Source organism: Gracilimonas mengyeensis (assembly GCF_900182705.1).
Classification (GTDB): domain Bacteria; phylum Bacteroidota; class Rhodothermia; order Balneolales; family Balneolaceae; genus Gracilimonas; species Gracilimonas mengyeensis.
Genome location: NZ_FXTP01000011.1, coordinates 1 through 184,832 on the forward strand (window position 1 = coordinate 1; position 184,832 = coordinate 184,832).

Consider the following 184,832-nt stretch of genomic DNA (forward strand, 5'->3'; position numbering starts at 1 on the left):
TTTAGATTTAATCATCGCGATCATAACTTATATCACATATTGCTTAAACGACTCAGAGAGGATCCTCTTTGACTCGTTTGCTTCATAAGACCCTACGAAGTTCTTATCGGGGTGATGGAACGCTGAGACCGTTCCAACCTCAACTCTTCACTACACACTTAAACCATCTGATTTTTACCACTCCAGTGCTTAATCGAGGTCCATTTTGGATGAAGACGGGCCCAAGTAGGTAGGTTTCAAGCCTCCAAAATCCATGATGATTCTGTCAATATTGACCGAAGGATCCGTACCCCACACTTTAAACCGGTAGGTACCGGGTTCAAGCTCCAGACGGCCGGTTCCAGTCATGCGGTCTTCTAACACATGCTCACTCCAATTTTCATTCATTTCGAAGTTGATCCATTGAGGAGCGCCGTCATCCACACTAATGGCCGATCGCAAAGGCTGTGACTTTTGTAAGGGGAAGGCCGGAACCGCTTCAAGGAGTACCTCCGCGGAGCCTCCCTGGGTAACCACTATTTCATATTCCAGTGCCGGGGATTGCTCCTTCACTTGCGATAAGTCTTCCACATACCATCCTTTCATCGGTTCCATAAGCATGGCCGAACCGCTGCGCCCCAATCCTTTCACTGGTTTCCAGGCTGCTGTCTCGCCTTCCTTATTTTGATGATACTGGTTTGCCGGTATCGAAATCACACCATTGGATTCTGCGAAGGCATAGTCCGAAATATTCAGGTCCGGATTGTAAACCGAGAGCTCTACCCGATAAAGAAAATCTCCGCTACTAATTTCAACATAGCCTTCAATATCTTCGCCAGTAGGAGCTTCATCATAATTCACGCTTACCCAGATGCGGTGTGAATTCCCGTTGAGTATGCCACCCTTCTCACTCAGTTCAATCCATGAATCACTGGCTTCCGCTGACCATTTTTCGGTCTCTTCTCCGCGACTAAAAATGTCTATAAAATGTTGGTTTTGGGTGAACCGGTTAAAGGTTGGCAACTGGTTTTCGTGGGTATATGCTGGAGTAATCTGACGGGATTCCTGCACAAATTCAATTCCATAGAGTTTAGCTCCACTTTCACGGGGATGGATGATCACGGTGTTATCCCCCTCTCTCAGTACAAATTCCTCAGCCCTGAGTTTTTGGATGCTACCGACTCCACCTTCAACAAGCGTGGGAGCCCGGTCGTTGACGGTTACCCACCATGAATCGCTGTCCTCATTCCCATGATTAACTGACAGATATAGCTGGTGAATGCCGCCGGCTTCTTCCAAGTTAAATTCAAATACGGCTTTTGTGGGACTATCCACCTCATAAGGGATCGTATCATAATTTCCAGGACCAGGAATTAAGCGATTCTCACCGATATCCGGCCAGCTCACAAAGCTTCCTTCAGCATCGGTCCCCGACTTCAGTTCTCCAAAAGTTTTGGCCTCTGAAATATCCAGCTTGATGCTTGATTCATCAGTATGCGCATCGGGAAGATTACCTGTCAGTGGTTGTAACGGATTGCGTTGCCCCTCAATCGCAATGCCCACACCGGATACATTATCGGTTTTAATGCGAGTGGTAATCGGTTCAAGAAATACCGATGAGCCTTTTTCATATCCCGGACTTTCATCCACGATATGCTCCCATTTGCCCCCTGCAATCTCTTGGTTGTAACGATGAGTTAAATTCTGAAGCTCTTTGTAGGCGGCAAAAGCTGAATCGCTATATTGATTAGCTGAAGCCCTCCCCTGTTTGGCGTATTCCCTGCTTTTGTAGGCATACAGTATTTTCTCATTCAGTGCTGCTGCCCCGGCAACCGGAAAGTAAACCAGTTCAAAATAGGAATCGGCAGTAGCCTCTGGAATCTCTTTCGCAATCTTGGTGGCCCTGGCTCGCAGGTTTTGATAGTCTTGCAGCCTTCTTTCCACCTCATCATTGTAGTGCCACAAGCTGAACTTCGGGTCTTTGATGGGAGGCCAACCTGCCCACTGTGGGTTATTGAAGCCCATATGTTCCGGTTTCCGTTCATTAGAAAGCCGACGATATTCCCACATTATTTCCGATATCTGTTCGGCATGGTCCGCTGAGATATCACGGGAAGCAACTTTCTCATAATAATCAGCTATGTTATCAGGATCCCATGAATTGATGTTCCAGGCCAAACCCAGAAAGAATTCCATTTCCCACTCCCGGCGTTTCAGGTCGCCCACATTGCCTACCCATAGCTCATCCATGTTCTGAAGCCAAGCTCGTTTCATCTCACGCCAAACCTTGGCCGGAGAAATAGAAGAAAACAACAAATACGGATGCGGAGAACCCAGGTATGAAAGATGATAGTACACTCCGGCTCCTCCTTCCCTTAGCTGCTCAGCTTCATTCGAGAACCGTCTGATATGCCCAAAATTATCATCCGGCCAGGTGATGGTAACATCCTCCGGAACGTCCATGCCGCTTTCGTAGATTTCCAGCACTTCTTTGTAGGGAGTAAAAGACTGAGGAATTTCAGCTACATCTTCATTGATATGATTTTTAAGCATTTCCCGCTGATCAGAAATAACTTTTTCCAATGCACTTACTTTCTCCTCCATGGAATCGGCACCTTCCATGCCACTGTCATGTACACCACGCATCCCAACGGTGTAGATGGCATCCAAACCCCGGCTTCCCTTCACGCGCTGCTCCCAGTAATCATACACGGTAGACCTGTTGGTTTGATAGTTGAAGTCCCCCATGGTTTCATGATCCCATTCGCCCACGTTATTACGAAGCATGGCCTCGGCGTGTGAACTGCCCACCGCAATCTCCCATTTCTTTGCCATCTCAGGATTCCCTGGAACCTGGAAAAAAGGCACGGTATTCGGGTGCATCGCCGGCCACAGCATATTGGCTTTTAAGCGGAGCAGCAGCTCAAATATTTTTGCATAGGTTTTAGATCCTATGTTTCCAACCGAAGTTTCGAAAGTCTTGGATGCCCAGGGCTCCAGGCCCCATCCTTCATCATTTAGAAAAATGCCCCTATACTTTACGGAAGGAGAGTGTGAATGTACATTTTTAGTCTCAACCGACAATTGGTTCTGCTTCTGTACTGGCACATCTGCCCACCAGTACCAGGGCGACACTCCTATTTCCTCCGAAAGATCAAATACCCCGTAAGCCATCCCTCGCGGATCACTCCCCACAATAAACATAGCCTGATCGATATTTCCAGCTGGCTTGCTTTCAAATACTCGTTCATAGGTTTCCCATTTCCCCGATAACCGAGCCGTATCGAAATGACCTTTAATCAAGTCAGATGTGATATCACCAAGCACAATTACATTTCCCTTCACCCCTTCCAAAGTGGTGTAAATTTCTGGACGATGACCGCTTACAGCCTCAATATCCTTTGCTAATAAACAAGCTGTGATGGAGTCCAATGCTGTATTTTGAATATCATAAACGATAGATGCAGCTTCATCTTCATCCGCAATGATAAACTGGGCTAAGGCCGGTTGGATATACCATGTCAAAGCAAATAATAATAGAGCGATAATTTTCTTGTGATGCATCAGGTTGAATTTTATTCCTTTAAGCTGGAGTGTAACAAATACAATGAATGGATGAAATGAATTATTCGGATTAGCCCGATAGAAACTTTAGTCGTTATAAAACATGTCACCTAAAGCTCTAACTCGTTAGTTTATTCGATTCGGTTTGAAAACACTCATATTGAATTAATGGGTCTAATGTACTACTATCTCTTAAGATTCAATATACGGGGTTATACATGCGTACAATTATATTTTTACTGCTGATTTCTTTTGCAATGCTCTTGCTTGCTTCCTGCTCTTCTGAAAAATCGCCGGAGACCGAAGCCGAACCACCTCCTTCTGCATTGCAGAATTATCCAACTTTTAACATGCCTCCGCCGGAGCCTTCTTCAAAAACTATTATCGACAATAGTATTTTTTTGGCTGATGATTCTACTACTACCTTAGATGATGTAGCCAGACGGCTTATGGCAGCATTGGATGAAGCCCGCTTTGGTGACCGGAGTTTTTACCTGCCCCGGTATGGTTCCGAAATTACGGATGGTTTTGTACTAGCTTCTCAGTGGGAACAGACCGATAAAAATGGGAACCCTATGCCTGAACCCGATCGCTGGGCTGTAAAAGTCACTCCATCTCGTGACTGGTCGCTAAGTAGTATCCTCGAATCCTTACTTGGTCCTAACACCGGATATTTCCGTGTAATGGTCTTTTTTGTGACTCCCAATTACATCGGACAAACAGACTCTTTGGTAAACCAAGAAACTGCCTCTGACTGGACTACCGAAGGTGCCGGTTTTTTGCCTGAAGAAGTAGGAAATGAATTATTTGCATCAACTAATAAGGCCTATTTCTGTACGGTTTATATCTATGAATTTGTTCAGAAAACACCAGATGAAAAACCGATACAGCGTATGCAAGCAGATGGCGGGCTACCTGCTCGTGTTCATATGGAAAAGTCTATGCTTTGGTCCTCCTTGATGGAAAACACCCAGGGAGGTAACTGACATGCTTATATCTAAACGAAAAGCCATACACCGATTAGCGGCAGCATGGACCATAGGTTTTGCCCTGCTCTTTGGGCTGCTACTTTTACAAACATTGATGGGCGCTTATGGAGACCGTTCCGAGGAAGCCTGGAACTGGCTGCTGCCTACTATTATGCCCACGATGCTACTCATTTACGGGGTGCTTTTCTCCGATCTTTCGGGAGGTGTATTTGAGACCGAATCCGTGAAAAAATTTCTTTACCGGCTTACCCTTTGGCTATCTGTATTTTATTTGCTGATTGTGAGCCTGCATATTATCATCCCCTCCCTATTTAGCTTTCCGAGGCTTGGTACCATGAGTCAGTCTCATATTTATATGGGCCCCTTACAGGGATTGGTGGGGATTGCTATCGGGTATTTTTTCGGGAACAAACAAAAAGAAGAGACAGGCTAAAGCTTGAAAATCGAGGATTTGGTCTTATTTATTAAATACATACAATGAAGTTAAATTTATATCCTAATCAAGTTACATCCATACTGCTATTTTTTGCTTTATTTATATTTGCAGGCTGTGTGCCCTCTAAACCCTCCTTTCCTCCGGCAGGTACATTGTGGGAAAATGAATATGGCTATACCGATGTCTATTCCGTACCAGAAGAATTTCCTGAACCAGAGTTGGGCTTCAGAATAGCAAGGCAATACATTTTAAGTCGCTTAAGCAAAACACCTTGCAAAGGGTACCGCAGACTGGTACTACAAGCAATCATTGACGAGGAGGGTACCGTGATGGCAGTCCATGTTCATAAGCCCGTTGAGGAAGCCTGTGAAGAAACCGGGGTTGATGCCGTGAAGAAACTCAAGTTCACCCCTGCTACCTTAGACGGTGAACCCGTAAAGTCGGTATTTGCCTTTTCTTTTAAATTCGAATAAATCTACAGATCAGTGGATTTCACAGATTACACTGATAATACAGACTAACTTCGGAATAGTCAGTGTAATCCATAAATCTGCTCCTTCCGTGGTTCAACTCTACTACCATTGCAGATTTACCTAATTTCAGTACCGCCCTTTTCTGTGCTTACAACGACTATTAAAACCAACTTTATTGGTATTTGCTGGAAGAATTCGAACAGTCTGCCCTCAAACAAAACATTTAGTTATAGTTATCATTTCAGGTTGATGATATCGATAACATGCAGTATACTTTTTATTTATGATGAATATATACCCACTATCTGATGCACACACACAAGTTCGCTCTACAAGGGTTTTTCTTTACTTTTTTGATTTTACTTATCGCAGGATGCACCCAGTCTGTGCCCCACCAAAATGATCAACCCCAAATAAAAGTCCTGGCAGAGCATGGTGCCTGGACTTGGTTTAATGATGAGCGTGCCATCGTAATCGATTCGCTGTTGTATGTTGGCTATGTAGATACAGCCGGTTATTCCAGCGCCACGGTATATAACCTGGAGTCGGGCAGCACCATTAATTCTATTCAGTTAGGCTCTTTCAAGGAAATAGATGATCATAACAACCCCGCCTTTATGGAATTGAACAACGGTTCTGTACTAGCCACTTATGCAGCCCATCATACCCAGCCTTATTGGTACTGGCGTTTTGCCAGCTTTAATGACTCGCGTGAACCAACCTGGTCGGATGAGCAAAAAACGAAAGAGCTATCTGCCAGCATTACCTACACCAATTTATTTCAACTTCCTGCTGAAGACGGGCTTTTGTATAACTTTTTCCGTGGCTACAATTTTGATCCAAACTTTATGACTTCCGATGATGAAGGTCATAGCTGGAGTGAGGAGCAACATTTCATTTCATCCGGTGGCGGTTGGACTCGTCCCTACATGAAGTATGCTTCCAATGGGCAAAACCGAATTGATATGCTTTTTACGCAGGCTCATCCCAGGGATGCTAAAACAAATATATATCACGCCTACTATCAGGATGGTAAACTCTACAAAAGTGATGGTGAAGAAATACAAGACCTTCCCGGAGAAAACACTCCACCTATGAATGTAGATGAAGGCACACTTATTTATAATGCCCAGGACAAAGGTCGTGCCTGGGTTTGGGATCTCGAATATGGAACCGATGGTCAGCCTGTAGCTGTGTTTGTGACTGCAAGAGATAGTACTATCGGAAATGACTTACGCTATCACTATGCCAGATGGAATGAAGCTGATAAAACTTGGAATGAGCAGGAAATAGCTTATGCCGGCACCCATCTTTACGATGGCGAAAATCATTACGCCGGTGGCATTGTACTTGATCCAGCCGATCCTAATATCGTTTATACTTCATCCGATCTACACCCTGAAACCGGTGATACTACAGATCACTATCAGCTTTACCGCGGCGTAACGGAAGATGAAGGCGATAACTGGTCCTGGACTACAATCACCCCTGATGCCACTGAAGATAACATCCGGCCTTTTGTGCCCCGCGGCAAGCAGCAACACGTTGTATTATGGCTGCGCGGACGATATACCACCTACACAAATTATGACATGAAAATCATGGGGCTTGTTGATTAATAACGTCAGTTCGATATAAAACTCGTTATTGCGAGTCCCGATGCTTCGGGAAGCGACCGAAGGGGAGCAAATACCTCGCAATCTCCCGGATAATGCCTCTGAGCTTTGTACGGGAGATCGCTTCGTTCCCGATTTATCGGGACGATGACAAGGCTATTTTTACATCATTCTTCTCTCGAACTCACGTTAAATAATCTTTTAGTCCAGCTTTATTCACCCCATTCAATTTAACACTGCTATCTACCCCCGTATAAGACCGGGGGTATTTTTTTAAACCTATCCCATCCTGATTAAAAAAGCCTCCCTTACAATAGTTGGTAAATTTCATCACTCCTCTCCCAATGCAAAGTGAACAACTCTTTTACAATTATTTGCGCAAAAAAGGGACAAATAGCGCAAAATAAGAGCCAAAAAAGCCCTTTTATTCCTTTGTTTATTCTGAATTTTTTATAGATTAGAGCAGCTACAATATCATCAAAATAATCTTATAACCACTTATGAAGAGCCTAACCATCTTTCTTGCCCTCGGGATTCAAATTTTACTTTTCGCCCAATCTTTTGCGCAACAATTGCCCTTTGTTTATGACAAGGAAAACACTTGTGAGGATTGTCCTACTCCTGCATTGCCGGAATTCAGGGATTTATCCCGTATAGATCATTTTCCCAATCCCTTTGAATGGTCGGATGGCCGGGGTGTGATTCAAAATAAATCTGACTGGAAATATCGCCGGCATGAAATTGGACAAGAATTACAGGCCTATGAGATTGGCCAAAAACCCAGCCGCCCCGATAGCATTGAAGCCAGCTATGCCGATGGCGTTCTCACCGTACAGGTAACCGTAAATGGTGAAACACTCACATTGACTTCAAATATTATATTACCTTCGGGTAGCCTCCCCGGAGATATTTTTACCAGCCGTGATATAGCACAGATTCCTTTTAACTTCGGTCAGGTAATGGCTCATACACAAAGTCGCGGTTCCGAGCCCATTAATGAGCTTTATCCCGAGCTCACCAATATGGGAGCCTATGCAGCATGGCCCTGGGGCGTTAGCCGATTGATTGACGGACTGGAACTGGTTAAGGAAGATCTCAATATTGATCTGGATTACATGGGGGTAACCGGTTGTTCTTTTGCCGGAAAGATGGCTCTTTTTTCCGGTGCATTGGATGAACGCATTGCACTAACTATTTCTATAGAATCAGGCGGTGGCGGTTATACTTCATGGCGTTACTCAGAGACCATGGAAGGTGTTGAACAATTAGGGGCAACTAATTCAGCTTGGTTCAAGTCTGATTTTATTAGAAACTTTGGAAATGATGTAAACAAACTGCCATTCGACCATCACGAGCTTATGGCTATGGTAGCCCCGCGCGCCCTTTTTGTTACTGGTAATGACGGCTGGACTTGGTTAGCAGATGAGTCGGGCACGGCAGCAAGTATGGCTACCCAAAAAGTGTATGATGCGCTTGGAGTCCCCGATCGTTTTGGTTATTACAACATGGGCGGGCATTCCCACTGTCAGCTTACCCCGGAAAAGCGAACAAGAGTGGAAGCTTTTGTAGATCGTTTTTTGATGGGTGATGAGTCTGTTGATACCGACGTTGCAGAAACCCCATATGACGTAGACATTGATCCCTGGACCCCATGGGAAACTCCCGCTCTGGGTGATGGTACTTCCTTCCTGGAAACCGCTCCATTACAGTATCCTGATAACAAGGGAGAAAAAATGGATTCCAGCCTCACCTTTAGGTGGAATCAGGTAGCAGATGCAGAAACCTATTATTTTCAGCTTTCGGCCAACTCTGGCTTTACTGACCTTATTGCCAGCGATTCAACTGCCGACAGCCTGTATGCCGTAAGCGGACTGCAAAAAGGAAAGGAATATTACTGGCGAGTACAAGTTCGCAATAATGAAAATATTCTCGGTCCATGGAGTGAGCCCTGGAGTTTTGTGACCGATGTTCCCATCCCTGGCAAAGCTCAGTTGATCTCCGAAATTCCCTCTCCTTCCCGCAGTGATTACATCAATTTTAACTGGAAAAGAGTGCTCTATGCTAACCGCTATGAAATTCACGTGGCTGAAGATGCCAATTTTGAAACAGGCTTAAAAACCTCATCCACTTCCGACACTGTCCGTACCATTTTTGGTACATCAGAAGGCACTAAATACTTTTGGCGTGTGCGTGCAAGTAATATCAGCGGTGAAGGTCCCTGGAGTGAGGTACAGTCTTTTGTATTCATTCTGCCCCCTGACGACCTCCAGATTGCCCACACCAACCCTACCGAAATCAGCCTTCGATGGAGCGATAATTCTGATGTGGAAGAAGGATACATCATCGAGAGAAAAATTGGCGAAGATGGTTCTTTTACAGTGATTGATTCCCTGGAAGCGAATAGCAGAAGCTATGAAGACAGGAGCGTTTCCGGCGATCTACTTTCGTATTCGTATCGTATAAAAGCATACGTTGGTATGGAAAGCTCTCATTACACCACCGCACAAGCCCTCACCGCTGTGAGCAACGAAGAAGAAATGAATGTTCCTTCCGGCTTTAGCATCAGCCAGAATTATCCCAATCCTTTTAATCCTACCACCCAAATACGCTTTGGGCTGGCAACCGCCTCACACGTAAAACTGGAGGTTTTTAATATCGCGGGACAGAAAGTGGATGAACTGGTGAACGAAGCTCGCAGCGCCGGTTTCCATACCGTTACCTTTGACGCACAAAACCTGGCTTCCGGTATTTACATCTACCGATTAGATGCCGGTGATAACATCCTCACCAACAAAATGATTTTGATGAAATAGAAAGTAATTAAAGCCCTCTCTTACTTTCCAAGAATAACAAACCCCGGTTTGCCGCCGGGGTTTGTTTTTGAGGTCTCGGTTCGAATGATGGTGGTTCCTTGGGTACTAAGCCAAGCCATTCATTCTTCCGTTTCTTTAAGAATCAATATTCGCTGGTCATAATAAACAGCGGTTGCATTTCGAAGCTTTTGTAGAAAGGCCGCAAACGGTCTGTGTTATAATGTCTTCCCACATTTACCACTTTCTTTTTACTGGTAACGATATCCACCGGAACGTTGTCGTAGCGACCATTTTTAAGCACTACCAGCCGACCATGAATGTTTTGCAAAATCAGATCCAGTGCCAGGTTTCCATAGGCCATTGGGACAATGGAATCTATCGCATCAGGATCACCACCCCGCACCAGGTATCCCAGTTTTTGGTTGATAATATTCACCTTCTTCCCGTTGTTGAATTTAGGCGAAAGCCGTTTTAGTTCTTCCGATATCAGGTCTCCGATTCCGCCCAGCTTCTTGTGCCCGTAAGCATCTGTAGTGGCATCCTGGAAGATCATCTCGCCGCCATCAAACATGGCCCCTTCCGAAACTAACAACATGGAATAATTGCTGGGGTTTTTCTTACGATCATAGCTCATTAGTTCTGCCAAATTCTCCATCTCAAATTGGTATTCGGGAATCACGCAGCGGTTTGCAGCACCGGCCATAGTTGGCAACATGGCTGTAAAGCCTGCATAGCGTCCAAAAACCTCCATCACCAAAAACCGTTCGTGTGAACCAGCTGAAGTCCGCAGGTTGTTTGCATGCTGTATGGTCCGGGTAACACAGGTACTAAAACCAATACAGTAATCAGTACCGGGTACGTCGTTATCCATTGTTTTAGGGATAGCAATCACTTTTACCCCATGACTGTATAGGTGCACCCCATAGCTCAGGGTATCATCTCCGCCAATAGGTATCAGATAATCGATTCCCACCCATTCCAGATTCTTAAGTACTTCCGGGGTTAGGTCGTTTACCTCTTCTTGGTAATCTTCTTTTAAGAATTCAGGTACTTCCTCTTTTCTCACATGGCTGGGGCGTGTTCGTGAGGTGTGCAAAAAAGTCCCGCCGGTACGCCCTGCCTTGTTTACAATATCCTCGGTTAATTCCAGGAAATTACGGCTGTTATCGTGTTTCTTATCCCGGACTATATCAATTAAACCTGCCCAGCCACGGCGGAAGCCAATCACTTTATATCCTTCCCGAAGCGCACGAATGGTTACTCCACGAATTGCCGGATTCAGTCCCGGCACATCTCCTCCTCCCGTTAAAATTCCTATAGTCCCTTTATACGATTTTTTTCTTGCCATAATTGCTCCGTTAAACCTTGTTTTCATCCACCATACCATTGTAATGTGAAGCAATGATGAAAATGCACGTACCAACCTCTCTCTACTTCATAATATCTTCAAAAATGGATGGTATTAATCAGTATACCTTATCTACCACAAACAGGGGGATTTATGAAAAAGCGAATAGCCATCATCGGTTCTAGCTTTGCGGGATATACAGCAGCAGTGCGCTTAGCGAAACAACTTTCCGGTAATCACGAAATCATCGTCATTGACCGAAAACCGGATTTCGTTTTTTTGCCTTCCTTCGTATGGTATCCTTTCGGATATCGCAATACAGATGACATTTCTTTTGATGCCCGGCCTATTTACGACGAATTAAATATCCGTTTTATCAAAACCAATGTGTATGGCTTTGACCTCGAAGACCAGCTTATCTATACCCCCAAAAAAGATATCTCTTATGATTATCTGCTTATTGCCACCGGGGCACGCCCACGTTATGAAAGTATAAAGGGACTGAAACCCGGCAAGAACTCCTGGTCTATAAGCGACCTCTCTCATGCCAAAGAAACCCGTAAGGCATGGAAGAAATTTTTAATGAATCCGGGTTCTATGGTGATTGGAGCCGCCCAATGGGCCGGTTACTTTTTTGCCGCATACGAGTTCTTACTTAACACTCTGTATCATCTCGATAAAAACCATTTATTGGATGACCTTACGGTTCACTTTATCACCCCGGAACCTTATCTGAGCCATTTTGGAATTGGCGGTCTGGGTCACGATCCGGACAACTGCCGGCATCTTTTTGAAATGCTTGGCGTTAACTGCCACATAAATACTGAAATCCATCAGGTCAAACCTTCTGAAGTGGTGCTCGAAAATGGAGAACACCTACCTTCTGATTTCACCATGATTATCCCGCAGTTTATAGGGGTTGATGCGGTCCGTACTACCAGAAAACTGGCAGATGAGCATGGATTGATAAAAGTAACCGATGAATTCTATCACCCCAAATATCCTAATGTTTATGCTGCAGGGGCATCGGTTTCTATCCCACAAGCTCACGAAACTCCTATAGGATTGGGTGTACCCCGTACTCAAAAGATGTCGGAATTAATGGCACGAACCGCTGCTTTAAACATTGCTGCTGATATACAGGGAGGCGTACGACATAAACTTACCACTGAAGAACTGTATCAACAATGCCAGTTTGATATGGATCACCTGAGCCGTATGATTTTCGGAGAAGAGCGGCCTGGTAAGGACACCTTACATCTCATTGAAAAAGGCTCTCAGGAAAAATGGGCCAATATGACCCTTAAACGGTATATAGAAGCTTCATTTACCGAAGAATATTTGAGCACCATCCCTTGATAATACCAACACATTTTTACCATCATGCATAATGAAACCGTCTTTGTCCTATGAAAATATCGCAAGTGATATTAAAAAGACTATTGCGCTTATCCTTGCAGGCGGCAGAGGCGTCCGGCTTAAAGAACTAACAGACTGGAGAGTAAAACCTGCTGTTCCATTTGGCGGAAAGTACCGCATTATCGATTTCGTTCTGTCCAATTGCGTGAACTCCGAGATACGCAAAATTGGAATTCTTACCCAATATAAGTCACAATCCCTGATCCGGCATGTGATGCGAGGCTGGGAACTGTTCCATGCTGAACTCGGGGAATTTATTGAATGCGTACCCGCTCAACAAAGGCAAGGCGATGATTGGTATAGCGGAACAGCCAATGCCATCTACCAGAATATGGACCTGATTTATTACCATCGTCCAAGCTACGTGCTTATCCTTGCCGGTGATCATATTTATAAAATGGACTATCGCAGTTTGTTAGCCTTTCACACTCAGAATGAAGCTGAACTTACCATAGCATCTACTTATGTTCCTATAAATGAAGCCTCACGTTTTGGAGTGATGGAAACCAATCAAAAGTACCGGGTTACAGCTTTCAATGAAAAACCAGAAGCCCCTTCCACAAGCCCCCATCACCCTGACTATGCCCTGGCTTCAATGGGCATTTACGTATTTAATACTGATTTTCTCAAAGAAGTTCTCTACAAGGATGCCAAGGACATTCAATCCGATCACGATTTTGGCAGAAACATCATCCCCTCACTCATTAATGATCATCGGGTATATGCCTTTCCCTTTTTCGATTTTCAGCAAAACCAAAGTCTTTATTGGAAAGATGTAGGTACTGTTGACGCCTATTGGAAAGCTAGCATGGACCTAATTGGGGTATCTCCAGAATTAAACCTGTACGATGCAGACTGGCCTATCCGAACCGCAGCAAATAATTACCCACCGGCAAAATTTGTTTTTAATGATCCCGACCGGCAGGGAAAAGCCGTAGACTCTATTGTAGCAGAAGGCTGCATCATATCAGGTGCCTCGGTCACACACTCAGTGCTATCCAACAATGTACGTGTTGAAGAACACTCGACAGTTGATAACTCCATCCTGCTGCCAAACGTAGTTATTGGCCCCAACTGCCGCATCAAAAATGCCATTATTGATAAAGAGTGTCGCGTTCCACAAGGAACCGTCATAGGCGAAGACCCGGAAGCCGATGCACGTGATTACGACCTCAGCCCGGAAGGGGTAACCCTGGTGGAACCGGAAATGCTTGGGCAGCAGATTCATCAGATCGAATGATAAGGGCTATTAAACCAGCTAATTCCAATTATTTACTTGTTAATACGCTGAGCTTCCGTATTTTTGGCGCATGATCAAAGGACGCGTCATACAATCTACCGGCAGCTGGTATCACGTAGATACCGGTGAAGAAAAAATCATAGAATCTCGCCTTCCGGGCCGTTTCCGGCTTAAGGAGCAACAGGTAACCAATCCTATAGCTGTGGGTGACTGGGTTGATCTATCTATGAACGAAGATGGTACCGGCTCCATTGAACACATTCATGAGCGCAAAAACTATATTACGCGGCAAGCCACCCATGGCAAACGCGGCGAACAAATCCTGGTATCCAACCTGGATGCAGCCTGCGTGGTTCAATCCATAAAAAAGCCAAAACTCAAAGAAGGCTTTATCGACCGTTTCCTGGTAACCTGTGAAGCTTATGAAGTACCCCCTTTGATCATCATCAACAAGATGGACCTGGCCAAAAGCGGCGGCATTGCCTTTGCCGAGGAGCTTACCGACTTGTACCAGGATCTTGGATACTCTATCATCACCACCAGCATACACGATGAAGCTTCGGTTGAAGAACTCAAGGAATTTCTTACAGATAAAACCTCGGCATTTATCGGGCCATCTGGTGTAGGTAAAACCAGTTTAATCAATACCATTGATCCTGCATGGGATTTTAAGGTAGCAGCCGTATCAGACTACTCCAACAAAGGCAAGCATACCACCACCTTTGCCCGGCTCATTCCACTTGAAATAGGCGGTTACATTGCCGACACCCCGGGGATCCGGGAATTTGGCCTGGTTGATATTGAGCCATGGGAATTGTCCCTTTACTTCCCTGAAATGCTTGAACCAAGGCAGCACTGCAAATTTCATAACTGCACCCACCATCATGAGCCAAAATGCGGGGTAGCCGAAGCCTTCGAAAATGGGGAAATTGCTGCCAGCCGCTATCACTCGTATCTGAATATGCTCGAATCCCTGTAAATTATTTTTGCTCTTGCCACTACAGGGCTGTACTTCTCCTAAATATTACACATATTCACTTGTCATATAACAAATATCAAGGAGAACCCATGTTTACTGCTATAAAAAAACACATAACCCTGTGGTGTACTTTAACCGCTGTTCTGATCACCACGTCTACTTCTCTTCATGCTCAGGTCAATAACATTGGAGCATTCCTGCGTGCTGGAGCTGAAGATGCTACCATCCTTACAAAAGCCTATCTCAAGCCTTTTCCTACCGGCTTCGGTACTGGTTTGAATGCGGGATGGAATGAATCTGCTACTGCTAAAAATACCCTTGGATTCAGCTTACAAATTCGTCCTTCGGTTGCTCTTGTTCCAGGCTCTGCACAGAAATTTGATATCTCTGAGCTTGATTTGAACAAGATAGTTGTAGCCGATGGCGAAGATCCTGTAACCCCAACCATTGCAGGTAATGACAAGCAAGGTCCTTTACTGGAGATTTATGAAAACAGAAACAACCAAAACCGAAAATTGGGAGAATTCAACATGCCGGCCGGAAGTGGGGTTTCTGCTATTCCTGCTCCCATCGTACAAGCCAGTATCGGTTTACTTAAAGGTACTTCTTTGGCCGTACGGTTTTTCCCTCAAACCGAAATTGGTGATTACGGAAGTTTTGGGGTACTCGGTGGTGCGGTAAAGCATAACCTGAATCAATGGCTACCTGGTGGTGACTTTTGGCCGGTTGATGTATCCGTTATGGCAGGATTTAATCGTATAGATATTGATGGAGACCTGACTCTGGATCCAGAAGGCATAAGAAATCCAAACGATCCCTCACTTGTAGAAAATCCAAACCCTGATTTTGATGATCAACAGCTAACCACTACTACCAATGCATTTGTATTTAATGCTTTGGTTGGTAAATCACTGCCCTTCATTTCCGTTTATGGCGGCGTTGGTTATCAAAAAGCTTCCTTCGATCTTGAGATATCCGGAGATTATCCGGTAAACACCGATGTAGCCGGACAGACATTCTACAATGTGCTTACCGATCCCGTCTCTTTTGGCATTGATAGTGAGAGCAATGTACATATGCTGGGAGGCTTTAGCCTTAATCTGGGCCTTTTTGCCTTTTATGGAGAAGTAACTTTAGCTGATTATTTTACCGCTAATGCAGGAGTAGGTATTAGTTTCAGATAGGCTTAGATCCCAAAAAGCGCTCAATTGCATGAACTAAACCACCCTGCACTGAAAGTGCAGGGGTTTGGTTGGGGACTGAAAGTCCCGGTCGCTCCACCATCTCGGTCATCCAGAGGGTACCCCCGATGGACCTTGCATTTTGCGGAGCATCTTCAACCAATTTCCTGAACTATATTTCCAGTGGCTCATGCGCTATTGCCACTGGTTGGTTGGCAATCATTTCTTGGCTAAGGTTCTTCAGCGGTAGCTTCTGAATGACCCCATGATCTTAGCCATTAGATTTTTTAGGAATACTAAAGTGCTGCACTAAAAGTGCAGGGTTTTTAACCCGGGGCTGGGACCAATAAAAAAGCCCCGTTTTTCAAAATCGGGGCTTTTTGTTTTAGAGATATGAAATAGAAAATTAAACAACCACTTCTTCCCCGGCCAGTACAGGATTTTCTACAGGAAGATCCGATTCAATCAAACCATCACGCAGGCGAACAATGCGCCGGGCGTGATCGGCAATTTCCTGTTCGTGCGTCACCACAATAATGGTATTTCCCTGCCGGTAGAGTTCTTCAAACAACATCATAATTTCTTCCCCGGTTTTGGTATCCAGGTTACCGGTAGGCTCATCGGCAAGAATAATGGATGGATGGTTCACCAAGGCACGGGCAATAGCCACACGCTGGCGCTGTCCACCTGAAAGTTCATTTGGTTTGTGATCCACACGGTCACCCAATCCAACACGGGTCAATACTTCGCGGGCCCGTTCTTTTCGTTCGGATGATTTCATCCCCGAATAGATCAGCGGAAGCTCGGCATTTGCCAAACATGAGGTACGTGGCAGCAAATTAAAGGTCTGAAATACAAAACCAATTTCGCGGTTTCGTACTTCGGCCAGTTCCGCATCATCCATATGGCTTACGTTATTTCCGTTTAGAAAATAGTCGCCAGTGGAAGGCGTATCCAGGCATCCAATCATATTCATTAGCGTAGATTTTCCAGAGCCGGAAGGCCCCATGATGGCGATATATTCATTTTCTTTCACGTCGAAGCTGACCCCGGCCAGGGCATGCACTTCGGTCTGCCCCATTTGATACACTTTTGTAAGGTCTGTAATCTGGATAACTGCTTTTTTAGTACTCATCGCTCTGCTACTTAGTTGTTGTTTGAGGCTGCTGGGTTGTTATTCACCGTAACCTGGTCACCATCTTCCAGCACGGTTGACAATACACGGTAACTTCCGGTTACAATTTCTTGTCCGGCTTCCACACCCGATAATATTTGGGTATGGGTATTGTCACTGATACCGGTTTTTACTTCTTTTCTGATGGCTTTGCCGTCTTCAACTACAAAAACCACTTTTCGCATATCCTCTCGTTCTATCATCAGCCCTTCTTCCTGATCGCTGGCTAAGGTTGCCTCAGCTTCCTGGGAATTTTGACTGGTGGTATCACTTGAGTTCTTATTATTAGCAAAATCTCGTACGGTAACCGACTGAATGGGAACTGATACCACATTCACAGCCGTCTGGGTCTCAATATCTACGGTGGCAGACATTCCCGGTCTGAAGTTTGGAATAAAAGATTCGTCCGGATCTTCTCCGGCTTCTGTTCTTACCAATTTTTCTGAGGTATTATCAATATTATGTGGTGTGGCAATACGAACCTTTACTTCATAATTCGTTACCTGTTCGTTAGTTCCACTTCCCGTTATCAAAGCAGAATTGGCTATCTCCGTTACTACCCCATTAAACTGCCGGTCAGGGTAGGCATCTACTTCGATGCGGGCGGTATCGGCAAAATCTACGTTTACAATATCGTTTTCATTTACTTCTACCAAAACTTCCATCTGGTCAAGCAGCGAGACGCGCATCATGTCGGTACCGGCCATCTGGGCATTACCCAAAACACGTTCACCTTCTTCAACAGCAAGACCGGTAATGGTACCATCTTGTGGCGCACGAATAACCGTTTGCTCCAGTTCTTCTTTAGCTTGTCTTAATTGAGCTTCGGCACTTTGGACCTGGTACTCTGCCGCATTCAGGCTGGCTTTTTCTGACTCATATTCCGATTTGGATTGAATGTAGTCCATCTCAGAAATTACGTCCTTATTATACAGTTCCTGATCCCGCTGATAAGCTGCTTCAGCTCTGATTAAAGCGGCACGGGTTTGCTCCAAACGGGCTTTTTGAGTTAACAAAGCCGCATTCAAATTGTCAATATTGGCTTGGTAAATATCGGGTTTGATACGAACCAACAAGTCGCCACGGCGGACAAAGTCACCCTCATCCACAGCCAGTTCGATGATCTCTCCCGAAACATCGGGACGAATAATCACTTCTACTTCTGGCTGTACCTTCCCGGAAGCAGATACCAGTTGTGTGATGGTTTTAAGTTTTGCCGTGGCAGTTTCTACCTGTACGCCCGAATCGGCATTACCAATTACCCCGGTAAAACGCAGTACCAAACCTGCAATGATGATGAAGCCCAGAAAACCGCCAATCCAGATCAGCAGTCGTTTGGTGGATGATTTTTTCTTGGTTGCCATGTTTTTTGTTCCCTATCCTTTTAGTGAATAAAATGCCCTAATTAAAAGAAACTGTTTCCCCGTTGAGTTTACCCAGGTAGTAATCCAGCAGTTTTTCCTGAAAAATGAGATTGAAGATTGCCTGGGTATAATCCGATTGCGCCGTCACATAACTGGCTTGTGCATCACTCAGCTCGATAAGCGTGCTGGAACCTACATTGTAGCGTTCCTGCTGGGTTTCAAATGCTTTCTCGCTGGCGCGGAGTGATTTCTCGGCTGCATCCAATTGTTTAACGTATGAAGTGTAATCGTTGTAGGCCTGCGCCACTTCCTGAATAACCTGCAGCTTGGAATTGTCGTAACTCAGCTCAGCATTTTTTAACTGTATTTTTGCAGACTGAATGCTGTTCATACGATTCCAATTCTGGAAAATTGGTACGTTTATTGAAAAACCAATCGAACGGTTTACTTGCTGATCAAAAAACTGATCACTAAAATCAACCTCTACAAATTCATCATTTTCGTTTCTAATGGCATACTGATCACTATAACGGGAAGAAATATCAGCACTTGCTGAAATGGTAGGATACAAACTCCCTTGTGCGATCTTAAGCTGGTACTGCAGGCTTTTAATATTAGCGATCTCACTCTTTAAATCAGAGCGATTTAATAAAGCCTGATCTATGAGCTCGTTAATGTTATAAGTTGCATTAATACTCTTTTGAACCTGTGATTCCACAGCAGGAGTCTCAAACTCGTATTCCCCTAAGGGATCAATCTGAAGCTGTCTAATAAGCACCAACTTGCTGAACTTTAAGCTATTTTCTTGTTGGGTTACACTTAGTTCATCATTTGCCACCTGGGCCTCTTGGTTGTAAAGATCAACCGTAGGCCGGGAACCAACTTCCACTTGTGCCTGAACTTGTTCAAGTTGTTTTGTTGAGTTTTCCAAGTTTTGTTTGGCAATTTCTAACAACTCTATATCCAAAAGTACTTGCAAATACCTGGAAGCAGTATTAAAAATTACTTCTTCTCTCGCTCTTTGAACTTGCTCCTCATAAGATAATTTAGCTTGCTGGCTCTGGCGCAAACTATTTATGTTATTAAATCCATCAAAGATGGTAAGCTGCGCACCAACTCTTCCACTCATTCCTTTTGAGGTAACGTCCACAAAACTTACCAAATCCTCTACAAACTGTTGTCCGGAAGTACGAGAACCACCAAAACTTCCAGAAACTGATGGCAAGAAATCTGCATATTCACTTTTGATATCGGCGTTGGCTAAATCCAGGTTATTCTTTGCCTGTTTTAGCTGGTAATTATTTTCAAGCGCTATATCTATTGCTTCCTGGAGAGTGATGGTACGTACATCCTGTGCAGTAGCGGAAGGCTGAATTAACAGCAGTGATGCGAGTACAAAAAAGGTAGATGAAAGTATTCTTTTCATAATGAAATTATTTTGATTAGTCGGGTTGGTACACGAAGTGAGCCAAAAATAGTTACAATTAATTTCTACTATTTTTGGCTTTTATATCCTTTTACAGGATAACACTAAATTGTTGTAAACTTTAGCCTACTCGGGGCGTTCTCTTTGCTTCAGCTCATGGATTTTATCATCCAGAAAATCCATTAACATACTCAACCCTTTCCGAGTAAGAATGCGTTTTATTTCTTTGGATAATGCCGAATCAGAACTTTCTCCCCGATAGGCTGTAGTGTTTGATGATGAATAGCCCCCTTTTCTTTTGGACCCCAACAAAAAACCTGCAATAATAGATGCCCCTACTACCGGAAGTGGATACTTACGAATAATATTTTTTGGATCAAGACTGGAAGATACCCCTTCTTTCACATCATCAATTGAATCGTCGATCCCCTCTTGCAATCGGGTAAGTTCGTCTTCAAGTTCTTTTTTTCTTTTCTCTAATTTTGAAAGTTTTGCTTCAGCCATGGTCTTCAGATTCTTTATTGATATTCTTATGAACAGGAAGAGATTTGGTAGCCGGTTCTTGCATAATGTCGGTGTCCTTTTCTTCTTCCTTGGAGTCCAACATTTCAGCTAAAATTTGTTCCTGTATGCGATTCATAATTGATTTAGGCTTCCCAAAAATCAGATAGAGGCCCAGTAATAAAAATGGAGTTGATACTATAAGGTATCCGGCCCAGCGTTCTTCTAACACTTCTCCCAGATATATCGCCAAAGCCGTCATGCCAAAAACAATTCCAATGCCCAATATCAGGTAGCCGGCCAGCTGCTGTATAGACTTCCCTATCACACGCGTGGCTTTATCCCCAAAATCGAGCATAGTAAGCTCAATGCGGGTCTCGATATATTCTTTAAATTCCCGCGTTACATTTTTTATCCGCCTTCCAAAATCATCCATAATTACTTTCAGTGGTCTGAAGTAAATATTTTGGCTGCTATAAAACCAACAGCAAGTCCTACGGCTACAGAAGCTATGGGATACCTGCGAATGGTGTCTTCCGTCTGATCTTTCATTTCATTGAGGCGCTTCTCCATCTCTTCTTCGGTAATAATCTCGCGGCCTTTATCTATGGCCCGGTCCAATCGTTCGTTCAGGTTTTGTATGATTTCTTCGTTCATGATGCCCTTGATTATTTAGCTATGTTGAGATAATTGCACTCTCTTTCATAGCTTTTATTTAATTGTTGAAAGCAATTCAATATAACAAATTGAAAGAGATGCATAAATCATTCCATCACAAAATGTTATTCGTAGCGCAAACTTTCTATAGGGTCCAGCCTGGATGCTTTATAAGCGGGATACACTCCAAATATCAACCCAACAATAAGCATTCCAAAAAAACCACCGGCCACTGACCATAACGGAACAACCGGCTCCGTCTCAATCCAGACGGCCATCAAGTTGCCTACCCCTACACCCAGTATCATCCCAATAACTCCACCAATCTGGCAGATAAAAATGGTTTCCATCAAAAACTGGCTTACAATGGCTTTACTGGTAGCTCCAACGGCTTTTCGAATACCAATCTCACGGGTCCGTTCCGAGACCGATACCAGCATAATATTCATTACGCCAATCCCGGCACCTAACAAAGTGATAAGACCAATGGCAAAGCCTCCCATGTAGAGAGCGCCAGTGAAGGAGTCAAAAGTTCCGGCCAGGGAGTCATTGGTAGATATCTCAAAATTGTTGTCTTCCCCGGGTTGTACTTTTCGGATTACCCGCAAAATTCCGGTCAATTCATCAATGGTTTTATCGATGAAAGTAATGGCGGGGGCCCTCACTTGTATACTTATGTTTCGGTTTCCTCCGTAGGCATTTAAAGCTGTGGTGTAGGGAATTAACACAAAATTGTCAAAGGACTGACCAAAAATTTGTCCTTTTGCTTCTAAAATTCCCACTACACGGTAAGGCTTGCCATCAAAGCGAATTTCCTTACCCACCGGGTATTCATTTTTGAATAACACATCCTGCACATCTTTCCCAATAATCACCACGTTGCGTGCATATTGAACATCATCCGGAGTAAAATTGCGCCCGTCTTCCAGATCGTAGGAATTATTTAGCAGGTAGTTCTCATTACTACCCACCACCCGTACATTGGGTTCGGTTTCCTCTTCATTATGGGAAATCTCTGACACTCCGAAAGTCTCGTCAGGGCTCATAGATTGTCCGATTTGCATCCGGTCTTCCAGCTGCTCTGCCGTTACAAAGTCAATGTCTTTCCTGTTTCTGATCTCGTCACTCAAACCGCCCATCTGCACCGCCGGGGTTTTGGAAACATTGATAACGTCTGTCCCCATGATACTCATGGTATTCTTGAAATAATTATCGAGTACTGCTACGGCCGTGGTAGAAACAATCACCGAGAAAACGCCAATCACCAAAGCCAATAATGTCAAAAATGAACGAAGCTTATTGGCTTTCAGGGCGTCGTATGCTTGTTTTGTAGTTTCTGCTATATGCATAATGGCTTATTCAAATCTTAGTGATTCAATGGGATCAGACTTGGCGGCCCGGTAAGCAGGGATAAATCCAAAAATCACCCCTACGATCGTACAGATACTAAATCCAAGAAATACGACTCCTACATTCATAACGGCAACAAAGACCTCGTTAATTAAAACGGTGATAATACCTGCAAGGGCTACGCCAATTATTCCCCCTAAAAGGCAAATCGCAATGGCCTCTAACAAAAACTGGGTAAGAATTTCCCATGCTTTTGCCCCCACCGCTTTCCGAATACCAATTTCTTTGGTCCGCTCCCGAACGGATACAAACATAATGTTCATCACACCGATCCCCCCTATCAACAGGGAAAGTCCGCTTAAGATAAAGCCAACGGCATAAATGCCCGCCTTCATCCCCTCCAACTGTTCTTTGAATGCTTCCGGCTTATTGAGGGCAAAGTCGTTGTCTTCGGTTGCCTCAACCTGCCTGATCCTTCGCATAATGCCCTCCAGCTCATATTCCCCTTCCCTCAGGGTTTGTTCATCAGGAAACTGCACTCCAATCTGAATCCCACTCCTTAAGCCATAAATATGTTCATAAGCTGAAATGGGTATGATGATGCGGTTGTCGGTATCTTCCAAACCTAAAAACTTACCTTGTTTTTCCAGAACACCTACTACCGTAAACCGTTGCCCTCCAACTCTTATTTGCTTGCCGAGAGGGTTTTCAAATTCAAACAAAGCTTCCATCAATGAATGGCCAATAACCGCAACTTTCGATCCCGAACGGACCTCTTCCTGCACAAACATTCGTCCCTCGGCAATATCCAAACCCTGTAGCTCAAGGTAATTTGATGTAGCCCCGTTGAGTCCGACATTTTCTGCCGTTTTTTCCTGGTAACGAATGTTGGTGTACCTGCTGGCAGAAGCGGCCACATGCTCAGCTAATTCGCTGTAGTCACGTATCCGGTCCACGTATTCCATTTTCATTTCACGGCGGTTACGGTATTCCCACCACTTATACTCACCACCCATACCCCATGGCCATTTTTCTACATATACTACATTCTGCCCCATCATAGCCATGCTTTTCTCAAACGTAACATCCATACCGGTTGTAACGGCATCCACAATGGTTACCATGGTTATTCCGATTATGATACAAAGTGCGGTGAGGGTAGATCGGATCTTATTGGTTCGGAGTGCCCCAAAAGCAATTTTAAACCCCTCTGTAAAACTATTTAGTATTCTCATGAATTTGGTTGATTAAACGGATGGGTAGCTTACGAAAGAAAATCACTTTCGTTTCAAAATAAAAAAGCATTTTCCCTGACAACTCTTTCTTGTGCCAAGATAGTAAGTGCTACTATAATTTTCAGTTTAGTTGCTGTAAAAAACTTTGTAGTAATCTATAAATACAATCTTACAAGTTGCCTTTTATAGATACAGCGATTATTTACTACTTTAAATCAAAAAAATAACACCATGAAATTAGACGTACTTGTATTTGCTTCTCATCCTGATGACGCCGAATTAGGCAGCGGGGGTACCATTGCAACTTTGACCTCTCAGGGCAAAAAAGTGGGGATCGTAGACTTAACAAAAGGTGAGATGGGCACCCGGGGCACAGAAAAGACACGTGCCAAAGAAGTGGAAACCGCTTCTGATATCTTAAATATTTCTTACCGTGAGAATCTGGATCTTGGCGATTCACTTATTCCAAATACACGGGAGAACCAATTAAAAATTATTGAACAAGTGCGTCTTACCCGTCCCCATATTTGCCTGGTGGGGGCTCCTTTTGATCGTCATCCAGATCATGGCAAAGGAACCGCCTTGGCTATTGACGCTCTTTTTTACAGCGGGTTGAAGAAAATCGAGACTTTCGATACTTCCGGAAATCCTCAAGAACCCTGGCGACCAGCCCACATCTTACATTACATGCAGGACCGTCCTTTTGAACCGGACTTTGTATTTGATATATCTAAACATTGGAACACCAAGCAAAAAGCTATGCTGGCTTATGACACCCAGTTCAATGTTTCTGACTTAGGCGATGAGCCCGAAACCTATATCTCATCACAAAATTACTTCAAGCAGATGGAAGCACGTGCCCGACTCTATGGGCATCTGGCCGGCTTTGAGTTTGGCGAACCCTTTCAATACTACCTCAAACCGGCTCCTTTGCAAAGCATGAATGTATTTTTTGAGAGTGAACCTAAGCGTTAATGTATTTCCGGCCTTTTAACCAATACCTGTATAGATTCTCCTCACCTTACCGATACTGTCTTTAAAAAGGATGCCTAAAGTTTTTCTGAATTCTTCCGATAATATTGCTTTATGAATATGTACGAAACCGTTGCCCTTTTCCTGCAACAGAAGTTTTCTTCCCTGAATCATGATTTCCAGGAGGTATCCCGGAAGTTTCAGCTCATTTCAGTACCAAAGAACACTTTATTACTGGAAGCAGGTGATAATGAGTCGGAGCTTCGGTTTCTAAGCAAAGGAACAGTCCGTGAATTCTATGCCACGGCCGAAAAAGAAGTGAATATCAATTTTTATACGAAGCCACAGTTTATAACAGATTTGCTGGCGTTCACCAACCAACAAAAAACCAAGAAATATCAGCAAACATTAAGTGAGGCGGAAATTTTGGTGATGCACAAGTCAACCTTCAATGGCTTACTTGAGCAACATCAATGTGGTAAATCGCTGATTGATGAAACATTCAGAAAACTCTTAAAACATCAACAGGAACAAGAATTTAACAGACGTACCAAAAGCCCGGAAGAACAATATCAATACATTTTGGATAACAAAGCAGATTGGCTGCAATCTATTCCGCAGTATCAGATAGCTTCCTATCTGAATATTACCCCTGAGACTCTCAGTCGAATTCGGGGGCGTTTGTCTTCCACCCCGATAACTGGCTGACTTATGGATGCAGATTCCAGTGAATACCCTTCTTGATTCAAATCAATGTAAAAGAGAGAGGGTCCGCATTACCTTGGCGCATTATCTAACAAATAACGAACTATGCTTAAAATACATCAGCTTAGAAATGCGACCATTGTCCTGGAAGTAAACGATCAGAAAATACTGGTTGATCCCATGCTGGGAGATCAAGCCTCCATGCCCCCTTTTGCTTTTATCCGCTACAAAGCCCACAAAAATCCCACGGTTCCCTTACCCAATAATGCCGATGAAACCCTGAAAGATATCACGCATTGTGTTATCACTCACAACCATCCCGACCACTTAGATAATGCTGGAGAAGCCTTTCTGAAAGAACACGATATCCCCGTGTGGTGTAGCTACAAGGATGTAGAAACTTTTAAGAAGCGCGGTTTGAGGATTAAACAACCGGTTAAATATTGGAAGAAAAGTGACTTTGCCAAAGGCACTATTGAGGGCATACCCGCTCGCCACGGATATGGGATGGTAGCCAAGCTACTGGGCAACGTGATGGGCTTTTATATACAATTTCGGCATGCACCTTCTGTATATCTTACCTCCGATACTATTTATACGCGGCCTGTAAATTATGTACTCAGCAAATATAAACCCGCTGTATGTGTAGTGCCCGGAGGACTCGCTCGCTTCGATCTGTTCAAACATCTGATCATGAATGAAAATGACCTGCTTAATTTTACAGATCACGCCCCGGGAAAAGTTATCATTAATCATCTGGAAGCTATAAACCATTGCCCTGCTACCCGGGCAGGATTGCGGGATTTATTTGATCAAGCCGAATTGGAGAACAAAGTCCTGATTCCTGAAGACGGAGAAAACATGCTTTTTAAGAGTAAACTAAATGGCCACAAAACGCTTGCCTAAGTAAAAACCTGTAGTTTTTATTGTAATGATATCTTAAAATGGATTTCTTCTAAGGCCTGTTAGTATTGTATATATTTGAACTTCTTTATTATTCAACTTCCAAAATCCTGATTCACTTTGTCTGTATTCGCGGTAAGTCTTCCCTTTTTGAACGAGATCGTTGCGCTCTTTTTGGTAAGCGTGCTCATCGCTTACATATGCTATAAAATCAAACTGGTACCTATTGCCGGTTTTTTACTGGCTGGGGTGATTATCGGACCCAATGCACTTGGTTTGGTACAAGACCAAGCCCTGGTAGACACTTTAGCCGAAATCGGCATTATCCTTTTGCTATTTACTATTGGTATTGAATTCAGCCTCGAGAAACTGGCCCGCATACGAAATGCAATCCTGATTGGGGGAGGTTTACAAGTAACCCTTTCTGTAGCAGCCGTAGTTGGTGTGCTGGCTTTATTTCAGGTGGATTGGAAAGTAGCCGTGTATACAGGCTGCCTGGTGGCCTTGAGTTCTACAGCCATCGTATTGGGACTACTGAGTGAACAAGGCAAAACGGATACCCCAAAAGGCAGGCTTTCTCTGGCGGTGCTCATTTTCCAGGATCTGGCCATCATTGCTATGGTACTGCTGGTGCCCATCCTTTCCGGAGAAAGCGAATCGATCACTGATGTATTTATCGTTTTAGGGAAGGCCATTGCCCTGATTGCACTTGTTGTTTTTGCCGCACGGAAGATTGTCCCATGGATCTTGGAAAAAGTAGCCCAAACCCGGCGGCAAGAACTTTTCCTGTTAACCGTTATGGCCATCTGTTTTGGAACCGCGGCCCTCACTAACCTGGCTGATGTTAGTTTGGCTCTCGGAGCTTTCCTGGCCGGTTTGGTAGTAAGTGAAAGCCACTACAGCGATCATGCCCTCAGTGAGATCCTGCCTCTCAAAACTATTTTCAATGCGGTATTCTTCGTTTCCGTAGGTATGTTGCTGGATCTTCAATATGTGATTGATCACCCTTTCTTGTTATTGGGCATTGCCGTTGGAGTTTTGTTACTCAAGTTTGTTATCAGTTCTATCAGTTTGCTTGTACTGGGATACCCCGTCCGGGTAGCAGCCGCAGCGGGATTGGTGCTCGCTCAAATCGGGGAATTCTCTTTTGTTCTGGAGCGGGCAGGACGTACCGCCGGCCTTACCCCGGGCGGCTTTGGAGAATTAGGCTCCCAAACATTCATCGCCGTATCTGTTTTACTGATGCTGCTTACCCCACTCTTTTTAAAAGTTGCCCCGCAAATAGGCGATTTATTAGGCAAAACTCCTTTGGGTAAAATTGGGAAAAGCAGACGCGAACCCGAAGATCAATCTCCTTCCCCGGATCTCGAAGACCATGTGATATTAGTTGGCTACGGACCGGCCGGACGCAATCTCGCCAAAGTCTTTAAGGACACCGGGATTCCATTTATTGTGATTGAGATGAATCCTAAATCTGTAAATGAGATGCGGGCCAACGGCATTAATGCGGTGTATGGAGATGCTTCCAGGGCTCCCATTTTAGAGCACGCCAAAATTGTGAAAGCTAAACTCTGTGTGGTAGTCATTAACGACCCAAGGGTAACGCCGCGTATTATTAAACTGGCCAACTACCTCAACCCTACCATCGAGGTCATTGCCCGAACCAGATATCTCTCCGAGGCTGAAGTGCTTAAAAAAGCCGGTGCTCACAACGTAGTTCCTGCAGAGATGGAAACAACCGTTCGCCTGTTCTCAAACGTACTGCGTGCTTATCGTATTCCTGAGGAGGAAATTGAGCAGCATATCCGTGAACTTCGCAAAGAAGACTACCAGATCATGCGAGGCAGTATTCGGGAGGCCCACCTAATGGTATTGCGTGGATTGGATGAAGAAGGCTTGCATACCCGTGCTGTAGTTGTTCGCGAAGGATCGCTGGCCGCAGATAAATCACTGGCCGAACTGATGCTACGAAACAAATACGAGATTACAGTGCTTACCGTTAATCGAGGCAATAAGAATATTGGGAATCCCGCTGGGGAATTTACACTCAAGCCCGGCGATCGATTGGTGATGGTTGGCCTTGCCGAACGCTTCGCGGAAGCCGCAGAGATTTTCCGGGAACCTACCATGCCTGATGAATTGAAAGAATCTTAAAAAATCCTTTTGAACAAACCGTTATGCACTGAAAGCATGACTTGTCCTGAGCCACCTACCAAATGATCCTATGGATCATACTCTCGTTCCATAGGAACGTTTGATATATAGAAGCAATAAGAATTAGATGTCGAAAATTTTCGCCCGGATGGCTTTTTGTCATGAAGGAACATCCAGAAAATTGGGCAAGAATTCACCCCTGCATATTGCCATTCCACTTTCATGGATTTACACAATATTTGAGCGTTGACACAGCACTAGTATGCTTCACTGAAAGTACAAATGTCTAATTTAGCTGGAACCTATAAACTCTCTCAATTCTCCTTTTGATAATGCCCCGGCATTTCTCTTTACTTCTTTCCGGTTTTCAACAAGAATCAAATTGGGCAAGCCTTTAACCTGAAATTTTTTGGCAATCTCAGGATGTCTTACCGTATCAACTTTTACAATCAGGCAATCCACCTCTCCGGAAGCGGCCAATTGCTTTAGTGGTTCATTCATCATGATACATGGACCGCACCATTCGGCCCAAAAGTCTATCAAAACCCGTTCCCTACTCCGCAGTAATTGTTCCAGTTGTATCTCATCCACTTCATGAATCATATTTTTTGCAAAGGATTCTTCGGCTTCCTCTTCCTTTCCATCAAAAAGTGCTCGTTTAAGAGCTGCAAAAGGCCATCGAATCATGGCGATGCTGTTGCTTATCATCAATACCAAAAACAGGACTAAATATCCCAAAAACCTAATTGGATAGAGATGATATTTCCCGGAAGCAGATTGAATCCAAACTTCCAGTTTATTCAGGTTGATGATAAGATTGTTTGTATCGAACAAATTTACTCCGGTTAATTTCGTTTTGTTGATTGTTTGTACTTACCCAAGCATTTGTTGCCCGATCATCCCCAATAAAAAACCCAATACCGCACCCAATGAAGGCGCCCAGTGCCGCTGCATAGTTGCTTTAGGTGCTATATCTTTAAAAACGAGGTAGAGGATTCCTCCGGCGGCAAAACTCATAATAGAAGCGGTTAGTACATGCTGATCTTGCAAAAAGTAAAAGCCAATGGTAGCCGCAACCGGACCTAACAAACTTATACCAAACAATAGTGAGAGGATGGTCTTGGGTTCTATCTGATCAGACAAAATTTCCCGAAATGAATTAAATCCCTCTGGCAGGTTCTGTGCTGCGATAAATAAAGCCAGCAGAATAGCTGCATTTTCATTGGTTGCAAACAAAGCGCCCAAGGCCAGGGCCTCAGGAATGAAGTCCATCAGCATGGCCATAAACTGCGCTTTATTTCCTCCTTTATTGCTCAGATAAGCATCTACTGCACTGAATATCACTCCACCGGCCAGAAAGGTAATGCCCAACGCAGTCGTCGACAGCGTTTTAATGCCCTCGGGGGCCAAGGAAAAAGCAACGGCCGCAACTAAAATGCCGCCACCGAAAGCCATTACCCCGTGAATCCATTCATCTTTATGTCTTGACTCTACGGTTTGCTCATAGCGAGCAATTAGCCCGCCAATGAAAGCCGTCAGGCCTGCCAGCCAGGAAAACAGCAAAATGGAAATAATTTGACTCATTTAATCAGTTTTTAGTTTAGAAGGTTTTGAAACGATTATCATTAGGAACTTGATTCATCGACAGGATTATGTTGATTAAACTCAATAGAATACATTCCAATTTAAACGTAACACAAAATCGCAGCGATCACAGTTCCAGGCCAAACAATTGGCTTGCGATCTTAGTAGTACGCTGGTCAATTTCTTCCAGGCTTAGATCAAACAATTCAGCCAATTTCTGAGCGGTGAATTTCATGAACGCTGGTTCGTTCCTTTTGCCTCGTTTGGGAGTGGGTGAAAGATAGGGAGCATCCGTTTCCAGCATCATTTTATCCAGCGGTAACTGTGCAACGGTCTTATCCACACCGGCATTTTTGAAGGTAGCGACTCCGCCAATTCCCAGATACAGTCCCAGGTCTATAGCTCGCTTACCTTCGTCTACACTGCCGTTAAAGCAGTGCCAAATTCCTTTCAGGCTCCCGTCCTGTTCTTCTTCTACAATATCCAGTACATCCTCCGTACTTTCACGATTGTGAATAATAACTGGTTTCTGCACCTCTTTGGCCACCTCGCAATGCAGCCGGAAACTCTGCTTTTGCTGCTCCACCCGTTCCGTACTCCAGTAATAATCGAGGCCGGTCTCTCCCACCCCGTAAAAATCATCCTGCCCACAAAAATCAAGCAGCTTTTGTTCTAACTCTTCTGGTAGTACTTCGGGCACATCACAGGGATGAATGCCAGCCATTTTGTAGAATTGAAGCTCCGGATGGCTCAGCTTTTCCATTTGGGAAATAGAATCGAAATCAATGGCGGGCATCATAATCGCCTTCACGCCGGCTTCAACGGCCCGGGCGTTTACTTCGTCGCGGTCTTCATCAAATTTGGATAAATAAATGTGGGAATGGGTATCTATCAAAGCAGTGTATTTTAGATTGAGATGATATCATCCCAAAAATACAAAAGCTTAGCGCGAGAAGTGAAAAGCGATATGCTCAATAGGTGTGCGAATCACGGAACTGATTTCAAGCCCCATTTGCTTGGCACATGCGCGTAATTCGGCTTCGTAGACTGAAGCAATACTGCCTACAAAGCCCAGTTGATGTGCTGCTGATTCTTCCGGGAAATGCTCTTTTACTTTGTTCAGGAAATCGCAAAAGCCATGATCAAGGATATTCTGCATTTCAGGATGATAGGATTTCTTGCTCATAAGTTTGCATAAACGGGACACAAAAAGCTTTGCCATTTCAGGCGTTTGTACCTGGGCAAAAATCTCATCCAAGTCCATCTTCAGCTGTTCTTCAAGATAAACGCGTAGGTCTTTGTGAAGACGCCCCTCGAGGTAAGCCACTAAAATTTCTTTACCAATGTAACTACCACTGCCTTCATCCCCTAGTGGATAACCCAGCGAGGGCATCTGCCGGTCGATGGCATTTTCTTTAAAAAAACCGGCACTGGAACCTGTTCCCAAAATACATACGATGCCCTGCCGCTTGCTAAACAAAGCGAGCCCGGCCCCGTCCAGGTCCGTTTTAACATCTACTTTTACCCCTGGAAAGACCTCTCTCAGGAAACTGCGTACATTTTCTTTTTTCTGGGGTGAACCGCATCCGGAACCGTAAAATTGTATACGGCTTATGGATTTGCCCATTAGGTTGGGCTTAAGTTCTTTGGAGAGCGTATTCAAAAATTGCGAGGGCGATACGATATGGGGATTCAGTCCTTCCGTCTGGATGAACTGCTTGTCTCCGTCATGAAGTAAAACCCAATCGGTTTTAGATGCTCCGCTGTCTGCTACCAACATATTCATACCGCAATAGTACATAATTTTTTACAACTAATGAAGCCTTTTTGGTACCGCTTCCACCTAATTATTTCATTTAGTTGAAGTTTATCCAAAATGATGACTGCACGTATCGCAGGCGAATTACCTTTTTCCTTATTAAAGCTTGATATACGCTTTGGCAAAACGGTACAGATCTTCCTATCATCCGACCAATAAAAATCCGGAATTTATGAGCCTGACCTACACCAACTACCTGAAAATTGATGAATTGCTGGAATTGCAGCAGTTGAAGTCGGATCCGCCCGAACATGATGAAACCTTGTTCATCATCATTCATCAAACGTATGAACTTTGGTTCAAGCAAATCCTGCATGAGTTTGGAAAGCTTCGCAAGGAGTTAGAAGATGGGAACACATGGTCATCCCTGAAAACCATGCGCCGGGTACTTACCATCCTAAAAACCATGGTAGCCCAGATTGATATTCTTGAAACCATGACACCGTTGGAATTCAATAGCTTTCGTAAGTTTCTGGGGCAATCCAGCGGGTTTCAATCCCTGCAGTTTAGAGAGATGGAAATTGTATGCGGCCTTCGCTTTCCATTGATGAAGGAAGCTCATAAAGATCAACCTGAGCATCTGGAGATACTGGAAAAAAGAATGAACGAATCTACCCTATGGGAGAGTTTTTGTGCGTACCTGCGAACACGTGGATTTGAGGTTCATCCGCAGCGAGAAAACGAAAAAGGCTTGGTGCATAATCCCTCTGAAAAAATTCAGCAAGAACTGGTGAAAGCTATGAACGAAGACCCAGAAGCGGCATTGATCGCGGAGTTGTTTGTGGATTACGATGAAGGTTTGCAGGAATGGAGATACCGTCACGTAAAAATGGTGGAACGTACCATTGGTACCAAAAAGGGAACCGGCGGCTCGGATGGGGCCAAATATCTGCGAAAGACACTTAACCATCCCATATTTCCTGACTTGTGGGCCATTCGCTCTAAATTTTAACCAATATTATTAAACCGCAGAGGACGCAAAGTTCGCGAAGAAATAAAACATCCCACGCCCCTTGCGATTCTAACTCTTATTATATGAATGAAATTGATGCTTTAGCCAATAAACTGGCACCTCACTACTCTCACTTTGATGTAGCCAACCGGCTGCTTTTCACCGGTCACTCTCACCAGGCCTGGCCGGATGTGGCCCGGGAAGGGCAGCTGGAATATTTTGACGTTTGCGCCCGTGATGTGGATAACAAATGGGAGGCTTCTTTCGAAAAGACGGAAATTCTGCGCAATTACTTACGTGATTTCTATGATGACCCTGATGGACTGTACTGCCGCGAAGAAAGTACCCATGTGCTTTTTGTAAGCTGGATGAGCAGCCTGGATCTGAAGAACAAGCCCAAAATTGTAACCACCGACGGTGAGTTTCATTCACTCTTCCGCCAGCTTAAGCGAATGGAAGAGGAAGGCCTTGAGATGGCAGAAGTTCCGGTTCATCCCGATGAAAGTTTTGGCGAGCGCATCATCGATGAGATGGATGAACGCACTTCAGCCGTGATGCTGTCCCGGGTTTATTTTCAAAGCAGTTTCATCAATACACATCTTACCGAAATTGCAGCAGCAGCCCGGGATAAAGGAATTCCGGTTATGATTGACGATTATCATGGCACCAATGTGGTCCCTCTTTCCATCCGTGAGGCCGGACTGGAAGATTGCTTCATCCTGATTGGCGGCTACAAATACCTGCAATGGGGGGAAGCCAACTGCTTTTTGCGATTTCCCAAAAACTGCAATTACCGCCCTGCCATCACCGGCTGGTTTGCCGCCTTTAACTCTTTGGATAAGCCCCGAACCGGTGGCCCGGTAGAATATGATGATGGAAACCAGCGCTTTGCAAGTGGCACCTATGATCCCTCCTCTCAGTTTCGTGCCGCCAAAGTAGTTGAGTTTTTCCGAGAAGAAGGACTCACTCCCCAAGTTTTAAGAAAACAGTACAAAGCACAGGTTGGCTTATTGCGGGAACGATTTTTATCCAAAAAATTTGATCAGTCAGTGATTCGGCTGACCCATGAAGAACCGCTGGAGCAAAACGGTGGATTTCTTTCACTGACTTCTCCAAAAGCCCGAGACATCCGTGCCAAGCTTATGGATAACGGTGTTTATACCGATGCACGAGGTGAAATTTTGCGCTTTGGTCCCGCTCCCTATATCATCACGACACAAATTGAACATGCGATGGATAAGCTGGAGAAGGTGGTTAGGGAGATTTAACGCCTTGGCAATTGGGTACTTTGCTTCCACCATTGCACATCCCTCTGGATGAAAGCCAGGGCTTTCATCCAGTCTCCCTTCAAAGGGAGAATTATTGAATAGTACAGTAAAGATCGTTCAAGACTCAAGTGTGCAAACTTACATTTTCTGTTAATTCAGATGCTAAAATATACATCTGAACTCAACAAAAAGAATTCCCTCTTCGAAGAGGGACCGGAAAATCAGCCTGCTGATTTTGCAGGGGGATGTGCGATGACGACTTAGGACTTCCCTTCCTCCAAACGTCTCACAAAATCTTCAAGATACGTCAGCACATCATGCATATTTCTTTTGACGTCTATATCATCAACCCGTGCAAAAATAACTCCTAAAGCTTCAATTCTTTCTTGGCGTGCCTGATCATCTTTAAACTTCTCTGGGTTATCGTGAGTTACACCGTCAATCTCAATGGCCATCATCAATTCATGGCAATAAAAATCGACGATATAATCCAAAACAGGAACCTGCCGATGAAACTCTACTCCAAGGGCTTTTCCTTTGATCTGATCCCAAAGTAATACTTCACTGAGGGTGCTGTTCTTCCGTAACTCCCGGGCTAGCTTCTTTAGCTTTCGGTTATATGGAAGAATTTTGTTTGGCATAATGGCCTATTCTAAAGATCGAATTGTTTCCAGTATCGCACATCCCTCTGAATGAAAGCCAGGGCTTTCATTCAGTCTCCCTTCAAAGGGAGAATTATTGAATAGTACATTACAGGTAGTGCATGGCTCAAGAGTGATAACTTACATTTTCTTTTAAATCCGATGCCAAAATAAAATTGGAGTGTACCAAAGAAAAATTCCCTCATCGAAGAGGGACCGGAAAATCAGCTCGCTGATTTTGCAGGGGGATGTGCGATGGCGACTTAAGAATTAGAACCAGACACTTAACACCCCAATCACTCAAAAGAACCCACAAGCTCGTCTTCCTCAAAGCACTCCTGTATTTCTTTCTTCAGAAACGATACAAGAGATTCATTTCCGGCTATAATCCGCTGACCAAACAGCCAATCATTGCCACCCTTCCAATCAGTTACAACTCCACCGGCTTCCTGGATAATGAGCGTTCCGGCAGCTACATCCCAAGGGCTCAATCCGTACTCGTAGAAACCTTCAAAACGGCCGCAAGCCACGTTACATAAATCCCATGCAGCCGTTCCCGGACGACGTACCCCGTGTGTCTTTTCCATCATCCGGCGGAAAAGCTTCAGGTAGTTATCCACCAGGTTCAGGTTGGAATACGGGAAACCGGTCCCAATCAATGAAGCAGCAGGGTCGTTAGTTGGGGAGATGGAAATTGATTCGCCGTTCAGCCATGCGCCCTCTCCTTTTACAGCCGTAAACCACTCGTCATGAGCCACTTCCAGCACCAGGGCAACCTTAGCTTCCTGCTCATCCCAAAGTGCAATGGAAACACAATAAAAAGGAAAGTTATGGGCGAAGTTAGTAGTGCCATCAATGGGATCAATAATCCAGACACGGCCTTCCGGCAATGCTATTTTCTTTTGGGATTCCTCGGCGAGGATTTCATCCTCTGGAAAAGTCCCTTTGATAATTTCAATAATCTTTTTTTCCGCCGACACATCCGCATCCGTTACAAGGTCATTTTTACCTTTTAGCTTGATGTCGAAGGAAGCTTTGCTGGCGTATTCCCGAATGATGGTTGCTGCTTCCCGGGCTGCTTCTTTTGCCGTTTCTAATTCCCTTGTGTAGTTCAATCGTCTGTATTTAGTTCAAAATTTGTTGCTGAAAGATATCTACCTCTGCAGTTCATTTCCAATGGGTTTGGTAGTAAGGGAGAATTGAAGATTGAAAGATGGAAAATTGAAGATTTAACAAGGACCTATTACCGAACAATATTGAGGCAATCTTTAACTTTAGTTGGACAGTAAGATGAAATTAGTGCCAAAGATTATGCTAAGGAAGATAACGCGGATGACATAGAAAGAAGAGGTCATCACAGGAAACTTTATAACAACTGTTTTAAATCCAATAGTGTCCAAAGTATTTTCAGAAATTTTCATAATACCAATAATTCTGCCTTAGAAAAGATTTTTAAAATAAAAACTGAAACAACCCCATGATATGTTAACTGGATTAGTAAGATGAATACAGGCCAGTAAACTATCCCTCTTCGGAGAGGGTATGCGTAATGAGCTTGCTCATGAAGCGAGGGAGAGGGAAGCCAAGGGCTCGGACCGTGCTATAAAACACGAAAAAGCCACTGGCCACTACCCTCTCTGGTTTTTACGCAGCACAGGGCTGCGTAAAAACCGCTCTCTCCAAAGAGACACAGGATATGGGGCGATGAAAAAAAAGGTGTGAATAATTCTGACGTTTAGGACGCTATTACTTTAGAACCTCTAACTAAACCACTCTGCACTGAAAGCGCAGAGGTTTGGGTTGGGACTGAAAGTCCCGGTCTCCCCACCATCCCGGTCATCCATCCCGAATAACTCGGGACGATGGACCTTGCATTTTGCGGAGCATCTTCAACCAATTTCCTGAACTACATTTCCAGTGGCTCATGCGCTATTGCCACTGGTTGGTTGGCAATCATTTCTTGGCTAAGGTTCTTCAGCGGTAGCTTCAGAATGACCCTATGATCTTAGCCGTTAGATTTTTTCCGAATACTAAAGTGCTGCACTAAATGTGCAGGGTTTTAAACCCCGGAATGGGACCAATGAAAGTAATCGATAGATCTTCCGGGCCTGCCTAAAATAGTTAAGAATTAAGGCTTGAGATCACACCGTTATAATATCTAAAATAATCCGCCAAATCAGCGTCATCCGCGTTCAATTCAGATATATCCAGTACAGGAAATCAGCGTATGAATTATCGAATCTGTGAATCATAAAAAAGCCCCGAACAACTTAATGTCCGGGGCTTAATGCTTTTCAAGTTAATTGTATAAGATTAGTGTTAATCACAAATATCCGCGCTGCTGGCTGGTATCTCAAAGTTATACACTTTGTTGGTTTCAAATACTTCATGGATTTTTATCGCCTTCCCATCATAGGTGGTAGTGAAAGTGTATTCCTGGTTCGGTTCCATATTATAAGCCAGGAAACTTCCTCCTGTAAGTGCTTTTTCTTCCTCACTAAAAATGAATGTAGGTGATGTTGTGCGCCATGGTCCGTTCGCACCTGTCTTTCGATAATTAAGGGATGCTTTCAGATTTGTAATGCGCACTTTTTGGCTGTTATCCGGGCAGGCCAGGGTAAAATTCATCGTGGTTTCATCCACCATATTTGAGGGAGCAGAGAGCAGGAAAATTTCAGCCGTCGGGTTGTTCGCAAAACTGTGATTCTCAATCTTTGCAAATACCGGTTCAGTAATTTCTACCGTAAAGCTTTCGGCAGCCAGGCTGTTGATCTGGGTACTGTTGCTACCCGCCGCAATGTTAAATTCTTTAAGAATCCCGTTATTATACACTTTCCCTTTCACCGGTCCGGCCCAGCCATTTCTGTTTATGTTGATGGTAGCTGTGGTGGTAGAAGTTACATTTTGGTGAAAACCAAGGATACTTCCCGTTCCTGAAAAGTATCCGGAAATCACACCGGTTTGCGGATTAATGGTGCATTCTCCCACTATGCTTTGCCCGACAGATTTAGCCAGTGTAGCCCCTAAACCACCTACACCTGATACTGTGAAGATCACGGATTCATTGGGGTTAAAAGTACCCGCAAATACATTGAATGCTATAGAAGCTGGCGGAGTAAAAGAAATTGGAGAATTATTTTGTGTACACGTTCCAAAATATGCCCCACCGCTTTGGGCTTTTGAAGAAGTTCCGGCCCCTCCGCCTATACTGGCCGCTTGCCGGCCGCTGGCATCGGTAACCTCCATTACAGCCATAGCTAAGACGCGGGAAGTTTCATTGGCATTTTCTGCTTCAGGATAGTAAGGCAATGCCGACAGGCTTTCGGTAGTACCGGGGTCAAAATTCACTACTTCCACATTTAGCTCCCCCTGAAGGTCATTTCCATCCGCATCTTTAAAAACCAGGCCAGCCGGAATGGAAAGGGTTGTGGAGGACTCTTGGTCATCCGAAGCAGCCTCAATGTTCAGTTCCTGCATCGTGGCATTATCTGAACCCGTAGAGGTCTTAGCGGAAGTGCTGTTAATACCTTGTGGCGCATTATTCTTTTTGGTCAGCTTTACCCCAAAATCAGAGTCTCCTTCTTGGGTAATGCGAACCATTTTACTGGCAGGCAAATAGCCTTTGGCACGGAACCATACTTGCACCTCAGCCGGAGCCCCTTCGGAGGGTGTAATCCCATTATTAATCCCAAACCCCAAAATCCCTTCTTCCACATTTTGTGATTGTATAGGATCACTATACATATCGATGACATCTTCGCCATTTTGACCGGTAAACGAAGCGGTCACATCAGCATCAACCAGTTCACCGCTGGCTGCATCCGTTATTTGTACCGTAGCATAGGTGTTAATAGGCTCCAGGCCAATCAATACCACAAAATCATCTGCAGCGTCAGATAAAGCGGAAAAGTCACAGGCTGAAACCATAGCCACAAGTAAAGCGCACATAGCCATGCGCCTGAAGGTCATTTTTTGTTTCATTACGTCTATATTTGTACAAGTTTATTAAAGGAGAGCTCTCACCATCTGAGATAAGAAATGAGACAGGTTCTATCACTTAGCCTGGCTTTTGTGCCTGATTAAGTGGCGAAGATATTAGAGAATAGGTTTATTATTTACTTGTTTTTTCTTTTGCCTAAAGAAATTTTAATCAAATATGAAGTTAGCCAGCAGATTGCTGGCTAAGAACCCGCACTAAGTTCCACCATCAACCATCAAACAAATTTTTAAGTAAATCCTTACCCGTATCTTTTAAAGAATCTTTGATGATCTGTTGAATCAGTTCCATATCGGGACGAACCTGCGGATTTTGGGAGGTTCCGGTAATGGATAAGGGCACGCCAAGGGTGCCATCCTCACGCTGCAGGGCATCGGCTGCCCGTTGTGAAATCACCGAAGCAATACCCTTCTTGAACCGTTCAGGTAAAGAAATAGTCGCTTTAAAATTGATCTCATCATTAATCAGATGCTGAGTTCCCTCTAACTCCACTCCAATATTTCCACTGGTCAAATTGAAATCATCAAACATCAACACACCATCTGCTATGGAGTAAGTTGCTGTCCATTCATCCAGGGCTACATTTCTCAATTCCTGTATTTTTAACACTTCGGCTACTTTTACCTGGACCGGATGACCATTTAAGCGGGCTTTGGACATCCCAAAAGAACCTTCCGATACCGCCGTTTCCATTTTTGGCGAAAGCGAAGCTGCCAAATCTGAATTGTATTTGATATCTGCACTAAATGCGCCCTCAACATATTCATGGATGTTGCTGTCTTCTCCCAGAAAACTGGTTTCCCTGAAAAAAGCCGAGGCTTCCAGGCTGTCAAGCGATCCTGAAAAATCGATGTTGGTAGCTGTGGGTTCGGGCACTTTCCATACCATGTTGCCGGAAGCCGTTCCCCCAAACATGCTTAAATTTGCGTTCTTTAATGTAACTTCTTCAGGAGATAACGTCCCTTCTCCGGAGACCTCAGTGATATTTATTCCCAAAATTCTCATTGTTCCTATTTCAGCAGTAACCGCTCCATTCATTTCTGGAAGTTCAATGGGCACGGGTGCATCCGGATCGGTTTCTTCGTCCCAGTCAATCATTTCGTCCAGGTTCAACAACTCACTTTTATAGTCGCCTTTTACGTAGGGTAAATTTCTGGAAGCAGATTCACTCATCATGGCCAGATAATTGAGCAAAGACCCTGAGATTTGAATATCTGACGCTCCCAATTTCATGTAAAAATCAGGAAGTTGCACCGCTCTTGGAGAAACCGTCAACTGTCCGGATAAATCACTTACCGGCAACGGCAGAGAGTCGCCCCGGGCCATAACGTTCTCTACGGTAAGTCGGCCGTTTAAATCAATGTTCTGGGGATTTCCAGCCGGTCCCTTTGCTGACAGATTCAGGTTGGTCTTCCCTTCTAATTCACTGATGTACGGCTCCAAAGAATAGTACTTACCTACATCCTCTAAAAAGGCCTCACCCTTAATATTCAGGTCAAACACGGGGTCATCCGAAAGGTACTCGCTAATGCTGCCATCCAGTGCCAAACTATTTTGACCTGTTTTGAAAGAGGCGTTTTGAATTTGCAATTGACGTCCATTTATGGTCCCTTCAAACGTGATATCCCTGAGCGGTTCCCCTACCGATTGATGGGCCACATATCCATTTTTCAGGCTTACCGTACTGTTTTGCAGTAACTGCTGTATATCAAGAGTGTCCAATTTTCCACGCAGTACGATTTCGGAATTCAGATTTCCCCTTAGGCTCAGTGTATCCTCATCAATTGGGTAAAACTCTTTGATGGTTCCTAAGTCTGCAGCTATGTCAGCTGACACATCTATACTCCGGCTGTTTTCATCTAAAGGATTGGAAATTACACCGGCTACTGTCACGGTATTTCCAGCGGCTGATAATCCCGCGTTTTGGATACGGATTTGCTGCTGGGTAGCTTGTATCTCTGCTGAAATGTCTTCAATCGGACGTGCAACCCCGGCATATTTTAATCGTCCATTGCTGAGGCTCACCTGTCCGTCCAGCGATGATTGCTCCGGAGACTGTACAAAACCATTAGCCGAGACATCAATAGTTAATTGTCCTGCTAAATCCTCTATATCAAAATCCTGGATGGGATAAAATTGCTTAACCGTGGATAAATCCGCATTACCCATAATTTCCAAATCATAACCGGGGTTTTCTTCCATGGGATTATTGATCACGCCCGTAATAGAAACTTCATTGGTTGCTGCCACCGCATTAAAATTATGGATGGAAATCTGCTGATTGTTTGCCGTGAAAGAAAACTGAATATCTTGAATCGCTTCTGGCAAATCATTGTTTTTCAGGTAGCCATCCTCTACAGAAATGTCAAAATTGAAATCCGGAATCTGTTCTTCAGAAAATGCTCCTGAAATGGTACCCTCCAGGGCCAATGCTCCACGGGTTTCCAGCCCTGCAATGTATTCTTCATATTCGGGAGGAACCAGTCCCAACAGTGCCCCAAAATCATCCGAAGAACTAGAAATACTAAGATCGGTTTGAAGAGCCTCACTGCTCCAATTACTGATTTTTCCGGAGAGATTTAGTGCCAGTCCTCGTATATCGAGCTGACCCTCTTCGATACTCAGCAGTTCATTCTCCAAATCCAGAACCGACTGCTGATTAAAACTCAGCTGCATATTGCTGAGATAGTTTTCGCCCTGCATGTTTACGGTGAGATTCCCAACCTCGGACTCCAAATCCGTCTCAATCAATTCCGCATATCGCAGACCAAGTGTGGCGTTAAGTCCTTCTGCGGTAACCAGCATGGCTGAGGTTTCATCGGCATATCGCAGCTGACCGTTGTTAACAGTCAGCTCTGGGATACTCAGCGATAAGCTTCCTTCAGATGTTGTTTCCTCTGCGGGCTCACTCAGCAGAAAGTCAATATTGGTGGTACTGTCTTCATGCACCACATAATTGATTCTTGGTGAATTCAGAGTCAGTTCCGAGAGTACAATCTCGTCACTCAGCAACGGAATAATTTCAATAGAAACCAGCAACTCATCCAACACGGCCACTTCCTCACCGTCAGGATCTGGAAGTACAAAATTGCTCATGCTAATGCCCGCATCCGGAAAAGTGGTGAAAATACTCAATGACATATTACCCACTTCTACTTCGGTACCCACACTTTCATTAATCATGGGTACTACCATTTCCCGAAGCCGTTCATCATTAAAATAGATGCGTAACCCAGCGCCGATCAGAATCAGCACAATTAAAAAACCTGCTAAAATTTTTCCAATAAGTTTCATGATATCAATAGGTTTAATTGACTTCTAAAACAGCTTTTGAGATGGTATCGTTTATCCCTCTTTCCCCATCTATTCCAAAGCCTTATCGAATATACTATGTTTATGATTTAAAGCGGATGAGGTTCCCGGATTTTATTTTATTTGACAAAAATCATGTAATGAGCATGAGCGGGCACCTATCTCTCCAAGAGAGGAAATATGTTCATTCCTTTAAAGCTTTTGATTTAATTAATTCACCTGGCACATTCTTTATTTCAAACTTTAATCACGCCATGGAGTTTCCCCGCTCGGGCGGGGATTAAGGGGTGGGTGAATAGTGCCAAAGGCTAAACTGCCTTTCTTTAAAACGAATACATTGCATTTTCTAACAACTTGTAAACCTTTGCAACATCCACCCTCTCCTTAATCCTCTCCCGGGAGAGGAAACGCTTTATTGAAACATGAAGCATATGGACAGAATATTGCCACTAATTCCTTTCATTGATTTTAATTTAGACCTCCCCAACGAGCTTCCCCGCTTGGGCGGGGATTGAGGGGTGGGTTAATGTTGCAAAGGGCAACAATGTTTGTCTTTAACTCAAAACAGTAACCAAAACTTTATCTCAACTAATCCCCATTCCTTCTTTAATATCATAGAAAAAATGAGGATATTCTGTGCCTTAATTCTTACCAACAAAAATTCCTATGATTATTCCCATAGCAAGCGATCACGCAGGCTATCCCGCGAAAGAAATCACCAAAAAAATACTGGAAGATATGGGGCATGAGCCGGTGGATTACGGCACCCATTCTGAGGACTCGGTGGATTATGCCGATTTTGCCGTTGAAGTTGCCGAACGGGTCAACAACGGAGAATACGATCAGGGCATCCTGGTTTGTGGCAGCGGTCAGGGCGTTTGCATGACGGCCAACAAATATCCTAAAATACGGGCCGGCCTGGTATATAAAGCCGATGCTGCTAAAATGACCCGCCTGCATAACAACGCCAATATCATGTGCCTGCCGGGACGGGAATTGAACGAAGATCAAATCAGAGACATTTTGAAATCCTGGTTTGACACTGAATTTGAAGGCGGACGACACAAGCGCCGCATCGACAAAATTGAATCCCTAACCACCAAAAAGTAACCCACCGCTGATGAAATCCCTCCAAGAGCAAGATTCGCGCATCTTTGATTTGCTCGACCAAGAAAAAGACCGTCAGAACTACAACCTGGAACTCATTGCTTCCGAAAACTTTGCTTCAAAAGCTGTGATCGCAGCCATGGGCAGTACGCTCACGAATAAATATGCGGAAGGTTACCCCGGCAAACGCTATTACGGCGGTTGCGAAATAGTGGACGTGGTAGAAGATATAGCCCGCGATCGCGCCAAGGAATTATTTGGAGCCGATTGGGTTAATGTTCAGCCACATTCTGGTGCTACGGCTAATGCGGCCGTTTATCTTGCCTGTATGAAGCCCGGCGATACCCTGCTGGGCTTTGATTTATCGCACGGCGGTCACCTCACGCACGGTTCGCCTGTCAACTTTTCGGGCATCAACTACAACGCTGAGTTTTATGGTGTGGATAAAGAAACCGGCCGGCTGGATATGAATAAAATCCGGGAGCGGGCCCGCGAAGTGAAGCCGACCATGATTTCCATTGGTGCTTCGGCCTATCCCCGTGACTACGATTATGAAGCCTTCCGCAGCATTGCCGATGAAGTAGGTGCCCTGCTCTGGATGGATATGGCCCACACGGCCGGACTCATTGCTGTTGATTTACTCAACGATCCTCTACCCCACTCGCATGTAGTTACCACTACTACACATAAAACATTACGTGGTCCACGTGGCGGGATGATATTGGTGGGCAAAGACGGTGAAAACAGCATCGGGGTGAAAGCCCGAAAATCAGGCCGCACCAAAAACTGGAGCGAAGTATTTGACTCTGCCGTATTCCCCGGAACCCAGGGCGGTCCGCTGATGCACGTGATTGCAGCCAAAGCCGTGGCTTATGGAGAGGCCCTGCAAGACGATTTTAAATCCTATCAAAAACAGGTGCAGAAAAACGCTCAGGCCATGGCCGAGCAGTTCCTTGAAATGGGATATAACCTGGTTAGCGGCGGCACCGATAATCATCTGCTCCTGATTGATCTACGTAACAAAGGCCTGAATGGCAAGATTGCCGAGGAAGCGCTCGAGAAAGCAGCCATCACTGTAAACAAAAACATGGTGCCTTTTGATACGGAAAGTCCTTTTGTAACGTCCGGTATTCGTATTGGCTCCCCTGCTATGACCACCCGTGGGCTCAAAGAAGCCGAATTCAAGCGCATCGCTGAGCTCATTGATAAGGTACTGCAGAAGCCCGAAGACGAAGACAATCATAAAAAGGTAGAACAGGAAGTGCGGGATCTTTGCGACCGCTTTCCGCTATACGACTTTGTAACTGCTTAAGATAAGAAAGGACCTCCCCTTGGAAGAACGCCAAATTATGCAACCCGAGCCGCCCAAGGCCCAAAAGCCTGCCGACCGGACCGACACTATGTCTTTTCTGGAGCACTTGGAGGAACTTCGTTGGCGCCTCATCAAGGGGCTGCTTGGTGTTCTCGTTGGGGTGATAGTAGCATTCATCTTCTCCGACTTTTTTGTGGAAGATGTGATGCTGGGCCCAACGCGTGCCGATTTCTTCATGTACGATATCCTGCGGGTTGATGCGCTCAATTTTGAGCTACAGAGTCGCCGGCTGCCTGGGCAGTTTTTCACTTATTGGGGTACTCTTTTTGTGATGGGATTCATCATTGGGTCTCCTCTTTTTATCTATCAAATATGGGCGTTCATCGAACCTGCACTTGAGTTTAGGGAGAAGAAGAAATCACTGTTTAGCACGTTCTTCATCACCTTTTTCTTTTTGCTGGGAGTTTCTTTTGGCTACCTGGTGTTGGTGCCCTTCGCCCTGCAATTCTTCGCACAATTCCAGATTTCAGACATCATACGCAACGATTTTGATATCAATGCCTATTTTGGCTCGGTATCTATGTGGGTGATCGCCTGTGGTATCATTTTCCAAATTCCGGTAGTAAGCTATTCCCTTTCCAAGATTGGGCTCTTAACTCCGGAATTTCTTAAAACATATCGCCGGCATGCATTAATCATATTTTTGATTATTTCTGCTATGCTTACTCCTCCGGATCCCATTTCACAGATCCTGATTGCGATGCCGCTTACAGTGTTGTATGAGCTTTCGATTTGGATTAGCCGTTTTGCTGTTCGCAAACGCAAGCAGGAGTTAGCCGAAGCCATCGGTGGAACACCAAGTCAAGATTAAAGCGAGCACATTTCCTGTGGTTTTATCCGTTTCATCCGGTATCTTTGAGGCTGCATCATAATTTATCTTAATCTGCGTTGATGATAGAATTCAAGAAGACATCACGCAAAGCAACAATCAAATTACAGATCAATACATTAATGAAATTTATTTCTAAGTCAACGTTTTTAGTATTCCTGCTTATCTCAGCTATCTCAGTAAGTTCATGTGACGATGACAATCCCTATGAGATAGATTTGTCGGCTGTTCCAAAACCATTCGATATTAGCAACGCCATCTCATCCGATACTACCGATGATGGACTCATTATCCATATAATAGAAGAAGGCTCAGGTCAATATGAAGTAGACATCAGAGACGAAATAGACTTGTACTATACAGGCAGGTATTTGGAAACGATGGAAGTAATCGTCTTAAGCCGTAGCCCTCAAACTTCTTACATCAACGGAAATACTACCCCTTCCAACATCCCAAGCATCCCCAACAGCAGATTCGCTATTTTTGACGGTTTAGTTGAAGGAATTGTTGGCATGAAAGAAGGTGAAAAACGTGTTCTCATCATCCCACCCGAATTAGGTTTAGGAGTAGATGAAGATGGAAATGGAGACACTGCCCGCTATGATCTTGAATTGGATGAGATTGTACTTTAAGTAATTTTTTAAGGACAAGGTATAATCACCAGTCACAAATATTAAAAGAGGTCATCCCTGCGTAGGCAGTGATCTTATTGTTGCCGGTAATTCAATTGCCGAACCCCAAATTGTTTAGATTTTGGGCCTCCGCTTTGAAATGACCTTAAGGGCTGCAAAAGTTTCTTTCCCCTCCAACTCAAATTACCGCGAATCAATTCTTGCAGAAGTTCTTAAAAAGTAGGGTTCAGCCTGAACCATAACACGGGGGAGCGACTGGTGTTATTTAGGTCCCAGGCCAATTCAAACCGAAATGAGTTGGTGCCTAACCCAATGCCTCCGTTGTGTTCAAGGTCCTCGAATTTAAAAGCTGAAAAACCATCCAGGGCAGTTTTATTGTCTTCTTGAGTTTTTGTAACCCAACCGGAGTCTAAAAATAAGCTTAGGTAGAAATCACTGAAATCAATCCAGTCTCCAGAATGATTAAAACCGTAGGAAGAACCAAACTGAAGCTCAGCATTGCTCAGCAGCATTTTGTTGCCTCCTTCTCGTATACCAGGAAAAGTCTTGTATGGCATCGCCCGTAGCGATCCAGGACCACCTAACTGAAACTCTTTCATAAGTGGAGCCTCTCCCGTTATACTTCCCGCTTTGATCCGGTACTTGAGTACACCACCCGGTTCAAAATTCAGGTAACTAATCATTTGTGCCTCGTACTTGGTGTACGAGTAATCCGAACTGCTAAAACCAGGATCGGCCAGTTCCATAGTACCAGACAGCGCAAAGGTATAATGAGGCAACAAAATTAGTTTCTTAGGATTAAAAGCCGCCGAAAAGCCCAGGCTAGAAATGTTTAAGGTATCAACACTTCGGTTATTTATAATCTCTACAGGGGGATTTGGACGATAGTGATCACCCGAGCCAAACATATGGTAATCGGTTTGTTGTTCCAGGCTATTGAACCGGTTGTCATTATAGGAAGCACCGGCTTCAAATAACCTCCTGCTTCGCATTAAGAGATAAGCGCCCCAGCCTTTTTGCTGGTAATAATCCATGAAGTCATAACCGGCAAAAAAGGAAGTAAGACTTGTTTCAATATACCCAACCCTCCAGTAATCATCGGATGTGGTAGCATCGTAAATTTCAGCTCCTACTAAAATTCGATCGTTAAATCCCAAATAACGTTCCAGGCCGGCTTCGTAATGCCATTTCTCCTGTCCAAAAGAATACCCGAGCATACCATGCGGAATGATATTGATGATACCCAACAGGTTGTCATTATTATACCACTGCATGCGCTCTTTTCGGAAGCCCAGAAAAAGTCCATCCACCCGGTTAAAGTGAATCATAGGCAATGAGGGATATTGTCCGTATAAAGAATTTGAACTGTAGGGACCGGCCTCAAAAGCACCTCCAAAATCAATACCTTCATCATATAGGCGGGAAACATAGCGCTTGACCTCTTTGGTTTCAGTTCGGGCTGAATCTTTTGCCAGCTCATTATCCTTGGCTACAGTCTTCTTGTTCAGCAACTCGTCCAGGGGTTTTGAGAAAAAGGGATCGTTTTTAAAAGGATCTTCCTCACTCTCACTTGAAGTCTGAGCTACAGCTTGAACAGTGGCTATCAGCATAAACACAAAAAAAGAAAAAAGTAGCTTAATCCTCATCAGTCGTTCTTTTTATACATTCGGTGCCATACGGGCAGCATAAGTCAATGTTACAGCAAAGCTTGATAAGCCGCCACCCTTTATTTCCTATTTCGTTTTTGCTTTGAGGGCAACTAAGGTAATGTCGTCTTCCTGTATGTTACCGCCCGCCCATTTCTCGGCCAGACGCATAATCTCTGATATAATATCAGAAGCAGAACCATCTCCAATATCTTTAAAAACCTGTTCTATTCGTTCCAGACCCAGCTGTTCTCTTTCCTTGTTAAACAGTTCCATCAAGCCGTCACTCATCAATAAAAGACTATCCCCTGGTTGAACACTCAATTCCAGCTTTTGATAAGGAAACTCAACACGAGCCCCCAATGGCATTCCTTTCAGCAACACCTGACGCACGGTTCCTTGCTGGTTCTGGTAGTGCAATACGGGAGGCATACCCGCTGAGGTGTATTCAATGCTGTGCTGTTTACACTTCAGAAAAAGCATGCTCATAAACATCATCCGCAGGTTCATGTTTCTTATGCCTGAAGACATGCGCTGCAGCATTTCCACCGTATCATAATTATTAGCCAGAGTGTGGAAATAACTCTTAGCCGTAGCCACCATAATTCCTGCTTTCATGCCATGCCCCGTTGCATCGCCTACGGCAACCGTTAAAACATCCTCGCCCTTTTGTACAAAATCATAATAGTCGCCTCCTACTTCATGGGCTGTTTCCATAAACACGGCAATATCCCAGTAGCTGCTTTCGGGCACTTTCTTGGGCAACATGGAAAGCTGAAGGGCCCGTGCTTCTTCCAGCTCTTTCGACTTCCGCTCGTTTTCCGCTGTAAGCAACTCGTGTTCAATTTCTTTTTGTTTGTTGATGCGCTCCTGCTCCAAAGCCCGCTCGGAAAGGTGCTTAACTTCTTCCAGCTTGTATTTCAGTCGTTTGTTAGTCTGTGCAAAATCCCTTGAAAGGTAAATCGACATGCCAAAAATCAGGCCGGCAGAACCATAGAGATTTCCTAAAACCGGATCTCCGCTTATCACATCCAGGTTCGCCAACACCGTAAAAAGAATGCCTGCCACCAGGCACATCAAACCGCTGCCTATGATCCAAACGCCCTCCTTTTGTTTATAGAATGAAATCATCAACACCCGGATAATTTCCATCAAGCCAAGAAAAGCGAAGAGTTCCCTGTATACATCCAGGTTGCGGGCATCAAACCAGGTACCTATGGCCAGTCCCAAACCAATCACCCCAAAAATCCAGAATACTTTGGGGGGATTATCATAAAACAAACTATAACAGAAACGTAAGGCATACACGATGGTAAAAAGCCAGGCGATGAGCGAAACGCGGTAGTAGGAAATGGCCAGTAAAGGCGAATCGGAATAATTGGTTTGAAGGATCGTGAAGGTAAGAAGTGCCAGAAAAGCGGTAAAAAGCGCAAAAAAGAGATTCTGTTTGCCCGAGGGATAAAAGGCAAAAAGCAGCATGTGTATCACCGTAAAAGCCAGCAAGATTCCGGTATACAATACTTTAGACCAGGTGGTTGAGGTTGCCCCGCCAATGGAAGAGGCCACATGATAATCCAAATCTCCGATCAAAAACCTAAAGCCGGCTGTAAAACCGTACTCATTAAAGGAACGGGCGGCATGATTGGCAAAACGCACGGCAATTACATGCGTGGCTGTATCGGAAAGAACGATGGGCCGGGGACGGTTATCCCGATATGGTTTATACGATTCTTCAAATGCGGAGACTTCGCCCAGTTCATAGAGTAACTTTCCGTCCAAATAGATCTCCGAGGCCCCGTTATGCTGTTCAATCAATAATGCCAGCGGAAAATCAACCAGTGAAGAATCAACCTTGAGGTGCATCCGGAACCACCCAATGCCATTCCATTCAATAAAGGGCAGTTCCGAGGGACCAAGATAGGTACTTACGTGTTGCCAGGAAGAATCATCATAAGCCGGGGCCGCCCATTTTTTGTTGTCGCCCGCGTTGAATTTCCAGGAATCGGTGATATAGATAATTCGGTCTTCCCGGGATAAATCAGCAGCTGAAAGCTGAAAGGCATCTTCAGTATCAACAATCTGTGACATAGCTGGTACCGTCCAAAAGGCCAGGAATAAAGCAACCAGGAAGAAGCTGCTACCTGTGAGTTTTTTGCTATGTGATGAAGAGCCCTTCAAAATGGTTAATAAATACCCGTTTCTAAAGTTACCGTGCCATATTCTGTGACAAGATTAATGGTTGATCCGCCATTGTTGGATGTGCCCTCTACCATGTTGGATCGCTGTGTGCCTGTAAAACCAGGCAGTGCCGGGAAGTTGATTTTTGAGGCTCTAACCGCGATATCATAGCCGCCATCACGGGGTATATCCAGAAAGATATCACCCGCCGTAGTTTCCAAACTGATTCCCTGAGATACCTCAATAAAACTCGCTTTTATATTTCCTCCCTCAACTCGTGCCAACATAGAACCTGATATTTGCTCAGCTCGAACATTGCCCCCATTGGATCTTAACCTGATCTCGCCACCGCTTTCTGCAATATTGATATTGCCGCCTTCGGTTTGCCCATATATGGTTCCTTCTGATGTGCGGATACCAATATTGCCTCCTGAGGTATAAGCAGCGATCTTACCCACAGCATTACGCACTTCAATGTTTCCTCCGCTGGTTTTGGCCAATTGATCTCCCCTAAGCCCGTTAATGTGAATATCGCCGCCTGATGATTTCAGCTGTGTGGACATAGCTTGTGGCACAAATACTTTAAACGAAAATTTCATTTGGTCGCTAAAAAAGCCTGTCTCCTTCGACTTCTGCTCCACCGAAGCTACAATTTCATTGCCCCGTTTGAGCATCGTTATGCGGTAGTTGTCCAGATTTTTGGTATTCGACCAAAACGCATAGCCTCGATCTACATATAGCTCTATCCGTACTTTATGGGTATTGGGAGTTTCCTCTACTTCTACATCTCCCGCTAACGTAAACACTTTAAGGATTCCGGGCCCGTCCACTTCAAACTCACGGGTCATGTAGGGAGTTTCCTGAATAGTAGTCTCATGGAAAACAACAGAATCAGGCAGGGTTTTTGTAGCTGCAATACCTAAGTGCGGCATTGACAGAAGCAAAATGAGACCTAAAATATGATATGAGAAAAATGTCCTACTCAATTTTATAGATATCAATTAAAGACAGATAATAGCCTAATTGGTTGGCCGTACGAGTAAAAAAATAATTAGTTGCCCAGAAAGTTTATTGACCCGTAAACGATAGGTGCTTATTGGGAATAGATCAAATAGAATGAAATATATTTCTTCTTTTAAGGAGGTAAGAAGTAGCAACTAAGCTCCGATATATTTCCTTTTTACTTTAGGTTTGATGGCTGTAGTGATCTCATAGGGAATTGTACCGGCTTTTTGAGCCCAAGTTTTGGCAGATAGTTCTCCATTTCGAAGCAACGTAACTTCCTGTCCTTCACTAAACTTATTTGATCCAAGGAAAACAGCCGAATAATCCATACTAATCGTCCCAACCTGCGGATATAAGCTGCCGGAAATTTCCATATCAAACTTACCGCTCAAACTTCGAAACAGTCCGTCGGAATAGCCAACCGGAACAATACCCAGCCAGCCATCTTCGGGCGCTTGCCAGCGAGAACCATATCCCACCAAATCTCCTTTTTTGATTGGTTTAACCTGAACCAGATGTGATGTCCATTCTATTACTGGTGATAACTCAGGAATCTCCACTTCTCCGGGTGCATAACCGTAAAGACATACGCCCGGGCGCACGGCATCAAATTGGGTTTCTTCTCCATAGTAGAAGATTCCCCCGCTGTTGGAAGTATGGGCCATTAAATCATCCGAAAAATGAGACCGTATATTTTTGAATAGCTCAATCTGCTTTTTTACTCCTTTATGATTTTTTTCATCAGAACAGGCAAAATGAGTGTAAATACCGGTGTAGTTCAGGCCTGAATACTTTTCAACTGCGGCAACTGCATCTGAAATCTCTTCAGGTAGCATCCCCAAACGAAACATGCCGGTATCAAATTGAAGATGGCAGCTAGTGCCTTTTTTGAGTCGTTCAAATACAGCTAAATGGGAAATGCTGGCCGTGATGTCATACTTCTTATATAAGCCTTCCTTGCCTTTGGGAGGTACGCTAAAAACCAGGATTGGATTCTCAATTCCACTCTCCCGAAGCTTTATGGCTTCCTCCAGCCAGGCCACACAAAACCATTCTACTTTGTCCTTCAGGTAATTAGCTACTGGCAACATTCCATGGCCATAAGCTTCGTTCTTTACCACCGCCATCCGTTGTACCTTGGGTTTCAGCCGGTCAGTTACGGCCTGTAAATTCTGCCCAATTTTATCAAGATGAACCGTGAGTATGGAGTTCAAAGAATACCTCAGCTAAATGAAAAGAATGACTTCTTGTTATTTTTCAGGATGACTTGTGCCGCGTTGTGTCCGGCTGCGCCAAATACTCCTCCGCCCGGATGGCAGGAAGCACTGGCCAAATATAATTGTTTAACAGGAGTTTCGTAGTTACTCATTTCCGGAATGGGGCGAAACATAAACATCTGGTCAAAGCTCATTTCCACGTGCATTACGTTACCTCTCAACAAACCATGTTTCCGTTCAATGTCCAGGGGAGTTTGGATGTACCAATCTATGAGTTTGTCTTTCATATTGGGGGCGTAATCGGTGACTACATCGTAAATCTTCTGTGCTTCCCGCATGCGGATATCATCCCAGTGCATGCCGTTAGCCAACTTATACGGATGCCACTGCGCCCAGGCAAATAAGGTATGTTTGCCATCTTTAGCTACTTCGGGATCAATCTTGGAAAAGGTCATGCATAAAACCGCCGGTTTTTCTGGCGGGAGTTTTTTGGTATAATCGCCTATAGCATTATTCATGTACTGTACGGAAGGTGCCAGCAACTGAATGCCATTGTGAATGTGGGGATCTCCGGGAGCTGCGCTGTAATCAGGCAATTCCTCTACCGCACAACGAATCACCATGCCAAAACCGTTGCCTACGTTGATATTTTCTACTTTAGTGAACATGGAATCATCCAGATGCTCCCGCCCCACCATTTTCATCATGGTAGTTTGCACATGCGCATTCGAAACAATGGTATTCGCCCGGAATTCCTCCCCGCTTTCGGTGCGAACGCCAATGGCCTTGCCGTTTTCTATCAGAATTTTTTCTACGGGTTGATCCGCCCTTACTTCCCCGCCATGAGCTTCAATCATGTTTTTCATGGCTTGGGTGAGCATACCGCTCCCCCCTTTGGGATGTTTGGCTCCACTCTGATGCAACATTGATTGCCAGCCAGCAAAATCACCGGTAGCACTGTGATCCGGCAATGGTCCCGATTGAGCTGCAAACCACAAAATAGCGGCTTTCATGTACGGACTTTCAAATGCATCGTCTACTACTTTCCCATAACTGGAGAGTATCTTTTGTAAACCAGCAGCCTGCTCTCCTTTCTTGAACATCGAGCCATCCCGAATCTGGGCTTTGGTCATTTCGGCAAAAAGGCTTCCGGCTTTTGGTGAAGTCATGAAAGCTTTCAGCACGCCTTTGTTGATCTTACCCCAAAAATCGATGAACTCTTTGTAGTTCTCTACATCCTCCGGGGCTACTTTGGATATGGACTCCAGCGTGCGATCTACATCTTTCCAAAAATGAATCACTCCCTTTCCGGTTGGCACGGGATAGGACATAATCGGATCCATATCGATGTATTCCAGTCCATATTTTGTCAATTCCAGATCCTCAAGTATTCCCGTTTGATGAATCATGATATGGACTGAAGACCCAACATCCATCCGAAAACCATGGGGGTTTTCATCTGATTGGAACATCGTCTCGGTTCGCACGGCACCGCCTATGGTTGTATCACGCTCGAGTACCAATACTTTATAGCCGTGTTTTGCCAAATAGCAACCGGTTACCAATCCATTGTGGCCGGATCCAATAATTATTGCATCAGTTTGATTCATGCGGTAATTGTATTAAAATTAATGGAATGAATTTAATCTTTATGTACATTTTATAGTCAGTACATATTGAACTTCATTCTCATTCCCACGCGGTAAAAATAATATCCAAACATTCATAAAATGAATTTTTTTAAGACTTTTTTAGCGACGCTCTTAGGTATTTTTACTTCCCTGTTTTTACTCTTTCTGGTTTTTATTGGATTTGTAATGGTCAGCTCTTCGGAACCCGCCCCCCAAGTAGATGCTAATTCCGTGCTCACTATCAATTTAACCGGGGATATTCCGGCCTACGTGGTCCCCAGTCCACTGGAAGAATTGATTGATCCCGCTGCAACAAATCGCATTTCATTAGAGAGCTTAAAAGCAAACCTCACCAAGGCTGCAGCTGACGATAACATTCAAGCTGTTTGGGTTAAAACAAACATCGTAGGCGCATCGTGGGCTAATTTGGAGACGGCACGGCAGTATTTTCAGGACTTCAAAGAAAGCGGCAAGCTGCTGTACTTCAGTACCGATGATATCGGGATGAATGAAAAATCCTATTTTTTGGCCACTGCTGCGGATGGCATTTATTCACCGCCCAATACCAATTTCGAGTTTGACGGATTTGTAACCCAAATGACTTTTTATGCAGATATGCTGGATAAAATCGGTCTTAAGCCACAGGTATTTAGAGTAGGTAAATACAAATCGGCTGTAGAACCTTTCCTGCAAACATCAAGCTCACTTGAAAGCCGGGAGCAGATGCGAGAGATTATGGGCTCTGCTGCCTCAACTTTTGTGGCAGCCGTTACCGAACGAACCGGCAAAACACCGGATGAAATTAACACCATGCTGAATTCGGCGCCCATCAATCGCATTAATTTTGCCGTTCAGGAAGGACTGATAGATTCACTGGCTTTTGAGGACGAAGTAGAAGAAATTATCAAAAAAGCCATCGGTACTGACGATGAAGAATTGGAAACCATCACTTTTAGTCGATATTCCAAAGTATCCAAAGGCAGCGCAGGGATTGATACCAATTACCAAGACGATAAAGTTGCGGTCATCTACACCTCTGGTGCTATCATGCCCGATTTAGGAAGCACTCCTTTTGGCGGTTCCCAAATGATTACTGCAGATGACGTGCAGGAACAGATAGAAGATGCGCTGGATGATAGCAAAGTAAAAGCCATCGTGGTTCACATTAACAGTCCCGGCGGTTCTGCTACCACCTCCGATCTTATCTGGAATACATTGAAAAAAGCCTCTGAGAAAAAACCCGTTATTGCTTCCATGGGCTCTGTAGCAGCCTCCGGTGGTTATTACATGGCCATGGGGGCCGACACCGTAGTAGCCGGGCCTAACACCATCACCGGCTCTATTGGGATCTTTAGCGTGCTCTTCAATACCAATGAGCTACTTGAAGATAAAATCGGACTGGATTTCGAAACCCTGACCACCCACGAATACGCTGATCTTTATGACTTAACCGATGCATTTACCCCCGCAGAAGAGCGCATCCTTCAGCAAAACACAGAAAACGGTTACGAAACGTTTCTCAGCCGTGTAGCTGAAAACCGCGGAATGACACGGGATGAAGTACATGAACTGGCTCAGGGAAGAGTGTACACCGGCACCGCTGCTCATGAAGTTGGTTTGGTTGATGTTGTTGGTGATATTGAAACAGCCATTGCCCTGGCAGCTGAGATGTCCGAAATGGAAAGCTGGAGAATTGAGATCTACCCAAAACCTAAGGGTTTATACGAGGCGCTTTTTAATACTGCTAATACCCAGGCCCAAATGCTGCTAAGAGGTTGGATTCCCGAAATGGCAAGGCAACCGATCGAGCAAGTCTCGCTCTACCAACATGGTTCTAATGTCCAAAGTTGGGCCATAATGCCTCTCAGATACGAAATAAATTAAGCATATATGCAAGTAGGAAGATTTAATATTGAACAGCTAAGCGAGGGCGTTTTTGAAGTCTTCGAAGACGGTATCATACAAAAAGCCGAACATCCGGTTCCCGGTAAACCATTACAAACCGAATTATCAACTAAACGCCCGGTTTCAATAGGCATCAACCCAATTTTGGTAAGTGATGGCAAACATCACGTACTGCTGGATACCGGGCTTGGCTGGGGGCTGGATCACAAAAGTCAGTTCACCGACACTTCCAACCTGCTTACAAACCTCGAGATATTCGGCCTGACCCCTTCTGACATCACTCATGTGGTACTAAGTCACCTACATTACGATCACGCCGCAGGATCCACATATGTTGATGAACGCACTTCAACCTGCCCTACTATGAGCTACGCCAACTATTTCATCCAAAAAAAGGAATGGTATTTTGCTTTGGAACAGATGAGTTCCGGGCAACAGATGGCTGGGGCTGGGTATAATCTGGATGAATTTTATAAGCTGGCAGCAGAAGACAAACTGGTGATGATAACGGATGAGGCCTTTGAGCTGCTGCCGGGCATCGATATCATTCGTACGGGAGGACATACACCCGGGCATCAAATTGTAAAAATCCATGACGGCGGTGAGGTAGCATACTATTTAGGAGACCTTGTGCCTTCAGAGTACCATCTTAATCACTACGCCATGCGTCAGTTGGACGTAGATCCGGTACAATCTAAAAAAGCCAAAACGTTAATATTACGTCAGGCTTCCAAAGAAAATGCCCTTATGTTATTTTACCACTCTATTCATGCCAAAACCGGCAAGTTAGAGCGGGGTAAAGATAAAAATTTTGTATTGCGCGATATTAAACGTTAACCCAAAATCAATTTCATTAAGCTAACAGATTGTTATTTCTTTCTTGAAGAGGAGAAAAACTGCTGAATTTTTTTGAGCAACGATTTTTTTGATTTGTTCTGATCAAACTTCTCCCGGTGATGGACAACACAGCTTTGGCACGCCAAAACAATGTTTCCATTCTTATCTTCCACTTCCGTTAGTTCAACTTTAAACCGTCCCAAAGGACGAAGTTTTCCTTCTTCCGCATTACAAAAACTACATGTACGAGTACGAGTCATAATTTTTTTAGCTGTCACACTTTACTAAACTCAGCATGTAAGAGCGATCTGAAACCTAATCCTTACAAAAAATTTTATTTTTTTTCAGTGTTTACTAATCTTTTTTTTCGCTAATTCGTTTCCTGTCAGCAGGTTCCAAAAAGTTTTTCAAATTTTGATGAGGAACCACAAAAAGACTTTTTATTATTAATCATCAACATACAAGTAGTCTAACAGCACTGACAGGAACTGCATGTGCATTTACTTATCGGTAATAATAAGTCTTAATTAATAAACATTAAATACCTCTAATAAAAAACACAGCTTATGAAACAACTGCTACTTTTCTTGTTTCTATTTTTTTTAAGCATTTCGATACAAGCCCAGACCGTAACTGTCAGAGATGCAGAAACACAGGTGGCACTTCCGGTTGTAACTATAAGCAGTCAGGATTCAAAGGTTTTTGTAACCACGGATAAACAAGGACAAGCAGATCTTTCTGGGTTTAAAGGTGCTGAAACCATACAACTAAGGTTATTGGGCTACAAGAAGCAGGTTCTTAGCTACCACCAGATCGAAGAAAATGATTTTCAGGTGTTCCTCCAGCCTACCTCTTTTACCATGGACCATATGGTAATATCGGCTACCCGCTGGCAACAGACTTCTGAAAATGTACCTTCCAAAATTTCTCGCATTAGCCCGGAAACCGTTTCTCTGCAAAACCCGCAAACAGCTGCTGATTTGCTGCAACTTTCGGGAGAGGTTTTTATTCAGAAAAGCCAGCAGGGCGGCGGCAGTCCCATGATTCGTGGGTTTGCGACCAACCGCCTGCTTTATGCGGTAGACGGAGTTCGGATGAATACGGCAATCTTCAGGGGTGGAAATATCCAAAATGTAATTTCACTGGACCCTTTTGCCATAGAAAATACCGAAGTGTTGTTTGGTCCCGGTTCCGTTATTTATGGAAGCGATGCTATTGGCGGAGTGATGAGCTTCCAAACTTTAACCCCAGAGTTTTCTATGGATGATGAGCTGAATGTACATGGCTCCGCGGCTATCCGAACTTCTTCGGCCAATAATGAACAAACTGGCCACTTTGATGTAAATGTTGGAGGTCAAAACTGGGCTTTCGTAAGCAGCCTCAGTTCCTTTGATTATGGACATTTACGTCAGGGCAGTAACGGTCCGGATGATTACCTGAAGCCTACCCATGTAGAAGCGGGCATAAATTCAGATAAAGAAATTGTGCAAACAGATCCCCTGTTGCAAGTCCCTTCGGCTTACTCACAGTTAAACCTGATGCAAAAAATTCGCTATAAAGCGTCCAATCAATGGGAGTTTAACTATGGATTTCACCATTCCGAAACCTCCCCTTACGGACGCTATGACCGCCATAACCGTGTTCGTGACGGCAATCCCCGGTATGCTGAATGGAAATATGGGCCACAAAAATGGACCATGAACCATCTCAAAATAAATCATACTTATGAATCGGGTTTGTATGATCAGCTAAGCCTGAGCATGGCCCACCAGTCATTTAAGGAAAGCCGAATCAGCCGGAATTTTAATCAGGCCGAGCGTGAAATCCGTACCGAAGATGTGGATGCATATTCCATCAATGCAGATTTTATGAAGTTTACCGGTGACCGAAACACCCTCTATTTCGGAGCTGAGTATGTAATTAATGATGTGCAATCAACCGGCATCAACGAACAGATTGATAGCGGAAACAGACAACCCGGTCCCTCCCGATATCCCGATGCGACCTGGCAATCCATCGCCGCATATCTTAATGACGATTTTCAATATTCAGACAAGTTCACCTTCCAGGCAGGCATACGATATAACCATGTGATACTGGATGCTGATTTTGACACCCAATTCTACCCTTTTCCTTTTGATGAAGCCAATGTAAACAATGGATCACTGACCGGCAGTATCGGAGGTATCTATAAGCCCAATTCCAGCTGGCTGATAAGCGCCAATCTCTCCACTGCTTTCCGGGCTCCGAATGTAGATGACATTGGTAAGATATTTGATTCCGAGCCGGGTGCAGTGGTAGTCCCTAATCCCGACCTAAGCGCTGAATATGCTTACAATGCCGACCTTGGCATTGCTCATACGTTTGGAGAAGCTGTAAATTTGGACCTTACCGGTTATTACACCTTGCTTAATAACGCTATGGTTCGTCGCAATTTTACCCTAAACGGTTCTGATAGCCTGATCTATGATGGAATCCCAAGCCAGGTTCAGGCTCTTCAAAATGCAGCAAACGCCCGCGTCTATGGTTTACAAGCAGGGCTTCAGGTTGAATTTAACCATGGACTTTCCCTTAGCTCTGATTTCAATATCCAGAAAGGCGAAGAAGAAATGGATGACGGGACTATCAGTCCTTCCCGGCATGCAGCCCCCTGGTTTGGAGTAACACGCTTACAGTTTGATAATCAGCCACTTGAACTTGAACTCAATGCCTACTATCAGGGCGAAAAAAAACATGATGAACTGTCGGTAAGCGAACAAGGTAAAGATGAAATCTATGCACTTGATGCAGAAGGACAAACTTATGCACCGGCATGGTACACACTCAACTTTAAGGCCCGATACCAACTGTCTGAGACATTGGAGACCAGCGCCGGTGTTGAAAATATTACGGATCAGCGATACCGCCCCTACAGTTCAGGGATATCAGGCCCGGGAAGAAACTTCATACTTTCCCTAAAGATGATGTTCTAAAAAAACCGGCCGTTATCTGTTTCTAAGCCGCTCTATTTTTTCAAGGATACGTGGATCAAATTCATCTTTGGCGCGCTCTTCGAGCAAGTCTCCTGCACGTTGTGATGAAATTTTCAACACGGCATCCAGAGCCTTATAACGAATTCTGGGATCACGGTCAGACAGTAAACTCTCCAATTCCTGTCTCCAGTATTCAGCACTGTTCTCATGTCTCAACAAAATGTTGAACGCTGATTTCCGGATGGAATACGGATAGGATGCTTCCAGGTATTCGTCAGCCAATGGAAGCGCCTGACCGGTGGTATCCTCTGCCACAACCCGCTCCAATATATAAATGGCCTTTTGATCATTTTGTGCGCTCTGCTCAAAGCGTTGAATTATCTCCAGCAGACTGCCGGTGGATGCAATTTTTTTGTAGGTATTAACAGAAGCCCTGAAAACAGTATCCGCAGGAGATTGACGAATAACATTGCGCACGGAATAGCTCACATTCTCATTTCCTGGATAATTGGATAATGCTTTGATGGCCTCCAGCCTGGTTTCCCGGTCATCTGAGTTTAATAAATTCAGGAAGGTTTGTTCTGTTCCGGTATCTCCCCCGGTAATAGTACCGAGTGTGCTATACAAAGCGGCTCGAACTTCCTCATTATCTTCCGTCCGTAAAACGTCCCTGATGGCAAGCTGTAAATCGGGCTCATCCGCATAAGCCTGAAGCTGAATAGCCGCCTGTTTTCTTAGTTCCGGTTCTGAACTTCTAAGCTGATTCACCCAAAACATCATGGGTTTATTTTCCTGAAGCTCCAGGGCTAAATCTTCCTGATTATTCAGGGTTACGTATTCCACAGCCCTTGAAACCTGAACAGTAACGGTATCCACACTTCCTGTAAAACTGATTTCTGAACGGGTGGTATCTGCAAACCCATATTCGGTGAGCTGCAATCCAGCCAAACTTTCCAATTCTTTACCCTGTGCACTAAATAACAGATTTAATTGTCCGCTGGCTTCATCGTAATTATAATCTACCTTATAAACGTAGCCTGCGTTATCGCTTTTAACCTGTTGTGGCTGAACCTGTTTTTTGTATCTGGGCAACTCCACTTCATCCCAAAAAGTACCGGTCCGGCGATACCAAAAATCGGCATATTGATCCCACAATACCACCCCGCGATATTCATCAATAAGGTTAGGCAAAGTTCCGGAGAGAGTGTTTCTGAAAAAGTCAGCTTCTGTATTGGCAAATTCCTGCTGCCAGCTGTTCCAGGCATTAATTGAAAGTAAGGAGTCAGCATTTTGCAATTCGTTTGCTTTTGCTGAGCCTGTGAGTATCGTTCTCAATAACTCATAATTGGCTGATGGCGCATCCAGGTAACGTTGATAGTTGCCCAGCCATTGAGCGACGATACCTCTTTTCAACTGGGCCGGCAACGATCCCAGGTTTTGGTAGAGATAGATGATTCCTGCCCCGGCCTGAATCTCCTCCCATTGGTGATCAGGCAATACAACAATATTTAACACGGGATAAGGAAATTCATACGACAGTTTATCCTCATACTCATTAATAAAGTTGATGGCTTGCTGCAACAAACGTGACCGTATTTCAGGCATTATGCTTTGTTCGGCTGAATATAACGTCAACCTTTTGACGCCGGAACGAGCCGTTTCGCGAACATAATTACCTACAGCCAGGCTTATGCCGGTTACAGGAACGGCTTTTTCTGAGCGCCATCGCAATGTTTTTTCATCGGTTGAAACCACTTCATCCTCTATTAACTCCCCATTAAATACGGCAGTTTTTTCTGCAGGGATGGTTATGGTTGCCTCAACCGGGCTTTCTACCCGCGGATGATCGGGAATCGGTAACCAATGCCGGCGGGCTTTGGGATTCAGAGAAGTCCACATGTTTCCATAAACATCTTTGTGGATACCATAGGAAGAAGAACTTTGCCAAGTGATCAGCAATTCTGCGGTATCATTTAGCTTTAGGGTATCCGGCAAAGAGATAATCAGGGAATCTTCGGAAACCCGGTAGTTGAGCTCTGTTTCTCCCTGCATCACTGTTTGTATTTCGATGTCGGAAGTATTAAACACCAGCTCGGCAACTCCCGGTTGCCGTGCTTTAATTTGATACCGTCCGGCCCCTTGTATCAACGCCGAGGAAGGATCCACCTGTACATCCAGCTGAATATCCTGTAACTGGAACGGCAAGGCCGGATAGGCCTCGTATTGCCACCGGGTGTCGGCCCTGTTTTGCGCATGCAGAGCTGTGCCTATCAATAGCAGGACTGCGATACTTATATAAAATCTTCTCATTGTATATTATGCTTTTCAAAGATCGATTTCACTTTGGGGAATAACTTTTTATTGGTTGAAAAACCATTGCCGGAATGGATGGTTTCCTCACCTTTTACGTCACTGAAAACACCGCCGGCTTCCTGTACTACGGGCAATAACGCGGCCGCATCCCAAATATTTAATACGGGATCGTACATCAAATCGGCACGCCCGGTAGCTACCATCAGGTGGCCATAAGCATCGCCCCAAGTTCGGTGTAATTTGGTTTTTTCCATCAATTCCATAAACAATTCCTGCTGGCCGTTCTCCTTAAACCGAAGAATTTCAGTAACCAGCAAGGTAGAGTCTTCAAGCTTTTCGGTATCCCGAACTTTGCATGGTTTGCCGTTAAAGGTAGCTCCGTGTCCAATAGCAGCTGCACAGAGTTCTTCGAGCGCGGGGGCATATATGATGCCAACCTGAGGCTCATTATCAATCATAATACCTATAAGCGTAGTGTAAAACGGAACGCCATGTATAAAAGATTTGGTTCCGTCAATAGGATCTAAAACCCACTGTATGTTACTGCCCTCGTTAGTTTTACCAAATTCTTCGCCAATAATTCCATGGTCCGGATAGCGCTTCAGAATTTCCTCTCGTATGATTTCTTCGGTTTCGCGATCAGCTATGGTGACCGGGGAGTCATCCTCCTTCTCTATTATTTCTATATTTTGTTTAAAGTACTGCAGGGTGTGGTGGCCACCAATTTTCGCTATTTCTGTGGCGGCGGAAAGTAATTCTTTAGTCATGTAAAAATAATATTCATCAAAAATTTAAACTTAAACTGTATCTTCGAAAATAAAACTATGAGTATGAGTACGGTTCACCAAAAATTATTGGCATTGGTACTGCTTTTTCTGCCCTTGGCGGCTATCGCGCAAAACGGACAAGTACAGCTGAGTAACGAAAGCAAGTTAAGCATTAATGGAAAATCAAACGTAAATGATTTTCGCTGTTATTCTGAGCATCAGCTGCAGCAGGATTCCCTTAGTTATTCCTATCATTTTGAAGGAGATGTGATTGAAGTAGACGGAGTTTCCCTTTCTCTGCAGGTAGATCAATTTGATTGTGGACGAAAAGGCATCAACCGTGATTTTCGTAGTGCCCTCCAATACAAGGAATATCCTTTCATTCACATCACATTAAATGAACTGATTCTGGAAAACGAGGAAGATATTGTTCCAAGTTCAGCGCGGGTTACCATTAAAATTGCAGGGGTTGAGCAAAAATACACCGTTCCTCTGAATGCCTTTTCAAGCAGTGAAGAACGGATCATTGTAGGTGGCAGCAAAGTTCTTTCCATGCACGACTTTGGGATTGATCCTCCCTCACCCATGCTTGGACTGATCAAAGTAAGCGATGAGCTGGACATACAATTTGATCTCGTCATCAGGTATTAGCAATTCTTGTCTATTTAACCGCCATTCAGCATTAATACCCAAGCCAACGAATGGCACATCATTTATCAAAATCATTGTGTTATGAAGAGAATTCCTTAGTAAGTTAGGGATTAAAATTTTGTTAGCTCTACTATGAAAAATATCCCTAACATATTAAGTGCCATACGGATGGTTCTGGCGCCGATATTCCTGTTCATGTATATACAGGACGAGCTCATCTGGCGCTCGCTAAGTGTTGCCGTCTTTGCCACTGCGGCTGTTACCGATTATTTTGATGGCAAAATAGCCCGCTATTACAAAGTGGAAAGTGATTTCGGGGTTTTCCTGGATCCGCTGGCCGACAAGTTTCTCACTTTTGCCGGCTTCTTCTGCCTCCCTTTTCTGGATACTGCACAATTCCCCTGGTGGGCAGTAGCCCTGATCGTAATCAGGGATGTTGGGGTAACAGGCTTACGCATCTACACCAACCGGAAAGATATTGTTCTGGAGACCCGCTTTACGGCCAAAGCAAAAACCATGGTACAGATGATCTTTCTTTATGCCGTACTGCTACTGGGTGTTTTTAAAGAAGCAGATATTGAATTTGCCAACCTTGCAAACCAGTTTTTTAATTCCGGTCTGCTCTATTACGCCATGATGTTTGTTACGGTGCTCACGGTTTACTCAGGCATTGAGTACCTGTGGGTAAACCGAAAGATTCTAAATTCCCAGTCTCAAGCTTCATGAACGCCTTAAAGTTTTTCCTCGGAACAGGATGTTTCTCAGGCCTGTTTCCCAAAACACCGGGAACGGCCGGAAGCCTGGTTTTTCTGTTTCCCTTGTATCATGCGCTACAAATATCAACGGTTTGGCCTGTTATTCTCATTGTACTCTCAGCCTCGGCCGTTTGTTTATGGATAGCTTCTTACTTTGAGGATATCTATGGCAAAGATCCCGGCATTTTAGTGATGGACGAATGGGCCGGACAGGCACTGGTTTTTTTAGGAATGCCCTATTCAGGTTTGCTCGAAGACCGTGTTATTATGCTATTAACGGGTTTTATTCTATTTAGATTCTTTGATCTCTTTAAACCACTTGGCATCAGCAAACTTCAGGATTTGCCCCTGGGTTTTGGTATTTTTATGGATGATTTATTGGCAGGATTGTACGCGCTTCTCTGTTTAAAAACCCTTATTTTTATGTGGCCAAATTTATTTGGAATGATCTAACCACCCTCATTCATCGCAGCGGTACCATTAACAGAATTTAAAAAGACTTATGATACTTAATACTTCATTTGCACGTGAGCTTGCGGCCCATTTGCTTGATATTAACGCGGTAATACTACGGCCAAACGATCCTTTTACGTGGACCTCAGGATGGAACTCACCCATCTATTGCGATAACAGGCTAACGCTTAGATTCCCGGAAATCCGTAACAAAATTGAGAACGAATTCACCAACATTATTCAGGAAAAGTTTTCTGATATAGATGTGGTAACCGGTACGGCAACGGCGGGTATTCCACACGCTGCCTGGGTGGCATCAAACCTGAACAAACCTATGGCCTATGTACGGGCTAAAGCCAAAGCACACGGCATGGGTAACCAGATTGAGGGCGGTGTTAAAAAAGGTGAATCTACGGTGGTTATCGAAGACCTTATTTCTACCGGCGGTTCTGTTATTTCGGTTGTAGAAGCCCTGCAGTTTATCGGTGCTAACGTGAACGCCATTCTTTCCATTTTTACTTATGATTTTGACAAGGCATCACAAAAATTTACGGATGCCAACGTGCCCGTTTACACTCTTACCGATTATAAAACGCTGGTAAATGTAGCCGTGGAAAAAGGTATCATTGACGGAGAGGATCTCGACGAACTTTCGAACTGGAGAGACCATCCCGATATTTGGCCCGACAGCCCCGCAGACAAAGATTGATTGCTTGGCGGCTTTTATTTTATGTTGAACCTATGACCGGTATACTTCAGGATGGGCAATAAAAATCTTATTTTTGCCCTTCTGTAATCATCTAAAACTATTAGTACAGTGACTGACAAGAAATTTTATATAGAGACTTACGGTTGCCAAATGAATTTCGCGGATTCGGAGATTGTGAACTCCATCCTGCTGGAAGAAGGCATGAAACCTGTTCATGAAGCGGAAGAGGCCGATGTAGTATTGGTAAACACCTGCTCCATTCGTGAAAATGCCGAAACCAAAGTTTGGAACCGTTTGAAAGAACTGCGGTCTATCAAAAAAGAAAACGGAGAGCTGACCGTAGGCGTACTGGGCTGCATGGCCGAACGTATCAAAGACAAGATTATAGAACAGGAACACCTGGTGGACATCGTAGTGGGACCGGATGCTTACCGTGATATTCCCCGACTGCTGGAAGAAGTGGATGATGGTCGTAAAGCCGTAAATGTATTGCTCTCCCTGGAAGAAACTTATGCGGACATCGCTCCCGTTCGTACCACCGGCAACGGCGTAAATGCCTTTGTATCCATTATGCGTGGCTGTGATAACATGTGCGCTTTTTGCGTAGTGCCCTTCACCCGTGGACGCGAACGCAGCCGTCCGATGGAATCTATTCTCCGCGAGATAAAAGAACTCAGCGATCAGGGCTACAAAGAAGTCACGCTGCTTGGCCAAAACGTGAATTCATACCTGGATGGTGAAAATACCTTCACCAAATTGATGGACGAAGCCAGCAAGGTCGATCCAGAAATGCGTTTCCGGTTCTCATCGCCCCACCCCAAAGATTTTCCCGACGATCTGCTGCACCTGATTGCAGAACGGCCAAACTTGTGTAATTATATCCATATTCCTGCACAGGCCGGAAGTGACACCATGTTGGAACGCATGCGTCGCCCCTACACCCGAGAGCAATACCTGGATTTGGTTGAAAAAATGAAGTCCATCATTCCCAGGGTTTCCCTTTCTACGGATATCATTGCCGGTTTTTGTGATGAAACCGAGGAAGAGCACCAGCAGACCATGTCACTCATGAAGGAAGTGGAATACGATCTGGCCTACATGTTTGCTTATTCTGAGCGTGAGCGTACCCTGGCCCATCGCAAGTTTGAGGATAATGTACCTGAAGACGTTAAGAAGAAGCGCCTTTCCGAAATCATTACGCAACAGATGGAAATACAAGCCCGACGAAATCAAAATGAAATCGGCAATCGGCACGTAGTATTAGTGGAAGGAACCAGTAAGCGCTCCGATGAACAAATGAGCGGACGTACCGATACCAATAAAATGGTGGTATTTGACCGTAAAGACTTTAAACCCGGTGATTATGTTGAAGTTGAGATTACCGGAGCAACCTCAGCTACCCTGCTTGCACGCCCGATTGGTAAAACCACACTACAAGACTATTACGGAGCTGAAGTAGCGGCAGCCTGAGTGAAACCATCCCCGGCCACATATCTCTACACTTTACTGCTTTTGTGGCTGTATGTGGGAATGCAGGCCCAAGTAACTGCTCAAACTTCTTTAGGAGTGATTTGGGACGTGCCCGCCACGGAATCGAACCAAACAGAGCAGTTACAAACCTTCAGCGAGCATGGCGTTCAGTTTCTGGAGATTGAGGCTTCTGTATCATCCAATCTTCAGGAAGAACTAACAAGCTATCCCTTTGAAGTGATGGTACGGCTCTCTCCTGCTTATCTGACCATAAATGATACCCGTGATAACAGAAATGAGCTGAAAGAAACCTATTTCCAGTCTATAGAAAGTTATCGGGATTTTGAAGCTTTGCATTCCATAGGCCTGCTCACCAACAGCATGGTACAGCATCCTGACTTTGATCCGCTTTTTAATCCCCTGTTGGATTCTTTACGGTCTGCCTCAGGTACTGATTTATACTTCAGTCATGGCGAACAATGGTTTTATTTTTCTGAACCACAGCAAGCCTTTGCCCGGCAGTTTTATGACCTCGAATTTGATGAACAAGACCTGATCTCTGCCTCCGGATTTTTACAATCCTCTGGAACCAATAGCCCTTCTGCTGAGATTCATTTTATCCATTCACAGTGGCTGCTGCAAGCCCTTAACGACTATCCCGAGTTCAGTAAAAGCCTGTTAGCCTATCGCACTACAGGTGAGTGGCACCTTCCCCTGCCTGAGGCAACTCCGCAAGCTCTGAATATAAACTGGCTGGTTTTAGTTTTGATACTGTTGTGGATCTCTCTGGCTTTGCAGTTCAAATACCTGCCTTACATAAGACCAATGATGCTTCGTTTTTTCTTTGCCCACCGGTTTTTTGTAGATGATATTCTGCAATACCGCGAACGTGCTGCAGTAGGTGGCAGCTTGCTTATGCTAAAACACGCGTTATTTGGCGGGATGGTGACTTACCTCACGGGCCGCATTTTACTTTCAGAAGAAGGTCTCACGGCGCTCCTAGAAAATTATCCTTTGATTGCAATTGCAGGTAACCAATACATTTCGCTTTTCTTTTTTGCAGCCCTTTTGATTCTAATAACTGACCTGATTTCTATTTTCTGGCTCTACTTGCCCGCCAAAAACCTTAATCACCTCAGCCAGGTTATCAACCTGTATGCAGGCAGTTTTTACCTGGATTTCATTTTGGTCACCTTTATGGCTACCTCTTTTCTTGCCGGATGGAGTCCAATCCTTGTTCTTTCATTAGCCGCTATTTTTGTTCTGATCTGGTTTTTAGCCTATAATCTGGCGGCTTTCAACGCTTCTACAAAAATGGGCCAGAATCGTACCACCTACCTGTTGCTTACCATAGGCCTACACACCTTAGTCCTGATTCTTTTCCTGGTTGTATTTTTTACACAGACTGATGTGCTACAAGTTTTGAAGCTGGCTCTAAGTCTTTGAGCATTGCTTAAAACTTATACATTGTCTTCACACCAAAGTTGATCCACTTCATATTTCGGTAATGCTTCACATTCTCAAAATCTTCAGGCTTTTCCAGATATATAAATTGATAGGAAGCGTAAAGTCCGATATCAATCTTTTCCAGCCCTACAAAATCAAAAGAGGCGCCTATTTCAGTATTAATACCATTGGAATTGATCTCCCCCTCAAAATCATCATTAGAGACATCTGCCCTGGCATACCCTGCTTCCAGATAAGGGGAAAAATGTACATCTTCAGCCATCAGAAGGTGTAAAGCGGGCCCTGCCATTAATTCGATAATGTGAGCTTTTGTCTTGGTCTTCTGCTCCAGGTTTAGATAAAACGAGTACTTGGAATAGGTATACCCCGCGTGACCATCTAAACTTAAAGTAGAACTAAGCGGGTAACTGTAGCCCAGATCAAAACTCACCACTCCGTCAAAATCAGAGAAAAAATTATCGCCTGCCTGCACCGGATAAGATACATCGGCTGTAAACTTACCACTTTGGGCCAGAAGAGATTTACAAGGCACGAATGATAAGATCAGAATTAGGAAGAGTAGCTGGTTTTTATTGAATCGCATTGATAAAGGGTCCCTTGTTGATTAGTTGGTTAAATTTTAAGACCGCTCCAAAAGTACTGTTTGATGTGATTAGATACCAACATATGGCATATTAGTTTTACCTGTATAATGATCAAATACCTCCAAAAATAGAAAAGCCCCGGCAATTGGCCGGGGCTTGATAGAACTAAATATGTTCTTTCTATGCTGTCATCTGTTCAGCATGTACGCCTTCACGTATTTCTTCAATCATTTTACTGTTGAAGGCCGGCAGATCATCTGGTGTTCGGCTGGTGGTGAGCCCCTGATCCACAACTACTTCGTTATCAACCCATCGTGCACCTGCATTCTTCAGGTCATTCTTGATGGATGGATAGGAAGTAAGTTCCCGACCTTGCAGGACTTCTGCATCGATCAGAATTTGCGGACCGTGGCAGATTGCTGCAACCGGCTTGCCATCCTTGAAGAAGCTTCGTACAAACTCAATGGCATCATCATTCATGCGAAGCTGATCAGGATTCAATACACCACCAGGCAGAAGCAACGAATCATATTCTTCAGCAGAAGCATTTTCCAACGCCACATCTACGTCAAAATCGTCTCCCCACTGGTCGGTTGCCCAACTCTTTATGGAACCTGACTCAGGCGAGATAATGTGAGTTTCTGCACCAGCCTCATGAAGGGCTTCTCTTGGATTGGTAAGTTCCACTTCTTCAAAACCGTTAGTTGCTAAAATAGCAACTTTTTTACCGTTTAATTCATTACTCATAATTCTTTCTCTTGTTTTGTAATTAGCTTTATTTTTCAATCTCTGTAATTACAATGTATCTCAGCCTGAATGGTTCCGACATTTTGATAAGCTTTACTAATGCATCAAATAAGACAAAGCTATAAAATTATAATCCGGCATTGAGGCAATCTTTAACAAGCGGAAAATCACTTAATAAAAGTGCTGTAAATTGGATAGATTCTTATCCCTCAATGATGTCAAATACACGGTGTACCTCTTGGTAAATTTTCGAACCCTTTTTTCTTCATGCTTATTGTTATGCATTTCAACATCAATCTGCACTGAATCTGCAGATGCACAAATCGTTTCTCCCCAAAATACAGTTACGGTAAGCGACTCAGTTGAATATGCTTTCCTCCCCGCTCTGGCTTATAACAGTGATCTTGGGCTTATTGGTGGCGGCATTGCCAGCCGGTATCATTATAAAAGGGGCGTCAATCCTTTCTACTCCTATATCAATGTAAATGCGATAGCTTCTACCAAAGGATTACTCTCTTTTCAGCTCTTGCACGACAAACCGCAAATCATGGATTCCCGTCTTCGTTCAACCACGGAGCTCTATGTTTCCCGGTTCATGGAAAATCAGTATTACGGAGTGGGCAGCTATCAGGAAATTGAGGAAGAACCCGAAGCGAATCCCGACTACTATTACTACAAATCTTTCTCAGCAGGATTTGAATTAACACTCCGAAATCCTCTGTTTTACAACAAAGAAACCGGTGCCCAAATTGATATCTATGGACTGGCCGGCTTCAGCTATCGTACCCCCTGGGGCAACCCGGACGACCGGCTTATTTCTGAACAACGGCCCGTAGGCATAGGAGGCTCCCATATATCGGAATTGGGGCTGGGTATGATCTGGGAGAACCGGAATAGTGAATTTTCCCCAACGACGGGCACTTATGCAAAAGCAGGTTTTGCTGCCGGACATAAGCTTTTGGGCAGCGACTACGATTATATTATGCTTGAGGGAGAAGCCCGTACCTATCTTTCTTTCTTTTTGATCCGCGAGATCACTTTTGCCAATAAAATTTCCTATACCCATACCTCCGGTGACTTGCCCTATTGGAAGCTATCTGAATTGGGTGGCAGTAACACTCTACGCGGTTACCCTGAAAACCGATTTTTGGATGACAATGCTCTCTTGCTGAATTCAGAACTACGTACCTGGCTCATTGAATTCCCCGAGTATGACATTCGCTTTGGCGGTACGCTTTTTACAGATATCGGGCGAACATTTCACAATGGAGCTGCCCTGCAATCAGTTTTTAACGATCTACGCTATACCTTCGGCTTTGGCGGTGTGTCTTCCTTTTTTACGGATGATTTTATCATGCGGGCTGATATTGGGTTCTCGCAAGAAGGCTATGGTATTTACTTCACCTCTGGCTTTCAGTTTTAATGGGATAGATACCTGGTAAAGCTTTTTATGGTTCTGTTATATTTATGGTGATTGTGAGTTGATTTTCAAGACATCCGGAAGAAGCTTGTAAATCTAATATTGCTTCTCCTATCTCTATACCAATAATTCGAAGAATCGATAGTTTTCCATTATCTGCTTGATTGGCTATTTGATTTATATCCACATTCAAATATCCACTTTGCAATACTGGTAAATATGAAACCCTGCCCTTCGAGCTCACAAACACAGGGGGACCAGTCAGGTCAATAAACAAGGTATCCCCCACGGCCACCGTGGTATCGGGGATGGGGTTTTCTAAGGTTAACGAACCCTCGCAGGGGCCGGATTGGCTACAATTTTGCAAGATTAAAGACGCCGTGACAAGCAGCAGGAATAGGATGACAGAACTTTGCTTCATGGCGAATCTCTTTTTGTTCATCAGTAATACCAGCGGTTTCAAAGGGATTTCTTACTCTTGATGTTTATAGTTTGAGGCAGAGCCTCAATCAAGCATCCCGCAGCAGAGCTAGGGAACGAGCACAATAATTTTATTCATTGTACTTTCCGATTTATTGTTGTTGTATAACATTAAAATAGAATGATTTATATGTGCTTATATCACTTTTGAGAGTATCGTTTACAGAAACACTTGCTCCATACTCTCCTGGTTCCAAATTGACCTCAAAACTAAACGTATTCTTTGTAGTTGGGATGCTTTCTACTCTATTGGGTATATTCCAAGTAAATTCAAGGTTTTCTGCTAAGCTGTCTTTGACTATGCAGGTAAACACAACGGTATCTCCCTTCTGCACAGGATTTGGTTCAACATCTATTCTCATTATTTCAGCTTCAAGAGGTGGTGGCGGATCAGGAGCAGAATTGAATCCCTCACATTGGGTAAAAGCAAGAAACAAAGCATGGACTATAAATAATTTGGCTAATTTTCTCATCATTGACTATTTAATTACCGAAGATAGCTAATGCCAAAGGTACAATCATTCTTCTTTGGCACAAATACATTGACAAGTTTACGAAGTGGCAGGCAAGTCTAAGACTTGCAGGGTTTTGGCATTGTGCCATGTCAACTTTTCATTTGCTGGTACTTTTAAAGTCTCAGACTTAAAAGATCTTTAGGTTGACCTTCAAGCCTCTCGTTTGACCAACTACTGACTCATCTTTTTAGAAAAAACCGCAAAAAATAAGAAAGCCGAATAGCAGATGAGAAAACTCATCAAGACTATTCGGCTTTATCAGGAAATACCGCTCATAAAAAGGGCGAGCCTTTCACAGCGCGCCCTTTTCCTATGAGGTCGGTATATCAGAAGCTTATCACAGCTTCTAACATGATTCCGCTAAATTCTGCACCGGCATAGGTACCAGTAAAGTCGTCGTAACTTTGAGTTACATATTCTAATTTCGTCAGTACGTTCTCAGTCATGAACCAGCCACCGCCAATATTCACACGGGAAATGCTGATGTCGTTGCCACCTAATTCTTCGCCAGAAACAGAGTTGTAACGTCCGCCTACGTAGAAGTCTTCAGCTGCACCAAAGCGATACAGAAGCTCGGCACCCAGTTGAGTGAAAGAACGGCTTGAAGATTCGGTTTCAATTTGTCCGGATACGTTTTCGAACACACCGTAGAACTCAAGTCCCTGGTATTTTACGAAGGGGTTAATCATGATGGCAGTCATTTCGCCTGCAGCAGGAGCTGATCCTCTTGGAGGAGTGAAAGTAGGCGCATAACGGCCGGCACGGAAGTTACCTGGCTCAATCACGTTATAGTAACGGCTACCGGCACGGTCACCAGAGTACAGGTAAATAGAACTGTTTTGGCCTACACGGAAGATAGAACCGGTCAGACGAACTCTCAGGTCTTCATTTACCTGGCTGTCGTATCCAACTTTAGCAAGGAAAGAAGGTTTTGTTTTGATATCGCCTTCAACAGTGCTTTGATTCAGTTTACCGTTGGTAAGACCAACCATTCCGAATACGTCACCGGAGTACACATACACTTCTCCACCTACTTCAGTGGTGAAAGAATCCATGATGTAGTTACCTACAAATGGGTTATTGATAGTGGCACCGTTGTCGCTGCGACGGAAGTGGTTGTCACCATAGTTGTTCTCCATGTGGCCAACTTTGATACGTACGTGGTCAGAGAGGCCTGCCAGAAAACCTTCTTCAATAAAATCGAAGGAATCAATTTGCAGGTATCCGCCCTTCACATAGGTTTCTGTGTGGTGTTGTGAAGAAAGATAGGTACGCAAGTGCATGCGCATGCCCGGTGCAAGTGCTACATCAAGATCCAAGTTAGAGGTAGCAAGGTTAAAGTTATTTTCCAGATCTGCCAGATCGCCGGCATCGTTATCATGAGAAATACCTTGGAACTGCAGTGTGTTGGCGCCACCAATTCGTACCTGGAACCCTTGGAATTCCTTATCGGTAGTAAATGGTGATTCAAATTCGTTCAGTCCTGCCTGAGTAGGAGGAGTGTAATATTGAATGTCATTGCGCTCTTGAGCGTGAACTGTGGAGAGAAAAGCTCCAAGAACAAAAGTCAAAAGCATTGCTGTGATATATTTGGCTTGTGATTTCATGACCTTAGGGTTTGTTAATTGTTGTGTTGGTTAGTTTTGACAGGATAATTATTGTGCAAATTTTGCATTGAATGTCACCTCGACGTCCTCGCCGGCTTTGATAGCACCGAACATGGCTTTTGGAGGATCAACATTATAATCTGTCATTTTGATGGGTTGGATACCGTTGAACAGAATAGTTCCGTCGGGTTGTAGTTCATACTCAACTTCCATTTCAACGTCTTTAGTAACTCCAGAGATGGTAAGTTGCCCGGTAGCGGTAAGGGTATTACTGCTAATTTGGGTTATATCAGAAAGAGTGAACGTAATATTTGGATGCTTTTTCTCATTTAAAGCATCATAAGTTTTACTATCCATTCCTCCTTTACCACTTTTTATACCATCTACTACAACATTGAATTCAAGGGATGAAATATCTACCAATGAATCTTCTGCTATTTCAATAGATGCTGTTCCGGAGAATTCTTCGGCTTCGGATTCCCAATCGTGCACGTTAGACGTACCGTTGATGATTACTTTGCTGTCGTTTTCAACAACACTGTAGCTTTGCGCAAAAAGTACGGATGTACTCAATGACAGGATTAGTGTGATTACAATTCTATACATATCGACCTCATTTATTTTTTGATTTGATTAATCGCTTTTTGATTAATGCGTTTCCAAAATCGTAACCAAACATGAAGAAAAAGTGAAGAAAAAAATACTTTTTTTATTCCTGTAACGTATTTCTTATTAGCTACTTACGACTCCTATTTACACGCCCAAATATGAAGATTATGTGAAGTCTTTTCAAGACCGGGAATCCCCCATTTCGTGCTTTTATAAATGGCCTTCTGCCGAGACATGCATATCAGTATATATGCTGTGCAAGAACGTACTTCATCCATAGGTAAAATGGCAGGGCCTGTGAAATACGAAGTAAGGGGAGTTTATTATAAAACCTGCCACTGCGAAGGCTGCCGTAGCCGTGGGGAGCAAATCCTGGGACAATCTCATTGATAATGCCTCCTCGCGATTGTAGATATTAAGTAATTAGAGGGGGAGAGTAATCAATCGATTTCCTTTTTATGCTGCATTCCTATGCTCTATAAAAACACTCTTTATTTACTTATTTAACAGGCAAGCCTTCCAATTCCATAATCTTTAAGGCATTGGTAGTAGGGCAAGGACCCGGCTTTATTTTATATTCGAAATGCATCTTTCCGTCCTCAATCGTCTCAGCAAAATGCCAGTTACTCAGTTGCGGAATCTCACTTTCCAGGGCAGATAATTCCAGGTCATGCGTAGAAACCATTCCAACCCCATTTTTACCAGCAACATTTTTAAGAAAAGCCGCACTCCCCTGATATCGCTCCCGGTTGTTGGTTCCTTTGAAGATTTCATCCACAAAATAAAAAAGCGGAAGTTCATGCTCATCTTCCAGTTCATTCATCAACCTGCGAAGCCTTCGTACTTCCGCGTAGAAATGCGACAGCCCATCGCCCAGCGAGTCTTTCACGTTAATACTGGTAAAAAGGCGAAACAACCTGCTCTCTAAAGTTTGAGCACAAACAGTAGCTCCGGCAAAACTCAACACCAGGTTGATACCCACGGTCCGCAAAAAAGTACTTTTCCCTGCCATATTGGAACCTGTGATGAGGAATAAATCTTTACCCTGTTCTATTTTAAAGTCATTGCTAACCCGCTCATGTTCAGGTATTAGCGGATGCCCCAACCCTTGGGCCTCAAACAAGAGATCATCTTTATCATCAAGTACAGGAAAATTATACTCCGGATGAAGCGATGAAAAATTAGCCAACGAGTTCAGCGCCTCCAGCTGATAAAAAAGATCCAGCCACTCACTAAGTCTGGGTTCAAGGTCTTGCTTAAGGTTTTCCATCTTCATGGAATAATACATATCCCAGGGAATAATTAAATTTACGATAGGCCCGACAAATTGGTTTTTTTGGATAGATGCCGGTCCGGTAATTTTGTTCACCTTATTTAAGTAAACCGACGGTTTGGTATCTGCCTCGTGATAAGCCTTCAGGAAGTCAGCCAGCTTTGGTTTTCTGGAAAGCTCAAAATTCTCTACATGCAGCAGCAGCGACCGAAACCGGCTCAATAACTTCTCCATTTGATAGGCTGCTTCAAACAATCCCTCTGTTTTCTCACTGTAAAACTTATAGACAGATAAGTATACCACCAAGCCAAATACCATTGGCAACCAACTCAACATCCCAATAAGAGCGGCCATGCCTGCAGTGATATTAAAAAGTGAAAGCACTGAAAGAATCACCAATGGCTTTATAAAACCTTGCTTTTTGGGAAGGCGGAGCCACTTCAGCATATCCTCCATCCCCCAGTCTTTTTCCGATTCATGAATAACAGTGTATTTTCCCAATGCAGCCAGTTTATCCCGGAAAGCCTGTAGTGGAATCAATTCGCGAACCAATCCTTGCCGTTCTTTTACTGCCGATTCCTTCGGTTCGGTATTAGTGAGCCAGTCTAATAATATCTGGCTGCCCCCTTTATATACCGAGGTATCCAGCAGACGGTGCAGCGATCGCTTTCCAATAATATTCAAGTCATCAGCATAAGCATGGTCATCAAGCTCTGGAGTGATCTTAAGTTCGGGGATCTCCTCCCATTCTAATTCCATGCGGGCAATATGCTCTTGTTTGATCTTTTTTAAATGCCCCAACTTTTCAATGGCCTGATGCACTTTATAGTGCCGGCTAACCAAATAAATAAAACCTGCTATTCCAGCAATTAATCCTGCCGTCCATACATAATCATTTAACAAATCGGCTGTAAAAAAAACGAAAGCCAAAATGACAAAAAACACCACACCCCGTGCCCAGGAAAACTTTGTGCTGCACTCTCTAAATTTCTCTACGTGATGATCAATACGCCTGCAATGGCGCTCATATAACTCTTTTTGCTTATGATGATTCATTAGGGTTGATTTTGCTGCTTTTCTGATGTGTGATGAGGATAAAAAAAGAAATGGATAAAAGCTGTGTGAATGGAGGGTATAATTGTAGTTTAGATACTACAAATTACAGATTGAAAATTGAAGATTTTCCAAGGGTGCTCTCCGAAACTTTAATTGTGATGGGCATGATGAAGATGATGCCCTATAATGTTGGGTAAACCATCACACTGCATCAAAAAACCACACATACTTTTAGCCACAAAAGCCTTTCAGCCCAACCTCCGGGTAGCAGCAATCTACTTCATGCATCTCGGCGGAGGTTTGGTCTTCCTCTATTTCCTCCCGGGGCTATATTCGGACATCCCTACGGGATTTAATTGGAGAATCATATGACTTTACAGAATGATCCATATGAAGCCAGAATCGATAAATCAACTAAAAACTAATCACTGATAACTGTTCACCGAAAATTCCTCGCACAGGCTCCGCACATATCCTGTATTTCTTAGCTTGAAAAGCTCCGGTTTCGATGCTCAAAAAACATCTAATATCGCATCATAAATACTATTTTTATTTATGATATATCTTATCTCACTATATTACAGTAACTTAAATTATTAATTACTTAATGAAACCGCTTTTATTTTAAACTTAAACTATTTGGGTTGGATAAAAGAAAAATATGCCTTAGTCTATCCCACCGAAACAAACGACGTTTCACCCAAACAAATTTAATTCATGATTTTTAACCGTCAATCCAACTTGTACAATATGATGCGCGCCATGTGTATGCCCATGGGCTGTATGTGTATGATGTGCTGTACCAGTTGGAATGATAGCGGACTTATAAAATCATGAATTAGATTTTAACCCAGAAAACGCCCGCTCATCATTCAGGTGAGCGGGCGTTTTTTGTTTACGCCTTTCTCTCCTGTTGATGTGTGTCGGGCTCCAGACGATATAACCCAAAACACACATACCCTAACAAACGAATGAACACTGATACCACTCACTCTTTCAGGCGCTTTGCCTGGAAAATATCTGTATTGCTGTTTGGCCTTTTTACGGCCCTTCAGCCCTTAAGCAACGCTCAAAGCTCCGTCTCCGGGGTGATCACCGATGCCGCCACCGGCGAGCCCATCATTGGAGCCAACATTATGGTAGAAGGCACCAATAAAGGCGCCGCTACTAATATTGATGGCGAATATGTGATCGAAGGCCTCTCGGCAGGCAATTATACCCTGCGGGTGCGGTACATCGGTTTTAAAGAACAAACCCAGGAAATTGCATTAGACGAAAACGAAGACTTGTCACTCGACTTCCAGTTGGAGCAAGGCTCCATCAACCTGGATGAAGTGGTGGTTACCGGTACGGGCGGACCTGTAGAGGTACGCAAGCTCGGTAATACCATTGGTCGTGTAGACGCCAGCGAACTGGAAAACACGCCCATCCAGAGTTTCTCGGATGTACTGCAAGGGCGCGTAGCCGGCCTTACCGGACTGCCCTCCAGTGGTGTAACCGGTGAAGGTTCACGCATACGTATTCGCGGTTCCTCCAGTCTTTCGCAAAGCAACGAACCGATTGTACTTGTAGATGGAATCCGCGTGGATAATGGCGGTGGCTTTGGCGGTTCGGTTAGTGCCGGTGGTAGCGCCTCTCCTTCCCGACTGGATGACATCAACCCCTCCTCCATCGACCGCGTTGAAGTGCTCAAAGGAGCCGCAGCGGCTACGCTCTATGGTACCGAGGCTTCCAATGGCGTAATCCAGATCTTCACCAAAAATGGTCGTGCCAATGCACCCCAGTTCGATTTCAAAGTAACGCAAGGCGCCATTAATTATCCCAAAACCATTCCAGATAACGTTGGTTTTGCCCGCACGCAAGCCCAGGCCGATACCATGAGTTTCTATTACGATCAGGACATTGATCCCTGGGAGCTGGTATCCAGAAATTATGTGCATCAGCTGTACGAAACCGGGATCACCCAGGAATATTCCGGAAGCATCAGCGGAGGAACCGAAGGTATCACCTATTATGTAAACACCCGCTGGATGGATGAAAACGGCCCGCACTCCGGGGAAAATATTCCTTTCCCAAATGGCACAAAATCCCTGGCTGATGATCAGTTGAATCGATTTCAAACCAATGCCAACATCAGCATTTTTCCGGTAGATAATCTGCAAATCCGGTTCAAATCGGCCTACACACAGACCAACCTGGAGACTTTCCAAACGGGTAACAACGTACAGGGTGTAACCTCCGGTGCCATGCACGGCAAGCCGGAATTGGTTTCCTATGATAACAGATCGGGTACTTCCTACAGTGCTACTTTGCAGGAACGCCTACAGCAAACCGTTGAACAGGAAGTACAGGCGTTTAACACCAGCTTGGGCCTGAATTACCGCCCGTTAGAAACATTGACACTCGACGGTACTTTTGGCATCAGTTATACCAGTCAGTTTAGTGAGGAAGTGCGTCCTTTTGGCTGGAACATCAACAACTACGCCAGCATTGAAACCGAAGGATCACGTATAACATCCGATCGTTCGAACCTCAACATCACCGCCGATGTAAAAGCCATTGCGAACCATCAATTGAACGAGCGTTTTGAGTCTACCTTTATTGGGGGATTCCAGGTTTTTCAACAACAGAACTTGGTACGTAGTGCCACAGGAATCAGTTTTCCTGGTCCGGGCCTGAATGTGACCGGGGCTGCCGCCGAGCAAAGCGTGAACGAAACCTACATCGAAGAAACACAGACCGGTATCTTCTTGCAGGAGCAGATTGGTTTTGACGATCATATTTTCGTAACCGCCGGAGCCCGTCTGGATGCCCACAGTGCTTTCGGTTCCGATTTCGATGCCGTTATCTATCCCAAGCTTTCCGGTTCCTATGTATTTTCGGATGCTCCTTACTGGGAAGAGAATGAAACGATCTCATCGCTTAGGTTGCGAGCGGCAGTGGGACAGTCTGGTCTGCAGCCCGGAGCCTTTGATGCCCTTACCACCTACGCCTCTCTTACCTCAGGCAATGGCGCTGGAATCGTACCTCAAAACCTCGGTAATCCCGATCTGAAACCGGAAATTTCTACCGAGTATGAGCTTGGAGTAGATGCCGGCTTTTTCCAGGAGCGCGTTACTTTAGATGCCACCTACTGGGACCGTACCGTTCGTGATGCCTTGGTGCAGCGCAATTTCCCGGCCAGTGGAGGATTCCTGCAGCCCCAGCTGGATAACATTGGCGAACTGAAAGGCCGTGGAGTGGAAATCGGACTCGAATTCCGCATCGTGGAAAACAAAACGTGGTCGGCCGATGTGTTTACCAACACCGCCTACCTCTGGGAACAAGTAACCTCACTTGGAGGCGCTGCTCCTATCAAGGTTGGCGGAAGCTATCCGCGCTATCGTCAGTACCTGATCGAAGGCTACGCGCCCGGTTCCAACTTTGGAGCTAAGCTTCAGGATGTACAAGACGGCTACCTGCCACTAGATCAACGCGGATTACTGGAAGCACTGGGACGTGATGTATCCGGCTTGAATTACGGAGAAGCGGCCAGCCGCGAACTGGTGCTGGATTACCTCAGCAGTCTTACCCCCGGCACTGCCGATCTGGAAACCTTGAACAGCTACATTTTACTGGCTGATGAAGACGGAGACGACAATCCCTTGGATCATTACCTCGGCAAACCCACGCCCGACTGGACCGGTTCTTTTGGCGGATCGCTTCGATACAAGAACTTCACAGTCTCTACCCTATTTGAATACAGCGCCGGCAACTTTTATGTGAATAACCTCACGGAAGGTTTCCGAAACCGTAGCGCAGGTATTGGGCGCAATACACCAGATGCCGCGCGAGTGGATCGCAACTACACCACTGGCGGTATAGATTCCGACAATCAGCCCCAAAATAACGGAGAAGTTCGCCTTGATGCCGCTGAAGAGTGGCTGGATGAACTCGTGGCACTGGACCCATTCCCCGGCCTGAATGCTATTCAACCCGCTGATTTCATTCGTCTGCGAGAACTGAGCCTGACTTATAACCTGGCTCCGCAGCTGCTGGATCGCTTCAACATCCGCAGGTTATCCTTTACCCTTTCGGGCAGAAACCTGGCGCTCTGGACCAAATATTCCGGACCCGACCCTGAGGTAAATGCCATTGGTCGCAGCGGCGGTACTGATCTGGAAAACAACTACCTGCTGGGTACCGATGCCTGGAATATGCCGCTGCCCCGACGCATCCTCTTCACCGTAAACCTGGGGATTTAAGCCATGCAGATCATACAAACTATTTCTAAATCACTATTTGAACGAAACGACAACATGAAGTATCCAAACATCATACAAAAACCTGTGATCCGGCTTTTAGCAGGGTTCTTATTTGTAGCTGCTGTGAGCGGCGGCTGCAACCTGCTGGATGTGAACAATCCAAACAGCCTGGTTGAAGAAGACCTCGAAAATCCGGCGGCCGCGCCTGCCCTGGCGAACGGCGCCGAGGCTACGCTTACCAACGCACTGGGAGACTTACTGGCTCCCTACTCCACCGTAACCGACGAACTCACATGGATTGGAACTCGTGACGGCTGGCTGATACTCAACCAAGGCGGCACCGATGATCCCATCAACGAGTTTGTGGATGGAGCGTACACTTCCATCAGCGAGGCGCGCTGGACGGCCGATAATGCCATTGAGCGCCTGGAATCTTTCCGGGAAGATGGCACGTTGCCCAGCCGAACGCCGCTGGTACGCAGTTACCTCTATGGCGCGATAACCTATCTGGCCGTGACCGATGCCTTTGACAATTTCGTCATCTCAGACCGACAGCAAGCCGGAAATCCTTTGGGTGAAGAAAACCTTCCCCAGCTCATCAGTACAGCTATTGATTACCTGGACAGAGGGATAGAACTGGCAGATAATGGTTCTGAGTGGGAAACGCGCCTGCTGGCGGTACGGGCCCGGGCCTATTATGCACAAAACCTGTGGGCCAAAGTAAATCCTTCAGTTGATACCGCCTCGCCACTGGTTAGCAGCAGCGATGCCGTAGCCGATGCGCAGGAAGTTATCAATCGCGTTGGCCCTGAAAACGACTGGCGCTACGAAATTTCCGTCAGCCCGGAGACGCCCGGCAACAACCTGGCTTTCCAGGTAAATGAACGTCTGGAACTCCGTATAGGTCCCGCTTTTGCCGATCCTACTTCGGATGGTACTCGTGTGGATAGCGTAATTGTCTTTGATCCCATTGATAACATTCAGGCACCCTTCCTGGTCAACGAAATCAATTCGTTTGTAGAAGCCGATCAGTACGCCAACCTTCCCATTATCTCAGCCAGAGAATTACAGCTGATTATTGCGGAAGACGCACTGGCCAACAACAATACTGTGGCTTTTACCGATGCCATCAACAACCTGAGAAACCTGGATAATCTTTCGGATTACACCGGGCAGGTAGATGAGCTGGAACTGCTGAAGCATTCCCGGAAAGTGAACCTTTTCCTTCAGGGAAGAAGGCTTGCTGATCTCTACCGTTTCCAGGAGCAGTCGCCCGAATGGACGCAATCAAGAGTGAACGAAGGGGAGTTTTTCCCGATCACCATTTCGGAAATCAACTCCAACCCCAACGTGAATTTTGGGGATTAATCAATGATGAATTTAGGTTTATGTGAGTTTACCATAGCCATACCTTAGGTAGATATAAAATCCGTCATTGCGAAGGCTGCCGTGACCGAAGGGAACACAGCCTGTGGCAATCTCCCGGAGAATGCCTCTGAGCGTTGTCAGGGAGATCGCTTCGTCGGAAGAAATAGTATCTTATTTAAACAAATGGCCTCCTCGCGATGACCAGCCAATTTTTACATCATTCTTATTTCTGTCCAAGGCGTACCCTGAGCAGAATCACAATATTTACCCTATACTCTCATAGAATTTTTTAAATCACGATATCAAATCAATCAAACCTATGAACTTTAGCAAGACCATTAAAAAAGCTTATTGGGTACTGGCGGCCGCACTTTTTGTGCTGGCCAGCTCATCCCAAGCCGTTGCTCAAAACGATTATTATTTCCCGGAAGGATCGGAATTTGACGAATCCATCCCCACCCCGGAAGAATTTCTGGGCTACGAAATCGGAACCCATTATACCCGTCACGATCGCATTGTCGATTACTTTGAGGAGTTAGCCCGTATTTCTGATAAAGCGTCCTTACAGGTAATTGGACAAACCGTGCAAAAACGTCCACAGGTGGTGCTGACGATCACCGATCCCGCCAATCATCAAAACCTGGAGGAAATCCGCGAAAATCACCTTACGCTGATTGATCCGGATGCAGACCTTCTGGATATCGAAGAAGCCAAATCGGTGGTGGCACTAAACTACAGCGTGCACGGCGATGAAAGCTCCAGTGGCGAGGCGGCGCTGCTTACAGCCTATTATTTCGTTGCCAACCAAAGTGCGGAAACACAGAATTTGCTGGAAGAGTCCATCATTCATATTGACCCGGCTCAAAACCCCGATGGACGCGACCGTGCCGCCCACTGGCATAACAGCTACAAGTCCTTCCCTCCCGTGTCCGATCCCAACGACATCGAGCACAACCAGGGCTGGCCCCGCGGACGTACCAACCATTTTCTGCACGACCTGAACCGTGACTGGTTTGCCGTCACCCAGCAGGAAAGCGCCAACCGTGTGGCCTTTTACCAGAAATGGTATCCCAACATCCAGATTGATTTCCACGAGATGGGGACCAACAGCACCTATTATTTAGAGCCCACGCAACCCGAACGCACCTGGAACCCCATCGTTCCGGAATACCATTACGAAGTGCTGAACCCGCTACTGGCTGAATATCACACCGATGCGCTGAACGAATTGGGCGCCCTCTACTGGACCAAAGAAGTATTCGACAACATCTCCCCCATTTACGGCTCCACCTATCCTGATATCCTCGGCGGCGTGGGCGTAACTTTTGAAGTAGGAAGCTCCCGCGGACTGGTGCAAGAAAGCGTGGCCGGTGATGTCACTTTTGAAAACACTATCCGCCGTCATCTCCGCACAGGTATTGCTACCGTTCGGGCCGGCGTAGGCGAAAAGAAAACCCTGCTGGAATATCAGAAAGATTTCTACGAGACTGCTCTGGAAGAAGCGGAAGACCAGCCGGTACGTGCCTATGTTTTTGGGGATGAAGCTGACAAAACCCTCACCAATAAATTCCTGGATCTGCTGCTGAAGCACAAACTGGAAGTGTACAAACTTGAGGAAGAACGCACCGTGGATGGCAAAACCTTCAGTCCGGAAGCCGGCTACATCCTGCCCACCAGCCAGGCCAACTACCGCCTGATTCACGACATCTTTGAAACCTACACCGAATATGCCGACAGCGTGTTTTATGACATCACGGCCTGGTCGCTGGTGCAGGGATATGGCATCAAGTACGGAGAAATTACTTCCGGCGGCTACAATCGCGACTGGGGCACACCGGTTGAATCGGTGCCCGAGCAAGAAGGCAAAGTAGTGGGCGGCCAAGCCGATTATGCCTACCTGCTTTCCTGGAGTGATTACAATGCCTCCGCTGCCCTCTACCACCTGCTGGATGAAGGCGTACGAGCACGCGTGGCCCATCAGCCCTTCACTTCGCCTACCAGCGGCGGTGACGTTGATTTTGGCTACGGCTCAGTCATTATCTCCGTGGCAGAACAGGACAACCACAGCCCGGATGAATTGTATGAAGTGATTGAAGCCACGGCCGAGGAATTTAGCCTGACCTTTCATACCACCTCCACCGGCTACAACACCGGCGGTATCGATCTTGGAAGTGGCAACGCACAAGTGGTTGATAAGCCAGAAGCGGCTGTGGTATTCGGCTATGGCGTAAGCGCCTATGATGCCGGCGAAGCCTGGTTCCTGCTAAACAAGCACTTAGGCATCGACATCACCAAAATTAACAGTGTTGATTTCGGCGATGTGAATCTCTCCCGCTACAACACCCTGCTGCTGGTAGATGGGGATTACGAGTATTTTGACCAGGAAATCATTGATAAAATTAAAACCTGGGTGAATGACGGCGGAACCCTGATTACTTCAGCCGGAGCTTCCGTTTGGGCCGTACGAAACGAGATCGTTTCCGAAAACTTCCTTGATAGCGGCGAAGATACTTCTGCAGCTGAAGAAGATGAGACCGTCCGTTACAACTATGAAGAACGCCGCGACCGCTGGCTGGCCGGACGTATTCCCGGCGTGATTTTGGAAGCGGATATCGATCCAAGTCACCCCATCGCCTTTGGCACGGAAGACCGCAGCCAGTTATTCCTGAAAGAAAACGGACACTTCCTGTATCCTTCCTCCGATCCGTATGGCACCGTTGCGTATTATGGGGATGATCCTCACCGCGGTGGTTTCCTGAATGAAGCCAACAAAGAAAAGGTAAAGAATAAAGCCTCCATCTTGGTCTCCGGTGAAGGAAGCGGAAATGTGATTCTGTTTTCCGAAAATCCCACCTTCCGCAGCTACTGGCACACCTCCAGCCGATTGCTCTTGAATGCCTTACTTTTTGGCAATAACTTATAAGAGCCGAATCATTTTTGTTCGAGAGGCCGGATTGCTTGAAAAAGCTTTCCGGCTTTTTTTATGCACCTGCACCACGTACCATTTACCACGGCTCGCTGAGCCGTGAAATGGCCGATTAAGAATTGATGGCAACAACGGAATTGAACGCGGATGACGCAGATTTGGCGGATCTTCACGGGTTATGTTTTAGATTTTTCTCTTGCCAACCCCCGTAGGTCGGGCAGATTTGCCCGACCACTGGTGGAATAACATCTGTTGCTTCCGTTCAACATGGACGGATAAATCTATCCGTCCTACGCTTAACTGTGATGGATTTGATGGTTGGGATAGGCTGTGATGTTTTCTCCAGATCACTACCCATTCAATCAATCACAATACATCAGTTTTATCAAAACCATCACAATTCAGAAGAAGTATTACATCCCCCCATACTATTTCACTTATAATATTATTTTCCTTTTTATCAGTTTATTATCATACTAAAGAAGTATTCAAACTAATAGAGAAAGCTATGATTGACGAAAACATTAAAAAGAAAGCACTTAAACTTTCGCTTAAGGAACGTGCCGAACTTGCCCACATGTTGATCGATAGTCTGCATCCAGAGAGTGAGTTTGAATCTGAGGAGGCTTGGTCAGAAGAACTTAAGAGACGCATTGACCGGTACGAACAAGGTAAAAGTGCTGCTAAGCCTTGGAGTGAAGTGAGAAAAAAGGCCCATGCTCTTATAGACCGATGAGCAACTTGGCCTTTGAACTTGACGATGCGGCAGAGGCCGAATTTTATGATATCATTGAATACTACAAACAATTTGACAAGGAACTTTCCCTTGATTTTGTTAAAGAGTTTGATGATGCCGTACAACGACTTATGAAATTCCCCAAAGCAGGTCATCCCTACCTGCATCAGACCCAGCGTATTTTTCTGAATCGGTTCCCCTATGCGATAGTGTACAAGCTTTACCGGGATGAACTAATTGTAGTTTTTGCCATCATGCATATGAGACGAAAGCCAGATTATTGGGAAAAACGCCTTAACCCATAATTCCATTAATGGAGAAGTAGGTACAAACTCTTCCCCAATTTCCATTTTGCCCCATACCACGTACCACGGCTCGCTGAGCCGTGAGATGTTTGATAAAGTCCATTTCTCTAATTGATGGTAGCAATAGAATTGAACGCGGATGACGCAGATTCAGTGGATTTTCACGGGTTTGGTATTTATACTCTTCTCCGATTTCCCCATCCTCCCCGTCATCCAGAGCCTACCGGCGATGGACCTTGCATTTTGCGAAGCTGCTTTAGCCAATTTCCTAAACAAGATTGCCAGTGCTTCCAGCACTTTACCCTAAGGATAGTTGGTAATCATTTTGTAGCTAAGGTTCTTCACTTTCGTTCTGAATGAATTTTGATAACTAAAATCCATTTCCAGATCTATTCTGTTAATGGGAACAATGAAATTACACGCGGATAACACGGATTGGGCGGATCAATGAGTTATTCATCTTACTCTCACCATCCACCCCGTCATCCAGAGCCTACCGGCGATGGACCTCGCATTTTGCGGAGCTTCATTAGCCAATTTCCTCAATAACATTGCCAGTACTTCCAGCACTTTACCCTAAGGATAGTTGGTAATCATTTTGTGGATAAGGTTCTTCGCCCCGAGTAAGTCGGGGCTCTGAATGACCGGCCTTGAGTTTAGATTATACCTCAAACTCGTTCCCAAGCTCCAGCTTGGGAATGCATACGGGGAAGCTACTGCTTCCACTTCCAACTGTGATGGTTGGGATAGGTTGTGATGTCTTCTCTCCTGATCACTGCCCATCCAAACAATCACAGTACATCACCTATATCACATATCACAACCATCACAGTTCCGTCCTTTTTTGATTTAGCGAAACAGCACCTGTAACTCCAAAAAGAAATGAGGGTTTAGCCGTAGTTACTCTTGACTAATTCGAGAATGCTGTTATCTTGTTTGCGTTCGGGGACGTAGTTCCTTTTCAAAGAAATTAAATGTTATGCGAAGAGCTTAGGCGAACGACGGTTCGGATAACCTCGCAATAATCACACTATGCAAATACCAAGACCTAAGAAAGCAGGTGTACACCGTTTTCACTAGTTCTCCCTAATAATATCTTCGTTCGGATAATTTATTTTATGTTTTATGTGTAGGAAAAGCCCATGAGTATTGTAATTTGTGTTGTTAAGCAAAACAGGGAGTTCTATTTAGCCTCTGATCTTCGGGCAATTCGAAATGGTATTGCAGAAGACAATTATCAAAAAGTCTATGAAATAAGGGAAAAGGTATACTTTGGAATGACTGGTATTGCCGAAGAAGGACATGAAATTTTAGCTGATTTACAGTCCAACTCTAGTAAAACAGTTTCAGAGCTAATTGAATATGGCAATTCTATTTTCCAACCATCTCTAAAAATGTTGACTATAATGTTATCAGGATCAGATGAAAATAGTGATTATTTTATTTGGCAGAAAAATCATCATGGTCAAATTACTAATGCAACAATTAATGATTCTTCAATAGCATTTTCGATAAGTACAAATCATAATATTACTGCCTTCAACAATCAATTAAGGTCTCTTATTTCATCTGGAGTCGGCATTGAGCAAGCAATAGAACTAACTATAGATTTTGCTTCAAAAATGGACAATACGATTTCACCAACTTTTAAACTAATCAAACATACATAACAAGCTTTTCATGCGAACTCAAACGCACTTACAGTCTGTACAAAAGAATAGATGAATCAATTTTTAACCATATTTTTAGGGATCTTTTTGATATCGATATCCGCTATTCTTTTATACTGGTTTTATATACTTAAGAGAGAAGGATTTGACAAAAATAGCCCCAGATATTTAAAAGCAGTAGTCACTTCCAGTTTAGGCTTTGCTGCACTTATTTTTGGCATCACCATTATCATACTGTTTCTGACCCAAAACTAATCTCTCCATTGAAGGATCGCTCCCAACCCCACTTTTCCATTTAATTAATGTCAGACTCTGAATCCAGCTAAATATAAAATTATCAGAATTACACGTTTTTCAATAGATTTAAGAAAGCAATTAACCTTCAGAAGCATGATAACAGATTTTAAAGAGATTCAGGATTCGGCCCTCGAGTTGGATGAAAAACATCGTGCAGAGTTAGCCAAAAAACTTATCAATAGTCTTGAAAAATCTATGGATGAGGATATCGAACAAGCCTGGATTGATGAGATCAAACGAAGAAAAGCTGAAATCAAATCAGGAAAAGTAGCCTCGGTTTCCGGACAAGAAGTTCATAAAGCTGCACGTGAACTTCTTAAAAAATAAATTCCTCAATAGCCAATTTCCTATACAACGTACTTAGTAGTTCCTTCACTTTTCCCGTAGATAGTTGGTAATCATTTTCTGGCTAAGGTTCTTCGCTTTCGCTCTGAATGACCCTTGGTTGCGCATTTTGATTTTCCTACTCCTTCCTAACTACCCAGTTGGGAAGGCCGCACGCTCCCCCGGTCCCAGTAAAACATCCCACCCAAACAACTTTCCCCTTTAATCATTGCCGGGCTTTCGTTAATATCGGTTTCCTTTTCAACCTTACCCCAAACCACCTATGGATTATTTCGCACACGAAACGGCCGTTATTGATGAAGGCGCTCACATTGGCAAAGGCACCAAAATCTGGCACTTCACCCATGTAATGCCGGACTCGGTGATCGGCGAGGAATGCAACCTGGGCCAAAATGTGGTGGTGTCTCCCAAAGTAAAACTGGGCCGCAATGTGAAAGTGCAAAACAATGTCTCCATCTACACCGGTGTAATTTGTGAGGACGATGTGTTTTTGGGGCCCTCCATGGTATTCACCAACATCATCAACCCAAGAAGTGCCATTGTACGGCGGGATGAATATGTGGAAACGAACGTGCGACAAGGAGCTTCTATCGGGGCCAATGCCACCATTATTTGTGGCAACGAACTGGGCAAATATTGCCTGATTGGCGCCGGGGCCGTCATCACCAAATCGGTGGCCCCTTATGCGCTTATGGTGGGAAATCCCGCCAAGCAAATCGGCTGGGTAAGTGAATACGGCCACCGGCTGGAATTTGATGAACTGGGTAAAGCCACCTGCCCGGAATCCGGTGAGGAATATGAATTACACCACGGCTCGGTGGAAAAAGTATCTGTCTGATTTAGCCGGTGTTGGAGGCAGAGCCTCCGTCAGACATTCCGCAGCAGAGCGGCGGAACGAGAACGAGCTTGATTTAGATACTGGGTTCTTTTGAGGTTGTACCTCAAAAGAAAAAGCGACGCAAGGCTTAGCCTTGCATAATGGTTAGACCAATTTTCGATTAGCGAATCTACCTCTCCCCTATTCCGGGCGAAAATTTTTGGGCGGTGTTGTTGTTATTTTTTCTACCTACCAGTCGTTCCTATGGAACGGTGTATTCTCTCTAAATGATCGTTTCTGAAAAGATTTTTTAGGATATAGAGAAGAGCTTTTAATAGTTCGTGCATCTTGGCCCAAGCAAAACGCAGTAACAACAATGATAACGGATATAAAATCCTGAGCATCCTGAAAATATCCCGAGAATCCCGGTTCAAAATAATTAGAGCCGTCACTACGTGACTGGTCTCTTTACATCTCCTTACCCCCGACTAAAGTCGGAGGCTACATCAGGCCGTCGCACTGCGACTTTTCATTGCGTCACCAATAAACTAAACAAAATCTTCACCGTGATCTTTTGAAGTTGCACCTCAAAAGCACAAGAACCGCAAGGCTTAGCCTTGAAATCCCCCAAAAAGACTCAACCCTAAACACCTTCTGAGTTCTGAATTCTGATTCCTGAATTCTTCCCCTCCTACAACGCCCAGGTTTTGCCACCTGTTTCTTCCAGAGAAACACAGCCCTCGTAGCCCCCCGGGATGGGATCATGATGTAGCAATTGGGTAGCGCCCACTTCTGTGGTGCAGTAGCCGGTAATGGTAAGTTCTTTCATGCTCCACAAAAAAGGACGCTCACTCCAGTCCACCACCTCCCCGAAAATCTGTCGGTGACGCTTGTTTACAAAGGCCTTTTGCATGGTGGGTGAAGCTTTGTAAAAATCCATCCGCAGGTCATCCAGTGCCCGCTCCTGGAAATATTCAAAGCCATTCATAAACCGTTCGCGGCTGTACGGATCCCACACTTTACCTACCATATCTTCAATAAACTTGGGCACGCCCAGCTCCGAGGCCGCCGGGGTGTCGGTTTCTGGCATAATAATGTCGGTCACCAAGCTTACGATTTTTGCTTCTGTTTCACTAAAAAAAGAGGGATTCCAGCTAAGCCCGGGTTCGGCTTTCACGCCGTTTAAAAATCCCATGGCTACCGGTGCACTTACGGCTCCGCCTAATAGTACCCCAATACTTTTAAGAGCTTGCCGGCGGTTCATCGTTTTCTTGGTTTGATCACTCATAGATCAGAGATTATTCTTTTTAAGTTGTTCAACGGCATAATCGGCGGCCCGAGCCGTCAGTGCCATGTAGGTAAGCGAGGGATTTTGGCATCCGGAGGAAGTCATGCAGGCACCGTCCGTTACAAATACATTTTTCACCTCGTGCAACTGGTTCCATTTGTTCAGCACGGAGGTTTTGGGATCCCGCCCCATGCGTGCGGTGCCCATTTCGTGAATGCCCAACCCCATAGAAAACTCGCTATTATAGACATTTACATCTTTAAGTCCGGCCCGTTCAAGCATCTCGCCGGCCTGCTCAGCCATATCTTTGCGCATGGCTTTTTCGTTCTCCTTGATCTCGCAGTCAAAAACAAAGGTAGGCAGGCCAAATTTGTCCGTTTTGTCGTAATTAAGCCATGCCCGGTTCTCGTGATAAGGCAAGATTTCGCCAAAGCCGCCAAAGCCGAAACTCCACTCGCCCGGTTTGGAAATCTCTTCTTTTAGGTTTGGGCCGATACTCAATTCTGCCACATTCCGCGACCATCCCTCCCGGCTGCCTCCACCCTGGTAGCCGTATCCCCGTATGAAATCCGAATGCTTGCTGTCAATATTTCTGAAACGGGGTACATAGATACCATTGGGACGTCGCCCAGAATAATACTTGTCTTTAAAACCATCGTAGCTGGCCGAAGCTCCCGCTCCAAGATGGTGATCCATGATATTATGCCCCAATTCACCAGAGGCATTGCCCATGCCATCGGGAAAATGCTCGTTGGAATGCATCAAAATCCAGGTACTGCCCAGTGTTGAAGCACACAAGAAGACTACTTTGGCGTGATATTCAATGTATTCCAGGGTCTCAGCATCAAGGATACGCACGCCGGTGGCTTTTTGGGTTTCCGGATCGTAGAGCACTTCTGTTACGATGGAGTGAGGCCGCAAGGTCAGGTTGCCGGTAGCCATAGCCGGTGGCAACGTTGATGATTGTGTACTGAAATAAGCTCCATACGGACATCCCCGCATGCAGCGGTTGCGGTACTGGCAATTTCCGCGGCCTTTATGAGGCTGGGTCAAATTTGCCGAACGGCCGATGGTCATAATACGATCGTTGTAATTTTTGGCAATGCGCTCACGTACCAGCTCTTCAATGCAATTCATTTCCATGGGGGGCAGAAACTGTCCGTCCGGCAATTGGGGAAGTCCCTCCTTCTTGCCGTTCACCCCGATATGTTTCTCTACATGATCGTACCATTTCTCAATATCTTTGTATCGGATTGGCCAGTCGACCCCGTGGCCGTCTTTGGCATTGGCTTCAAAATCCATATTACTAAGCCGGTAGGATTGCCGGCCCCACATCAGCGAACGTCCGCCCACATGATAGCCGCGCATCCAGTCAAACCGTTTCTTTTCCTCATAGGGATGCTCGGTGTCTTTGACCCACCAGTGCTTAGTTGACTGCCGCACCGTATACCCCGTACGATTTTGTTTTTGATAATCCTGAAGCTCTTCCTGGGTAAGCCGGTCGTTGTTGGGCAGCTCCCAGGGTTCTTTAAACATGGTGGGATAATCCTCAATATGATCTACATTACGACCCCGTTCTAGCATGATGGTTTTCAGGCCTTTTTCGGTGAGTTCTTTAGCCGCCCATCCACCGGTGATACCGCTTCCAACTACAATGGCGTCGTAGGTGTTATCTTTCTTCGCTTTGATATTCAGATTCATCTATCCAACAATCAATTATTTATTTTGGAACCTAATAAAAATATTCTATTCTCCTAACTGATTTATGAATATTTAGTAAAGTTATTTGACCAACCTCTCCATTTTTCCCTGAAAGCATGAAAATAACCCGTAGAAACGCCTTAAAAAGCCTTGCCGGAATTACCTTAACCGGAACGTTTGGCTTGCCGACCTTGGCAAAATCACATCAACCAAAAAAAGAAAAGCGAACGTTTAAACATTCGGTGTGCGAGTGGGCTTATGGTGATCACAGCCTGGAAGCGATTTGCAAAGCGGCAGTAAATATCGGTATTGACTCGATAGAATTGCTGAATCCTGATCAGTGGCCGGTTGTCCAGAAATATGGGCTGACTTGCGCCATGGCCAACGGCAGTGATTACAACATTCCCAAAGGATTTAACAATCTGGAATACCACGAAAAACTTCAGAATGATTATGCGGATTTGATTCCCAAGGCAGCTGAAGCAGGTTTACCCAATATCATCTGTTTTTCAGGGAACCGGGAAGGCATGGATGATCAGGTGGGATTGGAACATTGTGCCAAAGGACTGGAACCCGTAGTGAAGTTGGCCGAGGAGCATGACATCACGGTGTGTATGGAATTGCTAAACTCCAAAGTGGATCACCCGGATTACATGTGTGATCACACCGAATGGGGCGTTGAGTTGGTGGATAAAGTAGGCAGCGACCGGTTTAAACTGCTGTACGATATCTATCACATGCAGATTATGGAAGGAGATATCATTGCGACCATCCGCAAGTATTCCAATTACATCGGGCACTATCATACCGGTGGCGTGCCCGGCCGTAACGAGATTGATGACACCCAGGAATTGAACTATAAAGCCATCATGGAAGCTATCTCTGAAACTGGCTTTGAGGGTTTTGTCGGACAGGAATTCATTCCCTCACGCGATGATGATTTTGCTTCGCTTCGACAGGGCGTGGAGATTTGCAATGTCTAAGGGTTGAGGGTTTCGGGGTGCGGGTTTTTCTTGCCGACTTAACAATCTCAACTGGTTCAAGCGTCCGCTTGGACCACCACACTTTATAACAACCTGCATGCCCCTAATACTCTTATAGAATGGAACGCGAATAACGCTGATCTTGCGGATAGTTGGTAATTTGAGATTATGATTCCCACCTGATGATCTCTTAAATCTTTAGCGAGTCACCTTTTTAACTAAAAACAAACCTGTTTACTGAGCGGTGACTTAAGAGCTTAAGCCCAAAATTTCTTGCGACAGCTACAAGCGGACGCTTGCGGTAGAGGTAGTATCGACCATTATTCTCTCAACTCTCAAAATAAAATGCCATTGGCCCGCGCCATCACCCGGCTCTTTTGAGGTTTATATTTTATGCCTATTCTGGCTGAGCCGAATGATGGTGCTACTGTTTAAAATTCATCACTCTGTTTCCTGCCCCTTCTTCAGTTCCGCCACTGTGGCACCCCAGCTGCTCCGGTCGGTAGCCAGGCTGTAAGAAACCACGTGCGGGTTGCGATCCAGTAAGCTGTGAACGGTTCGTCGTAATACGCCTTTACCCTTCCCGTGAATGATGCGGATGGAATAAATCTCTTTTTCCAGGCAAGCCTCGATATAGTCCGGAATCAAATCCCCCAACTCCTTTGGGTTGAAAAGATGCAAATCCAACTCACCGTTGATCGGTATTTCAATGGGATCGGGTTCATCCATGACTGGTTACTGGATGCTTGATGCTGGTTTCTCGTAACTGTTTATTGGTCACTGATATAGTCTACTACGCGGCGTTCGGTTACAATTTTCTTGGCAAACTGTACCACTTTTTGATGATCGGGGTGCTTTGCATAAGCCTGAAGATCTTCTTTGGTTTCGCACTGAACGGTGAGAACCAAATCGCATACGGCATCATCATCACGATCCAAAATGTTGATGCCCACTTCAGCACTTTGCAACTCATCAATCTTGGAAGGTAAATCTTCCAACAGCTTTTTCATGGTTTCGGCATTTTCTTCTTTGGTCTTGCCCTCGGAAATATCTTTCAACTTCCACATTACTACGTGCTTGATCATAATTCTGAGTTCTGAGTTCTGAGTTCTGAGTTCTGAGTTCTGAGTTCTGAGTTCTGAGTTCTGAGAAAAGGTACCATTCTTTAGCTATCCCAAAAAATTATAACTCGTAATTCCTTTACGTTCTGTTACCTCCCTTCAATATTCGTTATTCCTTTAATCAATATTCGATATTCCAATCCTGTTCTCTTGCTGTCAATTAATAGTTGGAACCCTTAACTTTAGGGTTCTGTTTTGGAGGCGCAGGTAACTGCTCATTATCCCATTTAAACGCAATCACAAATAGTGAAAACATTGGATTTAGATAAAATCACGGCCGAGGAAATCGGCGAAGACCACATCGGCACATCTGTACAAACCCCGCTCAGAGATGACGCATTCGATAAATCGGATGAGGAAAAAATTGAGATCATACAGGAGCATTTTGCGGAAATCATGAAAGCCCTGGGCCTGGACCTGGAAGACGACAGCCTGAAAGGCACCCCCTATCGCGTGGCAAAAATGTATGTTAAAGAAATTTTTGAGGGATTAAATCCCAAAAACAAACCGGTAGCCCGTCAGTTTAGCAACAACTACGATTACAGTGGCATGCTGGTGGAGAAAAACATTCAGGTGACCTCTTTTTGTGAGCACCACTTCCTCCCTTTTATCGGGAAAGCACACGTTGCTTATATCCCATCCGGCAAAAAAGTAATCGGACTTTCCAAGATCAACCGCATTGTAGATTACTATTCGCGTCGGCCGCAAGTTCAGGAACGGCTTACCTTACAAATTGCCGATGAACTTCAGGGTGCTCTGGAAACAGAAGACGTGGCTGTATTTATTGACAGCAAGCACCTCTGTGTTTCAACCCGAGGCATCAAAGATCACAGCAGTACTACGATTACTGCCGAATATCGCGGAGCTTTTCAGAATGAAGATACCCAACAGAAATTCATCGATTACATCAAAACCGACACTCAGATAGACTAACCACTGTGGCTGAGAAACTCGACAAACTACACGTTTATAACACCCTATCCCGAAGCAAGGAACCATTTGAACCGTTGAATCCACCGCACGTCGGCATGTATGTATGCGGGCCAACAGTGTATGGAGATGCTCATTTGGGCCATGCCAAAAGTTATGTTTCTTTTGATGTGATTCTGCGCTACCTCCGTTACCTGGATTACAAGGTGCGGTACGTGCAGAATATCACCGATGTGGGACACCTGGTGGATGATGCTGAAGAAGGCGAAGATAAACTCAGCAAGCAGGCCCGCATCGAGAAGGTGCAGCCCATGGAAATCGCCGAAAAATACACCTATACCTACTTCCGGGATATGGATGCACTGAATGTGCTCCGCCCGGATATTGCTCCTCGTGCATCGGGACACATCCCCGAGCAAATTGTCATGGTGAAAAAGTTGATCGAAAACGGTCATGCTTATGAAGTAGATGGCAACGTATATTTTGATGTGTCGTCGGATAAAGAATATGGTAAGCTTAGCGGACGCAGTACCGAAGATGCTGAATCCGGCACCCGTGTGGAAACGGCCTCCGACAAGCGAAACCCGGAAGATTTTGCCTTATGGAAAAAAGCCGATGATGGCCACATTATGAAATGGGACTCGCCCTGGGGCGTGGGCTATCCCGGCTGGCACATTGAGTGTTCGGCCATGAGCACCAAATATTTGGGCGAGAGTTTTGATATCCACGGAGGCGGACTCGAAAACCAGTTTCCGCATCACGAGTGTGAAATTGCCCAGGCAGAATGTGCCCATGATAAGGATTTTGTAAAGTACTGGCTGCACAACAATATGGTGACGCTTGAAGGCCAGAAAATGGGCAAATCGCTGGGTAACGCGATTAACCTGCATGAGTTTTTTACCGGTGATCACAAATTACTGACCCGTGCCTGGCCGCCGGAAGTAATTCGATTCTTCCTGCTGCAAAGTCATTACCGCAGCACCACCGATTTTTCTGAAGAAGCCCTTGGTGGCGCCGAAACTGGCCTGAAGAATCTGCATTCTATGATCAACACGATTGATAATGCCGAAGCCGGATCTGGTGAAGCATTTGATCTGGAAAGCTTGAAGTCATCGGTTGAAAAATCCATGAACGATGATTTTAACTCAGCCCAGGCTATTGCTACGTTGTTTGAGCAGCTCAAGGAAATCAGGAAGCGAATCAATGATAAAAACGCGCCTTCCAACCTGGATGCCATCAAGGAATTTCTCCATGATTTTGTGGATGGCGTACTCGGTATCTGGCCACAGGAGTCCGGCGGAAACGAGGAACTGACCAAGGGCTTGATTGAGCTTTTAATTGAAATCCGTAAGGATGCCCGCAGCAACAAAAATTTTGAGCTCTCGGATAAAATCCGGGATGATCTGAAAGAGTTGGGCGTGCAATTGATGGATGGCAAAGAAGGTACTTCCTTCGAGATTGAGAAATGAAATGGCTAAAGCTCATATTCAGCAAGCTGATTGTAGGCCTTGTCCGCTTCTATCAGCTGGCCATTTCGCCCTGGCTGGGTAAGAGCTGCCGGTACTCCCCCACTTGTTCCCAATACATGATTGAGGCGGTAAATGAATGGGGCCCTTTGAAAGGCTTCTGGCTGGGCATCAAACGCATCGGGCGATGTCATCCCTGGGGCGGCGATGGATATGATCCGGTGCCGAGGAAAACATCGAGAATATCGAATAATGAACATTCAACATTGAACTCAGAACGTAAGGAGGATTCGCCCGACGACTCTAAGTCCTCTTGATGATTCTTTAGGCTGGTGAATATTTGATAGTTATGAAGGAATAGAACACGGATAACGCGGATCGGGCAGATCATCGCAGGATTGAAAAGGTTTATAAATGAAACACGAAGAACTGACGGAGAAAATTATTGAATGCTTCTATTCAGTGTATAACCGGTTAGGGTATGGCTTTCTTGAGAATGTCTATGAGAAAGCTATGTTAATTGAACTTAAAAGAATTGGATTAAAAGCTGTCCGTCAATTTCCAATTTCAGTTTCATACAGAGATCAAAATGTTGGTGAATATTTTGCGGATATTTTAGTTGAAAATAAAGTAATACTCGAACTTAAGACTGTCCGCAAGCTTGATAAGGAACATGAATATCAATTGATTAATTATCTTAAAGCAACCGATATTGAGGTTGGGCTGCTTTTTAACTTTGGAAGAAAACCTGAATTCAGACGTAAAGTATTTTCAAACAGACCAACATATTAACTCGGTGACCATCCGCAAGATCGGCGTCATCCGCGTTCCATTATATTGTAGCAAAGGAAATACAGATTCGTCTGGCAGCTCTAAGTCTGCCTGACGAATTTTGGTTATTGGACTATTCGCTCCAACGCAGAGCGTGTGGAGCGAGTCTGCTTGGATGACCATAATTTTCTAACAATATTACACATACAAACTGGTTCCATACGCTCTGCGTTGGAACCCATCAATTACATGAATATCACTGACCTACTAATATAAATCCATGAGCGACATCACATTTAAAAAAAGACTGACTGTAGAACAAGTTGAAGAAGGAACCGACCTGGCTCCAAAATTTCAGGAAAATGGGCTGATTCCCGTAGTTACCACAGACTATGAATCAGGTGAACTTCTGATGCACGGCTACATGAACGAAGAAGCCCTGAAGAAAACCATTGAATTGGGAGAAGCCGTGTATTACAGCCGCAGCCGTGAAACCCTATGGCATAAAGGTGCTACCAGCGGACTGGTTCAAACCGTTAAAGAAATGCGTATTGATGACGATCAGGATTGCGTATGGCTCCGTGTAGAGGTGCAAGGGAACGGTGCCAGCTGTCACGTCGGTTACCGGTCTTGCTTCTATCGCAGCGTGCCTACAGGCGAGAATTTTGAAGAAAAAGAAGGCGAGCTGAATTTTGAGGAAGACGAAAAAGTATTCGATCCCAAAGAAGTGTATGGAGATGCGCCTAATCCTACTAAACTGTGATCGCAGATTGAGCGGATTGAGGGATTTCACTGATTTGTGTTCTTCTTCCCCTTAATTCATTTATATCGTACTAATAGCCCTGTTCTTTTTAAAGATCGGGGTTTTAATTTTGATACCTTATATCCATATAAAAAAATCCCCTCCTGGTAGAGAGGGGATTTTTGATTATAGTCAATGAGTGATAGTAAGCTTTATTAAATTATTCAGCTCGTACGGTATAAATCTCTTCAGGCACTAAGAGTGTAGCAGATTCACCCATTTTGCTTCTCAGTTTTTTGGCCTTCAGTTCAGTCACGTCTACGTTCCCTTTTTGAGAGTAGATGCTGATTTCATTTGCTTTACCGTTCAGCGTAAGTTTTGCAGAGTTGTTAAAAATCTCGATCTTGTCGGCATCCATCTTATGGAAATAATATTCACCGGTACCATTGGTAATCACACGGTTAACATCCGTGTATTCAATTACCACCTGGTTAAGGTTATATTTATCAGATTCCAGGTGATCAAAAACCAACACACCACTCTTCAATCTAACATTTGGATTGAATACGTAAGCAGAGTCGCCAGACAGTGTGATTCTGTTTCTGGAGCTCTTAAGTAAGATAACTGGAGCATTCACATCTAACCGTACTTGATCGAATGTGGTTAGATCATGAGATTGAAGGTGTGTTTGTGGTCCTTCCTGGGCATTTATTGTAGTAGTTAACCCAAATATAAGTGCAAATACGGTGGTTAATTTAATTATGGTAGCTTTCATTTTTCTATGATTAAGTAAGTGAGTATTTGTTGGAGTCGTGAAATACTTATGATTAATCACGGTACTCTCTATTGATTTTATGTTGTTGACTTTTCGTTTTGTTCATCGCAGTAATTGCTGACACAAAGTTATCCACCTTTTCAACAGAAAGCAGTTTTTAGCCGATAGATGGCGTCTATAGGCTATTTGAGGAACGCCTATAACCCCTTAGTTCCATGGAAAAGCGTTCCCACAAGGGTAGATTAATCAGTTGTTTACAAATATTTAACATTGACTTTGTTTTTGGAATCGCTTTTGAGAGCGTTTCCAAAAAATGGCCTGACGGCGCTGAGAGGCGATTTTGAGAGTGAATGGAGCGGGAAAGGTTTGTGAAAGGCAATTTCTAGTAGCCAAAGTTCAAGTGCATATTCTATCCTCCGTCAAAATATTTAACCAGGATTTGCAGGGTTATTTAGGAAGACCCATAAGCTTCCCCGTTGGAACCTTTAGGTGGTATTTGTACATTTAGATTTTTAACCAACGTGTAAACATTGATATTGTGTCAAAGAGCAATTGTGGACTTGAACAATAAAGAAGTCCTTGGCCCGCTTCCATCACCCGGCTCATTTTTTAAGGATTCATTTTGTGTCTTTTCCGGCTGAGCCGAATGATGGCGCTAAAGCCTCAAATCCATCTTTTCGTTTCACGCATACTCGTTTTGGATAGTTATAAAGATGAGAAACGGAGTGATGAATGGTGTGCCTCTTATCACTTTTTTTATTCAAAGGAGGCAGCGGTAGGTCGTTCGCTGATATCAATCCTACAAAGTATTATTGACACAACAATAGGTTTTCTATAGATGATGCCTCAGATTTACTTCAAAACCTCAAGAATCAACTATCATGAATATCAGCAATAAGCATATCCGCATCATTGATCAGATTCTGAATAAACACTTTCCAGATGCCCGAATCCTGGTGTTTGGGTCAAGGGCTGCGGGTACAAATAGTACGTTTTCAGATCTTGATTTAGCTATTGAAGACCGCCACAATACGTTGTCTTCCATGGATATTGCTGATGCCAAGCAAGACTTCATCGAAAGCGACCTCCCCTTTTCTGTAGATTTAGTGGATCTGACTAAGGTTGATGAAATCTTTAAATCCATTATTAAAAAAGAAGGTAGAGAGTGGGAAGAAATAGTTTCAGAACATAGAGCATATCAAAAATAAAAAAGCCCAAAACCATTACTGATCTTGGGCTTACACTCTATTCACTCCAACGCAGAGCGCTGGAGCCGGTATTTACTAAGTTAAGTTAATTGATTTACGCCACCTGGTTCCATACGCTCTGCGTTGGAACCAATCTGCTAAGCATACACCTCAGGACTTCTCTTCTTCTTAATACGTCCGCCTTTGGCTTTTTTGCGGGATGAACCGCCGGAGTTACGTTTTCCTTTGTTGGATGAGGTAGATCCGCCTCCGGAAGAGCCATTGGTGTCGGGTTTAGCCAGTTCAACATTTATGGAGCGGCCTTCAAACTTGGAACCGTTCATGGCATCAAACAATTTTGTATCAAAGCCTTCTTCTACTTCAAAGAAAGAGAAATTGGTTTGGATATCAATTTTACCAAAGTCTGGCTTTTTGCCATTCATCTGCTCGTTTACCACACCCATTAGTCGGGCCGGGTTCAGTCCATCACGTTGACCCACATTCAGGAAATAACGCGTGTAGCCTTCTTCTGCTCTTCGAGGATTGCCGCCCGAGTTCCGGTTGTTTTTATTTTTGCGGGATGAATTGTTCTTGTTCTTCTTCCCTCTGCCTGAGGCATTGATATCGCCGGCTTGCTGGTAATACTCCAGAATCTGGTTGAATTCCATGGATACAAAATGCTGAATAAGTTCCTGCCAGCCTAAATCAGCCAATCGCTCATAAACTTCCGGCAGGTATTTCTCAATCTGCTTCTCGTTCACTTCGGTGGTTCGCAGTTTTTCCACCATGTCCATCATGCGAACGCCGCAAATTTCTTCACCGCTCGGTACTTCCTGCTTAATGAAATCTTTACCCGACATTTTCTCTAATGCACGGATTCTTCCCATCTCACGGGTGTGAATGATAGAAACAGCAATTCCGCTGTTGCCTGCACGGCCGGTACGGCCACTACGGTGAATATACACTTCCAGGTCATCAGGTAAGTTGTAATTGATCACATGGGTCAGGTTGTCTACATCCAAACCACGGGCAGCTACATCGGTAGCTACTAACAATTGCAGTTCTTTACTGCGGAAGCGATCCATTACCTCATCACGCTGGTTTTGGGAAAGGTCCCCATTCAGCAAGTCAGCATTGTAGCCTTCTTTAGATAGCTTTGAGGCTACTTCGGAGGTCTCGCGACGTGTACGGCAAAAAATGATCCCATAGATATCAGGATTTACATCGGCGATACGCTTCAGGGCTTCATAGCGGTCTCTGGCATGCACCATATAATAGTGATGTTCCACATTCAGGGCACCGGAGTTTCTGGCGTTCACCTGAATCTCTTCCGGATTGTTCATGTACTTATGCGCCATCTTAGAAATCTGGTTCGGCATCGTGGCCGAAAACAACAGCGTCTGCTTCTCTTTGGGGGTATCATGCAGAATAGCATCCAGGTCTTCCTGGAATCCCATATTCAGCATTTCATCGGCTTCATCCAGAACCAGAGAACGAACGTTGGTCACGTCCAGCTTGCCGCGGCGAATCAAATCCAGCATACGGCCGGGTGTTCCAATTACCACCTGCACGCCGTTGTTGAGCGCACGAATTTGGGTGGAGATGTTGGCACCGCCATAGACGGCTACTGTTTTAATGCCTTTTTGATGCTTGGCAAAAGCTTTCAGGTCTTTGGCAATCTGAATGGCCAGCTCACGTGTAGGTGACAGCACCAAAACCTGTACATTATTTGAATTGGGATCTACTTGCTGCAGTACGGGCATCCCGAAGGCGCCGGTTTTACCGGTCCCGGTTTGGGCCAGGGCGATCAGATCTCGTTGAGAAGCCAGGATGGTCGGAATCGCTCTTTCCTGTACTTCAGTGGGGGTTTCAAAGCCAAGATCTTCAACAGCTTGACATATCTCGGGTGATAAACCCAGTTCTTGAAAGGTTGACATATAGTATTTTTAAAACGTTATGATCCCGTATAGAAATTTGTGCTGTACTGCTTCTTGTCCGGAATGTGGTTTGAGGTGAGCTATGGACAAGAGGTCAAGCGCGACTGCTTGATTTACAAAGGCCAGCAAGGTTCTATAAACCTGAAAAGTTTTGGTATTCCAGTCTTATCGCGAACTCACGGATTTTCAATAAGCCCCTAAGGTACGCATAAAAAATATCAGGTATGAGATTGCGGTGAAATTATTTTCTATTGGGGTGATAGGTAATATAGTGAATACGTGATATGGTGAGTTGGTACTGGTTATGAATCTACCGGGGGGAGTGTTAGTACTCGTTACGAAGCTCCGGCTTCGTAATGCAGTCCCGGAAGCTCCAGCTTCCAGTCAATCAATCCTATGAATAGGAAGTAACCCGCTATCTCCCAGATAATCTCTCGCAGAAGAATATCGCCAATGTTCAGGCTTATCCACATAACCTCTTTTAACTGGATTAAAATGCACATAATTTATCTTCTGATGTAGCATCTCATCCGAAAATATCTGTTTCGGATGAAAGCCCTCCTCCCAAACTTGATACGCAGATTCCTTCTTTCCTCTTTTTCTCGAAAAAGCAAGTTGCTTCAAATAGAGTTGATTGTTCTTAAGCTTTAAGTACTCCACGGTACGCTTAGCCGTATATGATTTTAAGCTTTGCATACATTTACCCAAGTTTTCATGCACTGCAATCATATGGAAATGATTCTCCATAATACACCATGCCTGTACTTTTAAATCTGATTCTGACTGAAGATACATTATCGTATCTATCAAATAACTTGCTATTTCAGGTTTAGCAAAAAGCGGCAATCCATGCACTATACTGCTGGTAATCAGATATGGATAGCAGGTTTCATATTGTTTGTATCTACTTCGTCCCATCGTAATTTTTTTATTAGTTAGAGCGATGAGATTGGGATTCCTTACATTTTTATTTTGAATAATCTAATGATTACACGGGAAGCTGGAGCTTCCCGGACTGCGTTACGAAGGTGGACCTTCGTAACGAGCACCAACAAGAATTAAGCATATCATCCAAAAACCGGGATTTATTTTCAAAAAATTGCGTTTATATGGTTAGATTTGACCAAAAATTAAATTTAGCTCTATAAAAATGGAATACATAAACAACATCTACTCTGACGCAAAGTCACTATCCCAAACCGAGAAAACTATTCTGGATGAATTGAAAAAGCACGACATGAGTCCAGCTAACTGCATCTGGGGCACCTCCATTTGCAGCGATGAAGTCAACAACAGCTTTCTCTCGCTTGGAACACACTTTAAGGCACCCGGCCCTTTCTTTTTTGGAGGGATTTCCGGCCTACCTTTTACTGGCAAAACGGGCTTTGCTGCTTTTGCAAGTCACATCCCCGATGATGGCGGAGCGCTCATCCTATTTGGCCCTCACATTGGTATTTCAGCAGATGGAACCGTGGGTAAAGTGAAACGTGAAGGTCAAGCTGATATCACCGGATGTTGTGGATCTCTGGCGGCCGGATTGCAAACAGTAGAATCAGGAAGCGTCCCCGTTGAGGATCATTCCGACTATCAACAAACACAAGTAAGTAAAATGCTGATTGAAAAGCATGCAGAGCTAAAGGAAGCCGATGACCCTATTATCGAAGCTACCGAGATTGCCTACACTCAGATCAAAAGAGAGTTAAACGACATCATTACAAATATGAAAGAAACACTGGGAGATAAAAAGCTGCTTTTGGCTGGTGGTATCCTTATAAATACTGATTGGCAGCAAGAGGATTATTTTGAGTTAAGAGATGTGATTGAATTCTAAGTGCTGAGTGCTGAAATATCAAACTTTTTTATCCATTAGAAAGATATATTTATGTCTTCTTCCCCCATTCCAGAAAATGAATTCGAACGTCTGCAAAAACTGGCAGAATATGATATTGACTATTCCGAAATGCATAAGAAACTGGATGACCTTACCCGGTTAGCCGCTTATGTTGCCGGCACCCCCATATCATTGGTAAACCTGCTGGGTGCCAATACCCAATGGACCGTATCTAATTTTGGCTTGGATGTGAAACAAACGCCCCGTGAAGATACGGCCTGCCAATATGTAGTGCTGCAAAGTACTCCTCTTGAAGTAAAAAACATGACGGAAGACGATCGTTTTAAGGATAAAGACTATGTTTTGGAAGACCCCAGCATCCGATATTATTATGGCGTACCACTTACAACACCTGATGGCTACAATATCGGGGCCATGTGTGTACTGGATACCGACATCCGGGAACTATCCCCAGAGAAGCAGGAATTCCTGCGAATTATCGGTAATGAGGTTATCACACGCATTGAATATGAGCATAAGCTAAAGCTGATGCGGAATAACATGGATGAATTAAAAGAAATTCAGCGGAAGGTGAGTCATGATATCCGGGGCCCTTTGGGAGGAATTATCGGCATTGCCGAAATCCTGAAAGGTCAGGCTAAAGAACAGAAGATGGACGATTTCATGAAGCTGCTGGAACTGATCAACCGTGGCGGTCGGTCCGTTTTGGATTTAGCCAACGATATACTTTCTGATTACGAAGATGAATCAGAAGTACCGGACCATCAATTTACGCTACCAATTTTGCAAGGCAAGCTGATGGATTTATATCAGCCCCAGGCTTTAAGCAAAGACATTAACTTTAGTGTTGAGACGGGTGAAAAATACCAGAAAGCTCAGTTTCCAAAATACAAACTGCTTCAAATCCTGGGTAACCTCATCACCAATGCCATTAAGTTCACCCCAAAAGATGGGCACGTGAATGTACATCTTAGTATTAAGCAAGAAGACGAAACCGTTTCCCTGACTGCAACAGTTGAGGATACGGGTGTTGGAATGAATCCTGAAAAAATTAAAGAAATCACTTCAGATCAGGCTAAGAGTACAGCGGGAACCAGTAATGAAAGAGGTTATGGATTTGGTTTCCAGCTGGCCCGTCACCTTACGGAGAGCATGCATGGTAGTCTGGTAGTCGAGTCGGTAGAAGGCAAAGGCTCCAAAATGACCGTAGAGATTCCGGTGGATTAATAAGGCGATTTTCCCTCCCATTTTCATATTTCGAACCTACGGCGCGGGGTTTCCTCTGGCAATTTCTTTTTCTACCGATAGGTAGCTCCTACGGAGCATTTCATTCTGATCATTTCAGATAACAGTTGCCATGAGCCTAATGCGATAGAAAGCATCCAGAACCTGCCGTAGGGGCTAAATATTGGTTGAAAAATGTAATCCAGAAACAGTGCGTGCCGTAGGTACGCCACTCAATTCTGCATTCAAAATTCTCTGTTCAATTATCGATATTCCCCTTCTCATCCTGCTGTTTTCTTATAGCGATTGATGGACAGTAGTAGCAGCAACGAAGCAAAACCGGACAGCACCAGCACCATCCAGGCAATTTCCTCCCAGCCGGCTCCTTTAAGCAGTACCATCCGCATTATCCTGATGAAATAAGCCACGGGGTTTGCCAGCGTGAGATCCTGCGCCCAGCCCGGCATGCTTTCAATGGGCGTAAACAAGCCACCCAGCAAAATAAAAATCACCATCATAAACCAGGCGATAAACATTGCCTGCTGCTGCGTTCCGGTAACGGTAGAAATAAATAGTCCCAGTGCCTGCACCACAATCAGGAAAATACCTGCCACCACCAGGATGGTTGCCAGACTCCCAAGGAAAGGAATGTCAAACCCATATCGGGCCAGGGCTAATCCAATCAACAAATCAAACATGCCGATCACCCAAAAGGGCAACAGCTTGCCAATCATAAACTGGGTTTTGGTGATGGGCGTTACATTCAGTTGCTCAATGGTTCCGATCTCCTGCTCGCGCACAATATTCATCCCCGAAAGAAATAAGCCGATCATCGACACCAGTACTACCAGAATTCCAGGCACCATAAAGGTGATATAATCCAACTCGGGGTTGTACCAATTCTGCGGTACCAGGTTAATGGTCTTGGCTTGATGAACCGGTTTATTAGGCAGGCTCATTTCTAAATCCGCCCGGTGTTGCTGGTTGAAATCATTGATAATGGAAGCGGAATAGGATTGAATCAGCCCGGCCTGGGTCCCATCTACAGCATCCACCGACAGCTGGATGGAAGCATGTTGTCCGCTATAAAAATCGGAGGAAAGTCCGGGTGGCAAATGCATGATCATCCCTACTTTTCCGGCATCCATCATCTGCTTCGCTTCTTCCATATTAGACACCACATCATGCAAAGTAAAATAACCGGTCGACTGAAACTCGGCGGCCAGCTGTCGCGATACTTCCGAACGATCCTGGTCAACCATCACAAAATCTACTTCCTTCAATTCATAGGTGGCCGCGAAGGAAAGTACCAGCAGCTGCACCACCGGCATCAGGAACAAAATGGGCAGCATAGACTTGTTTCTGAAAATCTGCAGAAATTCTTTTTCCAGTAAAAATCGAATGGTATTCATTGTAACCTCACATTAAATTTTTTCAGGCTTAGTCCGATGAACCCGGCCGTCATCACCCCAAGAATGAGCGTCTCTTTCCAAACCAGCATCAGGTCGGAGCCTTTCAGCATGATGCCCCGCACAATCACCAAAAACCACTTGGCCGGAATAAAGTGCGATACCCATTGCAGCACCTCCGGCATACTGGAAACCGGAAAGATAAAGCCAGATAACAGCACCGTGGGAAGCAGCAATCCGGCCAGAGAAACCATCATGGCCGTCTGCTGATTATTGGCTGCGGATGAAATGAATACGCCAAGCGCCAGGGCGGTCATGATGAAAAGTCCTGCCTCTAAGAAAAAGAACAAGTTAGAACCCCGGAATGGCACCTCAAATACAAACCGTGCCAACAGCAAAATAGTGAGCACGTTCACAATAGATAAAACCATGTACGGCAGCACCTTACCTATGATGATATGATAGGGTTTTAAGGGCGATACCAACAGGATTTCCATATTCCCCATCTCCTTTTCCCTTGTGATAGAAATGGAAGTCATAAGTGCGGAGATCAGCATCAAAATAATAGCAATGAGCCCCGGCACAAACAGGTTTACACTGCGCAACTCGGGATTGTACATCATACGTACTTCGGGTTGAAGGCCGGCTTGCTGTATTTCAATCCCATTTTCAGCATTCAAATCGGCCACATAATCCCTGACAATACTGCCCGTATATGCCTGCACCAATTTAGCCAGGTTGGGATCAGTAGCGTCGGTTATAACCTGGATGTCGGCCACTCCCTCACGCTCTAATTTTTCGGCAAAATTCTGTTCAAATACCACAATCTCTTTGATGTTACCCTGCCTGAATAAATCCTCAACTTCCTCATAACTTTCCAGCCAGGCATTTACCGTAAATGACTTGGACGCTTGAAGTTTATGCGTTAAGGTTTGGGTAACATCATCCCTGGAAAAATCCAGCACTCCAATCTGAGCATCACTAATTTCATTCCGGATAGCAAACCCAAACAGCACCATCATGATCACCGGCATGCCAAACAACACCAGGAGCGTGCGTTTGTCACGATAAATCTGTTTGAACTCCTTGATAACGAATCCTTTAAACGTGTTCATCCTTGTCCTCTTTCGGCCGAGCGGGCCAGTTGAATAAATACCTCTTCTATGCTATCACACGAAAACGACTGCTTGAGCCCCTTGGGCGTGTCCAGTGCCTCTATCTTCCCATCCACCATGATAGATACCCGGTCGCAGTATTCGGCCTCGTCCATGTAGTGTGTGGTTACAAATACCGTGATGCCGCGGTCAGCGATTTCATAGATCTTTTCCCAAAACTGCCTGCGGATGACCGGATCTACGCCTCCGGTGGGTTCATCCAGAAACACTACTTTGGGCTGGTGCAGGATGGAAATTGAAAAAGCCAGCTTTTGCTTCCATCCCAGGGGCAGTGATTCCACCGGTTTCTTGCGAACTGATTGCAATCCTACTGAATCAATAACTTCATCAGTTTTTTGCGGTAACTCATTGCGCCCTATACCATAAACTCCACCATAAAATCGAATATTCTCTTCAGCAGTCAGATCATTATAAAGCGAAAACTTCTGGCTCATGTACCCAATGCTTTTTTTGATGGATTCGGCTTGTTTATACACATCAAAGCCGGCTACTTCAGCCTGACCTTCCGTAGGCATAAGTAACCCTGTAAGCATGCGCATGGCGGTGGTCTTGCCGGCCCCGTTGGCCCCAAGGAAGCCAAAGATCTCCCCTTTCTTCACTTCAAATGAGATCTGATCCACGGCCGTAAAGTCACCAAACCTGCGGGTCAGTCCTTCTGTTTTAATAGCTACATCATACATGTCCTTACTCCTCTAATCCATTGTGCATCAGTGCCATAAAAGCATCTTCTATATTGGGTTGAACCGGTTTAATTTGAACATCCGAAATGCCCTGATCAAACAGATAAGTCTTTAATGAAACCAGGTTGGGTTTGCCTCTCTTGTCGGTATAGTGCATGTATTCTCCAAAAGGATGTATCGAATCCGTCCATTTATACTGCTGCAAAGCGCGCAACAGCTTATATGTTTGGGGTGATTTTACACCTAACAGCGGCTTTTCAAAAGAGTTCACAATCCTTTGTGGTTCATCAATTTGCATTATTTCTCCTTCCTGAATCAAAGCCACACGGTCACATAAATTAGCTTCATCCATGTAGGGCGTTGACACTACGATGGTGATTCCTTCCTTCTTTAAAGATTGTAGCATGTCCCAAAACTCTTTACGGGAGACCGCATCCACTCCCGTCGTGGGTTCATCGAGCAACAGCAATTCGGGTTTGTGAATAAGTGCACAACTCAGTGCCAGCTTCTGTTTCATTCCGCCGGAAAGTGCACCAGCCAGGCGGTTCTTGAACGGCTCAAGCTGACTATAAATCGGGGCAACCAGCTCGTAATTTTCTTCGAGCGTGGTACCAAATACCGAGGCAAAGAACTGGAGGTTTTCTTCTACGGTTAAATCCTGGTAGAGCGAGAAGTGTCCGGGCATGTAACCCAGCAAAGGACGGATGGTTTTGTAGTCCTTTTCCACATCATGATCCAGTACCGTAGCCGTTCCCTCATCGGGCAGCAGCAGTGTATTGATGATGCGAAACAGGGTCGTCTTCCCCGCCCCATCAGGACCAATCAGCCCAAACAATTCTCCTTCTTTTACTTCAAAGGAGATATTCTTGAGGGCCTCCACCTTCCCAAAATTTTTACTCACCGATGATATGTGTACGATAGTTTTCAATGGGTTTTTCTTTGTTTTTCAAGCAACCCTCCAAGGGTTTCAATCCCTTGGAGGGTTGTCTTTTTTAATTTTAACTGCGATTGGGTGTGATATTAGTGATGCACTTTGATGATTTTCTCTTCACCATCACAGCCCATCTAACAAATCAGAAGATCTTTCGAAGTTGTACTTCGAAAGACCAGCCCGGCAAGGCTGAGCCTTGTCCTCATTACCAAGCTCTTGCTTGGTAATGCATTCCGGGAAGCTCCAGCTTCCATTTCCTCAGTGGCAACGTATTGCCCAATCTCCGATCACCATCATTATCTTTCCAATTATTCGGGCGGAGATTTTTCAGACTGCTTCTTACACCCCGGGTTAAAACCCGGGGCTATTCATGTTTCATCCCTAACGGGATTTTATACATGCCACTTGTTAATCCTGTACATCATCAAAATCCTTTAAATCCGGGTTCAAATAACCTCGAATTATTCCAAGCCAAGCAGAAGATCTTTCGAAGTTGCAATTCGAAAATACCAGCCCGGCAAGGCTGTGCCTTGCACTAAGCAAACACCTGAACCATTCCAAAGAGAAGGCTAAGCTTACTTTTCAAGTACAACTTGAAAAGATCCGGGGCCCAAAGGCCAATTTCATTCCTCATACACCTGCTCCAGTTCATCAAGTACATGTTGCACCCGGGCTTCAATATGCGCATCCAATTCATCCATGAACTGGTTGAATTTCATGAGCAGTTGATTCGTGATATGTTCTATTTCTTGTAACATCAGTCCATTTCAGTTTGTCTTAGTTTCTTTTATCCTCGTTACCAAGCTCCTGCTTTGTAATGCATTCCGGAAAGCTCCAGCTTCCTTTTCCACAGTGGCAACGTATTGTCCAATCTCCGATCACCATCATTATCTTTCCAATTATTCGGGCGGAGATTTTTCAGACTGCTTCTTACACCCCGGGTTAAAACCCGGGGCTATTCATGTTTCATCCCTTCGGGATTTTATACATGCCACTTGTTAATCCTGTACATCATCAAAATCCTTTAAATCCGGGTTCAAATAACCTCCAATTACAAGCAAACAGAAGATCTATCGAAGTTGCACTTCGAAAGTACCAGCCCGGCAAGGCTGTGCCTTCCACTAAGCAAATACCTGAACCATTCCGAGTGAAGGCTTAGCCTTCTATTACGCTTACTTTTCAAGTACAACTTGAAAAGATCCGTGGCTGGTTCAAGAAACCTCCAAGGGTTTCAAGTCCTAAAAATTCACTTCACCGGGCATCCCGATTTTCAATTTACCCTCAGGGTTTGGTACCCGCACCTTTACCGCATACACTTGGGTTACCCGCTCCTCTTTGGTTTGAATCATGCGCGGAGTAAACTCTGCTTCCGAAGCGATCCAGCTTACCGTGCCGCTGAGCCGCTCATTAGAATCTGCATCCTTATCAATGAGTACCTCCACATCACTTCCCAAGGTTACATCCGGGAGTTGTGCGCCAGATACATAGACCCTAAGCGTCAGTTCTTCCAGCCCGGCAATTTGATACAAAGGTCGGCCCGTGGAAACCAGCTCGTGTGGCTCCACAAATACCGATAACACCCTACCCTCCACTGGGTTGATAATCTGGGCACGCTGCAACTGATCTTCCACCTGGGCAATACGGGTTTGCATGGTTTCCAGCTCCGCATACACGGATTTCTTTTGCACTTGTACCGAGGCAATCTGCTTTTCCAAGACATTCACTTGTCCTTCGGCCTGATCAATTTGCTGCTGAGTAGCCGCATTCGTTTCCTTCAGGTTTTGAAATCGGGTGAGTTCCTTTTGCGCCGTCTGCAGCTGCTCGCGATATACGTCGGCCTGTGCTTCCAGTTTTTCGATATTGGTCCGGATGGATTGCACTGAAGCCTTCAGTTCGCGTTTCCGGAGGGAAAGCTGTACGGTATCTACCAGTCCCACTTGCTGCCCGGCTTCCAGCTGCATGCCTTCTTTCACCTCAAACTGTTGCAGCGTACCCGATGCTTCAGCCGAGATCGTAACCTCATCTGCCTCAAACTGTCCATAGGCATCTGATTTTTCGGTGTTATTGCAGGATATCAGCGCCAATGCTATAGCCGCCCATCCCAGTTTCTTTATCAATTCCATGAGATTCCTTTTTTAGTTAAGTATTCAATAACGGTTTGGTGAAGCTGAACGCGGTGAAGCTCCAATTGCAGCCGGGCCCGACTAGCTTCATTCAATTCGGTGAGATATTCAGTAGTGGTAATGACCCCCTCCGCAAGCTGACTTTCTTTCTCTTCCACCACTTGCTCGCGTAAGTTCAGCACCTGTTCATCCAGTTCAATTTGTTCTTCAAGCTGGGTAATTTTTCGGTGCACCCGGCTTAGATCTCCCTCCACACTCAACCTAAAAGCCTCCTCATCTGCCTGTATTTTTCGTTGCTGATGGGCTAATACTTCCGTTTTCTTACTCGCATTCGTCCAGCTTTTCAAGCTCCATTGGGCCCGCACGCCCACCATCCAATACCCCTGTAAGTCATCATTAAACATATCCAGTCCCGGGCGACCATAGGCTGCCGTCCCAAAGGCCGATACCACCGGCAGTTTTGAGGCTGAAGCCAGGTTCTTTTGCAAGTCCAGCATTTCCCTGCGTTCTTCAAATACATTTAGCTCAGGACGGCTAATTTCCTGCTCATACAGCCCGGCAGTCACATCACGGTTCGGCTCTTTCAGTGTTACTTTTGGGGTGATGGGTTCCCCGATCAACACACTCAGCACTTCATAAGAAGCCTGCAAATCATGTTCAATACGGATTTTCTGCTGGCGGATTTTGAGCTGCTCAGCTTCCATGGTTAAAGCGTTGCCTGGAAGCAGCACCCCATTTTCTACCTGTGCCCGAACCATCTCCAACTGCTCACTAATATCTGCCAGCAACAGCTCTGTAGATTCAAGATTCTTTTGAAGCTGAAGAATGCTGAAATAGACCTGTTCCATCTGGGCACGAACTTTCCACAAATCAGCCTTCACCCCGGCATTTTCTATTGCACTTTCTCCTCTTTCCAATTGCTCGGAAGTACGAGTGCGGCCTGCATCAAATATTGTCTGGTTCACTTCCAGCGAAAGATTGTAATGATCTTTGCTGAAGCTCGGAGGGGTAGTTCCGGGTGTTGAAAATGGAACATCGGTAACATCCGATTGATAGCTGGCACTCGCTTTCAGTTGTACTTCGGGATACAACCCCGAACGGGCGATGCGCTGATTCAGCTTCGTAATCTTTCGCTGAACCTCCATTTTATCTACCAGTGGATAATTGGTTTCAATTTGCTGATAGCAATATTCCAGCAATATGCTTTCAGGCTGCTGTGCAGTAGCCAGCCACGGCATCAAAAACATTACTATAAAGACTGCTTTTTTCATGACGGTTGTACCCCCTTGAATATGAGTATTGGAATGAGCTTTCTTCTTTCTTCAAGGAATTCGAAATATCCTTCTTCATCCAGCGAAAAGATGGTCTGTACCATTTTCTTGGCTACCATAGGCATCATACTCATCCCCACAATATTCATCAGGAACTGCCGTGGCGGGATATCCGCCATTCGTCCGGCTTCCACTTCTTTACGAATCTGATCTGCAAAAACATCCGGGATCTTAATATTCATGTTGGACATGAATTCCTGGAATCGTTCCGGATGTTGATTCATCTCATACGTCACAAAGGATGGCAGGTGCTGATTTTCCCAAAACATATCGTGATAGAAGTTGACGACCTTTTCCACTTTTTCTTGCAGAGAAAGCTCGGAGGAAATAATCCCAAACAACTGCGGCATCACTTTTTTAACCCCGGCCTGAAACACCTCCTGGAAAAGCTTGTCTTTGCTGCGATAATAATAGTGCAGCATCGATTTATTGATTTCCGCCTCATCGGCAATTTCCTGCATACGCGCACCGTCAAATCCACGTTTTTGAAATACGGTTTGCGCCGCCTTAAATATCTTTTCTTCGGTTTCTTTTTCTAAAGCCATAATCCATCTGTTTTTTTGTTGCGCTTTTATGATACGAATACCAACCAAGTGTTTCAACCATTTGGTTGAATTTTTTAGTTAACAATCAAAAAAGAATATTTAAGTACAATTAAATCAGCACTTAATAAAAACAAGAATAGCTATATTATTGATAGTCGTAGGTCGGACAGATTTGCCCGACCATAATGGAATTAGGCTTCTTTTCCATTTCTGGCATGGACGGATACATCTATCCGTCCTACGTGGTGGGGGTAATTATGGCAACATTTATCTAATGAGCGAATACCCGCCCAATCAGCGTTATCTGTGCCCCCCTTTTTTCTTGGCATTCAATGAAAAGCGAATGATGCTAAACTTCCGAATAGCCACTGGTTCGGTATTCCGACGCCCGGCCGATTTATACCCTGTGTGAGTTTTTTAAGGAGCTATAACGCCGATGATTTCTCCCAGGAAGTCATAGATATGCAAAAACATCATCTCGAAGGCGGTGGGGAGATAAGGAATGGCAAGCATAAGCAAAGCGATACCTACTCCTACTTTGATCGGAAGTGCGATAAACATCATGTTGGCCTGAGGCATAATACGGGCAAAAATAGCCAGCGAGACATCCAACAAGAAAATCACAATGAGAAAGGGAGTGGTGATTTGTACACCAATCACAAAAAGGTAGGTTGCAATTTCGAGCATAAAAGGGCCGGCAAGATGAATATTGGAATCATTCACAGGCACCACCTCAAAACTCTTAGCCAGCGCACTGATATAAATCTTGTCCCCCTCTATCGATAAAAAAACCAACACAGCTATCATCATAAATATATTACTGATGATAGCACTTTGCTTTTGCGTCATGGTATCCACCATGTTGGCAAAACTTAGGGCCGTATTTAAACTGATGAGCATACCGGCCATCTCAAGTCCCGCAAAAACCAATTGTCCAACCAAACCGAGGGCCGCTCCCACCAAAATTTCCATAATAATAGCAGTCACAATGAAAACCATACCGTCGCTGGCAGATACAAAAGTACTCTCGGCAGGAATCACCGCAAAAAGTAACACGGTAGTTACAATAGACAGGTAGATCTTTATTTGCTTGGGGAAAGCGGCCGTATTGAAAAACGGTGCGGTCATCACCACGGCAGCCACCCGTACGAATACCAGGAAAGCCGATAAGATCAGGTCAATTGAAAGTGATTCCATGGTTCAGGTGGCGATTATAACGGGTGAAGTCTTCTTACTTATCTTATTGAGCGATTTCTGGAATGAACTCGAAGATGCGGGTGGTAAAGTCAACGGCAAATTGAAGCATAAAGCCCAGGCTCAAAAACAAGATGAGTACTACCACGGCCATCTTGGGCACATAACTCAGGGTCATCTCCTGGATGGAGGTTGCGGCCTGAAAAATTGCCACAGAGAGCCCAATCACCAGGGCGCCTATCATTGCGGGTGAGCAAAGTACGGCCACGGCCGTTAACATTTCCTGTAACCAAAAAAGTGCTGATTCTATATTCATTTGATCCTCTAAATAATTGTTTTAATAACGTTCTTAATCACTTTCTTTTAACCCACGCCAAAACTTTCTACCAGCGATTGTACCAGCAGATACCAGCCGTCCGTCAATACAAATACCAGGATTTTAAACGGCAGCGATACCATCACCGGCGGCAAAAACATGATACCCATCGATAGCAAAATGGAGGCTACTACCAGGTCAATCACCATAAATGGCAGGTAAATCATAAATCCAATTTGAAAGGCAATGCGAAGCTCACTGAGTACGTAAGCAGGAACTGCAACATAAAGAGGCAATTCTTCCACATTGTTTACTGTGCTTACATCGGCCATATCCATGAAATAGAGCAAGTCCTTATCGCGGGTTTGGCGTACCATAAACTCTTTGAGTGGTACGGCCGCCGTTGCCAGCGCCTCCACCTGTGTCATTTCATCATTTATATAAGGCTGAATGGCTTCCTCGTTCATGATGTCGAAAGTCGGTTTCATGATAAAAATGGTGAGGAAGAGTGCCAGCCCAATCAGTACCTGGTTAGGCGGTGACTGCTGAGTTCCCAATCCCATCCGCAAAAAGAAAAACACTACTACGATACGGGTAAAACTGGTCATCATGGTGACGAATGCCGCACCAAAAGACATGATGGTGATAAGCACCAGCGCCTGAATGGCCAGTGTGAAATCTTCGTCGCTCACGTCTCCGTCGTTTCCACCCAGTGAAAGGCCTATCTGTGGGATGCTTTGAATGAGCATCGGCGCGTTAAATGCAGTTACTTGTATGCTGTTGGCAACCGGCTGTGCCTGAACTTGTTGGGGTTGCATAGATACAGCAATCCCTATTATCCCTGTAAGTATATATATCCTGAACATTGTTCTCTTTTTATAAAATCAGAAGTCGGTACTATTCGACCGATTAGTTGGTAAAAAACTTATAGAACGACTTAAAATCCCCTTTGTCGTTTACCGTTTTTTGCACGGATTTGGGTTCTACAGCTTTACTGTCGATTTTCATTTCATTCTCCATCCATTCCTCTTTAAGAATGCGATGCATCAAATTCACGGAGTTTTCGGCCACTCCCATCACCCACACTTCTTTGTTAATTTCAACAAACTTGAGCTGCAAGCCTTGCGACAGCTTATGACTACCCAAATCCCTGTTGGGCTTATTGTTTTTGATGCTTAAGCCGTCATCTTTCTTTTTGGCCCATAACCACACCCCGGCCAGCACACCAATCATCACCAAAAAGGTGAGAAAAGCATTTTGAAATAAAGAGGAAGAGGATTCTTCTTCCTGAACGGCTTCCTCAGGTTTTTCCTTAATTTCTTCACCGGGTTTCAGTAATGAAGTTCTAAGCTGTTGGGTTTGCTCAATCTTTTGATCTGCATTTACTGATTTCGAGCTACTTCCGGTATCCATCCTTGAAACCAAAAACAGCCAAATCAGCAGCAATGCCACTGAGATGGAAAGCACAATTTTCAGGATGCTCTTCGGACTTTTATCTGATTGCGAGATTATTTTCTGGACGTCCATCAGGAAAGTTTGGCTAAGCGTTGTCGGGTTGTAATCAGGTTGGAGATACGAACACCAAAGTGCTCATCAATCACCACTACTTCGCCATGCGCTATACGCTGACCATTCACCAGGATGTCTACTGGCTCACCGGCCAGTTTCTCCAGCTCAATAACCGAGCCTTTAGCCAGCTGTAATACTTTACCCAGCGGAAGCTCAATCCGGCCCAGCTCTACGGAAACATCCATTTCCACATCTTTCAGCAGGTCCATGCTGTTGCCGTCGCCATTTTCAAGCGAAGGAGTGTTGTCGTCGAAGTCTTCGAAGTTGATATATTTTCCCGATACCACTTCCTGCGGGGTTCCTTCTTTATTCTCTTGCTCCTGCTCATCCTCAAAATGCAGCAGCGAACCATCCGCGTCTTCCTCTTCGTTCGTTACTTCCTCTTCCGGCTCCTCATGAACCACCACGTGTTCGGGGTCTCCAATCAGGAAAGCAGCCCGTACATTGTCATCAGCCAGCCCTTCTACCTCAAGTGCAGCAAAATGGTACATGGTGTGATTCATAAGCTCGGGCAGCTGACTAAGCTGATACACTTCTACAGCCCCAAAATTATGCTCTTCTCCCTCTTCATCGAATTTCTTTTTCAAAGTAGCAGAGAGCTCGGAAGAAAACTTTCGCAGAAGGTCTTTTGTCACTTCATTGAATTTTTTCTCTTCCACACCCAGCATCACGCTTGAAAGCAGGCCAAACCATTCCTCGTCCAGAACCGCAACGAAATCCATCTCGGCATTTTCGTCTCTGGCAAAAAGAATGATATCTGTTTTTTGGAGCTGCTCCGGGATTACTTCCGCCTCGGTTTCTTCAAAAGAAGCCACCATAATGTTGGTTTCTTCAAGTAAAAGAGACGTTAAAAATTCTTCTATATCCGGAAGATATTTCTGCAGTTGTTCTTGATAATTATTCATAGTTATACCAATTCCATTTCATTTATTTCTTCGATTAATTCGAATACTTTTACAGCTCTCCGGCCCTGAATTACTCCGGGATACGCTGTCATTTTTGTTTTGCCGTTAATGCGAACCTCAAGTGGATTTTCTGATTTTTGTTTTAAAGGGATGGTATCCCCTTCCTTGAGGTTTATGATTTCGTCGAGGGTAAGCTGGGTAGTTCCCAATAAAGGCTGTATGAGTACCTCTGCTTTTGAGAGAGTACGCTTGTATGCTTCCAGCTCTTCTTCCGAGAGTTTCTCGAACTTTGATTTGATCCCCTTCTTCAAAATAGTGTCGCTCATTGCTTTTTTAAGCAAACTGTATGAGTAGGACACCCCTATTTCTATTTTTTCATCCCCAAGCTCTACTAAGAATTTTACGATAATAGTAGGATCTACCGAGGTTAAATGGAGGTTTTCCGTTTTACTCTCGTAGATGGTAGAGTCGATACGGAAGTCCATGTAAGGCTCCCATGCCGATACAATCTCTGTATTGATATGGCGGACTACGCGACTTACAATTTTTTCCTCAATGGTAGTGAGGGTACGTCTCTCACAAAGTTTTTTCCCCTGTCCACCACTTTGCCGCTCAATGAGGTGAATACAAAATTCGGGCGGTAAAACGATTATAATCTCTCCGTTTAGATCATCTACCGATAGCAGATAAATGGTACTTGGGCTCTCTATCCCCTGTACAAATTCCTGGGAGGATACTTGTAGTATTTTATGCAGGTAGATATCTACTTTGTAGCGCAGTGATGTACTAAAAATACGACTCAGGTTTCTTGACAACACATCGTGGATGCTTCGTAAGGTTCTCATAATTTCCTTACTGAACAGCTTTGGATGTCTGAAATCGTATGATTCTACATACTTGACGTTACCCGCTTTTTGCCTGGGCAGCTTCGCTTCCATATAAAAGGTTTCCGTTGAAGGTTTTTTCTCATTGCATTATGTATTTAGTGAAATACAAATTGCGTACCGAACGGTTGCCAATCTTGGAATTAATTAACCAAATTAATTCTCTGCGTATATTTTCCCGTCCCTCAACTTCAACAAGTTGGTTAACGGTACGTGCTGCCAGTGTCTCTCCCATCAGCTCTTTAAGCTCTAACAAGTGCTTATCTATTTCCGGAACATTGTCCTCACCGGCTATTTCAAGGCTTATTTCCACCAAAAGGTATCGCTTGCCGTTGGTCCCCGAGGGATTCACCACAAGTTCTTCCATATCATAAATCACGGATTCTGCCGGCTGGTTGCTGTGAATTTTTTCATAAATATTTGGGTAATATTTATGAACTACAGCGTATGCGAGGAAACCCTGTCCTCCCAAAATCAAAAGAATCAGGAAATATTTTCCTATAGCAAGAAATTTTGACGGTCGTTTCTTGCTCTTCTTTTCGGTAGATTTTTCTTTTACTTCTTCCGCCATAATGAAACTAATCTTTATATCTGATGCTGTTTGGTTCAAAACCAGATATCTGATCTGGAGTCCAAATTGTTGTTTAGTAATATGTCTCGCAGGTAGATTTCTACCCGGCGATTTTTTCGTCTGCCGCTTGCCGTATCGTTTGTAGCCAACGGGCTGTATTCGCCAAAACTACTGGCTTTAAAACGGTCGGGATTCACCACGGAATTTTCTTGCAAAAACTGAACTACGGATACCGACCGTGCAGCCCCCAGATGCCAGTTACTTTTGTGCATCGAAGCTTTGCCAACCGGCACATTATCGGTATGCCCCTGTACCTCAATCTCAACTACTTTGTCATCTATGCGTGATGCTACTTCTCCAAGCACCACCTCCGCAATAGGTAGTAAATCAGAAGATCCACTTTCAAAAGTCAGTGAATCGCTCAGGGTAATCTTTACCCCGCTGCGGCTAATTTCCATGTCTACTTCAGAAGAGTACTCAGAGCTTTCAAGGAAATCAGAAAATGACTGCCAGTATTCCATCCGGTCTTCCATCATTTCGTCCAGGGAATCAGCCGGAACATCAAACTCACTATTGCTCACATTCTGTGCATCAAACATCCCTGGGTTTTTCTGAAAGTAATCGATAAAATCTTTGAACACCCCATCGCTGATACTGGGTGTTAAGGTGTACATGAGTACAAAAAACACCAGCAGCAAGGTCATAAGGTCCCCATAGGTTACTAGCCAGTTTCCAGTATCTCGGTCAACTTTTCCCATTGATTATCCTGTTGCTCTACCCATAGCTGGTAGAATTTTTCGTCTCTTTTCTTCATCAAACTCAGTTGCTCGTGATGCTTGATATATTCTGCCCGGTGATGAGGGTCCAGATAAATCAGCATCTTCTTCTCCATAATTCTTGGATTTTCCCCCTCAACAATCGACAAGATGCCAATCCGGAATAATTCCTTCCTGTTTCTGTCTAGCTCACTTAAATATTCAAGCTTCCCTGCAAGAGGGCCAAAAAGCATGTTCGCAAATATGGTCCCGTAAAGGGTGGTAATAAGTGCCACAGACAAACCCGATCCGAGAGACTCTGGATCTGATATGTTCTGCAACATCAACACCATTCCGATTACCGTACCTATCATCCCAAAGGCCGGAGCGTAAGCCGACATGGAGTTAAGCACCATAATCGAGAGTTCTACTTGCTTCTCACGGCTTTCAATTTCGTCTTTGAGAATATCCTGCAAGCTCTTTTCCTGAAAACCATCAACGGCTAATTGCAGTCCATTCTTTAAAAATTCATCTTTAATATGTTTTAGATCCTGATCCAGCGTGAGCAAACTTTCACGGCGAACCCTACGTGCAAACATTGTTAAAAGCTCCATATCAGTTCGTAAGTCAACATTGCTCAGCTTCATCAAACTATTAATGGTTATGAAACTGCGTTTGATCTTATCAAAACTGTAGTTAATCATGGTAGCTGCAAACACTCCACCCAGCACGATAGCTAGTGATGCGGAGTCGGCAAAGGAGCCTATGCTACCTTGTGTTACAATTGCTCCAACTATGAGAGCAAAACCTAAAATAAATCCGAGTGTACTTGAACGATCCATCATATCTCCTTTATCGGATGCTGCAATAAAATCTTAAACCAGCTTCCCAAAATTTTTTTACCTGCGGGCTCTCTATCTGGTAGATTTCTACTGCTTGTTTAAAAGTTTATCCTGTTAATTGCTTTTTTATTACTCTCAGCCCGATATAGCTTTATTGAAACCAGTGAATAAAAAAAGAGCTCCGCCGAAAAAAGGGTCTCCCCATATTCTTCGTGCGAAGCTCCTCACCTTTATCACCAGGCCGGCCTCACCAAAAACCGGCCACCTTTTAAACTATTATCGCTTCAGGTTTACGGCTTCAGTCAACATCTCGTCCGAGGTACTGATGACCCGGGCACTTGACTGATAAGCGCGCTGTGAAGTAATCATATCGGTAAACTCTTTAGCCAGATCTACGTTAGATCCTTCCAAAGAACCGGAATTGATGCTGGTATTAGACATGTTGTCGGCAGTATTAATAAACATTTCGCCGGCAGCTGAAGTAGCTCTAAACAAGCCGCCACCCATCATCTCCAGACCATTCTGGTTTTGAACCGTACCAAGTGCTAACTGTGCCAACACCTGGTTTTCACCATTGTCGTACACACCCTGTACTTGTCCGGAGCCGTCAACAGCTACGTCAATCAATTGTCCCTGGGTATAACCGTCCTGGCCAACAATTTTGGCTGAGTTGGAACCGGAATATTGGGTAAGACGTGTCCCAGATTCAGAATCACCTAATTGTATGCTAAAGCTGGTAGTAGCTGCACCACCACCTGGCTCATAGGTAAAATCCAATGTGTTGGCAGAAGTAAGCTGCCCTGTTTCATCAAAAGTCACACTTGGCGGGTTTGATCCAGCCGATGTGATACTTTCACCATCCAGGAAGCTGGCTTCATAGCTCCACTCATTTTCATTTGTTTGAGTAAATTCTACTAAAAGCGAGTGCGCTTTACCAAGGTCATCATACACGGTAGTACTCATGGTTTGAGTGGCAAACTGACCAGCTTGGGTTGTTTGGAAACCAGGCATTGAAAAAGTACCTGTTCCACCATAATTGATATTCTTAATATCGAAGTTATTATCGCCCAAGCTGTTATTATTTGCTACGATCACACCATCTAATAAAGAAAGATCAACTGCATCACCGGCTGCAGATCCATCTATTGCTGCTTCAATATTTGCAACCAATTCTCCTAAATCATTTCCAATTGGAACATTAGGTATATTTGTGGTCTGTAGATTTCCTGATCCATCAGTATAATCGATATCAAATGAAATTGTGTCTGTAGCTGCAACCCCAGAAATGCCAGTTATGTCATTTAGCAGAGTTGTACTTTCAGCAGGTGAGCCACTTGCTGTAAATCCATTTTGCATTTGCAGTATTTGAGATTTACTTGTACTCGCGTTCAGGTTCCCTGCTACGTTTACCATATCCGTTTTCTTAGGAGGCAGTACGTTTTCAAAATCAACACGGATATCTTCAGCGGCACCGCCACCCAGGATGTTGCCGTTACGGTCGGCATTGTAACCCTGAACGGAACGTCCGCCCTGGTCTACCAAAAAACCGTCTTTATTGAACACGAAGTTACCGGCACGGGTCATCAGGTTTTCTCCACCATTTGAAACCATGAAGAATCCTTCACCTTCAATAGCAAGGTCGGTTGCACGGCCGGTGGAGTTCATAGAACCCTGGCTAAAATCACGGTCGATGGAAGCTACACGCACACCCAGACCTACCTGGTTGCTGAGCTGTGGAGCTGATCCACCGCCACCGGGACGTCCCAGCCGCTCACTCATCATTTCTGCAAAGGAAACCCGTGAGGATTTAAACCCTGCTGTTTCTACGTTAGCAATATTGTGACCAATGGTGTCCATTTTGGTTTGAAAAGCTTTCAAACCGCTAACACCTGAATTAAGAGATTTAAGTAAAGACATAATTAACTCCTGTTTTGTTCTGCAGAGTTACTCTGCATGGCACGCTGTTACGGCAGTACCTGTATTTTTTTATTTGTTTGTTTTAAAATGTTTGGTTGATTAAAAAATATCGGTGCCCACTTCTTCTACATCGCCAATGGGTATTTCGATATCATTAACAGACAAGTACACACCCTCTGCGGTAAAGCGTACTTTGCTCGCTACCCCCTCTACAAAAAGAAGAGAGTTCACGGTGTCGTCACCGTTTTTGGCTACTACTTCTACCTGGTAGGCGCCTTCGCCCATCCGTTCGCCGGAATCATTCTTGCCGTCCCAGGTCCAGTTATTATCTCCGGAGGAAAGTCCCCTCAGTGTTTCTCTGCGTACTTCATTGCCGCTTGCGTTGCGGATGATTACTTCCACTTCTTCAGCAGAGGATTTCAGCTTAAAGTTAATTTCGCTGTCACCTTCCGCACTCAGGTTTACCTGGTCGCTGATGGCACGGATTTGCTTGCCGGTAAGCGATGCCGCCATTGAATTCGACAAGCTTGCACTCATCATATCCTGGCTTTGCTGCAGGGTTTGCAGCCCGCTGTTTACATCAATCAACTGCTCTACCGAGTTAAATTGTGCCAGCTGTGAGGCAAATTCAGCTCCGTCTTTCGGGTTGATAGGATCCTGATTTCTCATTTGAGCCACCAACAACTGCAAAAACTGGTTTTGCCCCATCTCGGTTTTACCCTTCTGGTTCTGCTGCTGGTATGCGGATGTAGTCAGAGAATTTATTTGTGAGATATCCATAGTGTTATATTGTTATGCCGTCCATTCCATTCGGTTGTAACCGAACTTGCGAACACTTTGCTGCAGATTATGATCTGCCTGTTGATTAGAAATTCTGTTACTTCCGCCGTTGCCATTGTTCAATCCACGGCCCTGGCCCGCGCCATTTGAGGAAGAATCACCGGCAAAGCCTGATGTTTGCTGGTCGTCCTTCCCTTCAAACTGAAGATCAATATTCAATTCACATTCTTTCTCGAGATGCTCTTTGATCTCCTCACCATACTGCTGCAGCAAACGGGTCAACTCAATGCTTGAAGAAGCCAGTTTCACCTGCATCACGCCATCTACATTTCGGGTAGAGAGGTCAATTTTGCTGCCGTCATCCATATCAAAACTGTGTTTCTGCCAGCCTGCGCCGGTACCTCCCTCATTTTGAGCCGCTTTTTGAACCGCAGCCGTAAGTCCCGGCAGCACGCTTCGGCGTAGCATATTATTTGGGATCGCCAAATCAGCCAGACGGTTATGCCCGAAGTTGGCTTGTACCTGTTCTTTTTGGGTTGAATCTTTTTGCTCAATCGCATCCGTCATTTGCTCTTTAAAAAACATTTCCTGGTTACTCGCAGAAGTGGACGAATACTGTCCGCTATTCTGCAGCCTTAACCATTCGGTTGCTGAAGTATACATGGGCGACTGACGCTGACCCGATGAAGAAGAACTTCCTCCTTCACTGGTATTGGTAATCGCTGCCAGGCGCTCATTCGTAAGCGGGTGACGTACTTCCGATTCCTGGTTTCCACCTTTTCTCTTTTCCTGCAAGTCACGGAATTTTGACATCTCAAAACCGGCGGCAAGCTCGCTATTCTTCTGTCCTGCTTTCTGGGTAGCCATCTGCTGGATGTTGATTCCGGCATCTCCCTCACGGGCAGCCCTTGCATTGGCCACCGCCTGCTTTCTTGTATTGGCCTCTTCCGTATTTCCTGTTTGATCTGTTCCCTTCAATACCGGGGAATCAGATTGCTGCGGGATCCCAGCTCTTCGTACAAATGGAGAAGCATTCCGCTCTTGCTGAGTGCGTTCTGAGCGGCCTTGGCCTGTACTTTCTTCGATATTCTCTGTTTTTTCCGGTGCGTCTGCAGGCACTGTTTGTTTTTGATCAGTTCCGGTAGGCTGGCTTTCTGAGGCCGGCACCGTAGTACCCGTTGTTGCTGTAGTTGCTGTTTGGGCAGCGGCATTCTGGGTTCCGGTTTTGTTTTCTTCATTACTAAGCGGCGTACTCGTGCCACTCTCAACCATAGTGCTTGCAGCGGGAGCTGAAGCCTGCTTTGGAGAAGCCACATTACCAACCTCTTGTTTTGCTTTATCTTGCTGGGCTCCTAAACCGGCTGAGCTATTGCTAGTTTCAGTGGTTTGTGTTTGATTTATTTTAACGGGGTCCAAAGCAGGTTTTTCAGACGCCTGCAATCCGGCAACCTCTTTTCCTTCAGCATTAACCTTTATTTGCTGAGAATCTTCTGCACCAGAAGATGTGGTTTTAGCCACCGAATTTTTTGTCGTGCTTTCCTCTGTAATCTCTTGCACGCCCAGTTCATTATTCAAGCCTGCAAGCTTGCCATTCTCTGTTGCCAGAGGAGTTGCATTTGCGGGTTTGATATCATTTTCCCGGGTTTCAATATTCTCTCCACTTGCTTTTTCCGCAGTGTTGTCAGAGGGAGTTGTTACGGTACCTTTTTCGCTCTCTGTAGTTTTCAGTACCGTTAGCTTAATAGGGGATTCTGTTAATTCACCCTGTTCACCTTCTCCTTTAGTTTCTTCTTTATTAGTGGCAGACTTAACCAATGATAAAGTAGCCTTATCTTCCGCGAGAGCAGATTCTCCTTCTGCAGTTGCAATAGCCGCTTCAGGTGATACACTTTCTTCCTCATTACCATCAGCCTGTAAAGCCGGGGTTTCAGCCGTTTTATTCTCATTGTTTACCAAGGCATGCTTGGCTTCACCATCAGCAGTGGTATTGGTGTTTGCATTGTTCAGCAAACTTCCTTCAGATTGCTTTCCATTATTACCTTCACCTTCCTCAGCCTGAAGGGCCTGGAGCATTTTTCCAAAAAAGCTGGTTTTGGGATCTTCATTAGTAACGCCTTTGGCTTTACCCGTCAGAGAAGATTCACCCGCATTTTTACTGTTCGCTATGGAATTAAGTACGTCTTTAATCATCACATAATCTCCGTCATTAGTTTGGCCGCCTTATCAGATTTCAGCGATCGAAGGATTTTTTCACGTTGAATAGTACCTCCGCCGAAATACAGGCGTACCAATTGTTCCTGGCTCATTTTCTCAAGTATGGGCGCCAATTCATCTTCATCCAGATTGAGTAAACTCTTCACCCGGTCAGAGAATTCTGCCGGATCCATTTCTTCTTCCATTTCAGCCAGCTCTGCTTGTACAGCAAGGAATTCTTCTTCTTTTGAGCTTAGCTCTGTTTCCAAACCGGCAATTACCTGTTGTAATGAATCTACCAAACCGGTCAAACGCTGCTCTTCCGCTCCCATCACTCCGGGAACCGGTATTAGGCGTACCTCAGGGCGGGTATTCACCATTCTTAAAGAATCCATGCCTGCTGAGGCAGAATCATAACCAGCTGCAAATTCATCTTGTGGATATCCCGGATAACAAGGTCCTGCATATGAACTGTCTTCAACCTGATTTAACTTTGGGCGTGGAGGGCGATAAAAGGACTGATATTCTTCTTGCTGCTTCTGCTTTTCAAAATCTGACACCACCTTCTCGTATTTGTCCTCATTGATTTTTGGATAGAGGAAATACACGGTAATAAGACTTACCAGGAAGAGGCCTACCAGAACACCAAGAATTTTAAGTAATGTTAGCTTATCCATCGTTAATTGTTATCTGCTGAATGACTGCGTTGCTATTTCGTCTAAAAATTTATTTTCCTCTTTCGACACTTTGTCTTTGTGGAGGTCCAATTCGAATTCTTTTACTTTTTCAATCATATGCAAGCTCTTATGGGCTTCTGCAAGATCCTGTCGCGCGGCATCTACTTTTTTATCCGCTTTGCTCAATTCCTTGCTTAGCTCTTTCATCTTGCGATGAACTTCTTCCATATGGGCCGCATGCCTGCGAACCATTTGTACATTTTGAATTTCTTTGCTTTCTGTGTTTTCAAGATAATTCTCGAGTTTGTGCTGAATCTCTTGCTGCAGTTGAGCAATCTTTTGCTTTTCAGCTACTTCTTCAGCCAGCTTCTGCTTCTTAATTTTCTTTTGATGCTTTCGCACTTTTAAAACGGGATCAAGAGAAAACTTAAACTTCATATCAGAACCTTATTTATTCGATAACTTTTTTGAGCGATTCCCAGAGATTGTCACTGAAATCGGTCTCGTTCATATCCTGTATCAAAAATGATTCCAAATCGGGATGTTTTTTTATGGCTTCGTCAATTTTTGGGTTCGAACCTTTCACATATGCCCCGATATTTACCAGGTCTTCCGCCTCGCGATAGGTCGCCAAAAGTTCCCGGGCTTTCATCGCAATAGCGCGTTGTTCGTTGCTTACAATCTTGGGCATCACGCGCGAAATACTTTCAAGCACGTCAATGGCCGGATAGTGATTTTTATGCGCTAAACGCCGCGAGAGCACGATATGGCCGTCTAAAATGGACCGCACGGCATCGGCAATAGGCTCATTCATATCATCATTATCCACCAGTACAGTGTACAATCCGGTGATGCTTCCGGTCTTGGTTTTACCAGGTCTTTCAAGCAATTTTGGGAGGATTGTGAACACACTTGGAGTGTATCCTTTGGTGGTTGGAGGCTCCCCTGAAGCCAGCCCAATTTCTCTTTGTGCCATCGCAACACGGGTCACAGAATCCATCATCAAGAGGACATTTTTTCCTTGGTCGCGGAAAAATTCTGCAATGGCCGTTGCCGTAAAGGCACCTTTTACCCGGCTCATAGCGGCCGTATCCGAAGTGGCAGCCACTACTACCGAGCGGGCCAGGCCTTCTTCGCCCAGGGTGTCGTCAATAAATTCCTGTACCTCACGGCCACGCTCACCAATAAGGGCAATCACATTGATATCTGCGGATGAATGCTTGGCTATCATTCCCATAAGCACACTCTTACCAACCCCGGAGCCGGCAAAAAGTCCCATTCGCTGTCCGCTGCCCAGGGTATTGAGCGCATCCAGAGAACGCACGCCTGTTTTCATTACTTCATCAATAGGAGCACGATCTAAAGGCGAAGGAGGCTTTGCATGCACCATCTGCTCATGCTCGGTATAAATGGATCCTTTACCATCGATAGGTTCGCCGTTGGTATCAAGTACGCGGCCTAACAGGTTGAAGCCCACCGGAACGGTCAACGACTGTCCCATTCTTTCAACCAGGCAGCCGGCTTTCATCCCTACAACACGGTCGTAAGGCATTAGCAGGGTGCGGCCTTCCTTCAGGCCTACCACTTCGGCGGGTACCACTTTATCAACAGTAGTGTGGATGCCAAACATCTCGCCTACCGAACCTTGCAGGCCCGTGCATTCAATAATAGTTCCTACAATAGAGGAAACCTTTCCAAAACGCTTGGCAGAACTAACTCCCGGCGACAGCTTGCCACGGATTTGTTCGATATGCCGGTCGAGTGCCGCAGTATCTATTACTTCCATGTGGGCAGGCTTAGGTTTTTCTTAAATTCGTTAAACATTTCCCGGAATTTGTGGACAATAGTCTCATGTTGAGTATCCACTTCAAATTCTCCGGGATTGCAGTCTGGATCACTTTTGAGGTGTACCGTCAGGTTTGGATTGTTCTCTTTGATCCAGCGTTTCACGATATCCAGATCCTGTTCACTCACCGTCACAAATGGTTTGGATGTTTCGTCCAGCTTCTGAAGCACCGGAACCAGCTGTTCTTCCAGCTTAGCCCGCATGTCTTCCTTCTCAACCGGGATACCCAGGATCTTCTCTGTGATTTCGAACACAAGTTCAATCAAAACCGGATCCATCATTTTTTGGCGTTTTTGCCATTCCTGATGCCCTTTTTCAACCGCTGTACAAACGGTATTTATTTTGGCATCAATTTCTTCGCGTGCCTGCTTTAGTCCCTCTTCCCGGCCAGCTTCCAATCCTTCCTGATAAGCTTTATCACGGGCGATATTGAGTTTATTTCTCCATTTTCGGTCACGTTCATTCAGTTTTTCTTCCAGCTCTTTCGGGTCGTAGCTTAACGCTTCAACGACTTCCTCTTCTTCCTCAAATAGCATTTGGTAACTAAGCCGGGTTTTTCCGTCGTCGTACCAGTTAATTTGGTTGTTATTGATAACCTTCATGTTGCCCATGGTTATTCTACAACCTCCTCTTCGTCCATCTTACGGGTGGTAATTTGGCCTTCCTCTTCCAGCTCTTTGATCTTCTTGATGATACGCTGCTGGGCTTCCTTCACATCTTTCAGCGGTACAGGACCAAGAGCCTCCATGTCTTCACGCAGCATATCGGCTGCACGGTTCGACATGTTTCGGAGGAACTTGTTGGAAAGATCGTCGTTGACCCCTTTCAAGCCCATAACCAGATCGGCTTTCTCCATCTCGTTGATGATAAGCTGTACCGTACGATCGTCGAAGTGCAGAATATCTTCGAACAAGAACATTTGTTCCTTGATATCGCTGGCCATTTGGTAATCGCGATTGGTAATCTCTTCCAGTACGTGGCGTTCAACCGTGATCTCAGCACCGTTAAGGATTTGTGCCACAATATTGGTTCCGCTCTTAACACGGTCGCCCATGGTATCCATGCCGCCCATGTGCTCTTTGATTACTTCTTCAATCTCCTCAATTACCTCCGAAGAGATCTTGTCCATAGAAGCCAGCCGGTAGATAATTTCCGTTTGCATCTTCGGCTCCAGAAGTCCCAAAATCTCTGCAGAACGTTCAATGTTAAGCTGCGAGAAGATAAGAGCCGCCACCTGTGGGTGTTCGTTCTGAATAAAATTTGCGATGTGGCTGATTTTAGATTCCTGGAACTCTTCGAAAACGGTACTTCCGGAATGGGATTTCAACCTTTTAAGAATATTGTCTTTATCTGCTGTATCGCCCATTTGCTCAAGCAGTTCCTGGGCATATTCTACACCTCCATTTACCATCTGGCTTTTAACCTGCATCAGGTTATAGAATTCTTCGAGTACTGCGTCTACAATTTCACCTCTTACACCCTTTAAGCGGGCAATTTCGAGGGTAATATCTTCGACTTCCTTCTTACTCATGGTCTTCATCATAGTAGCTGAAGACTTCAAGCCTACACTCATTACCAGCACGGCAATCTTTTGCATACCGGTTAGCTCGCTGTAGTCACCAATAACTTTATTCTTCTTGTTTCTATTATCTACTGGCATGGTCTTAGTCTTCCTCGTTATCTGTGAGCATTAAAGTGCGTGCAACCTGAGCAGCCTCTGCAGGTTTCAGTTCAATGAAATTCACGATCTCTTCTTTTTCGTATTTCTTCTCAGTTAACTGTTTAGGTGCGTTCTCACTAAGCTCCTCTGGTTTCTTCTCTTCATTCTCAGTCATTTCTTCTTCTTTTTGTCCTGGCAAGCTGTCGGGTACTTCAGATTCATTCAGCTGGTCATCAGCCTCAAAGTCGGAAACTACACGGATGTCATCGTTGCTCATTCGTTTACGGATGCTGTTCAACAAGAACAGTACGGCAAAGAAAGTGAGTGCGATCAGGGCCCAGCGTATCACATTGTTATACATGTTTGGAGAGGTATTGGTGTATTCGTCTGTGAGCAGGTACTTGCTGTCAAAGAATTCTACCTGTTCAATCGTGAGCAAATCGCCACGATCTTCCTGAATACCCAGAGCCAACGCCACCACTTCTCTGAATTTCTCAACTTCTTCGGCGCTGTAAGGCTCAAATACTACCTGGCTTTCACCTTCCGGAGTAGTTTGCGTAACCCGTTTATGATTTAACAGCACCGAGGCCGTTACTTTATGGATGCCTCCCTGGGTTTTCTCATACACTTCACGGGTTCGGTTAACCTCATAATTCCTTGTTTCAGTAGCGGTGCCATTGTCGTTTCTTGATACAACCACTGCTCCCCCACGGTCTTCTACCGGCAAGCGCTGATCGATAGGCAGAGGTTCCAAAATCTCATCGTTATTGGTTTGCTCCCGGGTTTCTTCCGAAATAACTGTACGGCTATCCGGGTCAATAAGGTTTGATTCGCGGGTAAGCTGGTCAAAATCATGCTCAACTGATACACGCAGCACACTGTTGCCGGCTCCAAGTACGCGATCCAGCATCGACTGGCCCCGGTCAGTTAAGTATGCTTCTGTTTTTTGGCGCAACTGCATTTGGGTTGATCCCATCCCAAATTCAGAATCATAATCTACCTCATCAGACAATCGGTTACCGGCCTGATCCAAAATGGTTACGTTGGCAGGATCGAGGGTTTCCACACTACCCGCAATCAACGAGCTGATGCCCTCAATCTGGTTTTGTTCCAGTTTTTTGCCCCTTTTCAGGTTCAAAATAACGGAAGCGGAGGCCTGTACCGCTGTTTCTTCAAAAGGAGAACGCTCTGGCATTACCAAGTGAATTCTTGAAGATTCTACCTGTTCCAAGCTATTAATAGAACGTGCCAATTCACCTTCAAGGGCTCGTTTCTTATTTACCTGTTGCATAAAGTCGGTCATACCCAGGGCATTGGTATCAAATAACTCATAGCCCTTAAGGTCAGCCACTCCGCCACTTAATGGCGCAAGCTGCAGGCGGAGCTCATGTACACGGTCGGCCGGTACATATATAGAGCTCCCTCCCTCTGCCAACTCATATTCAACTCCCTGGCTGTTAAGTTCGGCTACAATTTCCTGGGCATCTTCTGATTGCAGCGAACCAAAGAGTAAAGCTTTGTTTTCCATCTGCGACCAGTATACCAACCCGGCAACCGCGCCAACTACAACCAGCATCAACCCAATAAACATGGCCCGCTGGGCATTGCTTAGTGGGCCAAAAAATTGTTGAAATGCTTCTAAATACTTATCCATTTTTACTCAGTACCCCTATTATATTTGCATTCGGCTAAGCTCACCGTAAGCTTCGATCGCCTTGTTGCGGATTTCTACCATCATTTGGAAACTCATTTGAGCTCTCTGCATCGAAATCATTACATCATGCACGTTGTCGGTTTTACCGGATATATAATCCTGCATGCTTTTTTCAGACCCCTTCATGGTTTCATCAACCCGATTGATAGCTTTGGTAAGCATTTCCGTAAAGGAATCGGCTCCCTCTTCAATTTCAATATTAAAGTGCTTCGGGTTTAACTCTGATGAGTTGGGGAGTTTTAAAGGTATACCCTGCTGTAATTGTACTGGATCAGTCATCTCTTTATGTCAGCTTAAATATGGTGATTGGTGAATGGTGTTAAATCCTGGTGTCGATGTTCATCCCACGGGCAAATTGCTCTTCGCCTTTCTGGCCGTCCATGGAATAGAACTTCAGCGTGTTTTCGGAAGTGAATTTTTCCTCAATAAGGGAAGATTCGTCCCGGGTGAGATCGGGAAGTTCCGGTGATTCTGCGGCTTTACGCAGTGAACTTATGCTGTTAACCTTGGTAAACTGTTGTGGAATAGGTTGTATAGAATTCATGGGATTATATCTCGAACGATCGTTTAATGATTTCTTTTTCTGCCTGGATGCTGCTTAAGTTGGCCTCATAAAGACGGTTGGCGCTTACCAGCTCAGCCATCTCACGTACCATGTCTACGTCGGGGTAGCGCACCATGCCGTTTTCGTCAGCATCAGGGTGATCGGGATCAAATTCATAGCGAAAACTTTCTGTTTCCTGTACTGTAAATTGAGGGCCAAGACCTTTGGCTGGCACCTCATTATCACCAATTGAGCCCAATGGACCTTTAAAAGGATCCATATGGCGGGCGTTGGTACGCTGTACGGAAGACATACTGTCGCCCAGTACATCTATAAACTTTTGCTGACCGGGGCCTCTTGTTACCACGGTTTGCGGGCGGTACACTTTATCAGAGCCAACCGGTGCCGATGTTTGGGCGTTGGCAATATTTCTTGAGGCCACAGCTATGCGCTCGCGCTGCAAATCAAGGCCTTGAGAAGCGGTTTGGAATGTAGAAGCTATTCTATCAGGTAACATATCGGTAAATTATTTATCGGTTAACGCCTGTGATTCCGAATCGGAGCATCTGGAAATGATGGCGCAGAGAACGGGTAACCAGTTGTACCCTGATCTGTGTATCTGTCATCTCGATCATTTCGTCCTCAAGCAATACATTTTCATTTGTTTCCTCTATAGCGCCGGTTACATTTTTCATACCGGCTACGCCGTTGGTCTCTTGAGCTTTTTGCAGTTCACTTTCAAACTGAACTTGATGCCTTTTATAGCCGGGCGTATCGGCGTTGGCAATGTTGGTTGCCGTTATTCGTTGTCTCAGAGCGTATGCATTCATCGCCTGGCCCAACATTTGGCTGTGATTACTATCAATAAACTTCATTGATCTGTTTAAGTCTGGTTTAAGTTCACACATCCAAATGCAATTGGTGTGCCACAGCCACAGAAAAGCCTTATTCACCTAAAAAACTATTTATTTAAGGAAACACCCCACCCCTCAAAGAGTATAAATGACCGCCATGAGGCAAAATTTTCCGTCTACCCGGCTTTTGATGTTTTACTTAAGAATAGACCCCATCTGCTGATAACCTTTTCAGCGGTGCCTGACCAATAAATTATTTTTAATATGTAATTGAGCACCCTGATACTTACTATAAAGAACTGTTAGGACTATGATTGATGGATGAGCTAAAAACTTTTATTGCGGATTACCCCTACCCTATCTTCATAATTGATGGAAATACCCATCGCATACATTATGCCAATAACTTTGTGGAATCCCGTTCTAAAGCCTCACCGGTAGGAAAGAGAGTAGAAAAGTACCTGCAATTAATTACCAGCCCACTGGAAAAGGCTACCTATACGCAATTTGATCAGGCCTGGTATACGCTTAGCGAAAAGGAAATTGATACCACGAACCGGCAATATTATCTGCTTGAGTTAGAAAAACCCACTAACCTTCCTGATACAGCAACCCTGGATAGCTGGAAAAAAATGATAGCTGTTATGTTGCATCGTCTGCGTTCTCCGCTCACTGGCATCAATGGGTACCTGGACATGCTGGAGGATGAAAACGAGAATCAAAATCTCAACAAGCGCTTTAAGTCTATTAATAAAGGCTTAACCCACATTTATGATTTAATGGACGAGCTGGAGGTCCTTTATAATATCCAACCCGTTCAAAAGAAAGAAGAATTCACCACTACTAATATAAAAGAAGTAGTGGATGAGGCTCTCCTGTTAGTTGATGAAGAGAACCGTAAACGCATTAGCGTGCAGGGATCATTACCTGATTTCACGCTCGACAGTCTCCCTGTCGTCACACGTCGGATTTTGAGCTTGCTGCTCACCAATGCTCTCGAGCATTCTTCAGACCAGAATATTGAGCTAACCGTTTCTGAAGATCTTGGGGGAAGAATCACCATTAAGAATACTTTAAAGAATGGTATAGATCAAGATATTCGTGATCATGTGTTCTACCCTTTTGTAACCACCAAAGCCAATAATTTGGGTATTGGGTTAACCATGGCCTTGCTATATGCCCGGCAACTGGGGGGTACTATTTTCTTTGAAGAGAGTACAGAGGAAAAAACGGTCGTCGCACAGCTAAAATTTCCAGTGGCCTGAAAGGAAAAAAGTGCCTCGCTAAAGAGTGTGGCTAAAATTTACGTTGGTTCGAGATAAGTTTGACATAAAATAGGTCGGTCATTGCTGTATATGTTACGTAATTCGAGGATAATTTTTCCCGTCCCCGAACGGGACCAACTTATTATATTTTATCGACGAATTATCTGACATCTACAACAATGACGAGTTCTACATCGAACTGACGTTAAAATTAAAAAAGTAAATTTTTGGTTACTGAGAAAAGCCTGAATGTGTTTGATAAGTTTACCGGTAGTATGTGCAGGCCTGGCAGGATCTTTTCACATTGTGAATAGAATAATCGACAGTGTTATTTAACGCCCACGCATTGTTATGGTCATTAACCTTTAGTTAAAAGTATAGACTACCACCAATCCTTCAGGTTCGCATTTTGCGCACCGTTGGTGTCTTCCTTTTCAAATTGCAGCATAAAGCGTGTCTTACCGTCTTTTGAGCAATAGGAGTAACTCCCTCCTAACTGGTTGACCAATGAATTCAGCAATTCATAACCGGTTGTATGTTTTTGTGAAGCCATATTCTTGTAATTATCCGCAAAGCCTTTGCCATCGTCAGTGATACTTATATGCACTGTGTTATCTCTTTCAAAAACGCGGATTTCAATTAAGCCCTCCTTTTGTTGCTCAAAAGCATGTTTGAAGGCATTGCTAATAATTTCATTCAAAATTAATGAACAAGGATGGGCTTGGTTCACATTAAGTTCAACAGGCTCGATTCGGGGCACAATTTCAATATTTAGCTGATCACCCTTATAGTACTCACGTACTGTATGAATAATTTTATTCATAATAGGAGCGATTTCTATTTTTTGAAGGCTCTCCGATTCATAAAGTACCTCATGCATAGAGGCAAGAGATTTAATTCTTCCCGCGCTTGCAAACAACCTGCCCTGCACGTATTCATTTTCTTCATTGAAAGCCTGCAGTTGCATTAAACCGGATACAATAGCCAGGTTATTTTTAACCCGGTGATGAAGCTCAGCCAGCACTATATTTTTTTCTTTGATGGCTTTTTCAAGCTTTTCCTCGGTATCCCGGAAAGAGGTTACATCTTGCCCCGTCAAAATAAATCCGGTGATGAAACCATAATCATTTTCCAACGGATCCAGCTTTCCTGAAAAGAAATAGGGATCCCCGCACTTTTTAACCTGGTGAAGTTCTCCTTTCCAGCGCAGCCCTTTCTCTATGGCATTTTTCAATTCCCGTATCTGGGGCGTTAGTGACATACCTGAAGTCAGAAAGACCGCTTCTTTTCCTTTTATTTCATACTGGTTGTATCCTGTAACTTCCAGAAAGCTCGGATTTCCGTATTCAATGTTTCCCCAGCGGTCAAGTATAAGCACCATAGACGGGCTAAACTCTAAGGCTTTCTCTAATTTTTCGTGATTTCGTAGTCCCTTTTGGTCCTCTTCGGTAGCGGGAAGTGAAGAGGCATTGAACATACTGTTTGGGAAACCTTCCTTTTTTGGGGGCTTACCTGAATGGGCGCTGGCCCAACGTATCAGCTTGTCGGTAGCAATGCCCTCAGACAGTATTTCTTTAAGCTTGTTGGATGAGGAGCCGGCATTCTTAACCTCTTTAGAATCGTTTCCGGTATTCTTTTCGTTGTCGAAAGATTTTTTTTGAGGCTTTGGTTTTTCCACTTATACAACTCCGAGCAATGGCTCCCATTTAAAGTTTCTCGAGTGAATCTATTTCTTTCTCAGCACATGCCTTTTTAAGACTTTTGCTGAACTGCAGGTTATCGTCATTAAGTGCAGGTTATATCTACGCTTTCACAAAATAGAATGGGTGAAACACCAGCCGAAGCTCAGAGTGTTTCACCTATTCAATATCTTTGATACCGAAGGAGATGTGCAGGACCTGAGGCCAAGCCATCTCCCGGTATTCTTATTTCTTAAAAATTAATTGAAGAAGAACTCTTCGGGGTGACCATTACTATGGCCATTGACACCATTCTTACTGTGGCCGTTTTTTCCGTTCCCATTTCCATTTCCGTTTCCAGAATAATAATTATCAGGAGACGACAGATGGCCGTTACTTTGAGGCCGGCTAACCGGTCTGCTTAGTTGAACGTTGTTTTGTTGATTTTTCTCGATCAATGCAATTAATCGTCCCACAATATTCTTCATTTCAGATGCCTGAGATGATAACTCTTCAGCAGCACTGGCTGATTCTTCGGCAGACGAAGCATTAGCTTGAACCACATCATCAATTTCATTCATCACAGAATTCAGTTGCTCAATTCCGGTAGCTTGCTCTTTAGAAGCAGCTGAAATCTCAACCACCAGGGTGCTAACGTTTCCGATACTCTGCTCAATTTTCTGCAGGTTTTCAGATACTTCTTCTGCAACGCTGGCTCCCCGCTCGGAACTTTCTTGCGAACGTTGAATCAATTCAGAAGTATTAGCAGCGGCTTCGGCACTACGCTGAGCCAGGTTTCTAACTTCCTCGGCTACTACTGCAAATCCTTTCCCTGCTTCACCGGCACGTGCGGCCTCAACGGCAGCATTCAATGCCAACAGATTGGTCTGGAACGCGATATCATCAATGGTTTTAATAATCTTGGAAGTCTCCAGAGAGGAATCCTTGATTTCTTCCATAGCGGTAGTCATACGTCTCATGGCTTCCACTCCATTCTCAACCAATGGCTTAGACTCTTTCATGGCCACTTCAGCCTGGCTTGAGTTATCCGCAGAGTGCTTGATCTGAGATGACATTTCTTCAAGCGAAGAAGTAGTTTCCTGCAGGTTTGCCGCTTGCTGGCTGGTTGTTTCTGCCAGCGACTGGCTGGAAGAAGAGACTTCTGTGGAAGCAGCATGTACCTGATCGCTTGCATTGTTCAGCATTTCAATAACCGATCTCAGGCTGTCGCCAATTTTCTTTCTGGTAACAAGACCAAATACAAGAGCCAGAGAAATCGCAATAAGTGAAGCTATACTAATCAACCATACATTGAAACTTGCTGTTTCTTTTGTCTCTTCCGCCAAATCACGTGCTCCGTTCTCAGCCGCTTCATTTACCAGAATGGTATTGGCCAATAAGTTATCATACTCTTCATCAGCAATAACTTTGGCTTCCTGCATTTTTCTACTCACAACATTTAGCTGCTCTGAATCTGTAAGATTTCCGAGCTCTTCAGCTGCTTTGTAATAAGTATTCAAATTTTCTTTATAGGAGGTAATACTCGCTTTCAAGTCTCCTATTACAGCCTCTAATTCAGGTAATTCGTGTTGTTCGGTATATTCCACTAATTCTTGGTACTCACCCTCAATCTTTTCAAAACGGGATAATGCCGTCTGCATGTATTCTTCATTACCTGAAGCGGTGTACTGAAGGTGTTCATAACCCGCTTTACGTACTGCTTGCTCAAGAGCTGCTGCCGACCCCCATTCTGAGAGATAAATATCAGCAATGAGTGTTGCATTCTTATCAACTTTGGTGAAGGAAAATATTGCTATCACTCCTACCAAAAGTGTTATCGCAGAGGCTATCACAGTTAATGTGAGTATGCGCTGTCCTATGGTCTGCTTATCATTGCCAACCGACGCACTGCCCGCACTAATCTTACTTAGTATTTGATCTTTAATAGACATTTTTTTGATGTTTTCGATGTTTGTATTCCACTTTACCTAACTTTTTTTACGGGATGTAGCTTATATATCATCTTATCCTGTAAACACGTACACATCGTTTTGAAATCTTCCTCTACGGACTTATTTCAATCAAATGGTTTTGTACTTTCCTTCTTTATCGGTAATCGTGCCCATTACTTAAATCTTTTATCCAGGGTACCCTAAAACCAAGCCCCGCAACATATTACATACTGCGAGGCTTGGTACAATTCGTTTTGAATTTTATTTAAAAGTCGCTGAAGTCTTCATCTTCATCGAATGGAATCAGGTCGCGGGCACTTTCCTTTTTCTTTCCATTTGTATTATGCCCGTTGGATGATTCTTTAGCTACGGAAAAAGACTCCTCTTCCGGCTCTTCATAGGCTGGTCCAGATGGTGCTGCCGGTGACTCATCCTGGAAATATTCACCGTAATACTCATCTTCTTCATAGAAAGCGCCTGATGAGTCATACTCTTGAACATCAATGTTACCTACTAAGCCCATCAGTTCTTCCACAATAGTATTCATCTCTGCAGCTTGCGACGAGAGTTCTTCAGCGGCACTGGCCGACTCCTCAGAGCTGGATGCATTTTCCTGCACCACACGATCCATTTCATGCATCACCGAGTTCATTTCTTCAATACCGGTTTCCTGCTCTTTAGCCGCGGCTGAAATTTCGACCACCAGGGTACTTACGTTGTTCACGCTTGTTTCAATCTGATGCAGATTCTCAGCTACCTCGCTGGCAACGGCTGCTCCGCGTTCAGAACTACCCTGCGAGCTTTCGATAAGTTCTGAGGTATTCTTGGCAGCTTCCGCACTCCGCTGTGCAAGATTTCGTACTTCCTCTGCCACTACAGCAAATCCTTTACCTGCTTCTCCAGCCCGGGCTGCCTCAACAGCCGCATTCAATGCCAGCAGGTTGGTCTGGAATGCGATGTCATCAATAGTCTTAATAATCTTAGAGGTTTCAAGAGAAGAATTCTTAATCTCCTCCATCGCCTTATTCATACGCTCCATGGCTTCTACACCCTTTTTGATCATAGGCTCTGCTTCTTTCATGGCCAGTTCTGCTTCAGAAGCATTGTTTGCTGTTTGCTTGGTTTGCGAAGAGATTTCTTCAAGCGATGAAGTAGTCTGCTGCAAACTTGCGGCCTGTTCGCTGGAACTTTCTGCCAATTCCTGGCTGGCCCCCGAAAGCTGACGTGAGGAAGCGTTCACCTGATCGGCACCGCTTGTAAGTCGGGCTATCAGGTTTTTGAGGGCACCGCTGATATTACGTCCAACCAATAAGCCCAACAGCAGAGCGCCACCTACAGCTACCAATATACCTATACCGATAATCCATGAATACTGGCTTACCGTTGCAAGCGTATTATCGCCTTGCTCAAAAGAGAGGTTGGTAGCTACTTCAGAAAGAGCTACAGCATTACCAATGATTTCATCATAAGTAGCAATACGAATTTCTTCCTGTTCAGACACTACTTTACGGGCATCTACCATTTCATTAATAGAAGCAATATTGTCATTTAAAATTCCCAGAGCCATGCTCAGGTACATTTGCTGTTCCGGATCGGTTACTTCCTGGGTAATGTCCCCAAAATCAGAGCGCACGGCTTTCAGCTGTTCATCTAATTCGGCGAAAGTACCTGCATCGTTTGTTGCCTCCGCCTTCCAGAGGGTTTTGATAGAACTGTTAAAAGTTCGGGTAAGATCATCTATTTTGGCAATCTGACTGTTTATAAGCGCTACCTGTTGCTGGTTGTTACCACCAGCCAAAGAGTTCAAACTATTTCTTGCAGCTGCATGGTATTCATCCACAATAGAAAGAAATTCACCGGCATTACCATCTACTTGCGAACGGTACCGTAGTAGAGAGTTCGTTGCTTCATAATAAATTTCTACTGACTCCCGGTATCCCTTAAATGCTTCTTCCAGCCCTCCAATTCGACTATTCAGTTCAGCTAAATTTTGAGCTTCAGATAATTCCCGGGCTTCCTGAATGGCAGAATCGGCATTTGCAAAGTTAACCTGGGCCTGGTTATAAAATTTATCCTCATTGGTGAGACTGTACATTGCCATATTATAGCCCACCTCCCAGGTTTCCGTTTCTACTGTAGAAGCCACATCCCATTCCGGCAAGTAAGCTTCTACCAACCGGTTGGTATATCCTTCAATAGAAAAAAGTGCGAAATAGGCTACCACGCCAAGCAACAGGGTAACGAAACCGCCCCCAAGAGCAATAGCCGCAATTTGCTTATTAATGGTCCATTTCCCCTTGCCTGTCCGAAATGATTGTTGAACTCCAGATAATTTATTTTTTAAGTCTGCCATAACTTTTGACGTTATTTCTTTTCTCGTATTTATTGTGATGGGTACAGGAAAACCGCTTACACCTGCCGCATCATTATAGTTTTAGGGTATCATACACCTTGTCTGACTTTTATCGGATTAATTTCTGAAACCTTAAGGCACTTTTTTTCTAAAAATATCCCGCCTTTGTCGCAGATTCATAGATAGCTACCTACATACCTGGTCTTAATTCTGGGACATTTCTCTACCTGAACAACTGAAATCTGGCAACCAGATAGTTGACCGGTTTTTTACTGATATTATTTGTCTTACTGATTTAGGATATGTTTACTTCTTTAAGAACTATTAAAATTCTGTAACATTTTACTTACTCTTTACTCTTGTATACTACAGCGTTCCACACTAGAAGAAGCTTATGAATGATTATTCAGACATTATTTACCTTATGGGAGCGATGATAATTTTTTCAATGCTCTCATTGAATGTCTCTCATTTTTTCAGAATCAACGAACAATTTCAGTATCAAAATGAAATTGAATACAATGGCGTAGCGCTGGCCCAGGATATTATTGAAGAAGTTCGCTGGATCTCAGATCCGGACAGAATAACGAATGGCAACCAGGATTGTATCTGCAATGATTATCCCCAAACCATCACTCGTGAATTTGGCCCCGGTCAGAATAATTCTTTGGATTTTACCGTTGACTTGACCATTACCGATGTAAGCGTTCCGGGCTCAAATGCTGTTAATAAACGAATTGAAGTCATGGTGACCAACGAATACCTTCCTGATAATCAGGTTATTGAAATGGAATACATTAAAAGCTATATCGAATAGGGAGGCCTTATGAATATGAATATTGCGACAAGTTTTATAGTGGGTGGCCTTTTACTTATTTCCATTATTACCCTGAATATCCAGGTTTCACAATTCGGAAATTCTTCTACACTGGATATCACCACCAAGCAGCGTTTTGAGACCCTTACCGATTTACTTGAAAATGATATTAGAAAAATTGGACAGGACCTGCCCGGTGGTACCCAGCCATTCATTACTCTTCAGGAAAAGACCATACGCTTTAGATCAGATACCTTTTTCGGTGACGACCGTCCATTTAGTGTCGTAACCTGGGATTTTAATGATACTAAGGAATACAGTGCATCAAGCAATCCCAATGATTTCGAACTTACCCGGCAGGATAATGTGCCCCCTGCCTCCGGTGCCAATAAAGAAGTGTTTGCCGTTACGCATTTCAAGGTTTCTTATCTAAACCATTCTGGAACAGAGGTAGCTAACCTGCCGGCAGATCAAAATCTTGTACGGCAAATCAAGATCGAGTTTATCATGGAATCCGAAGTTCCTGTTATGCAAAATGCGAGTGGGGAAAATGTTTATGAGCAGCTGGTGTATTCCAAATCTTTTTATCCCCCAAATCTTCAATTTTAATTAGGCTAGTACGGAGAATCACTTATGGGACGAGCACTTTTATTTCTGTCCGGCGGTATGATGATTCTGTTTGGAATTGTTCAGCTTTCCATCACGGAAAGACAAAAGATCATTCCTGAGCGGACGGCAGAATACTATACCGATCAGCAAGCAAAAAATATTGCAGCCAGCATCATTGACCTGACCATTGAACAGATTCGGGAAAACCAGGATTGGGTTGGAGGCTTTGATTTTGATAACTATATGGATGCCGAGGTATCGGTAGAAGTGTATGATGAAAACTCCAACAGTTATCCAGATAGTATAAACGCCGGTACCTGGGATGAATATAAGGTGCTTTTGTTTAGCGAGGTAAATTATGAAGGAACTACTTTAGAAACAGAGGTTCTGCTTCAAAGAGATTCTTTCTCCAAATATTCCTACTTCACCGATGCCGAAAGCATGCCAAACGGTCAAACAATCTGGTTTGGCGGCAACGATGCCATTACCGGTCCGGTGCACACCAATGGAACATTCAGTATTCGGGATTCCCCAATTTTTAATGGTCCCGTTACCAGTCCCAATATGTGGAACCGGCTTAATAGTTCTACTAACCCACAGTTTAATGACCAGACCGACTTTAACGCCCCTACCAAAGAACTTCCGGATGCTTCCCAAATAGATGTGCTTGAAAGTGCAGCACACTCATCTGGTTTGACATTTGATGATGATGTTGAACTGGAATTTTTTGTTAATGAAAATGAAGGAACTAATGGCGTTGGTTACGTGAAAGCAGAGCAAACAGGATGGGTTAGATGTAGTCATTCCTGGCATAACTATTGGGAACAGAGAACTACAGAAGAAGATTATAAGATTTCAGATTATAATGGTTTGATAAGTGTTGACGGTAATGTAGACGTTAAGGGTACTGTTAAAGGAGAAGTAACTCTGCATTCATCCGGTGATGTAAACATCACAGGCGACCTCATGTATTATGTCAATCCGGACGCCGACCCTAGTGCCGATCCGCATGACCCCGAATCTAATTATTACCTTGGCTTATTAGGATTAGTGAGTGAAGAAGATGTAACAGTAGATAGCGAAGCTCATCGCGATAACGGAAGCTATGATATTCATATTCATGCGGCCATAATGGCTTTAGGTGATTCTTTTACGGTGGAAAACTACAACGACAACCGCTCCCGAGGCACCCTGAATGTTTTAGGGGGTATCATACAAAAAGTGCGTGGCCCTGTGGGATTAACCAACGGCAGCGGATACACTAAAAACTATGTGTATGACAGACGCCTTCTAAGTATGATTCCCCCAAGTTATCCCCGCGAAAAATGGTTTTCCGTTGTTTATTGGCGTGACCGAACGAATTAATCACCTAACAAAATAATTTCCACTAATTATTAGTCTAAATGCCAATCCCTAAAATTTTTCTGTCTTTTTTATTCTTTTTTGTACTGTTTAACTGTTCTGTTCTGGCACAGTCAAACATCACTTTTAACGTAAATTTGAAGCCACAACTGGAAGATAGTGTGTTTATTCCCGGACAGGACAAAATTGAAATATATGGTAACCTCTACCCTCTTGGAATGAATAAAACCCTTCAACTTGTTGATAAAGCTCCGATTGATAGTATTTATACGGTTGAGATACGCTTTTCTCGCAATTATAATGGCAAAAACCTACGATATAATTATGTATTGCGAACCGACGAAGGGGAACTCCGGGAAAGTAATCCGAGATCTATCAATCTCCAGAAGGGAGAAACAGAATTAGACGCAATTTACTTCAATAGTTTTGCCTGGTAGTTTCTTTAAACTCTTCTTTTCAACCTTAAAACGTAGCCAAAACTCTTTTTTAAGCCCAATTAAATCAGTATAAAGGAAACTACATTTTTCGCAGTCTTAATCTCTGCCAGGGGTATTTATCCAAATAAAGATTTTATTAAGATTTTTTAATATTTTAGATAGTCAATAAGAACCAGAGGTGCTATGTCAGGCTATTCGGAAGTTTTATATGTGATGTTTGCCATGATCATCGTCTCCACTATGGCCTTAAATGCCAACCGTGTAATACAGGTAAATAATGTAAGCATGGTTGAAGGACAGCTGGAGTCGCAAGTGGTGGCCTATGCCCAAAATATAATTGAGGAAGCCCGGGCCCATGCATTTGACGAAAAAACCCGGTATGACACCGGCGGCAACAGTATTGTCCCGGTTAACATCCCTGATGGTTTTTCCGACATAGGTACGGATGGAGAAACCGGCCGCAATAGTTTTAATGATTTTGATGACTTTGACAATCATACGGAGACACTAACTCTTGGCGGTGTTGACTATGAGCTTTCTGTTAATGTAGAGTATGTTACTACCCTGGATTATGCCACCTACAGTACTGCTGTTGGCAAATCAACGTTAAAACGCATTACAGTTAACATAAAATCCGGTTTTCTAAAAAAGAACAACAGCGCGGATACTGAACCTACCAATTATAACTTTAGCTTCATCCGAAGCTATTACGCAGATTAACCATGAATGTAGGCCTTACCATAAGTTACATCATTGCCGGTTTTCTGACTCTTACCATCCTTACGGTAAGTTATAACGTAGGCTTTAGCAATCAGGAAGTAACCACCACCAATATTAAACAAACACATTCACAGGCCATCACGCAAATGGTCATCAGTGATATTCCTAAAATTGGCTTTTCCCAGAAGAAGATTTTAGAGGACCCAATCTTAACTGCGAAAAAGCACGAATTGTCTTTTATTAGCGATCTGGAAAATGACGGCACTGTCCGCACCATAACCTGGGAGTATCACCCTGACATAACCCCGGAACATGCACAGAATCCAAATAAGCGACTATTAACCCGCACGGTAGATGGCACCACTTCTACCTTAGAAATTGGGGTGACCACTTTTAGCTTTCGGTATTACAGCTCGTATGGCGATACAGCTTCTATGCCCATGCCGGTTGCTTCATCCGATTTAGAAGATATTGTACAAATTGAGGTGCTCATTGAACTACAAAGTGAGTACGAATTGAATTATAAACCCTCAGACAGCGGAAATTATGTGGCTACCTTGTGGAGTAAGCGATTTTCGCCTGTGAACCTGAGGCCTAATTAGGAGGAAGAAATGGGACGAGCAATGCTGATATTAAGTGCCGGGGCCATCATAACCCTGGGCATTATGCAAGTGGGAGTTCAGAGCCAGCGTAAAGCCATCGTACAAAATTCTGTTACCTCTGCAAACGAAGTTCAGATTCGTAACAAGGCCTATACCGCAGCCCAATTGGCTATGGAACGTATCAATGAAAGCTCCGGTACCTGGCGCCCTACGGCTGCAAATCCCTGGGTGGAAGAAATAGACGGCGATTCCATTTCTCTGTATTATAATCTCTATAGTACCAGTTCTCCCCAGCCTTATCCATTTTCCTTCTTAAATGCCGATACCATTCAGATTCATGCAAAATCCTGGTATCGAAATCCGGCTAATGACAAGAAGGAAGAGATGACACTGATCTCAAGCTACATAAAATCCGCCATGCATTTCGTTCCTGAATTCAGGTCGGCCCTCTCTTTTGCCACCGATGACTTTGATATCTCTGCCAACGGTAGTGCGTCCATTTCCGGAAATAACCCTCATAATCCCGGTGATTGCGAAGATCGCCCGGCCATTGCCACAATAAGTCAGAATTCGGCAGATGAGGTAGATTTTAAAGTAGATGACAAATACCTGGAAAGTGATAGTGCTAATGTGATGTATGACCCTGAACTTTCTTACGCCCCTGTTGATGAACTCATAGCCCGCCTGCGTAACTCCCCCGGAACGGTTGTTATTAGTGAAAGCGGCACAAACTACAAAGGCGAAATGGGTACACAGGATGACCCGGGTGTATTTTTCATTGAAGACGATACCAAACTTTCCGGCGGTATTTCCGAGGGATATGGCATCTTAGTGGTGCGAAGCTATGGCTCATTAAGCTACGACTCAGCTGGGGTAGAACTGGATATTGCAGGAAACTTTACGTTTAACGGTTTAGTGGTATTTGAAGATGCTTACGCGCTGGATGGAAAAGGAACTCCTACCATTAACGGTTCCGTCTTAATTGGTAAACAAGATGAGGAGACCAGTAATGACATTTCAGTAGATATTACCGGTAACCTGCATATCCAATACGACTGTACCGCCGAGAAATACGCGCAAGTGGCTTCCGCTAAGGAGCTAAAGCAAAACCGTTACAAACGCTTGAGTACGTACGAATAAATTCATCCGAATTTCATATCTTCGTGCTACCATCATTTTGATTGCACCCCATTATTAGTATATCGTTAGGTTTCAGAAGGTGTAACGGATGGTACCCTACTAAAACTAATTTAAATTAATCGGGATTCGGTGCCTAAAGGCTGAACTTTAAGGACCTAAAATTACTTTTCATCTATATGAGATTAACCAGCCTAATTACCTTACTACTTCTACTGTCGCAGGTTCCTGTGTTGGGACAGCAGCAAAATCAAATTTCAGCAGAAGTATCGGTCTCGGCAGATATCATTCAATCCATAGAGTTAATCACCGTTAATTCTATGCAGTTTCAAAATGTACAACCCGGACAGCAAGAGCTCTATATCAACCCGGTTAACGATTTAAATGCCGGTTACATGATTGCTGTTGGTACCCCGGAAGCGGAATTCAGATTAAGCTATCTCCCGGAAAGAGAAATCACTCAAATTGACGGGGATAATACCCTCACTTTTATGTATGAGATTTCCGGGAATACGGAAGAGGATCAATCGACTTCCGAATTGCTGGAAAATGAAAATCAGAATGTTCAATTTAACAGCGAAGGTCGGTATTATTTCTGGATTGGAGGACGAATCAACCTGGAAAATGCAGCACCCGGCAACTATGAGGGAGACTTCACCATAGAAATTGATTATATATAGTTTATGATGCCATCCTGCCTTCACCGGTTTTTATTACTCTTTGGGTTTCGTAAAACTACGGAACCTTGTGGGATGGCTTCGTATTGTTTACTTCTATTCTTCTATTTTGTGTTTGCAGCTGTACAGAGCCACGCCCAGGAAATTGATTTTGGTGATTACAGCTACAAATATGCGGTCTCTATCACCGAACTTAATCCCGCTGAAGACCTGAATTTTGGAACCCTGGTGCAAAATGAGGGCACTGTAAATGTGGAACTTAGCAGTGCAAAAGTGCTCGAAATTGAAGGAGTGAAATACCTGGATGTGCTGGTAGATATCACCGCCGATGAGTACCTGGTGATTGACAGTAATCCAACCTGTAGCAGCAGTAACTGCCGTATCCCTTTTGATCTGGAAAGCGCCTATGCCAATCGCGGTCAAAATAATATAGGCCATGCGGTGATCATGAGCGATGCCGGCGTAAACATGACCACGGCCCTCTTCCCGATTTTAGCAAGGGGAAACCGACCGCCCGGCCCTCCCCCAACCCCCGATTACGAAGGCTACAACCCGGCAGCCTTCAATGAATCCGCCTATTTATATCTCTACGGATCTGTAACCGTTGGAAATGTAGATGCAGGTACCTATTCTGCCAATATCACCATAACGGTAAGCTATGATTAAATATGCCGTACATATTTTATTCTTGATACTGGTTGGGATATGCTGGACTCCTGCCGAAGCTCAATTTGTCAACTTACAAATTCGGGTTGAACCTGAGTTAAGTGCTGAAGTACAGCAAGAACTCGATTTTGGTACGCAAATAACCAATTCGGGGCGCTCACAAATTGGGCTGGGCGATGTAAACATGGGCATCTTTAGTATTCGGGCTTATTACACGCAAAACGTCTACCTGAATCTTACTTTTCCCGATGCATTGATACACTCGAATCCCGCAATTGATCAGGAGATTCCCATGGAATTAAGCATCTCCTACAACAATAGTGGTTTAAACCGCCCTTCCGAATCTACTCCCCTTCCATCCGAAGGCGGACTGGTTGCCATTCATGAGAACACTACAAATCTTACTTCTACCAGCGATATCTGGAAGGAAATGTACATTTATGTGTATGGCTACATCGATATCGGCAATATCCCCAATGGGGAATATACGGGCGATATTGTGTTGACTGTGGATTACGACTGATCTTGCTTAGTTTGTGACTCAAGTATTTCCGTCATACAACAACCTATCATTTCGTCATCCAGAGCCTACCGGCGAAGGATCTTGATTTTTGCAGAGCATCCGCACATAATTCCTAAGCTAACGTCAGTTCGAGATGAGAAATAAATAGCTCCGGCCTTCAGGCCGGTGAAAGCGAACCTCTTGTATAAAGAACCCGAATTTTGATAGCATAAAAGTCCATACGTTTGTAGAGGGTTGGCAGCACGAATGGTAAAAGGCCGTACAGCCCAAGCTTTGAAGAATATATCATGTCATTCATCCATTGGGGCAAAGCTTTATTTTTTCTTGTCTTTGTTCACCGGCCTGAAGGCCGGAACAATTACTATAAAAGTTGAAATATTATCTCGAACTCAGGTTAAGCTACTATTTCTAGTGACTCTTATTGCATTAACTTTGGCCAGTTGATAATCTCATTTAAGGCTAAGGTTCTTCAATGGTAGTTTCAAAATGACCCCATGACATCAGCAGTTAAGAAGTGCTCAGGGTTTTACTGCCCCCCTATGCCATGAGTAAAAAACCAATCAACATAAAAAAGCCCTTTACGCAAAAGCATAAAGGGCTTGTCTGTAATTCGTTAAAAGCTGTGAAGTATTACCAGCGCAGCAGATTAATCTTACCTACATCCACCGAGAGGTTATTCCGGAAAATGGCAATGATAATAGCCAATCCCACAACCGCTTCAGCGGCAGCTACCGCCAGGGCAAAAAACACCAGGATTTGTCCGTCGATATTGCCATGATGGCTTGCAAAAGAAATCAGCGACAGGTTCACCGCGTTCAGCATTAACTCTACGCACATAAAAATCACGATAGCGTTGCGGCGAATCAACACCCCAACAATACCGATTGCAAACAAAATAGCACTCAGTGCCAGATACCAGTCAATTCCTACCATAATTAAATTTCGTCGGTTCTTTTGATTTTATGTTGCGCTATCATCAGGGCGCCTACAACAGCGGCTGTAAGCAGAATGGCTGTCATTTCAAAGGCGAGCAGGTAATCCGTAAACAAAACATCACCAACCGCTTCAACAGTACCAATAGCTACCATTTGGTCGGAGATAGCAGGTAGCATATCGGCAACACCTGCCAGGCTGTAAAAAACCTGTCCTACCACGGCTATGGCCAAAACAAACGCCAGGAAATACTTAAAACGGAATTTATCGAATAACTTTTCTTCGTCATCCACATTCAAGAGCATGATCACGAAAAGAAACAGTACCATGATGGCCCCGGCATACACCAAAATTTGTATGATGGCCAAAAACTGCGCATTTAACAGCAGAAAAATGCCGGCAAGTGATACCATATTAAGTACCAGGAAAAGCGCACTGTTTACCGTGTTCTTATTGATAACCATGGCAAGGGCCGAACCCAAAGCCAATACCGCTAACATGATGAATAAATATACTGTCATATCATTCTTTTTGATGAGCGCTTAAGGTAGCCATATTTGCCACCCTCATCAAGAACCGGACGGGCTATTTTTATGATTTATTAAATTTTCTACCTCTGTTGCATAGGTATTGCTCCATAGAGGGGCTTTCGTCCTTTCGATTTTTAAAATTCTTATAGATGTTAGAATGAATTAAAAACTAAGCAAATCATCGCTGTAGATGTTAGATAACCTGCAGACACTTTTAGTCATTATGAAGACCCTGAAAGGGTCAAACATCAATAGCCCCGGGTAAGCTTGTTCAGGGGACCCGCTTGCGGGGAGCAAACAGGCGCAACCCGGGGTTTCGGAGATAGGAAGAACAAGCTTCGCCCCGGAATGTGAACAGGTTGATGGCGGTGAACGAAGCTTTGGCAACCAATCCCCAATAGGCCAAATATTTGCCCAACCCTCGACAAACATTCATAACTTAATATCCTAAAAGCCTCGGGTTCTTTATTGCTGACAAGCTACCCAGGGTTGCACCCGCTTAGGCGGTTTTACCCTGGGCTATTCATATTTAACCCTTTCAGGGTCTTTCTAGCCAATTTTTGTTACCGAATTATCTAACCTCTACAATTCTGAGGCTACCCGCGAAGGATCTTGCACTTGCAGCGGTTCAACACTCCACTCCTTAACGAGTTTTTCCAGTGAATCTTAGAGTACAAACTTTGGTCTCTTGGTAATCATTTTCTGGCTAAGGTTCTTCGGGAGTACCCTCAGAATGACTGCCTCCATTAGTTTTTTCGAAATACTAAAGTTTAGGTTTTACCCCTCCACAAGGTTCGATTAATAGCCATAAACTAGTAGATGTTAATAAAAGAAGCAGTTTGGAGTAAAGAAGAAAGACATTGCCTGTCTCGATTGGTGGTTTAGCTAAATATCGATTATCGTAATTTAGGCAAACGTCGTTTTACCTCCTTTACCCCGATTCTGCTTACACTCAGTATGTTCTTTTACTTTAAAAAAATGTACCCCAAAAAACCCATTGCTACTTTTTATCTCTCACTGTCACTCATGAAATCCTACTATCTAATACCACATCGTTGGGTTACCAATTGTTTTTTGTTATGAAACTCTCTCAGGGTGATACTTTCTCCCGCACATTTGTACTCCAGCATATCTTTCATTTGCTCCGGATTTTTCCGGCACCACACTTCCACCATTAAATCAGAAACAAGATCTAAGCCTTGAGGACGGTTGGGCGTGGAATACTCCAGCTCTTCGGCATCCACCCACAGTGGCATATTTACAATCAATACCGTGGAAGTTAATTCAGTAACAACCTCCCCGCGCACCAAATTGATTTCTTTTTGGGCCGCTTCAGCATTTCCGGTAAACAGCATGTAGGTATTCATCTTTATTTACAATAAACTTACAGGGTGATTTTTGTTACTGGGATATCACCTTAATCCCGAGGAACCGCCCATGAGTTCAACATGGGCGATACAGAAGGACTTTATGGAACCTGTTTTAAGGCCCCATACTTTTTATTTCTCCAATCATCGTACTCGTTATTACAACACACCTGAATATAGACCACGGCATTTGCATTCACATCACTATAAAGTATATTTGCCACTACCACTTTTGTGGTATATTGTACTCCCCTTATCTTTGATTACGTTGGCTAAGGGATTAATATCCTTAACTTTAAACTATCTATCTTATGTCAAGTAACAGTATAGACTACTCCGTTACCCCGCTAAAACCATACATTCGATTAACCAATAGCGGCAATGATTATACCCTTTGGGTGATGGTACCCCTGCCCCTTGGATACTATTTGAAAAGCGATGACAACCCGCAAATTATAGACGATCCGCAAAACGATACGGTAAACGTCAATATTTACGTGGAAGGCCCCCAGGAAGCCCCGACTGATGAATGGTATGCGGCCCCTCTGAAAATAGCCTTGCCCAGCCCGGATGAAGCGCCTATTAAAATTTCTGGAGAGACCCCCATTATTGTGAAGGTTTATTTGGATGATCCTGAGTTCGAGGGCGAATCAAAGACCAAGTACAACGAGTCGGACGGTGGCTAAAAATTTTGTTTACTTAAGTTTTACAGAAATGAAAGCTTCTACCCTCTGTTTTTTCCTTTGCTTAGCCATTGCTTTAACATGTCATGCAAAATCATATCAACAAGCAGACAGCCTGAGCTATATCTATGCGGATAAAGCAGAGGAATTTTATCCGCTTGAACTCGACTCCAGTCGCTATTACGCTGAAAGGGTGTTGGAGCGCCTACATCTTCAGGAAAAACCTTCTTCCTTAGAAGAAGAAATGCTAATCTTACTCGGAAGAATACATAACCAACTTGGAGAGCTCGATAAATCAGAGACCTATTACACTGAAGGGCAAGATTTAAGCCGCAACAAAGGCAACTTCAATGTGATAGCATCTGCAAATTACCAATTGGGTTTACTATCTAGGAAAAGAAACCATTATGATCAAGCCTTAAAATATTTCCAGAATAGCCTAAAAACCTGGAAGGATTTAAACAATATAAGTGAGCAGGCCAAAGTCTATAATAGCATGGGCATTTTATTCCGCCATTGGGGTAAAACGGATTCATCGCTTAAATATCTAAATTTAAGTATAGAGAAAAGTAAAGAATCGGGTAACCAAAATACCTTGGCTAATGCATTCCTAAGTCTGGGTAATCTCAAAGCAGAACAGTCTCAATTTGATGAGGCCAAAAGATATTATGAGCAATATCAGGAAATTCAGAAAGCCCGTAATGATTCGATGGCCCTGGTTTTAGCCACTACAAACTTGGGTAACCTATATTTGGAACAAGGTATTTACGATCAGGCCCTAAATAAATACTTGGAGAATCTTCGCTTCTTAGAAGCCAACGAAATCACTAATGAATCTTTAGGTCATGTATATAACAATATTGGCAATGTGTATCGCAGACAGAACAACTTCGAAAGAGCCTTAGAGTATTATGACCAAGCACTTTCCGTATATAATGGTATAAATTCTATCATTGGAAAGGCCGATGTAATGCGTAATATCGGTGAAGTCTATAATGATTGGGGTAAAAGAGACTCTGCTCTAACCTACCTCGAATTAGCTACCAATGAATATGGTCAACAAAATCAACTTCAAAAAGCCGGAACCTTATATTTATCCGGTAGAATTTTTTATAGCTCCCGGGATTTTGAAAAAGCGATAAACTACTATTCCGAAGCAGCCGAAATTTATGAAGACTACAATGATGACCGAAATTTAGCCCTTATCTACAATGGCATTGGCGTGTGCCATTTCTTCCTGGAAAACTACGACACCGCTTACGAGTACTATCAACGTGCCTACGAGAAAAGCCTGGCTTCTAACTACCTGCAGCTCAAGAAGAACACCCTTTTCAACATGTACGAAATTTACGAGATGCGCGGGGAGTACGAACAGGCTTTGGAGACTTATCTTCTTTATACCGAGAAAAAAGACAGCCTGATGAATGAGCAACAAACGCGCGACATCATGGAGCTGACCACCAAGTATGAAACGGAGAAAAAGGATGCAGAAATCAGCTTACTGCAGGCCGAACAGGAACGTAACGAAGCCCTCATTGAAACGCGCACGGCCCAGCGCAGCTCGCTCTTTTTTGGAGTGATTGCACTCTTGATTTTGCTCATCGCCATTGCCTGGTGGTTCATCTACAAGATCCGCAAAGAGAAAATCATTGCCGCTCAAAACCAACAAATCTTCCAACAGGAAATCGATTCGCTCATGGAGCAGCAACAGCTGGAGTCGGTGCAGGCTATGCTGGAAGGACAGGATAAAGAGCGCAAACGCCTGGCCGCCGAACTGCACGACCGCCTCGGCAGTCTGCTCTCGCTGGTGAAACTGTATTTTAGCTCTATGGATAAGAACATCAAGGAAAGTAAACCGGAGCTGTACAGGTCTTTCCAGGACGGCAAAGATATCCTGGACGACACCTTCCGCGAAGTCCGTGAGATCATCAAAGAAATGAACGACAGCAAAGTATCCGGCCAGGGACTGGAAAACGACATCCACGGGCTGCTGCAAAAAATTGACAAGTTTGGCATCAACATCCAAAGCAACATCCAGCTTTCCGGCTCTTACCCCGATTCGGTGGAACTGAACTTGTACCGTATCATTCAGGAAGCCCTGAGCAACGCCCTCAAATACTCCCGTGCCGACACCATCCACCTCATGGTCAGCGATGTTGGGAATGAACTCCACGTAGAAATTAAAGATAACGGTCAGGGCTTTGAGCCTTCATCCGTTAACAGTGGCAACCAAACCGATAAAAGCTACGGCTTGGAAAACATGAAGAACCGCGCCAAACTTATCAACGGAAGTTTTAGTTTACAGACCAAGCCGGAACAGGGTGTTAAGATCGCCATCACCGTTCCCAAACAAGAAGCCGAAGAACCTATTTTGACTACAGAACAGTCCCATGATTAACGTTGTACTGGTTGACGATCACAAAGTATTTCTGCAGGGCGTGGAATCGCTGCTTTCTTCCGACCCGGAGCTAAATGTACTCAAGAAATTCACCGACGGCACCGACTTTTTCCGGTATATGAAGGAAGGCGAACATCCCGATGTGCTGCTGCTGGATATTGAGATGAAAGGCATCAGCGGCGTGGAAGTTGCGGAGAATGTAATTCAGCTATACCCTGAAGTTCACGTGATCATGCTCAGTACCTACTTCAGTGAAGAATTCGTAGACAAGCTAGTGAATACGGGTATCTCAGGCTACCTGTTGAAAAGCACAGATTTTGAAGACCTTATCAAGGCCATCAAAAACGTGGCAAATGGGAAATTCAGCTGCAGTCCGGAGATCATGGACATTTTGGTGAAGGGATACAAGTCGGCCGGCAGTGCAGATAAAGGTGACTCGGAGGAAGATGACGGTCCGCTTACCGAACGGGAGCTGGAAATGCTGCAGCTTATCGCCGATGAATACACCACCAAAGAGATTGCCGAAAAAATCTACATCAGCGAACATACCGTAAAAACCCATCGCAAAAACCTGATGCAAAAGCTGGATGTAAAAAACACCGCCGGATTGGTTAAAAAGGGATATATCCTCGGGTTGATTGAGTGATTGGTGTGCGGTGTGCGGTGTGCGGTGACATGTAAAGTCTATTCGAACCAATCAAACAGCTTTTCTTTTTTGAACAGTGATTTAGGGGGTTAATGAGAACTTTGAGCTCTTAAAAAACCACTCGCTCCAATCGCTCCGCGTTGGAGCGAAAACGTAGGTCGGGCAGTTTGCCCGACTAGTGGCTGCATCAAAACAGAACAAGGATTATGTGGATGATTATGGATGTGTATGGGATTTCGTTTGTGAGTACGTGTCCAATTTTCGAAAAACACCTGTTCTCTCCATACATCGGGGCGAAAATTCCACTTTTTCCTGGGTGTTCTTTTTACCGATATGTAGTCCCTACGGGACAAGTTTTGATACTACCTTTTTGTTTTGAACCTGGATTAATGGGATTGATCAGATTGACACGGATTATTCTTTCGGATCCTATTCAAAGCATATTCCCCAATTTTCGGTAACCATCTATTCCCTCCACCCATCGGGGCGAAAATTTACCCTCTAATTCCTTTTTTATCCACCCACCAATCGTTCCTATGGAACGTGTTTATGATCCGTAGGATCATTTGGTGGGTAGCCCCGGACAAGCCAAGCGAGGCGGGCTCATTCCGTGCGTAACAGATAGAACAGAGGGAAACAAGTCCCGTTAGGGACGGCCGAATATAGCCACGGATTTTAATCCGGGAAAAGAAAGCAACCTCCGCCCCTTTGTTGTACATGTGATGCTGGTTATTCAGAGGTTGGGTATTTTGCTAGCTAAAGAACTGTGATAGCTGTGATATTTATGATGTTCTGTGATAAGAAATAGCATCACAATGCTTCAAACCCTTCACATGATGTCAGTTCAAAATTATCACACCAAAAAATACACCAGGCCGGCACCGCCGACGATCCAGCAATAATAGGCAAAGTAGTGAAATCCTTTTTTCTTGAGGATTATGATGAGGTATTTAAGCGCATAGTAACCGGATATAAAAGCAGCCAGGAAACCTACCACGAGATTTATTAACTCGGCATCGGATACACCGAGTTCAATCAAATCTTTAACCTCCAGCAGCATAGCACCGGCAATGACTGGAATCAGCATAAGGAAAGAAAAGTTAGCCGCCTCTTCCCTTTTCACATTCAGCCAAAGAGCCGCTGAGATGGTAGAACCAGAACGACTTATACCGGGAATCATCGCAAAAGACTGGGCTATACCAATCAGGAAACTTTTAGGGAGATTGACATCCTTAAAGGTATCACCTACAAAACGGGTAGAAAAGAGCAGCAATCCCGTTACCAAAAGCATCACGCATACCAGCATGGGATCGCCAAAAATAGACTCAACCTGTTCTTCCAGGGTAAAACCAACCAACATGGCAGGGATCATACTCACCAGGATAAAACCAATGGTTTTTACGTTCGGATCTTCTTTACCGGCAGAAGGAGATTTCAAGAAATTCAGCCCGGAAACAATTAAATCCCAAATAATTTTACGGTAGTAAATGAGGATACTGCAGAGTGTTCCAAAGTGTACTACCACCTCAAAAGTGATGCCTGTTTCTACCTCAACCCCCAGGATTTGCTTCCCTAACACCAGGTGGCCCGAACTGCTGATGGGCAAGAATTCTGTCAACCCCTGAATGATCCCTAATAAAAAAGATTGTAAAACGTCCATTTTTCTTATTTTATCGCTTTTTTAAGGCGAGAAAATAATCATATCATCAACGAATACTAAATTAAAGAATCTAAAGACTTCAGACATGAGTGAATACGCAATGGACATGGAAGCATTGGGCGAGAAGATTGAGAAAACCAGTGCCTTTATTGATGACATCCGCAATGAACTAGAGAAGGTAATTATTGGTCAACGGTATATGATTGACCGCCTGCTGTTGGGGCTGTTGACCAATGGACACGTACTGCTTGAAGGGGTGCCCGGGCTGGCGAAGACCCTGACGGTTTCCAGCCTTGCAACGGTGTTAAACACTGATTTTCAGCGTATTCAGTTCACCCCCGACCTGCTGCCGGCCGATCTGATTGGTACGCTCATCTACAATCAAAAAGAAGCAGAGTTCCTGGTTAAGAAAGGTCCTATTTTTGCGAACATCATCCTGGCCGATGAGATCAACCGTTCGCCTGCCAAAGTACAAAGTGCCCTGCTCGAAGCCATGCAGGAGAAACAAGTGACCATTGGCGAAAACACCTACACACTGGAAGAGCCTTTCCTTGTGCTTGCCACCCAGAACCCGGTAGAACAAGAAGGAACCTACCCGCTGCCTGAAGCACAGGTTGACCGTTTTATGCTGAAGCTGAAAATTGATTATCCTACTGAAAAGGAAGAAATGGAAATCATGCGCCGGATGGCTAAAACGGGCAAGAAGGAAAAACTGGCTACGGTGGTAGATCCTGAGAAAATCCTTGAAGCCCGCAGCACCATCAATGAAATTTATATGGATGAGAAGGTAGAGCAGTACATTGTTGACCTTGTGTTTGCCACCCGAAAGCCCAAAAATTACAATCTGAAGGAACTGGAAGATTTGATCAGTTTTGGGGCTTCCCCACGTGCTACTATCAACCTCAACCTGGCCTCAAGGGCACACGCTTTTATGGAACACCGTGCTTATGTAACGCCGGAAGATGTTCGCACCATCGCGATGGATGTCCTGCGGCACCGCATCATTCCTACTTTTGAGGCTGAAGCTGAAGAAGTTGGGCCTGAGGATATCGTTAAAAAGATTATGAACACCGTTCAGGTGCCATAGTTTTTTTCCACAGGCAAGTTGATGCCTAAGTTGCTAATTATATAAGCCGGGAAGATGTTCTTTCCGGCTTTTTTCTTGATTTCTCTCCTTCCATCAGTTTTAAAAATCTGTAACAAACATAAAAAGCACTTCTCATTTGAACCATTTATTGTCGATACTTGGTTTATATAATGAGGTCATTTCCAACAAAGCTATTCAGTAGTTGAGCAGATTTAAGAATTACATATCTGTACTGTTTTTTGCGTTAGCGATTACAGGAACCATGCTTTCTATGGTTCATTACCATAGTGCGGGTTTGGAATGTCTGGATCATGCCGATGAGCAACATTATATACACAACGAAGTGCTCTGCCCGGTTTCCGGGATTGTTGCGGTTTCCGGTCAGGAGTCTCAGCCTGTTTTTGCTGATCTGTTACCTTTTCCTGAAACAGTTTACATCCATTCCCCTCTTTATTTATCCGCTCAACCCTTTGTACAGCTACTGGGACGCGCCCCACCTGCATAGATTTAAGTATTAACTCTACCCAACTGCTTCTAAAAGCAGTTAGTTATTCTATTTCTCAACGTACTTAAATCTTATTATATCCATGAAAAAAGCACATATTTTATCAGCGGTGAAGTCCGTCTTTACTTTCGTAATCCTTGTAGCCATTGCCACAGCTTGTTCCAATTCCACTTCAAATGATGAAGAGCATGAGCATCCTGAACCAGAAGGAGCTTTACTTACCCTTAATGGAGAGGTTGTAGTTGCAAAATATCCTGACAACGACAATTTAATCAACAACTTCCCTTCTGTCACTGCAGGAGATCAAACGGGACTGATTACGGTTCAATTTATTGATCATGATGGCGACCCGGTAGAAATTGAAGAGCCTGAGGCTTACCTGAGATTCAATATCTCAAATTCTTCCGTTATAGATGTAGAACAGCCAGAAGATTGGGCTTTTCTTGTCACGGCATTATCAGAAGGTTCTGCTGAGCTGACTATGGAACTGATGCATGAGGATCATCCCGATTTTACCCTTCCTGCTTTCACCATAGAAGTAATGGCTGCTGAATAAATTGAAAACACTGTTTATTCATATTCTGTTTTTGGCAGGAGTATTCTCTTCGGGGAATGCTCTGGCCGAAGACAGTTACCTTTTATCCGGATTTATAACTGACGCAGAGAGCGGCGAACCTGTCTCTTTTGCCTATGTTCATATAGAAGAACTAAATCGAACCGCCGTTGCTGATGCCGACGGTTACTATGAAATTAAAAACGTACCTGCCGGCAATTTTACTTTGTCTATCCACCGAGTGGGTTATCGTACCCAAACGCGAGAAATTGCCATCAAAGAAAGCGACCAAACCATTCATATTAAATTAAAACCAACGGTTTTAGGTTCTCAATCAGTAGATATTGTGGGCATGGCCGACAATATGGAAGGCTCGAATCTGCAGCATGCATCCAAAAAAGTGATGGGTTCGGATTTACGCCGCAATCTGGGAAACACCTTATCTGAAACGCTCTCCAACTTACCCGGTTTTGATGAACGGAGTATGGGCAGTGCGCCAGGACGTCCCGTAATTCGAGGCCTGGGGGATGAACGCGTACTTATTTTACAGGATGGTGTTCGTTCCGGGGATGTGTCGGCACAATCGGCCGATCATGCCGTAACCATCGATCCGATCTCAGCCCAGGAAGTAGAAGTAGCCCGTGGTCCACAGGCGCTGGCTTATGGTGCCAATGCCATAGGCGGGGTGATCAACGTGGTGCGCAACCAGATTGAAACCAGTGTGCCATCCCGTACACATGGCAGCCTCACCCTGAATGGAGAGTCCGTCAATACTGGTTTTTCAGGTGCCGTGGATGCCACCATTCCTTATAAAGATTTTGCCTTAAGCCTAAATGTAAATGGCCGGCTGGCTAATAATGTATCCACTCCGCTGGGCGAAATTAAGAATACCTATTACGAATCCACTAACAATGCAGCCGGACTTAGTTGGGTTCAAGACTGGGGGTATGTAGGCGGAGCTTTTAGCAGCTATTTCAATAACTACGGCATCCCGCCCGATCCGCAAGGTCATCCCAACGGCGTAGATATTGAAATGGAAAAATTTCAATATGATGGTAAAGCGGAATTCCTGGTTCGCAACAATTTCCTGAAAGTGATTGAAGCCGAGATTTCTCTTAAAAACTACACGCATAAAGAAATCGAATCGAACGGCAGCTTAGGCACTCAGTTTGGCCTGGTAACGACTAATGCTGAAATCAAAGCCACGCATAATTCATTGGGTTTTCTCGATAGCGGAACTTTTGGTATTTGGAGTGAAGTGGAAGATTATGCAGTGATCGGTTCCAGCACGCCGGATGCCAACAGCTATAAAATCGGCTCTTATCTGATTGAGGAAGCAAATATGGGCAAATTGCACCTCGAAAGTGGATTACGTTTTGACTGGGTACTTAACAAACCGGTTGATAACGAACCTAACTCCTCTATTGGAAACATCCGCGAACGTAGTTTCCCTGCTTTATCAAGCTCTTTTGCAGCAATCTACTCATTAGGCAATGGACTTTCAGTTGGAACCAGTCTATTGCATTCTTTCCGTGCTCCTTCACTTGAAGAACTCTATTCTGAAGGTCCGCATCTGGCGTCTTATTCATATGAAATTGGAAATCCTGAGCTGGAACCGGAACGAGGATTGGCTAAAGAAATATTCATCCGGTATCAATCACAGCGTGCAAACGCCGAAGCTGCTGTTTTCCATAATGGCTTTAGCAACTACTTGTATGCCCGGGATACCGGCAGGCCCAGCAACCGTTTTCCCGATTTAAACACTTACCAGTTTGTAGGAGCCAATGCGGAATTATACGGGGTTGAGTTTTCCGCGGAGGTTCAACTTCTACGGCACATTGTAGCTGACGGCAGTTTTAGCTACACCATTGCAGAACGCAAAGTACCAGATGAAGAGCAAGAGGCAACGGGCTACGAAAATAATACACGCCCCCTGCCCCAGATCCCACCAATGAAAGCACAATTTGGGCTTAAGTACACTAAGAGTGGCTTTGAGCTTGGTTCCCACGTAAGATTAGCCGCTGACCAAACACGGACCGGTGAATTCGAAACGCCAACTGAAGGCTACACGTTGGTAGACACTTTTGCCCAATATCGCCTGGAAGGTAAATCTTTGATGCACACCTTTTCCCTGAACATCAACAATCTGCTGAACCAGGAATATTACAATCACTTATCACGTATCAAAGATTTGCGTCCGGAGCCCGGTATTAATGTGAGCTTGCTATACCGGCTTTATTTTTAGCAACTGGCAAGTTCAGAATCTTATTTTTTGACCTCACCTAAATCCTCTCCTTTATAAGGAAAGGATTTTTCGTAGTAACTAAAAGTTCTGTAGCCAATCATATTTTAGATGTACATCAAAGCGTCCTCCTCCTTACCAAGGAGGAGACAGAGGAGGTCAAAATGGGTGATTCACAGACATCTGCTGTAGTTCAGCCTCATTACTTGATAAATTTCCAATACCATAGCTTTTTGCTTACAGCTCCCACACGCAAAGCCCCATTCCTCTACCTCACCTAAATCCTCTCCTTCACAAGGAGAGGACTTTTCGTAGTAACTAAAAGTTCTGTAGCTAATCATATTTTAGATGTGCAGCAAAGCGTCCTCCTCCTTAAGGAGGAGACAGAGGAGGTTGGTATGCTTGCTTTAAAACCGTAATTGATAAGTATATACCAGCTCAAAAAAATAAAGCGCATAAAAAAACCCCGGAAGTATCCGTTCCGGGGTTATTGTTAGGTTTCAGCTCATTTAAGGAGTAAGATGAGACTAATTTGTTTTGGGTATAAACATTAATCTATCCTATAATCTGTTTACAAGAGTATCTCGCCCCCCTATTTGTTACACTTTTTTTTGAAAAAAATTTTCGAATTCTTCTGAGAATTATTTTTCGGCCTATAACCAATTTAAACAGTGTTTTAACCCAAAAAAAGAACTCCGTTATTTGAAACCACTATCCAGAAAGTTCACTTTTTTTAAAACACTGATTCATCAATTTGTGCTTAAATGTTCGAAGCGTACCAATTTTTTCTTTAAACACATTAAATAAGCCCGTAAAAAATCAGGAGCATAAAAAAACCCCGGAAGTATCCGTTCCGGGGTTATTGTTAGGTTTCAGCTCATTTAAGGAGTAAGATGAGACTAATTCGTTTGGGTATAAACATTAATCTATCCTATAAGCTGTTTACAAGAGTATCTCGCTCCCCATTTGTTACACTTTTTTTGAAAAAAAATTCTAAAAATCAGAAACCGCCCTTATATGCCCCTGAAGTGCGTTTTTTTTTAGAAAAAAATGGTAGCCTTTTTAGGCGATCACTTTTAAAAAGAACGAATAGAAAAAACTCAGTGCTCACTATTTGTGCCGGAGTTGTTCTAATGCCCAAAGTTTTATCTCTGAAATATTAGATCCACCAAAAACTTCAAGCATAAAAAAACCCGGAGGGTTCAAGTCCGGGTTTCTATGTTAGGTTTCAGCTCATTTAAGGAGTAAGATGAGACTAACTGTTAGGGTATAAACATTAATCTTTCCCTATAAGCTGTATACAAGAGTAATCAGCACCCGATTTGTTACACTTTTTTTTTGAAAAAATTTTTTAAGATCGAAAAATGAGCCTAAATCCTTAAAAAGGATGACCTAAAAGGTCTTCAACAATCTATTTCATCATCTCTTAGCAATAAAACCTGCAAATCCCGCCATACCATTTCCCGGGCTTCATTTGAACCTCAAAAAGTATACCTTTGGATAAATCAAGTTACCAATTTACCATGAAGCCAACATATTGCAAGCGTACCCCTTTTTATTTACTTCTCCTTTTGCTGCTTACTTTCACAGCCTGCAGCACCATCAACTCTCTTTCCAACAGTGTCAGCAAGCCGGAGCTATCCGTTTCTGATGCTTCTGTTACTCACCTGAGCCTTCAGGATATCGAACTAACTTTCGATATAGCCATCAACAACCCAAACCCGGTTGCCGTTAACCTGGCCGACTACAACTACGACTTCCAGCTTAACGGTCAGTCATTTATAACCGGTGATCAGATTGAGAAAACAGAAATTCAAGCTTCCAGCTCCAGCACTATACAGGTGCCAGTCCGCTTTGGTTATCGCGAATTGTATGATCTTTTTACCAGCCTCAGGGATAAAGATGAAACCAGCTATGATTTTCTTTTCGAGGCCGGTATCAATGCGCCGGTTATTGGCCGCCTGAATGTACCAATAGAAAAAAGTGGAACGCTCCCGGTTATTAAACTGCCAAAGTTAAGCATCAAAAATGTTGCCCTTGAAAACCTTTCGCTTACCAAAGCCGATGTAGAGGTAAACCTCATTATTGACAACCCCAACGCTTTTGACCTTAGCTTTTCGAATTTCAATTACAACCTGAGCTTGAACGATACCTCCCCTATAAGCGGAACTATGGATCAAGCCATACACATCAATCAAAAATCTGAATCTGAAGTGACCGTACCCATTAGTTTAAGCCTGCTTGAGATGGGAGCTGCCCTCCAAAGCGTGCTAAGAGGCGGCGATGATATTGAATACAGTCTGGAGGGCAGTTCCACGGTAGATGCCTCCCTTCCCCTGTTTTCCCCTTCAACCTTTAACTTTGACCGAAGCGGCCTGGTTAACATCCAACGCTAAATCAATCACTAAAAAGGAGCACTTATTTTGACCTACGTTAGCTTTTTTGAAAGTCCGATTGGGTACCTGCGGATTCTCTCTAACGGTTCCGGTATCACCGAAATAAAATTCATGGATTTTGACGGGCCGGAAGATCCCGATGCGCATACTGAGTCAGCCAAGACCCAGCTTCGCGAATACTTTGCCGGCAACCGCAACCAGTTTCAGCTCAACCTGCTTCCCCAGGGTTCTGACTTTGAGCAAAAAATTTGGAAGCAGCTCCTGGAAATTCCTCAGGGCTCAACTACCAGCTATGGCGCTATCGCCAAAAAAATCGGCGATCCCAAAGCATCGCAAGCGGTGGGTAAAGCAAACGGAAAGAACCCGATCGCCATTGTCATTCCCTGCCACCGGGTCATTGGTTCCGATAATAAATTAACCGGCTATGCCGGCGGACCAGAACGCAAGGAATGGCTGCTTAAACATGAAGGCGCCCTGCTCATCTAACCAATTTTTACGGCTTGCTTGTCCGCTTTGTGGTACATTAGCCAAAAATCTGCTCATAACCCCTACATGATCATGAAATACCTGTACACTCTTTTTCTTTTCCTCTTTTTCGGGATGATGTCTTTGCAGGCTCAAATGCCCGATGCCCCCGAACGCACCGAAGGCGACGGCCCCTATGAGCGGCTCATCATCCGCGGTGTTAACCTGATTGACGGCACCGGGGCCCCAGCCACCGGACCGGTAGACATTGTTGTAAAGAATAATCGCATACAATCCATCCAAACCGTAGGCTATCCGGGTTTGCCCATACAAGAGCAACGCCGTCCCAAAGCCGGTGAAAACGACCAGGTTATCGAGGCAGAAGGAATGTATCTGTTGCCCGGCTTCTTTGATATGCACGCCCACACCGGTGGCAATGCCCAGGGTACCACGCCTGAATATGTGTACAAGCTGTGGCTGGCACATGGTATCACCAGCATCCGGGAACCCGGTTCCTTCAACGGCATGGACTGGACACTGCGCCACAAGGAACTCAGCAAAAACAACGAAATTACCGCGCCCCGCATCTCAGCCTGGATTGGCTTTGGCATGGATTACGGCGAACCTATCGACAGCCCGGAAGACGCTCGGAAATGGGTGCAGATGATTCACAAAAAAGGGGCTGACGGCATCAAGTTTTTTGGGGCTTCTCCGGAGATTTATGCAGCTGCCATTGATGAATCCAACAAGCTGGGCCTTGGCACCATGACCCATCACGCTCAAACGCGTGTGGTATACAATCATGCACTCAAATCTGCCCAATTAGGGCTTACCTCCATGACCCACTGGTATGGCCTGCCTGAGTCAATGTTTGAGGATAAAATCATCCAGGATTACCCGCTGGACTACAATTACAACAACGAGCAACACCGATTTGAAGAAGCAGGCAAGCTGTGGAAACAAGCAGCTGCTCCCGGCTCGGAAAAGTGGGAAGCGGTGATGGATGAAATGATTGAGCTGGACTTCACACTCAATCCAACCTTTACCATTTATGAAGCCAACCGCAACCTGATGGCACAGCGCCGGGCGGAGTGGCACGAAAAATACACCCTTCCCTCCCTTTGGGAATTCTACAAACCCAGCAAAATTTCCCACGGCTCCTACTGGCTGAACTGGGGCACCGAGCAGGAAATTGCCTGGAAAGAAAACTATCGTCTATGGATGCAGTTCGTGAACGAATACAAAAACAAAGGGGGGCGCGTAACGCTGGGTTCAGATGCCGGCTACATCTACAAGCTCTATGGATTCGGATACATTCAGGAAATGGAGCTGATGCGTGAAGCCGGTTTCCATCCGCTGGAAATCTTCCAGTCGGCTTCTCTCAAGGCAGCCGAGGTATTGGGTGTGGATGATGAACTTGGCACCATCGAACCCGGCAAACTCGCTGATATGGTAATCGTAGATGCCAACCCCATGGAAAACCTGAAGGTACTGTATGGCACCGGGGCTGTTTTTGTAAATGAGGATAATGAAGTCACCCGCAAAGGCGGCGTCCGATACACCATCAAAGATGGCATCGTCTATGATGCAAAAGAACTGCTCAAGGATGTTGAAGAAATGGTTCAGCAATCAAAAGAAGAAAAAGATTACACCATCACCCAGCCCGGTTTGGATTATTAAAGGCCTTCTATTATTCGGTTTGGTTTGACTGGTGACTGAAAGTCCGACTTTTTCTACCATGCCGGTCATCCAGAGCCTACCTGCGAAGGACCTTGCATTTTGCAAAGCTCCACATCTTCTATTCCTTGAAAACCATCCCCAGTGAATCACACTCCATCATCAATGACAAGTCGGTAAGCATGTTCTGGCTCAGGTTCTTCGCCTCGACTGATTCGGGGCCTCTGAATGACTGCATGATTTTAGCCATTAGACTTTTTCGGAATATTAAAGTCCTGCACTCAAAGTGCAGAACTTTTAACCCAGGGCCGGGACTAATCGATTTGTATGCCCCCAAGGTTCGAGCCGAGTGATGGAAAACCCGATACAACCAAACCAACATCCATCACCCCGTTCCTCACAACTACAACAAACGGCCCTTCCGAGGGAAACGGAATGATGGATTTATCAGATTGTTTGTTGGTTATAATTTATCATGAATTGCCCCCGATAGGGGGCTAACATCAATAGCCCCGGGTAAGCCGCAGGCGCAACCCGGGGATAAAAAAGGAACAGACAAGCTTCGCCCGGTTGGTGTTCCGGGTATTTTGGTTCACGAAGCTTTGGCAAGAACTCACCAGTGATCATCTCCCCCAAGTCTTGGTAATATATTTATTATGATCCATCATTCGGCTCGGTTTGATTCGAACCGATTGTAATAAGTGTTTGAGCCGGGTGATGGAAATCCCGATCCAACCAAGCACCACCTATCACCCCGTTTCTCCCAACTACTACAAACGGCCTTTCCAGAGAAATGGAATGATGGATTTTTGAGGCATAAAAAAGGGCACCTTTCAGCGCCCTTTGCAGTTTTAAGTTTCCTTTGTTTTATGAATCAATTTCTTCCAAAAGCACCTCAACGGCTTTTTTAAGCTGAGGATCTTCGCCCTTGGCTTTGCTATCCGGTTCGTTGTTAATCATTACATCCGGTACAGCCGGACCGTTTTCCATGTTCTCATCCGTTGCTTTCACATACCAGGCACGAAATGGCATCCGAACGAAAGAGCCATCCAGCAATCCCATCCCCCCGGTTGAAATCACCGCGCCAAATGTAGGCATTCCGACCAGGGTACCCACATCCAACGTTTTGAAGGCATGGGAGAAAATTTCGGCGTTGGAGTAGCTGCTTTCGTTGGCAATAGCTACCGAAGGCTTGGTCCACCAGGAAAGCGGCAAACGCTCGCTAAACGGATAGTATTCGCGATACTCTTCATGATCTTCATCGAGATCATCCGTAGCGCCTCTTGGAATAGTGTAGGCATGTTGCTTCACGTTAAGTACCGTCATCAGGTAATCGGTGGTCCAGCCGCCGCCATTCCAGCGCACGTCAATCACTACGCCTTCTTTGTCGTAGCCCTGGGCCGTGAGTTCCCGCTCAAAGCGCTCAAAACTGGGCCAGTTCATGCCTTCTACATGGATGTATCCCAAACGGCCATTGGAGTATTCCTCAGTTAGCTTCTCACGGGAGTCAATCCATTCTTCATAGAGTTCATCCCCAAGTCTGTTGGTTGGACGAATCACGATTTCGCGTTCTGCTCCATTGGTTCCTTCAACCTGCAGCAAAATCTGCTCAGAAGCATCATTCACAAAATAAGAATAGAAATTGGTGCCTGGCTCAATCTCCTGTCCATCCACATGGGTGATGATATCGCCTTCGTTAAGCTTGCTCACTTCTCGGTCGGCCGGACTGTTTTTCACCACATCCGTAACCCGAACGCCATTAGAAACCGGCTCGACGCCGATACCCAGTAAGCCTGTTTGCTGGTCTTGCACTTCTTCAGGATTGGAACCATAAATGCCCATGTGACTTGCATTCATTTGCCCCAGCATCCAGTTGAACATATACCGGAAATCCTGACTGGTAGAAGCCGCAAGCGCCCAGGGACGGTATTTATTTTTGAGGGCGTTCCAGTTATCACCATGGAAATCAGGATCATAGAAACCCTGATTTAAAGCACTCCATGCTTCGTCAAACACCTGTGTTTGTTCTTCATGATGATTGATTACCATGTTTGCTCGGAACGGCAAGGTCGTAAAATCACCGGAAGTACTCACTTCGTTAAGCTGACCTCTGCGCAATGCAAACAGTTTCTCCCCATCAGGGCTCAAAGTTAGGCCCGAGGGATTTTGTCCGCCCTCTGTAAGCTGTTTCAGCTCCTGGCGATCATATTTCACACTATACAAGTCGTTCCCATTGGCGGCAGGGTCGCTGGCCGTGAAGTAGAAGGTCTCGCCGTCTTTGGAGATCACCAGGCCAAACTCATTGCCTGGCATGGAAGTTACCTGCCACAAGCGCTCATGGATGTTTTCGAAATCAATTTCGATCGGCTCCACTTCTTTTTTCTCTTCTTCGTCGTCTTCGCTTTCTTCCTCGGATGCTTCCTCCTCGTCGTCAAAGTAGTAGCCTTCTTTACGATCTTCTTCGGTTTTCAGCCAGTCTTCTTCGGTCAGCCAGGCAAACCAAATGTCGTAGTCGCCGTTATTTCGGCTTGATACAAATCCAAGCTTGGAACCGTCCCGACTCCACACCGGCATAGCGTCTCCTTTGGGATGCATGCTCACATTCACCGGCTCCTTGCTGTTATCAGCAGCGTGAATAAAAATCTCGCTGTTGAAATAGAGATCGTCCAGTGAATAGGCCAGCCATTTGCTGTCCGGGCTCCAGGCCACATCATCCGGGCTAGCCCACCCATCCAGCAGCACTTCACGGTTTGACAGTTCGCCGGCACTGCTGATGTCAGCGGTAATGAGCATCCCTCTTCCCCGCTGAAATACAATTTTTTTGCCATCCGGAGATATTTGCGGATTCATGTCATCCTCGCTATTTCCGGTGATCTGAACCACTTCATGCTTCAGGCTTTTAAAAATGTCGGTCTTATTTTCATCCGAAGAACGGGCCAGGAACAAGTCGTAATTTCCATTTCGGTCTGAGCTAAATACTACGGTGGAATCATTCAGCCAAGTCGGCGACATATCCCGATATGGGTGCTCGGAAACATTCACCGTGCGGCTTACTTCTTTATCGTTTTTCTTGATGAAGATTTCTCCACGGATCGTTAAGGCCGCATATTTCCCGTTGGGTGAAATCGCGTAGCCGTCAATATCATCGGTAAAAGTCTCATGTTCTTCCGGATAAAAGCGATAATCGGAGGAAAGCCTCACTGACAGATCCTGAGCAGTGGAATTGCTTTCTGTGAGGGTTTGTAAACCTACTCTTCGTTCTAACACGATATTCCCATTCAGGGCCACATCAAAGTGGCGCACCCCATCATTCTTAAAGCTCGTTACCGCTTTAGCACTTCCTCCTATTTCCATTTCATAGATGTTGTACCGACCGCTTCGGGCACTAATGAAGTAAAGCGTGTTTTCATCTTTCCAGCGGGGCAGAAAATCATTGCGCGAGTTATTCGTAATCAATTCGAAAGAAGAATCGGCAGTATCATACAACCAGATATCCAGGTCGGCAGGACCGTCATACTCTTCACGGGAAATACGGCAAGATCCACGTACGAATGCGATGTATCGACCATCCGGAGACATGGCCGGCATATCACCTAAAGCATCCATTAAGCGGATGGGTGTGCCGCCATCGGCCGACACCGTCTGTAATTCGGAATCCCACTCCACTTGTTGAAAAGTACGGTTACTACTGAATAGCAGATCGTTGGCGGTGGTCCAGTCCCACAATGCATCGCTTCCCGAATAATAAGTGATTCGTTCTGATTTGCCCCCTTTGGCCGGTATCACAAAAATGTCGTTGTTGCCAAAACGGCTGCCCTGAAATGCAATGGATTCGCCGTCCGGGCTCCAACGTGGAGCACTTTCGTAGGCTTCATGAACCGTAAGGCGATTGGCCTCGCCGCCTGTAAAGGGCACCTTCCAGATATCTCCCTGATAAGAAAAACTAATGGCCGAACCGTCGGGACTTATAGCCGGGTTCCTGAGTAAAAGCATCTCATCCTGGGCCTGAACACTCCCAAGCAAAGAGCTCGTAATGATCAACAAGCTGAATAAATATTTCATGATTTAATAGTGATTTAGTGGTTTTTACTATCTCTTAAACTGACAGTTTTTTAAAAGGTTACATTCCGGGAAGTAACATTACAGCATTTTGCACCATCCGGCTGGGACCTACCCAGAACATTCTGTACTGCGTGTTGTCCAGCAGAAAGACGACTTTTCCGCTTCCCATGCTTTCCACCCCGGCAAAGGCCATTCCGGCTGCCTTCTCTTTATTCTCCTGCGAGGCATACCCCGAAGCCAATACTTCATCTGAATCTTTCACATAGTACCCTACCGTTTGGTATGAAGTGGAAGGTACTAAACCATCATCATTAAATTTTAACGAATACATGCGCTCGGGCAATCCGAATGCAAGCGGGTTGGTGTTATCGATGATGCCCTTAAAAGCAGAGCCGGGAATGCGCTCGAGACCAAATACATCCTCGCGGTCAGCATATTTGGTATAGGCTTTTGGATCGATGTCGGTGGTATCCGCTTCATCTTCTTCAAAAAGCTCTACATCGGTAAATCCGGATTCGTTTTTGGTGAGCCAAGCGCCGCTGGCTTCGGCACCAATCAATATGCCACCCTGACGTACCCAGTCTTTTAAGGCTTCAATATCGTTCTCACTCCAAACACCCTGAACGCCTCGCCATGCGCCGGGCATCAGGATTACATCGTATTCATCCAAATCTCCGGTCGAAAAACTCCCTGAGCGAATGCGATTAATGCCAAATTCAGTCCACTGATCAAACAAAAACCATAACTGTCCAGCCGTATAAGAACTAAAAGGTGAATCAATCATCAGGGCTACATTGGGTTTTTCTATAGGCTGACTGTCACTGGATGCCAGGTCCATGCCTTCATCCATGCGGCCGGTATCAAAACCTTCTACCACCACCTTAGCCGATTCGGCTATCTTCTGCATATCACCTTCCATCTGATTCTTTTTCTCGTAATTCCGTCCAACGAGCACAATCAACGAACCTTCCGAGTAGGTCTTCCCTTGGGAGGTAAACGCTCTCCGGGCACTTCGTACCTTGTATTCCATGTCCCAAAGTTTGGCTAGCGCTTTGGGTGCATGCCGCTGATCCCAGTCAATTACATAAGCATACTGCGCACCAGCATCTTTAAGCTCAGATGCATACATCAGATCTTCAGTCACCGGCTCCGTATCAACCGAAACATCCCGGGTGGTCCATGCGGCATCCAGGTTGTACGCCATGGGCACCGACCAGGTAGACATATCATACATCACCGAATCCTCTATATTCATCTGCTTTCTGAAAAGCGTATTGATAAATAAATGTCTGGGTTGATCTGTTTTGATGATGAAATCCCCGGCTCCAAAATCCCGGTTAGAGGAACTGCCATCCCAATAGCTAAATGCATTTCGCTGGCTGAAATCCTCGGTAGCCTGCTCCACTTCCACCCCGTGCTTCATCAGCATATTGATCACCTGGTAGGTATAATCATTTTCATTGTTTGGTAGGATGTAGGCGCGGGTATCTCCTTTCTGGGCCGATTGGGAAAGTGACTGCTTGAAATAGTTCAACAGCCCGGCTTTATTCTCAACCGATGTTTTCACGATAGAAACCCCATTAGTATAATGATCAAAAATCCGTTGGCGCAAAGTAAGCACGTACCCGTCTTCTGTTTCCACTGCACGTCCGCCCCGGCTGTGTCCGCCTTGCTCGGCCAGCATTCCAATGCCTCCCATCACGCTGGGATAAGAAGAACCGTAGCCCGGGTAGTAGAAATCAAAAGACTCACGCGTGGCGTAGTTCACACCAGCTTTATCAAATTCTTCAATCAATCCCCGGCCAAAAGTATCGGCCCATTCCTCGTATTCTGCCGGCAGTTCCAGGTTACGCGGTGTGGTTCCCGGCATGGCAAAATAGTTGTTGTTAAAGCCCTGCTCGTGAAAATCCATATGCACCTGCGGCATCCACTGCTGATAAACCTCAATCCTTCCCTGTGACTCGGGATGTACCAGCCACACCCAGTCACGGTTCAAATCAAACCAGTAATGATTGGTACGACCGCCCGGCCAGATTTCATCATGCTCCAGGTCGTCAGCATTGGTATTTAAAATGTTTGCACGGGATGATTTATACCAGTACACATAGCGGTCGCGGCCATCGGGGTTAATCATCGGGTCGATGATGACCACCGCATTATCCAACCAGTTCTGAGTTTCGCTATCATTGGCAGCTACCAGACGGTACGCCGTCTGCATGGCGGCCTCACTGCTTGAAGGCTCGTTACCATGTACATTGTAACTCAGCCAAACCACCACCGGGTTATCTTCCATTTCGGATGATTCGGGATTGTTAGCCAGCTCCAGGTTAGCCTCTCTGATAGATTCAATATTGCCCTGATTTTCTTCCGAGCTGATGACCGCATAATACAAATCACGGCCTTCGTAGGTAGTGGCGTATTTATGAAAACTCAGCTTATCTGACTCTTCATCCAATTGCTTGAAGTAATCCATCACCTGGTGGTGAAAGGTATATTCCTCACCCAGCTCATAGCCAAGATAATCGGCAGGGGAAGTGATCTGTGCGTCATAATTCAGTTCCGGATGGAACTGAAATCGGTCAAAAGCAAATTCATATTGGGCAGATACGTAGTTTGCCGTTAGTACTAAAAGAATGAGAATGGTTAAAAAGGGTAGCTTTGTTTTCATGGTGAGGCGATTGAGGCTAATACTATATGTTAATATTTGTTTGCGGTATCGTTTTATTGAAAAGAATTAAGTTCTTTGCATTGATCTGATTTATATTAATTTTGAGATATGAAAAAAGCACTAAAGGTTTTTTTAATATTTGTTATATCTGTCATTATTCTGGCAGTGGCAGCCGCATTCATTGCTCCCTATTTTTTAAGTGATCCTCTTGAAGAGACGCTCTCCGAAGAGTTCAGCAGGCAGACCGATCAGGATTACTCGCTCACCTTCTCTACTTTTGACATCGGGGTGTTTACCAGTTCCATTTCTGTGGATTCCATTGTCGTCGAATCTAAAGATGACAACTTGCAAATCCGGTCTATTGAAGCCCGTTCTTTTTCCATAAATGGCATCAACTGGTTTAGTCTGATCAGCCAAAAAATTCCATCTTTTTCTGAGATTGAGATCCAGTCACCCCGCGTCAAACTCAATGAACGTACTATTCGGGCTTCCTCATTTGAACAGAAATCTTCGGCTGACTCTTCAAAAATTCCAGATCTCACCCAATTTGATATTATCATTCGTGACGGGGCGGGAAGCATCGTTCGTGCTGACAGCTCCGAGCTTTTTTCTGCCACCGGCATTGACCTCAGAGCCACCCAAGTAGATCTCAACCGGCTGATGGATGGCTCTGCCCTCCTTTTCTTGGAAGATTTGGATCTTACTGGAGGAAGCCTGAAATGGTCGCTTAAAGAAACATATTATGAACTCAGTGCTGAAGGTTTTCACTTTGATAAATCCGGTCAAAGTCTGAATATTTCTCAGCTGGCCCTTACGCCCTTGCTTCCCAAATATGAATATGCCAAAGCAAGAGGTCGCCAAATTGATCGTATTCAACTGGATATCCCAGAAATACAGCTTTCCGGGGTAAACATCGATTCATTGGTAAGCAAACAGCTGAATATCGATTCTCTGATTATCAGCGAGCCATGGCTGGAAGTATTCCGGGATAAACACCGGGAACGAGCTACCGGTCCCGGCAGAGCCAAACCAATGCTTCATCAGGCATCCAGTGCTATTCCAATTGCACTGCAGCTAAACGGTGTCCGTATCAACAAAGGCACTATCATTTACTCCGAGCACAAACCGCCCAGCGACTCGGCCGGCCATATTTCCTTTAATAACCTGAATGCAACCCTTGGCCCCTTTCGCTCAGCTACTCACCCTAATTTTAAAAATGACCCGCTGCTACTGCATGTTGACACGGACTTCATGAACGCGGGAGCCTTGCAAGTTGACATCCGTTATCCTTTTTATCGCACCGACAATTATCATCACATCACCGCTAAACTGGGCCCTATCGATCCCAAACAAGTCAACAACATGTTAAAGCGGGTTGGCTTTGTGGAAGTAGAATCCGGCATGGTACACTCACTGGATGCCGAGTACGAATTGACCAATGTGGCCTCATCCGGGGAAGTCACCGTTTTATACGACAGCCTGAAAGTTTCCTTCCTCAACAAACGTGATCCCGGTGATGAAAATATCCTTCAAAAAGCCGGGAATTTTGTGGCCAATACCTTTCTTATCAAGTCAAATAACGGAGGGGAAAATCCAAGAGTGGGCGAAATTGATCATGAGCGTAATGAGCAAAAATCCATTTTTGCCTACTGGTGGCGGTCCCTGTTAAGCGGATTAAAAGATTCCATTCGATAAATATCCTATGCAAAATTCTTCCTTACCAACTATTGACGACATTATAAAAGCACGCGAACGTATCGCCAAGTACGCGCATAAAACGCCGGTCCTCAGTAGTAAAAAGGTGAATGAAAAGGCAGGCGGGCAGCTTTTTTTTAAGTGTGAAAACTTTCAGAAAGTGGGAGCTTTTAAATTTCGCGGGGCCAGCAACTCTATTTTTTCTTTAAGTGATGAGGAAGCCCAGCACGGTGTAGCCACGCACTCTTCCGGCAACCACGCCCAGGCTGTGGCACTGGCTGCTAAACTACGTGACATCCCGGCCTTCGTGGTGATGCCTGAAAATGCCCCCAAAGTTAAAGTAGAGGCCGTTAAGAATTACGGTGCTGAAATCACGTTCTGCGAATCCACTCTGGATGCCCGGGAAACGACTTTAGAAAAGGTGGTTGAAAAAACCGGGGCTACCTTCATCCATCCCTATAACGATGCCCGCATCATCGCCGGACAGGGAACAGCCGCCATGGAACTTCTGCAAGAACACCCCGACCTCGATATAATCATCGCCCCCGTAGGCGGCGGCGGACTACTAAGCGGTACCGCCCTGGCAGCCAAATCCATCAAGCCGGGCATTACAGTAATTGGCGCCGAACCGGCCAATGCCGATGATGCCTATCGGTCTTTTCACTCCGGCAAGCTCATCCCCGTACAGAACCCGGATACCATTGCTGACGGCTTGCGTACCTCTCTTGGTACCCTTCCATTCGAATTAATTAAAGAGCATGTGGATGATATCGTAACCGTATCCGAGGATTCTATTGTTTCATCCATGCGGTTCATCTGGGAGCGGATGAACATGATTATCGAAGCCTCCTGCGCCGTACCCGTTGCCGCTGTTTTTGAGGGAAAAGTGGATGTAAAAGATAAAAATGTGGGCATCATCATCACCGGCGGCAACGTAGATTTGGATCACCTGCCCTGGAATGATTAGGGTTTTGAACCCGGATTTAAAGGATTGGCTGGATCTTCAGGATTAAAAATATATTAGTTCTCTATATACTTTTAACATCCCTCTCGAGTCATTCCTGCGGAGGCAGGAATCTTATTGTCGCTACCGGGTATAAGTTACTTTACAAGCCAAAAAGCAGGATGTGGAGATTTGAACCAGGATTTTTCAGGATGAACAGGATTTTCAGGATTTCTTCTTTCCTACATAAGCCTTTGGAACTAATTTGGTCGTGTTATACGAGTTCATCCAAAGGCAGACCGCCTTAACGAAATTGAATATCAATGTTCGGTAAACTTCGATTTTTAATAAATCAACCAATTCGTCCAGATTACCAGCAGCATGGCACCGGTACTTAAGGCGGTAAAATAACCGCTGGCTTTCCAGCCCAGGTTCATGATTCGGCTGGCTCTCCAGGTGATTATAAACAGAACCCAAAGCACAATCCCCGCAAGCAGGTATTCATTTATATTTAGCATGGAGGCAATCCTTGCTTCATCCTGTAGGCTGAGCCCGCCAAGTATGATTGAGAAAGAGCGACAGAAAAAAGCGAAGAAAACTACCGAAAAGGCATAGACTGATTTTGTTTTCTCCGTAACCACCAAAAAGATGAAAGCCTGTAGAATAGTAAAAACCGGACCGCCTATTGCCGACCATAAGGCATCTGACTCTCTGATAAAATATCCGCTTTCTGGGGTGGAATTGTTCAGGCTGATAAGCATCTCATTTCCTGTCAATTGTCCGAAAAGCCAGTGGCCGGATTCATGAAAGAGATAGGTAAAGAATGCGATCGGAATGAAGCTCAAAGCTACTCTCCAGTTGATGTGGCTGTCTTCCAGATCAGCTTTTATGCCTTCAACAAAGGGTGGTCGTTTTGCTGCTTCCATACTCTTTTCCCCGGATTAAAATAATGCGTTACGATGGAAAATCTGCCAGGTTGCTACGGTGCTTATAATTTTTCCTGTTCTTTTTAGGATTTGTACTTTTTTTCAAACGTTTGAACCATGATTTTCAGAATGAGCAGGATTTATAAGATTTCTGTTCCCTTGTTTCACCTCAGTGATCTTTTCAGTCTTTAGCGAAGCGGTGACTGGAAAGCGTAAGCCCCGGAAGTCTCTGACTTCCATTAGGAGCAATATTAACTAATCAGTATGACACAAGTCAGAGACTTGCCACAATGGTGCTTTTAAGTCAGCGCTCGGCAGGTATCTATTTCTTTAATTCTGCATTTTTTGCTCGCTGAGGAGTATCGGGATTTTACCCAATTTCTCTTCCGTTATAACTCCAGTACAACTCCAGTATAAGTCCAGTACAACTCCAGTTAACCAGGCTTCAGAAATAGCGCGGTACTGAAGGGGTATTGGACTTGTAATGTAGCGTGAGCTTAGACACATATCAGGCTTGCCCCGTCCCCTTCTCAACGTCTGTTTTTGTGGCTTTGATTTGATGGAAGGATAAAATCAACAGGAAGCTAAAATGCCAGTTGCCACTCTCTCGGACCGGGTGGTCCGGATTGGCATTCCCAACGGGGTTGTTGGGAACGAGTACAAGTCTCTGACTTCCAGAAGGAGCAATATTAACTAATCAGTATGACGCAAGTCAGAGGCTTGCCCCACTGGTACTTTAAATAAGCGCTCGGCGGACATCTATTTATTGGTCCCAGTTCCCGGTTAAAAACCCTGCACTTTAGTATTCCGAAAAAGTCCAATGGCTAAAATCATGGAGTCATTCAGAGGCTACTGCTGAAGAACCTGAGCCAGAACATGCTTACCGACTTGCCATTGATGATCGCGTGTGATTCACTGGTGATGGTTTTCAAGAAGTAGGAGGTGTGGAGCTTTGCAAAATGCAAGGTCCTTCGCCATTAGGCTCTGGATGACCGGGATGGTGGAGAAGAACGGGACTTTCAGGCCCCAGTCAATCCCCTGCACTTTCGGTGCAGGATGGTTTAGTTAGTTCTACATTTTACCCGCTGTAAGACTTGAAAGATCGCTGGTTCATCATAAACCCACTAAAAACCCTCAAGCTCACCTACCCTTATCGCCCGATCCTCTTTATGATCAACAAAATAGAACCGGTCTTTTTCGTCCATCCATATAGCAGGATGATGTCCCTCAAAAAAGATAGGTTTATATGAATGTTGATTTCATCGAAAGGACCCGTCCCGATCAAATCGCCATCCGGGTTAAAAACCTCAATCATGGTTTGTATTGAATCCTGATCCACCATTCTTTGACCACTGAAGTGAAGTACCTTTCCATCACTCATTTCTATCAACCCAATGCTATAGCTATTGATTATGCCACTCCCTCTCTGTTCTTCTCCCGTCCCATCAAAGTATTGAAAAAGCATACTCATACTTCCCTCTGCATCAGGTTCTACGGCTTCTTCCCAATGTATATGCCCCTCAAAAGTATCCACAATGATCCATTTATTGTCTGAGTTTTCAAATTTATAAATTTTCCCATTATACATAGCAGGAGCATACAAAAAGCCACCCTCGCCTGTTTTTACAAAATGTCCGCTACTCATCCTAGTGTTTATTAATTCAACAAACTCAGAATTGGCTTCTGGTGACAGCTCCTCAAACTTCCCAAAAGAATCAATATGATCTTCAAATGAGTTACTGTACCTATGAAACACGTACTTCCGGTAATTCTCAGGGTCATCAAGGCCAATTCTCCTGGGCTTTTTTAGCATGATATTATCTCCGTTAGCCGCCTGGAAAAACTTTTCCGTCCATACTACCCCCGATACAGGGGGCGTGTATTCCGAGAGGATCTCACCTTCTTTAGAAAACCACGTAAGGCGTTGCAATTCCAAATCAAGTGCCACAATTTCTTCTTTATTCGTGAAATTAAACTTAGGTCCCGTGGGGAACTCGCCTGGCCCTCTGCCCACCCGACCAATGGACCGGATATATTTGCCCTGAGGACTGAATACCATGATTGTTCTTTGCAGGCCTTCCGCAATATAGATGTTTTGGTCCGCATCCGTACGTATCTGTTACGGGGAAGGCATGAAATACTCTGCATCGGGCCCCGGATCTCCCTCAATCCTGAAGGATTCCTTGAAGGTGATCGACAACTCTTTGGGCTCCGGATTCAATGTAAAGCCGGTTACAATGATAAGCAGGACGCATAATGCCGTCCAAATTTTCCGGGGATGAGAAGAGTGGTGTGTTAGCTTCATAGTATGTGATCTTGACTGTTATTAAGTGTAGGTACATGTAGAAAAACAGAAGGAAGCCAGGTCGACTGTTTTATTACTCTTTTGACCAAGTTGGTCGTGTACATTCCCGAGGGAATTTTCGTAGATGAGGCAGAGCCTCCAAATGGCATTACGGAGCAGAGCGCGTAACGAGGACAAAACCTTAGTTCACGGTTATTTCTATGTTGATGTGTTTGATGTTGGTGTTTGGGCTCTCCCCGTCCGATCCCGTGGCAAGTTTGAGTTCTACTTCATCGGTGCCTTTAAACCCGCTTTCCGGTTTATACCGGTACACTGCTTCCCAATCCGTGCTCGAATCACGGAGCATCGTACTGATTTCATAATGCTCCGGCTGTTGTACGATGGTAGCCCCTTCTTCATCTCCCGAGATCCCCGTTTGATATTCAAACACTTCGGAAGGATTGATCGATACCCTTATTGTTTCTTCGTTAACATTTGAATCGGTTGCATTCTGACAGCCGACTAAAAGAAGAAGCAACACCACAGTGCTACAAATGATATTTAATGTTTTCATGATTGAATCTCTATTTTTATATAACTAAAGGATCGTAGACAACCGTTTCAAGTAATTAGCGTTTGTTTTCTAAACTATCTACCAAATCAATTTTAGTGCCGCCCTCCAACAATATGTAATTTGAGGAAAGCTCACCCTCTGCTGACCATTGCCAGAATTTGAAGACTTTCGTTGTGTCTTTTGGGTAATACTTCCATTCCTTTTCCTTAGCTCCTGATTCAAAAAATTCTGTGGTTCGAATATCGTTATAGTTGTCTGCATTTGAAATTGCGATAGAGCGTATAGCCCCAGATGGATAATAGTTGGTTTTTATGTATTCATTTGTGCTCCCGTTTATTTTTATAACGTACTCCAACTCACCATCAAAATCGTATTTCGTATTTTGAAGCATGTTTCCTTTGTCATCAAAAATTCTTACATGCTGAACCAGTCCTGTAAATTCTGAGTAGTAATAACAGGTATCAATGGGATGACCATTTGCATATTGATACTCTCTTTTAATACGGCCCCTTCGGTCATACCATATGGATGGCCCTTCCCTTTCACCCTGTTTATAACTTTCGGCAATCATAACTTGCCCATTTGGGTAATAAATAGTTTTCTGCCCATCAGGTAGTCCATTCTCGAAGGATTGTTCTATTTCTATTTCACCATTAGGATAATACGTCCGTTTAATTCCATCTTCTATTGTCTCGGTAGCGACTTCATGCTCATAGATTTCCCTCAATAAGGAAAGTTCTTTAATCCCTCTTTTATATTGCCAGTCTTTTTCACCAGAAGCCGTGGCATACTGTTTTGAAAAAGTACAGAAACCGGTTCTCAGGTTTTTATTTCGATCTAAATAGGCAAAAACCACCCACTTTTCATTCGTAGATATTCCAATATCACAAGATGTTATTGTGGTCCCAATATCAGAATGACCGCCATTAACAAGAATCGTATTTCTCAGGCCTCCCTTAAACAATTCTAAAATGGTAAAATCAGCCTGATAAAATAAATCGTGCTCATTTACTTTAGAAATACCGGATTTATAAATGGAGTCGACCTTAACGAAAGCTATAAATTGATACCTTTTCAGATCTTCTTTCGTCTTGAATTCGTAGGGGCCTCCACAGGTACACGCCCATGCTTGCAGTGGAAGTACTAATGCTAATATTATAAGTACGATTGATTGCTTCATTCTTTCGCTGTTAGCTTAGGTTTAAGAAGCAACACTTTTGTGCTACAACCGATATTCAATATTTTCATGATTGAATCTCTCTTTTTTAAGCGTAATGGTTCAGAGCAAATATATTTATAAGGAGGCAGAGCACCGTAAAGAAAATAAGAAGTTTAATCCTTTGCTAACCATAGTCGTTTCTTTAATCTCACACCATAAAAAACTATTACAATAGTAAGCAATATTGACAAACAAGAAATTATGGCTACTATTTTCGTTTCTAAGTCAAACCGATAAATGCTGTAATAAGCTATAAAAATGCAGATTAGTTGGGTACCTATAAATAAACCTCCCGATGATAATGTATCATAAATGAATAATTTATTATTAAGCTTTTCAAAAGATTGAGAAGCTAGAAAAGTCTCGTACCCCTTTTTATTCCTATATGGGCCTTCAATATGTAACCGTATATACTCGGATAACTTAAATATCTCTTTCAAATTGTATGTCCATCCAGATGCTAGAAAAAGAATAAAAACAGGATATATTAACAGTATAAATGAGAATCCACTTATACTGTGATCAAGTGTTATTATTGTAGCTGCTCCACTAATATTTAAAATTGCAAAGAGATGCCGACGCCTTGACCTCATAAAAATTTCATCTTTCAAAGATGCATATTCTGCTACTATTAGTTCTTTTTCAATATCCATTATAGGTCCGTAGATAATGATTCTTAACGCTATATAAGCGATAATTCAGAAAAGGCATTCTCCAACTTCCCGAAAACACTTTATCCTAAAATAGCATCTTAACCCATTATTTCAACTCCGTTAAGCCACAAATGCGTTAGAAGGCTCTAACCTATCATCCAAAAAGTCGCGATCTTTTTTAAGAAAGAGACTACTCCTTCCGACGAAACGATCTCCATAAACAGTGCTCAGAGGCATTACCCGGGAAATTGCCACAGGTTGTGCTCCTCTGTCACTGCAGCATTCGCAATTGTAGATGTTAGATAATTCGCTCACAAAAGTTACTTAAGAAAACCCCGAATGGGGTCAAACAACAATAGCCCCGGGTAAGCCTGTTCAGGCTTACCCGCTTGCGGGGGAGCAAACAGGCGCAACCCGGGGTGCATAAAAAAAGAGCCCAAGCTTCGCCCCGTTGACAGGTGGGATATTCTTGCCTTGCGAAGCTTTGGCAATCAATCCCCATAGGATCTGGTTGCCCAACCCTCGGTAGATATTTCTATCTCAAAATCATACGCGCCTCGGGTTCCCCTATGTGAGTTAGACAACCCAGGGCTGCATCCACTTGCGTGGATTTACCCTGGGCTATTCATGTTTGTCCCCATTCGGGGACAGCCAGAAAATTGGCCGCAAATTATCTAACATCTACAGCAATGACGGGTTTTATATCAAACTCGCGTCAAACTAATTCAGTGGCTAATGAAACTTATCCCCGTTATTTTTCGTCTTGCTTAGGTCAACCTTTTAGATTTTTTTGCTATGGGACCCAAACAAAGCTACCACAACTACTCTTTCGAAGACGAGATTAATGGCGACATAGAATACGATCCAAACTTTGATTTGGACGAATATGTCCGCCACCAAAGCCAAGCCAAAGCCCAACAGGCTCCTACCAAACACAAGGGCGATTCCCAGTTCAAAAATGCCGCGCTGATATTGATGGTTATTGCCGCGGCCTTTCTTTGGGCCAATGACTGGAGCGTAAGTCAAGCCTGGAACAGCGTGTTTGGGGGCGAGGAAGTGGCCACCGCTCCCTCATTTGATATCGAAGTCCCTCCTATCCCCGAAGTGGAGATACCGGATGTACCCGCCCCGCCCGTCCCTCCGGTATCCGGAGCTGAAGCAGGCATGGTGGATTACCTGAGAGCACTGAATGAAGCAGGCCTTGCCGATGAATTCTCCAGCTCCGGCAGTGTGGCCTTATACCGAACCGGTGTTCCCATCGATTACCTGATACAAATGAATGATGCCGGTTACCTGGATGAATTCTCATACTCGGCCCTCATTGGTTTGTACAACGGCGGGGTTACCATAGAGTATCTCGATGACTTCCAAAGCAGTGGCTTACTGGATGAGTTTTCCTATTCTGCACTCATCGGACTCTATAATGGCGGCGTTACAACCAGCTATATTCAGGATCTGCAAGCCGCCGGTTATCTCGATGACTTTTCCTATTCCGCCATCATTGGCCTGTACAACGGTGGCGTAACCATCGATTACCTGGATACTTTAAGAGACAACGACTACCTGGGTGAGTTCTCTTACTCAGCTATCATCGGCCTCTACAATTCCGGGGTTCCCGTTGAATATATCAACCAGCTACGTGATAACGGCCTGCTCGAAAACATGAGTTACAGCGATATCATCATGACGCATAGTGCGGATAATTAGTTTTTTTGGAGTCAGTGTAGCCTTACAGCCCTCCCTGGTTTTTCAGCAGCGCAAGGCTGCTGAAAAACCGGTCCCTCCAAAGGGACACAGGTTCCTGGCCTTTTAATGGCTTTGTACTGCATGTGCCCTCAGAATATTTACAGGCGACCTATCTCTCTTTAGCCTGCTCCGAGCCTTCGGAGGAGAGAGACCGGATTTGGCTTGCCATAATCCAGAGAGAGGGCCTGAGTGTATCAATACCCTTTTTCTCGAAGTCCCCAGATGGAAACAACAGAAAATAGCAGCGGGTTGAACAGCCATTGCTTTGGAGATAGATTGCCAAAGCTTCGTTTTATAATATGCCCCAATTCACCTCTCGGGCGAAGCTTGTTATTTTCGTTTTCAGAACCCCCGACTGAAGTCGGGGGCTGGATGTTAGACCCTTTCAGAGTTATTATCATTATTAGAACTAAACTCCACACGAAGTGCAAAATATGCAGCTATCTGGCGCTGACCGTTTGACAAACGCTCACTTGGTTACCCTTCACCCCCAACCCATTCCGTTACCCAAGTGAAGTCCTTCAGGGCTTCACGTAAAAAAGGGTTCCATAAAACATATTCTCTCTTATAAACCGTGAATAAAAAGCATATCCAAGCAGATTTTTTGTCCGTAATTCCCTATCTATACAAAAACATAAACTGTTGGTACAATTGTTATGGACGGAGAACTTCTCACCTGGATTTTCTTAATCGGCGGTATTGTATTGATGCTTCTGGAAACAGTATTACCGGGAGGCGTCGCTTTACTCCTGGGGCTTACCGGTTTAGGCGTTGGAGCCCTTCGCTGGCTGGGCTTTTTGGAAGATCCTTTCACTGCAATTTTGGTTTGGCTGCTTACTTCCACCACGCTGACCATTGCCATACGCCCCTTCATCAACAAGTATTTTAAGGGCGAAACTTCCTTCAAACTGGCGGATGAGGATTACGAAGCCATGGACAAAATTGTGGAAGTAACCGAGCCTATCAACGACTTGAACAACGAAGGGCGCATCCGCTTCCAGGGCATCACCTGGCAGGCACGTTCCCTGGATGGAGAGATTCCCGCCGGCACGCAGGTTCGCATCAAATACCGCGACAACACTACCTGGATTGTAGAACCGGTGGATTATATCGACTCCTCTAAAAATCAACTTAAAGAATCAAACAAGAACTGATATGTGGACCACTCTCTTAGTTATTATCGTCTTATCGTATTTTGTGCTTACCCGGCTGTTCCAGATTGTGGAATTCCGGGAGGAAGTTATCCAGGAGCGCCTGGGTAAATACAAGAAAACCCTGCAACCCGGCTTTCACTTTTTGATCCCTTTTGTGGATCGTCCCGCCTACAGCCAGGAGATGCGCGAGCAGGTAATTGATGTGCCTTCCCAAACCTGTATCACCAAAGATAACATTGAAGTGGCGGTGGACGGACTGGTGTACCTAAAAGTAATGAATTCCCACAAAGCCAGTTATGGAACCAGCAACTATCAGGCAGCGGCCGTAAACCTGGCCCAAACCACCATGCGTAGTGAAATTGGTAAAATGACGCTGGATGATACTTTCTCGGAACGGGAAAAAATGAACGAAAACATCGTGCGGGAAATTGACAAAGCGGCCGATCCCTGGGGCATCAAAGTGCTGCGATATGAAATCAAAAACATCCGTCCTTCCAACGAAATTGTGGATACCATGGAGCGGCAGATGGAAGCCGAACGTGAGAAACGGGCAGAAATCACCACCTCCGAAGGACACCGGCAGGCCCTGATCTATGAATCGGAAGGTGAACAACAGAGCCAGGTGCTTATCTCTGAAGCCAACCGTCAAAAGCGCATTAACGAGGCCAAAGGTCGGGCCAAAGAAATTGAACTGATTGCAAATGCTACGGCCAAAGGCATACGACGTGTGGCAGAGGCTATCGAACGTCCCGGCGGCGAACTGGCGGTAAAAACCAAGCTGGTGGAACAATACATCAAACAGTTTGGGCAAATCATCAAGAAATCCAATGTTTCCGTGCTGCCTACCGAAACAGCTAACCTGAAGACCTTTTTTGAGGGAGTGAGCCAGATCAGCGATCATACCCAAGAGGCCTCACCAAAAAACAAAACGAATAGTTAAGGAGACCCGTCATGGAAATTATGGAACTCATCAGTCAGGTACTTTTAGGCCTCTTTTCAATTTATGTGATGTACCAATTTGTACGTTCGTTGCGCCTGGTGCCCAACCAGTACGCCTTTATTGTGGAACGCCTTGGAAACTACCACAAAACACTGGGGCCCGGTTTTCATGCCTTGGTGCCCTTCATTGACAAAGTGGAATACAAACAGGATTTGCGAGAAGAAACCATCGAGGTGGAACCACAGGAATGTTTCACCAGAGATAACGTGAAGGTAGAAGTGGATGGGGTGATCTACCTGAGTGTGGTTGATCCTGTAAATGCCAGTTATGGCATCACCAATTACCGCTATGCGGCTGTACAGCTGGCTCAAACCACTACCCGATCCGTTCTGGGTAATATGGACCTGGATCAAACTTTTGAAGAACGCGCTGCCATGAGCCGCGAAGTGGTGAAAGTACTCAGTGAAGTGGAACAGGTTTGGGGCATCAAAGTGCACCGGTATGAAATCAAGAATATTGTAACTCCTCGCACCGTGCAAAAGGCCATGGAACGGCAGATGACCGCCGAACGCGATCGCCGGGCTACTATTGCAAAATCGGAAGGGGTGAAAGGCTCTAAAGTGAATGATGCCGAGGGAACCAAAGCCCAGATCATAAATATCTCAGAAGCGGAGATGCAGCGGCGCATTAACGAAGCGGAAGGATATGCGGAAGAAATTTTGTCTATTGCCGAAGCCACGGCTAAATCTATTGAAGAAGTAGCCGATGCCCTCGCCCAACCCAAAGGCACCGAAGCCATGAAACTTCAGCTTTCGGAAAAATACCTGGAAACCTTATCCGGACTGGGACGGGATGAAAATCGCGTGATCCTACCCAAGGATATCTCAAACTATGAAGCCTTAATGGAAGGATTATCACTGAAGGATTTGGAGAAACAGAAAAGCAGTTAAGGTTATTTTTGGCAAACTACATGCTCTAATCTTCGACCTCACCAAACCTCTCCTTCACAAGGAGAGGCTTTTACGAGCCCTGCTTACGTTCAGAAACCTCTATTACACATATTATCAGTTAAAAGAGTCCTCCTCCTTGATAAGGAGGAGACAGAGGAGGTCAGAATGAAGACTAGAAAAAGTTTAGGACAATATTGGCTTGAGCCTAACCATTCTTCCCACATAAAAAAAGCCGCTGAAAAACTAATTTCAGCGGCTCATCTATTCTTAAGGATTTTCAATTAAATCCCTTTATGTATTCGTTTCCAGATGAGGAAGCCATCTTCATGGACCATACGGTCTCGTCAGGCTTCACTTCATCCTTTAGCTGGATACTGGTATTAGCCCAGAAACCCAAGTACTGACTGTGGTCCCATGTTGGCCTGAGCCAGCGCAGAAGTAGAAGTCTGCTGCAGAATCTGCAGTCGTACAGACTCAGATTGCTCCTTGGCAAAGTCAGCATCCATAATACGGCTGGCAGCAGAGCTGTTGGCCGAGATGGATTGTGACAAGGTCACCTCACGGGTACTCAGTGAAGACTGAGCCATACCGATCTGGTTTACACGATCATTCATAGAACCGATAGCTGTGTCAACCGCATCGATAAAGTTACGATAGTCAGCAGCTTGTGCTCCGGTAAAGGTCAGGGTTCCCTGGCTACCAGCTGTTGCGGCTGTAGC

The 184,832-nt window shown here is 44.6% G+C and carries 160 protein-coding genes; 73 read left to right on the top strand and 87 right to left on the bottom strand.

Annotated elements, in window-relative coordinates; all coding sequences use genetic code 11:
* Window positions 1-189: 189 nt before the first annotated feature.
* A complete protein-coding gene (locus tag FN815_RS12600) occupies window positions 190-3,504 on the bottom strand; it encodes a glycosyl hydrolase 115 family protein (protein ID WP_185957287.1) in 3,315 nt (1,104 codons plus the stop codon).
* 257 nt (window positions 3,505-3,761) lie between these two features.
* Here FN815_RS12600 and FN815_RS12605 point away from each other — a divergent pair, with 257 nt between their 5' ends.
* The 5 genes from FN815_RS12605 (at window position 3,762) to FN815_RS18925 (ending at window position 9,870) form a co-directional block, all read left to right on the top strand.
* On the top strand, window positions 3,762-4,529 hold the full coding sequence (locus FN815_RS12605) for a hypothetical protein (RefSeq protein ID WP_142455003.1): 768 nt from the start codon (window positions 3,762-3,764) through the stop codon (window positions 4,527-4,529).
* 1 nt (window position 4,530) lies between these two features.
* A complete protein-coding gene (locus FN815_RS12610) occupies window positions 4,531-4,965 on the top strand; it encodes a hypothetical protein (RefSeq protein ID WP_142455004.1) in 435 nt (144 codons plus the stop codon).
* A gap of 44 nt (window positions 4,966-5,009) precedes the next feature.
* Window positions 5,010-5,441 carry an energy transducer TonB gene (locus FN815_RS12615; protein WP_142455005.1) on the top strand — a complete coding sequence of 144 codons (432 nt, stop codon included), beginning with the start codon at window positions 5,010-5,012 and terminating at the stop codon, window positions 5,439-5,441.
* A gap of 386 nt (window positions 5,442-5,827) precedes the next feature.
* Window positions 5,828-7,060 (top strand): BNR-4 repeat-containing protein, encoded by a 1,233-nt coding sequence (locus FN815_RS12620; RefSeq protein ID WP_221930319.1) that lies wholly within the window; start codon window positions 5,828-5,830, stop codon window positions 7,058-7,060.
* Between the two features lie 497 nt (window positions 7,061-7,557).
* Window positions 7,558-9,870: a glucuronyl esterase domain-containing protein gene (locus FN815_RS18925; RefSeq protein WP_185957289.1), complete on the top strand. Its 2,313-nt coding sequence runs from the start codon at window positions 7,558-7,560 to the stop codon at window positions 9,868-9,870.
* Between the two features lie 142 nt (window positions 9,871-10,012).
* On the opposite strand, the gene FN815_RS12630 is transcribed toward FN815_RS18925, so the two are convergent.
* Entirely contained in the window at window positions 10,013-11,218 is a 1,206-nt protein-coding gene (locus tag FN815_RS12630) for a 6-phosphofructokinase (RefSeq protein ID WP_142455007.1), read from the bottom strand.
* A 153-nt stretch (window positions 11,219-11,371) separates the two neighbouring features.
* On the opposite strand from FN815_RS12630, the gene FN815_RS12635 reads away from it, so the two are divergent.
* From FN815_RS12635 to FN815_RS12650, 4 genes are all read left to right on the top strand, one after another.
* On the top strand, window positions 11,372-12,577 hold the full coding sequence (locus FN815_RS12635) for an NAD(P)/FAD-dependent oxidoreductase (protein WP_185957290.1): 1,206 nt from the start codon (window positions 11,372-11,374) through the stop codon (window positions 12,575-12,577).
* A gap of 31 nt (window positions 12,578-12,608) precedes the next feature.
* Entirely contained in the window at window positions 12,609-13,877 is a 1,269-nt protein-coding gene (gene glgC, locus FN815_RS12640; protein ID WP_142455009.1) for a glucose-1-phosphate adenylyltransferase, read from the top strand.
* Between the two features lie 70 nt (window positions 13,878-13,947).
* On the top strand, window positions 13,948-14,856 hold the full coding sequence (gene rsgA / locus FN815_RS12645) for a ribosome small subunit-dependent GTPase A (protein WP_142455010.1): 909 nt from the start codon (window positions 13,948-13,950) through the stop codon (window positions 14,854-14,856).
* Window positions 14,857-14,945: 89 nt separating this feature from the next.
* On the top strand, window positions 14,946-16,040 hold the full coding sequence (locus FN815_RS12650; RefSeq protein WP_142455011.1) for a DUF6588 family protein: 1,095 nt from the start codon (window positions 14,946-14,948) through the stop codon (window positions 16,038-16,040).
* A gap of 403 nt (window positions 16,041-16,443) precedes the next feature.
* Here the strand turns inward: FN815_RS12650 and FN815_RS12655 are convergent, their stop codons facing one another.
* From FN815_RS12655 to FN815_RS12690, 8 genes are all read right to left on the bottom strand, one after another.
* Window positions 16,444-17,172, bottom strand: coding sequence for an ABC transporter ATP-binding protein (locus FN815_RS12655; protein ID WP_142455012.1), 729 nt, complete (start codon window positions 17,170-17,172; stop codon window positions 16,444-16,446).
* An 11-nt stretch (window positions 17,173-17,183) separates the two neighbouring features.
* Window positions 17,184-18,575, bottom strand: coding sequence for an efflux RND transporter periplasmic adaptor subunit (locus FN815_RS12660; protein ID WP_142455013.1), 1,392 nt, complete (start codon window positions 18,573-18,575; stop codon window positions 17,184-17,186).
* 37 nt (window positions 18,576-18,612) lie between these two features.
* Window positions 18,613-20,001: a TolC family protein gene (locus FN815_RS12665; RefSeq protein ID WP_142455014.1), complete on the bottom strand. Its 1,389-nt coding sequence runs from the start codon at window positions 19,999-20,001 to the stop codon at window positions 18,613-18,615.
* 126 nt (window positions 20,002-20,127) lie between these two features.
* The gene (locus FN815_RS12670; RefSeq protein WP_142455015.1) at window positions 20,128-20,505 is read right to left on the bottom strand and encodes a hypothetical protein; all 378 of its coding nucleotides are present in this window, start codon (window positions 20,503-20,505) and stop codon (window positions 20,128-20,130) included.
* Entirely contained in the window at window positions 20,498-20,938 is a 441-nt protein-coding gene (locus tag FN815_RS12675; protein ID WP_142455016.1) for a phage holin family protein, read from the bottom strand. Before FN815_RS12675 ends, FN815_RS12670 begins: the two co-directional genes overlap by 8 nt.
* 8 nt (window positions 20,939-20,946) lie before the next feature.
* A complete protein-coding gene (locus FN815_RS12680) occupies window positions 20,947-21,159 on the bottom strand; it encodes a hypothetical protein (protein WP_142455017.1) in 213 nt (70 codons plus the stop codon).
* 125 nt (window positions 21,160-21,284) lie between these two features.
* Window positions 21,285-22,508: an ABC transporter permease gene (locus FN815_RS12685; RefSeq protein WP_142455018.1), complete on the bottom strand. Its 1,224-nt coding sequence runs from the start codon at window positions 22,506-22,508 to the stop codon at window positions 21,285-21,287.
* Between the two features lie 6 nt (window positions 22,509-22,514).
* A complete protein-coding gene (locus FN815_RS12690; RefSeq protein WP_142455019.1) occupies window positions 22,515-23,744 on the bottom strand; it encodes an ABC transporter permease in 1,230 nt (409 codons plus the stop codon).
* A gap of 231 nt (window positions 23,745-23,975) precedes the next feature.
* Here FN815_RS12690 and bshB1 point away from each other — a divergent pair, with 231 nt between their 5' ends.
* The 4 genes from bshB1 (at window position 23,976) to FN815_RS12710 (ending at window position 28,478) form a co-directional block, all read left to right on the top strand.
* Entirely contained in the window at window positions 23,976-24,719 is a 744-nt protein-coding gene (gene bshB1, locus FN815_RS12695) for a bacillithiol biosynthesis deacetylase BshB1 (RefSeq protein ID WP_142455020.1), read from the top strand.
* Between the two features lie 111 nt (window positions 24,720-24,830).
* Window positions 24,831-25,424, top strand: coding sequence for a Crp/Fnr family transcriptional regulator (locus FN815_RS12700; protein WP_142455021.1), 594 nt, complete (start codon window positions 24,831-24,833; stop codon window positions 25,422-25,424).
* Between the two features lie 102 nt (window positions 25,425-25,526).
* Window positions 25,527-26,327: an MBL fold metallo-hydrolase gene (locus FN815_RS12705; protein ID WP_142455022.1), complete on the top strand. Its 801-nt coding sequence runs from the start codon at window positions 25,527-25,529 to the stop codon at window positions 26,325-26,327.
* Between the two features lie 117 nt (window positions 26,328-26,444).
* A complete protein-coding gene (locus FN815_RS12710; RefSeq protein WP_142455023.1) occupies window positions 26,445-28,478 on the top strand; it encodes a monovalent cation:proton antiporter family protein in 2,034 nt (677 codons plus the stop codon).
* Between the two features lie 291 nt (window positions 28,479-28,769).
* Here the strand turns inward: FN815_RS12710 and FN815_RS12715 are convergent, their stop codons facing one another.
* The 4 genes from FN815_RS12715 to FN815_RS12730 form a co-directional block, all read right to left on the bottom strand.
* Window positions 28,770-29,312, bottom strand: a complete 543-nt coding sequence (locus tag FN815_RS12715) for a thioredoxin family protein (RefSeq protein ID WP_142455024.1) — start codon at window positions 29,310-29,312, stop codon at window positions 28,770-28,772.
* Window positions 29,313-29,351: 39 nt separating this feature from the next.
* Window positions 29,352-30,062, bottom strand: a complete 711-nt coding sequence (locus FN815_RS12720) for a ZIP family metal transporter (RefSeq protein WP_142455025.1) — start codon at window positions 30,060-30,062, stop codon at window positions 29,352-29,354.
* Window positions 30,063-30,189: 127 nt separating this feature from the next.
* On the bottom strand, window positions 30,190-30,957 hold the full coding sequence (locus FN815_RS12725; RefSeq protein ID WP_142455026.1) for a TatD family hydrolase: 768 nt from the start codon (window positions 30,955-30,957) through the stop codon (window positions 30,190-30,192).
* A 48-nt stretch (window positions 30,958-31,005) separates the two neighbouring features.
* Window positions 31,006-31,848 (bottom strand): hypothetical protein, encoded by an 843-nt coding sequence (locus FN815_RS12730; protein WP_185957291.1) that lies wholly within the window; start codon window positions 31,846-31,848, stop codon window positions 31,006-31,008.
* Window positions 31,849-32,053: 205 nt separating this feature from the next.
* Between FN815_RS12730 and FN815_RS12735 the strand changes: the two genes are divergently transcribed.
* The gene (locus FN815_RS12735) at window positions 32,054-32,833 is read left to right on the top strand and encodes a tryptophan 2,3-dioxygenase (protein ID WP_142455028.1); all 780 of its coding nucleotides are present in this window, start codon (window positions 32,054-32,056) and stop codon (window positions 32,831-32,833) included.
* Window positions 32,834-32,916: 83 nt separating this feature from the next.
* Window positions 32,917-34,101: a kynureninase/PvdN C-terminal domain-containing protein gene (locus tag FN815_RS12740; protein ID WP_142455029.1), complete on the top strand. Its 1,185-nt coding sequence runs from the start codon at window positions 32,917-32,919 to the stop codon at window positions 34,099-34,101.
* A 260-nt stretch (window positions 34,102-34,361) separates the two neighbouring features.
* Here FN815_RS12740 and FN815_RS12745 read toward each other — a convergent pair whose 3' ends face one another.
* From FN815_RS12745 to FN815_RS12760, 4 genes are all read right to left on the bottom strand, one after another.
* The gene (locus FN815_RS12745) at window positions 34,362-34,742 is read right to left on the bottom strand and encodes an endonuclease domain-containing protein (RefSeq protein WP_185957292.1); all 381 of its coding nucleotides are present in this window, start codon (window positions 34,740-34,742) and stop codon (window positions 34,362-34,364) included.
* Between the two features lie 296 nt (window positions 34,743-35,038).
* Window positions 35,039-35,857 (bottom strand): inositol monophosphatase family protein, encoded by an 819-nt coding sequence (locus FN815_RS12750; RefSeq protein ID WP_142455031.1) that lies wholly within the window; start codon window positions 35,855-35,857, stop codon window positions 35,039-35,041.
* A 1,204-nt stretch (window positions 35,858-37,061) separates the two neighbouring features.
* Window positions 37,062-38,723 (bottom strand): hypothetical protein, encoded by a 1,662-nt coding sequence (locus tag FN815_RS12755; RefSeq protein WP_142455032.1) that lies wholly within the window; start codon window positions 38,721-38,723, stop codon window positions 37,062-37,064.
* 226 nt (window positions 38,724-38,949) lie between these two features.
* Window positions 38,950-42,033, bottom strand: coding sequence for a DUF748 domain-containing protein (locus FN815_RS12760; RefSeq protein ID WP_142455033.1), 3,084 nt, complete (start codon window positions 42,031-42,033; stop codon window positions 38,950-38,952).
* Between the two features lie 684 nt (window positions 42,034-42,717).
* On the opposite strand from FN815_RS12760, the gene rpiB reads away from it, so the two are divergent.
* From rpiB to FN815_RS12780, 4 genes are all read left to right on the top strand, one after another.
* Window positions 42,718-43,161, top strand: coding sequence for a ribose 5-phosphate isomerase B (rpiB, locus tag FN815_RS12765; RefSeq protein WP_142455034.1), 444 nt, complete (start codon window positions 42,718-42,720; stop codon window positions 43,159-43,161).
* A 10-nt stretch (window positions 43,162-43,171) separates the two neighbouring features.
* Window positions 43,172-44,470, top strand: coding sequence for a serine hydroxymethyltransferase (gene glyA, locus FN815_RS12770; protein ID WP_142455035.1), 1,299 nt, complete (start codon window positions 43,172-43,174; stop codon window positions 44,468-44,470).
* Window positions 44,471-44,489: 19 nt separating this feature from the next.
* Window positions 44,490-45,341 (top strand): twin-arginine translocase subunit TatC, encoded by an 852-nt coding sequence (gene tatC, locus FN815_RS12775; RefSeq protein ID WP_246075281.1) that lies wholly within the window; start codon window positions 44,490-44,492, stop codon window positions 45,339-45,341.
* A 140-nt stretch (window positions 45,342-45,481) separates the two neighbouring features.
* Complete coding sequence (locus FN815_RS12780) at window positions 45,482-45,991, top strand: FKBP-type peptidyl-prolyl cis-trans isomerase (protein WP_185957293.1); 510 nt, start codon at window positions 45,482-45,484, stop codon at window positions 45,989-45,991.
* A gap of 212 nt (window positions 45,992-46,203) precedes the next feature.
* On the opposite strand, the gene FN815_RS12785 is transcribed toward FN815_RS12780, so the two are convergent.
* The 5 genes from FN815_RS12785 to FN815_RS12805 all read right to left on the bottom strand — a co-directional run bounded on the left by FN815_RS12785 (window position 46,204) and on the right by FN815_RS12805 (window position 53,647).
* On the bottom strand, window positions 46,204-47,637 hold the full coding sequence (locus FN815_RS12785; RefSeq protein WP_142455037.1) for a BamA/TamA family outer membrane protein: 1,434 nt from the start codon (window positions 47,635-47,637) through the stop codon (window positions 46,204-46,206).
* Between the two features lie 87 nt (window positions 47,638-47,724).
* Window positions 47,725-49,725: a PP2C family protein-serine/threonine phosphatase gene (locus tag FN815_RS12790; RefSeq protein WP_142455038.1), complete on the bottom strand. Its 2,001-nt coding sequence runs from the start codon at window positions 49,723-49,725 to the stop codon at window positions 47,725-47,727.
* A gap of 95 nt (window positions 49,726-49,820) precedes the next feature.
* A complete protein-coding gene (locus tag FN815_RS12795; RefSeq protein WP_142455039.1) occupies window positions 49,821-50,801 on the bottom strand; it encodes a DUF4097 family beta strand repeat-containing protein in 981 nt (326 codons plus the stop codon).
* A gap of 171 nt (window positions 50,802-50,972) precedes the next feature.
* On the bottom strand, window positions 50,973-52,034 hold the full coding sequence (gene alr, locus FN815_RS12800) for an alanine racemase (protein WP_185957294.1): 1,062 nt from the start codon (window positions 52,032-52,034) through the stop codon (window positions 50,973-50,975).
* A gap of 8 nt (window positions 52,035-52,042) precedes the next feature.
* On the bottom strand, window positions 52,043-53,647 hold the full coding sequence (locus FN815_RS12805) for a phytoene desaturase family protein (protein ID WP_142455041.1): 1,605 nt from the start codon (window positions 53,645-53,647) through the stop codon (window positions 52,043-52,045).
* Between the two features lie 120 nt (window positions 53,648-53,767).
* Between FN815_RS12805 and sppA the strand changes: the two genes are divergently transcribed.
* Together sppA and FN815_RS12815 are read left to right on the top strand one after the other, a co-directional pair.
* Window positions 53,768-55,552, top strand: a complete 1,785-nt coding sequence (sppA, locus tag FN815_RS12810) for a signal peptide peptidase SppA (RefSeq protein WP_142455042.1) — start codon at window positions 53,768-53,770, stop codon at window positions 55,550-55,552.
* Window positions 55,553-55,558: 6 nt separating this feature from the next.
* On the top strand, window positions 55,559-56,410 hold the full coding sequence (locus FN815_RS12815) for an MBL fold metallo-hydrolase (protein ID WP_142455043.1): 852 nt from the start codon (window positions 55,559-55,561) through the stop codon (window positions 56,408-56,410).
* Between the two features lie 32 nt (window positions 56,411-56,442).
* On the opposite strand, the gene FN815_RS18930 is transcribed toward FN815_RS12815, so the two are convergent.
* On the bottom strand, window positions 56,443-56,688 hold the full coding sequence (locus FN815_RS18930) for a hypothetical protein (protein ID WP_185957295.1): 246 nt from the start codon (window positions 56,686-56,688) through the stop codon (window positions 56,443-56,445).
* Between the two features lie 288 nt (window positions 56,689-56,976).
* Between FN815_RS18930 and FN815_RS12820 the strand changes: the two genes are divergently transcribed.
* The gene (locus FN815_RS12820; RefSeq protein WP_142455044.1) at window positions 56,977-59,382 is read left to right on the top strand and encodes a TonB-dependent receptor; all 2,406 of its coding nucleotides are present in this window, start codon (window positions 56,977-56,979) and stop codon (window positions 59,380-59,382) included.
* Window positions 59,383-59,394: 12 nt separating this feature from the next.
* Here FN815_RS12820 and FN815_RS12825 read toward each other — a convergent pair whose 3' ends face one another.
* Window positions 59,395-61,692: a HEAT repeat domain-containing protein gene (locus tag FN815_RS12825; RefSeq protein ID WP_142455045.1), complete on the bottom strand. Its 2,298-nt coding sequence runs from the start codon at window positions 61,690-61,692 to the stop codon at window positions 59,395-59,397.
* The gene (gene hisN / locus FN815_RS12830) at window positions 61,689-62,462 is read right to left on the bottom strand and encodes a histidinol-phosphatase (RefSeq protein ID WP_142455046.1); all 774 of its coding nucleotides are present in this window, start codon (window positions 62,460-62,462) and stop codon (window positions 61,689-61,691) included. Before hisN ends, FN815_RS12825 begins: the two co-directional genes overlap by 4 nt.
* Before the next feature lie 63 nt (window positions 62,463-62,525).
* On the opposite strand from hisN, the gene FN815_RS12835 reads away from it, so the two are divergent.
* From FN815_RS12835 to FN815_RS12860, 6 genes are all read left to right on the top strand, one after another.
* Window positions 62,526-63,113 (top strand): YceI family protein, encoded by a 588-nt coding sequence (locus tag FN815_RS12835; RefSeq protein ID WP_142455047.1) that lies wholly within the window; start codon window positions 62,526-62,528, stop codon window positions 63,111-63,113.
* 132 nt (window positions 63,114-63,245) lie between these two features.
* Complete coding sequence (locus tag FN815_RS12840) at window positions 63,246-63,839, top strand: CDP-alcohol phosphatidyltransferase family protein (protein ID WP_142455048.1); 594 nt, start codon at window positions 63,246-63,248, stop codon at window positions 63,837-63,839.
* Window positions 63,836-64,321: a phosphatidylglycerophosphatase A family protein gene (locus tag FN815_RS12845; RefSeq protein ID WP_142455049.1), complete on the top strand. Its 486-nt coding sequence runs from the start codon at window positions 63,836-63,838 to the stop codon at window positions 64,319-64,321. The genes FN815_RS12840 and FN815_RS12845 overlap by 4 nt, the downstream gene beginning before the upstream one ends.
* A 49-nt stretch (window positions 64,322-64,370) precedes the next feature.
* Entirely contained in the window at window positions 64,371-65,030 is a 660-nt protein-coding gene (gene pyrE / locus FN815_RS12850; RefSeq protein ID WP_142455050.1) for an orotate phosphoribosyltransferase, read from the top strand.
* Window positions 65,031-65,138: 108 nt separating this feature from the next.
* Window positions 65,139-66,500 carry a tRNA (N6-isopentenyl adenosine(37)-C2)-methylthiotransferase MiaB gene (gene miaB, locus FN815_RS12855; RefSeq protein WP_246075282.1) on the top strand — a complete coding sequence of 454 codons (1,362 nt, stop codon included), beginning with the start codon at window positions 65,139-65,141 and terminating at the stop codon, window positions 66,498-66,500.
* Entirely contained in the window at window positions 66,501-67,946 is a 1,446-nt protein-coding gene (locus FN815_RS12860; protein ID WP_142455051.1) for a hypothetical protein, read from the top strand. It abuts the gene before it with no gap.
* Window positions 67,947-67,953: 7 nt separating this feature from the next.
* On the opposite strand, the gene FN815_RS12865 is transcribed toward FN815_RS12860, so the two are convergent.
* Both FN815_RS12865 and FN815_RS12870 read right to left on the bottom strand, forming a co-directional pair.
* A complete protein-coding gene (locus FN815_RS12865) occupies window positions 67,954-68,499 on the bottom strand; it encodes an outer membrane beta-barrel protein (RefSeq protein WP_185957296.1) in 546 nt (181 codons plus the stop codon).
* A gap of 232 nt (window positions 68,500-68,731) precedes the next feature.
* Window positions 68,732-69,298, bottom strand: coding sequence for a type 1 glutamine amidotransferase domain-containing protein (locus tag FN815_RS12870; protein WP_142455053.1), 567 nt, complete (start codon window positions 69,296-69,298; stop codon window positions 68,732-68,734).
* A gap of 190 nt (window positions 69,299-69,488) precedes the next feature.
* Between FN815_RS12870 and FN815_RS12875 the strand changes: the two genes are divergently transcribed.
* Window positions 69,489-70,721 carry a BamA/TamA family outer membrane protein gene (locus FN815_RS12875; RefSeq protein ID WP_142455054.1) on the top strand — a complete coding sequence of 411 codons (1,233 nt, stop codon included), beginning with the start codon at window positions 69,489-69,491 and terminating at the stop codon, window positions 70,719-70,721.
* A 25-nt stretch (window positions 70,722-70,746) separates the two neighbouring features.
* Here the strand turns inward: FN815_RS12875 and FN815_RS12880 are convergent, their stop codons facing one another.
* From FN815_RS12880 to FN815_RS12900, 5 genes are all read right to left on the bottom strand, one after another.
* The gene (locus tag FN815_RS12880) at window positions 70,747-71,139 is read right to left on the bottom strand and encodes a hypothetical protein (protein ID WP_142455055.1); all 393 of its coding nucleotides are present in this window, start codon (window positions 71,137-71,139) and stop codon (window positions 70,747-70,749) included.
* A gap of 151 nt (window positions 71,140-71,290) precedes the next feature.
* The gene (locus FN815_RS12885; RefSeq protein ID WP_185957297.1) at window positions 71,291-71,674 is read right to left on the bottom strand and encodes a PKD domain-containing protein; all 384 of its coding nucleotides are present in this window, start codon (window positions 71,672-71,674) and stop codon (window positions 71,291-71,293) included.
* 365 nt (window positions 71,675-72,039) lie between these two features.
* On the bottom strand, window positions 72,040-73,320 hold the full coding sequence (locus FN815_RS12890) for a hypothetical protein (protein WP_142455057.1): 1,281 nt from the start codon (window positions 73,318-73,320) through the stop codon (window positions 72,040-72,042).
* A 48-nt stretch (window positions 73,321-73,368) separates the two neighbouring features.
* The gene (locus FN815_RS12895) at window positions 73,369-73,926 is read right to left on the bottom strand and encodes a YceI family protein (RefSeq protein ID WP_142455058.1); all 558 of its coding nucleotides are present in this window, start codon (window positions 73,924-73,926) and stop codon (window positions 73,369-73,371) included.
* A 502-nt stretch (window positions 73,927-74,428) separates the two neighbouring features.
* Window positions 74,429-76,258, bottom strand: a complete 1,830-nt coding sequence (locus FN815_RS12900; protein ID WP_142455059.1) for a MutS family DNA mismatch repair protein — start codon at window positions 76,256-76,258, stop codon at window positions 74,429-74,431.
* A 971-nt stretch (window positions 76,259-77,229) separates the two neighbouring features.
* Here FN815_RS12900 and FN815_RS12905 point away from each other — a divergent pair.
* The 8 genes from FN815_RS12905 (at window position 77,230) to FN815_RS12940 (ending at window position 88,987) form a co-directional block, all read left to right on the top strand.
* Complete coding sequence (locus FN815_RS12905) at window positions 77,230-80,502, top strand: SusC/RagA family TonB-linked outer membrane protein (RefSeq protein WP_142455060.1); 3,273 nt, start codon at window positions 77,230-77,232, stop codon at window positions 80,500-80,502.
* Between the two features lie 3 nt (window positions 80,503-80,505).
* Window positions 80,506-81,870: a RagB/SusD family nutrient uptake outer membrane protein gene (locus FN815_RS12910; protein WP_142455061.1), complete on the top strand. Its 1,365-nt coding sequence runs from the start codon at window positions 80,506-80,508 to the stop codon at window positions 81,868-81,870.
* Between the two features lie 319 nt (window positions 81,871-82,189).
* Window positions 82,190-84,793, top strand: coding sequence for a M14 family zinc carboxypeptidase (locus FN815_RS12915; RefSeq protein ID WP_142455062.1), 2,604 nt, complete (start codon window positions 82,190-82,192; stop codon window positions 84,791-84,793).
* A gap of 511 nt (window positions 84,794-85,304) precedes the next feature.
* Window positions 85,305-85,532, top strand: a complete 228-nt coding sequence (locus FN815_RS12920) for an addiction module protein (RefSeq protein WP_142455063.1) — start codon at window positions 85,305-85,307, stop codon at window positions 85,530-85,532.
* Window positions 85,529-85,837 carry a type II toxin-antitoxin system RelE/ParE family toxin gene (locus FN815_RS12925; RefSeq protein WP_142455064.1) on the top strand — a complete coding sequence of 103 codons (309 nt, stop codon included), beginning with the start codon at window positions 85,529-85,531 and terminating at the stop codon, window positions 85,835-85,837. The genes FN815_RS12920 and FN815_RS12925 overlap by 4 nt, the downstream gene beginning before the upstream one ends.
* 1,142 nt (window positions 85,838-86,979) lie before the next feature.
* Window positions 86,980-87,507: a hypothetical protein gene (locus FN815_RS12930; protein WP_142455065.1), complete on the top strand. Its 528-nt coding sequence runs from the start codon at window positions 86,980-86,982 to the stop codon at window positions 87,505-87,507.
* Between the two features lie 390 nt (window positions 87,508-87,897).
* On the top strand, window positions 87,898-88,131 hold the full coding sequence (locus FN815_RS12935) for an addiction module protein (protein WP_142455066.1): 234 nt from the start codon (window positions 87,898-87,900) through the stop codon (window positions 88,129-88,131).
* 280 nt (window positions 88,132-88,411) lie between these two features.
* Entirely contained in the window at window positions 88,412-88,987 is a 576-nt protein-coding gene (locus tag FN815_RS12940; RefSeq protein WP_142455067.1) for an acyltransferase, read from the top strand.
* A 670-nt stretch (window positions 88,988-89,657) separates the two neighbouring features.
* Here the strand turns inward: FN815_RS12940 and FN815_RS12945 are convergent.
* Both FN815_RS12945 and FN815_RS12950 read right to left on the bottom strand, forming a co-directional pair.
* Entirely contained in the window at window positions 89,658-90,254 is a 597-nt protein-coding gene (locus FN815_RS12945; RefSeq protein WP_142455068.1) for a gluconate 2-dehydrogenase subunit 3 family protein, read from the bottom strand.
* A 3-nt stretch (window positions 90,255-90,257) separates the two neighbouring features.
* Entirely contained in the window at window positions 90,258-91,955 is a 1,698-nt protein-coding gene (locus tag FN815_RS12950) for a GMC oxidoreductase (protein WP_142455069.1), read from the bottom strand.
* A 116-nt stretch (window positions 91,956-92,071) separates the two neighbouring features.
* Here FN815_RS12950 and FN815_RS12955 point away from each other — a divergent pair, with 116 nt between their 5' ends.
* A complete protein-coding gene (locus FN815_RS12955; protein ID WP_142455070.1) occupies window positions 92,072-92,938 on the top strand; it encodes a hydroxypyruvate isomerase family protein in 867 nt (288 codons plus the stop codon).
* A gap of 441 nt (window positions 92,939-93,379) precedes the next feature.
* Here the strand turns inward: FN815_RS12955 and FN815_RS12960 are convergent, their stop codons facing one another.
* A complete protein-coding gene (locus FN815_RS12960; RefSeq protein WP_142455071.1) occupies window positions 93,380-93,667 on the bottom strand; it encodes a Smr/MutS family protein in 288 nt (95 codons plus the stop codon).
* Between the two features lie 41 nt (window positions 93,668-93,708).
* Window positions 93,709-94,023, bottom strand: coding sequence for a Dabb family protein (locus FN815_RS12965; protein ID WP_142455072.1), 315 nt, complete (start codon window positions 94,021-94,023; stop codon window positions 93,709-93,711).
* A 282-nt stretch (window positions 94,024-94,305) separates the two neighbouring features.
* On the opposite strand from FN815_RS12965, the gene folE reads away from it, so the two are divergent.
* The 5 genes from folE (at window position 94,306) to hisI (ending at window position 97,989) form a co-directional block, all read left to right on the top strand.
* Window positions 94,306-94,992 (top strand): GTP cyclohydrolase I FolE, encoded by a 687-nt coding sequence (folE, locus tag FN815_RS12970; protein WP_142455073.1) that lies wholly within the window; start codon window positions 94,306-94,308, stop codon window positions 94,990-94,992.
* A 5-nt stretch (window positions 94,993-94,997) separates the two neighbouring features.
* Complete coding sequence (gene cysS, locus FN815_RS12975) at window positions 94,998-96,458, top strand: cysteine--tRNA ligase (protein WP_142455074.1); 1,461 nt, start codon at window positions 94,998-95,000, stop codon at window positions 96,456-96,458.
* Window positions 96,455-96,772, top strand: coding sequence for a membrane protein insertion efficiency factor YidD (gene yidD / locus FN815_RS12980; protein WP_142455075.1), 318 nt, complete (start codon window positions 96,455-96,457; stop codon window positions 96,770-96,772). The genes cysS and yidD overlap by 4 nt, the downstream gene beginning before the upstream one ends.
* Window positions 96,773-96,869: 97 nt before the next feature.
* Window positions 96,870-97,247 carry a GxxExxY protein gene (locus FN815_RS12985; protein WP_142455076.1) on the top strand — a complete coding sequence of 126 codons (378 nt, stop codon included), beginning with the start codon at window positions 96,870-96,872 and terminating at the stop codon, window positions 97,245-97,247.
* Window positions 97,248-97,506: 259 nt separating this feature from the next.
* Complete coding sequence (gene hisI / locus FN815_RS12990; RefSeq protein ID WP_142455077.1) at window positions 97,507-97,989, top strand: phosphoribosyl-AMP cyclohydrolase; 483 nt, start codon at window positions 97,507-97,509, stop codon at window positions 97,987-97,989.
* Between the two features lie 199 nt (window positions 97,990-98,188).
* Here hisI and FN815_RS12995 read toward each other — a convergent pair whose 3' ends face one another.
* Window positions 98,189-98,743, bottom strand: a complete 555-nt coding sequence (locus FN815_RS12995; protein WP_142455078.1) for a GIN domain-containing protein — start codon at window positions 98,741-98,743, stop codon at window positions 98,189-98,191.
* A gap of 881 nt (window positions 98,744-99,624) precedes the next feature.
* Between FN815_RS12995 and FN815_RS13000 the strand changes: the two genes are divergently transcribed.
* On the top strand, window positions 99,625-99,951 hold the full coding sequence (locus tag FN815_RS13000) for a nucleotidyltransferase family protein (RefSeq protein WP_142455079.1): 327 nt from the start codon (window positions 99,625-99,627) through the stop codon (window positions 99,949-99,951).
* A 137-nt stretch (window positions 99,952-100,088) separates the two neighbouring features.
* Here the strand turns inward: FN815_RS13000 and FN815_RS13005 are convergent, their stop codons facing one another.
* Together FN815_RS13005 and FN815_RS13010 are read right to left on the bottom strand one after the other, a co-directional pair.
* Entirely contained in the window at window positions 100,089-101,867 is a 1,779-nt protein-coding gene (locus FN815_RS13005; protein ID WP_142455080.1) for a DEAD/DEAH box helicase, read from the bottom strand.
* A 384-nt stretch (window positions 101,868-102,251) separates the two neighbouring features.
* Window positions 102,252-102,785: an REP-associated tyrosine transposase gene (locus FN815_RS13010; RefSeq protein ID WP_142455081.1), complete on the bottom strand. Its 534-nt coding sequence runs from the start codon at window positions 102,783-102,785 to the stop codon at window positions 102,252-102,254.
* A 232-nt stretch (window positions 102,786-103,017) separates the two neighbouring features.
* Between FN815_RS13010 and FN815_RS13015 the strand changes: the two genes are divergently transcribed.
* Both FN815_RS13015 and FN815_RS13020 read left to right on the top strand, forming a co-directional pair.
* Window positions 103,018-103,698, top strand: a complete 681-nt coding sequence (locus FN815_RS13015) for a hypothetical protein (RefSeq protein ID WP_142455082.1) — start codon at window positions 103,018-103,020, stop codon at window positions 103,696-103,698.
* 51 nt (window positions 103,699-103,749) lie between these two features.
* The gene (locus FN815_RS13020; protein WP_246075284.1) at window positions 103,750-104,946 is read left to right on the top strand and encodes a GAF domain-containing sensor histidine kinase; all 1,197 of its coding nucleotides are present in this window, start codon (window positions 103,750-103,752) and stop codon (window positions 104,944-104,946) included.
* A 278-nt stretch (window positions 104,947-105,224) separates the two neighbouring features.
* On the opposite strand, the gene FN815_RS13025 is transcribed toward FN815_RS13020, so the two are convergent.
* The 30 genes from FN815_RS13025 to FN815_RS13165 form a co-directional block, all read right to left on the bottom strand.
* A complete protein-coding gene (locus FN815_RS13025; RefSeq protein WP_142455084.1) occupies window positions 105,225-106,355 on the bottom strand; it encodes an ABC transporter permease in 1,131 nt (376 codons plus the stop codon).
* Window positions 106,352-107,467, bottom strand: a complete 1,116-nt coding sequence (locus tag FN815_RS13030) for an ABC transporter permease (protein ID WP_142455085.1) — start codon at window positions 107,465-107,467, stop codon at window positions 106,352-106,354. Before FN815_RS13030 ends, FN815_RS13025 begins: the two co-directional genes overlap by 4 nt.
* Window positions 107,464-108,207: an ABC transporter ATP-binding protein gene (locus tag FN815_RS13035; RefSeq protein WP_142455086.1), complete on the bottom strand. Its 744-nt coding sequence runs from the start codon at window positions 108,205-108,207 to the stop codon at window positions 107,464-107,466. The genes FN815_RS13030 and FN815_RS13035 overlap by 4 nt, the downstream gene beginning before the upstream one ends.
* A 4-nt stretch (window positions 108,208-108,211) precedes the next feature.
* Window positions 108,212-109,126, bottom strand: a complete 915-nt coding sequence (locus FN815_RS13040; protein ID WP_425461078.1) for an ABC transporter ATP-binding protein — start codon at window positions 109,124-109,126, stop codon at window positions 108,212-108,214.
* A gap of 635 nt (window positions 109,127-109,761) precedes the next feature.
* Window positions 109,762-109,896: a hypothetical protein gene (locus tag FN815_RS19250; protein ID WP_281286803.1), complete on the bottom strand. Its 135-nt coding sequence runs from the start codon at window positions 109,894-109,896 to the stop codon at window positions 109,762-109,764.
* 480 nt (window positions 109,897-110,376) lie between these two features.
* A complete protein-coding gene (locus FN815_RS13045) occupies window positions 110,377-111,261 on the bottom strand; it encodes an HlyD family secretion protein (protein ID WP_142455088.1) in 885 nt (294 codons plus the stop codon).
* Complete coding sequence (locus tag FN815_RS13050) at window positions 111,252-112,532, bottom strand: TolC family protein (protein ID WP_142455089.1); 1,281 nt, start codon at window positions 112,530-112,532, stop codon at window positions 111,252-111,254. Before FN815_RS13050 ends, FN815_RS13045 begins: the two co-directional genes overlap by 10 nt.
* A complete protein-coding gene (locus FN815_RS13055; protein ID WP_142455090.1) occupies window positions 112,529-113,137 on the bottom strand; it encodes a TetR/AcrR family transcriptional regulator in 609 nt (202 codons plus the stop codon). The genes FN815_RS13050 and FN815_RS13055 overlap by 4 nt, the downstream gene beginning before the upstream one ends.
* A gap of 417 nt (window positions 113,138-113,554) precedes the next feature.
* Window positions 113,555-114,334: a flagellar biosynthetic protein FliR gene (locus FN815_RS13060; protein WP_142455091.1), complete on the bottom strand. Its 780-nt coding sequence runs from the start codon at window positions 114,332-114,334 to the stop codon at window positions 113,555-113,557.
* 43 nt (window positions 114,335-114,377) lie between these two features.
* A complete protein-coding gene (locus tag FN815_RS13065) occupies window positions 114,378-114,647 on the bottom strand; it encodes a flagellar biosynthetic protein FliQ (protein ID WP_142455092.1) in 270 nt (89 codons plus the stop codon).
* 47 nt (window positions 114,648-114,694) lie between these two features.
* Window positions 114,695-115,465 carry a flagellar type III secretion system pore protein FliP gene (gene fliP, locus FN815_RS13070; RefSeq protein WP_142455093.1) on the bottom strand — a complete coding sequence of 257 codons (771 nt, stop codon included), beginning with the start codon at window positions 115,463-115,465 and terminating at the stop codon, window positions 114,695-114,697.
* Between the two features lie 91 nt (window positions 115,466-115,556).
* Window positions 115,557-116,174, bottom strand: a complete 618-nt coding sequence (locus FN815_RS13075) for a hypothetical protein (RefSeq protein WP_142455094.1) — start codon at window positions 116,172-116,174, stop codon at window positions 115,557-115,559.
* Window positions 116,174-117,121: a flagellar motor switch protein FliN gene (fliN, locus tag FN815_RS13080; RefSeq protein ID WP_142455095.1), complete on the bottom strand. Its 948-nt coding sequence runs from the start codon at window positions 117,119-117,121 to the stop codon at window positions 116,174-116,176. Before fliN ends, FN815_RS13075 begins: the two co-directional genes overlap by 1 nt.
* A 2-nt stretch (window positions 117,122-117,123) precedes the next feature.
* On the bottom strand, window positions 117,124-118,059 hold the full coding sequence (locus FN815_RS13085) for a flagellar motor switch protein FliM (protein ID WP_142455096.1): 936 nt from the start codon (window positions 118,057-118,059) through the stop codon (window positions 117,124-117,126).
* Window positions 118,060-118,087: 28 nt separating this feature from the next.
* Entirely contained in the window at window positions 118,088-118,576 is a 489-nt protein-coding gene (locus FN815_RS13090; protein ID WP_142455097.1) for a flagellar basal body-associated FliL family protein, read from the bottom strand.
* 35 nt (window positions 118,577-118,611) lie between these two features.
* Window positions 118,612-119,334 (bottom strand): OmpA/MotB family protein, encoded by a 723-nt coding sequence (locus FN815_RS13095; protein ID WP_142455098.1) that lies wholly within the window; start codon window positions 119,332-119,334, stop codon window positions 118,612-118,614.
* A complete protein-coding gene (locus FN815_RS13100) occupies window positions 119,298-120,173 on the bottom strand; it encodes a motility protein A (protein ID WP_221930320.1) in 876 nt (291 codons plus the stop codon). The genes FN815_RS13095 and FN815_RS13100 overlap by 37 nt, the downstream gene beginning before the upstream one ends.
* Window positions 120,174-120,449: 276 nt before the next feature.
* Window positions 120,450-122,090: a flagellar hook protein FlgE gene (locus FN815_RS13105; RefSeq protein ID WP_142455100.1), complete on the bottom strand. Its 1,641-nt coding sequence runs from the start codon at window positions 122,088-122,090 to the stop codon at window positions 120,450-120,452.
* Between the two features lie 99 nt (window positions 122,091-122,189).
* Window positions 122,190-122,870, bottom strand: a complete 681-nt coding sequence (locus FN815_RS13110) for a flagellar hook assembly protein FlgD (protein WP_142455101.1) — start codon at window positions 122,868-122,870, stop codon at window positions 122,190-122,192.
* A gap of 12 nt (window positions 122,871-122,882) precedes the next feature.
* Window positions 122,883-125,060: a hypothetical protein gene (locus FN815_RS13115; protein ID WP_142455102.1), complete on the bottom strand. Its 2,178-nt coding sequence runs from the start codon at window positions 125,058-125,060 to the stop codon at window positions 122,883-122,885.
* Window positions 125,060-125,740, bottom strand: coding sequence for a hypothetical protein (locus tag FN815_RS13120; protein ID WP_142455103.1), 681 nt, complete (start codon window positions 125,738-125,740; stop codon window positions 125,060-125,062). Before FN815_RS13120 ends, FN815_RS13115 begins: the two co-directional genes overlap by 1 nt.
* A 9-nt stretch (window positions 125,741-125,749) precedes the next feature.
* Window positions 125,750-126,178, bottom strand: a complete 429-nt coding sequence (gene fliJ / locus FN815_RS13125; RefSeq protein ID WP_142455104.1) for a flagellar export protein FliJ — start codon at window positions 126,176-126,178, stop codon at window positions 125,750-125,752.
* Between the two features lie 13 nt (window positions 126,179-126,191).
* Window positions 126,192-127,526 carry a FliI/YscN family ATPase gene (locus FN815_RS13130; protein WP_142455105.1) on the bottom strand — a complete coding sequence of 445 codons (1,335 nt, stop codon included), beginning with the start codon at window positions 127,524-127,526 and terminating at the stop codon, window positions 126,192-126,194.
* Window positions 127,517-128,188, bottom strand: coding sequence for a FliH/SctL family protein (locus tag FN815_RS13135; RefSeq protein WP_185957299.1), 672 nt, complete (start codon window positions 128,186-128,188; stop codon window positions 127,517-127,519). The genes FN815_RS13130 and FN815_RS13135 overlap by 10 nt, the downstream gene beginning before the upstream one ends.
* A gap of 11 nt (window positions 128,189-128,199) precedes the next feature.
* On the bottom strand, window positions 128,200-129,246 hold the full coding sequence (gene fliG, locus FN815_RS13140) for a flagellar motor switch protein FliG (RefSeq protein WP_142455107.1): 1,047 nt from the start codon (window positions 129,244-129,246) through the stop codon (window positions 128,200-128,202).
* Between the two features lie 4 nt (window positions 129,247-129,250).
* Window positions 129,251-130,900, bottom strand: a complete 1,650-nt coding sequence (fliF, locus tag FN815_RS13145) for a flagellar basal-body MS-ring/collar protein FliF (RefSeq protein WP_142455108.1) — start codon at window positions 130,898-130,900, stop codon at window positions 129,251-129,253.
* An 18-nt stretch (window positions 130,901-130,918) separates the two neighbouring features.
* Window positions 130,919-131,239 carry a flagellar hook-basal body complex protein FliE gene (gene fliE, locus FN815_RS13150; protein WP_142455109.1) on the bottom strand — a complete coding sequence of 107 codons (321 nt, stop codon included), beginning with the start codon at window positions 131,237-131,239 and terminating at the stop codon, window positions 130,919-130,921.
* A gap of 40 nt (window positions 131,240-131,279) precedes the next feature.
* A complete protein-coding gene (locus FN815_RS13155; protein ID WP_142455110.1) occupies window positions 131,280-131,504 on the bottom strand; it encodes a hypothetical protein in 225 nt (74 codons plus the stop codon).
* A 4-nt stretch (window positions 131,505-131,508) separates the two neighbouring features.
* Window positions 131,509-132,021: a flagellar basal body rod protein FlgC gene (locus FN815_RS13160; protein ID WP_142455111.1), complete on the bottom strand. Its 513-nt coding sequence runs from the start codon at window positions 132,019-132,021 to the stop codon at window positions 131,509-131,511.
* Window positions 132,022-132,034: 13 nt separating this feature from the next.
* Complete coding sequence (locus FN815_RS13165; RefSeq protein ID WP_185957300.1) at window positions 132,035-132,379, bottom strand: flagellar basal body rod protein FlgB; 345 nt, start codon at window positions 132,377-132,379, stop codon at window positions 132,035-132,037.
* Window positions 132,380-132,675: 296 nt separating this feature from the next.
* Between FN815_RS13165 and FN815_RS13170 the strand changes: the two genes are divergently transcribed.
* Window positions 132,676-133,623: an ATP-binding protein gene (locus tag FN815_RS13170; RefSeq protein ID WP_142455113.1), complete on the top strand. Its 948-nt coding sequence runs from the start codon at window positions 132,676-132,678 to the stop codon at window positions 133,621-133,623.
* Between the two features lie 382 nt (window positions 133,624-134,005).
* On the opposite strand, the gene FN815_RS13175 is transcribed toward FN815_RS13170, so the two are convergent.
* The 3 genes from FN815_RS13175 to FN815_RS18935 form a co-directional block, all read right to left on the bottom strand.
* Window positions 134,006-135,301, bottom strand: coding sequence for a sensor histidine kinase (locus FN815_RS13175; protein ID WP_142455114.1), 1,296 nt, complete (start codon window positions 135,299-135,301; stop codon window positions 134,006-134,008).
* 261 nt (window positions 135,302-135,562) lie between these two features.
* A complete protein-coding gene (locus tag FN815_RS13180; RefSeq protein WP_142455115.1) occupies window positions 135,563-137,254 on the bottom strand; it encodes a methyl-accepting chemotaxis protein in 1,692 nt (563 codons plus the stop codon).
* Window positions 137,255-137,519: 265 nt separating this feature from the next.
* Window positions 137,520-139,607, bottom strand: coding sequence for a methyl-accepting chemotaxis protein (locus tag FN815_RS18935; RefSeq protein WP_185957301.1), 2,088 nt, complete (start codon window positions 139,605-139,607; stop codon window positions 137,520-137,522).
* Window positions 139,608-140,001: 394 nt separating this feature from the next.
* On the opposite strand from FN815_RS18935, the gene FN815_RS13190 reads away from it, so the two are divergent.
* From FN815_RS13190 to FN815_RS13235, 10 genes are all read left to right on the top strand, one after another.
* Window positions 140,002-140,424: a hypothetical protein gene (locus tag FN815_RS13190; protein WP_142455116.1), complete on the top strand. Its 423-nt coding sequence runs from the start codon at window positions 140,002-140,004 to the stop codon at window positions 140,422-140,424.
* Window positions 140,425-140,439: 15 nt separating this feature from the next.
* On the top strand, window positions 140,440-141,033 hold the full coding sequence (locus tag FN815_RS13195; protein ID WP_142455117.1) for a hypothetical protein: 594 nt from the start codon (window positions 140,440-140,442) through the stop codon (window positions 141,031-141,033).
* 24 nt (window positions 141,034-141,057) lie between these two features.
* Window positions 141,058-142,398, top strand: a complete 1,341-nt coding sequence (locus tag FN815_RS13200) for a DUF4900 domain-containing protein (RefSeq protein ID WP_142455118.1) — start codon at window positions 141,058-141,060, stop codon at window positions 142,396-142,398.
* Window positions 142,399-142,436: 38 nt separating this feature from the next.
* A complete protein-coding gene (locus FN815_RS13205; RefSeq protein WP_142455119.1) occupies window positions 142,437-142,832 on the top strand; it encodes a hypothetical protein in 396 nt (131 codons plus the stop codon).
* Between the two features lie 183 nt (window positions 142,833-143,015).
* A complete protein-coding gene (locus tag FN815_RS13210) occupies window positions 143,016-143,552 on the top strand; it encodes a hypothetical protein (protein WP_142455120.1) in 537 nt (178 codons plus the stop codon).
* 2 nt (window positions 143,553-143,554) lie between these two features.
* The gene (locus tag FN815_RS13215) at window positions 143,555-144,154 is read left to right on the top strand and encodes a hypothetical protein (RefSeq protein WP_142455121.1); all 600 of its coding nucleotides are present in this window, start codon (window positions 143,555-143,557) and stop codon (window positions 144,152-144,154) included.
* 9 nt (window positions 144,155-144,163) lie between these two features.
* Window positions 144,164-145,294: a hypothetical protein gene (locus FN815_RS13220; RefSeq protein ID WP_142455122.1), complete on the top strand. Its 1,131-nt coding sequence runs from the start codon at window positions 144,164-144,166 to the stop codon at window positions 145,292-145,294.
* A gap of 176 nt (window positions 145,295-145,470) precedes the next feature.
* Window positions 145,471-145,971 (top strand): DUF4402 domain-containing protein, encoded by a 501-nt coding sequence (locus FN815_RS13225; protein WP_142455123.1) that lies wholly within the window; start codon window positions 145,471-145,473, stop codon window positions 145,969-145,971.
* A 72-nt stretch (window positions 145,972-146,043) separates the two neighbouring features.
* Window positions 146,044-146,634 (top strand): hypothetical protein, encoded by a 591-nt coding sequence (locus FN815_RS13230; protein WP_142455124.1) that lies wholly within the window; start codon window positions 146,044-146,046, stop codon window positions 146,632-146,634.
* Complete coding sequence (locus FN815_RS13235) at window positions 146,627-147,157, top strand: hypothetical protein (RefSeq protein WP_142455125.1); 531 nt, start codon at window positions 146,627-146,629, stop codon at window positions 147,155-147,157. Before FN815_RS13230 ends, FN815_RS13235 begins: the two co-directional genes overlap by 8 nt.
* Window positions 147,158-147,787: 630 nt before the next feature.
* On the opposite strand, the gene nuoK is transcribed toward FN815_RS13235, so the two are convergent.
* The 4 genes from nuoK to FN815_RS13250 form a co-directional block, all read right to left on the bottom strand.
* Entirely contained in the window at window positions 147,788-148,090 is a 303-nt protein-coding gene (nuoK, locus tag FN815_RS13240; protein ID WP_142455126.1) for an NADH-quinone oxidoreductase subunit NuoK, read from the bottom strand.
* Window positions 148,091-148,092: 2 nt separating this feature from the next.
* Entirely contained in the window at window positions 148,093-148,611 is a 519-nt protein-coding gene (locus tag FN815_RS13245) for an NADH-quinone oxidoreductase subunit J family protein (RefSeq protein WP_142455127.1), read from the bottom strand.
* A gap of 280 nt (window positions 148,612-148,891) precedes the next feature.
* A complete protein-coding gene (locus FN815_RS18940; protein WP_185957302.1) occupies window positions 148,892-149,056 on the bottom strand; it encodes a hypothetical protein in 165 nt (54 codons plus the stop codon).
* Window positions 149,057-149,657: 601 nt separating this feature from the next.
* Window positions 149,658-149,987 carry a hypothetical protein gene (locus FN815_RS13250; protein ID WP_142455128.1) on the bottom strand — a complete coding sequence of 110 codons (330 nt, stop codon included), beginning with the start codon at window positions 149,985-149,987 and terminating at the stop codon, window positions 149,658-149,660.
* Between the two features lie 311 nt (window positions 149,988-150,298).
* Between FN815_RS13250 and FN815_RS13255 the strand changes: the two genes are divergently transcribed.
* From FN815_RS13255 to FN815_RS13265, 3 genes are read left to right on the top strand one after another with little or no spacing between them, the layout of a single operon-like run.
* Window positions 150,299-150,673: a hypothetical protein gene (locus tag FN815_RS13255; RefSeq protein ID WP_142455129.1), complete on the top strand. Its 375-nt coding sequence runs from the start codon at window positions 150,299-150,301 to the stop codon at window positions 150,671-150,673.
* Between the two features lie 28 nt (window positions 150,674-150,701).
* Window positions 150,702-153,068 (top strand): ATP-binding protein, encoded by a 2,367-nt coding sequence (locus tag FN815_RS13260; RefSeq protein WP_185957303.1) that lies wholly within the window; start codon window positions 150,702-150,704, stop codon window positions 153,066-153,068.
* On the top strand, window positions 153,061-153,714 hold the full coding sequence (locus tag FN815_RS13265; protein ID WP_142455131.1) for a response regulator: 654 nt from the start codon (window positions 153,061-153,063) through the stop codon (window positions 153,712-153,714). The genes FN815_RS13260 and FN815_RS13265 overlap by 8 nt, the downstream gene beginning before the upstream one ends.
* An 853-nt stretch (window positions 153,715-154,567) precedes the next feature.
* On the opposite strand, the gene FN815_RS13270 is transcribed toward FN815_RS13265, so the two are convergent.
* A complete protein-coding gene (locus FN815_RS13270) occupies window positions 154,568-155,374 on the bottom strand; it encodes an undecaprenyl-diphosphate phosphatase (RefSeq protein WP_142455132.1) in 807 nt (268 codons plus the stop codon).
* A gap of 85 nt (window positions 155,375-155,459) precedes the next feature.
* Between FN815_RS13270 and FN815_RS13275 the strand changes: the two genes are divergently transcribed.
* The 7 genes from FN815_RS13275 to FN815_RS13305 all read left to right on the top strand — a co-directional run bounded on the left by FN815_RS13275 (window position 155,460) and on the right by FN815_RS13305 (window position 164,302).
* Complete coding sequence (locus FN815_RS13275; RefSeq protein ID WP_142455133.1) at window positions 155,460-156,461, top strand: AAA family ATPase; 1,002 nt, start codon at window positions 155,460-155,462, stop codon at window positions 156,459-156,461.
* Between the two features lie 202 nt (window positions 156,462-156,663).
* A complete protein-coding gene (locus FN815_RS13280; RefSeq protein WP_142455134.1) occupies window positions 156,664-156,966 on the top strand; it encodes a hypothetical protein in 303 nt (100 codons plus the stop codon).
* Window positions 156,967-157,048: 82 nt separating this feature from the next.
* Window positions 157,049-157,522, top strand: coding sequence for a hypothetical protein (locus FN815_RS13285; RefSeq protein WP_142455135.1), 474 nt, complete (start codon window positions 157,049-157,051; stop codon window positions 157,520-157,522).
* Window position 157,523: 1 nt separating this feature from the next.
* On the top strand, window positions 157,524-159,764 hold the full coding sequence (locus tag FN815_RS13290; RefSeq protein ID WP_142455136.1) for a TonB-dependent receptor: 2,241 nt from the start codon (window positions 157,524-157,526) through the stop codon (window positions 159,762-159,764).
* 1,493 nt (window positions 159,765-161,257) lie between these two features.
* Complete coding sequence (locus FN815_RS13295; protein WP_221930321.1) at window positions 161,258-162,157, top strand: LEA/WHy family protein; 900 nt, start codon at window positions 161,258-161,260, stop codon at window positions 162,155-162,157.
* Window positions 162,158-162,184: 27 nt separating this feature from the next.
* Window positions 162,185-162,643, top strand: a complete 459-nt coding sequence (locus FN815_RS13300; RefSeq protein ID WP_142455138.1) for a methylated-DNA--[protein]-cysteine S-methyltransferase — start codon at window positions 162,185-162,187, stop codon at window positions 162,641-162,643.
* A gap of 72 nt (window positions 162,644-162,715) precedes the next feature.
* On the top strand, window positions 162,716-164,302 hold the full coding sequence (locus FN815_RS13305; RefSeq protein WP_142455139.1) for an amidohydrolase family protein: 1,587 nt from the start codon (window positions 162,716-162,718) through the stop codon (window positions 164,300-164,302).
* 864 nt (window positions 164,303-165,166) lie between these two features.
* Here the strand turns inward: FN815_RS13305 and FN815_RS13310 are convergent.
* Both FN815_RS13310 and FN815_RS13315 read right to left on the bottom strand, forming a co-directional pair.
* Entirely contained in the window at window positions 165,167-168,361 is a 3,195-nt protein-coding gene (locus tag FN815_RS13310; RefSeq protein WP_142455140.1) for a S41 family peptidase, read from the bottom strand.
* A 58-nt stretch (window positions 168,362-168,419) separates the two neighbouring features.
* Window positions 168,420-171,029 (bottom strand): M14 family metallopeptidase, encoded by a 2,610-nt coding sequence (locus FN815_RS13315; RefSeq protein WP_142455141.1) that lies wholly within the window; start codon window positions 171,027-171,029, stop codon window positions 168,420-168,422.
* Window positions 171,030-171,137: 108 nt separating this feature from the next.
* On the opposite strand from FN815_RS13315, the gene FN815_RS13320 reads away from it, so the two are divergent.
* The gene (locus tag FN815_RS13320) at window positions 171,138-172,724 is read left to right on the top strand and encodes an AsmA family protein (RefSeq protein WP_142455142.1); all 1,587 of its coding nucleotides are present in this window, start codon (window positions 171,138-171,140) and stop codon (window positions 172,722-172,724) included.
* Between the two features lie 7 nt (window positions 172,725-172,731).
* The gene (locus tag FN815_RS13325; protein WP_142455143.1) at window positions 172,732-173,691 is read left to right on the top strand and encodes a pyridoxal-phosphate dependent enzyme; all 960 of its coding nucleotides are present in this window, start codon (window positions 172,732-172,734) and stop codon (window positions 173,689-173,691) included.
* Between the two features lie 320 nt (window positions 173,692-174,011).
* Here the strand turns inward: FN815_RS13325 and FN815_RS13330 are convergent, their stop codons facing one another.
* From FN815_RS13330 to FN815_RS13355, 6 genes are all read right to left on the bottom strand, one after another.
* Window positions 174,012-174,593: a hypothetical protein gene (locus FN815_RS13330; RefSeq protein ID WP_142455144.1), complete on the bottom strand. Its 582-nt coding sequence runs from the start codon at window positions 174,591-174,593 to the stop codon at window positions 174,012-174,014.
* A gap of 1,150 nt (window positions 174,594-175,743) precedes the next feature.
* Window positions 175,744-176,709 carry a 6-bladed beta-propeller gene (locus FN815_RS13335; RefSeq protein ID WP_342780489.1) on the bottom strand — a complete coding sequence of 322 codons (966 nt, stop codon included), beginning with the start codon at window positions 176,707-176,709 and terminating at the stop codon, window positions 175,744-175,746.
* Between the two features lie 3 nt (window positions 176,710-176,712).
* On the bottom strand, window positions 176,713-176,898 hold the full coding sequence (locus tag FN815_RS13340; protein ID WP_142455146.1) for a hypothetical protein: 186 nt from the start codon (window positions 176,896-176,898) through the stop codon (window positions 176,713-176,715).
* A gap of 181 nt (window positions 176,899-177,079) precedes the next feature.
* Complete coding sequence (locus FN815_RS13345; RefSeq protein ID WP_142455147.1) at window positions 177,080-177,451, bottom strand: hypothetical protein; 372 nt, start codon at window positions 177,449-177,451, stop codon at window positions 177,080-177,082.
* A 55-nt stretch (window positions 177,452-177,506) separates the two neighbouring features.
* Window positions 177,507-178,631 carry a hypothetical protein gene (locus FN815_RS13350; protein ID WP_142455148.1) on the bottom strand — a complete coding sequence of 375 codons (1,125 nt, stop codon included), beginning with the start codon at window positions 178,629-178,631 and terminating at the stop codon, window positions 177,507-177,509.
* A gap of 152 nt (window positions 178,632-178,783) precedes the next feature.
* The gene (locus FN815_RS13355; protein ID WP_142455149.1) at window positions 178,784-179,323 is read right to left on the bottom strand and encodes a hypothetical protein; all 540 of its coding nucleotides are present in this window, start codon (window positions 179,321-179,323) and stop codon (window positions 178,784-178,786) included.
* Between the two features lie 795 nt (window positions 179,324-180,118).
* Here FN815_RS13355 and FN815_RS13360 point away from each other — a divergent pair.
* The 4 genes from FN815_RS13360 to FN815_RS13375 all read left to right on the top strand — a co-directional run bounded on the left by FN815_RS13360 (window position 180,119) and on the right by FN815_RS13375 (window position 184,113).
* A complete protein-coding gene (locus tag FN815_RS13360; RefSeq protein ID WP_142455150.1) occupies window positions 180,119-181,030 on the top strand; it encodes a hypothetical protein in 912 nt (303 codons plus the stop codon).
* 695 nt (window positions 181,031-181,725) lie between these two features.
* Window positions 181,726-182,223 (top strand): NfeD family protein, encoded by a 498-nt coding sequence (locus FN815_RS13365; protein WP_142455151.1) that lies wholly within the window; start codon window positions 181,726-181,728, stop codon window positions 182,221-182,223.
* A gap of 1 nt (window position 182,224) precedes the next feature.
* Window positions 182,225-183,163 (top strand): SPFH domain-containing protein, encoded by a 939-nt coding sequence (locus tag FN815_RS13370; protein ID WP_142455152.1) that lies wholly within the window; start codon window positions 182,225-182,227, stop codon window positions 183,161-183,163.
* A gap of 11 nt (window positions 183,164-183,174) precedes the next feature.
* Window positions 183,175-184,113, top strand: coding sequence for an SPFH domain-containing protein (locus tag FN815_RS13375; RefSeq protein ID WP_142455153.1), 939 nt, complete (start codon window positions 183,175-183,177; stop codon window positions 184,111-184,113).
* A gap of 380 nt (window positions 184,114-184,493) precedes the next feature.
* Here the strand turns inward: FN815_RS13375 and FN815_RS13380 are convergent.
* Window positions 184,494-184,832 (bottom strand): flagellin (locus FN815_RS13380; protein WP_281286804.1); only part of this gene is annotated, 339 nt, incomplete at its 5' end.

Bases quoted from the DNA above. Each gene is read 5' to 3' on its own strand.
- FN815_RS12605 (WP_142455003.1), top strand. From the start codon at position 3,762: ATGCGTACAATTATATTTTTACTGCTGATTTCTTTTGCAATGCTCTTG.
- FN815_RS12610 (WP_142455004.1), top strand. From the start codon at position 4,531: ATGCTTATATCTAAACGAAAAGCCATACACCGATTAGCGGCAGCATGG.
- FN815_RS12615 (WP_142455005.1), top strand. From the start codon at position 5,010: ATGAAGTTAAATTTATATCCTAATCAAGTTACATCCATACTGCTATTT.
- FN815_RS18925 (WP_185957289.1), top strand. From the start codon at position 7,558: ATGAAGAGCCTAACCATCTTTCTTGCCCTCGGGATTCAAATTTTACTT.
- FN815_RS12630 (WP_142455007.1), bottom strand. From the start codon at position 11,218: ATGGCAAGAAAAAAATCGTATAAAGGGACTATAGGAATTTTAACGGGA.
- FN815_RS12635 (WP_185957290.1), top strand. From the start codon at position 11,372: ATGAAAAAGCGAATAGCCATCATCGGTTCTAGCTTTGCGGGATATACA.
- glgC (WP_142455009.1), top strand. From the start codon at position 12,609: ATGAAACCGTCTTTGTCCTATGAAAATATCGCAAGTGATATTAAAAAG.
- rsgA (WP_142455010.1), top strand. From the start codon at position 13,948: ATGATCAAAGGACGCGTCATACAATCTACCGGCAGCTGGTATCACGTA.
- FN815_RS12650 (WP_142455011.1), top strand. From the start codon at position 14,946: ATGTTTACTGCTATAAAAAAACACATAACCCTGTGGTGTACTTTAACC.
- FN815_RS12655 (WP_142455012.1), bottom strand. From the start codon at position 17,172: ATGAGTACTAAAAAAGCAGTTATCCAGATTACAGACCTTACAAAAGTG.
- FN815_RS12660 (WP_142455013.1), bottom strand. From the start codon at position 18,575: ATGGCAACCAAGAAAAAATCATCCACCAAACGACTGCTGATCTGGATT.
- FN815_RS12665 (WP_142455014.1), bottom strand. From the start codon at position 20,001: ATGAAAAGAATACTTTCATCTACCTTTTTTGTACTCGCATCACTGCTG.
- FN815_RS12670 (WP_142455015.1), bottom strand. From the start codon at position 20,505: ATGGCTGAAGCAAAACTTTCAAAATTAGAGAAAAGAAAAAAAGAACTT.
- FN815_RS12675 (WP_142455016.1), bottom strand. From the start codon at position 20,938: ATGGATGATTTTGGAAGGCGGATAAAAAATGTAACGCGGGAATTTAAA.
- FN815_RS12680 (WP_142455017.1), bottom strand. From the start codon at position 21,159: ATGAACGAAGAAATCATACAAAACCTGAACGAACGATTGGACCGGGCC.
- FN815_RS12685 (WP_142455018.1), bottom strand. From the start codon at position 22,508: ATGCATATAGCAGAAACTACAAAACAAGCATACGACGCCCTGAAAGCC.
- FN815_RS12690 (WP_142455019.1), bottom strand. From the start codon at position 23,744: ATGAGAATACTAAATAGTTTTACAGAGGGGTTTAAAATTGCTTTTGGG.
- bshB1 (WP_142455020.1), top strand. From the start codon at position 23,976: ATGAAATTAGACGTACTTGTATTTGCTTCTCATCCTGATGACGCCGAA.
- FN815_RS12700 (WP_142455021.1), top strand. From the start codon at position 24,831: ATGAATATGTACGAAACCGTTGCCCTTTTCCTGCAACAGAAGTTTTCT.
- FN815_RS12705 (WP_142455022.1), top strand. From the start codon at position 25,527: ATGCTTAAAATACATCAGCTTAGAAATGCGACCATTGTCCTGGAAGTA.
- FN815_RS12720 (WP_142455025.1), bottom strand. From the start codon at position 30,062: ATGAGTCAAATTATTTCCATTTTGCTGTTTTCCTGGCTGGCAGGCCTG.
- FN815_RS12730 (WP_185957291.1), bottom strand. From the start codon at position 31,848: ATGAATATGTTGGTAGCAGACAGCGGAGCATCTAAAACCGATTGGGTT.
- FN815_RS12735 (WP_142455028.1), top strand. From the start codon at position 32,054: ATGAGCCTGACCTACACCAACTACCTGAAAATTGATGAATTGCTGGAA.
- FN815_RS12740 (WP_142455029.1), top strand. From the start codon at position 32,917: ATGAATGAAATTGATGCTTTAGCCAATAAACTGGCACCTCACTACTCT.
- FN815_RS12745 (WP_185957292.1), bottom strand. From the start codon at position 34,742: ATGCCAAACAAAATTCTTCCATATAACCGAAAGCTAAAGAAGCTAGCC.
- FN815_RS12755 (WP_142455032.1), bottom strand. From the start codon at position 38,723: ATGAAACAAAAAATGACCTTCAGGCGCATGGCTATGTGCGCTTTACTT.
- FN815_RS12760 (WP_142455033.1), bottom strand. From the start codon at position 42,033: ATGAAACTTATTGGAAAAATTTTAGCAGGTTTTTTAATTGTGCTGATT.
- rpiB (WP_142455034.1), top strand. From the start codon at position 42,718: ATGATTATTCCCATAGCAAGCGATCACGCAGGCTATCCCGCGAAAGAA.
- glyA (WP_142455035.1), top strand. From the start codon at position 43,172: ATGAAATCCCTCCAAGAGCAAGATTCGCGCATCTTTGATTTGCTCGAC.
- FN815_RS12780 (WP_185957293.1), top strand. From the start codon at position 45,482: ATGAAATTTATTTCTAAGTCAACGTTTTTAGTATTCCTGCTTATCTCA.
- FN815_RS12785 (WP_142455037.1), bottom strand. From the start codon at position 47,637: ATGAGGATTAAGCTACTTTTTTCTTTTTTTGTGTTTATGCTGATAGCC.
- FN815_RS12790 (WP_142455038.1), bottom strand. From the start codon at position 49,725: ATGTCACAGATTGTTGATACTGAAGATGCCTTTCAGCTTTCAGCTGCT.
- FN815_RS12805 (WP_142455041.1), bottom strand. From the start codon at position 53,647: ATGAATCAAACTGATGCAATAATTATTGGATCCGGCCACAATGGATTG.
- sppA (WP_142455042.1), top strand. From the start codon at position 53,768: ATGAATTTTTTTAAGACTTTTTTAGCGACGCTCTTAGGTATTTTTACT.
- FN815_RS12815 (WP_142455043.1), top strand. From the start codon at position 55,559: ATGCAAGTAGGAAGATTTAATATTGAACAGCTAAGCGAGGGCGTTTTT.
- FN815_RS12820 (WP_142455044.1), top strand. From the start codon at position 56,977: ATGAAACAACTGCTACTTTTCTTGTTTCTATTTTTTTTAAGCATTTCG.
- FN815_RS12825 (WP_142455045.1), bottom strand. From the start codon at position 61,692: ATGAGAAGATTTTATATAAGTATCGCAGTCCTGCTATTGATAGGCACA.
- hisN (WP_142455046.1), bottom strand. From the start codon at position 62,462: ATGACTAAAGAATTACTTTCCGCCGCCACAGAAATAGCGAAAATTGGT.
- FN815_RS12835 (WP_142455047.1), top strand. From the start codon at position 62,526: ATGAGTACGGTTCACCAAAAATTATTGGCATTGGTACTGCTTTTTCTG.
- FN815_RS12840 (WP_142455048.1), top strand. From the start codon at position 63,246: ATGAAAAATATCCCTAACATATTAAGTGCCATACGGATGGTTCTGGCG.
- FN815_RS12845 (WP_142455049.1), top strand. From the start codon at position 63,836: ATGAACGCCTTAAAGTTTTTCCTCGGAACAGGATGTTTCTCAGGCCTG.
- pyrE (WP_142455050.1), top strand. From the start codon at position 64,371: ATGATACTTAATACTTCATTTGCACGTGAGCTTGCGGCCCATTTGCTT.
- FN815_RS12870 (WP_142455053.1), bottom strand. From the start codon at position 69,298: ATGAGTAATGAATTAAACGGTAAAAAAGTTGCTATTTTAGCAACTAAC.
- FN815_RS12880 (WP_142455055.1), bottom strand. From the start codon at position 71,139: ATGAAGCAAAGTTCTGTCATCCTATTCCTGCTGCTTGTCACGGCGTCT.
- FN815_RS12885 (WP_185957297.1), bottom strand. From the start codon at position 71,674: ATGATGAGAAAATTAGCCAAATTATTTATAGTCCATGCTTTGTTTCTT.
- FN815_RS12890 (WP_142455057.1), bottom strand. From the start codon at position 73,320: ATGAAATCACAAGCCAAATATATCACAGCAATGCTTTTGACTTTTGTT.
- FN815_RS12895 (WP_142455058.1), bottom strand. From the start codon at position 73,926: ATGTATAGAATTGTAATCACACTAATCCTGTCATTGAGTACATCCGTA.
- FN815_RS12900 (WP_142455059.1), bottom strand. From the start codon at position 76,258: ATGAATCATCATAAGCAAAAAGAGTTATATGAGCGCCATTGCAGGCGT.
- FN815_RS12905 (WP_142455060.1), top strand. From the start codon at position 77,230: ATGAACACTGATACCACTCACTCTTTCAGGCGCTTTGCCTGGAAAATA.
- FN815_RS12910 (WP_142455061.1), top strand. From the start codon at position 80,506: ATGCAGATCATACAAACTATTTCTAAATCACTATTTGAACGAAACGAC.
- FN815_RS12915 (WP_142455062.1), top strand. From the start codon at position 82,190: ATGAACTTTAGCAAGACCATTAAAAAAGCTTATTGGGTACTGGCGGCC.
- FN815_RS12920 (WP_142455063.1), top strand. From the start codon at position 85,305: ATGATTGACGAAAACATTAAAAAGAAAGCACTTAAACTTTCGCTTAAG.
- FN815_RS12925 (WP_142455064.1), top strand. From the start codon at position 85,529: ATGAGCAACTTGGCCTTTGAACTTGACGATGCGGCAGAGGCCGAATTT.
- FN815_RS12930 (WP_142455065.1), top strand. From the start codon at position 86,980: ATGAGTATTGTAATTTGTGTTGTTAAGCAAAACAGGGAGTTCTATTTA.
- FN815_RS12935 (WP_142455066.1), top strand. From the start codon at position 87,898: ATGATAACAGATTTTAAAGAGATTCAGGATTCGGCCCTCGAGTTGGAT.
- FN815_RS12940 (WP_142455067.1), top strand. From the start codon at position 88,412: ATGGATTATTTCGCACACGAAACGGCCGTTATTGATGAAGGCGCTCAC.
- FN815_RS12945 (WP_142455068.1), bottom strand. From the start codon at position 90,254: ATGAGTGATCAAACCAAGAAAACGATGAACCGCCGGCAAGCTCTTAAA.
- FN815_RS12950 (WP_142455069.1), bottom strand. From the start codon at position 91,955: ATGAATCTGAATATCAAAGCGAAGAAAGATAACACCTACGACGCCATT.
- FN815_RS12955 (WP_142455070.1), top strand. From the start codon at position 92,072: ATGAAAATAACCCGTAGAAACGCCTTAAAAAGCCTTGCCGGAATTACC.
- FN815_RS12960 (WP_142455071.1), bottom strand. From the start codon at position 93,667: ATGGATGAACCCGATCCCATTGAAATACCGATCAACGGTGAGTTGGAT.
- FN815_RS12965 (WP_142455072.1), bottom strand. From the start codon at position 94,023: ATGATCAAGCACGTAGTAATGTGGAAGTTGAAAGATATTTCCGAGGGC.
- yidD (WP_142455075.1), top strand. From the start codon at position 96,455: ATGAAATGGCTAAAGCTCATATTCAGCAAGCTGATTGTAGGCCTTGTC.
- FN815_RS12985 (WP_142455076.1), top strand. From the start codon at position 96,870: ATGAAACACGAAGAACTGACGGAGAAAATTATTGAATGCTTCTATTCA.
- hisI (WP_142455077.1), top strand. From the start codon at position 97,507: ATGAGCGACATCACATTTAAAAAAAGACTGACTGTAGAACAAGTTGAA.
- FN815_RS12995 (WP_142455078.1), bottom strand. From the start codon at position 98,743: ATGAAAGCTACCATAATTAAATTAACCACCGTATTTGCACTTATATTT.
- FN815_RS13000 (WP_142455079.1), top strand. From the start codon at position 99,625: ATGAATATCAGCAATAAGCATATCCGCATCATTGATCAGATTCTGAAT.
- FN815_RS13005 (WP_142455080.1), bottom strand. From the start codon at position 101,867: ATGTCAACCTTTCAAGAACTGGGTTTATCACCCGAGATATGTCAAGCT.
- FN815_RS13010 (WP_142455081.1), bottom strand. From the start codon at position 102,785: ATGGGACGAAGTAGATACAAACAATATGAAACCTGCTATCCATATCTG.
- FN815_RS13015 (WP_142455082.1), top strand. From the start codon at position 103,018: ATGGAATACATAAACAACATCTACTCTGACGCAAAGTCACTATCCCAA.
- FN815_RS13020 (WP_246075284.1), top strand. From the start codon at position 103,750: ATGTCTTCTTCCCCCATTCCAGAAAATGAATTCGAACGTCTGCAAAAA.
- FN815_RS13025 (WP_142455084.1), bottom strand. From the start codon at position 106,355: ATGAATACCATTCGATTTTTACTGGAAAAAGAATTTCTGCAGATTTTC.
- FN815_RS13030 (WP_142455085.1), bottom strand. From the start codon at position 107,467: ATGAACACGTTTAAAGGATTCGTTATCAAGGAGTTCAAACAGATTTAT.
- FN815_RS13035 (WP_142455086.1), bottom strand. From the start codon at position 108,207: ATGTATGATGTAGCTATTAAAACAGAAGGACTGACCCGCAGGTTTGGT.
- FN815_RS19250 (WP_281286803.1), bottom strand. From the start codon at position 109,896: ATGTTACAAGAAATAGAACATATCACGAATCAACTGCTCATGAAATTC.
- FN815_RS13045 (WP_142455088.1), bottom strand. From the start codon at position 111,261: ATGGAATTGATAAAGAAACTGGGATGGGCGGCTATAGCATTGGCGCTG.
- FN815_RS13050 (WP_142455089.1), bottom strand. From the start codon at position 112,532: ATGAAAAAAGCAGTCTTTATAGTAATGTTTTTGATGCCGTGGCTGGCT.
- FN815_RS13055 (WP_142455090.1), bottom strand. From the start codon at position 113,137: ATGGCTTTAGAAAAAGAAACCGAAGAAAAGATATTTAAGGCGGCGCAA.
- FN815_RS13060 (WP_142455091.1), bottom strand. From the start codon at position 114,334: ATGGAATCACTTTCAATTGACCTGATCTTATCGGCTTTCCTGGTATTC.
- FN815_RS13065 (WP_142455092.1), bottom strand. From the start codon at position 114,647: ATGAATATAGAATCAGCACTTTTTTGGTTACAGGAAATGTTAACGGCC.
- fliP (WP_142455093.1), bottom strand. From the start codon at position 115,465: ATGCAACCCCAACAAGTTCAGGCACAGCCGGTTGCCAACAGCATACAA.
- FN815_RS13075 (WP_142455094.1), bottom strand. From the start codon at position 116,174: ATGGACGTCCAGAAAATAATCTCGCAATCAGATAAAAGTCCGAAGAGC.
- fliN (WP_142455095.1), bottom strand. From the start codon at position 117,121: ATGAATAATTATCAAGAACAACTGCAGAAATATCTTCCGGATATAGAA.
- FN815_RS13085 (WP_142455096.1), bottom strand. From the start codon at position 118,059: ATGGAAGCGAAGCTGCCCAGGCAAAAAGCGGGTAACGTCAAGTATGTA.
- FN815_RS13090 (WP_142455097.1), bottom strand. From the start codon at position 118,576: ATGGCGGAAGAAGTAAAAGAAAAATCTACCGAAAAGAAGAGCAAGAAA.
- FN815_RS13095 (WP_142455098.1), bottom strand. From the start codon at position 119,334: ATGGGAAAAGTTGACCGAGATACTGGAAACTGGCTAGTAACCTATGGG.
- FN815_RS13100 (WP_221930320.1), bottom strand. From the start codon at position 120,173: ATGGATCGTTCAAGTACACTCGGATTTATTTTAGGTTTTGCTCTCATA.
- FN815_RS13105 (WP_142455100.1), bottom strand. From the start codon at position 122,090: ATGTCTTTACTTAAATCTCTTAATTCAGGTGTTAGCGGTTTGAAAGCT.
- FN815_RS13110 (WP_142455101.1), bottom strand. From the start codon at position 122,870: ATGGATATCTCACAAATAAATTCTCTGACTACATCCGCATACCAGCAG.
- FN815_RS13115 (WP_142455102.1), bottom strand. From the start codon at position 125,060: ATGATTAAAGACGTACTTAATTCCATAGCGAACAGTAAAAATGCGGGT.
- FN815_RS13120 (WP_142455103.1), bottom strand. From the start codon at position 125,740: ATGGATAAGCTAACATTACTTAAAATTCTTGGTGTTCTGGTAGGCCTC.
- fliJ (WP_142455104.1), bottom strand. From the start codon at position 126,178: ATGAAGTTTAAGTTTTCTCTTGATCCCGTTTTAAAAGTGCGAAAGCAT.
- FN815_RS13130 (WP_142455105.1), bottom strand. From the start codon at position 127,526: ATGGAAGTAATAGATACTGCGGCACTCGACCGGCATATCGAACAAATC.
- FN815_RS13135 (WP_185957299.1), bottom strand. From the start codon at position 128,188: ATGAAGGTTATCAATAACAACCAAATTAACTGGTACGACGACGGAAAA.
- fliG (WP_142455107.1), bottom strand. From the start codon at position 129,246: ATGCCAGTAGATAATAGAAACAAGAAGAATAAAGTTATTGGTGACTAC.
- fliF (WP_142455108.1), bottom strand. From the start codon at position 130,900: ATGGATAAGTATTTAGAAGCATTTCAACAATTTTTTGGCCCACTAAGC.
- fliE (WP_142455109.1), bottom strand. From the start codon at position 131,239: ATGACTGATCCAGTACAATTACAGCAGGGTATACCTTTAAAACTCCCC.
- FN815_RS13155 (WP_142455110.1), bottom strand. From the start codon at position 131,504: ATGAATTCTATACAACCTATTCCACAACAGTTTACCAAGGTTAACAGC.
- FN815_RS13160 (WP_142455111.1), bottom strand. From the start codon at position 132,021: ATGTTACCTGATAGAATAGCTTCTACATTCCAAACCGCTTCTCAAGGC.
- FN815_RS13165 (WP_185957300.1), bottom strand. From the start codon at position 132,379: ATGAAGTTTATTGATAGTAATCACAGCCAAATGTTGGGCCAGGCGATG.
- FN815_RS13170 (WP_142455113.1), top strand. From the start codon at position 132,676: ATGGATGAGCTAAAAACTTTTATTGCGGATTACCCCTACCCTATCTTC.
- FN815_RS13180 (WP_142455115.1), bottom strand. From the start codon at position 137,254: ATGTCTATTAAAGATCAAATACTAAGTAAGATTAGTGCGGGCAGTGCG.
- FN815_RS18935 (WP_185957301.1), bottom strand. From the start codon at position 139,607: ATGGCAGACTTAAAAAATAAATTATCTGGAGTTCAACAATCATTTCGG.
- FN815_RS13190 (WP_142455116.1), top strand. From the start codon at position 140,002: ATGAATGATTATTCAGACATTATTTACCTTATGGGAGCGATGATAATT.
- FN815_RS13195 (WP_142455117.1), top strand. From the start codon at position 140,440: ATGAATATTGCGACAAGTTTTATAGTGGGTGGCCTTTTACTTATTTCC.
- FN815_RS13200 (WP_142455118.1), top strand. From the start codon at position 141,058: ATGGGACGAGCACTTTTATTTCTGTCCGGCGGTATGATGATTCTGTTT.
- FN815_RS13205 (WP_142455119.1), top strand. From the start codon at position 142,437: ATGCCAATCCCTAAAATTTTTCTGTCTTTTTTATTCTTTTTTGTACTG.
- FN815_RS13210 (WP_142455120.1), top strand. From the start codon at position 143,016: ATGTCAGGCTATTCGGAAGTTTTATATGTGATGTTTGCCATGATCATC.
- FN815_RS13215 (WP_142455121.1), top strand. From the start codon at position 143,555: ATGAATGTAGGCCTTACCATAAGTTACATCATTGCCGGTTTTCTGACT.
- FN815_RS13220 (WP_142455122.1), top strand. From the start codon at position 144,164: ATGGGACGAGCAATGCTGATATTAAGTGCCGGGGCCATCATAACCCTG.
- FN815_RS13225 (WP_142455123.1), top strand. From the start codon at position 145,471: ATGAGATTAACCAGCCTAATTACCTTACTACTTCTACTGTCGCAGGTT.
- FN815_RS13230 (WP_142455124.1), top strand. From the start codon at position 146,044: ATGGCTTCGTATTGTTTACTTCTATTCTTCTATTTTGTGTTTGCAGCT.
- FN815_RS13235 (WP_142455125.1), top strand. From the start codon at position 146,627: ATGATTAAATATGCCGTACATATTTTATTCTTGATACTGGTTGGGATA.
- nuoK (WP_142455126.1), bottom strand. From the start codon at position 148,090: ATGGTAGGAATTGACTGGTATCTGGCACTGAGTGCTATTTTGTTTGCA.
- FN815_RS13245 (WP_142455127.1), bottom strand. From the start codon at position 148,611: ATGACAGTATATTTATTCATCATGTTAGCGGTATTGGCTTTGGGTTCG.
- FN815_RS18940 (WP_185957302.1), bottom strand. From the start codon at position 149,056: ATGAATGTTTGTCGAGGGTTGGGCAAATATTTGGCCTATTGGGGATTG.
- FN815_RS13250 (WP_142455128.1), bottom strand. From the start codon at position 149,987: ATGAATACCTACATGCTGTTTACCGGAAATGCTGAAGCGGCCCAAAAA.
- FN815_RS13255 (WP_142455129.1), top strand. From the start codon at position 150,299: ATGTCAAGTAACAGTATAGACTACTCCGTTACCCCGCTAAAACCATAC.
- FN815_RS13260 (WP_185957303.1), top strand. From the start codon at position 150,702: ATGAAAGCTTCTACCCTCTGTTTTTTCCTTTGCTTAGCCATTGCTTTA.
- FN815_RS13265 (WP_142455131.1), top strand. From the start codon at position 153,061: ATGATTAACGTTGTACTGGTTGACGATCACAAAGTATTTCTGCAGGGC.
- FN815_RS13270 (WP_142455132.1), bottom strand. From the start codon at position 155,374: ATGGACGTTTTACAATCTTTTTTATTAGGGATCATTCAGGGGTTGACA.
- FN815_RS13275 (WP_142455133.1), top strand. From the start codon at position 155,460: ATGAGTGAATACGCAATGGACATGGAAGCATTGGGCGAGAAGATTGAG.
- FN815_RS13285 (WP_142455135.1), top strand. From the start codon at position 157,049: ATGAAAAAAGCACATATTTTATCAGCGGTGAAGTCCGTCTTTACTTTC.
- FN815_RS13305 (WP_142455139.1), top strand. From the start codon at position 162,716: ATGAAATACCTGTACACTCTTTTTCTTTTCCTCTTTTTCGGGATGATG.
- FN815_RS13310 (WP_142455140.1), bottom strand. From the start codon at position 168,361: ATGAAATATTTATTCAGCTTGTTGATCATTACGAGCTCTTTGCTTGGG.
- FN815_RS13315 (WP_142455141.1), bottom strand. From the start codon at position 171,029: ATGAAAACAAAGCTACCCTTTTTAACCATTCTCATTCTTTTAGTACTA.
- FN815_RS13320 (WP_142455142.1), top strand. From the start codon at position 171,138: ATGAAAAAAGCACTAAAGGTTTTTTTAATATTTGTTATATCTGTCATT.
- FN815_RS13325 (WP_142455143.1), top strand. From the start codon at position 172,732: ATGCAAAATTCTTCCTTACCAACTATTGACGACATTATAAAAGCACGC.
- FN815_RS13330 (WP_142455144.1), bottom strand. From the start codon at position 174,593: ATGGAAGCAGCAAAACGACCACCCTTTGTTGAAGGCATAAAAGCTGAT.
- FN815_RS13340 (WP_142455146.1), bottom strand. From the start codon at position 176,898: ATGAAGCTAACACACCACTCTTCTCATCCCCGGAAAATTTGGACGGCA.
- FN815_RS13345 (WP_142455147.1), bottom strand. From the start codon at position 177,451: ATGAAAACATTAAATATCATTTGTAGCACTGTGGTGTTGCTTCTTCTT.
- FN815_RS13350 (WP_142455148.1), bottom strand. From the start codon at position 178,631: ATGAAGCAATCAATCGTACTTATAATATTAGCATTAGTACTTCCACTG.
- FN815_RS13355 (WP_142455149.1), bottom strand. From the start codon at position 179,323: ATGGATATTGAAAAAGAACTAATAGTAGCAGAATATGCATCTTTGAAA.
- FN815_RS13360 (WP_142455150.1), top strand. From the start codon at position 180,119: ATGGGACCCAAACAAAGCTACCACAACTACTCTTTCGAAGACGAGATT.
- FN815_RS13365 (WP_142455151.1), top strand. From the start codon at position 181,726: ATGGACGGAGAACTTCTCACCTGGATTTTCTTAATCGGCGGTATTGTA.
- FN815_RS13370 (WP_142455152.1), top strand. From the start codon at position 182,225: ATGTGGACCACTCTCTTAGTTATTATCGTCTTATCGTATTTTGTGCTT.
- FN815_RS13375 (WP_142455153.1), top strand. From the start codon at position 183,175: ATGGAAATTATGGAACTCATCAGTCAGGTACTTTTAGGCCTCTTTTCA.